We start from the raw sequence: 230,686 nt of genomic DNA on the forward strand, positions 1-230,686 counted from the left end.
CGATTCTGTTCTGCCCGCCAACCTACGGCATGTACAGCGTCAGCGCCGAAACCATCGGCATCGAATACCGTACCGTGGCGGCACTCGATGACTGGCAGCTAAATCTGCCGGCGATTGCCGACCAGCTCGACGGCGTAAAAGTCGTCTATATGTGCAGTCCAAACAATCCGACCGGCAACCTGATCAATCCCGATGACATTCGCGAGCTGCTGGAAACGACCGCCGGTAAAGCGCTGGTGGTGGCCGATGAAGCCTATATCGAGTTCTGCCCGGAAGCGACGCTGGCGGGCTGGCTGCAGGAGTATCCGCACTTAGTGATTCTGCGCACGCTGTCCAAAGCCTTTGCCTTGGCCGGATTGCGATGCGGCTTCACCCTGGCGAACAAGCCGGTGATCGATCTGCTGATGAAGGTGATTGCACCCTATCCGCTCGCCACGCCGGTGGCGGATGTGGCCGGACAAGCGCTGAGCGAGCAAGGTATTGCGCTGATGCGTCAGCACGTTGCCGAGCTGAACGCCAATCGTGCCTGGCTGTTTGAACAGTTGCCGCAGATTAGCGTGGTGCAACAGGTGTTCCCAAGCGAAACCAACTACATTCTGGCGCGCTTCACTGATTCGCCAAAAGTGTTTAAAACGCTGTGGGATCAAGGCATTATTCTGCGCGACCAAAACAAAAACCCCGGCCTTGCGGGATGCCTGCGCATCTCCATCGGCACCCGTAAAGAGTGCGAGCGCCTGATCGCCGCGCTGCAAGCCTTATCAGTGGAGCAAGCATGAGTCAGAAGATCCTTTTTATCGACCGCGACGGCACCATCATCTCTGAACCACCCACCGATTATCAGGTGGATCGCATGGAGAAGCTGGCGTTTGAGAAGAACGCCATTCCTGCGCTGCTGGCGTTGCAGGAAGCGGGTTTTCAGTTGGTGATGATCACCAATCAGGATGGCCTCGGCACCGCTAGCTTCCCGCAGGCCGATTTCGACGGCCCGCACAACCTGATGATGCAGATTCTCAGCTCACAAGGCGTGAATTTCAGCGACATCCTGATCTGCCCGCATATGCCAGAAGATAACTGCGATTGCCGCAAGCCGAAGACCAAAATGGTGGAAGCCTGGCTGGCCGCTGGTGCGCTCGATACCGCTAACAGTTACGTGATTGGCGATCGTCTCACCGATATTCAGCTGGCGCAGAATATGGGCATTCAGGGCCTGCGTTACGGCGCGGAAGGCGAAGATTGGGATGCGATTCAGGCGCGCCTGACCAAGCGCGACCGCTATGCGCTGGTGCAGCGCAACACCAAAGAGACGCAGATTAAAGTCGAAGTGTGGCTGGATCGTGAAGGCGGCAGCAAAATTAACACCGGCGTCGGCTTCTTTGATCACATGCTGGACCAGATTGCGGTGCACGGCGGTTTCCGCATGAACATCGATGTGAAAGGCGATCTCTACATCGACGATCACCACACCGTGGAAGATACCGGTCTGGCGCTCGGCGAAGCGCTGCTGAAAGCGCTGGGCGACAAACGTGGCATCGGTCGTTTTGGCTTCGTGTTGCCAATGGATGAGTGCCTCGCGCGCTGCGCGCTGGATATCTCCGGCCGTCCGCACATCGAATTCAAAGCCGAGTTCAGCTACCAGCGCGTGGGCGATCTCAGCACCGAGATGGTCGAGCACTTCTTCAGCTCGCTCTCCTACGCCATGATGAGCACGCTGCACCTGAAAACCAAAGGCCGCAACGATCACCATCGCGTGGAGAGCCTGTTCAAAGCCTTTGGCCGCACGCTGCGCCAGGCGATTCGCGTGGAAGGCAACACCTTGCCGAGCTCGAAAGGAGTGCTGTGATGAACGTGGTGATTCTCGATACCGGCTGCGCCAACCTGTCGTCGGTGAAGTGGGCGATTGAGCGCCTCGGCTACACGCCGCAGGTGAGCCGCGACCCGGATGTGGTGCTGCATGCTGACAAGCTGCTGCTGCCTGGCGTGGGCACCGCGCAGGCGGCGATGAACCAGCTGCAGGAGCGCGATCTCATCGACCTAATCAAAGCCTGCACCCAGCCGGTGCTCGGCATTTGCCTCGGCATGCAGCTGCTCGGTCGTGGGAGCGATGAGAACGGCGGCGTCACCACGCTGGGCCTGGTTGATGAGCCGGTCACGCTGATGGACACGCAGGATTTACCGCTGCCGCACATGGGCTGGAACCAGATCACCGCTAAAGCGGGCCATCATCTGTTCCGCGACATTCCCGATGGCAGCTACTTCTACTTCGTGCACAGCTACGCCATGCCGGTGAATGCGGCCACCATCGCGCAGTGCGATTACGGTCATCCGTTCACTGCCGCCTTGCAGAAAGATAACTTCTTCGGCGTGCAGTTCCACCCGGAGCGTTCGGGCAAAGCAGGCGCGCAGTTGCTGAAAAATTTCCTGGAGATGTGATGATTATCCCCGCATTAGATTTAATCGACGGCAAAGTGGTGCGCCTGCATCAGGGCGATTACGGCCAGCAGCGCGATTACGGTAGCGATCCGCTGCCGCGCTTGCAGGATTACCAACGTCAGGGCGCTGAAGTGCTGCATCTGGTGGATTTGACCGGCGCGAAAGATCCGGCCAAACGTCAGATCCCCCTGCTCACCACCTTACTGCGCGGCGTGACCGTGCCGGTGCAGGTGGGCGGCGGCATCCGCCATCGCGATGACGTGGCGGCGCTGCTGGCAGCGGGTGCCACGCGCGTGGTGGTCGGTTCAACCGCGGTGAAGCAACCGGAAGAAGTCAAAAGCTGGTTTAGCGAGTTTGGCGCGGACGCCATCGTGCTGGCGTTGGATGTGCGCATTGATGCCAACAACCGTAAAGAAGTGGCGATCAGCGGCTGGCAGGAAGCAGCGGGCGTAACGCTGGAAGAGGTGATTGGCTGGTATCAGCCGGTTGGCCTCAAGCATGTGCTGTGCACCGACATTTCGCGTGACGGTACGCTAAGCGGCTCCAACGTCGAACTTTACAAAGAAGTCTCTGCGGCCTTCCCGGACATCGCTTTCCAGTCGTCGGGCGGCATCGGTTCGCTGGATGACATCGCGGCATTACGCGGCAGTGGCGCGCAGGGCGTGATCGTTGGCCGCGCTTTACTGGAAGATAAATTCACGGTGGCGGAGGCGATTGCATGCTGGCAAAACGGATAATTCCTTGTCTCGATGTGCGTGACGGGCAAGTGGTGAAAGGCGTTCAGTTCCGCAACCACGAAATCATCGGCGACATCGTGCCGCTGGCGCAGCGCTATGCGCAGGAAGGCGCGGACGAGCTGGTGTTCTACGATATCACCGCCTCATCAGATGGCCGCGTCGTGGACAAAAGCTGGGTGTCACGCGTGGCGGAAGTAATCGATATTCCGTTCTGCGTGGCGGGCGGCATCAAGAGCGAAGAAGACGCGGCGCGCATTCTGCAGTTCGGTGCCGACAAGATCTCCATCAACTCGCCGGCATTAGCCGATCCTACGCTGATTACGCGTCTGGCCGATCGCTTTGGCGTGCAGTGCATCGTGGTGGGCATCGATACCTGGTTTGACGAAGCGAGCGGCAAATATCACGTCAATCAGTACACCGGCGACGAAGCGCGCACCAAAGTGACCACGTGGGAAACCCTGGATTGGGTGCAGGAAGTGCAGAAGCTGGGCGCGGGTGAAATCGTCCTCAACATGATGAACCAGGATGGCGTGCGTAACGGCTACGATTTGGTGCAACTGAAGAAAGTGCGCGATGTATGCAAAGTGCCGCTGATCGCCTCCGGCGGCGCAGGCACCATGCCGCACTTCCTTGACGCCTTTGAGCAGGCGAACGTTGATGGCGCGCTGGCGGCTTCGGTGTTTCACAAACAAATTATCAATATCGGCGAGTTGAAAAACTTCCTGATCGACAACGGTGTGGAGATTCGCGCGTGTTAACTGCAGAACAACTGGCCAGGCTGGATTGGGTCAAAACTGCGGGCATGATGCCCGTTATCGTCCAGCACAACGTTTCCGGCGAAGTGCTGATGCACGGTTATATGAACGAAGAAGCGCTGCAAAAAACCCTCAGCGAGGGCAATGTCACCTTCTTCTCACGCACTAAAAATCGTTTATGGACCAAAGGCGAAACCTCGGGCCACTTCCTGCAAGTGGCAAGCATCACGCCGGATTGCGATAACGATACCTTGCTGGTGCTGGCCAATCCGATTGGCCCAACCTGCCATCTCGGCACTTCCAGCTGCTTCTCACCGGCTGCGCCAGACTGGACGTTCCTCTATCAGCTCGAGCAACTGCTGGCTTCGCGCAAAAGCGCCGATCCAGAGAGTTCTTATACCGCGAAACTCTACGCCAGCGGCACCAAGCGTATCGCCCAGAAAGTGGGTGAAGAAGGCGTGGAAACGGCGTTGGCAGCAACGGTTAACGATCGTCACGAGTTGACCAATGAAGCTTCGGATCTGCTTTATCACCTGATGGTGCTGTTGCAAGATCAGGAGCTGGATTTGAGCACCATCATCAATAATCTGCGCGCACGTCATAAATAACGTTTCGTAGGGTCGCCATTCATGGCGACCAATGTCCCAGGCGCGCATAAATGCGCACCCTACGCTATTCATCAGCATGGAAAACACCATGACCACACATGAAAAATTGCTCGCCCTGCTCAACCAATATCAGGCGCGCTATCGCGTGATGGAACATGAAGCGACCGGCAAGTGCGAAGCGGTGGCGGCGATTCGCGGCACGGAAGTTGGGCAAGGCGCGAAGGCGCTGGTGTGTCATGTGAAAGGCAACGGCATCAAGCAACATGTGCTGGCGGTGCTGCCTGCCGATCAGCAAGCGGATCTCAGCAAAGTGGCGTCAGCGGTTGGTGGTCGACGTGCTTCACTGGCATCACCGGCAGAAGTGGATACGCTGACCGGCTGCGTTTTTGGCGCTATTCCCCCGTTTAGTTTCCATCCTGATTTACAACTGGTGGTTGATCCGTTGCTGTTCGAACGCTATGACGAAATCGCCTTTAACGCCGGATTGCTGGAGCAATCTGTGGTGCTTAACATTGCGGATTATCAGGCGCTGCATAATGGTAACGTGATGAAAATAATCCTCTAATTGCCTTGCCAGGCCCTGAGCGGTACTCTTTCTGACTCAACATCACATCAAAAGAAGACCGATATTATGGCAATTTCTCGTTTAACCGCCCGCCTGCGTCAGACGCTGGCGCTGGCTGTACTGGCAGGTTGCGCATTTGGCGCGCAGGCAAAAATTGATCAATTGCGTTTCGCGGTTGATCCTACCTATCCTCCTTTCGAATCCAAAACCCCACAGGGCAAACTGGTCGGTTTTGATATCGATCTCGGCAATGCGCTGTGTGAGCAAGTGAAGGCTAAATGCGTGTGGGTGGAGAGCCAGTTCGATGGCATGATCCCGGCGCTAAAAGCACGTAAGTTCGACGCCATCCTGTCTGATATGGGCATCACCGAAGAACGTCTGAAGCAGATTGATTTCACCGTGCCGCTTTACAACACCCATACGCAGTTGATTGCGCGTAAAGGTTCTGGCCTGCTGCCAACCGCTGAATCGCTGAAAGGCAAAACCGTGGGCGTTGAGCAAGGCACCGTGCAGGAGCGTTATGCGCTGGCAAAATGGCAGCCGCATGGCGTGCAGGTTGTACCTTATGGCGATCAGGCACAGGTTGAGAGTGATTTGATTTCGGGCCGTCTTGATGTGGTGTTTACCGATGCTGCCCAGGCCGCAAATGGTTTCCTGAAACATCCGCAGGGCAAAGATTTCGAATTAGCAGGCCCGATTGTGCAGGATCCAATTATTGGTCCGGGCACTGCGATTGGTCTGCGTAAAGGCGACACCGAACTCAAAACCGCGCTGGATAACACGTTTGCCGAGCTTAAGAAGAACGGCACTTTCGATAAGATTCAGAAACAGTACTTCGCGACTGACATCTCTATCCAGCAGTAATCTTTTGGGCGGCTTTTTGCCGCCCTTTTCGCACTCAGCACTATAATTCCATCAGAAAATAAATCAGGCGTCGCTGAATGCGTGCCATGAATAAAGGACATCGATAGCGTTATGCAACAACAACATCATCCTCTATTAAGCGCCTCGCTGGGCACGCAACGCGAAATTGTCAGCTTCCACTTCGGCACCGATTCGCAGCAACGCGTCTATATTCAGGCTGCGCTGCACGGCGATGAACTGCCGGGCATGGCGGTGGCATGGTACTTGAAACAGAAACTGCTGGCGCTGGAATCTGCCGGACAACTCAAATCCAAAATCACATTGGTGCCGGTGGCGAATCCTTTAGCCATGGGACAACACTGGCACGGTAGCCATCTCGGGCGTTTCCATACGTTATCAGGACAAGACTTTAACCGCCGCTTCCCGGCATTGGGTGAAGCCTTGGTTGAAGAACTCGCCGGCTCACTGACGCAAAGTGAATACGAAAACAAACGCCTAATCAGGGAAGCGATTGATCGCCATTATCGTGACCGCATTGCCCGCACCGAACTGGATGCCCAGCGCTTTACGCTGATGCGTATGGCCAGCCAGGCGGATTTAATGATTGATCTGCATTGCGACTGGGATGCGCTGCCGCATCTGTACACTACGCCGCACGCATGGCCGGATATTGAACCACTCGCGCGTTGGTTAGGTAGTGAAGTGCAGTTGCTGGCGCAGATTTCGGGCGGCGAACCTTTTGATGAGGCTTGCTGTGAGCCGTGGCTGACGCTGGCAGAGCGCTTTGGCGATGAGTATCCCATGCCGCGCGGCTTGCTGCCGGTGACGCTGGAACTTCGCGGTGTGGCGGATGTATCGCCAGAGCTGGCGGAGAAAGATGCTGACGCGATTATCAATGCACTGATTGAGGGCGGATATATTGCCGGTGAAGTGGGTGAGTCCCCTGCCCTGATTCATCCGGCGACGGCGCTGGCGGGATGTGAGTATATTCATGCAGCGCAATCTGGATTGGTGTTTTACCGACGTAATTTGGGCGAGTGGATTAAGGCTGGGGAAGTGGTAGCTGAGGTTGTTGACCCGATTACTGACCAGGTGATGCCGCTGGTGGCTGAGTTTGGTGGCGTGTTGTATGCGAGGAATTTGACCAGGTTTGTGACGGCTGGGATGTTGGTGGTGCGGTTGGCTGGGGAGAATGCGGGGAGACGGGGAGAGTTGCTGGTGGGATAAAATAACCGGCCTAAAAGGCCGGTTCTAAAATTAGTGTCGATTGCGATAATTAGCTACAACGTTACGACCAATTACAATTGAAGAGCCTAATACACCGCCTAAAATTAACGCTAACAATACAGTTAATGTTTTCTTAGGGCTATCTCTTCTAAATGGTAGATCCGCTTTTGCAATATAACGGAAAGATTGCAAATTATCTGTCTGAATCTGGACATGAGTTACTGAGAGTAGCGCACGTTGTGCAGTGTAATAATCATCATCATAGTCTAATGGTTTTGTTGCTTCATTGGCGATCATAGCATTTAATGCATCGCTTCCTAAAAGATACAAAGTGTCGTCGGAGAGGTATGATGCTTCTTTTAACTGTGATTTGGTTAAACCCGACTGCATTGCTACTTTTAATGCTTGGTTAATCACGTCAATACGATGCTGTTTTTTATTAATGGCAATTTGTTTATGAGCATCAAGTATATTTGACAACTCCTTGGCTTTAACACCTAGATTCTTTTTGATATCAGAACCAAAGTCATCAACAACATCTTTATTAACTTCTGCGATATATTTTGAAAGGGTTTCCTGCGCTTGCTTTCCGCTTTCAGCAACAAAAGAGATAGCAAGAGAATCATTACTTCCTTTATTTACCTGTTCAATGCGTAAGGTTGTTGGTTTCTCTTGATTAGCAAGGGAACCTGACAATGCATTCATTGATGCACTAAAACGAATGAACATTTGATTTTGCAAGTCAGTAATCGAAGGTTTATCTTGTGGGTTTTGCGCATATAACGTACTTAACGTCGCGTTATAATTAGCAACCTGACCGGCAGCAGGAAGAGTAACTATGGCTTTTGACGTCCACTTTTCCTTTACAACGTTTAAATAAACGAGACTCAACGCCAAAGTAATTATAACCGTTACCACTATAGTAATTTTACCTTTCCAGAGTTGTACTATTATATCAACCAGATCAACTTCATTATCATTATTGTAAGAAACCTGCTGAAAATTTGAACTTTCTGAATTGGAATTTTCACTGTCTTTCATATATAAAATGACTCACAAAACAAAAACCTAATGAAAAAACACCTCTCACAACTGAGAGGTGTTAAATAATATTAATCCAACCACTCGGTGTGGAACACACCTTCTTTATCAATGCGTTTATAAGTATGCGCACCAAAGTAGTCACGCTGAGCCTGAATCAGGTTAGCAGGCAATACTTCTGAACGATAGCTGTCATAGTAAGCGATCGCAGCAGAGAAAGTCGGCGTTGGAATACCATTCTGAATCGCATAGGAGACGACATCACGCAGCGCCTGCTGATATTCATCGGCAATATTCTTGAAGTAAGGATCCAACAGCAAGTTAGCAATATCAGCATTGCTTGCATAAGCATCAGTGATTTTCTGCAGGAATTGAGCACGAATAATGCAACCGGCACGGAAAATCTTAGCGATTTCGCCGTAATGCAGATCCCACTCGTTTTCTTCTGATGCTGCACGCAACTGTGAGAAGCCCTGCGCGTAAGAAACGATTTTACCCAAGTAAAGAGCACGACGCACTTTCTCAACGAACTCAGCTTTGTCGCCAGTGAAAGCTTGCGCTTGTGGACCACTAAGCACCTTAGATGCAGCAACACGTTGAGACTTGAGTGAGGAGAGGTAACGAGCGAAAACAGATTCGGTAATAAGAGATAATGGCTCGCCAAGATCCAGTGAACTTTGGCTGGTCCACTTACCGGTTCCTTTGTTTGCGGCTTCATCCAGAATCACATCAACAAGGTATTTTCCATCTTCGTCTTTCTTGGTGAAGATATCTTTGGTGATATCGATCAGATAGCTGCTTAGCTCGCCGTTGTTCCAATCGGTGAAAGTTTTAGCCAACTCTTCGTTGTTCAAACCCAGCGCGCCTTTCAGCAATGCATAGGCTTCTGCGATCAATTGCATGTCACCATATTCAATGCCGTTGTGAACCATCTTCACATAGTGACCAGCACCATTAGGACCGATGTAAGCAACACAAGCCTCACCATCTTCAGCACGCGCAGCAATCTTATCGAGAATTGGAGCAACCAACTCATACGCTTCTTTCTGGCCGCCAGGCATGATTGATGGGCCTTTCAATGCGCCCTCTTCGCCACCGGAAACACCCGTACCGATAAAGTTGAAGCCTTGATCCGAAAGTTCTTTATTTCGACGAATAGTATCTTTATAGAAGGTGTTGCCACCGTCGATAAGGATGTCGCCTTTGTCGAGATGAGGAGTCAGTGAAGCGATGGTTTTGTCTGTGGCTTCACCCGCTTGCACCATCAGCAGGATACGACGAGGCTTTTCAAGCGATTCAACGAACTCTTCTACAGTGTAAAAAGGAGCCAGTTTCTTACCTGAATTCTCAGCAATCACTTCATCGGTCTTCTCACGCGAGCGGTTGAAGATGGATACCGTGTAGCCACGGCTTTCGATGTTCAGAGCTAGATTGCGGCCCATTACCGCCATACCTACAACGCCGATTTGTTGCTTGGACATTACATACTCCTATCATGTGAATACCACGACAAGCGCGGTTTAAGTAACACCGATGTTAACCTAAAAAACTCATTATGAGATAGTATAAGGTGCTAAATACAATCTGTATGTTTATAGCAATATACTGAGTGATTAAATATAAACCGTATTTGTAAAATTTCACATAATCTAAGAAATCAAACTAAATCAACAAAAAAGACAGGGACTTTTGCCTGTGAAGACTTTAATGACAAGAATTTAGACGCAGCATTTAACGCCTCTTCAATCGTGACATCCATATCCAAATATCGATAAGTCCCCAAACGACCTACGAAAGAAATATTATTTAATTCTTCTGCCGCAGTTATATATTTTTTAAGTAAATGTTTGTCACTAATTAAGCGAATAGGATAATATGGAATATCTTCCTCTTCACATTCTCTGCTGTATTCTTTATAAATGACAGATTTATCATGAAATTCCCATGGGGAGAAGTGCTTGTGTTCTGTAATTCTTGTGAACTTTTCGGAATTATCACAATAATTCATTACCGCACAACCCTGATAATCACCATCATGTACTTCTGTAATAAAATCAAGAGTGCGATATGGCAAGCGCCCTAATCTATAATCGAAGAACCCATCAATAGTTCCACTGTAAAAAACATGATTATACAACTCAGCCTGCTCGGCTTTAAATTCAGTGCTAAGATGAATTTTTATGTTTTCATGATCAAGGATTGATTCAATCATTGGGGTATAACCATGTTCAGGCATCCCTTGATAATCATGTGAAAAATAATTATCATCATAATTGAATCGGACAGGAAGACGCTTAAGGATACTTGCTGGAAGTTCGCTTGGCTCCATTCCCCACTGCTTAATGGTATAAGTCCTAAAAAAAGCCTCATAAAGATCTTTTCCAATAAATGCCAAAGCTTGATCTTCAAAGGTTTGCGGATCAGTAATTGTTTTATCAGCAATATTACTAATATAGTCTTTAGCCTGCTGAGGTGACAAACATTCACCATAAAATTGATTTATTGTAAGCAAATTTATTGGAAGAGAAAAAATTCGACCTTTCGTTCGCGCTTTTACACGATTGACATAAGGCTTAAAATTAGAAAATTTGTTAACATAATCCCATACAGTACGATTATTTGTGTGAAATATATGAGGGCCGTAGGTATGGACTAAAACATTGGTAGTGCTATCACGTTCCGTGTAGCAGTTGCCACCGATGTGATTACGAGAATCAAATAGCTCAATTCTGAAACCAGCTTCCGCAAGTTGTCTTCCAATCACAGCACCACTAAGGCCTGCGCCAACAATAGCTATTGTATTTTTCATAATATTATACTTAAGGTTTATATTTAGGATTTGTGGGGAATTCTTTACTAATCGAATCTTTAAGAGCATCAAAAAGAATTGGTAATGATTTTAATCGTCCTGTTATAATCGAATGCGCAGCGACCAACGTAAAAATAGAAAAAACCCGAAAAAGTGCAATTTTTCGGGTAGCATAACTCATTTGAACTTTAAAAAAGTTACGATACATAAAATAACCTTTCCATGAGTTTAGTGCTAAACTTTGAATGAATGGAATTTTACGCGTTAACCTTGCCGACTTAACGCAGGCAATCTTATAACCCTGTTTTTCAGCTCGAATAGCAAAATCAAGATCATCATAAAAAATAAAGAAACGAGGATTTGGAAAGCCGACATCTAGAAAAACTCTTCGATTGATTAAAGGTCCTTCAAAGGGTATGGTTCGCAGAGGACAAATATCCCAATCTTTATTAAAAATATCAACGATTCGTTTTTTCTTAGGATTCAATCTAAATATATTATTAATCTCATAATCGATACCTGAAATTTCTGCACAAGTCCCATCAACATTCATACGCATTGGCTGAAGTATGTCTGCAGAGTTTTTATACTTCATTAACTCTGAAAGACAGTCACTTTCTAATGCAATGTCATCATCTGCCAACCATATCCATTCGTATCCCGCTTCAAATGCCAACTTACTACCGAACTCAAACCCCCCAGCTCCACCTAAGTTTTCCCCGGTATTATGATATGAAACTTCCATTTGTGAGACATTAGCATTGATAAATTTGGATACAACTGTCGATGTGTTATCAGAACTATTATTATCTATAATAAAAACATGGTTGGGTTTAATTGCTAAAAAAGCTATAGACTGTAGCATTTCGCATAAAAGAGCACTTCGATTAAAGGTAACAAGAACCAAGGCAACTGAATTTTTCATAAGATATCATCATTTAGTTTTATTTAACAAACTAATCCACAGCTTACTAATTTCAGAAATATGATAGTGATGACTTCTAAATATCGCTTTCTCTGCGTATAAACTACGCTTCACGTCATCATTCATTAATTCATTCATAGCTAAACTTAGAGAGTTTATGTTTTCAGGCATACACAAGATACCATATTTACCATCATCAAGTATTTCTCTTGGACCAGTAGGACAATCAAACGAGATAGATGGTAAACCGCAGCTCATTGCTTCTAATAACACCATTCCAAATCCTTCAAACCTTGAGGAGAATACAAATAAATCATATTCCGGATAAATGGTTTCCAAATTTTTAACGTTACCTTTAAGTAAGATTTTTTTGGATAAATTTAATGTATCAATTAATTCTTGTAATTCACTCCTAAGACTACCTTCACCATAAATATGTAAAGTCCAATCATCCCTAGCATCACCATTAATAGCCTCAAAAGCCTTAATCAAAAGATCAAATCCCTTTTGTGTCTCTAATCGCCCAACCGCAATTAATCTTTTTTCAGCATGAGAATTTATATGATGACAATTGGGTTGAAAACATAAAGGATTAGGTATTACACTTACATTCAGCCCTAATTTTGAAAACTTGACGGCATCGCGTTCAGTTAGAGTAATAACAGAATCAAAAAACCTATAAACATATTTTCTAGTGAGCTTCATTGCTTTGTTATAATAATCATAGTGGACATGCTCAACCACAAATTTATATTTCACTAAAAAAAATGCAACAAAAGAAATCAAAGCCATAGGAAATGAATTAACTATATATATGTAATTTGCATTTTTTAATATATATGTATTGAGTTTTATTGAGGATGTTAAATGACTAAGAAACTTGCTGAATGAACCAGGTTTGGTGTTTTTAGTGACCTTATTATCAATGTAAACAACCTTTACTCTATTATCTATATCATAAAAAGGTTCTGATTTACTTTGATGTACAGAAATAATTTTAACGTCACAATTTTCGCTTACTAATTCATTAGCATTCTTTATTATGACCCTCTCAATGCCACCTGTCGCAGTAATATCAGACACTATAAAAGCAATTTTTTTATTCATAAAACCTCAATAATGATCTTTAACATTCATTGCAAGACCAATAATGCTATTTTTATTAATACTCTTGCTATGCTGGACACATTGTCTATTTTGAGTAGTTAGCTTTATTAGTGGAGGTAGAGTTTTAGGTGCATTAAGTTCACACCAAACCTTACTTAATATCTTGGTTTTTTGAGGATAAGATTCATGATAAAAATATGCAGTACCTTCAGCAGAAATTAAATATGCACTGGTTTGTGGCGTATTTTTTAAGGCGATTTGACCTGCAATATAAGCTGAGAGATATTCTGGAATATTGATATTTTGCTTAAGCTCAATATAATCAGATCTGGTTTTAAGTTTTTCATGATATGCTTGAAGTCCAAGATTCATTACCGGTTCGAAGGTTTCTAGCCAACTTTTTATAAAAGCGGTTTTAGGGGGGCAACAAAGCATCCAGTTTTCAAAAATTGGTTTCTGCATATTAGAACTCAATCTTTTCCTATAAAAACCAATTAAGTCATATTTTTGCTCATCACAGATATTCTTTAACCAGCCTAAGTCTTTTAAAAACAAAACACTTGCATCAACCCAAACACCACCATAACAGTGTAACAGTTTTAATCGAATAATATCTGCTTGTACCTGAACAGTTGTAATGTCATCTATGAATTTTAGTCCAGGCAGGAAGTTATTGACTGTTTTTTTTGAAAGTACGTTAACTTCATATCCAGGATTACGCTTTATCAAAATAGAAACACATGTTCGCACCAATTGGGGTAGCACATCATCATGCCAATATACCCATATTACTTTAGGTATTTTCTGTCGTATTTCATTAGAACTATTACCAGTTATGATTATATCATTATCTTTTTTTTTATATTCAACTGGTCTGCCTGTTATATACAAAGAAAGAGTTTTAATTAATTTATAAAAAATAATACAAATCTTACGCATAAATTGTTTCATTGTCAGACCTTAAGCCTCGGCAAGTACTGCAACAAAATTAAAATAAATAGATACACAAAAAGTTTATAGTCTAGGAATGTCGCGATAGACCCCTCGGCCATCAATGTAATTATTGACGTAAAAACACGAACCGATATTAAAAAACTAAATATATGTCCCATATATAAACTTCTTGTCAAAAAATACACGGGAAGCATATATACGAAACAACATAATATAGCGGGGATTAGCCAATAACTGCCAAAATAGAATACAAAAATTGCAGGGAATCCATTAGTTAAAATTATTTTGTTTGCCATATAAAAATCAAACAAATCCTTAGGCATGGAATATTGCATTAATGCAATTAGGCCGACATTATCAGAACTGAACTCCTGAGAAAATGGATGTGTAAGATTTCCATTAGCAACCACTTGGTTAAAATAAAACCACCATAACTGCCCCTGCATAGACATTCTATCGAATATGAGTGCTGCATTCGCATTTTCAATTACAACGTAATTTATTATTATACTAACTATAATTAACATAACACATGTTGTGACAACTATAAAAATACGGGAATATGTTATTTTTTTGAATTCAACCAAAACAAATGGAATTAAAAAGGAATAGAGCGTAACAATCAAGCCACTCGCTTTCTCCCCAATAAGCAAATTCCAGAGAAGGGCTAATAAAAGATAAATATACCCATGCATCTTTTTTCTGCTGAGCAAATAAAGACCTGCTAAAGGAAATATCAACGCTCGGATTTGAAAAAGATAACCAAAAAAAGACGGTATTTGACTACGATAAGCAAGCCGATTACCGGCACTGAATGAAAATGCTGTTCCGTATGCTATGATGGGTATATATATGAGAAAAAGGTATAGCAGAGGCAAAAAGTATAAGATTTTATTTTTATTTATTTTATCAAGAAACGTCGAGTCTTTATATTTAAATATGCTTTTTCCTATGAGATACGCTGAAAGTGTTGTCAAAATAATTGCCGTAATAACTAAGTAAATTAGAGCATAACTTACATAGCCTTTAACACTACCTAGTTCATAGAGGCTCCAATTATGCTCAATTATTATTACTGAAATCAGCTGCCCGATGAAACTGTATATTAGAAAGAAAGACAGATAAAAAACTCTTTTATCATACAGCAAGATACTTACTATGAGTACAACATAAGAAAAAAAAGAGATATAATTTGAAACCATATTAGCACCATTAATAAGAGCTAATAAGCAAGCGAAAGTAATTAGTTGCAAACTCAAAAAGAACAATTTTTTATCAGTGATTTTAAATGATAACATTCACGTCACTCTCAGCTTTTTTCTTATGATAAAAGTTTATTATTTCTGAACATAGACGATCATAGTACATCCTATCACCTTTTGAATGGTCACCTATATATAGAGGCATGTTTATTGTATATTTTTTATAAGCAATAAACCAATTTGCCATTTTTTCATCATTAAAATCATTATTATCTAAAGCTTCAGAAAGCTCTGCGAAATTCTTTAGCATAGTTACATTAGGAAAACATTCATAAAAAACCCTTCCAAATATATATACTTTTTTGTTTAATAAGAGAGCTTCATACCCTGCAGTGCTATTTATTGATATAACGGCTAAAGATTTCTTTATCAAAGTTTTGATATTCACACTGCTATTAATTAACCTGACGTTAGGCAAGCTATTTATTTTTTTGTAAAAGCTTAATGATTGTGTTCCTTTTGCAGAAACATGGTCTTTCACATAAAGATATTTACCAATAGGTAACTTATTAGCAATGTTAATAATATTGACATATTCATTAGTGTAATCTGGGGCTAATATTGATGTTGATGATTCAGGATGATAATGAATAGGATATACGTAATATTCCTCATCTATTTCCCTCAAATGATTTTCGTCAATAAAGAACTTTTTCGACAGAAAAGCAGTAAATGTTCTATGTAAATTAACCGCCGTGTTGTTAAATATTTTCTTGATTAACCCCCCTCGCTGATAATCATAAAAACTTGACTTACTAACACCCTCTTTTAAAATTCTATACAGTGTATTGAGTCTATTTAATTTCAGCAATTTGGAGAGCGATGTTGTATTTAAATGATTATTTTTCATGTAATCTGGTTGAATTGACACAATATTACGGCGGTATTCATTAAACCACTCATAGTCACTCTCTGAATGTTTAGTTCTGGATAAGGACTTTATTGCTTCAACCTCATTGTCAATAATTGAGCTTTGTAACTCAAGGTGTCCTGGAATCCTTGAGCCCATTAGTCCCACATAAGACTTATCTAATAGTTGACATATTCTAAATGCAGAATATGCAAAACTATTAGAAATGCTCTCGTAAACTACTATATCTATGTTTTTATCTTTAATTAGATGATAAAAATAATTATCTAAGCACAATTTTAATTTAGCCCAATATACTTTATCTTTATTTAAATTGTAACCATGCGTTAGGAAACGATCGAAATCAGAATAATAAAACTCCCCTATTCTACATCTATACAACTCTTCATGTTGAGGATCATTATAATGCTTATGAAAGTATTCAGAAAAATAGTAAGTTTCTTTACCATTGTCAATTTCGTCAACAGGCTCCATATATGATGAACTGGTTGAATCAACCGCATAAAAAACCTTATGGCCACTGTTCTCAAAAGAAGAAGCCAACTCATTAAAAAAATACTTATATTTTGGTGCGCTATTTATGAGAATTAATATATTCATTGAACACTTCTTTTTAATTTATGTACTTTCGCAATTAAAATAAATGATTGTGCAATCATCACTGATAATGGAATGGAATAAACTCCAATAAACTTTGTCAATGATAGGCCACATATAACAAATACAATTAATGACTGAAGGTGCAATTTGACAATAACTTTATCTTTACCTTGCGCATATAATTCGTAATGAGGTATCAATGCAAAACATGAAATAACTGCACTTATTAACGTTATATAATAAATACCGATATATTCAAAATAAGCGGGCTTATTTATAAAAGTTAAAACCTGATTAATACATAATATACTACTGGCACTCAATAAAGTAGTCCACAAGATTATTTGCTTACATAATTTGTTTTTTATTATCGAATATTTTTTGTTGTCTTTATCGCTATATGCCTTGATTAGCTTAGGATAAAGGAATGAAACGACCCCTGCATCTATAAAATTAGAAATAACGGAGTTTACCCCAAGAAAAAAAGAGTATATACCTACCAACTCAATACCATCTATATATTGTATCCAATATCGTTCTAAAACCGTATTGAACCTTAATGCTAACGTTCCAACAAGAAATAGTAATGATACTTTTACGCCTTTCTTGACCCATTCCCAGTCGCTTTTTAACATCCAGCCTGAAACATTCAATTTTCTGATTATGAAAATGAAGTATAATCCAGCAATCAAATCCCCAAATATCCATGCTTTAAATACTGAATAAATATCTTTATCTACAAAACCATATAAGGTTAGAAGAATTAAAATTAGTGGCCAACACCCATTACGTATAAATAAACCTACGTTGGCTTTAATTGGTTGGTGCGCAGCAATGATTACTCGTTGACACTCTTGGCATAAATGTTCAAGTATCAATATGACTATGAGGTAGGGTAATGACGACAAAGGAATTAATTTAAAATAAAACACACACGATAAAACTGGTATATAAATTAAGTAAAGTAGAAAACTTAACTTTATTTGTGATGCTAAATGGCGCCCCCAAACGGTCCGCTCAGATTTTATTAATTCTCTAGTTGTATAGATGTAGAAATCCATACCAACAACATATAAAGAAAAAACTATAGTGGTTGATAACAATCCATACAACCCCATCTCTGAAGCAGACAAATATTTTGCCATAAAGAACATAAGCGCGAATCTACTTAACATAGTAATTGCGCGCAATGAAATATTAAAAAAAGGGAGAATATTCATTCTATTTTAATAAATTCTCTAGCACCGGAGTTTTTTCTTTTACATCTTCTAGTACAGTTTTTCCAATTATTGAATTCCAATATTTCGGAGCCATACCAAAACCTGGCCTTACACTTTTAATGCAGGTTTCATCTATAATATCGCCTGCATTCATATTTTTTATAAAATAAATCGACCTTCTGAATTTAACATTGCCTTGCTCACTCGAGGTTCTGGCATAGTTGACTTTACCAACAGCCTCCCAAGCAGTTTTCGCACCATCACACAGATTTTTCAAATCTTCAGGTTCAAGAGAGAAGCTATCATCTGGTCCACCACCATTTCGGTCTAACGTAAAGTGTTTTTCGATAATTCTGGCACCTAAGACAACACTTGCAATTGCCGTTGTATTATCCAGTGTATGATCAGATAGACCTGTGAGGACATCAAATCGCTTAGCCATATCTGCTATTGTCGCAAGATTGTATTCTGAAGCCGGAGCTGGGTAGCCACTAACGCAATGCAAAATAGCGAGCTGGTGGCAGCCATTTGATCGCGCCGCATCAATTGCCTCCTGAATCTCATTAACATCAGCCATCCCTGTAGAGATAATCATCGGCTTTCCTGTCTGAGCAACATATTTTATCAGTGGAATATCCACAGCTTCAAAAGAAGCTATTTTATATGCAGGCGCATTAAGACTCTCCAGTAAATCAACGGCAGTAAAATCGAATGGAGAACTAAAAATCGTAATACCTTGTTCTTTCGCGAATTCAAATAATGGCTTATGCCATTCCCAAGGCATTTGGGCTTCCAAATAAAGATCATGAAGTGTTCTCCCGTGCCACAAACCGCCATTAATTTTAAACTCAGGAGCATCGGATTTTAGTGTTATTGTATCAGCAGTATATGTCTGCAACTTAACGGCATCTGCACCAGATTTTTTAGCTTCCTCAATTATTTTAAACGCTGTTTCAATTCTTCCATTATGATTTGCAGACATTTCAGCAATAATAAATGGTGGTTCGGTATCGCCAATAAGTCGGTTGTTAATTTTAATGCTCTTCATTTCAACTCCTAACACTTCAATTAATTTTATTCATTTTGAAGAATGGGATTTTATCACTGCCAGTGAACGTTATATTTTGCAAAGATCTTTTCATATTTTTTTTGCAAATCTGGTTTAACTTTTTCCCAGTTATCATTTGTAAGACCTAACAAATGCACCCCCAAACGCTTACCATCTTTATTTATATTACTTTTTCTAAAACCTTCCTTTTGGAATCCAAACTTTAAATGCAAGCTAACAACACTGTCATTGCTCTCAATAACCTCACAGTTTAATTTCTTTAATTTCAATTTTTCAAAAATAAAATTAATAATATGAAACTCAAGAATAGCACCTATACCAGAGCGAGCAGATGACGTTAAATAATATGCCCATTCAGCTCTTTCATGTTGCTTATCTATCGAATTAATACTTATTACACCTAATGGCTCTTCACCATCAACAAAGACAGTATAAACGATATTTCTATTATCATGCTCTAATTGACTGAGCCAATTGGCGTGTTCACTTTCAGAAATAATATGATCGGTGTACATCCATTTACGAACACTTTCTTCGTTACGTATATTTCGTATGGAATTTTTAATATCAAGCGGAACTTTGAGAATATTAGTTAACGTTATAATATTTTTATTATCATTTCCCATGATTTTTCTCCTCAATCTATAGCAGATACTATTCTTGTAACAACGCGATCCATTCCTAGTCCATCACAAAGTTCAAAAGATTTTTTTGCTATATACTTATATTTTTCTTTTAAGTTGTCCCAAGCAAAAACAAAATCATCATAATTAAAATCAATATCTTGTAGGGTAATGAACCCCAACGCATCGAGCTTTTCTATAATTAATTTTTGGTTATTTGCAATAGCAATGTTAATAGTGGGCAATCCTAAAACACATCTTTCCCATGTCGTGCCTCCTAATGCGCCAATTGCCGCATCATGCGTTAACATTAATTCTGGCATATTATCGATATCTACAAGTACATCCGTCTTACATTGCATTTCCTGTGCAATTTTTTTTACTTCATTTATATGTGGACAATTTTTCCCTAATACCACGGTTATCTGATCAATTTCTTTAGATACGCCTTGATTCATTACACTCAATGTTCTCGATGTCACATTTAGTGCATCAATGCCCCCCATAGTAATTAATACTGATTTTGGAGAAATGTTACTAAACCTTCTAGAAATTGCTAATTCACGCAACAACGAAAATGCATTTCTTAACAAACTATAATGAGTACCTAATAGAGTAATGCAATGTTTAGGAATTAATTTCTGATAATCTTCCTGACTCCTTTCAAGTGTAGTATCAATTAATACATCACAATTATGGCTACGATTACAAAGATCATCAATTACAATAATAGGTAATGTTGGATATGCTTTTTTTATTTCATTTTCCCATTGACTACTAATGGCGTAGTGGTCAACGATAAGTGCGTCAGGAAATATTTTTTCACTCTCAATACAGATTAGTGTTGCTGACGCATCTTCATATTCTGTACTGCCTAGCCACTCACTTTCACAATCAGTATAACCTGATGGCTTTTCAGATTCCTGCTCTAGCCCAATAACACAATAACCTTTATCTTTTAAAGTTTTATTAAGATTGCCAGAATGTTTTTTTGAAATAAAAGTGCATTTATAGCCACTGGCTGATAATTGCTCTGCCAAATTCATGCATCGTACAATATGTCCAGTACCTATCGACAATGAGGCATCAACTCTAAACAAGATCTCCATATTTTTTTCTCACTTCAAACAGCAACTCAGCGAATCGCCAATCATCAGGGGTATCAATATCCTGCGTTCTCTCACGCGGTATAATTACAGGTATAGATTTTACATTAAATACGGGTTTTTCAGTTGTCCATGCATCGTATGTTCCCCAATAAAATTGCCCAGCATCATGCCAAGCTTCAACCAAGTCCTGACTTCTTGTGTTAAATGCTTCCGAATCAAACATTTGAATTTCTCCCATATCATTTATTCGTAATGAACGCTGGATAGGATATGGATATCGTGAAACAGAAAAAGCATAATCGGAAGCTTTACTTTCGATAAGTTCTAATCCGTTAATTAAATCTTGTGCTTCAATAAACGGTGCTGTCGCATATATACAGCATGCAAAAGAAATATCTGCTCCATTATTTTTCAAATATTCGCAAGCGTGACGAATTACAGGTATTGTGCCCACATAATCATTTGCAAGTTCTGGTGGTCTCAGAAAAGGAACAGAAGCACCATACTTTTTAGCAATACTGGCAATTTCATCACTGTCAGTTGAGACTACTATATAATCAAATACGCCCGAATTTTTTGCAGCTTCGATAGACCAGGCAATCATTGGTTTCCCACCAAACATCTTAATATTTTTTCCCGGAATTCGTTTGCTCCCGCCTCTAGCAGGAATGATTGCCACCTTCATTTAAAAAAACTCCTTAATACATGCTACTACATAATCTTGCTCTTCTTCAGTCATACTTGCATACATAGGAATACTTATAGCTTTTGAATAATATTCCTCTGCTGCCGGGTATTCTCCAGTAACGTGCCCTATCTTTTGGTAATATGGCTGAGTATGAACTGGTATATAATGTACATTTACACCTATATTCTTATTTCTTAAATGATCAAAAAGTGGTTTTCTTTGTTCTTCTTTTAAGACTTTAATTGGAAATAAGTGAAGTGCACTGTAACCATAGCAATCCTGAAGCGGAAGTATAATTTCAGTATCTTTTAATAGTTGATTGTATCTTTCTGCTAGATAATGACGCTTTGTGACAAACTCATCTATTCTAGAAAGCTGTGAAACTCCCAAAGCTGCCTGTAATTCTGTCATCCTATAATTATACCCCAGCCCGACTTGCTGGTAATACCAAGCTCCTTCAGAAGAATGCGACATTTTTTCTTCATCACGAGTGATTCCGTGGCTACGCAGAGAACGCATTTTGTCGGCCAAAGTATCGTCATTAGTTAATGACATTCCACCTTCGGCAGTCGTAATAATTTTAACCGGGTGAAAACTAAGGATAGTTATATCAGCGAATTCACCATTACCAATTTTTTTATCTTTGTATGAACCACCAATTGCATGTGAAGCATCTTCAATAATGTAAAATCCATATTTCTTACTGAGTTCTTTGATGGCCGCCATATCGCATGATTGCCCGGCAAAGGCAACAGGAACGATAATTTTGGGCAACATACCTTCCGCTTCAGCTCTGACTAGCTTAGCTTCAAGAGCGGCAACACTCATATTGTAAGTATTTTCATCAATATCAACAAAGCTAACATTGGCATCACAATAGCGGGCACAGTTTGCTGAGGCAACGAAAGTGTTAGGAGAAGTCCATAACCAATCTCCTTTCTTCAACCCTAACGCCATACACGCTATGTGAAGTGCTGAAGTAGCACTATTAACAGCTACTGCATGTTTAACTCCAACATATCTGGATATTTCTTTTTCAAAGTTCGGGACACAAGGCCCTTGCGTAAGATAGTCGGATCTTAATACTTCAATGACAGCTTCAACATCTGATTCTGATATGTTTTGCCGTCCATATGGAATCAGCTTCATTAGATATTACCCACTTTGTCTTTATTTTCTTCAATCCATGTGCTCAATTCAGTAACGCTCATCCATTCTTTATTACTATCGCTCTCGTATACAAATCCTTCTGGCACTTTTGTCCCATCTTTGATGCGTTCCGGCGTTTCACACCAATTATGGATTGCAGGAAGAATTTTAAAGTGTTCCGGATATTCATATGTGTAATAAGCATCTTCTGCGCTAATCATTTGCTCATGAAGTTTTTCACCAGGGCGGATGCCAATAATTGTTTGTTTAGCGTCCGGTGCGACCGCAGCAGCCACTTCTGTTACTTTCATGGACGGAATTTTTTTGACATAAATCTCTCCACCTTCCATGTCGTTAAAGGCGTGCCACACTAATTCAACCCCTTGTTCTAAAGTGATCATAAAGCGCGTCATGCGCGAATCGGTAATGGGTAAAACACCTTTATCTTTTATAGATAAAAAGAACGGAATTACGGAACCACGGGATCCCATTACATTGCCATAACGCACGACGGCAAAACGCGTTTTATGCGATCCTGAATAAGAATTGCCCGCGACAAATAATTTATCGGAAGCAAGCTTAGTTGCACCATATAAATTTGCAGGACTACTAGCCTTGTCTGTTGAAAGTGCTACAACACGCTCAATCCCTTTGTCAATACAAGCATCAATAACGTTCATTGCACCATTGATATTTGTTTTAACACACTCAAATGGGTTATATTCCGCAGTAGGAACAATTTTAGTTGCTGCAGCATGAACAACAAAATCCACGCCATCCAAAGCGCGATAGAGACGATCTTTATCGCGTACATCACCAATGAAGAAACGAATGCGGCTCTCGTCTTTGAAATGCTTCGCCATCTCCCATTGCTTCATTTCATCACGTGAATAAATGATAATTTTTTTAGGATTATACTTTTCCAAGGTCATGCGCACGAATTTATTACCAAATGAACCCGTACCACCAGTAACTAAAATTGTTTTATTATCAAACATATATTCACCAAAAGAACTATAACATATACGCTGCCACTGTTTATGACAGGACCTGAGAAATAACTCTATAATTAATAATTAAGTTATTTCGCTTTTTTACTTCAGGAATAAATAATAGTTTATTCCTGATGAGGTAAAAGCTGTCACTAGTAACTCCCTAATTCTAGGTTTTTCACTTGCTATACAGCGACTGGCCTTTCCTACATATGGATGGGTTAAACTGTTCATATTTCAAGCAAAATGCCCAACAAATTTCTAGCAATAGCGGTTTTATTGCTAGGTTTCCTACTAAACGGTACCAATTTAGCACGCTACCGCCCTTGGCTATAGCTACCAATAGCTCACTGTAACAACTCTGCCAAGCTCGAATCTGCTCGCGCGCTTACAAATTCACCTGGATATGCAACGCGCGTTAACGATTTTCATACTATGCAGTCGTAGAAACAAGAATAAATTAGACAAACATCTGAGTTAACACTTATTGTCACCTCAAAATTAGAAGCTTGTCTAATTTACGCTCAATTAATTAACTTTTGCAGCATGCTCAGCTTAGATATCTAAAAATTTAATCGCAACTTTTTTTAGAAATTTCTTGCTATTTATGAATAGCTTCCAGTTATTGACAGCATACAAAATAAAATGAAAATGGCCTCCTTTTAGGGAAGCCATGGTTATAATTACATCATTTTTGACACTTTAATTCCACAATTAATTAATGTGAAATTTTCATATCAGGTGAATACATTTCAACGAAACCCATTCGGATTCTTCGACTGCCAGTTCCACGTATCACGCATCATGGCATCAATCCCGCGCGTCACACGCCAGTCCAACTCAGTATTTGCGAGACTTGCATCTGCCCAGAACGCTGCCAAATCGCCGTCACGGCGTGGCTTAAACTCGAACGGAATCTGCTTACCGGACGCTTTCTCAAACGCCTTGATCATCTCCAGCACGGAGAAGCCCACGCCGCCGCCGAGGTTATAGGCTTTGTAGCCTTCAACTTTGGCTAAGTGATCCAGCGCTTTCAGGTGCCCTTCTGCCAGGTCGACAACGTGAATGTAGTCGCGCTGTGCGGTGCCATCTGGCGTATCGTAATCGTCGCCAAACACGCCTAACTTCTCCAGGCGGCCAATCGCCACCTGCGCGATATACGGCAGCAGGTTGTTAGGAATGCCGGTTGGATCTTCACCGATTTCGCCAGATTCATGCGCGCCAACCGGGTTGAAGTAGCGCAGCGCGATGGCTTTGAAGTTCGGGTCCGCTTTAGCGAAGTCGCGCATCACGAATTCGATCATCAGCTTCGAGGTGCCGTACGGGCTGGTAGTTCCACCGATTGGCGTGGTTTCCACGTAAGGAACCGGTGCATCCGCGCCATAAACGGTCGCAGATGAGCTGAAGATGAAGTTCCATACGCCAGCAGCGCGCATCTCTTCCAACAGCACTACGGTGCCAGCTACGTTGTTTTCGTAATACTCCAGCGGCATGCGCGTGGATTCGCCAACGGCTTTCAACGCAGCGAAGTGAATCACGGCACTGATGTCGTTGGTGGCAAACAGGTCACGCAGGCAGGCGCGATCGCGGATGTCGCCTTCAACGAACACCGCTTTTTTACCTGAGAGCTTTTCCACGCGGTTAATGGCTTCGCGGGAAGCATTGCAAAGGTTATCCAGGACCACAACGTCGTCGCCACGCTCCAACAGCGCCAGCACCGTATGGGAGCCAATGTAACCCGCCCCGCCCGTTACCAAAATAGCCATGTGTACTCCTTTAAACCGCGCTAATGGCGCGGTAGAGAATGAGGAAGCTTATTTCGCCAGGATTTTCTGAATGGATTCGCGGAAATCGCGGCCCTGATCGTTGTTACGCAAGCCGTAAGAGACGAATGCCTGCATGTAACCAAGTTTACGACCGCAATCATAACTGGTTCCGGTCAGCAGTTGCACATCAACCGGCTTCTTCTTGCTCAGGGAGGCGATAGCATCGGTCAGCTGAATACGGCCCCATGCGCCTGGCTCGGTGCGCTCCAGCTCTTCCCAGATATCTGCAGAAAGCACGTAACGGCCAACTGCCGTCAGATCAGAGTCGGTTGAGCCCGCTTCTGGCTTCTCGATAAAGCTGGTGATGGTGCTGATATCGCCTGGGTTATCAATCGGCTCTTCGGTGGTCAGCACGCCGTATTCGGTGAGATCTGCGCCTGGCATGTGTTTCGCCAAAACCTGGCTGTGGCCGGTATCTTCGAAGCGAGCCACCATTGAGGCGAGGTTATAACGCAGGTGGTCAGCGGTAGAGTCATCCAGCAGCACGTCTGGCAGCACCACCACAAATGGGTTGTCGCCAATCATTGGACGCGCGCACAGCACGGAGTGGCCCAGACCCAACGGGTTAGCCTGACGCACGTTCATGATAGTCACGCCCGGCGGACAGATTGACTGCACTTCGCTCAGCAGCTGACGTTTAACGCGCGCTTCGAGCAGCGCTTCCAGCTCGTAGGTGGTATCGAAGTGGTTTTCCACTGCATTTTTGGAAGCATGGGTGACCAGCACAATCTCCTTGATGCCAGCCGCGACGCATTCGTCAACAATGTATTGGATCATTGGTTTATCGACGATTGGCAGCATCTCTTTCGGAATGGCTTTGGTCGCAGGAAGCATATGCATACCGAGACCCGCAACGGGGATTACTGCTTTAAGCTTGGTCATATTTATTCCATTTGATGAAGTGAATACGTGGGGTCGATTATGCAGGATCGGCCGGTCGAGCAAGTATAATCTTTATCTGAAAATCCGACACTAACTCTCTGTCCCGCCATCAAAAATCGCCAATTTGGCCGGTAAAAATGCCAGGCTTCCAATGAGAAACGGATGCGCTAAACCGCTGAAAAACCGCGAGAGGATGGAATGAGAGCGACGAAGGAAAAGACCAGCGATTTTCAGAAAAGTTAACGTGTAGGAATTGTAAGGTCACCATTAATGGTGACCTTACGAAGGTTACAGCCAGCCCTCAAACCATTCCGGCATTACGAACAGGTTGAAGTGGTTTACCAGCATCATCAGTGCGACAAACACCACCGACACCGAAACCCACTGGCGCGCATACGGCATAAAGCGGATGCCAATCACTGGCTTGATAAAGAACGGATGGGCGAAAGCCGAGATCAGCACCTGCGAGATCGACAGCGTCAGCGCTACATACAGCACGTTCGGCCAGATGTAGGTTGTCGCCAGCACCGCGACCACCACCAGGCTCGCCACAATGTTCCAATAGAACTCAACATTGGTGCGGCCGTTGGCCTGCGAAATTGCGCCGGTTAAGCCGCCCATCGGACGCAGCATGCCAAACAGCAGCATCAGCGGAATCAGATGGTAAACCTGCTCATGCGAAGCGCCGTACAGCACGCGCACAATCACCGGTGACAGAATGCCAATCGCCAGATACATCGCGCTGCTGAACAGCATGATGACGAAAGTGCCTTTCAGGAACAGCTTTTTCAGCTGCTCCGGATCGTGCTGCTTCTCAGCAAAGCGCGGCAATGCCAGACGGTTAATCACCGGCGAAACCAGCTTCAGTGGTTGCAGGATCAGCTCTTTGGCCAGCGAGTAAATCCCCAGCATTTCCGCGCCCATCACTTTACCGACGATCAGCGCATCCGCCTGCGTACGCAGCTGGTTAATGGTCTGCGAACCGAGCTGATACACGCCATAACGTACCGCGCTGACGAAGGTTTTGCCGTCGAATTCCCAGGTCGGACGCCACGATTTCTCGCCGAAGTAGATCATGCAGAGAATACGCGTGAAGGCGTTGATGAACAGGCCGAGAATCGCCGCCGCCACGGTGAGCGAGGTGTAATACAGCATCGCGACGGTACACAGGAACGCGAACAGCTTGGTGGCCATCTCAATCTTCGCCAGCGTTACCATGCGTTTGGTTTTCACATAGTGCGCCTGATACTGCGACAGATGTCCCAGCACCAGGAAGTTGAGGCTGGTGAGCATGATTAATCCTACCAACTCCGGCAGGTGATAGAACCACGCCACCGGATAGGCAATCGCCAGCATAATCAAGCCGGTGCAGAAACTGAGCGACACGTTCACCCAGTAAATGGTGCTCTGCTCGCGGCGATTAATGTCCTGGCGATGCACGATGTAGCTGCTCATGCCCATATCCTGCAGCACGGTCGCCACCGCCAGAATCGCATTGATGATCGCCAGTAAACCCAGCTCGTGCGTTTCCAGTTTGCGCGCCAGAACGGCGAGCTGTAACACCTGAAGCAATGCGGCAAAACAGGTACTACCAAACAGCCAAACGGCCTGTTTTTTTAATCCGCTCACACCATGCGCTCCAGAATTTTCGCCAGCTCACCGTAAGCGATGTGCTGATTGAACTCAGTTTCGACTTTCTGCCGCGCGGCCGCGACCACTGGAGCCACATCAACATCGCCGCGTGACAGACGCAGCAGCGTCGCCGCCAGCTCGTCAGGATCGTTCTCAGCCACCAGCCATCCGCTGACGTCATTCTCAATCAGCTCAGGAATGCCGCTGTGATAGGTCGACACCACCGGCAAGCCAACCGCCATCGCTTCCATCAGCGCCACCGGAATGCCTTCCATATCGCCATCTGCGGCGGTTTTGGATGGCAGCAGGAAGATGTCCGCTTCGTTTAGCGCCTGACGAATCTCGTCCTGCGGCTTAAAACCCGGCATGTTGACGCAATCCTGCAATCCGGCACGCGCAATGTGCTCGCGCATCATGCCATCCTGCTCGCCGTTCCCGATGATGGTGAACTGGAACTGGCCGCCGTTATTGCGCAGGATTTCGCTGGCTTTCACCGCGACATCCAACCCTTTCTTCTCGGTCAGACGCGCAACAGAGACGATGCGCAGCGGTTGATGGAAGGCTTCGCGTGGGCGGAAGTTAAACTTCTCCGGCTCGATGCCCATACGCGTCACGTGCACTTTGGCACGCGGACAGCCCATCTCAATCAGCTTGTTCTCCCACAAGTGGCTGATAGGCAGCATCAGTTCACTCTGTTTGAACAGGTTGATGTAGTCGAGCTTGTGCTCTTCGAGGATGTGACGACGTGAAATATCCGCGCCGTGGAACACCGTCGCCTGCTTGCCTTTCAGCACGCCAAGCTCGCGCAGTTTGTTCGCCAGCGCGCCGGCATAGCCGAAGTGCACCAGAAACACATCTGCGGTGTAAGGCTGCTTGGTATTCGCGACAATCGCCGGCAGCAGCAGTTTGCTGGCCTGTGCGCCGTAACGACGCACATTTAGCGACTTGAGCAGGGCGCCTTTGGTGATTTTCGGCAGTATCAAGCCGATACGCTGCGTCAGCTTATCGAGGTTGGATACTTTCTCTTCCGGCAGTAAATAGTGGGTTTTCGCTGCCAAATTGTAGTCATCGAACGCGGCGTGGCGATTGATCATATCGCCCGGAAACACGGAGATAATCTCCACGTCGTAGCCTGCGTCAATGAAATGCGTTACCTGATTGAGCACAAAGGTCTCAGAGGCAACAGGAAAACGCATGGTGAAAAAGGTCAGCTTCATCACTTCACCCCAGGACGTTGAGAATTTCTGCTGTAATGCGGTTACCAATCTCACGCTCCTGCGCCACCGCGGTATCCACTTTGCGTTTCACGTTGTCGTAATCGGCCAGCACCGTCTGCACTTTATCGATGAGCGAACCGTCCATCAGGCTCTGCACATCGGTGGCCATCTGCGGCAGGCCAAGCTGTTTCATCACGCCGAGCGACTTGTGCTCATAGTTGATGGCCACGGCTGGCGTACCAAAGTTCATGGAGATGATGGCGGAGTGCAGGCGGGTACCAATGGTCAGATGACAATGGCTGAGGAGGATGCCGAGTTCGAGGTCGTTGAACTCGTCCATGATGACATGGTAATGGTCGGGATGCTCGACATGATCGCGCAACGTCAGCGCCACCATGCGGTCATCTTTGGCGTAGCTATCAATACCGGTACAGGTAGAGAAGGCAACCACCTGATAACCTTCGGCAATCATCGCGTTAATCACGCGGCCAAAGGCAGCTTCATACTCTTTCTGCGTCACACCGAGACGTTTGTCAAACGGCGCCAGTTCGCGCACGGTAATCGCAATGGTTTTGCGTGCGCTGATAATCGCTTGCCAGTGCAGCAGGTTATGGCTTGGATTGGCCACCTCACGCGCTTCAACCAGAAACGCGGTATCGACGCCCTTCTTCACTTTGCTGGTGGTCACGCCATCTTGTTTCAGGCGGTCGTAGCTCACCTCTTCGCGCAGTACCAGGCTGTCGACGCGATCAAAGACAAAGTTCGCCAGCGCGTTCACGCGCGGGTTTTCGAATGGACCGACCGAGTGACCGACCATATGCAGCGGCTTTTTCGCCATCAGCGCACAGAGCGCGTGGTCGAATTGGGTTACGCCGTACAGGTCGACGAAGAACGAGCCACCAACCTGAATAATCGCGTCATACTGCGCAAGGCTTTTGGTGAACGCCGCCAGATGCGGTGGCACCGAGAAGGATTTGTACACGCCGCCTTTGCCGAGGTGCGCCATCATGATGTCCGGCATCAAACGGTTCGCTACTTTGCGTTTCAGGCTACCGACTAACCCTTTGCCCGACTTGCTGTTGTGCAGGAACAGGGAATCCTGCTGGATGTCCTGCTGCAGTAAATAGCCAGAGCTTGTTGGATAACGGCTGATCACATCGATATCCAAATCCGCGCGCGCGGATTTCAGTGAATCAATCAGCCCACGTAAAATCGCGCCATCCCCACGATTTCCACAGGTATGGTTTCCTACCAATAAAATCTTCATAAAAAAACTCCGGAAAAATTTTTGTAATTTTTACAAGCCGCCAATAGCTGCACTGGCAAAGTGAACTCTGATTCAAAGGACTGCAATGGGAGTAAACCCCAAAAAGTGGTACTTAACGTCGGTGCTGCTCTCTGGTGCGCATGAATGCGCACCCTACAAAACCATCATCCAATGCCGATTTAACGTAGGGTCGCCATTAATGGCGACCGATTTACAAACCACTCATTACGACTTCACAGCGAAATACGGCATAGCCACCTGCTCGCCATTTATCACTACCGAGATGAAACCTTTGGGTTCGCGGGTATCCACCTGTTCCGGCTTGAGCGCGCGCGATGCCATCAGTAAATCGCCCTGCTCGTTACCGCCGATGCCAGCCTTACCGTTGTGCAGGCTGAAACGCTGCGGCGCCTGCTGTGCGCCACTGCCCGGTGCGCCTTTATCCATCACCGCATCCACACGCGCACATTGGCCGGTGAGGAAACGATCCTTGGCGGTGCTTTTGATCAGCACGGCGGTGGTCGGCGTCCAGCCCGCCAGCTTGACGTAGACTTTGGTGTCGGTATCGCTTCGCGCTTCGAAACGCACATCAACCACCGGCGAGCTACCTTCCGCTGACCAACTGGCTTCGGCTTTGTTTTTCTTGCGCTGCAGATGAATCACCGCGCGGCCGCCAGTGCCTTTACCGTTGATAACATCCATCAGCGGCTGATTGGCAGTACCGTTATTAAACTGCGACTGGCCAAACACCTCGATCTCCCAGCTATCGCCCACCGTTGGCGAGTAGAAGTTGCCGAGTTCAAACCAGGTTTGCTGATCGCTGTTATTGGTCAGGCGGAAGCGCGAGGTGATGTAGTTGTATTTCAGGCTGCCATCGATGGCGACGCCGTAAGATTCGACGCGCGTTGAGCCCATTTCCCAGATGTTCAGCCAGCGCTCGCCTTCCAGCGAGTTATCAATCCAGCTGCCCGACTGCAGATTGGTCTGACGCATATTAAGGCGCGAGTTACGCGCGTTAAGCGGGTTCTTACAATCCTCAATGCTCAGCGCATCGACAATCCACTGGCCGTTCGAGATGTCGCCAGGGAAATCGCTGTGCTCAATCCAGCCGTTGTGGATGATCGATTGGCTGCAGCGCGGCAGATTCAACACCATGCCGCCTTTACAGTGCTGAGCGTTAAAGTTGGAGAGCTCAATCGCGGTGCTGTGATCCCAGGCGCCGGCCTTTTGCCCCGACCAGCTGGCTTTAATCACATCGCCGGTACAGGCGTTGGCATACCACTGGTCGATTTTGCAATCCAGCGTATCCAGCAGGCTGAGCGAGACGCCGCCAACCTGATTGAAGCGCAGGCAAGCGCCACGGAAGAACTGGCCGCCCGGACAGGTATTGCGGAACAAACCCTGTTTGTTCGGACGCTTGTCAGTGTTGCCGTTGAAGTTCAGGTTGGAGATTTCCGTCCAGCGCGCATTCACCTGGAACAGGAATTCGGAGCGTCCGTCAGAAACCAGCGTGGTCGCCGGGAAATAACCGAAGTTGACCATCGCGCCCGAGATGCGGAAGAAACGACGTCCTTCATCACCGAAATCACACTCGGAGACAAAGAAGGTGCCGGCCGGGAACTGCACGCAGATCTGCTGGCTGGCATCAATCGACCATTGATACATGGCTTTGATCGCCGGCGCGGTATCGGTTTTGCCGTCGGCGATGGCGCCGAAATCAAACAATGTCAGGCGGTTGAAATCTTCCACCACACGACGCCAGGTGAAACCGTTGCCGCTGAAGTTCACGCCGCCATCATCTTTGCCATCCCCGAAGGTGCCGACGAACTCGCCGCCGCCCACTTCCAGCCCTTCGTGCCAGCTTTTCAGCTTGATTTTGGCACCGGCGAACAGCGGACGGGTTTTACGCAGCTCTTCAACCGACGGAATTTCGCCAATCAGCTGGTAGCCGTTCGGCTGCGCCAGACGCTGGCTAAAGTTGCTCTGATTAGGACGTGAAACATCGCTGATGGAGAACAGCGTGTGGCCTTGATCGTCCTCCACCACCATTGAATGTGATGGATTGGCGATCAACGCCGCATTGTCGTGAATGAACTGGGCGAAGTTCCCTTTGTTCAACGCAATCGGCTGGCTGATTTGTGACACTTTGCCATTGGCATCGCGCAGAAACACCGGGATCTGATTACCAGACTGGCTGGCATCACTGCCTGCCTTACCGATCCACAGTTTGCCCTCAAAGTTCTGCCAGAACTGCGGTGGCATGGTATAGACGTTTTCTGGCGTCAGAATCGGCACATCGCCCGCCGGTACGCTGGACGGATCCACAGATTTTAACGTTGGCTGACCACTTTTTGCGGCGTAGCTGGAAAACGCACTCACTGAGAGCGCAGTAACAATCGAGGAGGCTGCGGCCTGCAAGACTTCTCTTCTTTTCATGCTTCAATTCCCGTGGTTGTACGGCCAAAAAGGATTCCCGAGGCACGATAATTGTCGCTAAACAAGCGCGAGCCAGCTCTGCTTGATCTGGTTACCGTCAAACTTGAGCGCGGTTTCTTTGGTTTTTTCACTCATCGCATAGAACAGGCCATCATCGCTGGCGAGCTGCTCCATACGCTTAATAAACGTGGTTTTGTCATTCATCGGCACCAGGAAGCCATCTTCACCGTGATTGATGATCTCCTGCGGCCCGGTTGGGCAATCGTACGCCACCACCGGCAGCGACCAGGATTTGGCCTCCAGCAGCACCAGCGGCAAACCTTCATAGCGCGAGGTCATCAGCGCCATGTCGCTTTCGCGGTAGTAATCGTTGATGTTGCTGACTTTGCCGACGAAGTTAACGCTATTGGTGATACCTAATGCGGCAGCCTGATCGTGCAGCTGCTGGCGCAGTTCGCCGTCACCGGCAATCACCAGTTTCCACTCGGGATGTTTCTTACTGAACTCGGCCCAGATATCCAGCAACAGGTCGAAGCCTTTCTGGTTATCAAGACGCCCCACCGCCAGCGCCTGACGGCTGCGCGTTTGGCGTTGAAACGCTTTGTACACCACCGGATTGGGGATTTGCTGGCTGGCAATATTCCAGCGGTTAAAGACCTGATGATCTTTGTCAGTCAGGACGATCACCTGATCGTAATAGCGCAGCATCAGCCACTTCAGCAGCTTAATTGGCTTGCTGAACGAGTTAATTGCGATGTGTTCACAGGCATACGCCTTAAAGCGCTTCTTCTTCAGCGCCATCAGGTTCCAGAAGGCGAACATCACGCTCAGGCGGCCCATGCTGATCAGGAATACGCTGTCGAAGCCTTCCTGGTGGATGCTGGCAACGGCGCTTTTAATCGGGTTGCTGTGGCCTTCAAAGCTGACAATTTTTTTCACACGTTCGAACGGATAAAAGGTTTTGCCGTGGCCTTCCAGCGAGTAAATGGTGACTTCATGCTGTTCGCCGAGGCACTCAGACATAAAGTTGCAGATGTTTTCCGTGCCCGCATATGAGTAGGCATCTTTAATCACCAAAACGATCTTTTTCATAAAATCCTTTCCACCTCAAACGACTGTTTAATTGAGACCCAAATCCTTCGCGCTGCAACAAGGCGGCAAGTACGACCATCCCCCGGAGCTTACTTCAGTAAGTGACTGGGGTGGACGTGCGCAGCCAACGCAGTTGCAGCGTGAAGGATGCCGGGTATCAACGGTGTTTTAAGGCGAAAAGAACGCCGTTCACCATATACCAGACGTAATAGTAATATACTTTTAACGGATTGTTTTTATAGATAATTCTTAATAATTCGAGGTGCCACTTCGCCGCTTTATTTTTGTTACGCGACAGTGAATCGCCCAACTCGTAATAGTTGACCAGGATTTTCTGGATCACGCGGGCTTGTTTGTAGCGGAGGAACAATTCATAGAGGAACAGGAAGTCTTCGTGGCCTTTACGCTGGAAGAAGATGCCCTGTGGAGGACGGCGGAAACACACCGAGGAGAAGCAAACGCGATATTGCTTCTTCACGAAGTTTTCCTGCTGCAGGTAGGGTTTGCTGTAGTTGATATCGTGATCAGCGGTTTTGGTTTTGTAGTGATAATGCGTGATCACGAAATCGTCGCCGGCGGCAATCGCAGCCGTCTGTTCGGCCAGTTTTTCGCGGTGCCACTCGTCGTCGCTGTCGAGAAACGCGATGATCTCTTCTTTCGCTGCACGCAATCCAACGTTACGGGTTTCGGCTGCGCCCTGATTCACTTCGTTGTCGAGAATAGTGATGCGTGCGTCCTGGCAATGTTCACGCACAAAGGCCAGTGAATCATCGGTGGATTTGTCGTTGATGAGGTAAAGATGCCAGTCGCTGTAGGTCTGGTTGATGATCGACTCAACCGCGCGCAGAACGGTATTTCGCGCGTTATACATCGGCATCACAATACCGACGGTGCCAACATGATTTGTCATTTGTCTACCCGGAGTTTCAGGAACCAAAAAATTGCCCCCATGTAGGGAGCAAGTGAAAGTGTTTAAAAGTGAATCAGGAGACGGCTCTTCTGCCCGAGAAGCGCGACTTCACCTTATCGAGCAGGCGATTCATGAAGTAGGCGCGATTGTCACGGTTGGTGAGGAAGAAGTAGCGTGCAAAGCTGAGGCTGGCCTGCAGCGATTTACCATCCATCTTATAGCGCAGCGGCAGCTTGAACGCCTTATAAGTATGGATGTCGCGTGTGGTCAGATGCGGCTTCATGGTGTCGAGCCAGAAGAAGGAGTATTTGACCGATTCGCCTTTGTGCTTGGAACCAAATTTGGTCACCAGATGATAGGTTGCCAGCGGCTTGTCGATCATTACGAACGCGTAACCCATGCGGTCAGCGCGGATGCAGAAATCATAATCCTGATGGCGAATATAGCGCGCATCAAACTGAATCTTCGCCGCATCTTCGCGCTTCAGCACAATGGTGCTGGTTTGAATGAAGCCGTAACAGCCAAACAGATATTCGGCCACGGTTTCGTTCTTACCGGGCGGCTGCATCGGCATCACCTTGAGGAAGCTGCCATCCTGATGGATGTTCACCTGACTAAAGATGACGTAGCGCGATTTGCCCTGCGCTTCCAGTTTGGCGATGGTTTCACTCGCCACTAATAACTTGTCCGGATGCCACTCATCGTCGGCATCGAGAAAGCTAATAAAGTCGCCGCTTGCCAGCTCAATACCTTTGTTACGGGCGCCGGCGCCGTTGAGTTTGACCTCAGACAGCTCCAGTTTTATAGCCAAATCCTGATAACGCTCGCTGCGCACCACCTGCGCCAGTTCGGCCGCATCGGCCGATTTGTCATCAACAATAATGACTTCAAAATTGCGATAGGTTTGCGCTTTGACACAATCTAGCGTCGTGACAATTGATTTCGACGCGTTATACGCGGGAATAACAATTGAGAAGCGAATCTCCTGCATTGCCAGCACCTCATTAAAAAAGTTACAAAATCAATGATATAACTTGTGGGCTCAAAAGAATAATGGGTGGTGTCCTAATTTGTCGGCGAGGTCTTCATCGCCACTTTCTTCTTGTTGCTACTGCCGATAAACGGTTTCTCGACAAACAGGTAAGTCAGTTTCGCCACATAGAAAGAGGCGACAAAGAACAGCGTTGAAAGCAAGGTGTAGAACAGGAACGAATGCGGATAGAGCGTTTCCGGGATCTGCTTGATGAAATAGAGCACCACACCGTGAATCAGATACAGGCTGTAACTCACCTCACCAATCGACATCAGGGTTTTGTTTTCCAGAATGCCAAACACGGCGTTACCGCTGCTGACAATAAAGAAGATCACCGTCAGGCAGCAGAGGAAAATCAGATACCAGAAGGTGTTGCTGGTAAAGGACAGTGAGAACAGCGACAGCACAATCACGGCGAAACCGGCCAGGCTGGAGGTTTTGTAGTGCGCAAACCTATCGCGATATTTATACGCCAGATAACCCATGGCGAAGCCCAGCACCGGACGCGGATCGGTATAGGTTTTACCCCACAGACGCAGGCCAACCGCCACACAGAAAATCACGCCGATCGAGCCGAGAATCAGCAGCGTTTTGTATTTGCCTTTGGTGGCGCGGTTAAGAACGTAAATCAGCGGAATCGACAGATATAGCAGCCATTCGAGGCGCAATGTCCACTCAACACCGGCGTTCACATCCGCCGTCAGGAAATCACCCATGCGATAGCTGCCAATAAACAGCAACCACAACACGGCGTCTTTCACCGCTGTCAGGCTGTAAGTGAGATCGCCTTGCACCACGCCCACCGCGATGATGACAAAACCGGAGAACCAGAACATTGGGACAATACGGCGGATACGCGACTTGAGCAGCTTGTGCGTCAGTTGCCCTGGCGTCAGGGTTTCATTATCCAGCCAGCGATAGAACAGGAAGGCGGAGATCATGAAGAACAGCAGTACACCAAATTTTCCGGAGTTAACGAAGAAGTTGCCTTCAGAGAACCAGGCAAAATAATCTTTATCGAACACCCACTGACCATCCAGCGAATAGATGTAGTGGGCGAAGTGTGAGAACGCGACGATGCTGGCCAGCAGCGCGCGCATACCAGAGATACTTTTAATACCGCTCTCGTTGTAAACGCCTTTGTGGAAGGAGAATACTCGCAGAATGATTAGCGCCAGACAAAATGACAGCACCATGATTAATACATACATGTCAGCTCCTGAATCTGAGTTGGGTTAGCTGCTGTGCCGTGACAAAACGCTATCGAAAGTACTGCTTAAGACATTGAAGGTTCTTGCTGCTTTCTGTTTATAAAGCATCTCATTGGGGTGAATACAATCGGGCGACATCTCAGATTGCCAGTCACGGTTTTCTTTGATGACGCTGAACTGCTTCACAATCGGAACTTGCTGCTCTTTAGCCACTTCATTTAACTGGTAAACATACGGCCAGACGTTCCAGCGCTCGGCTTTGCCACAAATGGGATTCGGTTCCTGAAGAACCACCAGTTTGTTATTCGCCTTCGCGCCTTTTACCAGCTCGGTGATGATGCGCTTGTACTCTTCCGGCGTTTCAATGCGCTCGCCTTTATCTTTGAAGAAGTTGATGCGCGCATCATTGATCGCATAGTTAATCAGAATCATGTTGGCATCGGATTTCGCCATGCGGTCTGACCAATCCATTGGCGTATTGTCTTTGTTGTAAACCAGCACCGAAACCTGTGCGCCCGGCATGCCGTGATTCTTCACCTCAATGTTGTTGCCGTACTTCTCGCGCAACATCTGCTGCAAAAAACTCACTTCGTTGTTTTGACTGATGATGTTGCGATTGCCCTGGGCGGTAACGCCTGCGGTGGTCGAGTCACCGTAGGCCGCGATGATAAAGGTGCCGGGATGATCGTCTGCCTGCGCCAGCAACGGCGCAGAGGTGATCAGCATTGCCAGTAAGGTCTTCCGCATATTTCCTCTCATCGGTTAATGAAACAATTTGAATTCACGAGCAACTTCATAGCCGACAACGGCTTGCTTCAGTGAGATCGTGTTGTAATAGAGGTAATAAACAAGGAAGAAAGCAAACATCGCAAACATCGCCGGCTTCAATACCCGTTTCGACTGATAAATCAGCGACGTCAAAATAATCGGTTCGACCTGCAGCAGGTAGTTCGACAGGCGCGCACCCGATGAGTAGTTATAGAAGAAGATCCTGATGCCGCCGCCGATCGCAAAGGTCAGAATCAGCAGGTAGTTCAGCTTCCACACGTCGTACTGTTCGCGCTTGAGCTGGTTGCTCAGCATGAAGTAGACGAAGATGAACACCAGCATGATGTTTTTCAGGTTCGACACCGACACCACGCTGCCGTCACCGGCATTCGAGGCTTCGTTACTGTAGCCTGCGGCCCTTTCCCCCATCGATCCCAGATGTCCGGCGATCAAGGCGATAAAGCCGGTCCCGCCCACCACCGAAAGGGGCACACTTAATATGATGATGGCCACTGGCCACCAGCGCGATTCCCGAATAAACAGGAACGGAATGATGGTCACCACCATTACGGCGGTGTTGTGACTGAGGAAGGAGAGAATAAAGAAGGCAAACGCCCACCAGTATTGCTTGAGGTAAATCGTCCAGATCACGCCAAGAAACAGCGCCGAACTCAGGCCAAAACGAATCTGGTTCACGTCTTTGTTAATAAAGATATGCGCCGAGTAAAGCGCCAATGCCAATACCGGATACGGCGACATCTTTTTAAAGAAGATGGCGTTAGTCGATACCGCCAGAATACTGAACACAAACAGGAACACGCTGGCATTGTGTGAAAACAGGCTGGTGATCCACGCGATAGCAAAAATCAGCGGTTCGTAACGGAAGAAGGCGACGGTGTTAGCAAAACCGTTGACCTCAATACGGCGGATGAAGTCAGCAAAGAAGCTGCGATATTGATAGTCATCCATCCCGGTGCCGAGACCGCGAATACCGGCGAAGATAATCAGCGTGACGGTGGCGATGCACAGCAGGTAAGTCAGAATATGGGTGGTTCGTTCGTCTTTCTTCAACAGGATTTCGACCAGCGCAAGCAACAGTACAAACCCTGATAAATACCAATATGGAGCCATGGTGTGATTCCTTAATTCCACAAGTTCTCATGCCAACAGTGGCTTTTTTTGGCGTTATAAAGAGAATCACCTGTGTCAATCGTTGCGTGTCGTCATTCAAACGGTGCAATCAAAAGGGGCGGTCAACCCGCCCCTATCTTCACCGGATTACCCTCATCATTAACAGTGAATGACGGGCAAATTAACTTTTAGTCGGTTTGCCATACTCGTAATCGTAATAGTCGTAACCGTAACCATACGAGTTGGCGGCTTTACGCACCACGGCGTTGAGGATCACACCTTTAATCTCAATACCGTTCTGAGCAAAGCGTTTGAAGCTGACATCCAGTTCTTTCGGCGTGTTGGTTTCAAAACGCGCCACCATCAGCGAGGTACCGGCCAGTTTGCCGATGATAGATGCATCGGTTACCGCCAGAATCGGTGGCGTATCAATCAACACCAGATCGTAATTCTTGCTCGCCCAATCCAGCAGCTCACCCATGCGACGATGCATCAGCAGTTCAGACGGGTTTGGTGGCACCTGGCCGCGTGGCAGGAAGTCAAAACCATACGCACCTTTCTGAATCAGTGCTGGGCTGAACTCGGTTTTGCCCGACAACACGTTAGACAGACCGGATTTGTTATCGGCTGACAGCAGTTCGTGGGTGTAACCGCGACGCATATCACCATCGATGAACAGTACGCGTTGGCCCGCTTTTGCTACCAGCGTTGCCAGGTTGGCACAGATAAAGGTTTTACCAATGCCTGGGCTTGCGCCGGTGATCATCAGGATGTTGTTTTTCGCTTCCATCATCGCGAAGTGCAGGCTGGTACGCAGGCTACGAATCGCTTCGATTGACAGGTCAGTAGGATTACCCAGCGCCAGCAGCGTTTCGTGTGGATCGGTTTTCACCTTGTTGCCACGACGCGCCAGTGCTTCGGTATCTTTCTTACGTTGCCATTCTGACAGCGGCACGCTCGCATACACGTTCATGCCCAGCTCTTCCAGCTGTTCTGGATTCTCGATGCCGTGATGCAGCAGCGCTTTCATCAGAACCAGACCAACAGAAACCATCAGACCCAGAATCAGGCTCGCCGCGATGATCAACAGTTTCTTCGGTGCTACCGGGCTGTTGCCGGTTGCTGCGCCATCGATGATGCGCACATCACCCACGGTGCTGGCTTTACTGATACCCAGCTCTTGCTGACGGTTCAGCAACTGCATGTAGATTTCCTGACCAGACTGCACATCACGCGTCAGACGCAAGATCTCTTGCTGCGTTTGTGGCATCTGAGAAATCTTTTTGTTCAGCGTTGCCTGTTCATTTTCCAGCGTTTTGCGTTTTTCCAGCAAGGCGCGATAGGTTGGGTGATCTTTGGTAAACAGCTGAGACACTTCGGCTTCACGGAAGGTCAGTTCGTTCAACTGGCTCTGCACGCTGACAGAAGAATCCAGCGCAGATTTTGCTTCCAGCGACAGGTCAACCGACTCGTTCTGGCGACGGAAGGTATTCAGCTTGTCTTCCGCATCATCCAGTTTGCCACGTACTTGCGGCAGCTGATTGCGCAGGAATTCAAGGCTCTTTTCCGCTTGCTCAGATTTACGCTCAACGTTCTGCAGCAGGTAGTTATTGACGATTTGGTTCAGCACTTTGCTGATCTGCTCTGGATCTTCACCCAGATACTCCAGACCCAGCACGCCGGTGTCTTTGCCTTTGTCCGCAACGGTCAGGTTCGCCAGCACCGAGTTAATCGCCTGCAGCTCGTTCAGCTTGGTGACGCTGAAGCTGGTGCCTTCATCAGCATTGATGCCGCTCACCAGCATGGTCACTTCACCGTGCGTTTCCAGCTGACCGACTTTACCTTTGAACAGTTCATCACCATCCGCTGACACGGTGTACGAGTCAGGACCGGTCACTTCCAGTTCAACGGTACGCTTATCGATGGTGCGTGGAATTTCCAGGCGAGAGATGGCGACCGTCGATGGCTTATTTCCCATCAGGCGCGACAGACCTTTACCAATCACCGGGAAATAGTTCTGGGTAACAACGGTGTCCAGGCCTAGATCGTCAACGGTTTTACCGATAACCATGCGCGATTCAAGAATCTGAATCTCGGTATCGGACGCCGGCGTTGGCGGCAGAATGCTGTCTAACTCATTCAGTACTGAGCTGGCATTCTTCTGCTCAACCTGCACTAACGCATCTGCGCTGTAGATTGGTGTAGCAAACAGTGTGTAGAGCGTCGCCACCAGCATGAAGAAGGCGGTAACGGCAACAATGATCCAGCGATGATCAATCAGCTGTCCCACAAGATGCGCCAGATCCCATCCATTCGAATCTTCCTTTGGCGCGGTCATAACCTTGTTTTTGATATTCATGGATAATCCCAACTATCGGCTTAATACGTTGACCCATTTCTGGGTAGCGTTTTCCAGTAACCCGTAGACCTCTTCAAAGGCCTCGCGACTTTTTTTGTACGGATCCGCAATTTCCTGCTGATTGAGCCAGTGGCCAAGCAGCATGGTTTTTCCGCGTGCGGCTGGATCGATGCGATTCACCTGCTCAACGTGGCGCTTTTCCATTACCAGAATCAGGTCATAGTCACGGCACATGCTGGCCGTTAACTGCTGTGCCTGATGACCATCGAGCGACACGCCGTGATCGGCGGCCACATCATGGGCTTTCTGGTCCGCCGGATAACCTTTCAGGGCACTGAGCCCTGCTGAGGCAACCCGGATGTTTGGTAGCGCGCGTTTGAACAGACGCTCCCCGGTTGGGGAGCGGCAAATGTTGCCGACGCAGACGACTAACACGGACTTAATCATGGCGAACCCTTAGTTCGACCAGTTGCGGAAACGAAGCGCCGCGGAGCTGGCATCGTCAACACCTACGATGGTCGGCAGCAGGCTTGAAATCACACGGTTCCAACGGGTAAGTGGTGTAGCGGTGACATAGACGATGTCGTATGGCTCCAGTTGGAATTCGGTGCCCATCACCATCGATGCCGCATCTTTGGTATTCAACTGATAGATGTTGGCGATCTTGGTGCGGTTGGCGCCGCGAATCGGACGAATCACGAACACGCCGGTGGCATCAGAAGTGGTCTGATCCATACCTTGCGAGTTGCCCAGCGCTTCGGCCAGCGTCATGCCGCTGCGGTCCATCTTCAGCGTTGACTGCTGCTTCACTTCGCCCATCACGAAGACTTTGAGATCGTCGTTACGTGGCACGTAAAGGATGTCGCCCGGATAGAGCAGATGGTTTTGGCTCAGGTCGCCGTTTTGCATCAGCGCCTGCAACGAAAGACGTTGTTCTTTGCCGTTGTGCGTCAGCACCACATTGCGCCAGTCAGCGTCGGCGGCTAAACCGCCCGCAGCGTTGACGGCATCCAGCACGGTCAGCGGCACGTTAGTGATCGGCTGCTGTCCGGAGGTGGTGACTGAACCGGTCACATAGGCTTTCTGTGAACGGAATGAGGCGACGTTTACGTCAACCTGCGGGCTTTCAATGAACTGTGCCAGTCGACGCGCCACTTCGGTGCGGATCTCGGTGACCGTTCGGCCTGCTACGCGCACTTTACCGATGTATGGATAGAAAATAGTGCCATCCGCCTGAACCCAGTTGCCGGTGTCGCTGGCGCTACGGTACTGACCGGCGGGTGTGGTCAACTCTGGGTGATCCCAGACGGTGACGTTCAGCACGTCACCCACACCGATGCGGTATTCGTAACTCTGAATTTCATTTTGCAGCATTGGGTTAGCCTGAGCGACTAACGGCTTCGGACGCATCTGTTCAACCAGACGCGGCGTCAGCGGGAAGACGTTGACATATTTGTCGATGTCATAGTTGCTATCCTGTTGCTCTATGACATCTTTTCCACTGGTGGAAAGGTGAGAACCCGGCTCAATGGTACATCCGGAGAGAAAAGTCGCGGATACCAGTAAAGGTATCAATTTAATTTTCATTATCATCTGATTCTTCGCTATCAGTTATTGATTGATAGAGGCGAAATCGCCCGCTGTGTAGCGTCTTACAAAAATGGAATATGACAGGTTAAACACTGAAACTGTGGGTCATTATTATGCGCTCCCTTGGTTTTATGTTGTCACCGAGTCTAAAGACGACATCAATTAAAATGGTTTATACAGACTCAATCAGTGCAGCTGTCAAATAACGACACACTCAGCACCCGCAGTTTTCAACCGGGGAAATAACGCCCTCCCCGGCTTCGCTGTCTATCAATAGGCGCCATCGCGTTTCAGCACTACGCCAACCGTCTTAAACAGAATCGCAATGTCATTCCACAGCGACCAGTTCTTGACATACCACGAGTCAAAATAGACACGGGTTTCATAGTCAACGTCGTTACGACCGCTAACCTGCCACAATCCCGTCATGCCTGGTTTCGCCATCAGGTAATAATCGACATCACCGGCATAACGGCAGAGTTCATCTTCAATAACCGGGCGCGGCCCCACCAGGCTCATATCGCCACGTACTACGTTCCACAGCTGCGGCAGCTCATCCAGACTGGTTTTACGGATGAAATGACCGACTTTGGTAATGCGCGGATCGTTCTTCAGTTTGAAATCTTTATCCCACTCGGCGCGGGCAACAGGATCGGTACGCAGTACCTCTTCCAGCACCTCTTTCGAGTTGATCACCATGGAGCGGAATTTCAGGCATTTGAACTTACGTCCGCCCAGCCCCACACGTTCATGACCGTAAATCGGAGGTCCGCCATCGCGGCCAACCATAAATCCGAGCACCAGCAACGCCGGTGACAGCGCCAAAATAATGCTCAGCGCGCCGACGATATCGAATGCACGCTTCAGGAAACGTGAAGTGCGCTTCGCCAGGTTGTTATTTACACGCAGAATCATCACTTCATGGCTGAAGATGTAAGCCATATCGGTGCCGTACAGCGGTACACCACGCAGCGTTGGGATCACTGAAACAGAACGGCAATTGTGCATTGCCAGCGTTTTCAGCCAGTGATCGCGGTGCTGGCTCTGTTCGAACTCCACCGCCACGATGAATTGGGTTTCGCTGTTGGTCAGTTGCCACAGCTCTTGTTCGTTGTGTAGCACAGGTACGCCAGAGATGCTGGCCTGCGGGCTGCTCTTATCAACATCGAAGAAGGCGATTACATCAAAGCCCATCACCTCTTCACTCTGCAGCGCCTGCCAGGCTTCCTGCGCGTTGCGGCTGCTGCCGATGATGATGGTTTGCTTCTTCCACATGCCGTAATGATTCAGCACACGTTTAGAGATGGCGCGCGCTAGTGGAATCAGAATCAACGCCAGAACCCAGGTCGCTACCCAGACAAAGCGCGACATTTGCCATTGTGAAAGTGCCGAAATTGACAAATCAATTACAGAGAAAATAAGAATGGTACGAAAGATCTCTTTGAGCTCGAACCAGAATGGTTTGCGGTAAGTATAATGTCGCAGACGAACCCAGAACCAGCCTACGCAAATAACCGATAACGCAATGTGCGTAGCGATTTTCAAATGCAGGTATTTTTCAGATATATCTGCCAGTGGAGAATGGGTGAACGAATTAATCATCGCCATCGCAATAAATAATGCTGCGTTGAAACAAATTAAATCCGAGCACGCCAGTAAAATTTTGGTCAGAAGACTTTTATAAGTAATTTCGTTATCGCGCATATTTAACTCTTTTATATTATTTCTTTAATCCCTAATGCCTCAACGCTGTTTAATAAACGAGCGAAACTTTCACTGCATTTGTTGAGGCAATCTGCGGTAAATTCTCTGAGGCCAAATCAATTCTCACAATAGTAAGCAAGAGAATTGTGATTAATACCAACAGATTAGTCCGACTTCCCTTACCACAGTGGCAGACCGTTAAACCAAGAGAAAGGCGCTTCAGGCACGCTACCGCCCTTGGCTGTCGCTGCCAATACCGCTTTCATCATCCTAATTACAACTTGTTGTATGCGGCATTTTTGCGCTAATTACTGGCCGTGGTCCGCGTGCGATCACAATTCGCAACATTAAGAGGCTATGGAGCACGCTATTAACAACATTGGCGCAGACATTTACTAACACGTTGCTATACTAGTTATTACTGGCTTGTTTACAAGTAGGCCCCGTGTTCCCTGCACTACTTTAGGAAAAAGACTACCAGCCATAAGTATTGATGCCACCCCTTTCAGGCCTTTCCTCTGCAAAATTCAGATTAATTCGATACTCAACGACGCAATACACTGCATTAAAAATGTACGCACTTGTCTGCTGAAAAAAAATAATAGCCGCCGTTATTCAGGTGCAATTTTTATCCATACTTTCATCTTATCTGTGCAAATCGGCAATCAGGGTTATTCTTCTTGCCTGGACATAGCCCGGATTGACCGGGTCAACGGCTATTTGTACGCTTTACGCCAATTCACTATCATCAGATTTAGCTCAATTCGAAGACATTAAGGTGATTAACACATGTTGGAGTGGATCATTGATCCGTCGCTCTGGGCCGGATTAGTAACGCTAATCGTTCTCGAGCTGGTGTTGGGCATTGATAACCTGGTTTTCATTGCCATCCTGGTAGAAAAGTTGCCGTCGAAAGAACGCGACCGCGCGCGCGTGATCGGCCTGCTACTCGCGCTGGTGTCGCGTTTAGCGCTGCTCGCCTCACTTTCCTGGCTGGTTACGCTGACAAAACCGCTGTTTACTCTGCTGGATCATGGGTTCAGCGCCCGCGATCTGCTGCTGCTGTGCGGCGGTTTCTTTCTTCTTTATAAGGCCACCACCGAGTTAAACAGCCGTCTGGAAGGGGCTGACGAGGAAACTGGTCAAAATAAGAACGGTGCTAAATTCTGGCCAGTGGTGGCGCAAATAGTGGTGCTGGACGCCATCTTCTCGCTGGACTCGGTCATTACCGCCGTTGGCATGGTCAATGAGCTGCCGGTAATGATGGCGGCGGTCACAGTGGCAATATTGCTGATGCTGCTGGCGAGTAAGCCGCTGACGCGTTTCGTCAACGGCCATCCGACCATTGTGATTCTTTGCTTGAGTTTCCTGCTGATGATCGGCTTCAGTCTGGTGGCCGAAGGGTTAGGCTTTATTATCCCGAAAGGTTATCTTTACGCGGCGATTGGTTTCTCCATTGTCATCGAGATACTCAACCAGTTGGCGATGTTTAATCGCCGCCGCTTCCTCTCCGCCGGCCGTCCGCTGCGCCAGCGCACCTCGGAAGCAGTGTTACGTATTCTGCGCGGCGAAGCGCAACGTGCGGAACTTGACGCCGATACCGCGTCACTGGTGGCCGACGGCGAGGAAGGTGCACTCTTCAATCGCCAGGAACGCCGCATGATTGCGCGCGTGTTGGGGCTTGGACAGCGTCAGATTAATAGCATCATGACCTCGCGCCACGACGTTGAGCATATCGACCTCAGCGAAGCTCCGGCGGAGATTATGGCGAAGCTCGATCGTAATCAGCACACGCGTATTCTGGTGACCGAACAGGGCCGCGACCCGCTCGGCGTGGTGCACGTGATTGATTTACTGCATCAATCGTTGCACAGCAAATCACTGGATTTACGCTCGCTGATTCGCCAGCCGCTGATCTTCCCCGAGCGTGTCACCTTATTGCAGGCGCTGGAGCAGTTCCGCAACGCGCGCACCCACTTCGCCTTTGTGGTGGATGAGTTTGGTTCGGTGGAGGGCGTGGTTACGCTGAGCGACCTAATGGAAACCATCGCCGGCAATCTGCCGATTGAAGGGGAGAAAGTTGATGCACGCTATGATATTCAGGCGCTGCCCGACGGCGGCTGGGTGGCAAACGGTCATATGCCATTGGAGGATTTAGCCGTCTACGTGCAGTTGCCACTCGATGAAAAACGCAATTACCACACGCTGGCGGGATTGCTGATGGATAGCCTGCAACATGTGCCGCAGGAAGGCGAAGAGTTGCAGATCGGCGATTATCTGTTGCGCACGTTGCAGGTTGAAAACCATCGCGTGCAGAAGGTGGAGATAATGCCGATCGCGCCGTAATTAACCGGGTCGCCATAAATGGCGACCTTACGTTAAGGTTTCGCCGGTTGCTGGCGGTCCAGCCACTGATTCAAGCGCGACTTCGCTTCACTTTGCAGCTGTTGACGTACCACGTCATCCACCGGCAAGGAGTACTGCAAATTATTCCAGCCGCCGTACATGCGCAGCGGAATAGTTTGCTGGTTCAGTAAAGCAGCTAATTTGTCGTCGCCCTGCCAGCCGCGCAGCATCATATCAATGGTGACGTCGAGCTGCTGTTTGACCATATCCACATTGCCTTTGGTCTGCACCGCCAGACGACTGTTGCCACCCTGCAGATCCGGTAAGCTGAAGATGCCCTGTTTGAGCGTGGCGCGTCCACTCAACTGCTGAATACCCTGATCGTCGGGCTGATCGTTGGTGACACGATTACTTACGCGCGCCACCGCACGTCGCACCATCTGTTGCAGATTCAGCTGCGAAAGCTGCAAATTAGTCGCTTCCAGATCCGCACTGCCCTGCCAGTTGCGTTTTGCCTCTTCAATACTTAATCCCGCTCCGCTGATATCACCTTTCAGCGAAACGGTACCTTGCAGCGTCTCTGGCAGTTCTAAAGCCTTCAGCAATGGCGCTATGGCGATGTTATTCAGCTCAGGCTGAAACGCCACTTGCGTCACCGGTTTGCGGATATCTACCGAGCCGGGCACCGAGAAATGCCCTTCACCGAATTTGCCTTGCAGCTTACTCAACGTCATCAGACCCTGCTGATTACTGCCGTCGAGCTGCAAATTGGTCAGCGTCAGGCCGCGCCACACGCTGCTATCGGCGGTGAGGTTGAGGGTCAAATCCAGCTGATTCAGCGGCGAATCGCTGTTGTCACGCATCCGCGGCTCCGCAATCACTGGCGTGCTCACCACGTTGGCACGCTGCGGCGCGCTGCTATCCGTCACCGGTGCATTCGCCATCAACGCGTCGATGTTTAAACTGGTGGCATGCAGCGCCAGATTAAGCTGCTGCGGCAACGCCAGACGTCCCTCGGCGCTGCCATCCAGTGCGCTGTCATTAGCGGTAAGCTGCATCTTCTGTAAGGAGAAACGCTGATTGTCGCCGTTCCATTCGCCCTGACCACTCAAGGTACCTTTAATCCCCTGCGTCGGCAGATTGGCGCCGTCGATGGCGTAATTCAACTCATCCAGCTGTCCGACTAAACGATGTGGATACTGCGCCACATTCATCTGCCCTTTGAGATTGACGCTGACGTTACGCTGATTACGCGAAATTCGGGTAGCCAGATTGATGCTGGCCTGCTTGCTGGCATCCTGATCGAGGTTGAGATTGAGGTCGCGGAAATTATATTCGTCGCCGCCGGGCTGCTGCCAAATCAGCAGGCTGTCGGCAAGACGCAGTTTGCCAATGTTGAATGACCAGCCGTTATTGCTGCTGCTCACCGGCTCGGCATCGCCCGGTCCAACTGGCGCGCCGGTTGGCTTTTGCGCGGCGCTGTCTGGCGTCACGCGGATGATGGCGTTTTTCAGCATCACCTGACTGACGCTCAGCTGATGCGACAACAGCGGCCAGAGATTGACATCCAGCCGCATATTATCGGCGGTGACCATCGGCTGCGTGGCGCCAGGCGCAGTCAGACTCATGCGCCCGGCGAGAATGCTGAGCTGCGGCCAGACGTGCCAGCGCAGATCGCCGCCTACCTGAAGCTGATAACCACTGCGCTGCTCTACCTGCTGTACCATATAGGTACGAAAGTCGTTGGGATTGACCAGCAACACCAATGCTGTCATGCCCGCTACGACCACCACTAACAGGATGGCCAGCGTTGTTATCACTCTTCTCATCAATTCCTCATTGCCATCATACTTCAAGTTGCCGCAGCGTTGGCTGCGCTCGCTCACCCCGGTCACTTACTGATGTAAGCTCCCGGGGATTTACTCGCTTGCCGCCTTGCTGCAACTCGAATTATTTTGGCAAGCATTAGTTTTAGTCAGTCTTTATCTATACGGCTGGCATCCGCGCCCTGCTGACCACGATATTTGGCATCTTCGCGACGGTTATACGGTCGCGCAGCGGGGCCCGACAGCGGCTCAAAGCTTAATGCACCAATTAACATGCCGGGACGCAGTGCCAGCGGCAGTTTACCTGAGTTATAGAACTCCAGCACGATGCGGCCTTGCCAGCCCGGATCGATACGGTGCGCCGTGACATGCACCATCAAACCCAGGCGCGCCAGCGAAGAGCGTCCATCCAGCCAGCCGACCAGATCGTCGGGAATGGTGACCGATTCCAGCGTTACCGCCAGTGCCAGTTCGCCAGGATGCAGGAAAAAGGCTTCGCCTTCTGGCAGCACAATCTCATCGCTCATGACGCGGTCCAGCGCGGCACTGACTTCGTGCTTAGGACCACTCAAATCAATAAATGCCGCCGTGTGGCCGCTAAAAGTGCGGAACTGGTTGCCGAGGCGCACATCCACCGTGGCGCCATTAATGCGTTCCACCGGCGGGCGCGGCTCAATCGCCAACTTTCCGCTGTCCAGCCAGGCTTCAATATCGCGATCGCATAATCTCATCGCAGGTACTCCGTGAATTAAGTGTAGCGAATGGCTACGACAGCGCGTCACGCCGAGGCGGACGCGATGTCGTTAAAGATACTGATTAATCTTGGCCTTGAGGATATCAATCGCGATACGGTTCTTTCCGCCGCGCGGCACAATGATGTCAGCGTACTGCTTGGAAGGTTCAATAAATTGCAGGAACATTGGACGCACGGTCTTCTGATACTGGCTCATCACCGAATCCATTGAGCGGCCGCGCTCATTCACATCGCGCTTCATACGACGCATTAAACAGATGTCCAGCGGCGTATCGACGAAGATGGAGAAATTCATCTCCTGGCGCAGGCGCGCATCGGTTAACAGCAAGATGCCTTCAAGGATGATGACTTTCTTCGATTTGAGATGAATGCAATCGCTGGTGCGGGTGTGCTCAACGTAGCTGTAAACCGGCAACTCAATTTCCTGACCGGCTTTCAGCGCGCGCAGATGCTGCAACAACAGATCATGATCCATCGCACTCGGATGGTCATAGTTGGTTTTCACCCTCTCTTCCATGGTGAGGTGGCTCTGATCTTTATAGTAGGCATCTTCGGGGATCACACCGATATGCTCGTCACCGACCTGGTCACGGATTTCACGATAGAGCGTGCTGGCGATAAGACTTTTTCCGGATGCGGATGCACCTGCGATGCCAACGATCACGCACTGATGAGACTTGTCAGTCATACTTTTTTAAGACCTGATAACTGGAGCCTGCCTAAGCCGAAGCTGCAACGGGCCGAATGAGAGGGTTTGTTGGCGGCAATTATAGGTATTTCACCGGTTTGATGCCAGAGAAATGGGCCAACGGCTTTTCAGAATATCCCCTTTTGCAGCCAGACGCTTAATCGATACACTGTTCATCTGCCAACACTGTAGCAGGCGTTGGCACTCCGAATGTAGCCACAAGGAAAAGTATGAGCTGGAAAACCCTGACCTATTTTGGCGACAGCATGTTGCTGATCCCGACTGCGGTGATCATCGCGCTGGTCTTGCCATGGAAAAGCGACAACCGCCAAACCGTGTGGTATTGGGTGCTGGCGTTTGGTCTGGCTGGCCTGGTGGTGAGCGTCTCGAAAATACTGTTTCTCGGCTTTGGCATTGGTAGCGCCAGATTTAACTTCACCGGCTTCAGCGGACACAGCGCGATGTCCGCCACGCTCTGGCCGGTGATGATGTGGTTGATCTCCGGTCGCTGGTCGCCGCGTTGGCGTCTGTTTACCATCGGTATCGGCTATCTGATTCCGTTGATGGTCGGCCTTTCACGTTTGGTAATCCACGCGCACTCAAAAAGCGAAGTACTTGCGGGCCTGATGCTCGGTTTCACGCTCAGCACCGCATTTCTGCTGACGCAGCGCCGGACTTCGCTGAAGGGCTTTAGTCTGCCGCAGATCGGCGTCGCGCTACTGGTGCCGCTGCTGCTACTGGGCCACGGTCGCGTCGCCACCACACAACAATTCCTCGAGCGCTTCTCTGCCAATCTTGCCGGCTTAGAAAAGCCTTATACCCGCGCCGATCTTTTTCGCTAACAGCGGTTGGCCCTTTGCGTGCAAAGGGCCAATCAATTCAGTGAATAACGACTTAAATGCAATTCCCGGCCGAAATCTCAAACAGATGTGCTAGCATGCGAAATAGTGATTGATTGGCGCATTTTCCATCGTGAATCAGGTGCGCGCAGCTGGATTCTTGCATGACCCTCGAAATATTGACTTCACGAGAAAGACCACAACGAATTTGGCTCAATGCCTTGCTCATTGGCGGGCTCACTTTTCTACTGACGCTATTTTGTCTGGAACTGATCGTTGTCAGCGGACGTATTTCACCGCTTTGGTACTCCACCGCGCTGATGACGGTGATCGTGTTTCGTGCCCACTCAAAACACGTTCCATTGCTGCTGCTTGCTTGCGTGATGGGTACCGCGCTGGCCAATCTGATCATTATTGGTCCCGCGCTCAGCAACATTAAATTTGCCATCTTAAATATGGTGCAGGCGGTTCTGGGCGGCTTGATGCTGCGCGCCCTGCTCGATCGCCGCGCCCCGCTTAATTCGTTACTCGACTGGGTACGCTTTGCCTTGTGCGCCGGTCTGATTGCGCCGCTGCTCGGCGGCGTGGTGGCGTTGTGGATGCTGCATGTCGGTAGCAGCGCGTCACTGCCCTTCTTCTCAACCTGGGTGATTTCTGAAGTGATCGGCGTGCTGGCATTTGGTCCGGTGTTATTGCTGTGGCCGAACAAACCGCTGCGCCAGATTTTAACGCCAGGTCGTCAGCTGGAAACCTGCCTGACGCTGCTTGGCACGCTGCTCGCCAGCTATTTATCGCTGCGTTTTCTGCCGTGGCCCTTCACCTTTATTGTGGTGATCCTGTTCTGGTGTGCGGTGCGGCTGCCAAAATTTGAAGCCTTTCTGCTGTTCTTCCTGAACGCCAGTTTTATCTCGATTCTGCTCGCCTTTAATTTGGTCAACCTGGCGCAAAACGGCATGCTGCTCGGCCAGGTCAGCACCTGGCTGCCGTTCCTGTTAGTGCTGCTACCAAGCCACGTGATGGCGCTAGTAATGGATGCCTTCCAGCGCGAAAAACATCACATCAGCGAGAGCGAAACCCGCTTCCGTAACGCCATGGAATATTCTGCGATCGGTATGGCGCTGGTTGCGCCGAATGGTGGCTGGCAGCAGGTCAATCAGTCGCTGTGCCAGACGCTGGGCTTCCCGGCCGATGAACTGAAAAAGCTCACTTTCCAGCAAATTACCCATCCCGACGATCTCAACAGCGATTTGCACCAACTCGAACGATTGGTGGCGGGTGAAATCATGACCTACACCCTGGAGAAGCGCTATTTCCGCAAGGATGGCGAGATCGTTTGGGCGCGCCTGACGGTGTCGATGGTGCGCGATGCCGCCCAACAGCCGCACTACTTCATCGCGCAGATTATCGATATCTCCGAGCTGAAGCAGAGCGAGCAGGTCAATCGCCGCCTGATGGAACGCATCACGCTGGCCAACGAAGCTGGCGGCATCGGCGTGTGGGAGTGGAATCTGCTGACCGGTGAAATGCTGTGGGACAAGCGCATGTACGAGCTGTTTGGCTTAGGTCCGCATCAAACGCCCACCTACGATCTGTGGGTGCATTTGCTTGATCCCGCCGAGCGGGAAACCGCCGCGCTGGTGGTGCAGCAAGCCATCGAACGCCGCAGCGCTTTCCAGCTGGAATACCGCATCAATTTGCCGGAAGGCCCGCGCTATGTGCGTTCTGAGGCCAACCGCATCCTCAGTCAGGATGGACAGATTGAACGTATGCTTGGCATTTGTCAGGACATCACGCCGCTGCGCGCGCTGAATGAAGCGCTGTTCCAGGAAAAAGAGCGCATGGCGATCACCCTCGACTCCATCGGCGAAGCGGTGATCAGTACCGATGATGAAATGCGCGTTACCTTTATGAATCCGGTGGCCGAAACGCTGAGCGGCTGGCCGCAGGAAAAAGCGGCAGGCGTGCCGATTACCGAGCTCCTCAACATTACGCGCGGCACAAGCGGGCCGCGTGTAGACAACCTGTTGCTGTGCCAGCTGCCGGGCGAAAAAATTTCCCCCGATCTCGATGAAGAGCTGGTGCTGCACACGCCAGACGGCACGCGCGTCGAGATTCATTACAGCATCACGCCGCTGAAAACCCTGACCGGCGCCAGCATCGGCGCGGTAATGGTTATTCAGGATGTCAGTGAATCGCGCAAGGTGATGAAGCGCCTGAGCTACAGTGCCTCACATGACATGCTGACACGCCTGCCCAATCGTCACAGCTTCGAACAGCGCTTAAAACAGTTGGTGAACGATGCGGCGGCCAATGACAGCCATCACGTATTGGTGTTTATCGATCTGGATAAATTCAAAGCGGTGAACGATACCGCTGGCCACGCCGCCGGTGATGCGCTGCTGCGCGAACTGGCAGAGCTGATGCCGCATCATCTGCGCAGCAGCGATATGCTGGCGCGTTTGGGCGGCGATGAGTTTGGCGTGTTGCTGCCGAATTGCGAAGTGGATCAGGTGCGCGACGTGGTGCAGCGCATCGTCAGCGCCGTGAGCGAATACCGTTTTATCTGGCAGGATCAGCCTTATCGCGTGGGCGCGAGTGCCGGCATCACGCAAATTGATCAACGCAACTGTATCAGTAATGTGGTGATGTCCCAGGCTGATGTCGCCTGTTACAGCGCGAAACACGCGGGCCGTGGTCAGTATCACGTTTATCAGGAAGTGCAGATGTAATCTGCCACTTCTGCCCATTGCCAGCCCGCGCTGGCTGCGCTAAAGTCGCCCCCTTTTTTCCGGCATGGGGGATAAATATGTTTATCGGATTCGATTACGGCACAGCAAACTGCTCAATTGCTATCAGCGATAATGGCACGCCGCGCCTGCTGACACTGGAGAATGGTCAGCGCCTGCTTCCCTCCATGATTTGTGCACCAACGCGTGAAGCGATCAGCGAATGGCTGCATCGCCATCATCAGATTCCCACGCCCGACAGCGAAGGCACCGCCTTATTGCAGCGTGCGCTGCGCTATAACCGCGAAGAAGATATCGACGTCTCGCCAGGCAGCGTGCAGTTCGGGTTGACTGCGCTGCAGCAATACATGGTCGATCCCGAAGACGTGTGGTTCGTGAAATCACCGAAATCCTTCCTCGGCGCGAACGGCCTGAAACCGCAGCAGATCGCTTTCTTTGAAGATCTGGTGTGCGCCATGATGCTGCACATTCGTCAGCAAGGTGAAACCCAGCTCGATCGCCCGATTGAGCAAGCGGTGATTGGTCGCCCGATTAACTTCCAGGGTTTAGGCGGCGAAGAGGCTAACCAGCAGGCGCAAGGTATTTTGCTGCGTGCGGCACAGCGCGCCGGTTTCCGTGATGTCGAGTTCCAGTTTGAGCCGGTGGCGGCGGGCCTGGATTTTGAAGCCACGCTGCAGAAAGAGACGCGCGTGCTGGTCGTGGATATCGGCGGCGGCACCACCGACTGCTCGATGCTGCTGATGGGCCCAGAATGGCGTCACAAAACCGATCGCCGTGAAAGCTTGCTCGGACACAGCGGATGCCGCGTGGGCGGAAACGATCTCGACATTATGCTGGCGTTCAAAACCCTGATGCCGCTGCTGGGCCTCGGTGGCAATACGCAGAAAGGCACCGCGCTGCCCGCGCTGCCGTGGTGGAATGCGGTGGCGATCAACGATGTTCCGGCGCAAAGCGACTTCTATTCCGCAGCCAGCGGCAAACTACTGCGCGATTTGATTCGCGATGCCGAACACGGTGACAAAGTATCGCACCTGCTGAAAGTGTGGCAGCAAAAGTTGAGTTATCGTCTGGTGCGTGCGGCGGAAGAGAGCAAGATTGCGCTGTCTGAGGTAAAAGAAACCGACGCCTCGCTGGCGTTTATCGCCGCCCAATTGCAGGCGCAGATCAGCGCAGCACAGTTGGAAGAAGCGATTAACCAACCGCTGGAACGGATTCTGGAGCAAGTGCATCTGGCGCTCGCCACCTGCGAAACTAAGCCAGAAGTGATTTATCTCACCGGCGGTAGCGCACGTTCTCCGGTGCTGCGCGCCGCACTGCAACAAGCGCTGCCCGAAACGCCAATTGCCAGCGGCGATGACTTCGCCTCGGTGACCGCCGGCCTGGCGCGCTGGGCCGAAGTGATGTTCAGATAGTCGATAAGGGTGAGGGACAGAACGCACAGTGCGATTTTCCCCTCACCCTGCCCTCTCCCAAAAGGAGAGGGAAAAGCCAAAAATTCTGCCAGATTAGAAATTCACGTTCGCACTGATCCCGCCAACAAACGCATCTTTCACTTCACTCACCGCACCCGGCGCAACCACATATTGCAGGTTCGGACGCAGCTGCAGCCATTTGGTCAGCTGAGCGTTGTAGTAGATTTCATAGTTGTACTCTGAGCCATCCTGAATTGGCAGATAGGTTGGGCTGTTGAAGTCCGTCTCGCCGTTAGCATTATTCTGCTCACGCAGAGAACGCGTGTAAGCGCTGTTAACGTGAATACGCGCCGCACCGACACCAATCTCATCCTGCGGACGCGCATCAAACGGCCCTTTCCAGGTGAAGCTCACCGACTGATAGTTATCGGTTTTCGAGGTTTTGTGGTCGTTCATCACCGCCTGTACGGTAACGCCCAAGCCACGGCTGGCATCGCCGCCTTGTGCCGTCAACTGCTGTTGCAACAGCACGTAGCCGCCGTAAGCATGATCCTGGCTTTGATAGGCGCCATCGCGCCAGCTGCCGTAGTTGTCGCCGTTAGCCGATGAGTAGTAATAACCGATGCGGTAATTACCCGGCAGCTTGTCTGCGCCCAAGGTCGGTTTCCAGCCCAACTCTACCGGCACCATATTGCCTTCAGAGTTGCTGGTATCCAGGCGGAAGCCGTCACCACGATCGTAGTTTGCACTGTTCTGGTTATAGAAACCGACCTGGAAAAATACCTCTGGCGTGATATTCACTTTCAGGCGGCCGCCCCATTGGGAAACCGGCCAGTTGAACCAGCGATCGCCACGCCAGTTACCTGCCTGGCCGCTACCAAACGCCAGGTTCTGGAACTTACTGTCAAAGTTATCGAAATCTTCACCCACGGTCACACGACCCGCTTTCAGGTTCACGGTGTTATCGAACAGACCCTGGCTCAACCAGAACTGGGTCAAGCGCCAGGTTTGGCCGCGTCCGTACACTTCCTGAGGTGATGACAACATGCCAGTACGAGAATCGGCAACCTGATCGGCGATGTTCTGACCATTACGATCGGTAATCGTCACCTGGAATTGCGCGTCCTGCCAGTTGAGCAGTTTTTCCAAGTCGAAGTTAGCGCCAAATGCCCACTGGTCGCTGTAGCGCATGGTGGTGTTGGTATCGGCACCGCCTGCCAGGTTGGAGCCGGTTTCCATGGTGTAGTTAACGTCGAATTTAATGCCGTCGTTTTCCAGCTGCGTTCGGTAACCGCCCCAATCACCAAACATATATGGAGAGTCGTAACTGAAAGCATCAGCGGCCAGCGCAGATGCACTCAGCATCGCAAACATCAGGGTTCCCGCTGCCAGGCGGGGTAAATGCTGCACTGCTTCTTTTCTGTTCATGATGGTTATTCTTATATGAAGTTACTGGAATGGATCGAACAGAGGATAGTGCTGAGGATTTGTCAGTTTTTGCAAATATGTGCGCAGTTAACCTGAGGTTGATAGTGCGTTAGCGCAATTGTGACGCCTGTCTATGATTGAAAATCTTTTGGCGAAAATGGCATTTTTTGTGAGGCAGAGCAGGAAAATGGCGGGACGCCGCAGCGTCCCTGAAAACATTACAGTTTGCTGGCGCTCGCCAGCTCTTCGATCTCTTGCTTGCTGAGTTCCAGCTGAGTAGCTTTCACCAGCTCATCCAGCTGCTCCAGTGAAGTGGCACTGACAATGGGCGCGGTGATGCTTGGGCGCGCAATCTGCCACGCCAGCGCAACCTGCGTCGCCGACACATCGTGCGAGGCGGCGACATCTTCTAATGCTTCAACAATGCGCTTGCCGCGTTCATTCAGATATTTATCTACGATGCCCTGCCCGCGCTTACTTTTGCTGGCATCTTCCGGCTTTTTGTATTTGCCGCTGAGGAAGCCGCTGGCCAGTGAATAGTAGTTGATCACGCCGAGGCCATTTTTCACCGCGACCTGCTCCAGACCGCTTTCGTACTCCTGACGATCGTAGAGATTGTATTCCGGCTGCAGCGTTTCATAGCGCGCCAGGCCGTGCTGCTTGCTCACATCCAGCGCTTCCTGCAGACGTTTCGCGTTGTAGTTTGACGCGCCAATCGCACGCACTTTGCCCTCTTTGATCAGTGAATCGAAGGCTTTCAGCGTGTCCAGCAGCGGCGTGGTTTCATCATCGCGATGCGCCTGATAGAGATCGATAACGTCGGTTTGCAGGCGGCGCAGTGAATCTTCCACCGCCTGACGAATGTAAGCCGGTTTAAGACCGGTTTTCTCTGGCGACAGCTCCATGCCGACTTTAGTAGCCAGCACGATGCTGTCGCGCTTGCCGCTTTTCTTCAGCCATTTACCGATGATGGTTTCCGATTCGCCCCCTTCGTTACCCGGCGCCCAGCGCGAATAAACGTCGGCGGTATCGATGAAGAACAAGCCCTTCTCCACCAGCGCATCAAGCAGTGAAAACGAGGTTTTCTCATCCACCGTCCAGCCAAACACGTTGCCGCCAAAGGTGAGACGGGGAACGTCGATACCGCTGTCGCCAAGCTGGCGGAGTTTCTGTTGACTCATTTTGTTCTCCTTATTCAAACGAGACAGGTCTGCTATTGAGCTTAGCAAAGGAATTCGTCGCGCTTATGCCTATTGCTGGCAGAATATTTACAGAATATGAATACTTACCTTCGCCAGGGCGATATTCTTATTTCCTTCAATTTTTGCCCGATCCGGGCGACTACAATCATTCGTTTGCGTAGTGGCATTTTTATTACGCACCTTGGGAATACGAAACCGCTGGAGAGCACACACCTTGATGAACCGTCGACTCAAAACAAGCTTGCTGGCCGTAGCCGTGATTGCCGTATTGGTTGGCGGATATTACTGGTGGCAACATCCAGCGGAACCGAATAAACAGACGCAGGCTGAAGGTCAGCAGCAGCGTGGACGCGGCGCAAGCGGCAAACGCCCCTTAGCGCCAGTGCAAGCCGCCGCTGCCACAACCAGTAGCGTGCCGTATTTCCTTAGCGGCCTCGGCACCGTCACCGCCGCCAACACCGTCACCGTGCGCAGTCGCGTTGATGGGCAATTGATGGCGCTGCACTTCCAGGAAGGACAACAAGTGGCCGCTGGCGCTTTGCTGGCGGAAATCGATCCGCGTCCTTATCAGGTGGCGTTAACCCAGGCGCAGGGCCAATTGGCAAAAGACCAGGCCACACTCGCCAATGCGCGCCGCGATCTCAGCCGCTATGAGAAACTGGCAAAAACCTCGCTGGTATCGCAGCAGGAACTCGATACACAACGTTCGCTGGTGAGCGAAACGCTTGGCACCATCAAAGCCGATGAAGGTAACGTCGCCAGCGCCCAGCTAAATCTGACTTACAGCCGCATTACCGCGCCAATTGGTGGACGCGTCGGCTTGAAGCAGGTTGATGTCGGCAATTACATCACGTCCGGCGACACCACCGGTTTAGTGGTGATCACCGAAACGCATCCAATTGACGTGGTGTTCAGCGTCGCCGAGAACAACATCAGCCAAATCCTCAAGGCGCAGAAAAGCGGACAGCCGCTGATCGTCGAAGCCTGGGATCGCAGCAATAAAACGCTGCTAACCAGCGGCACGCTGTTGAGTCTCGACAACCAGATTGATGCCACCACTGGCACCATCAAGCTCAAAGCGCGCTTCAGTAACGAAGATGACACGCTGTTCCCGAATCAGTTTGTCAACGCGCGTCTGAAAGTCGATACCTTGCAGGATGCGGTGGTGATCCCGACCGCCGCGCTGCAGATGAGCAACGACGGCCACTTTGTCTGGGTGGTTAACAGCGACAACAAAGTGAGCAAGAAACGCGTTACCGCTGGGTTGCAGGACAGCCAGAAAGTGGTGATCAGCGCGGGCCTTGAAGCAGGCGATCGCGTGGTGACCGACGGGCTGGATCGTCTGACGGAAGGCGCCACCGTTGAAGTGGTGGCACCGCAAAGTGCCGCGACACACAGCACGCGCGCTGCGCAGCCCGCACGCGGAGAGCGTCAATAATGCAGGTGATGCCTCCTGACAGCAGCGGTGGACCTTCGCGCCTGTTTATTCTGCGCCCGGTCGCCACCACGCTGCTGATGATCGCCATTCTGTTAGCTGGCGTGCTCGGCTACCGTTTTCTGCCGGTTTCCGCTCTGCCTGAAGTCGATTATCCAACCATTCAGGTAGTTACGCTCTATCCCGGCGCCAGTCCTGATGTGGTGACTTCATCCATTACCGCGCCGCTGGAACGCCAGTTCGGCCAGATGTCCGGCCTGAAGCAGATGTCGTCGCAGAGTTCGGGCGGCGCTTCCGTGGTGACATTGCAGTTTCAGCTGACGCTGTCACTGGATGTTGCCGAGCAGGAAGTGCAGGCGGCGATCAACTCCGCCACCAACCTGCTGCCTAACGATCTGCCGAATCCGCCGGTGTACAGCAAAGTGAATCCGGCCGATCCGCCAATCATGACGCTCGCCGTTACCACCACCAGCATGCCGCTCACGCAGGTGCAGGACATGGTGGAAACGCGCGTGGCGCAGAAGATTTCCCAGGTTTCGGGCGTGGGTTTGGTGACGCTGTCAGGCGGGCAACGCCCTGCGGTGCGCGTGAAGATGAACACCCAGGCGCTGGCCGCGCTCGGCCTGACCAGCGAATCGGTGCGTACCGCCATTACCAACGCTAACGTCAACTCGGCGAAAGGCAGCCTCGACGGCCCAACGCGCTCGATTACGCTGTCGGCCAACGACCAGATGACCTCGGCGGAAGATTATCGCAAGCTGATCATCAGCTATAACAACGGCGCGCCGGTGCGACTGGGCGATGTCGCCACCATTGAACAAGGTGCCGAGAACAGCTGGCTCGGCGCCTGGGCAAACCGTCAGCAGGCGATTGTGCTCAACGTGCAGCGCCAGCCCGGCGCCAACATCATCGCCACCGCCGATAATATTCGCGCCATGTTGCCTGGATTAACCGCCACGCTGCCGAAATCGGTGGATGTGAAACTGCTTACCGACCGCACCACCAACATCCGCGCTTCAGTCAGTGATACCCAGCACGAACTGATGCTGGCGATGGCTTTGGTGGTGATGATCATCTACCTGTTCCTGCGTAACGTCCCGGCAACCATCATTCCTGCCGTCGCCGTACCGCTGTCGCTGATCGGCACCTTTGCCGCGATGTATTTCCTTGGCTTCTCGGTCAACAATCTGACGCTGATGGCGCTGACCATCGCCACCGGCTTTGTGGTTGATGATGCCATCGTGGTGATCGAGAACATCTCGCGCTATATCGAAAAAGGCGAAAAGCCGCTGACGGCGGCGCTGAAAGGCGCGGGCGAGATTGGCTTCACCATTATCTCCCTCACCTTCTCGCTGATTGCTGTGCTAATCCCGCTGCTGTTTATGGGCGATGTGATTGGCCGCCTGTTTCGCGAATTCGCCGTGACGCTGGCGGTGGCGATTTTGATTTCCGCCGTGGTGTCGCTGACGCTGACGCCGATGATGTGCGCGCGCATGTTAAGCGCCGAATCGCTGCGCAAGCAGAACCGCTTCTCGCGCGCCAGCGAAGCGATGTTTGACCGCGTTATTGCCAGCTACGGACGCGGCTTAACGCGCGTGCTGCTGCATCCGTGGATCACCTTGTCGGTGGCGCTCAGCACCTTGCTGATCACCGTGTTGCTGTGGATCGTCATCCCCAAAGGCTTCTTCCCGCAGCAGGATAACAGCATTATTCAGGGTACCTTGCAGGCACCGCAGTCGGTTTCCTACGCCAACATGGCGGAGCGCACGCGCGATGTCGCGTCGATCATCATGAAAGATCCGGCGGTGCAGAGCATGACCTCGTTTGTCGGCGTCGATGGCACCAACGCCGCGCTCAACAGCGCTCGCCTGCAAATCAACCTCAAGCCGCTGAATGAACGTGACGATCGCATTCCGGCGGTGCAGCAGCGCCTGCAACAGGCGCTAGCCAAAGTGCCAGGCATTTCACTGTGGCTACAACCGGTGCAGGATTTGACCATTGATACCCAAGCCAGCCGCACGCCGTACCAGTTCACGCTGCAATCCGGCTCGCTCGAGTCGCTGAGTTTGTGGGTGCCGAAACTGCTGGAGCAGCTGAATACGCTGCCACAGCTGCGTGACGTCAGCAGCGACTGGCAGGATCAAGGACTGGAAGCCTTTGTGCGCGTCGATCGTGACAGCGCCAGCCGGCTGGGCATCAGCATGGCCGATGTGGATAACGCGCTGTATAACGCCTTTGGTCAGCGGCTGATCTCCACCATTTACACCCAGGCCAACCAATATCGCGTGGTGCTGGAACAGAACAGCGATGCCACGCCGGGGCTGGCGAGCCTCGACGGCATTCGTCTGACCAGCAGTGACGGCGGCAGCGTGCCGCTTAGCGCCATCGCACAAATTGAGGAGCGCCACGCCGCGCTCAGCATCAACCATCTCGATCAGTTCCCGTCGGCAACCTTCTCGTTCGATGTCGCTGACGGCTATTCGCTGGGCGATGCGGTGAAAGCGGTGAGCGCGGCGGAAGATCAGGTGGGCATGCCCGCCGAGATGATGACGCAGTTCCAGGGCAGCACGCTGGCCTTCGAAGCCGCGTTGTCCAGTACCGTGTGGCTGATCGTGGCGGCGGTGGTGGCGATGTATATCGTGCTCGGCGTGCTGTATGAGAGCTTTATCCACCCGATCACCATTCTCTCGACGCTGCCCACCGCTGGTGTGGGTGCGCTGCTGGCGCTGATGCTGAGCGGCAACGAGCTGGATATCATCGGCATCATCGGCATTATCTTGCTGATCGGTATCGTGAAGAAAAACGCCATCATGATGATCGACTTCGCGCTGGCCGCGGAGCGTGAACAAGGCATGCCGCCGCGCGAGGCGATTTATCAGGCATGCTTGCTGCGTTTCCGTCCGATTCTGATGACGACATTGGCGGCGCTGCTCGGTGCGCTGCCGCTGATGCTGAGCACCGGCGTCGGCGCAGAGCTGCGCCATCCGCTGGGGATCGCCATGGTCGGCGGCTTAGTGGTAAGTCAGGTGCTGACGCTGTTCACTACGCCGGTGATCTATCTGCTGTTTGATCGTCTGTCGCACGCTACGCGCCGTCGCTTTAAACGCTCGGAGGCGCAGTCGTGAAGTTCTTCGCGCTGTTTATCCATCGCCCGGTCGCCACCACGTTGCTGACGCTGGCGATTGCGCTGGCCGGCATTCTCGGCTTCCGTCTGCTGCCGGTGGCGCCGCTGCCGCAGCTCGATTTCCCGGTGATTTTGGTCTCGGCTTCGCTGCCCGGCGCATCGCCGGAAACCATGGCGGCCTCGGTGGCAACGCCGCTCGAGCGCTCGCTGGGGCGCATCGCCGGCGTCAGTGAAATGACCTCCACCAGCTCACTGGGCAGCACGCGCATCATTCTGGTGTTCGATTTTGATCGCGACATCAACGGTGCGGCGCGCGATGTCCAGGCGGCAATCAACGCGGCACAAAGCCTGCTGCCAACCGGTATGCCAAGCCGTCCCAGCTACCGCAAAGCCAATCCTTCCGATGCGCCGATCATGATTTTGACGCTGACCTCGGACATTTATAATCCCGGTCAGCTGTATGATTACGCCTCAACGCAGCTGGCGCAGAAGCTGTCACAAATTGAAGGCGTAGGCGATGTGACGGTCGGCGGCAGCTCGTTGCCTGCGGTGCGCGTCGAACTCAACCCGCAGGCGCTGTTCAATCAAGGCGTGTCGCTGGATGCGGTGCGCACCGCCATCAGCAACGCCAACCAACGCCGTCCGCAGGGCGCGATTGATGATGTGCAGCAGCGCTGGCAGTTACGCACCAACGGAGAATTGCAAACCGCCAGCGAATATCAGCCGCTGGTGGTGCATTACAACAACGGTGCGGCGGTGCGCCTCAGCGATGTCGCTAACGTGCAGGATTCGGTGCAGGACGTACGCAACGCCGGGATGACCAACGGCAAAGCGGCGGTGCTGCTGGTGGTGCGCAAATCGCCGGAAGCCAACATCATCGATACCGTTGATCGCATTCGTGGCGAATTGCCGGAACTGCATGACGTGATCCCCGCCGCCATCGATCTGCAAATTGCACAGGATCGCTCGCCCACCATTCGCGCCTCGCTGCATGAAGTGGAACAATCGCTGATCATCGCCGTCGCGCTGGTGATTCTGGTGGTGTTTGCCTTCCTGCGCGACTGGCGCGCGACGCTGATCCCCGCCGCTGCGGTGCCGGTTTCGCTGATTGGCACCTTTGCCGCCATGTATCTGTGCGGTTTCAGTCTGAATAACCTGTCGCTGATGGCGTTAACCATCGCCACCGGTTTTGTTGTCGATGACGCGATTGTGGTGCTGGAGAACATTGCGCGCCACGTCGAAGCGGGCATGAAGCCGCTGCAGGCGGCGCTGACCGGCGTGCGCGAAGTCGGTTTTACCGTGCTGTCGATGAGCCTGTCGCTGATTGCCGTGTTCCTGCCGCTGCTGATGATTGGCGGCATCATTGGCCGCTTCTTCTCAGAGTTTGCCATCACGTTGTCGGTGGCGATTCTGATCTCGCTGTTTATCTCGGTCACGCTGACGCCGATGATGTGCGCTTATCTGCTCAAGCCGCAGGTCAAGCGTAGCCAGCCACGCACGCGCGGTTTCGGCAAGCTGCTGATGAAGGTGCAAAACGGCTACGCGCGCTCACTAGGTTGGGTGCTGAACCACGCTATTTGGGTGCTGATGCTGCTGCTCGGCACCGTGGCTCTTACGGTTTGGCTGTTCATCTCGATACCGAAAACCTTTATGCCGGAGCAGGATACCGGCCGCTTACAAGGGTTTATCTCGGCGGACCAGAGCATTTCGTTCCAGGCGATGCGCGGCAAGCTGCAGGATTTCATGAACATCATCAAAGCCGATCCGGCGGTGGATAACGTCACCGGCTTTACCGGCGGTTCGCGCACCAATAGCGGCTCGATGTTCGTCTCGCTCAAACCGCTCTCCGAGCGCAGCGAAAGCGCGCAGCAAGTGATCGCCCGGCTGCGTATCAAGCTGGCAAAAGAGCCGGGCGCCAATCTCTATCTCAACGCGGTACAGGACATTCGCATTGGCGGACGTGAATCCAACGCCAGCTATCAATACAGTTTGCTGTCGGACAACCTGAATGATTTGCGCGAATGGGAGCCGAAAATCCGTCAGGCGTTTGCCGCCCTGCCCGAGCTGGCGGACGTCAACTCGGATCAGCAGGACAACGGCAGCGAAATGAATCTGACCTACGATCGTGAAAGCATGGCGCGGCTCGGCATCGATGTGTCTGCCGCTAACGCGCTGCTGAATAACGCCTTTGGTCAGCGCCAGATCTCCACCATTTATCAGCCGCTCAATCAGTACAAAGTGGTGATGGAAGTCGATCCGCGTTACACCCAGGACATCAGTTCACTCGATCAGATGTTTGTGATTAACAGCGACGGCAAAGCGATTCCGCTGAGCTGGTTTGCCAAGTGGCAACCGGCCAACGCGCCGCTGTCGGTGAACCATGAAGGCTTGTCGGCGGCGTCCACCATTTCGTTCAACCTGCCGGAAGGCGTGTCGCTGTCGCAGGCGTCTGAAGCCATCGATCGCACCATCACCGCGCTTGGCGTGCCCTCCAGCGTGCGCGGCAGTTTTGCCGGCACCGCGCAGGTGTTCCAGCAGTCGCAATCCAACCAGCTCTACCTGATGCTGGCAGCGATTGCGGCGGTGTATATCGTGCTCGGCATTCTGTATGAGAGCTACGTGCATCCGCTGACCATTCTCTCCACGCTGCCGTCGGCGGGCGTCGGCGCGCTGCTGGCGCTGGAGCTGTTCAACACGCCGTTCAGCCTGATTGCGCTGATCGGCATTCTGCTGCTGATCGGTATCGTGAAGAAAAACGCCATCATGATGGTCGACTTTGCGCTGGATGCCGAGCGCAACGGCAATCTGTCGCCGCGCGACGCGATCTTCCAGGCGTGCCAACTGCGCTTCCGCCCGATTCTGATGACCACGCTCGCCGCGCTGTTTGGCGCGCTGCCGTTGGTATTGACCAGCGGTGACGGCGCAGAACTGCGTCAGCCACTCGGCATCACCATCGCCGGGGGTTTGGTGATGAGCCAGCTGCTGACGCTTTACACCACGCCGGTGGTCTATTTGATGATGGATAAGCTGCGGCGGCGTAAGAAAAAAGTGTTGGTGGCGGGTTAAGGGAGGTCGCCATGAATGGCGCCCCTACCCACCCAGCATTCGTAGGGTCACCATTTAGGGTGACCGTATAGCAGAGGAGATTCAGTGAACACGCAAAACGCCACCGTGCGCTGGCAGCTGTGGATCGTCGCGTTTGGCTTCTTTATGCAGGCGCTGGATACCACCATCGTTAACACTGCGATCCCCTCGATGGCGCGCGATCTCAACGTCAGTCCGCTGAATATGCACTCGGTGATCGTTTCCTATGTGCTGACCGTGGCGATTACGCTGCCAATCAGCGGCTGGCTGGCGGACCGATTTGGCGTGCGCAATATCTTCTTCTGCGCCATTGTGCTGTTCAGCATCGGCTCGCTGCTGTGCGCCTTCTCCACCACGCTGGATGAGCTGATTATGGCGCGCGTGGTGCAAGGCATTGGCGGTGCGATGATGGTGCCGGTTGGCCGTTTAACGGTGATGAAAATCGTGCCGCGCGAGCAATATATGTCGGCGATGACTTTCGTCACCACGCCGGGACAAATTGGTCCGCTGCTCGGCCCGGCGCTCGGCGGGATTCTGGTACAGTACGCCAGTTGGCACTGGATCTTCCTGATCAACATTCCGGTTGGCATTATTGGCGCGATTGCCACGCTAACGCTGATGCCCAATTACACCATGCAGACGCGACGCTTCGATTTTCTCGGCTTTGTGCTGCTGGCTGTTGGCATGGCGACTTTAACGCTGGCGCTGGATGGCCAGCGCAGCTCCGGCGGATCGCCGCTGTTGCTCGGCTTACTGATTCTGGTAGGCGTGTTTTCGCTGCTGTTCTACCTGATGCACGGCCGCAACAACGATAACGCGCTGTTCAGTCTGAAATTATTTGATAACCGCATCTATTCGATTGGCCTGATCGGCAGTTTTACCGGCCGCATCGGTAGCGGCATGCTGCCGTTTATGACGCCAATTTTCCTGCAGGTCGGCCTCGGCTACAGCCCGTTTCACGCCGGATTGATGATGATTCCAATGGTGCTCGGCAACATGGGCACCAAACGCGTGGTGGTGCGCATCGTCAACCTGTTTGGTTATCGCCATGCGTTAGTCGGCGCGACGATCGCGCTGGCGCTGGTGGTGCTGCTGTTCCCGCTGGTGGCGCTGCTCGGCTGGATCTGGCTGCTGCCGGTGGTGCTGTTGCTGCAAGGCATGGTGAATGCCATCCGCTTCTCCTCGATGAACACCTTGACGCTAAAGGAACTGCCGGACGATCTGGCTTCGAGCGGCAACTCGTTGTTATCGATGATCATGCAGCTGTCGATGAGTATTGGCGTCACCGTGGCCGGTTTGCTGCTGGGCGCATTCGGTCACGGCGTGGTGACCGACAGCGCGGCGGCCCATCAAACCTTTATTTACACCTATCTGTGCATGGCGCTGGCGATAGCGCTGCCGGCGTTTGTATTTTGGCGCGTACCGAAGGATGTCAGTAAAAACGTTGACCTTAGAGGCAGGAGCAAAGGATGAAACGACCGGTAAAATGGGGCATTGGCGCCAAACTGTTTGCGGCGATTTTTTCCACCTGCATGCTGGTGATCATCACCATGCATTGGGGCGTGCGGCTCAGCTTTGAGCACGGCTTTGTGGACTACATCAAAAAAGGCAACGAACAGCGCTTAACCCTGCTGAGCGATGCGCTGGCCGATCAGTATGAGCAGCACGGTAGCTGGGATTTTCTGCGTACCAATGACAAGCTGATTTTTTCTATCTTGCGCTCGCTGGAGCAGAATCCTGGCAGCGTTAACCAGCTACCGCCGCACGGCTGGCGCACGCAGTTCTGGATTATCGATCAGCAGTACAAAGTGCTGTCAGGGCCGCGTCAGCCAGTGCCGCCGGAAGGCACCCGACGCAATATCACCACCAGCAACGGCAAGATTGTTGGCTGGGTGATTGCCTCACCGGCCGAACGTCTGACGCGCAGCACCGACATCAACTTTGATCAGCAGCAGCGACGCACCAGCTGGATGATCGTGGCGTTAACCGGTTTACTCGCTGCGTTGGTCACCTGGCTGTTGGCGCGCGGTTTACTGGCACCGGTGAAACGACTGGTAGATGGTACGCACCATCTGGCGGCGGGCAATTTCGCAACTCGCGTGGAAGTCGGCAGCAGCGATGAACTCGGTCAACTGGGCCGCGACTTCAACCTGCTTGCCAGCTCGCTGGAAAAGAATGAAAGCAACCGCCGCGCCTTTATGGCCGACATCTCCCATGAACTGCGCACGCCGCTGGCGATTCTGCGCGGTGAGCTGGAAGCGATGCAGGATGGCGTACGCAAGCTGACGCCGGAAGCCATCAGCTCGCTACAAAGCGAAGTGGTGGTGCTGACCAAACTGGTCGACGACTTGCATCAGCTGTCGCTGTCCGATGCGGGCGCCCTCGCCTATCGCAAACAGCCGGTTGATTTGGTTAATCTGCTGGAAGTGGTGGCTGGCAGCTTCGGCGAACGTTATCGCAGCCGCGGCTTATCGCTGAATCTGGCATTGCCCGCGCAGGCCGAGAGCTTTGGCGATCCCGATCGTCTGATGCAGCTGTTCACCAATTTGCTGGAAAACAGCCTGCGTTATACCGACAGCGGCGGCGCGGTGCAGCTCTCGATGGCGCTGGCGGGTGAAAACTGGCAGCTGAAGTTTGCGGATAGCGCGCCGGGCGTCGATCCGGCCCATCAGGCACAATTATTTGAACGATTTTTCCGCGCGGAAAGTTCGCGTAATCGCGCCAGCGGCGGCTCGGGGCTTGGCCTGGCGATCTGTAAAAACATCGTGGAAGCGCATGACGGCAGCATCAGTGCGGATCACTCTGATTTAGGTGGACTGCAAATCACGCTAAACTTGCCGTATGTTCCTCACTAGACGTCCCATATGAGCCCGGAAAATAGCGATCCTCTGATCCTTGTTGTAGAAGATGAACCCAAACTGGCGCAGCTGATGATTGATTATCTGCAGGCATCCAACTATCGCACGCACCACATTGCCGACGGTAACGAGGTGTTGAGCTACGTACAGCAAACACCGCCGGATCTGATGCTGCTGGATTTGATGCTGCCCGGCCGCGATGGCTTAACGCTGTGCCGCGAAATTCGCCGCTTCTCCGAGTTGCCGATCATCATGGTGACCGCGCGTACCGAAGAGATTGATCGCCTGCTGGGGCTGGAAATCGGTGCCGATGACTATATCTGCAAGCCGTTCAGCCCGCGTGAAGTGGTGGCGCGCGTCAAAACCATTTTGCGCCGCGTCAAACGTTCACCGGAAGAAGCGCAGCAGGAATCGCATCTGCATATTGATGAGAGCCGCTTTCAGGCCAGCTGGCGTGAACAGCAGCTGGAGCTGACGCCTGCGGAGTTTCGTCTGCTGAAAACGCTGGCGCTGGAGCCGGGAAAAGTGTTCTCGCGCGAGCAGTTGCTCAATCATCTCTACGACGATTACCGCGTGGTCACCGATCGCACCATCGACAGCCACATCAAAAACCTGCGCCGCAAGCTGGAAAGCCTCGATGCGGAACAGCCGTTTATCCGAGCCGTATACGGCATGGGCTATCGCTGGGAAGCGGACGTCTGCCGCTTGCTGTAACCTGCAGCGGCTTACGTTGATCAAGGTCAATTTACATCGGGTGCGGGCCTGCCTACAATTCCCCACCTTTTGCAGGGCCGTATAATGCGGCCGCTGCACCTGCCATCCGCGATGGCATGCTGACCTGACATCAGTGAGAAAATCCATGTTAAAACCTGAACTGCTTTCTCCAGCGGGATCGCTGAAGAATATGCGCTATGCCTTTGCCTACGGCGCTGACGCCGTCTATGCCGGCCAACCGCGCTACAGCCTGCGCGTACGCAATAACGAATTCACCCACGAAATTCTGGCCAAGGGCATCAATGAAGCCCATGAACTGGGTAAGAAATTCTACGTGGTGGTCAACATCGCCCCGCACAACGCCAAACTGAAAACCTTTATCCGCGATTTGACGCCGGTGGTGGCGATGCAGCCGGACGCGCTGATCATGTCCGATCCCGGCTTGATTATGCTGGTGCGTGAAGCCTTCCCGCAGATGCCAATTCACCTGTCGGTGCAGGCCAACGCGGTTAACTGGGCGACGGTGAAATTCTGGCAGCAAATGGGGCTGACGCGCGTGATTCTGTCGCGTGAGCTGTCGCTGGATGAGATCGCCGAAATCCGCCAGCAGGTACCGGAAATGGAGATTGAAATCTTCGTGCACGGCGCGCTGTGCATGGCCTATTCCGGCCGCTGCCTGCTCTCCGGCTATCTTAACAAACGCGATCCTAATCAAGGGACCTGCACCAACGCCTGCCGCTGGGAATATAAAGTGGAAGAAGGCAAGCAGGACGAGGTTGGCAATATTGTCGGTTTCCATGAGCCGGTTAAGGTGCAAGAACCTACGCTCGGCGTTGGTGCGACCACTGACCGCGTGTTCCTGCTGGAAGAGAAGATGAAACCGGGTGACGTGATGAGTGCCTTTGAGGACGAACACGGCACCTACATCATGAACTCAAAAGATCTGCGCGCGGTGGCGCACGTTGAACGTCTGAGCCAAATGGGCGTGCATTCGCTGAAAATTGAAGGTCGCACCAAATCCTTCTACTACTGCGCGCGCACCGCGCAGGTTTATCGTCGCGCCATTGACGATGCCGCAGCCGGCAAACCGTTCGACCCGGCACTGCTGGAGACGCTGGAAGGCCTGGCGCATCGCGGTTACACCGAAGGTTTCCTGCGTCGTCATACCCATGATAGCTATCAGAACTACGAGCAAGGTTTCTCCATCTCCGAGCGCCAGCAGTTTGTCGGTGAATTCACCGGCGAACGTCGCGGCGACTGGGCGCAGATTGCGGTGAAGAACAAGTTTATGCTCGGGGATGCTGTCGAGATCATGACGCCTGAAGGCAACCTCAATTGCACGCTCGAAACCATGCAGAACGATAAAGGATCGGCGGTAGACGTGGCGCCAGGCGATGGGCATCGCGTGTGGATCCCGGTACCGGAATCGGTCAACCTCGCCTTTGCCCTGCTGCTACGTAACTTCACCGATGGCAACAGCACCTACGATCCACACGGGAAAAATCGCACGTAATGAAAAGATTTCGGCGAAGTTAGATTAGGATCACAGACCACCTCTTCGCCTCGCTTTAGAATCCCGCCTGCTGCTAACGAGTAAGAATAAAAGCAGGTAGTACCAGGAACCACCTCATTCACCCGCCCGGCTCCCCCGTGCGGGTTTTCTTTTTTTCGTCTCCCGCCGATAAAGTTCTCTCCCCAGCTATGCTATAACCAGTGCTCTGTCTCTCGCATCAAGGAACTGATAATGCAAAACAAACCGCTGACGCTGCTGATCCTCAATGGGAAAGGCGCAGGTAATGAAGATTTGCGCGCTGCGGTGAATACGCTGCGTGATGAAGGCTTTAATCTGGCGGTGCGCGTCACCTGGGAAAAGGGTGATGGCGATCGTTATGTACAAGAAGCGGTCGCTTTGCAGGCAGAAACCGTGGTGGCGGGAGGCGGCGATGGCACCATCAATGAAATCGCGACCGCGTTAGCGAGATTGCCAGAGCAACAACGTCCAGCGCTGGGCATTTTACCGCTCGGCACCGCCAATGATTTCGCCACCAGCGTCGGTATTCCCGAAGGCATGGAACCGGCTTTACGCTTAGCGCTGGTGGGAAAAGCCACGGCGATCGATTTGGCGCGCGTGAATGGCGATCGCTACTTTATCAATATGGCGACCGGCGGATTTGGCACCCGCATCACCACCGAAACGCCTGAAAAGCTGAAATCGGCGCTGGGTGGCGTGTCGTACTTTATTCATGGGTTGATGCGTGTCGATGCGCTGAAGCCTGACAGCTGTGAAATCAGCGGCCCTGGCTTTAACTGGCAAGGCGATGCGCTGGTGATTGGCATTGGCAATGGACGTCAGGCCGGTGGCGGACAAAAGCTCTGCCCGGATGCGCTGATCAATGATGGACAGCTCAACCTCAGCATCGTCACCGCGCAAGAGCTGCTGCCCACGTTGCTGCATTCCCTGACGCGTGACGATGAAAATCCGAATATCGTCACCGCGCAGTTGCAGTCACTCACCATCCGCTCACCGCATGAGATGACGTTTAATCTGGATGGTGAACCGCTGACGGGAAGTGAGTTTGAGATTGAAGTGATGGCGGGCGCACTGAGCTGCCGCTTGCCGCCGCAGTGCCCATTATTAGCGTGATTTTTCGCGGGTCGCCAATCATGGCGACCCAGTCGCTGATTTAGACTTTCATCCAGCGGCGTTCCAACGCGGAAACCGCTACCGCTTCCAGCACCTTCTGCACCTGCAATCCTTCGGCGAAATCTGGCCACATGCGATCGCCAGCGGCAATGCCATTGATCAAATCGCGGATCTCGACGGTTTTCTGATCGTTAAAACCGATGCCGTGTCCGGCAGAGACGCAGAAATTGGCGTAATCCGGATGTGCCGGACCGGTCAAAATGGTTTTGAAACCCTGACGTCCTGCCGGTTCATCGTGGATGTACAGCTCCAGCTCGGCCATACGTTCCTGGGTATAACGCAGCGTGCCTTTGGTGCCGGTGACCACATAAGTCAGACCCATTTTGCTGCCGCAGGCGATACGCGAGGTTTCAAACACGCCGTGCGCCCCGTTTTTAAAGCGCAGCAAGGCACTGGCCTGATCTTCATTTTCCACCGGCAGCAGGCGCGACTTGTCCTTCGGGTCCGGACGCTCTTTAATCACCGTCATCATATCGCCGCTGACTTCTTCAATATCACCGACCAGATAGTGCGCCATATTCACAATATGTGCAGCGAGGTCGCCTAACGCGCCTAATCCCGCCAGCGCTTTCTGGCAGTGCCAGTCGAGTGGGGTTTCTGGGCGTGCCAGATAATCTTCGTTGTGCGTGCCGTAGAAATGCACCACGTCGCCGATTTCACCGCGAGCGATAATCTCGCGTGCCAGCTGGCTGGTCGGGTTTTTCATGTAGTTGAAACCGACCAGCGTTTTCACGCCCGCCTGCTGCGCCGCTTGCACCATCTCTTCCGCATCGGCCACTGACAGCGATAACGGTTTCTCGGAGTAAACGTGCTTGCCGTTACGAATCGCTTCCAGCGCCATCTCTTTGTGCAGGAAGTTTGGCGCACAGATATCAACCACATCGATGTTTGGATCGCGTACCAGCTCACGCCAGTCGCCAGTAGAACGTGCAAAGCCAAAGGTTGCCGCCTGTTTCGCCGCCAGCTCTGGATTTACCTCCGCCAGCATCTCACGCACGATCTCGCCTTTCAGGGCAAAAACCGTGGGGGCCTGAGCGTAGGCAATCGCGTGACAACGACCGATGTAACCACTGCCAATCATACCGATTCTGACTTTGTTCATGACTAATCCTGCATTCGGGTAAGCGTTGATGTGGAATATATGTTTCGCTTTTTGCCCCGACAACGGTGAAATGAAATATCTGTGATCATGCATGCGAGGTATCTGACAAAATCGACAAATCAGAATGTAATTTTGCATAGAGTTAGTGATCATCGTCACAAAATGGATTCTGTCAGCCGTGATTCTGCTGCTCTGAGTTCGCTTATAGCGTGCAATTGACGCTTTATTCAGCAGTCAGAACGAATTGTGAAAAAGAGTTTTGACAAGGCGAGGTCCGCTCGATAATATGCGCCCCGTTCAAACGATTCCTCTGTAGTTCAGTCGGTAGAACGGCGGACTGTTAATCCGTATGTCACTGGTTCGAGTCCAGTCAGAGGAGCCAAATTTTTGAAAAGAGCAGCCTATAAGGCTGCTTTTTTTATGTCTGCGATTTGGGTGCTGTTTTTCCCCTCACCCTAGCCCTCTCCCAGCGGGAGAGGGAACACTCCGCTGCACCATGCCTTTATGCACTCGCCGATCGGCTCCCTCTCCTTTGGGAGAGGGTTGGGGTGAGGGAAACAATACGCTCTGTGATTCTGTTCACAACTCTTTAACGCCGACTTGTATGGTAGTATTTGTGCGCGTATTTTTTCATCATTGCATTCCCGTTGGAGTAGATGATGAAAAGTGTAGTGATTGAGCAACCGGGTGAACTGGTATTGGCAGAGCGTCCGCTGCCGCAACCCGCTGCAGGTGAAGTACGCGTGAAGGTGCAATTTGCCAGCATCTGCGGTTCCGATGTGCATATCTGGCACGGTCACAATCCTTTCGCCAAATATCCGCGCGTCATTGGTCACGAATTTTTTGGCCTGATCGATGCAGTCGGCGCTGACGTTGCCGCCAGCCGCATTGGCGAGCGCGTAGCGGTCGATCCGGTTGTCAGCTGCGGTCACTGCTATCCCTGCTCCATTGGTCGCCCAAACGTCTGCAAAGCGTTGCAGGTGATTGGCGTGCACCGCGACGGCGGCTTTAGCGAATATGCCGTCGCACCGGCTAAAAACGCCTTTCGCCTGCCGGATAGCATTCCCGACAAACTTGCCAGCATGGTCGAACCTTTCACCATCGCGGCCAATATCACCGCCTTCCTCAAACCACAGCCAAACGATGTGGCGCTGATCTACGGCGCCGGTCCCATGGGCCTCACCGCCATTCAGGTGCTGAAAGGCGTGTATGGCGTTGAACAGGTCTTGGTGGTTGATCGTCTGCCGGAACGTCTGGCGCTGGCGCAGGAAAACGGTGCCGATCAGGTGTTCAACAACAGCGAGATTCCATTAGCCGCGCAGCTGGAAGGCGTGCAGCCAACGCTGATTATTGATGCCGCCTGCCATCCGACGATTCTGGCCGAAGCCGCTGCCCTCGCCTCACCTGCAGCGCGTATCGGCCTGCTGGGCTTCTCTGGCGAGCCGTGCAGCATTACGCAGCAAAGTCTCACCAGTAAAGAGCTGTCGCTGTTCACCTCGCGCCTCAACAGCAATCGCTTCCCGCAGGTGATTGAGTGGATTGAGCAAGGCCAGATCCAGCCGGAGAAACTGGTGACGCACTATTTCTCGCTGGCCGAGGTGGAGCAAGCCATGACGCTGTTCGAAAAAGATCCCCGCACCTGCTGCAAAGTGATCCTACAAATGGGTTAAGTTAACCCGCACACCAGGTGTCCCCATGCCGGTCCCTTACCCGCCGGCATTATTACTATAAAAATGACGATGACGGAGTTTCTATGTTTAAGAACCTGCGCTGGACCCTCGTACTGCTGTTGTTCCTGGTGTTTATGATCAACTACCTGGATCGTATCGCCCTCTCTCTGACCGTACCGCTGGTGGAAAAAGACCTGATGATCAACGCCGAACAGTTCGGCATGATTTTCGGCAGCTTCTTCTTCGGTTATGCCCTGTTCAACTTCATCGGTGGCTTAGCGACCGATAAATTCGGCCCGACCATCGTGCTTGGCACCGCCGTTGGCATGTGGTCGCTGTTCTGCGGCCTGACCGCGATGGCGACCGGCTTCTGGTCGATGATGATTCTGCGCGTGCTGTTTGGCATGGCAGAAGGTCCCATCTCGGCGTCGGCGAACAAAGCGATTAACGGCTGGTTCCCGAAAAAACAGGCCGCCACCGCGATGGGTTTACTCAGCTCGGGTTCACCGCTGGGTGGCGCGGTTGCCGGTCCGATTGTGGGTTATCTGGCGCTGTCGTTCGGCTGGCGTCCGGCGTTTGTGGTGATCGCCGCGATTGGTTTTGTCTGGCTGGCGCTGTGGTTCTTCTTCGCGTCAGATAACCCGGCGAAAAGTAAGCGCGTATCGGCGGAAGAGCGTGCCTTGGTGGAAAAACTGAAAGCCGAAGAACCGGCTGACGTGATCGACCCAAGCGGCAACGCGCACGGTTTGGGCTTCTATCTGCGCCAGCCGATCATTCTGGTCACCGCCTTTGCCTTCTTCTGCTACAACTACATTCTGTTCTTCTTCCTGAGCTGGTTCCCGGCGTATCTGGTGCAGGCGCACGGCCTCGACATCAAAGCGATGAGCATCACCACCATGATCCCGTGGATTGTTGGCTTCGTGGGCCTGGCATTGGGTGGCTGGATCTCCGATAAGATTTTCAACATCACCGGCAAGCTGCTGCTTTCACGAAAAATTGTGCTGGTGGTTTCACTTACCGCCGCCGCGATTTGCGTGGCGCTGGCAGGTACGATAAAAGAGGTCAACTCGGCGGTGATCATGATGTCGATCTCCATCTTCTTCCTCTACATCACCGGCGCGATTTACTGGGCGATTGTGCAGGATGTGGTGCATAAAAGCCGTGTCGGCAGCATCAGTGGCTTTATCCATCTGATTGGTAGCCTGTCAGGCGTTATAGGCCCAGTGGTGACGGGCTTCATCGTGCAGCACTCCGGTAAGTTTGACAGCGCCTTTATCCTCGCAGGTGCGGTGGCCGGCGTCGGTGCGCTGCTGGTGCTGCTGGTAATTCGCGAACCCAAGGCCAACAATAAACCGGTTTCAGTGTAAATCTCATGGGGCGCTGAGCGCCCCATTTGCCAAAAGGAATGACTATGTTAGAGCTTGAACGCCTCCCCGCTGATGTCCAACGTCCCGCTTACGATCGCAGCCAACTGAAAACCCGCATGGTGCACATCGGCTTTGGTGCCTTCCATCGTGCGCATCAGGCGCTGGCAACCGATAAGCTGGCGGCACAAGGCAGCGATTGGGGTTACTGCGAAGTGAATCTCAACAGCGGCACGCTGATTCAGGCGCTGCGTCAGCAGGATCTGCTCTATACGCTGACCGAAATGGCCGATGAGAGTTTACACACGCGCGTGATTGGCGTGGTGACGCAAGCGCTGCATGGCAAAGGCGACGGCATTGATTCGGTGATTGAGGCGATGAGCCAGCCGGATGTGGCGATTGTCTCGATGACCGTGACCGAGAAAGGCTATTGCTACATGCCGTCGAGCGGCAAGCTCAATCCCGATCATCCCGATATTGTGCACGACCTCGCCAATCCGACTGAGCCACGTTCGCTGCCCGGCTTGATTCTGGCGGCCATTATCCGCCGCCGCGAACGCAATTTGCCGCCGTTTAGCGTGATGTCCTGCGACAATATGCCGGAAAACGGCCATGTCACGCGCAACGTGATCACCCAGCTGGCCGAGCGCCACAGCGCTGAACTGGCGGAGTATATCCAGACGCACATCACCTTCCCTTCAACCATGGTCGATCGCATCGTCCCGGCCATGACCGATGCAGCGTTCGACACGCTGGCGGAACGTTTGGGCAGCCGCGATCCGGTGGCGGTTGAAGCCGAACCGTTTTTCCAGTGGGTCATCGAAGACAACTTCGTTAACGGACGTCCGGCGTGGGAAAACGCCGGTGCGGAGCTGGTCAGCGATGTGCTGCCGTTCGAAGAGATGAAACTGCGCATGCTCAACGGCAGCCACTCGTTCCTCGCCTATCTCGGTTTTCTCGCCGGTTATGAGCACATCAGCGATTGCATGGCCGATGCCAGCTATCGTGCGGCGGCACGCGCGCTGATGTTGCAGGATCAGGCGCCGACGCTGCGCACGCAGGGCGTCGATCTCGAAGCCTATGCCGATTCACTGATTGCGCGTTACGAGAATCGCGCCATCAAGCATCGCACCTATCAAATCGCCACCGATGGCACGCAAAAGCTGCCGCAGCGTCTGCTGGATAGCGCACGCTGGCATCTGCGCAACGGCACCTCCTGCGATTTCGTGTTGCTGGGCGTGGCAGGCTGGATGCGCTACGTCAGCGGCGTGGATGAGCAAGGCCAGGCCATTGAGATTCGCGATCCGCTGAAAGATCAGCTGGCGGACATTGTGGCCAACAGTGAGGACGGTGCGCCACGTGTTAAGGCGTTGCTCGACCTCAACGCCGTGTTCGGTGACGATCTGCAGCAGCAGCCCGCCTTTGTCTCACGCGTCACCGAACTCTATCAGCAACTGCTGCAACAGGGTGCGCGCGCCACGGTGCAGAGCCTCGTCACACAAGGCTAAGCGCCTGCACAAATGTGTAGCGCAGACGAAGCGTGCTGATTAGACTGAACCTTTCTTAACGGGCTGGCAGATGCCAGCCGTAATACGGATATTGCTGCATGTCGACTGCCTATACCATAACCACCAGCGAACCGGTAAATCAGCAGATCTATCGTTATCTGCGCAAAGATATTGTGACCTGCGTTATTCATCCGGGCTCGCTGCTGTCGGAGAAGGAAGTGTCGGCGCGTTTTAACGTATCGCGTCAGCCGGTACGTGAAGCTTTCATCAAGCTGGCGGAAGCCGGACTGGTGCAGGTGTTACCGCAGCGCGGCACCTTCGTACGCAAAATCTCTGCCCAACGCGTGGCCGACGGCCGCTTTATCCGTGAAGCGGTAGAGATCGCCGTGGTACGCCGCGCCGCGCAGGAGATTGGTGCCAGCGGATTGATGGCGCTGGAGCACAACCTGCAACTGCAGCGTCTCGCCGCCGAACGTCATGACAGCCAGGCCTTCTTAGGACTGGATGATGAGTTTCACCGTCTGATTGCGGAAGGGATTAACTGCCTGCTGGCGTGGGAAACGGTGGAGAACATCAAAGCGGCTATGGACCGCGTGCGCTTTCTGACCCTGAGCGAAGTGTCACCGCCGGAGCGTTTGATTCAGCAGCATGAAGATATCTATAACGCGTTGAAAGCGCATGATGTTGACGCGGCTGAAAGCGCGATGCGTCGTCATCTACAGGAGATGATTTTGACCATTACGCCGATTGCCGAGCGTAATGGTGAGTGGTTCGAAGCGCCTTGATTTAGTGCTCGCTGTCCCCCTCCTCGGTCCTCCCCCATTAATGGGGGAGGAAGATGCTGCAATATGTAAGTGTTGAAGCAGCATGTGGCAGCATCTCCTTCCCCCGCTCGCGGGGGAAGGCCGGGATGGGGGACAGCGAGCACAGCCCCCACTCAATCAAGCAATGGTCACATCTTTTGACAGATAAACATCCTGCACCGCATTAATCAGCTGCACGCCCTCTTTCAACGTCTTCTTAAACGCCTTGCGCCCAAGAATCAGCCCCATCCCCCCGGCACGTTTGTTGATCACCGCCGTGCGCACTGACTCCGCGATATCCGTTTCCCCGGCAGAAGCGCCGCCAGAGTTGATCAATCCCGCGCGCCCCATATAGCAGTTCGCCAGTTGGTAACGCACCAAATCAATTGGGTTCTCGCTGGTCAGCTTGCTGTAGACGCGTTCATCGGTGTGACCAAACTTCACCGCGTTATAGCCGCCATTATTCTCCGCCATCTTCTGCTTCACAATATCCGCACCAATGGTCGCCGCCAGATGGTTGGCCTGGCCGGTTAAATCGGCGCTGGCGTGATAATCGACGCCGTCTTTCTTGAACGCGTCATTACGCAGATAAGCCCACAGCACCGTCACCATTCCCAGCTCGTGCGCGCGTTCAAAGGCCGCCGAGATCTCTTCAATCTGACGACGCGATTGCTCGGAGCCAAAATAAATGGTGGCGCCAACCGCCACCGCACCCAGATTAAAGGCCTGCTCAACGCTGGCGTACAGCGTCTGATCATATTGCGTCGGATAGCTCAGGGTTTCATTGTGGTTTAGCTTCACCATAAATGGAATGCGGTGCGCATAACGGCGTGAAACCGCGGCCAGCACGCCGTAAGTGGAGGCCACGCAGTTGCAGCCGGCTTCAATCGCCAGCTCAACGATGTTTTTCGGGTCGAAATAAGCCGGGTTAGCGGCAAAGGAGGCACCCGCCGAGTGCTCAACACCCTGATCGACCGGCAGAATCGACAAATAGCCGGTGCCGGCTAAACGTCCGGTGTTGTACAGCGTTTGCATGTTGCGCAGAACGGTGGGAGAACGATTGTTGTCGATCATCACGCGATCAACATAATCCGCGCCTGGTAAATAGAGGCTATCCGCTGGAATGGTCATGCAGCGATGTTGAAGAAGGCTGTCCGCCTCTTTGCCCAATAACTGTACGATGTCCGTCATGTTCGCTCCTGATAAATGGCTGGATTGGAACCGGCCAATGCCGATTCGCCCCCAACAGCCTGGACCGGAAAACGCCAGGCTGGCAAATTGCTGACTCCATTTTTCAGACGGATGCGCAGTGAAAAAGCGGCAATCTGGCGTTACGCCCTACCACCATTGATGGAAATGGTGCACCGGCCCAATGCCTTTGCCGACCTCCAGCGAATCGGCGTGCAACAGCGCCTGTTGTAGCCACGCCTTGGCTTCGACCACCGTTGCCGCCCAATCATCATGACGCGGACGCAACGCCGCCAGCGCGGCGGAGAGCGAGCAACCGGTGCCGTGCGTGTGGCGTGTGTTAACACGCGGCGCGGTAAAGCGCTGGCGTCCTTCGCGCGTGATTAGCCAGTCCGGGCTTTCGGCATCGCTGAGATGTCCGCCCTTCATCAGCACCGCTTCACAGCCAAGATCGAGCAGCGCATCGCCCTGCTGCAACATGGTTTTCTCATCCTGCGCCATCGCGCGTCCCAGCAGCGCGGCGGCTTCCGGCAGGTTTGGCGTGATCAGCGACACCTGCGGCAGCAGCAATTCGCGCACGCTGGCTACCGCATCAGGCGACAGCAGCGCATCGCCGCTTTTGGCAATCATCACCGTATCCAGCACCACAAACGGCAGGCTGGCCCGTTTCAGTCGCTCGGCGACCACCTCGACTATCGCGGTTTCGGACAACATGCCGATCTTCGCGGCATCAATGCGCACATCATCCAGCACCGAATCGAGCTGTGCGCCGACAAAATCAGGTTCGATGCGATAGACCGACTGCACGCCACAGGTGTTTTGCGCCACCAGCGCGGTAATCACGCTGGTGCCATAAGCACCCAATGCGGAGAAGGCTTTGAGGTCGGCCTGAATACCCGCGCCGCCGCTGGGATCGGTGCCAGCAATGGTCAATGCGTTGATGCGTTTCATGCTTTCACCTCCAGCGTCCACAGCATATCGAGGAAGGCAGCAACGAAGCTGCCCGGCCCGGCGACCTGGCGTGCTGTCAGCTCACCGGCCAGCGACATCACGCGGCACGCCGCTGCCACATGTTGCAGGCGATCGCCCGGCAAGCTAGTGAAGGCCGCAGCCACTGCCGACAATGCGCAACCGGTGCCAACTACGCGCGTCATCAGCGGGCTGCCGCCGGGGATTGCCAGGGTACGCGCGCCATCGGTGACGTAATCGACTTCACCGGTCACCGCCACAACGGTGTGATAATCACGCGCCAGCTGCTGGGCGGCGCTCAGCGCGGCATCGGTTTGATGCAGGCTGTCCACGCCGCGTCCGCCGCTTGCCTGATGCGCCAGGGCGAGAATTTCTGAAGCGTTACCGCGAATCGCCGCAGGTTGCAGGCTCAGCAGCTGCTGGCAGAAGGTGGTGCGCAGCGTTAATGCGCCGACCGCCACCGGATCCAGCGTCCACGGCGTGCCTGCCGCTTGCGCTGCTTGCACCGCCGCCAACATCCCATCACGACGATCGCAGGTTAAGGTGCCTACGTTGATCAACACCGCATCGGCAAAACCGGCAAACTGCGCCGCTTCATCGGGGTCGATCACCATCGCGGGCGAAGCTTGCAGTGCCAGCAGCACGTTGGCGGTAAAGGTTTGCACTACTTCATTGGTCATGCAGTGCACCAGCGGCGCTTGCTGACGCAGCAGTTGCAAAGAGTGCGCGAGTTGCACGGGGGAAAGAAGGTCAGGCTGTTTCATTAGGCTCCCAACCGGCGATCAAGAAGGCGAATGCGGTCAGGCATCTGACTTCCCTACGCTGGCATTATCCAGATCAGGTCGGCGGGTGTATCTCAGCCCTGTATTAGAGGGGCACCCCGAGTCAAAACTACGTTGGCGAGCATAGGGAACAAGCCAGATTAAAGCAAGCTATCGACACTTTTCCTGAGGATCTTGTTCGCAAAGTTACATTTTACAGGTTCATCTAACTGATTGAATAAACTCCTTAAAACCCTTCTTTTTGCGTGCCATGTCATACTTTGTAATAAACTCCATTGATAATTCGCGTCGCGAAAAATAGCATCCCTCGCAACTTGTTTCATGACGAAACAATACGGATTTATTAATTGTTCATGGAAGTATCACGGAGGATTTGCTATGCGTCGAATTCCACGCGCGCCGCTCTCTGCGGCCATTATCTCTGCCCTCTTCGCCGGTACGTTTTTGCCTGTTCCCTGCGCCCACGCTGCGGGTTTTGTCGAAGACTCATCGCTCACTGGCAACCTGTTTTACTGGCAACGCCAGCGCGATCGTAAAGAGATGGATCCGCAAAAAGGCGCGTATGGTCAGTATGACGCCAATCTGCATCACGCCTCTGCCAACGCCAATCTCGACTTCTCATCCGGTTATGCCGGTGATGTAATTGGCCTCGATCTGGCGGCGTTTGGCGCTTTGGAGTTAAGCAATAGCGGCCCGGCGGCACCGAATGAAATTGGTTTCAGCAATGCCCGCACACGCTGGGATGAGGACTGGAGCGGAGATAAGAGTGGCTTAAGTCTTTATAAAGCGGCGATCAAGGCAAAATGGCAGGATAACTGGCTACGCGCAGGCTATTTGCAACCCAGCGGACAGACGCTGCTGGCACCACACTGGAGTTTCCTGCCCGGCACTTATCGCGGTGTTGAGGCTGGCACCGTCTTCGATTTTAGCGATGCGGGCGCCCTTTCCGTCTCCTGGATGTGGACAGACGAATACAAAGCGCCGTGGTATCGCGGCATGTACAACTTCCGCAAAGCCGATGGTGTGACGGAGATTCCGTGGCTGCAATCCTTTGGTGCCAAATATGATTTCAAAAACTCGCTGTTGCTGGAAGGCGCTTACGGCCAGGCGGCGAATTACATGGATCAGTATTTTGCTAAAGCGTCTTATCAGCTGCCGCTGGCCGATGCGCCACTGCGCACCAGCTATCAGTTTTACGGCGCGAAGGATCGTGACAACAGCGGCGTGGGCCAGGTCAACGATGTTTATGATGGCCTCGCCTGGCTACAGGCGCTGACGTTCGGCTACACGCTGGGCGCGTTCGATTTCCGCCTTGAAGGCACTTGGGTAAAAGCCGAAGGTAATCAGGGCTTCTTCCTGCAGCGTATGACGCCATCCTATGCCAGCTCAAATGGCCGCATGGATGTATGGTGGGATTCCCGCTCTGACTGGAACGCCAACGGTGAGAAAGCGCTATTCGCCGGTGTGATGGTCGATCTGGGGCACTGGCAATTACCCGGCTGGCAAGTCGGTACGTCGTACGCCTACGGCTGGGACGCTAAGCCTTCCACCAATCCGATTTACGACCAAAACCAGCGCCTGAAAGAGTCGGCGTGGAGCCTCGATCTGGTTTACACCATCCAGCAAGGCCGCGCCAAAGACACGCAATTCAAACTGCATTACACCCGCTACGACAATCACAGCGCTCTTCCCAGCTACAGCGGCGGTTACGGCAACATCTTCCAGGACGAAAGAGACATCAAATTTATGATCGTCGCGCCATTCACCCTGTTTTGACCCCGATCTGGCAGGAGCCAGAGACTTACCTCCGTGGAGAAGGATAACAACATGAAAAAGTTAAAAATCAGTTTACTGGCGCTGAGCGTGATGGGCCTTGCCGCCTGCAGTTCATCCCCGCGCAATAATCAGCAGGTCGTCGATCAAATCAGTCAGTTCGGCGTGCAGTATCAGGTCACTGACAACCAGGCGGCCGATCACGGCGTGAACTGCGCGAAACTCGGTGCCGATTGGGCATCCTGCAACACCGCTACCATCACGCTGACCAACAACGGTCCGGCGCTCACCAGTAAAAACTGGGCAATCTACATGAGCAACGTGCACGAAACGCTGCGGGTGGATAACGATCAGTTCAAAATGACCCATATCGTCGGCGATTTAACCCGTCTGGAACCGACGGAGAAATTCAAAGGTATCGCGGCGGGTGAGTCGATTGAGATCCCTATCGTCAATGAATACTGGCAGCTGTTTATCACCGACGTGATGCCGCGCTGGTATGTCACCGCCGCCAATGCCACGCCAAAAATTATCACCAGCACCGATACCGAAAACCTCAGCGACTTTGTTAAGCCGTTTGGCGGCCAATGGAAGCGCATTGCCGACGATAAAAACGTGCTAATGCTGCCGCAAAGTCGTTTCACAAAGAATGCCGATGTGGCGCAACTGCCTGCCAGCGCGCTGCGCGGACAAATCACCCCAACGCCGCGTTCGGTGAAAGTTCATGCGGCGGATGTCGATCTGAGCCGTGGCGTTGCCTTGCATCTTGAGGTATTGGCGGACAACCAGGCCGATGCAGTTAAACAGCGTTTCGATTTGATGGGGCTCAAACCGCAGTCAGCGGGTTATGACATTCATACCCGTATCGCCGTCAATCATTTCCACGGCGCAGAGGCGGTTTCCGGTGCTTATGAACTGCGCATCACACCGCGCGGCACCGATATCATTGGTTACGATCAGGCTGGCGTTTACTACGGCTTAATGTCGTTACTGTCGCTGGTGCCGGCTGAAGGTAAACCGATTATCGCCACGCTTGAAGCGAAAGACGCACCGCGCTTTGCCTATCGCGGTGCCTTCCTCGATGTGGCGCGTAATTTCCACAGCAAGCAAGCGGTGCTGCGCATGCTCGATCAAATGGCGGCATGGAAGATGAATAAATTCCACTTCCACCTGACCGATGATGAAGCCTGGCGCATTGAAATTCCCGGTCTGCCTGAGTTGACCGACGTGGGCAGCAAGCGCTGTCACGATCTCACGGAGCAGCAATGTCTGCTGCCGCAATTGGGCTCCGGGCCGTTCACGGATAACAACGGAACCGGGCATTTCAGCCGCGCCGATTATATTGAGATCGTTAAATACGCGCAGGCACGCAACATCGAAGTGATTCCGGAAATCGATATGCCTGCGCACGCGCGCGCTGCGGTTATTTCGATGGAAGCGCGTTATCAGCAACTCATGAAAGCGGGTAAACCGCAGCAAGCCAGTGAATATCGTCTGGTGGATCCAACGGATACCTCGAATACCCGTTCCGTGCAGTTGTACGATCGCACCAGCTATCTCAATCCTTGCCTCGATTCCTCAAAGCGCTTTGTCGATAAAGTGATGGGTGAAGTGCAGGCGATGCACCGCGAAGCGGGCCAACCGTTGACCACCTGGCACTTCGGCGGTGATGAAGCGAAAAACATCCGCCTCGGTACCGGCTACAGCGATATCAAAAACCCGAAAGCGGGAACGGGCATTTTAGACCAAAGCAAAGAGGACAAACCCTGGGCAAAATCTCAGGTCTGCCAGGCGGAGGTGAAATCCGGCAAGGTGGAAGATCTGGAACACTTGCCAAGTCACTTCGCGCTGGAAGTGAGCAAAATGGTAAAAGCACACGGCATTCCGGTGATGCAGGCCTGGCAAGATGGGCTGAAAGATGCAGCTAACGCGCACGCCTTCGCCACCTCGCGCGTTCGCGTTAACTTCTGGGACACGCTCTATTGGGGCGGCTTTGACACCGCTAACGACTGGACGATTAAAGATTACGAAGTGGTGATCTCCAATCCGGATTATGTCTACATGGACTTCCCGTATGAGGTGAATCCCAACGAGCGCGGCTATTACTGGGGCACGCGCTTCAGCGATGAGCGCAAGATGTTTGGCTTCGCGCCAGACAACCTGCCGCAGAACGCGGAAACCTCGGTGGATCGCGATGGCAAAACCTTCGATGCCACCTCGAATAAGCCGTGGTCAGGCGCACACGGCATTTCGGTACAGTTGTGGAGTGAAACCACACGTACCGATCAGCAGATGGATTACATGGTGTTCCCTCGCCTGCTGTCGGTCGCTGAACGTGGCTGGCATCGCGCGAAGTGGGAGCTGGATTATCAACAGGGCCGCACCTTTAAAGGCGGCGAAACCCACTTCGTTAACCAGCAGCAGCGCAATCAGGACTGGCAGCGTTTCGCCAACCTGTTAGGCCAGCGTGAGTTGGGCAAGATGGATAAAGCCGGTATTCACTATCGTCTGCCGGTGCCGGGTGCGCGCGTGGAGAATGGCACGCTGACCATGAACATTGCGCTGCCGGGTCTGCCGCTGGAGTACAGCGTGGATAACGGTAAAAACTGGCAACGTTATCTGCCGCATGCCAAACCGACCATCACCGTCGCCGATAAAGTCTGGGTGCGCAGCGTAAGTCCGGATGGCAAACGTTTCAGCCGCGCTGAAGCACTTTAAAACTGATTTGCCCCTCGCTGGAGTGCAAGGGGCGAACACTGACAAGGATGTCGATGAAACACTCAACGTTTTCTTTTTATGTTGTTGCGCTGGGCGCCGGTTTAAGCGGCGCCCTGTTTATTCCGACACTCAGCTTATTTCTGGCTAACGAACTTAATGTGGCAGCCTGGAAGATCGGTGCCTTTTACAGTATTAATGCGCTCAGCAGTATTGCTATCAGTTTGCTCATTGCTCGTTATTCCGATCGTAAAAGTCAGCGCCGTCCCCTGTTACTGTTTTGTTTATTCTCGCTCTCGCTTAATTCACTGCTGTTTATCTTCTGCCGTAATTATCTGGTGCTCATCACGCTTGGATCGTTACTCAGCGCCTGTGGCAGCGCGGCGGTACCTCAGCTGTTCGCGCTTGCGCGGCAAACCCGCAGCGACAATACCTTCAGCGCGATCTTACGCGCCCAATTTTCGCTGGCGTGGGTATTTGGCCCGCCGCTGGCATTCTGGATTATTCAATTGGCCGGTTTCGCCTGGCTTTATTCCATTATGTCCGGCTTATTACTCAGCGTGGCGCTTCTGGCACTTACCTTGCCACTGGGCGATCAGGCGGTTGTCGCTACGCCTGAACAGCAAGATGATCAGCAACCGCTGGGGCAAAACCTGACGTTGCTGATGCTCGCCACCTTGCTGGTCTGGAGTTGCAGCGCACTCTATCTGATTGGCTTTCCTCTGCATCTGGCGCAGCAGCCTATGCTTTCCGCTGAATGGGCCGGCGTGATGTTTGGCCTCGCCGCAGCGCTGGAAATTCCCATCATGCTGCTCAGTGCCAAAATGCTTAAGCGCTGGGGCAAGCAATCACAAATGCAGGCTGCCATGCTGTGCGGCATCATTTTTTATGCCGGTATTTTCTTCAGCAATGGGTTTATTCCATTGATGATCCTGCAATTTTTCAATGCCGTTTTTATCGCCATCATCGCTACCGTTGGACTGTTCTGGTTTCAGGACTTGCTGCAACATCGTCAAGGTATGGCAGCAACGCTCTATACCAATTCGATGTCCATCGGCGTGCTGATTGCTGGCGTATTACAGGGAGTTCTCACCGCAGTCTCACCGCTAGCCATCTGGCCAGCGGCCTGTGTGCTGTTGGTGATGTCATTACTACTGATAACAAAGGTCGACAATGTTTAAAAACCCTCATTCGTCGCGCATCACTGCGCGCATCAAAACACATGGAGTGTACGCTAATGAATGTCTTAATTACGGGTGGCGCGGGCTATATTGGTTCGCACATTGCCCTTAGTTTGCTGCAGCAAAATCATCAGGTGATTGTGCTGGATAATTTGTGCAATAGCTCGCCAATAGCCTTAACACGCGTTGAAGCATTAAGCGGAAAGAAAATCACTTTTCATCAGGGCGATATTCGCCGCCGAGCCGATTTAAATCAGGTTTTTAATCAGCAACCGATCGATGCCGTTATTCATATGGCGGGTTTGAAATCGGTGAATGAATCGCTGCAAAAGCCGGTGAAATATTATCAGAACAATATTGCGGGAACGTTGATGCTGCTGGAAATCATGAAACAGCATCAGGTTAATAAACTTATATTTAGCTCATCTGCCACGGTTTATGGTATCCCGGAAAAAATCCCCCTGTGCGAAAACTGCGATACCGGTAATACCACCAATCCTTATGGTGCTTCCAAATATATGGTTGAGAAGATCATGGGTGAAGTGGTGGATGCACAACCCGAATTAGCCATTACTGCGCTGCGTTATTTTAATCCTGCCGGCGCGCATCCCTCCGGCCAGATTGGTGAGCACCCTGAAGGTATTCCCAACAATTTGCTGCCCTATCTGTTTCAGGTTGCCAATGGACAAAGAGGCAATCTGCCGGTATTTGGTGATGATTATGAGACGCCGGACGGCACCGGCGTGCGCGATTACATCCACGTAATGGATCTCGCCGAGGGCCACATCCAGGCGCTAAATCATCTCAAACCAGGCTATCGTCATTACAATCTGGGCACCGGACAAGGCTACTCGGTGCTGGAAATCGTGCAGATGTTTGAACAGGTAAGCGGCAAACATGTCCCTGTCGATATGCGCGCACGCCGTCCTGGCGATGTCGCTATCTGCTTATCCGATCCTGGGCAGGCGAAAAAAGAACTTGGCTGGCAGGCAACGCGCGGCCTTGAAGCGATGCTGCGCGATGCATGGCGCTGGCATACGCAGAATCCGCAGGGCTACATGGGGAGCGAAACCTTATGATGACGCGCGAAACGTTTTTACCGCTCAATGAGCGCCAGCTCGCCGCGCTAAAAAAAGACTTCACCGCGCTTGCTTCAGCGGATTGGCAGCAAGCATTCAGCCAGTTTAAGCAGTGGCGGCAGCAGCATCAGCCACAAGATGTCGCAGTAGCCGACTTCTCTTCGATGTTCGCAGTGCCCACCAGTCGGCTGACGGGAAGCGAGTGTAGGCTGCATCGCGTCTGGCTTGGCGGATCAACGCCGCTTAACGTCAACCGCACAATCGCCCAGTGGCAGCGTGCGATTGAAGCCAGCCGCAGTGATTTTCAGCAAACGCTGTGGGTGTGGGATGCGCAACAGCTGGCGACGGATAGCCGTTTTGTCGGTCAGCAGGCAGATAGTGCATTACAGCTGGGCACGCTGTTTCTGCCTGATGCGCTAGTGCAGGTGAACAGCCTGAGTGCACTGATGCACGCCTTTGATTGCGCACTGGTCGACGTCTTACAGCAGCTGCACGACAAACGCTATTACGCCACGCTCTCTGACTTCTTCCGCCTGACGATTCTCAATCAGTGCGGCGGCGTTTATCTGGATGCCGATACACTTCCTGCTCGGCCTGCGACACTGTTTCTCTGTCATCCTGAACTGCCTGATTTTACGGCAGAACAGCAGCAACTAAACTGGCTGAATCTCTTCACCGATGAAACCGGCATGATCATCAGTCATCAAAACAATCCGGTGTTGCAGGATTTACAACGGCGGCTCAGTGCGGTGTATCGCGGCTGGCCTCAGCCAATTCCAGCAAAAACGCCGGAAAGCGAACGCGCCATCTTCGAACCTTTTTACCAGTTATGGTGTGAGCAATTGCAGGTCACGCAGCTCAGCCATCAAGATTTCAGCCGGTTTGCCGTATGGGGCTTTGATGTTCAGCAGCATCGCGTGAGCGGGATTAAAGGCATGCGCCTGACGGAGGATATTCTCAGCGGTGAACGTCGCCCGCTGAGTGGTGAAGAGCAGCAGCATTATCAGCATACGATTACTCAGCTAGCACAACGCGACTGGCAATTAAGCGATCCTCTGCAGTTGGGTGAACTGGTACCTTTGTTTTCTGAATGCGATATCCTGCAAATTGCTTATGCGCCGCAGCTGCGCGCTGAAATTACCTATTATCACTATTACGGCGTGCTCTCTCAGGATCCGCAACTTGATAAAGTGAATGCGTTATTCAGCGACTTTTTAATTGCGCTTAATGCCAGGAACATAAAAGCAGGTGATTTCTGGCAGCCGGTTGAAGGTCAGAAAGCGTCGCCGCTGTGCTTTAAACCGGGAAGTATTACAGACAAGCAAGAACAACTCGCGATGGCGAAATTAATTTTCACCACCAGCTATCTGGAATACTGCTCGGTCGATAATATTTATGCCACTGATTTAACCACCTTACAGCTGCGGCAAAATATCCAGCCTTTCCTGCAACAGATTGCCGTGATTTATAACCCGCAGGGAAAAATGGTGGGTTTCGTTAACGCTGCGCCGATTCAGGATTACGATCACATCAAGGTGGAATATGGCTATCGTCAGGAGGTTTTTCCACTGGATGTGGCTTACGACAGTTTCGTGAATCAGCATCGCCAGCCGGACGATTTCTTCATTTTCAGCGTGGCGCTGCAGCCCGAGGAACAGGGAAAAGGCTATTTCAATCAAATTTTGTCAAAGCTTAAGGATCAAGCCAAACAGCAAAAAATGCGCCGCATCACCTTATGCGTCTGGCAATCGAACCCGGCAGCTATGATCTATCGCAAGAAAGGTTTTAAGGTGGTGAGCAGTATGAAACAGGAGGTTGCACGGTTTAGTGATGAAGTCGTGTTTATGGCGCTAATGCTGTAATCCTTCCGCGATCAAATAATCCGGTGCGAATCTATTTTTATTCGCACCGGAAGCAACAGAAGTTCACAGAAATAAGTAAAATCTTAAGCACATTGATACTTATCAAATTTATTACGCCAGAAAACAGGCCTAATTGCGCTCCGGAATTGAAATCATTCACCACCTCCGGAAGCGATAATGAAATTATTCAGTTTTATTCCACACGCCCATCGCTGGCATAACATCACTATCACGCGCAAAAGCGCAATATCGCCTACTGGCCGCACCTGTCTTGCCACTTACGTTCAGGCGCAATGTAAAGGCTGTGATGAACGACTGCATAAAATCTATTATCGCGATATTACCGATGCGCAAGCGCGACGCTGGCTGGGTTGATCACCAGCATGAAATTAAAGTGAATTAATATCCAGACGAAAAATCTCACTGTCCCGTACAAGACCCAACTTGCGCATTGCCGCTCGTTTCTGCGAACTGATCGTTTTCACGCTGCGCGACAAACGCAGAGCCGTTTGTGACACGCTCAGCCCTGCATAGAGATATTCAACGACAATTTTCTCTTTTGCAGAAAGACGTTGCCTGATGAAATTATCTGTATCGACAGTGTCATCCAGCATCAGTTGCTGAGTCTGACAATGGTTAGTCCAGATATGACGCAATCCTGTAATCCAATTTTCAGGCGTCAACGACTTACAAAAGTACGACTTAATCTGCGGTTTCATTGCATCACTGAGCTGCTGCTGTTGAGGACAATCCCCCATTGCAACAATCGTCATTTTTGGATAGTTGGAGATTAATTGATCAACTAACGTTTTAATATTCAAATCCCCTTTCGGCCGTGAGCAATCAATTAAAGCAATATTGGCGGGAGCCAAACTGAGTGAAAAAAACAATTCACTGCTATTTTTACAACAGTCCGTGACGATAAATTCAGACTCATTATTAATCACTCTCTTCAGACCTTCGAGAAATATCGGATGGTCATCGAGAATAACGACATTATTTTCGTTCATAGTTTGCTGGTGTATTTAAAGTTAATGAATTATTGAATCGTTATGGTATAGGTCGCAACCGCATTAAAATTACCGGTTTGCTGATGATTCGCGCCAGGCAAATAACGCAGGAACCAATACCAGATTTGACAAGTGAAAGATAACTTTATTCTTTCCTTTGTCTTTCACGTGGCACAACCAAACTTCTTTTTATTACCGTTTCCAGTAAAGCAATAATGACCAAGCGCTCATGGAGTTGAAACAAGAGCACTCTCAAAACCTCAGAAGACTCCGAAAAAAAAGCCACACTTAAAAGTGTGGCGCGAGGTAAATTGTCAGGCACATTCCTCAAGTTGACGACAGCCCCCTGTCGACGTCAGTTATTCAGGGATTAATTTTAATATCGAAAATAAGCGTTGCGCCCGGTGGAATCATCTTATCTACGCCGGCATCACCAAAGGCTTTATCCGCTGGCAATATCACTTCCACTTCACTACCCTTTTTAAGCTGGCTTAATACCTTAGTTAAGGCCGGTAATAAGGAGTCCAGCTTAACGCGCTGCACCTTATTTTCCTTACCGCTGTTATCAAATATTGTTCCATCCGATAAATGTCCGGTCAGCAATATATCAACGGTGCTCTCTTCAGTCAGTTTTTCGCCCTTCCCGACTTTATTCACAACGTAATAAACGCCATCAAGCGTTTTCACCCCTTTGCGCTGTTTGGTTTTTTCAATCAGCGCGTTCCCGGCTTTCTGCTGTTTCTCGCGTTCGGTTGCCTGAGTTTGCTGCTGCGCCTGAAGTTTTTCATTCAGCGTGCCATCCAGCTCGGTGACCAGTTTCGCCACTTCATCGCTATTAAGTGCGACGCGCTGGCTGAAGGCATCTTTAATCCCTGCCAACACCATTGGACGATCCGGCTCAACACCAAGATTCTGCTGGGCGCGCAGGCTCTGCACAATATTGCTGGCAAATGCCACGCCGTTGGCATAAGAGAGTTTTTGCTCGTGACTTTCCGGTGCCGCGCTCTCCTGCATCGCCTGCTGCTTGGTCAGTTGCTCACGCATCGCGACCTGCTGTTTCTCGGCATCCTGCAAGCTGATTTCCAGTTCGGCAATGCGATCCTGATGCTGCTTCAGCTCCGCGAGCTGTTGCGTATCGGGCTGCTTTTGCGCTTTGAGCGCCTGCGTTTCGACGCGCACCTCCTCCAGCTGATTGCTAAGCGCAATCACGCTCTCTTCCTTCTCTTTCAGCTTGCCCTCTAGTGAAGATTGTTGCAGCGCATGGGTATCCACCAGCAGTTGATGCGCGGCTAACTGGGCACGCAGTTCACTCAACTGCTCTTGCGAACCGCTCTGCTGGCTTTGATGCTCGGCCAATTGCTGTCGCAGAGATTCCAGCTGCTCGCGCTGCGTTTCAACGGTGGCTTTATCAGTTTCTAAAGCTTGCAACTGCTGTTGCAGCGCCTGCTTCTCCACCTGATGACCAGCCAGCAACTCTTTATTAATTCGCTGTTGCTCGTTGAGAGAGTGTTCCAGTACCTGCAGTTTTTTCGTCTGCTCCACATTGTGTGTGGTGGCAGGACGCAAAGGCTTTTTCTTTGGCGGCGGCGCTTTTACCCACGGTTTCGCTGCTTCGGTTTCATCGAACAGTGAATAAGGAATGGTGTGATCCGAGCTGTAACCGGTCAGCGCCGGTGCCGCCTGGCTGGCGGATGACCACAAGATTGCAGCCACTGCCAGGCCAATCAGCGAGCGGGTAAATAAGGGTTTCATGGCATTGGTTCCTTGCGCGGTTTGACATACTGCTGGGTGATTTTTTGCGCCAGTTGACGCGCCTGCGCGGCTTTGCCGCCGCGCGTCGCGCTGGCGTACATGCGAAGTTTCATCTGCTCGGCGATTTGCGTCAGATGGCGATCGTCGCTGTTTTGCACCGCAACGTTATACCAGGCGTAAGCCAGCAGCGGCTGGGCTTTGACGCCTTCTCCCGCCTGATAAGCACCGGCCAGATTAAATTGCGCCAGCGCATTACCCTGCTCGGCGGCTTTGCGATACCACTCCACCGCGCGCGCAGCATCTTTTTTCACGCCAAAGCCGCGACTGTAAGCGGCGCCGACATCGTTTTGCGCCTGTGCGTCGCCCTGCTGCGCGGCCTGTAGCAACCAGTTAAAGGCTTGCTGCTTATCCTGCAGCAGCGGATTGCCGCTGCGATGGTAACGTGCCAGCTGCTGTGCGGCGGCGCTGTTGCCCTGCTCGGCGGCACGCTCTAACCACTGTTTGCCATCGCCGGGCTGATGATCGAGCAGCAACTTGCCGAGCTGATATTGCGCTTCAGGCTGGCCGCTTTCGGCGGCGGCCTTAAGCAGCGGTTGTGCGGCATCGCGTTGACCAGCCGACGCCAGCCAGCCGCCATACTGTTGCTGCGCGCGTTGTTCACCGGCTTCGGCCTGCTGACGCGTAGCTGTCATCTGCTGATTGAAGTCGCTGAGTAAACGCGGTTGAGCAAAAGGCTCAGTGGCAGGCGATGCGTGCGGCTGCACGTGTGTGACACAGCCACTCAGCAATGCGCTCAGTGCTACGAAAGAGAAGAGAGTTTTCATCGTCACATCACTCCCCATCTGCCTGCGCCAGCATGGCGCGGAACAGTTCGCTGTGGATTTGCTGACAACGCTTTGCCAGTTCGGCCTGATAAACGCTGTCGAGTGTGGCTTGCATATCGGCAGCAAGTTGCGGACGGGTGAGCAGATATTTGGCGCTGCGATCCATTAACCAGTTGAGCGCATCGTGCTGTTGCTGAAAACGTGCCTCATCGTACTGCGCCAGCGCAGAAACCTCGGCCTGGCAGCGATCGAGGCTGGGTAGTTGATTAGCATGCTGCGCGGCCGGGATGGTTTCCGCATGAGAGGATGCGTTGGCATTAGGCAGGGAAAAACAGCCGGTAAGCATTAATACGCTACCGATAGTGGCTCCGAATTTAAAATATCCTGAAATTTTCATGACTAATAAGTTCCAGTCGATTGGGGGCAAATTAAGTCTCTCGCTTCAATCTGCTGGCGCATTTATTTTATTGCAGGATGCGGGATGTTTTATCATCCTTTGCGGCGCTCTCGTTATCCCGTTATTACCCAAGGTGTTCGGTAATATCTATAGCTGTAACTGGCCCTTTCCTTGTGGCTGTGCCGCAGGAAATAAGGTGTTTAACATCAGTGGATAACGTGCAAAATATTGTTCGGAGAGGCTTAACGTTCGGGTGACATAATAAGCAGAGCCACTATTCTTCGCTACGAGAGCACTCTCAAAAAATATTCCCTTTCTCGTACCGAACATTATGACGATTAATAATCTTCGCAGGTCAGGCTAATCTGCGGCGATATATCCACCCTTTCTGGAAATTTTTGGCGACTGACGCGAATTATCAAACAAAAAAGATGACATTGGTGGTTAAGCGCGGTAATTTCCGGCCGCTGTAACCTTGACACGTTGCGCTTTCAACAGCCGCTTACGTCATACAGCCAGAAAAATACAGTACACTGATTCTCACCCCCTATTGATAAGCAAGAGTGTTTGAGGATGAAAACATTCCGTCGTAATAACGTCTCTATCGCCCTGCTGGATGATCACTTCCTGGTGTTGCGCGGGCTCAGTGATGTACTGCGGGAAAATCCCGACTTCGATGTAGTGGGAACTTTTACCAGCAGCAAGGAGTTGCTGAACTGCATTAAAGCCACCAAGGTCGACGTGGTGATTGCTGATTATGAGTTGGCGCCAGCCGATGTCGATGGCCTGAATCTGATCAAAACCTTGACGCGTTTGTATCCGCACGTTGCGGTGTTGGTGGTGTCAGCACATTACAATCCGGCTACGGTAGCGCTGGCACTACGCGGTGGTGCAAAAGGCTTTATCGGGAAAAACCGTCCGTTTGAAGAGATTCAAAACGCTGCGCTGGAAGTCAGCCGTGGACGCACCTTTATCGAACCGCAAATGGCTCAGGAACTGGCTAACCAACAGCGACATGGCGAAGTGCTGATCAGCGGCAACTACAGCGAAGCCAATGTTCGCCAGGCGGTGAGTTTGTCGGCGCTGTCACCCAAGGAACAGGAAGTGATTCGCTGTTTTCTCGCCGGTATGACGGTGACAGACATCGCGGAGAAGTTTAATCGCAGTTTGAAAACCATCAGCGGTCAGAAGCAAAGCGCCATGCGCAAGCTGGGACTGAAAGCCGATCACGAACTGTTTATCATCAAGGACGAATTGCTGAAGTCACTTCACATCTAAGCGAATCCCACCATTGGCGGGCAAGCTCTTCACTTACGCTAGCGCCTGCGCGCAGTTGGCTTTCGATGGTGCCCGCCAACTGCGCCAGGCCGTTCATCTGAAAGATTTGTGCGGTACCGCGTAGCCGATGCACATGGTGCTGCATCAGTCGCGTGTCCATTGCCTCGCAGGCGTGATTGAATCCACAGATATCCGCTTCCAGCCAGGCTTGCAGCTCCTGTTGATCGGACTCTTCTCGTGGCACATGCACACCGCTCGCTGCCGCCAGATGGCACCAGCGGCGTAAACAACCAGCTAGCGCGGTGAGGATGATGGGCTTGCTGAGCACCGCATCAAAACCACTGGCCTCGCATTGCTCAAGATGCGCATCGTCACTCATGGCGGAAATCGCCACCACCGGCGTGGCTTCAATACCGCGTTCACGCTCCATCATGCGTAAGCGTCTGGCGATGTCATACCCGCTGATGTCTGGCAAATTAACGTCCAGCAGAATCACATCGTAGTAATTCTCTTCGTCGAGTAGCGCTAACGCTTGCTGGCCGTTTTCCGCCAGCTCAACCTGGCAACCCAGCGTGGCCAACTGCGCCTGGAAAGTCCGCTGTGCGGCGGGGTGATCTTCCACCAGCAGAATCATGGTGTCCGGCGTAAAACGCGGTAATGCAGGCTCAAGCACCGGGGATTTTGCAGTGCAAAGGCGTAACGGCACTTTTAAGGTGAAGGTGCTGCCCTCGCCCGGCTGGCTTTGGCAGGTCAACGCACCGCGCATTAGCGTTACCAGTTGTTGTGAAATCCATAAACCTAATCCGCTGCCGCCATACCGGCGATCGGCACCGTCATCCACCTGCGTCCAGGCATCAAACAAGGTTTTTTGCGCGTCCGGCGCAATACCAATGCCGGTATCCGCCACGGCCAGCGCGATCATGCAGGTATTATCGGCAAAGAATTCTGCCTCCAGCATCAGCGAAATCGCGCCGTGGTGAGTAAACTTAATCGCGTTAGAGAGCAGGTTATTGATGATTTGGCGTAAGCGATGCGGATCGCCTTTCATCCACTGCTTTTTGAGTGGTTCATCAATGGTAATCAACAGATTCAGCCCTTTTTCCTCCATCATCGGGCGATAGCTCGCGCAAATGGTGTTGATCAGTTCGCTGAGATCAAAAGGCTGGCTATCAATAACGATGCACTCTGCGGAGAGCTTACTGTGATCAAGAATATCGTTGAGCAGATCGAGCAGGCTGCGTGCCGACGAAGAGGCGAGCGCCAGATATTGCTGCTGCTGATGCGCATTCTCGTTACGTTTCATCAGTTCCAGCGAGGCAATCATCGCATTCATTGGCGTACGAATTTCATGGCTCATCATGGCGAGAAACTGGGTTTTGCGCTCTTCGCTGGCGGTAGCGCGGCGGCGATGCATGATCGCGCGCTGCAGCAGCCAACCCAGCAACAACACTAAAAAGCAGAAGGTGAAGATTTCCCAATGATAAAGGGAAAAAATCACGCCCATCGATGGATAACCGAGGCGCATGTCACCTACCCAACGGCTAAACATCTCGTTGGCATCCGCGGCTGGTATGGCGCTTAAGGCTTTATTAATGATGCTCAATAGCTGCGGATCGGCGGCGGAAATGCCCATGGTTAAACTGGCCGATAATTCGGGAATTTGACCGGCAATCGCCAGCTTATGTGAATAGTAGCGCCACAGCAGCGGACGCATGACCAGACTGGAACCGAGGCCCAAATCGGCACGATCTTCATACACCGCCTGAAACACCTCGCGCATATGATTTACCGGCAATAACAGAATGTCTGGGCAGTTCTCTTTCAGCCAGCTTTCATACAGCGTTCCGCTGCGCACCGCGACACGTTTGCCGCGCAGTTGATCAAGGGAGTGAATGGTGGCGCTGTTGTTGTGGGTGATTACCGTCGCGCTGGTCGCAAGCCAGCGATCGCTGAAGAGCCAGCCTTCCAGCTGATCCGCTGCCAGCAGCTCAGGCGCTATCGCTGAAATTAACGTCGGCGACTGTTCGCTCTTTTCCGCCAGCACAAAACGCAGGCCGGTGATCTCGCTGATTTTGTCCAGATAATCGCGGCTTAGGCCAATGTGTTGATTCTCTTCCTGATAATCCAGTGGCCAACTGGCGATGAAGTGGTAAGGAACCACCGGATGCGCAGCGATCCAGCGCTGCTCATCCTCGGTGAAGGCGATCTGCGTAGCGAAAGTAGAATAAGAGAGTAGCAGGCCAGCCAGAAGCAGCAGGCCCGATAGCAAAGCACGCATAACATAATAACCTGACTAATAAGACGAACTGCTGCGCGCTAAAAGCGTTGATGCAGCAGGATTAGGCAGGCTATTTGATGGAAAAAGCGTCAAACACTCTACGAGAGCACTCTCAATTGCCTTATCTCAAGGAATAAGGTTGTTAATCAGCGTTTGCCAATCCCTGCTGGTTTGAACCGTTGGCGTAGGCTGTTGGCGCAGTTGGGTTTCAATGTCTTCTGCTTGCTGAGCCAGCTCTGGCAGTTGGTACATCTGTGCTACACCGCGAATGCGATGCACAAAATGGATCATGTGCGGCACATCGCGCTGTTCACAGGCATGAACAAAGTTATCCCGATCCTGTTGCAGCCATAACTTCACTTCATCACTTAACAACGGCGTATCCTGCTCTTGAATTGCCTGATAGTGTCCGAGTTTTTCTGCCAGCTCGGCTAATCGAATCGGTTTAACTAACACATCATCCATGCCGCTGGTTAAACAGCGTTGCCGATGCTCAAGACTGCTGACGGCGGAGATCGCGATCAGCGGCGTGCGATCGCGCTGTTGTGCGGTTTCTAACTCACGGATCTGTTCTGCCAGCCAATAGCCATCCTTGCCGGGTAAATTACAATCCAACAGCATGATATCGAAGTAGTTTTCCTCCTCCAGCAGTTGTAAAGCCTGTTCGGCACTCTCAACCATTTCATAATGGCAATTGAGCTGTTTAAGCTGAGCAGCCAGCACCTGCTGATTGGCGGGATGATCCTCCACCACTAACACCGCTAGCCCAGCGGGAAGCGCTGTCATTGGCTGTTGGTCTTGAATGCTACCCGGCGAATGACTCTTATTCAGCGGCAAAATACAGGTGAAGATGCTGCCTTTGCCCTCCTCACTACTTAGGGTCAAATCTCCGCCCATACGTTTTGCCAGGGTGCGACACAGATAAAGCCCCAAACCGCTACCACTGCGCACGCGGGCACCGCGACTTTCCGCCTGCTGCCAGGCCTGGAACATCCGCTGCTGATCGGCGGCTGCGATACCGATGCCGGTATCTTCCACAGCGAGGGTTAATGCATCCGGTAATCCTGGCTCGCTGTGCCAATCGGCTTTAAGGGTAATTGCCCCGCTATCGGTGAACTTCACCGCATTCGACAACAAGTTATTCACAATTTGGCGCAGACGATGCGCGTCCACATCCAGCCATAATGCTTCGAGCACGGGCTGCAGTTCCAGCTCCAGTGTCACACCTTTTCGCTCGGCTGAAGGCCGCTGGCTATCACAGATTGCCGCCAGTAAGCTGCTGATTTCACATGGCGCAATCTGCAACGGAATCTGCTGCTGACTGAGTTTGCTGTGATCCAGCACGTTATTGAGTAATTCCAGCAGATCCTGCGATGAAGAGAGCGCCAGTGCCTGATACTCCTGTTGCTTTTTCGCTGTCGCAGGCTGTTGCAGAAGCTCTAACGACGCAATGATGGCGTTCATTGGCGTGCGGATTTCATGGCTCATAATCGCCAGAAATTCGGACTTACTTTTTTCGCTTGCCTGGGCACGACGACGGGCTTTTATCGCACTACTAAGCGCCAATAGCAGCAGCACCAGCAGCGTGGCAAAGGCGATAAGCTGATAACGATAGTGCTCAACAATCACGCCAATAGACGGCGTGCCGAGATCGACAATGCCGACCCAGCGTTTGAAAATGTTTTGTGCATCGACACCATTGATGGTGATAAAGGCGGCATTAATGATGTCGCGCAACTCGGGATAAGCGGGATCGATAGCCATATTGATGCCGCTGGCCATTTCGGGTACCTGACCCGTCACCGCTAAATCACCTGCGTAGAAGCGCTGTAATATCGGCAGAATGATCAAGCCGGATCCTATCACTGCATCAACCTGGCGTTCGTCAACGGCGCGCAGCGCTTCGCTAACGCTGGGAAAATCGACTAGCTGAATCGCTGGATAGTGCTTACTGATCCAGGGTTCATACTCTGAGGATTGCGCAATCCCGAGCCGCTTGCCGTCTAATCGTTCAATGCCTCGGATATCCACCGTCTCTTTGCGGCCCACTAACATGGGCATGGTTTGCATCCAGGATTGACTAAACAGCCAGCGCTGTTTGTCCTGCGGGGAGATCAGCTCCGCACTGACAGCCGCGTTAAGCATCGGCGGGTTGAGGAGCGCCTCTTCAGGTGCAACGTAGGTGAAATGTAGTCCGGTGCGTTCGCTGATTTCATCAAGAATGGTGCGGCTTAGTCCCACCGGTTTACCGTTTTCGCGATAATCCTGCGGCCAACGATCGGCAACGGTGTAGGTGATGTTGGGGTGCGCCTGAATCCACGCCTGCAGCTGTGGAGACAGATCAATGCGCTGCGCCTGCGCCACATTCACCATTAACAGCAATATTAATAACAGCCTGTTCATCCACGCTTCCCCTGCCCATCGTCACCAATTCGCAGTGTAGCCGCGTTGAACTCGCATGGAAATGTAGATAAAAAAAAGCCCCGCAACACAGGTTGCGGGGCTATTGCGTGGCTATCGCAAAATTTATTCAGCCGGTTTGGTGCGAATCAGATAATCAAAGGCGCTGAGTGAGGCTTTCGCGCCTTCACCGCTGGCGATGATGATCTGCTTGTACGGCACCGTGGTGCAGTCGCCTGCGGCGAATACGCCTTTCAGGCTGGTTTCGCACTTGGCATCAATGATGATTTCGCCCATTTTGTTGCGCTCTACCGCACCTTCAAGGAAGGTGGTGTTCGGCAGCAAACCAATCTGCACGAAGATGCCGCTCAGCACGATTTCGTGGCTAGTCTGGTTGTTACGGTCGATGTAAGTCAGGCTGGTGACTTTGCTGCCATCGCCTTTCACTTCAGTGGTCTGTGCGTTCAGAATCACATCAACGTTTTTCAGGCTGCGCAGTTTGTCCTGCAGCACTTTATCGGCGCGCATTTCGCTGGCGAATTCCAGCAGCGTCACGTGTTCAACAATGCCGGCCAAATCAATAGCCGCTTCCACGCCGGAGTTACCGCCGCCGATCACTGCGGTGCGTTTGCCTTTAAACAGCGGACCATCGCAGTGCGGGCAGTAGGTTACACCCTTGGTGCGATACTGCTCTTCGCCCGGTACGCCCATATTGCGCCAGCGTGCGCCGGTGGCAATGATGATGCTGCGTGATTTCAGTACCGCGCCAGAGGCGGTTTCAATCGCGTGCAGACCGCCCTCTTTTGCCGCTGGAATCAGCTTGATGGCGCTCTGGGTATCAATCACATCGACGTCATAATCATCCACGTGAGCGCGCAGAGAACCGGCCAGCTTCGCGCCTTCGGTTTTCGGTACCGAGATGTAGTTTTCGATGTCTACGGTGTCCAGCACCTGACCGCCAAAACGCTCGCCCATCAGGCCAGTACGGATGCCTTTACGGGCAGAGTAGATGGCCGCAGCCGCGCCCGCCGGGCCACTGCCGACGATCAGCACTTCATAGGCATCACGCTTGTTCAGCTCTTCTGCCGCACGCTTCTCTGCGTTGGTGTCCACTTTACCGACGATTTCCGCCAGGCTCAGACGGCCCTGACCAAACTCTTTGCCGTTGAGGAACACCGCTGGCACGCCCATCACGTTGCGCTCGGTGATTTCGTTCTGGAACATACCGCCGTCGATCGCGGTATGGCTGATGCGCGGGTTGAGTACCGCCATCAGGTTCAGCGCCTGTACCACGTCAGGACAGTTGTGGCATGACAGCGAGTAATAAGTTTCGAAGTGGAAGTCGCCTTCCAAAGCCACAACCTGATCCAGCAGGCTCTGCGCTTCTTTCGACGGGTGTCCACCGGTTTGCAGCAAGGCTAAAACCAGTGACGTAAATTCGTGGCCCATTGGCGAACCGGCAAAGCGCGGACCGCTCTGGCTGCCTGGGTTAGTGATCAGGAAAGAGGGTTTACGAACCGGACGATCGTTCTCTTCACGGAAGCTGACTTTGTCTGACAAGCCCGCGATATCAGCCAACAGAGAGCGAATCTCTGCGGATTTGGCGCCATCATCCAATGTGGCAATCAACTCAACCGGTTTCGTTAGTTTCTCAAGGTAAGCCTTGAGTTGGGTTTTTAAATTGGTGTCGAGCATAGTGAGTTCCTGTCATGAAAATCGGGTGCCGTAGCACCCGATAGAGAAAGATCGAATGGCAGCTAACTTAGATTTTGCCAACCAAGTCCAGTGATGGAGCCAGAGTGGCTTCGCCTTCTTTCCATTTGGCCGGGCAGACTTCACCTGGGTGAGAAGCAACGTACTGAGCTGCTTTCACTTTGCGGATCAGGTCAGATGCGTCACGGCCAATGCCTTCTGCAGTGATTTCGATCGCCTGGATGATGCCTTCCGGATCAACGATGAAGGTACCGCGATCTGCCAGACCTTCGTCTTCGCGCATGATTTCGAAGTTACGGGTCAGCGCGCCAGTTGGGTCACCGATCATCGCGTATTTGATTTTCGCGATGGTGTCTGAAGAACCGTGCCAGGCTTTGTGGGTAAAGTGCGTGTCAGTAGAAACAGAGTAGATATCTACACCCAGTTTCTGGAACTCTTCGTGATGGTCTGCAACGTCACCCAGTTCGGTTGGGCATACGAAGGTGAAGTCAGCCGGGTAGAAGAAGAAAACACTCCATTTACCTTCAACGTCTTTCTCGGTGACTTCGATGAATTCGCCGTTTTTGAACGCTGCGTTTTTAAATGGTTTGATCTTGGTATTAATGATGGACATGGTGACCTCCGTTAAAAGATGTGATGCAGGCTACAGAATTTTCGGGCCAACTTCTAATATGCAGACGTTATCAATTAGATAACCAAAAGCTATCAAAGCGCCGACACCTGATTTCATGCGGCTCGCGCGGGCATTCTACACAGAAAAAGCTCTGATTAAACAGGCTTTATCTTTTCGTCTCGCTGCTGCTATTTTTAGGAATACGAACAGGTCACCATAAATGGCGACCCTACGGAGAGCAGAGTCATTTTCGTAGGGTCACCATTTATGGTGACCTGGCAAAAGCGTCAAATAATCGTGCGAATGGAGTGCTTAAGTGGATATACGTTTATTTGAGGAAACCGATCGGCCTTTTCTGCGCACGCTCTATCTTGCCGCGCGACGCCATAACTGGACGTGGCTGGATGGCGATGATTGGCAGTTAGAAGATTTCGATGCTGTGATTTTGGGCGAAACCGTGCTGGTCGCTGAGCTGGACGGACATCGCGTGGGGTTTGCGGCGGTGCTGGATAATGACAACTTCCTGCATAGCCTGTATGTCGATCCGGATGCGCAAGGACAAGGTGTGGGCAGCGCGTTGTTAGAAAAAGTGCAGTCGCGATTTAGCTCGACTGGCGCATTGAAATGCCTGCAACAGAATCAGGCGGCAATGGATTTCTATCTCAAACACGGCTGGCGGCGTGAAGCGGTTGGCGAGAGTGAGCAGGGAAAATATGTGCTGATGCATTTTCCGCTGGCAAAACGCGCCAGCGGAAATGGACGACGTTAAACGGCGCGGAACGCGATATCGCCAGGGATGATTTCTCCCTGCCAATAGAGTTGCGCCGCCACGCGCCCCGCCAGCTGACGGTAGAGCGCGGTGAAATCACTCTCCGGACGTCGCACCACGGTGGGTTCGCCATCATCCAGATCTTCACGCAGCGTAATGTGCAGCGGCAGTTGTGCCAGCAAACGCGTGTTGTAATCTTCCACCAGCTTCTGCGCACCGCCGGTGCCGAATATCGGCTCGTGATGTCCGCATTGGCTGCAGATGTGCATGCTCATGTTCTCGACCACGCCCAACACCGGCACGTTGACTTTCTCGAACATTACCATCCCTTTACGCGCATCAATCAAGGCGATGTCTTGTGGCGTGGTGACCACTAACGCGCCGGTCACCGGCACGTTTTGCGCCAGCGTCAGCTGAATATCGCCGGTGCCCGGCGGCATATCGAGGATCAGATAATCCAGATCCGGCCACATGGTTTCATTAAGCAGTTGCATCAGGGCTTTGCTCGCCATCGGACCACGCCACACCATGGCGTTGTCGTCGGTGACCAGATAACCAATCGAATTGGTTGCCAGACCGTGCGCCATGATCGGCGCCATATGCGTGCCATCTGGCGAGGTTGGACGCTGATTTTCGGTACCGAGCATGTTCGGAATCGACGGGCCGTAAATATCCGCATCGAGAATCCCCACGCGCGCCCCTTCGGCGATCAGCGCCAGCGCCATATTCACGGCGGTGCTGGATTTACCCACGCCACCTTTGCCTGAACTGACGGCGATGATGTTCTTCACACCGGTCGCGCCCGGATGATTTTTCACCCGCTTCAGCGTGGCGATGTCATGACGCAGCCGCCAGTCAATGGCGCTGGCATCGGTCAGGCGCAGCAGCTCGGCGCTGGTTTGCGCTTTCAGCTCTTCAAAGGCGCTGGCCCACGCGAACGGCATCACCAGTTCGATATGCAGCTTGTCATCCAGCAGCGCGACGTGGCGCAGCGCTTTCAGCGTGGTCAGGTTGTGTTGCAGCGTCGGATGTTCAAAGTCACTTAGCACGCCGATAACCAATGCTCGCAGCGCTTCAGGTGAATGATGTTGCTGGGATTGTGAAGTCATCCCCTCTCCTTGTTTATTCTTCACGCCAGATTGCGGCGGTGTCTGTTCAATAGTATCAGATAGGCGCTAAAAGTGATGGGGATGAGCTGCTGTGTTTACGCCAGAGGGTGCTTCGGTTACCATCATTCCCCTAAATAATTCGTGTTGCAGGAAGGCGGCAAACGAGAGAATCCCAATGAGCTTACTCAAGTAAGTGATTTGGGTGAGCGAGAGAAGACAACGCGCCTGCAACGCGAAGTATGACGGGGAAACCCGCTTTTTCATCAATGGAACGCTACGCAATCATGACTATAGTCGCTAAAAAAATTCTGGTAACGTGCGCGCTGCCGTACGCAAACGGTTCAATCCATCTCGGTCACATGCTTGAACACATTCAGGCTGACATTTGGGTCCGTTACCAGCGAATGCGTGGCAACCAGGTTCACTTCATCTGTGCAGACGACGCCCACGGCACGCCAATTATGCTGAAAGCGCAGCAGCTGGGCATCGCGCCGGAGCAGATGATCGCGGAGATGAAGCAGGAGCACGAGACCGATTTCGCTGGCTTCAACATCAGCTATGACAACTATCACTCGACGCACGGCGACGAAAACCGCCAGCTGTCTGAGTTGATTTATGGTCGTCTGAAAGAGAACGGCTTCATCAAGAACCGCACCATCTCGCAGCTGTACGACCCTGAGAAAGGCATGTTCCTGCCGGACCGTTTCGTGAAAGGCACCTGCCCGAAATGTAAGTCACCGGATCAGTATGGCGATAACTGCGAAGTGTGCAGCGCGACCTATAGCCCGACCGAGCTGATCGACCCGAAATCGGTGGTTTCAGGCGCGACGCCGGTGCTGCGTGATTCCGAGCACTTCTTCTTTGATCTCCCTTCTTTCAGCGCGATGCTGCAGGCGTGGACGCGTTCAGGCGCGCTGCAAGAGCAGGTGGCGAACAAGATGCAGGAGTGGTTTGAGTCGGGCTTGCAGCAGTGGGATATCTCCCGCGATGCGCCTTACTTTGGCTTCGAAATTCCTGGCGCGCCGGGCAAATACTTTTACGTCTGGCTGGATGCGCCAATCGGTTACATGGGTTCGTTCAAAAATCTGTGCGACAAGCGCGGCGATCTCGATTTCGACGAGTTCTGGAAGAAAGATTCCACCACCGAGTTGTATCACTTCATCGGTAAAGACATCGTCTATTTCCACAGCCTGTTCTGGCCGGCGATGCTGGAAGGCAGCAACTTCCGCAAGCCAACCAACCTGTTCGTACACGGTTATGTGACGGTGAACGGCGCGAAGATGTCCAAATCGCGCGGTACCTTTATTAAAGCCAGCACCTGGTTGCAGCATCTGGATGCCGACAGCCTGCGTTATTACTACGCGGCTAAGCTCTCTTCGCGCATCGACGATATCGACCTGAATCTGGAAGATTTCGTTCAGCGCGTGAATGCGGACGTGGTGAACAAAGTGGTGAACCTGGCGTCGCGTAATGCGGGCTTCCTGACCAAACGCTTTGGCGGCAAGCTGGCGAGCGAACTGGCCGATCCGGCACTGTATCAGACCTTTATTGATGCCTCTGAGAAGATTGGCGAAGCCTGGGCCAGCCGCGAATATAACCGCGCGATCCGTGAAATCATGGCGCTGGCCGATCTGGCGAACCGCTATGTCGATGAGCAGGCACCTTGGGTGGTGGCGAAGCAAGAAGGCCGCGATGCCGACCTGCAAGCGATCTGCTCAATGGGTATCAACCTGTTCCGCGTTTTGATGACCTGGCTGAAGCCGGTGCTGCCATCACTGACCGAACGCACCGAAGCCTTCCTGCAGAGCGAACTGAGCTGGGATGCGATTGCCCAACCGCTGCTGGATCATGAAGTAGCACCGTTCAAAGCGCTGTATGGCCGTATCGAAATGACCAAAGTTGACGCGCTGGTTGAGGCTTCGAAAGAAGACGCGGCGGCGGCGAACAAACCTGCAGCAACCGGTCCGCTGGCCGATGCGCCGATTGGCGACACCATCACCATTGATGATTTCGCCAAGGTCGATATGCGTGTGGCGCTGATCGAAAAAGCTGAGCTGGTTGACGGTTCCGACAAGCTGCTGCGTCTGGAGCTGGATTTGGGTGGCGAGAAGCGTCAGATTTTCTCTGGCATTCGCGCAGCCTATCCGGATCCGTCCGTGCTGGTCGGCAAGATGACCATCATCGTGGCTAACCTCGCGCCGCGTAAAATGCGCTTCGGCATTTCAGAAGGCATGGTGCTGTCAGCGGGTCCAGGCGGCAAAGACCTGTTTGTGTTGTCCGTCGATAGCGGTGCAGTGCCGGGTATGCCGGTTAAGTAAGGGATTTTTGCCCTCACCCTAGCCCTCTCCCGCGTGCGGGAGAGGGAACCGCTCAGTGCGGTCATTTAATCTTGATTCTACTTTTTGCAAACCTGCTCCACCTAATCATTCCCTCGCCCGCTTGCGGGAGAGGGAACCGCTCAGTGCGGTCATTTAATCTTGATTCTACTTTTTGCAAACCTGCTCCACCTAATCATTCCCTCGCCCGCTTGCGGGAGAGGGCTAGGGTGAGGGCCCAGGCAGCAACAACTGCCGATATATCTCCTCCATCACCGCATCAAACTCTTCGAAAACCTGATGATTCCAGAATCTAATCACTCTCCAGCCACCGCGCTGTAAATAATCCGTTCTTCGTTGATCATAAATTTTCGCTTCATCTTCATTATGTTGTCCGCCATCCAGCTCAACGATCAGCAGCCTTTCAATACAGGCGAAATCCACGATATAACATCCAATCGGATGCTGACGCCGAAACTTCACGCCGCATAAATTCCGGTTACGCAAAAAACGCCATAATAGATGCTCCGCTTCTGGCATCGCCTGACGCAGTTGTCGCTGACGCGTAATCGCTTTCATCATCGCCCTCACTTTCACGCTATCGGCTTACCCTACGTCATGTTTAAAGGAATAAAAGATCGCGATGAAAAAGCTGGAATCTGCATTCCAATGTGATCGCTAGCACGCTAATCGCTTAATGCGTATGATAAAGCGCTACGAAAACAGGAGCCTGACATGCCTGCCGTTCTCTCTGCTTGTTGGCGCTATGTGCGCGCCTTCGCCATCATCTATGCAGCGCTTTACGCCGGAATGGGGATTTCTGCCCTGCTCCCGATAACCATTCCCGGCAGCATCATCGGCATGCTGCTGCTGTTTCTGTTGCTGGCGCTGCAAATCATGCCGGTTGAGTGGGTGAAACCTGGATGCCATTTACTGATTCGCTATATGGCGCTGCTGTTTGTGCCTATTAGCGTCGGCGTAATGAGCTATACCGATATCCTCACCGCGCAGTTTGGGCCGATTGTGGTGTCGTGCATTGGCAGTACTTTTATGGTGCTGCTGATTGTGGGGCTCAGCGCAGAGCGCTTGCAGCGCCCGCAGGAGAAGCCGAATGAGTGATGCATGGTGGTCGCTGCCGCTGACCCTAATCGCCTATTTTCTGGCGCGCAAACTGGCGGCGAAAATCAATATCTCCATCGTCAATCCATTGCTGGTGGCGATGGCGATTGTCATTCCGATTCTGCTGCTCACCAATCTGCCTTACGCGCGCTATTTTGCCGGCAGCAGCCTGCTCAATCAGTTGCTGCAACCGGCAGTTGTCGCGCTGGCGTTGCCGCTGTATGAGCAGATGCATCAGATTCGCGCGCGCTGGAAAACCATCATCAGCGTCTGTTTCATCGGCAGCATTACGGCGATGGTGTCGGGTACCGCGATTGCGCTGTGGATGGGCGCAACGCCGGAAATCGCCGCCACCATCATGCCGAAATCCGTCACCACGCCGATTGCGATGGCGGTCTCCGCCTCGCTGCACGGTATTCCCGCCATCAGCGCTATTTGCGTGCTGATCGCCGGTGTGCTGGGTGCGGTGTTTGGTCATATGCTGCTTAATCTGTTTAAGGTGAAAAACAAATCTTCGCGCGGATTGGCGATTGGAAACGCTTCGCACGCATTAGGCACCGCGCGCGCCGCCGAGATCGATTATCAGGAAGGCGCCTTCAGCTCACTGGCTTTGGTGATTTGCGGCATCATCACTTCGTTACTGGCACCGTTCCTTTTTCCGCTATTAATGCATTGGTGGGGCTGAAACTTGCGAGAGATCTCGCAAAGTTGAAACAACCCAATCAGCTTGCATTGTCAGAGCGACTTGGATCACATATAAAACCTCTGGCGGCGCATCGCCGCTAACGCGTAACTGAGGCCATCACATCATGCATTCACGATTCCTTACTGCTTTTTCTGCCCTGCCCACTGCGCTGCAAGCTGCAATTCAGCCGCTGCTCGATGCGCCGGATTTTCACGGCGTATTGCGTCCGCAGGATGTCGCGCAACTGAAACAGCTTACCGGTCTGGATGATGATGCGCTGGCGCTGGAACTGCTGCCGCTGGCGGCGAGCTGCGCGGTGGCAACCGTATCAAATTTTAATGTCGGCGCGATCTCGCGCGGCGTCAGCGGCCACTGGTATTTCGGCGCCAACATGGAGTTCCTGCACACGCCGCTACAGCAGACGGTGCACGCCGAGCAAAGTGCCATTACGCATGCCTGGCTGCGCGGTGAAGAGAAACTGGCAGCGATTACCGTCAACTACACGCCGTGCGGACATTGTCGTCAGTTTATGAACGAGCTGAACAGCGGCACGGCGATTCGCATCAGCCTGCCTGGACGCGCGGTTAGCACGCTGGGCGACTATTTGCCGGATGCGTTTGGTCCAGCCGATCTGAACATCACTGAACGTCTGCTGACGCCGATCGATCATGGTTTTGCCGTTCAAGGTAATGCGTTGCAACAGGCTGCCATTACTGCCGCCAATCACAGTCACGCCCCTTATAGCCAGAGTTACAGCGGCGTGGCGCTGCGCAGCCTGAGCGGCAAGGTCTTTACCGGTCGCTATGCGGAAAACGCCGCCTTCAACCCAAGCTTGCCGCCGCTGCAGGCCGCACTGATTTTGATGAACATGAGCAACGAAGCGCTGGAGACTATTCAGCAAGCCGTTTTGGCAGAATGTCAGGAGAGCACGCTGAGTCAGTTGGATGCGACTCGCGCGACGCTTAAGGCGTTGGGATGTGAGGATTTCTCACTTACTTTAGTTTCGAAAACATCAGTTTAGTGATCCTTTTACCGCTTTTGTGACCTTCTGTTAACAAAAGCTGTACATCTGCAGGAATTTTCATAGGATCGGGCGCCAGAACCTCTTCACTTCAAGATGGACTGGCGTGACCTTTTCCCGGCGATACGTCAGAAAACACTGCAACCGGAGCAAGCACTGCATGGAACTCGACTACGAAAGTAAACGCCCGCTGTATATTCCTTATGCGGGTCCGATCCTGCTGGAATTTCCGCTGTTGAATAAAGGCAGCGCCTTCACTCTCGAAGAACGTAACGAATTTAACCTCAACGGTCTGCTACCGGAAGCGGTAGAAACCATCGAAGAGCAGGCAGAACGTGCCTGGCGCCAGTTCCTGGATTTTAAAAACAATAACGACAAGCATGTCTACCTGCGCAACATTCAGGATACCAACGAAACCCTGTTCTACCGCCTGCTCGACAATCATCTGGAAGAGATGATGCCGATTATCTACACCCCAACGGTCGGCGCGGCCTGTGAACACTTCTCTGAAATCTACCGTCGCGCGCGCGGCGTGTTCATCTCTTATAACAACCGCGATCGCATTGAAGACATGCTGCAGAACGCCACTAAGCAGAATGTAAAAGTGATCGTGGTGACCGATGGCGAACGTATTCTTGGTCTCGGCGATTTGGGTATCGGCGGCATGGGCATCCCAATCGGTAAGCTGTCGCTGTATACCGCGTGTGGCGGCATCAGCCCGGCTTACACCTTGCCGGTGGTGCTGGATGTTGGCACCAACAACCAACAGTTGCTGAACGATCCGCTCTACATGGGCTGGCGTCATCCGCGCATCACGGGCGAAGAGTACGAAGAGTTTGTTAACGAGTTCATCCAGGCAGTCAACCGTCGCTGGCCGAACGTGCTGTTGCAGTTCGAAGACTTCGCGCAGAAAAACGCCATGCCGCTGCTGGAGCGCTATCGCGATGAGATCTGCTGCTTCAACGACGATATTCAGGGCACCGCCGCAGTGACCGTCGGCACGCTGATCGCCGCCAGCCGCGCTGCGGGCAGCCGCCTGTGCGAGCAGAAAGTGGTGTTCCTCGGTGCCGGTTCTGCCGGTTGTGGTATCGCCGAGCAAATCATCGCGCAGATGAAGTCGGAAGGTTTGAGCGATGATGAAGCGCGTGGCCGCGTGATGATGGTCGATCGCTTCGGTCTGCTGACCGACAAACTGCCGAACCTACTCAATTTCCAGAGCAAGCTGGTGCAGAAGAGCGAGAGCCTGAAAGATTGGGATACCGATAGCGATTCAATTTCTCTGCTCGACGTGGTGCGCAACGCCAAGCCGGATATTCTGATCGGCGTATCAGGTCAACCTGGCCTGTTCACCGAAGAGATCATCCGCGAGATGCACAAGCACACCAAGCGTCCGATCGTTATGCCGCTGTCGAACCCAACGTCACGCGTGGAAGCAACACCAGCCGACATCATCGCCTGGACCGACGGTGCCGCGCTGGTAGCCACCGGCAGCCCGTTCTCGCCGGTCACCTGGAAAGGGAAAACCTATCCAATCGCCCAGTGCAACAACTCCTATATCTTCCCTGGCATCGGTTTGGGTGTGATCGCTGCGGGCGCCAGTCGCGTGACGGATTCGATGCTGATGACCGCCAGCCGCGCACTGGCCGACTGCTCACCGCTGGTTAACGATGGCGAAGGTCCGGTTCTGCCGGAGATCAAAGATATACAAGGCGTGTCCAAGCTGATTGCCATTGAAGTGGGCAAAGCCGCGCAGCTGGCTGGTGTGGCGGTGGTGACCTCGGAAGATGTGCTGTCGAAAGCCGTCAGCAACAACTTCTGGCTGCCACAGTATCGTAACTATCGCCGTACTTCGATCTGATTCACCTACCCTAAATAATTCGAGCTTCAGGAAGGCGGCAAGTGGGTTCATCCCCGGGAACTTACTCAAGTAAGTGACTGGGGTGAATGCACGCAGCCAACGCACCTGGAGCTTGAAGTATGACGGGTAGATCCGGCCATGCTTAAAAATCCAGCGCATAATTGCCCTTAGCTTGCTTCCCCCGCCCGCATCAAGTAGCCTTTATCCATTCTGAACTCTGCCAACCGAGTGCCCGCGCGCATGATTAAACGCGTTTTCTTTGGTCTGTTTTTCATCATCTTACTGATGGTGGCGACAGCGCTCGGCCTGGATCGCTGGATCAGCTGGAAAACCGCGCCCTTTATTTACGAAGATGTCACCTCGCTGCCGCATCGTCAGGTCGGCGTGGTCTTGGGCACGGCCAAGTATTACCGCACCGGCGTCATCAATCAGTATTACCTCTATCGCATTCAGGGCGCGTTGAACGCCTATAACAGCGGCAAGGTGAATTACCTGCTGCTGAGCGGTGACAATGCGCAGCAAAGCTATAACGAACCGATGACCATGCGCCGTGATTTGATTAAAGCGGGCGTCGCGCCGTCGGACATCGTGCTGGATTACGCCGGCTTCCGCACGCTGGATTCGATTGTGCGCACGCGCAAAGTGTTCGATACCAACGATTTCATCATCATTACCCAGCGCTTCCACTGCGAACGCGCGCTGTACATCGCGCAGCATCTGGGGATTCAGGCGCAGTGTTATGCGGTGCCATCGCCGAAAAACATGTTGTCGGTGCGTTTCCGTGAAGTGGGTGCACGTTTGGGTGCGCTGGCGGATTTGTATTTGATGAAGCGCGAGCCGCGTTTCCTCGGCCCGCTAGTGCCGATTCCTGCGGTGCATGAAGTGCCGGAAGATGCGCAGAGTTATCCGGCAGTAACGCCAGAGCAGTTGCTGGAGCTGGAAGAGAAACTGCAGAAGTGATGTTTGTTCCCTCACCCTAGCCCTCTCCCGCCAGCGGGAGAGGGAACCGTTTAGTGCAGGTTTTAAGTTAGAACTCGGTCTGCTCCCTCTCCCGCAAGCGGGAGAGGGTTGGGGTGAGGGGAAACCAATTATTTTTTACGTGCGTACTTCAGTGAATCCAGCGCCACAGCGAAGATAATGATGCCGCCCTTGATGATGTACTGCCAGTAAGGGTTAACGCCGATGTAGGTCAAGCCGTAGTTGATGACGGTAAAGATGATGACACCGGTCACCACACCCGCTACAGAACCCACACCACCGGCAAACGACACACCGCCGACCACACAAGCCGCAATCGCATCCAGCTCATACATAAAGCCGAGGTTGTTGGTGGCGCTGCCGATACGGCCCGCTTCCAGCATCCCGCCGAACGCGTAGAACACGCCAGACAGTGCATACACCAGAATCAGGTTGAACGGTACGTTTACGCCAGACACTTTTGCCGCTTCCGGGTTACCGCCGATAGCGAAGATGTTGCGGCCGAAACGGGTTTTATTCCACAGCACCCAAACAAATACGATGGCAATCACGGCGTAGAAGGTGATAAACGACAGTTTGAAGTCACCGAAACGCAGGAAGCCCTGAGCAAATTTGGAGAAGCCAGGATCGAAACCGGCAATCGGCGATGCACCCACAAAGTCGTAATAGAGTGAGTTGATGCCGTAAACGATGATCATGGTGCCCAGGGTGGTGATAAATGGCGTTACCTTGAGGTAAGCAATGATCACACCGTTCACCAGCCCAATCACGCCGCCGATGATGCACACGGTCAGGATAACCACCGGAATTGGCACGGTGTCCAGATGCGGGAACACCTTGTTCGCGTTATCCATCGCCTGCAACAGCGTTGCTGCCACCACCGCCGCTAAACCTACCTGACGACCCGCTGATAGGTCCGTACCTTGAGTGACAATCAAACCGGCCACGCCCAATGCAATAATAATACGCACTGAGGATTGGGTCAGAATATTACTTAGGTTCATTAAACTTAAGAACGTTGGATCCTGGAAAATAATAATTGCCAGCAGTACAAACAGGACAACGTAAATGCCGCCCTCTTTTAACCAGGTTAGCGCATTCTTTTTAGTAGTCGCTTTCATGTTAAAGCCCTTGCTTCATTAAAGGTGTAATGACGCTAAACGCAGGATTTCATTCTGCGAGGTCGTTTTGGTATCAACAATGCCTGCTACCTGGCCATTACTCATCACTAAAATACGATCGGTAATACCCAACAGTTCTGGCATTTCAGAAGAGATAATAATGATGCCCTTCTCTTTCTTCGCCAACTCAGCAATAAGTTGGTAGATTTCGAATTTCGCGCCCACATCAATCCCGCGCGTTGGTTCATCCAGCATCAATATTTCCGGCTGCGTTAATAACCAGCGACCAATGATCACTTTTTGTTGGTTACCACCGGAAAGCGAACCAATTTGCGTATGATGACCTGGCGTTTTCACGCGCATCGAATCAATCACCCATTGGGTATCGCTTTTCATGCGTTTATTATCGAGCAGCCCCATGCTGGATTTATACTTTTTAATATTGGAGATAAGCGAGTTAAAGCCAATATCCAGATACGCATAAATACCGGTGGAACGACGCTCTTCCGTCACCAGCGCAAAACCGTGGTTAATGGCTTCGTTGGCACTGTGGTTATTAATCGCCTTACCGTGCAATTTAATCGTGCCGCCCGACTTTTCGCGAATCCCAAACAGAGTTTCGACGATGTCGGTACGCTTGGCGCCCACCAAACCGGCAATACCCAGAATTTCACCTTTACGCAGATCGAACGAGATATCACGAATTGAAGGCTGACGCAGTGAGGTTAAATGACGCACCTCAAGAATGGTTTCCCCCGGCACGTTGGTTTTGTCCGGGAAACGCTGGTTCAATGAACGGCCAACCATCATCGAGATGATCTTGTCCATATCCAGCCCTTCCAGCGGCTGAGTGGCGATCCACTGCCCATCACGCAAAATGGTGATCTCATCGCACAGCTGGAATATCTCTTCCATCTTATGCGAGATATAGACAATGCCGCAGCCGCGATCTTTCAGCTTACGAATAATCGTGAACAAGTGATTCACTTCTTTTTCGGTCAGCGATGATGTCGGCTCATCCATAATGACAATCTTCGCGTCATAGGAAAAAGCTTTGGCGATTTCGATCATCTGCATCTGCGAGACAGATAAGGTGGCGACTTTATCGCGCGGATCGATATCAATATCTAATTCATCAAAGATCGCTTTGGTATCGCGATACATTTTATCCTGATCAACAAATACGCCTTTACGTGGATAACGGCCAAGCCACATGTTATCCATGACGTTGCGTTGCAGAACCAGGTTTAATTCCTGATGCACCATGGAAACGCCATTTTCCAGCGCCTCTTTGGAGCTCTTATAATCAATTTCTTCACCCTGAAACAGGATGCTCCCCGTATCCTTTTTATAAATCCCAAACAGACATTTTAATAATGTAGATTTCCCGGCGCCGTTTTCTCCCATTAATGCATGAACGGAGTGCGGCCGCACTTTTAAATTCACATTATCTAAGGCTTTAACCCCTGGAAATGATTTAGAGACATTCGTCATCTCCAGCAGATATTCACGCTGTGTGGTCGGATTCTCACTGGCCATAATTTACCTGGCTAAATAAAGCGTTGGTCAGATGCAATAAGGCGCGGCGAAATGCCGCGCCCAGGATGAATTACTTCACAAACTGCGACAGATTTTCTTTATCTACTGGTACGTAAGGAACACGTACGATTTTGTTGTCCATCTTGAAGTTGGTGCCAGCGGTTGGCTCTTTGCCATTGGCCAGATTGTTAGCAATATCCAGCGTCGCTTTCGCCTGGTTTTCCGCATCGTTCAGCACGGTACCGGCCAGTGCGCCTGATTTCACCAGCGCCAGCGCTTCTGGCAGTGCATCGACACCGAACACTGGAATGCTGGTTTTGTTGTGCGCTTTCAGCGCTTCAACCGCACCCATTGCCATCGCATCGTTGTTGGCGATAATCACTTCAATCTTGTCGGCGTTCGGGCCAGAGAGCCAGGCGTCAACTTTGTCTTTTGCCTGTGCGGTGTCCCACATCGCGGTATCCATCGCCAGCTGCTGCGTTTTCAGACCGTCTTTGTTCAGGGTATCGATCACGTATTTGGTACGCGCTTCAGCATCCGGATGGCCCGGCTCGCCTTTCAGCAGCACAAACTGAATCGTACCGTCTTTGTTCAGATCCCACGCTGGCGTAGCTTTCCAGTGCTTCTCAATCAGCTGACCCTGGATAATGCCTGACTCTTTAGAATCGGTACCGACGTAGTAGGCTTTCGGATAGCTGGCCAGCACTTTGGCGTTAGGTTCTTTATTGAAGAACACCACCGGCACGTCGTTGCCGCGCGCTTTATCAATCACCACTGCCGCAGCAGCCGGATCCACCAGGTTGATAGCCAGCGCTTTCACGCCTTTAGCCATCAGCACGTCAATCTGGTCGTTCTGTTTGGACTGGTCGTTCTGTGAGTCGTTCATCAGCAGCTGAATGCCGCCCAATGATTTCGCTTCTTTCTCAATGTCCTTACGCACCATCGACATGAAGTTGTCGTCGTATTTGTAAATCGTCACGCCAATGCGGGTATCGGCGGCGTGCGCAGTTGCACCAAACATCATGCTGGCAACCAGTGCTGTGAGCGTGAAAACCTTCTTATTCATGGTATCTCCGGTTTTTATGTAGGGCATTTCATTGCGCTATGTGCCTGCGGGCAAACAGCGCCGTCGGTTGTAAACCTGATAATGGGCGGACGCGTAACGCAAAGCCGGGCCACCATCGCAATCCTGACTTCCCTGTAGGTAAACGCTTCCTGAAGAGTGTTGTGAACTATTTCAATCGGCTACTGAAACCGGCTGGGAAGTGGATTTCTCAGCGTTACATGATGTTTCAGTCCGGTAAGACGCTGCCATCATAGTGAGCGGCATGTTAATTAACTGTGAATGCAATCACAGATTGGAAACGGTTACACTGAGCTATCGCCTGAATTAGTGACCGACTCCACAATTTGCCGCTGGGCGACAGAATGGCGACGTACCAGCGTGGGCATAAAGCAGTGTGATGCATTGATATCCAGCTCACCAACAGCACCTTTCAGCGCCAGCTCAGTGGCAAGTTTTGCCATAGAAACAATAGGATAACGGACCGTAGTTAACTGTGGATCGGTGTAACGTGAGATGGGAATGTCATCAAAGCCAATGACAGAGAAATGCTGTGGAACCTGGATGCCGTTGTCCTTTAAAGCGGTCAATGCACCCGCTGCCATGCCGTCATTGTAGGAAAACACCGCTGTTAAATGTAAGTTACGGCCAAGTAATTCCACCATCGCTGCTTCGCCGCCTTGCATGTCAGGTTCAGCATGCGCAATCCATGACTCCTGCGGGCGAATTCCCTGCTCTGACAAGGCCTGCAGCCAGCCTTCGCGTCGTTGCGTCACATCCTCAATCGGATGACTGGAGCTGAGGAAGCCAATGCGTTGATGTCCCTGTTGTAACAACATGCGCGTCGCTACCTGAGCACCGGTGACATTATCCAGGCAGACGCAGCGGTGTTCATAACCGGGAATTGTACGGTTAATCAAGACCATACCCGGAACCTGATCCATAAACTGCGTCAGTTCAGCGTCTGAAAGCGTTTTCGCGTGCACCACCAATGCGTTGCAACGTTGACGTATCAGCACCTCAATTGCGTGACGTTCTTTCTCTTCCTGATGCCAGGAGTTACTGATTAACACGTGTTTATGCACGCGCTGCGCCACGGTATCGACCGCTTTCACCAGCGCGCCAAAGAAGGGATCGGAAACATCCATCACCACCACGCCAATGGTGTCACTGATTTGCGTGGCCAACGCCTGCGCGTTGGCGTTCGGGCGATAGCCTAACGCGTCAACGGCGGCCAGCACGGCTTCACGGGTATCGGCGGTGACTGCACTGCTGTTATTGAGCACACGTGACACGGTGGCTACTGACACACCGGCCTGACGGGCGACATCACGAATCGTTATCATGCAGCTGTTCCACAAAGGCTGAAAATGCGCGACAAGCGCGTAACGGCGCTATTCTGTCAGGGCATCTGGCACGACTACGTGAATCACGTCACATCAGTGAAAACGGTTACATACAATTCTGCAACCTTTGTGATGAACATCATTATCTGAGCGAGGAGGAAGGGTCAGATTTTCCAGCAGCAAGACGCGTCAGTTTGCGCCAGATCCACTCCATTGGCCCCTGCGGGAAGACGCGCAGCCACAGCACGGAAAACAGGATATTAACCAGCCAGATAGCCGGTACAAAGGCCAGCAGCTGCAGGCGGTCAAACTTGAGGAACAGGTTGAAACGGTAGAACAGCGTGGTGCAAATCAGCGTCTGTAACAGGTAATTGCTCAATGCCATGCGGCCAACGCATTGAATGGCGTAACTGATGCGCGATGACGCAATGTGCGGCCAGAATCCCAGACAAAGTGCGGCATAACCGAGGCTGATAAACGGGCTGGCAAGATCGCGCGGCACCTGTAGGAAGAAACCGGTCCAGCGGAATTCCCAGCCAATCATCCACTGCGCGGCGATGCCGGGAATGGCGATCAGCCAGCCGATAGTGAGCAGCAGCGCCGCCGCACGGCGATAATGCTCCACGCTGAATTGCCCGCTCAGCCAGCCGCTGCGCATCAATGCCGCACCAATCAACATCAACCCCGCCAGTTGCCAGCCATATTGTGACGCCAGCGCCATTAAGCCGGATGACAGGTGATCCAGCCGATTCTGCACCGCTTCCCAACCGCCGAGCAGTTTCCAGTAGCTTTCATATTGCAGCTCCGCCGCGCCCGGCAGCCAGGAATTCGTTGGATTGGGGCTGGAAATTAAGCCGAATACCACCAACACGCCACAGCCGACCAAATAGAGTAATGCGCCGGTTTGTAACAGCGCGCGGTCGGACGGCACATCACGCAGCATGCGCCAGATAATCAGCCCAATCAGGCCGTAATCCAGCAGGATATCGCCTTCCCAGAAAAAGATGCCGTGAATGAAACCGAGCAGCACCAGCAGCGTCAGACGCGCCGACATCCAGCGGCTGCCGCGCGGCGCCTGCATGTAAAGACCGGCACCAAACAGCAAGGCAAACAGCGTGAGGAATTTCAGCTGCGCCAGGCCATCCATGATCGCCCACGTCCAGGCATCAGACGTTAATGCCTCTCCGCGCCACGCCGGATTGAGATAGGCCGCCGATGGCAAGGCAAAGCCGACAATGTTGAGCAGCAAGATGCCGAGAATGGCGCAACCACGAATGAAATCCAGCGCGAGATAGCGTTGCATCGAGTGCCCTGACGGAGAGAGGAAATCGGGCGACAGGCTGTCGCCCAGAAAGATTAGCTGTGGCGAACCGCGCGCAAAAACTCCTGGCGCGTGTTCTGGCTGGATTTGAACAAGCCGCCCAGCGAGGTGGTGGTGGTGGCGCTGGTGGCATCTTTCACGCCACGCGCTTTCACGCAGTAATGCACCGCATCAATCGACACCGCTACGTTGGTGGTGCCCAGCAGTGTTTGCAGCGCCACCAGCACTTGCTGCGTCAGGCGCTCTTGCACCTGCGGACGCTGGGCGAAGAACTGCACGATACGGTTGATTTTCGACAGGCCGATCACTTTCTCTTTCGGGATATACGCCACGGTGGCTTTGCCATCGATAATCACAAAGTGGTGTTCGCAGGTGCTGGTCAGCGTGATATCGCGCACGGTCACCATCTCATCCACTTTCATCTTGTTTTCGATGACGGTGATTTTCGGGAAGTTGGCGTAATCCAGACCTGAGAAAATCTCATCCACATACATCTTGGCGATGCGGTGCGGCGTCTCCATCAGGCTGTCATCTTCCAGATCCAGGTTCAGCAACTGCATGATTTGCGTCATGTGGCCGGCAATTTCGCGTTTACGTGCGTCGTCATCCATTTCACGCACCGGGGCGCGTAACGGCGTTTCCAGACCACGCGCCAACAGCGCTTCGTGAACCAGGGCGGCTTCCTGACTTAAGATACTCATTTACTCTTCTCCGGCAGGTGATGCGCCCGCGGGTCTTCGCCCACGGGGGAAATTCTGAGCGCGTATTGTGAAATACTCCGCGCCCTTAATCCAGTAATCATTCCGATAAGCTTTTCATCACGTGCGGCGACGTAAAACCAGCATCCCGGCAACGATTAAACTGGCGCCCGCCACCCACAGCGCCGGTTCCAGTTGATGCCACAGCATGCTGGAAATCCACGACAGCAGCGGACCGGCCAGCTGCCCAACCGCATATCCGCTGGTGAGCAAACCGGCAAGATAGCGCGCATGCTGCGGTGCCAGCTCACGACCATATTGCAGCGTCAGTTGCACCACGCACAGGAAGCCGCCGCCAATCAGTGCGGCGCCCAGCATCAGACCGTTTAAACCTGGCAGCACAATCGCGGCGATAACGCCCAATGCCTGCGCCCACAGCACCATTGCTAAACGCGCATGGCTGCTGCCCCAGCGACGCGTCAGGATGCCCAACACGATGCCGATCACCGCCGCGCCGCCAAACACCGGCCAGACAAACTGGGCAAAGGCGCTGTCAGGAAAACGCGCCGCCGCCATTTGCGACAGAAAGGTGGCGGGCAGAATGTAGCCAAATCCTGCAAGGCTGTAGCTCATTACTAAGCGCTTGAGATCGCCATTCAGCACCAGCGGCGATGCGGCTTGATTGGGACGGTGCAATTGGCCGGTACGCGGCAGAAAACGTGCAATCGCGCCAATCAACAACAGCGCCAGCAAACCATACGCCGCCCACGCAAAGGCGGCGCTGACGCCGCTGGCATGCAGCGCTACGGCCAGCATGCCGCTGATAAAGATGCCGGTGCCGGGGCCGGCAAACACCGCTGCCAGCAAGCCTGGACGACCATGATGATGCAGCTGATCGCTGGCCCATGCCGCCAGCAACACCATGGCCCAGCCGCTGGCCCAGCCAATCAGGAAACGAATCAGGCCATGTAACCACGGACCGCTAACGCAGGCCGACAGCAGCGTTAATATCACCGCGCCCCACACGCCCGCCTGTAAGCGCCACTCGACGCGTTTGCGCGCACGCATCGCATCAAAAGAGCCAAACAGATAACCGAGATAGTTGAGTGCTGCCACCAGACTGGCGCTGGTGAGCGTCAGTTGATGGTCATGAATCATCAGTGGAACCTGCGGCGTGAAAGCAAATCGCCCAATCCCCATTGCAACCACTAAACTTAAGAACGCGCTCAGCGCGACACGAAACGCCATACCGACCTCAGGATGTTTTATCACTTGTCACTAGCATGCATGACGTTTAAACTCACGGAAAGTGAATAATACTAACCAAGTTGTTTACGAGAAGAGAATATGGATTTAGTACAGCTCCGCATGTTTTGCTCCGTCGCCGAATCCGGTTCGCTGGCGCGTGCCGCCGAGCAACTCCATCGCGTACCTTCCAATCTCACCACGCGTCTGCGCCAGCTGGAAGATGAAATTGGCGTTGATCTGTTTATTCGTGAGAAGCAACGCATTCGTTTGTCGCCAATGGGCCACAATTTCCTCAACTATGCGCAGCGCATCCTGGCGCTGAGCGATGAAGCGCTGAATATGGCGCGCGCCGGTGAGCCGGGCGGTAATTTCGCACTTGGTTCGATGGAGAGCACCGCCGCGACGCGGCTGCCCGCGCTGTTGGCGGCCTATCACCAGCGTTTTCCGGCTGTGGAGCTGTCGCTGATCACCAATACCTCCGGTGAAATCATCGACAAGGTGCGTGAAGGTACGCTGGCTGCCGCGCTGGTGGATGGCCCGGTGGCGCACGACGATCTCAACGGCTGCATTGCCTTTAACGAGCAGATGGTGCTGATCACCAGCCCGGAACATGCGCCGATTGCCAGCGCGCGCGATGTACAAGGCGACACGCTGTTTGCTTTCCGCAATAGCTGTTCCTACCGCACCAAGCTGGAAGCCTGGTATCGCGAAAGCCAGACCGCGCCTAGCAGCGTGATGGAGATTCAGTCCTATCACGCGATGGTAGCATGCGTGGCCGGTGGCGCGGGCGTGGCGATGATTCCCGCCTCGGTGCTGGCGCAAATGCCGGCGCGCGCACGTGTGCAGGAACATGCGTTACCGCCCGCTTACCGCGATACCGCCACCTGGCTGATGTGGCGGCGCGATGCGTTTACCCCCAACGTGGAAGCGCTGAAGTATTTGATTATTGAACTGTTTGACGATCGCCCGGTTAACGACGAGTTGCGGCATCCGCTGCACGTTGCCGAGTGAGTTTCTGTTTTATCGACATCACGACCATCGGGGCTTTTGTCCCGCATCTATAGGAAGAGGGATTGCATGAACATGATCAAAACCCGCGCCGCCGTTGCCTGGGCAGCTGGCGAACCGCTGAAAATCGAAGAAGTGGATCTGATGCCACCACAAAAAGGTGAAGTGCTGGTGCGCATCGTGGCCACCGGCGTGTGCCACACCGATGCTTACACCTTATCTGGACAAGATCCGGAAGGCGTATTCCCGGCGATCCTCGGCCACGAAGGTGGCGGCGTGGTGGAAGCGGTTGGTGAAGGCGTGACCAGCGTGGCTGTCGGCGACCACGTGATTCCGCTTTACACCCCAGAGTGCGGCAAGTGTAAGTTCTGTCTCTCTGGCAAAACCAACCTGTGTCAGGCAATTCGCGCCACCCAGGGCAAAGGTTTGATGCCAGACGGCACCACCCGCTTCTTCAAAGACGGCAAGCCGATTTTCCACTACATGGGCACTTCAACTTTCTCTGAATACACCGTGGTTCCGGAAATCTCGCTGGCGGTGATCAGCAAAGAAGCGCCACTGGAAGAAGTGTGCCTGCTGGGCTGCGGCGTCACCACCGGCATGGGCGCGGTGATGAATACCGCTAAAGTGAAAGAAGGCGATACCGTGGCGATCTTCGGCCTCGGCGGCATTGGTTTGTCAGCGATCATTGGCGCGAAAATGGCGAAAGCCGGCCGCATCATTGGTATCGATCTCAACACCAGTAAATTCGATCTGGCGCGCAAACTGGGTGCAACCGATCTGATCAACCCGAAAGATCACGATAAGCCGATTCAGGATGTGATCGTTGAACTCACCGACGGTGGCGTCGATTTCTCCTTCGAGTGCATCGGAAACGTCAACGTGATGCGTTCGGCGCTGGAGTGCTGCCACAAAGGTTGGGGCGAATCGGTGATCATCGGCGTGGCTGGCGCAGGCCAGGAGATTTCTACCCGTCCATTCCAGCTGGTGACCGGTCGCGTATGGCGTGGTTCCGCGTTTGGTGGCGTGAAAGGCCGTTCACAGCTGCCGGGTATCGTGCAGGATTACCTCGACGGTAAATTCGCGCTGAACGATTTCATCACCCATAACCTGCCGCTGGAAGAGATTAACGACGCCTTTGATCTGATGCATGAAGGGAAATCAATTCGTACGGTGGTGCATTTTACTAAGTAATCAGGAGACGTTATGGCTTCCACTTTGGAGCTGTTAGAAGAGCATCGCATCTTTGGTGGCTGGCAGCAGCGCTGGCGTCATCAGTCGGCGGTGCTGAACTGTCCGATGACCTTCAGCATTTTTCTGCCGCCGCCGCAGAGTGACGCGCCGCCGCCGGTGGTGTGGTTTCTCGCTGGGTTGACCTGCAGCGATGAGAACTTCACCACCAAAGCCGGTGCACAGCGCGTTGCTGCGGAGCTGGGTTTGGTGCTGATTATGCCGGACACCAGCCCGCGCGGTGACGAGGTGGCGAACGACAGCGGTTACGATCTCGGCCAGGGCGCAGGTTTCTACCTCAACGCCACGCAGCAGCCGTGGGCGGCGAACTTCCGCATGTTCGATTACCTCAGCAGCGAGTTGCCGGAGCTGGTGGCGGATAACTTTAAGCTGAGCGATCGTCAGTCGGTGATGGGGCATTCGATGGGCGGACACGGTGCGCTGGTGCTGGCACTGCGTCTCGGCGGGCGTTTTGCGTCTGCTTCGGCTTTCGCGCCGATCGTCAATCCGACCGAAGTGCCGTGGGGCCAGAAGGCCTTTGCCGCTTATCTGGGTGAAGATCGTCAGACGTGGCGTGAATGGGATAGCTGCCTGTTGATGCGTGACGTGGAACAGCGCTTGCCGATTCTGATTGATCAAGGGGATAGCGACCAGTTCCTCGCCGATCAACTGCGTCCAGAGCGACTGGAAGCCGTGGCGCGTGAGCAAGGTTTCCCGCTGGAGTTACGCATTCAGCCGGGTTACGACCATAGCTATTTCTTTATCGCCAGCTTCGTGGAAGACCATCTGCGTTTCCACGCGAAGCATTTGTTGGTGTAATTGTGCTGGCTGTCCCCCTCCTCGGTCCTCCCCCATCAATGGGGGAGGAAGATGCTGCCATATATGAGTATTGAAGCTGCATGTGGCAGCGTCTCCTTCCCCCATTTATGGGGGAAGGCCGGGATGGGGGACAGCGTGCACCTACTTAGCTAAACCAACGTCTCCGCCAGCCCGTCGATCATCACTTGCGGCATGCCGCGTGAGCAGTGCTCGATACGGCCGCGCACGCCATACACCTGCGCCAGCGTCTCTGGCGTAATCACCTGCGATGGCTCGCCGTCCGCCAGTAGATTGCCATCCTTCAGCATCAGCGCGTGATCCGCATGACGCAGCGCGATGTTGATATCGTGCACCACCACCACCGTCACAATATTGCGCAGTCGGGTTTCACGACGTACCAGATCCATCACGTGGAACTGGTAGTTAAGGTCCAGCGCGCTGAGCGGTTCATCCAGCAGCAGCAGTTCCGGGCGACGAATCAGCGATTGCGCCAGGCCAACCAACTGCTTCTGTCCGCCCGACAGCTGATCGAGATAGCGCATGGCTAAATGCGCGATGCCGAGTTGCTCGAGCAGATGCATGATCTCCGCTTCGCTCGAGGCGCTGTGTAAGCCACCCGACGCGCGCTGCGCCACGATAATCGACTCCAGCACGTGCAGATGCACGCCCGCTGGCAAACTTTGCGGCAGATAAACCACGCGCTGCGCCCGACGCGCAAACGGCTGGCCCATCAGCTCTTCACCGTTCAGCCACAGCTCGCCCTGCCCTTTGCCGAGACCAGCCAGCGCGCGCAGCAGCGTTGATTTGCCGCAGCCGTTGGGGCCGAGCAACACGGTGATTTTGCCCTGCGGCAGTTCCGGCACGTTAAGATCTTCAATCACCTTGCGCTTCGGGTAACCGGCGGAGAAATGACTCAGACGTAATCCCTGTTCCATTACACCGTCCCCCGATGACGCAGAATAATGCTGAGGAAGAACGGCACGCCGACCAGCGACGTCACAATCCCCACCGGAATGATCACGCCGGGAATCAGGTTTTTCGACGCCACCGAGGCCAGCGACAGCACCAGCGCACCGACCAGCGCGCTGGCTGGCAGGTAATAGCGGTGATCTTCACCAAACATCATGCGTGCAATATGCGGCGCGACCAGACCGATAAAGCCAATCGGACCGACAAAGGCCACCGCCAGCGCGGAGAGAATACTGATGCGCAGCAGTGTCGCCAGGCGCAGACGGCGCACGTCGATACCAAAGCTGACCGCGCGATCTTCGCCGAGGCGCAGCGCGGTCAGCTTCCAGCTGCTGAGCATCGAGAACGGAATCAGGATGGCAAAGGCGGCGGTTAACACGCCGAGCTTTTCCCACGACGCGCGTGCGAGACTGCCCATGGTCCAGAACACCAAGCCCTGCAAGGTATCTTCGCTGGCGATGAACTGCATCATCGACACTAATGCGTTGAAGGTGAACACCAGCGCGATACCAAACAGCACCACGCCAGAGGTTGAGACTTTGGTCCAGCGCGTCACGCCATCCAGCATCAAGGCGGCAAACAGCGCAAACACAAAGGCGTTGGCGGAGATAAACCACTGATCCGGTACGCCCGGAATGCCGATGCCGAGAATGATCGCCAGCGCCGCACCAAAGGCCGCCGCTGACGAGACGCCGAGCGTAAACGGGCTGGCAAGGGGGTTATTCAGAATGGTTTGCATCTCTGCACCGGCAAGGCCAAGCGAGAAGCCCACCACCACCGCCATCAAGGCGTAAGGTAAACGGATATCCCAGACAATCACGCGCGTACCTGCATCGACCGCATCGGGATGGGTCAGCGTTTGCCATAAGGTATCGAGGGAGAGCCCAGCCGGGCCGAGCGTGAAATCCAGAATCACTGAGGCCAGTATCGCCAGCACCAGCACGCCAATTAACAACAGTCGCTGGCGCAATACCTGACGATAATGTGTGATGGTATCGGTTTCGAGGCCGTTTTCCGCCAGCAGCGTGGCGTCGGTGGTACGCATTGTTCTACCCGTTTCTTGTCGAAATCATAACGGCAGCCACAATAGTGCAGGTGATAATAATTATCAATTCAATCTGAGTAACAAAATCCAAAAAAAAGTGCGCATAATTGCGCACTTTCCAGGATTGTCGTATCGCCATTTATGGCGACCTTCGTACAACAATCACTCTTTAAACGTCGGGAATTCCATCTCGCTGTATTTCACGAAGCGCGAGCCGCGTGTCAGCTTGTAACCCAACCAAATCACCAGGAACAGCGGCAGACCAATATAGGTTGCGGCGACGCCATACCAATCAATGCGGTCGGCAAGGAACGCCTGATAGTTCTGCCCCAGCGTGATGATCAGACACAGAATAAAGGCGAAGATCGGTCCCAGCGGGAAGAAGCCCGAACGGTATGGCAAATCGGCAAGGCTATGACCCTGCGCGATATAACCGCGACGGAAACGGTAATGGCTGATGGCGATACCCAACCAGGCGATAAAGCCGGTCATACCCGAAGTGTTGAGCAGCCACAGGTAGACTTCCTGGTTACCAAATTTCGAGCTCAGGAAGCACAATCCCGCCACCACGGTGGTGGCAATCAGCGCGTTACGCGGCACGCCACCTTTCGACAGCTTGCCGAAAATGCGTGGCGCTTTGCCTTCACGTGCCAGGTTGAACAGCATGCGCGTTGAGGCGTACATGCCGGAGTTACCCGCCGACAGCACCGCCGTCAGAATCACCGCGTTCATCACCGCTGCTGCCGAGAGCAGTCCGGCATTCTGGAACACCAGCGTGAACGGGCTGATGGCGATATCGGTGACGTCGTTATGCAGCAGCTTCGGATCGGTGTACGGCAGGATCAGGCTGATGATCAGAATGGCGAAGATATAGAACAGCAGAATTCGCCAGAACACCTGACGCACCGCGCGCGGAATGTTCTTCGCCGGATCCTCAGATTCACCGGCTGCGATACCGATCAGTTCGGTGCCCTGGAAGGAGAAGCCGACGATCATCGCTACGCCAATCATCGCGGCAAATCCACCGGCAAACGGCGCTTCACCCACGGTCCAGTTGTGCCAGCCCGCGTTTTCTGCGCCACGCAGAATGCCGGTGATCATCAGCACGCCCACCACAATAAAGATGATGACGGTGGTCACTTTGATCAGTGAGAACCAGTATTCCGCTTCGCCGAAGCCTTTTACGGAGATGTAATTGAGCAGGAACATCAGGCCAAGGAACAGTGCGCTCCAGATCCAACCGGGCGTGTCCGGGAACCAGTAGTTCATGACGAGCTGCGAGGCGACGAGGTCAACGGCGATGGTGACCGCCCAGTTGTACCAATAGTTCCAGCCCAGCGCGAAGCCGAAGCCTTCTTCAACGTATTTCGAACCGTAGGTGGAGAAAGAGCCAGAAACCGGCATAAATGCCGCGAGTTCGCCGAGGCTGGTCATCAGGAAGTAGACCATCAGGCCAATCAGCGCATAGGAGAGCAGCGCGCCGCCAGGTCCGGCCTGAGAAATGGTGGCACCCGAGGCGACAAACAGGCCGGTACCGATGGAGCCGCCAATGGCGATCATGGTGAGATGACGCGCTTTTAATTCACGGCGCAATCCAGGTTGTTGTGTTGTTTTTGAGTCATTATGCATGTGTAAACGCTATGCTGGATAAAAATGAGGCGAGATTGTAGCAGCTAGCCCCAAGCTGTATAGCATTCACGTCGGGTTATTAGTTACCTTCATGATCGGCCAGGAATTATTAGCCGCAGCGTGTTGAGCGCTGCGATTATTCGCGGCAATACGACAGGAAACGGCTCAACGCTTTGGAGACATGCTTCTGCCGATGATGGATGCGATACAGCGTACGCGTCAGACGCGGCAGCGGGATCACTACTTCCACCAGCGTGCCGGCTTCCAGCAGATCTTCAATCACCCGCCGCGACAAACAGCTGATGCCCATGCCGTGACGCACCGCATGTTTAATCGCCTCTGAGTTGCCCAACTCCATGCCGAGCTGAAACTGTGGCAGATGCGACAGCAGCAGATAATCAACGATCTCACGCGTACCTGAGCCGCGCTCGCGCAGAATCCACGGCGCGGCGGCGAGTGTTTCCAGCGTAATCGGCTGTTGCAGGATGGCAGCATCCGGCGCGGCAAAGACCACCAGCTCATCTTCCAGCCACGGCTCGCTGATAATATCCAGCTCGTGACATGGACCTTCTATCAAGCCGATATCGACGCGAAAATCCGCCACCGCATTAATCGCATCCTGGCTGTTGCCGACGCTGAGCTCGAGCGGCAGCGCGGGAAAATCACGGCGATAGGCAGCGATCATGCCGGGCAGCAGGTAGTTACCGATGGTGCTGCTGGCGAACAGGCGAATCGCGCCGTTATCTTCTTTAAACAGCTGTTCGATTTCACCCGCCTGCTCCATCAAACCCACGGCGCGCGGATAGAGCAAACGGCCATGCTCATTCACCACCAGCCGCTTCCCGACGCGGTCAAACAGCTGCACGCCAAGCTGGTTTTCCAAATCCGCTAACGCGGCGCTCACCGCCGACTGCGACAGCGCCAGCACTTGCGAAGCCTGCGTCGTCGAGCCGCTTTTCAGCACTTCGGTAAACACTTCAATCTGACGCAACGTGATGTGCATGTGTTCCTCGCATATTACTTATTCTGGTTAATTATAAAGATATTATCAATTTTACTTTTATACCAGTGCGGCGCACGCTTGAGGCAGAGATTGAATGTTAGAAGGTCGCCATAAATGGCGCCCCTACAGGAGAAAAAGTATGGCTGAGCTAAGCGTGAATAAAACCCCGTTTCATCTACATCACTGGCTGCCGGGTTTGCTGCTGACTGTCGCGATTGCCGGAATCGCGGCGTGGCTTGGCAATCAGTCGTGGCTGGCCGGTGCCGGATTCGGTGCGCTGACGTTAGCGATTATTTTGGGCATCGTGCTCGGTAACACCCTTTATCCGCAGATTGCTGGGGCCTGTGACAGCGGCGTGCTGCTGGCGAAACAGCGCTTGCTGCGCCTCGGCATCATCTTGTATGGCTTTCGTATTACCTTGCAGCAGATTGCTGATGTCGGTCTGAGCGGCGTATTGATTGATGTGATGGTTCTCAGCTCCACTTTCCTGCTGACCTGTTTTATCGGCATTCGTTTGCTGAAGATGGATCGCGAAACCGTGTGGCTAATTGGTGCGGGCAGCAGCATTTGCGGCGCGGCGGCGGTGCTGGCGAGTGAACCTATCGTTAAAGCTGCACCGTCAAAAGTCGCGGTAGCGGTTGCCACCGTGGTGCTGTTTGGCACCGTTGGCATCGTGCTGTATCCGCTGTTGTGGTCGCTACTGCCGACTGTCAGTGCAGAACATTTCGGCATCTTCACCGGATCGACGCTGCATGAAGTGGCACAGGTTGTCGCTGCTGGACATGCGATGGGCGCAGAAACTGAAAATAGTGCGGTGATTGCCAAAATGCTGCGCGTGATGATGTTAGCGCCCTTCTTGCTGATTCTGGGCAGTTGGCTGAAGCGTCAGCGTCGTCACAGCGCGCAGCAACAAGCGATCAGTTTCCCGTGGTTCGCGCTGCTGTTTATTGTTGTTGCGCTGTTTAACTCGCTTCATCTATTACCTGCCAATGTGATTAGTACGTTGAATCAGCTGGCGAATCTGCTGCTGGCGATGGCGATGGCGGCGCTGGGTTTAACCACACGTTTCAGTGCCTTAAAGCAGGCCGGTTTGAAACCGCTGCTGCTAGGATTGGTGGTGTTTGGCTGGTTAATTCTCGGTGGCGGCGCACTCAATGTGCTGGTGCAACATTTCATGGCGTAATCGCATCCGCTATAGTGGGCGTTTTGCAGTAGCAATCGCCCAATCAGGAGAGCGGCATGAAATATATCGGCGCACACGTCAGTGCATCAGGCGGCGTGGACCAGGCAGTTATCCGTGCCCACGAACTCGAAGCCACCGCGTTTGCTTTGTTCACCAAAAATCAGCGCCAATGGAAAGCAGCACCGCTGTCTGGGGAAGTGATCGATGCGTTTAAAACCGCCTGCGATCGTTACAACTTCACCTCTGCGCAGATCCTGCCGCACGATAGCTATCTGATTAACCTTGGCCATCCGGTGATGGAAGCCCTGGAGAAATCGCGCGAAGCTTTCCTCGATGAGATGCAACGTGCCGAGCAGCTGGGCTTGACCTTGCTGAACTTCCATCCCGGCAGCCATCTTAAGCAAATTGATGAAGAAGCGTGCCTCAAGCGTATCGCCGAATCGATCAACATCGCGCTGGATAAAACCAGCAGCGTGGTGGCGGTGATCGAAAACACCGCCGGTCAGGGCAGCAACCTCGGTTTTCGCTTCGAGCATCTCGCCACCATTATTGAGCATGTGGAAGATAAGTCGCGCGTTGGCGTGTGCATTGATACCTGCCACGCCTTTGCGGGTGGTTACGATCTGCGTACCGAAGAAGCCTGCGCTGAGACGTTTAGCGATTTTGAGCGCATCGTCGGTTTCCAGTATCTGCGCGGGATGCACCTGAATGATGCCAAGAGCACGCTGGGCAGTCGCGTCGACCGCCATCACAGTTTGGGTGAAGGCAATATCGGCAAAACCGCATTTAGCTGGCTGATGAAGGATAAGCGTTTTGACGGCATTCCAATGATTCTGGAAACCATCAATCCGGATATCTGGAAGGATGAAATTGCGTGGCTGAAGTCAGAGCAGCAGGGTTAATTATCTGATAAAAAACAAAAAGGGAGCCGAAGCTCCCTTTTTCATGTCTGGCGAAGATTACGCTGCTTTTACCAGCTCTTCTTCCGGACGTTTCAGGATGGCGTAGCCAAGGCCTGCCACCGCAGTACCAATCACAATCGCCATCAGATAACCCAACACTGGGGTAATCGCGCCTGGAATCAGCAGAACGAACAGGCCACCGTGCGGTGCCATCAGTTTCGCGCCAATCGCCATGGAAATCGCACCGGTTACCGCGCCGCCAATGATACAGCACGGTAGTACACGCATTGGGTCACGCGCTGCAAACGGAATGGCACCTTCAGAGATGAAGCACAGACCGAGCACCAGCGCCGCTTTACCGCCTTCCTGCTGACCTTTGTTGAACTTACGACGCGCAACAATCGTCGCCAGACCCATCGCCAGCGGTGGCACCATACCGGCTGCCATAATGGCCGCCATCGGTGCGTAGGTTTGTGAACTGAGCAGACCAACACCAAATGCATAAGCCACTTTGTTCACCGGACCGCCCATGTCGGTACACATCATGCCACCGAGAATCGCGCCCAGCAGCACAGCGTTCGCCGTACCCATGTTTGCCAGCCAGGTTGTCAGGCCAGTCATGATGCCAGCAACCGGCTTACCAACCACGTAAATCATCAGCAAACCGGTTATCAAACTCGCTACCAGCGGAATGATCAGAATCGGTTTCAGCGCTTCCATACTCTGCGGCAGTTTTACTTTGCTGCTGAGCATCTTCGCGGCGTAACCGGCAATGAAACCGGCGATGATGCCGCCAAGGAAACCGGCGTTAATGCTGGTGGCGATCATGCCGCCAATCAAACCTGGCGTCAGACCCGGACGATCCGCAATCGAGAAGGCAATAAAACCGGCCAAAACGGGCACCATCAGCGCAAAGGCGCTGCCGCCACCAATCTGCATCAGTGCAGCCGCTAACGTGCCCGGCTCTTTAAATGCGGTGATACCAAAGGCGAATGACAACGCGATGCTCAAACCACCCGCGACCACCATTGGCAGCATGTAGGACACGCCGGTCAGCAGGTGACGATAGGCACCGGCTTTCTCTTTGCTGTCGCCCTGTGCGCTGGCCGCCTGATTGCCGCTCGGCTGATAGGTTTTCGCTTTAGCCTGCGCTTTATCCAGCTCCTGCGCGGTTTTCTTCAGCGCCAGACTGGTTGAGGTGCGGTACATCGGCTTACCGGCAAATTTCGCCAGATCCACATCGATATCCGCCGCGACGATGACCAGATCGGCTGCCGCCACTTCTTCTGGCGTAATCGCGTTGCCAGCGCCCACAGAACCACGGGTTTCGACTTTCACCCACCAGCCACGCTTAGTCGCTTCGGCCTGAATAGCTTCGGCAGCCATAAAGGTGTGCGCAACGCCAGTAGGGCAAGCGGTCACCGCCACAATACGTTTCTGACCACCGCTCTGCGCCGCCACTGGCGCGGCAGCGGTTGCAGCAACAGGCTGCCAGGTTTTGGCACTTGCTTTGGCTTGATTGATTGCCGCCAGCGGATCGCGCAGCGCTTGCTGCACATCCACCAGCGCCAGCGATTTACCCGCCAGCTCTGCGTCGTGCGGCGCATTATGACCAGCAACCAGCACCAGTTCCGCTTCGGCGGCATTATCGGTCAGCTTCAGTCCGGCTTGTGCCGCCGTCGCGCGTAAACGTTCCAGCGCCAGATGTCCTGAAGCCAGTCCCAGTGAAGAATCTTTTATCAGCAGCGTTTTCATTATCGCTCTCCTGCTGTTAGTTAACGGGTTGTAAGTCGACGCGCGCCATCATCGCGGCCAACTGGGTACGATCTTTAACGCCAACGTTGCTTTGGCTGACGGCCATCGCCGCCACTGCCGTCGCCAGACGCAGCGTGTGCTCGCTGGATTCACGCATCAGCAAGCCGTAAATCAGGCCGCCGACCATCGAATCGCCGGCACCCACGGTGCTGACCACTTCGCAAGCGGGCGGTTTGGCGATCCATTCGCCGGAGGCATTCACCCACAGCGCGCCTTCCGCACCGAGAGAAATCACCACGTGCGCAATACCTTGCTCACGCAGTTCATGTGCAGCACCGATCACGTCCTGCAGCGCAGGCAATTTGCGACCAGCCCAAATCTCCAGCTCGCGGCGATTCGGTTTCACCAGCCACGGCGCGGCTTTCAGACCGGCAACCAGCGCTTCGCGGCTGCTGTCGAAGATGATGCAAGGGCACAGCGTGCGCAGATCGCTCATCCATTTAGTGAACGCTTCTGGCGCCACGCCGGCTGGCAAGCTGCCGCTGACGCACACCATGTCGAACTGGCCCAGCCAGGTGAGTGAATCAGCGGTGAAGCGCTCCCAATCCTGCGCGGTGACCTCAAAGCCAGAGAAATTCAGGTCGGTCACATCGCCATCTTTTTCGGTCAGCTTGACGTTGATACGCGTACGGCCCTGCACCACCTGAAAACGGTTAGCAATGCCGAGCTCGCTGAACAGCTGCTGAAAGCCGTCCTGATTCTCTTTACCGAGGAAACCGCCGACGGTGACATCGATACCAAGATCTTTCAGCACCTTGGCAACGTTGATGCCCTTACCCGCCGCGTGCAGGCCGGTGGTTTTCACCAGGTTGACTTCACCGTGCTCAATTTCTGGCGTGTAACCGACCAGATCGTAAGCCGGGTTTAAGGTAATTGTTGCGACACGACGACTCATGCTGCCCCCTCGCCTAAACCGGCGTTAATGGCTTCTTCAATCGCGTTTAGCGCCTGCTGCGCATCATCACCGCTGGCGGTAAAGCGCAGGCGATGGCCTTTTTTCACGCCCAGCGCGACGACTTTCATCAGGCTGCGGCCGTTAGCCGGTTTACCGCTGCCATCGAGATTGGTCACGGTGATATCGCTGTTGAACTGTTTGATCACGGTAACCAGCGCCGTACCCGGACGCGCATGCAGACCGTGTTCATTGCGGATGGTGAACTCAGCGGTCAGCAGCTCGGCAGCTTCATCGACTTCGCTGGTCAGCAGCGCCAGAATCCCGGCTGCATCGGCCTTCAGCAGACGTTCAGCTTTGTTGGTCAACAGTAGGTTGCTGAGGTAGCCCAGCACTTCCAGCGGACGCTGATCGTTAGCCGCCACGGTCAGCAACAGCGCGACGTTTTCGCCCTGATGCTGGAATGGCCTAGCAGCGCGGCTGACTGCCACTGCGCTGCCGAGATTGCCGTTGGCGCTGTCGCTCAGCCAGATGCCCTGACCCAGACTTAGCGGTGCGCGGGAAATCACATCAGCAATAAAGGACGCGTCCACCGCGCCAGCAGTCTGCAGACGACCGGCGTTCAGAGCCTGTAAGGTGATTAAATCGCTGGCCGCCACATCAACGGCAATCAGCGAGGTATCGAATTTGAATTCTGCCGCCTGGTTTTCGCCCATCAGCAGCGCACGTAGATCTTCCGCCGAGGCGGTTTTCAGCTGTTCAGCAATGCTGTCGTCGCTTAAGACGTGGGTGAGCTGACGCAGCAACGCGAGGTGTTCATCAGACTTGGCGGCAATACCGATTGCCACATACGCTGTTTGCCCCTCGCCCCAATCCACGCCATGCGGGAACTGATAAACCTGTACACCGGTTTTCAGTACCAGGTCGCGGGTGTCGGTAGTGCCGTGCGGAATGGCAATCCCGTTACCCAGGAAAGTGGTGGTTTGCTGTTCGCGCGCCAGCATGCCGTTAACGTAGCCTTCGGCCACATTGCCCGCAGCGGTCAACGCAGCGGCAACCTGACGAATGGCCTCTTCTTTATTCTGTGCGCTAGCACCGGTATGAATGGCCTGAACTTCGAGCTGGAACATATCTCTCCTCGCTTGCTGTGTTGAATCGTTTCAGCTAGGTGTTGAAAAAAAATGCTCTGCATCGCGGACTTAGCCGGAATGACAACGCTGAAACGTTTCAGGGAATATGGTACAGCCACGTACAGCAGGCAAGAAAATGCGCGATCTGAGTAGCAGATTTTTGACGTTCCGCACACTTCATGTTGGATTTAAGATTTTTACGGACAGTCAGGCTGATGCTTTTGCTGTACAGACCAGCGGCATTAAGCCAAATTCTTCAGCTCTGCGTCAGCAACCGGTTCAAGGTGCAGTATCGGCTTCCAGTTTTAACAAAAACGTCATCGCGCTATCACGGCTGCTGCCGCACATTTCCGCGCTTGGTTGTAAGCCGGCGCAGACCGCAGGACGCAGCGGTGAACCAAAGATTTTGCAGCGCTGCTGCTCATCGAGCTGCACGCAACGCGTGTTGGCCGGCTTGCCGTGCGGCATGCCAGGAATCGGGGATGAAATTGAGGGGGCTGTGCAACAGGCACCGCACTGGTCACGACAAAACATCATGCGCTCCTGTAAACAATTCGCCGCGACAATAACAGTCTGAGGCCGCGAATGCCATGCACCGGAAACAATTTTACATTGCCTCGCTTGCCAGTTTTTCGCCGCACGAGTAACGTGACGCGCATTAACCTCCTGTCAGCGAGAAAACCACCATGCCAAAGGCAAATGAGATCAAAAAAGGGATGGCTGTCACCTGGAACGGCAAACTGTTGCTGGTGAAAGACATTGATGTACAGAGCCCAAGTGCTCGCGGTGCCGCGACGCTCTACAAAATGCGTTTTACCGATGTTCGCACTGGCCTGAAAGTGGAAGAGCGCTTTAAAGGCGACGATATTATTGACGCCATTTCACTTAGCCGCCGCGCCGTCACCTTCTCTTATATAGATGGTGATGAGTATGTGTTTATGGATGATGAAGACTACACGCCGTACAACTTCAAGAAAGATCAAATCGAAGAAGAGCTGCTGTTTATTCCTGAAGGCGGCATTCCCGGCATTCAGGTGCTGACGATGGACGGCCAGGTATTGGCACTTGAACTGCCTCAAACCGTCGATATGGAAATTGTTGATACCTCACCGGGCATCAAAGGTGCCTCCGCCAGCGCGCGATCCAAACCCGCTGTCATGAGCACCGGTTTATCCATTCAGGTGCCAGAATATCTGAGCAATGGCGAACGCATCCGTATTCATATTGCAGAACGTCGTTACATGGGACGCGCTGACGCATAACGTGCTTCCGTCCGGCCGCCGGTGATTGTTATAGTATAACAAGGCCGTGCGCGCCGGATGCCCCTCATCCGCGCGCGATTTATTCTCTTTTTTTGGGAGCCCTTTTGTGACGCGCGTAAACCTCATCACCGGATTTCTCGGTAGCGGAAAAACCACCACGCTGCTGCATCTATTAGCCAACAAACCCGCCGACGAAAACTGGGCGATTCTGGTCAACGAATTTGGCGAAATTGGCATCGATGGCGCACTGCTCGCCGATCGTGGTGCCACGCTGAAAGAGATTCCCGGCGGCTGTATGTGCTGCGTTAACGGCTTGCCACTGCAGGTTGGGCTGAACATGCTGCTGAAGCAGGCGAAACCCGATCGTCTGATTATCGAACCTACCGGCCTTGGCCATCCCAAACAGTTGCTGAACATGCTGCGTGCTGCGGTCTATCAACCCTGGATTCAGGTGGATGCCACCTTAACGCTGCTCGATCCACGCCAACTCGCCGACGCGCGCGTGGTGGAGAATGAGAACTTCCGCGATCAGCTGGTGGCGGCCGATATTATTGTGGCGAACAAAAGCGATCGCTGGAGCGACGAGGATCGTCTGCGTTTACAGGATTGGCAGCAGCAATTTTTAGGTGAACGCCAGCTGGTGGAAGCGGCCTGGGGGGCGATCGATCCCGCGCTGCTGACCCAACCCGCCTTGACGGATCGTGCGGTTCCCGATGCAGCTCATCACTACCATGCTTCACGTCCTCAGGGCTTAGCCGCACTGAAACTGGATGGTCAGGCGCGCTGGCGTCGGGCGCTCAATGAAGGCCAGGGTTATGCTTCCTGCGGCTGGATTTTTGATGAGGAAACCGTGTTTGATACTATTGCCGCACTAGAGTGGGCGCGGCTTGCGCCGGTGGATCGCGTAAAAGGCGTACTGCGCACGGCGGACGGTTTAGTCAACATCAATCGCCAGGGCGAAGACCTGTTTATCGAAACGCGCCCTACTACGCCGCCGGATAGCCGCATCGAATTAATCCATCATCAGCCCGTAGACTGGAACCTTTTGCAGAGCGCCTTGTTGAAGATTCGTTTAAATTAGGTGCGTTAGCTTGCCCCGTTATTTTCACTTTGGATTTATTTTTTTATGCGCGCGTCACGATTAATCACCATCCTGCTGCTGAATGCGCTAGGGATAATGCTGTTTATTTCATGGTACCTGCCGCCCGATCACGGATTCTGGTTTGGTATCGATAAAGCCATCTTTTATGGCTTCAATGACCAGATGGTTGACCATCACGGCTTCGCGCTGTTAGTGGCCATCACTAACTTTCGCGGCTTCGATCTGGTTTCACTGCTGGCGATGGGTGCGCTGTATCTGTGCTTCTGGCGTCGCGAAACACCGCAAGGCCGCCGCCGCATGCTCGCGATTGGCATCACCATGTTGCTAAGCGCCGTGATCCTGAACCAGCTCGGCCATCTGTTGCCGGTGCAACACTCCAGCCCAACGCTGTTCTTTGACAATGTACATCGCGTCAGCGAACTGACCGGCATCCCAGCCAAAGATGCCTCGAAAGATAGCTTCCCAGGCGACCACGGCATGATGCTGATGATCTTCACCTGCTTTATGTGGCGCTATTTCGGCTTCCGCGCGTTTCTGGTGGGCCTGGCGATTAGCGTGGTGTTTGCGCTGCCACGCGTGATGGCGGGTGCGCACTGGTTTACTGATATCGCTGTTGGTTCGTTGTCGGTGGTGCTGGTTGGTATGAGCTGGTGCCTGTTAACGCCATTCAGCGACAAGCTCGTCAATTGGCTGGACCGTTCGTTGCCGGGCAAATATAAGCCGCGCCGGTAATTGTTAAGCGCGAGTGATCATAGAAGAAAAAGTCGATCGCTCGCGCTTATTTAAAACCTGAATAAACTATTAGCAAACTAACATTATTCAGGTAAAAGAAAAGATTATGATGAAAAACGCGGAACAATAGCTTTATCTGAGTCTGTCCATCCCGAACCCTCTTAAAATCGGCCTTAGCGCCAGAATTACCCCCTTATTCCACCGCTGTTTGGTTATTAAATCGCTGCCAATTGTTGATAAACTAGCCATTGTGTTACAGATTGATTTCACATCGAAAAAACCTTTGAATATTTATATAAAAGCACTCGCCACGCGGTCTGTAATCGGTTAACCTCAAATCCGATTAGTAAGCAACAGCATAAAATGCGGTGCTTAAAGCTACAAAAATGTGTGCATTAACACATTTTAGTAATTAAGGATTTGTCTTAGACGGCCGTCCTTATTAATCTCAACCCGTTTTGTCATCTGGCTGACGACATTCTGTCGTAAGGAAACCGAAGGAATTCACGTACAATGGTCAAGTCTCAACCAATACTGAGATACCTCAGGCGGATCATTCCCGCAGTTGCTCTGGCAACACTTTTATCAGCATGTAGCAGCACCCATAACGGTCAGAACGCGAATAACGAGAATCATGAAGTTAACAACCAGAATGGTTTTTTACTTCAAGCGTCTCAGGACGAATTTGAACAGATGGTGCAGAACGTGGACGTTAAGTCCCGCATCATGGAACAGTACAGTGACTGGAAAGGTGTCCGTTATCGCTTAGGCGGCGACACTAAACGCGGCATTGATTGTTCTGCTTTTGTTCAGCGCACCTTTCGCGAGCAGTTTGGTTTAGATTTGCCACGCTCAACGTCAGAACAGCAAGACACCGGCAAAGAGATTTCACGCAATAAATTGCGCGCAGGTGACTTAGTGCTGTTCCGCGCCGGTTCTACCGGGCGCCACGTCGGCATCTATCTCGGCAACGATAACTTTGTTCACGCATCCACCAGCAGTGGCGTGATGATTTCCAATCTGAACGACAGTTATTGGAAAAACCGTTATCGTGAAGCGCGTCGGGTTCTCGCTAAAAACCCGAGCTAACGTATTCTTTTGAAGATCCTCTCAGCCAGAGAATCAGAAAACGCTGCCCCGGCAGCGTTTTTTTTCGCCCACGGTTTTTAACTCAAATCTAATCGATAAAAGTAATTGAGAATCAAAAATATAACGAGACATTCTTCGCGCTCTCGTTATATTCTCGTTGACTTCCTGATACCCAAATATCGCCCTTCAGACGCCGTGATTACAGCGATGTCGGCAGGACTCTGGGTAATGACCAAAGTGATAAACATAATAAAAAATGGCAAGACAAGGGGAATACACTCCATGCCACTTTCGGGGACATTAAAACACCACGCCAGCTACTCAAGACGCATCGCCTGGAGTAGCGTAATCATCGGCACATTGTTTTTTCTGCTGTTTGTCACCGTCCTGTTAACGCTGACCTGGCAAAAACGCGTACAACAACACCAACAACTACTGGCGCACAGCCGTGACGATTTACAACAAGTCATTACAACCCTAGTGGATACGCTTTATCCACTGCAGCAATACACACAATTAACCTGCAGCAGCGTCGGCCGTGAGCTGACTTCTCGCGCTGCGTTTGCGGGAAATATCCGCGCCATCCTGCTGGTCCGCGACAGTAATGCTTACTGCTCTTCTGCAACAGGCAGTTTTTTGTTAGCTGCCAACGCGATATCGCCTGAATCTGAACTGGAACGCGATCGCGATATGCGCTTACTGGAAGGCACGCCATTGCTGCCAACTAAACCGGCGCTGGCGCTTTGGCTGAAAAATCCAGGTTCGGCAGAGACCGGCATTCTGGCCACCATGAACATCAGCCTGACGCCTTATCAGTTGCTGGCTTCCTATCATCCCGAAATCACCGGCATGGCGTTGGTGATCGGCAATAAAGCGCTACTCAGCGGCAGCAACAAAGTGGTGCACGCCAGTGATTTGCCTGCATCGCTGCATGAAATAGCTTTTAACAATAGCGACCTGCACTTTGTGCTGTTTGGCAGCACCTTAGCACCACGCGATTACTCACTGACGCTGCTGACCGGCATCCTGTTCTCTCTGCTGGTATCTGCTTTGAGCTGGCTATTGCTGACGCGACATCAGCGTCCGGGCAAAGAGATCATGCAGGGAATCAAACGTGGCCAGTTTCACGTTGAATACCAACCGCTGGTCACCGCGCATGATGGACAACCTTATGGCGTGGAAGCGCTGCTGCGCTGGACGCATCCCACTGAAGGCATGATTCCGCCGGATGCCTTTATTAGCTACGCCGAAGCGCAAAACCTGATTATTCCGCTCACCCAGCATCTGTTTACCTTGGTGGCTCGCGATGCACAGTTTCTCTGTAAACAACTGCCGCGCGGCACACGTCTGAGCCTCAATCTCTCGCCGCTGCATCTCGCCTCTGAGAGTTTCCGTCATGATGTGCAGGTATGGATTAACGCCATGCCGGCGGACCATTTCAACTATGTGTTTGAGATTACCGAACGCACCATGGTGGGAGAGAAAAACGCCGGTGAGATCTTCGCCTGGCTGCACGAAAACCATTTTAAAATTGCGATTGATGATTTTGGTACCGGACACAGTGCGCTGATCTATCTGGAAAAATATCCCTTCGATTACCTGAAAATCGATCGTGGATTTGTGCAAAGCATTGGTACGGAAACCGTCACCTCGCCGGTTCTTGATGCGGTGCTGCTGTTGGCGAAAAAACTCAACCTGAAAACCGTGGCAGAAGGCGTAGAAACCGGCGACCAGGCGGCATGGCTGGTGAATCGCGGCGTGACACATTTACAGGGCTATCTGTTTAGCCGGCCGCTACGACCTGAAAAACTCGCCAGTTACTTCCAACGCCAGCGCATACTGAGTTAGCATCACGCGAACCCCATGAAACTGCTACCATAAAGTGCGGAACACCACAGGAGATCGCCTCACTTATGCTGCTGCGTCTTGTCACAGCGTTATTGTTTTGTAGCGCCATTGCGCCGCTGCATGCCGCAACCATTAACGAAAGCTATGCCTTTGCTAAACTGGGCGAGCCGAAATATGCGGTCAATTTCACGCACTACGATTACGCCAATCCCGCCGCACCCAAAGGCGGCAAAATCACACTGGCGGTGGTCGGCACCTACGACAACTTCAATCGCTTCGCCTCGCGCGGCAATCCCGGCATTGGCACTGATACGCTGTATGACGGCCTGTTTACTACCTCCGATGATGAACCTGGCAGCTACTATCCGCTGATCGCTGAATCGGCGCGCTATCCCGACGACTATCGCTGGATGGAAGTGTCGATCAATCCGCATGCACAGTTTCAGGACGGAACACCGATTACCGCGCAGGATGTGGCTTTTACTTTTCAGAAATTCATGACGGAAGGTGTGCCGCAGTTCCGCGTGGCGTTTCGTGACGTGCAAGTCAAAGCGCTTAACCGCCTCACCGTGCGCATCGACATGCCGAAGCCGGACAAGGATCGGGTTCTCAGCTGGTTGACGCTGCCGGTTATTCCGGAAAAGTTCTGGCAAAACAAAAAGTTTAATGAGCCGATTGGTTATCCGCCGCTGGCCAGCGGGCCTTATCGCGTCACCTCGTATAAATCGGGTCAGTTTATCCAGTACAGCCGGGTGAAAGATTACTGGGCGGCCAATCTGCCGGTCAATCGCGGACGCTTTAACTTCGACACCCTGCGTTATGACTATTATCTCGATGACAACGTGGCGTTCGAGGCCTTTAAAGCCGGTGCTTACGATTTACGTGAAGAGAGTTCAGCCAAAAAATGGGCCACGCAATATCGCGGGCGCAACTTTGATAGTCACGCCATCGTCAAATCAACCATTCCCAACACGGTTTCCACCGACACGCGTTGGCTGGCCTTTAACAACGAAAAGCCGCTGTTCGCCGATCGTCGCGTACGCGAAGCCATTACGCTGGCGTTCGATTTTGAGTGGATGAATAAAGCGTTGTTCTACGGCGCTTATAAACGCACGCGCAGCTATTTCCAGAACACCGAATATGCAGCGCTTGGCTATCCCAAAGCCGAGCAGTTGATTCTGCTGGCGCCGTACAAGGCGCAGCTGCCAGCGGAAGTGTTCAACAATGAGTATGCCCCGCCCCGTTCCGACGGCAGCGGTTTCGATCGCGGCAACCTGTTGCAAGCCATGAAGCTGCTGAAAGAAGCGGGCTGGGAGATTAAAAACCAGCAGCTGGTGAACGTGAAAACCGGCCAGCCGTTCCGTTTCGAATTACTGATGCGCAGCGGCACGCAAAACGACTGGGCGCTGCCGTTCCAGCACAGCCTGCAACGGCTTGGCATCCAGGTCACATTGCGCCAGATTGACAGTTCGCAATATTTACGGCGTTTACGCGAAGGTGACTACGACATGATTCCGTCACTCTATTACGCGATGCCATGGCCCTCCACCAGCTTGCGCACTATCTGGCAGTCTGAGTTCATTAACTCTTCATGGAACACGCCACGCGTGAAAGATCCCATCGTCGACCATTTTGTCCAGCAGATCGTGGTGCATCAGGGCGATGAGAAGGCGCTGTTGCCGCTTGGTCAGGCGCTGGATCGCATCCTGCTGTGGAATGCCTACATGATTCCGATGTGGTACAGCGCGGAAGATCGCATGGCGTATTGGGACAAGTTTTCCCATCCCGAGATTAAACCCGCGTTTGCTACCGGTCTGGAAAACTGGTGGTACGATGTGAACAAAGCCGGGCGATTGCCGGCCGATCGACGCTGAGGAGCACGGTTTGGCAGCCTATTTTCTACGCAGGTTACTGCTGATCATCCCCACGCTGTGGGCGATCATCACCCTGAACTTCTTTATTGTGCAGATCGCGCCCGGCGGCCCGGTGGATCAGGCGTTAGCCAACGTGCAGTTTGGTCACAGCACTGGCATTCCCGGTTCAGGCAGTGGCGACAGCGGCGCGCGCGGATCGCTGGTGCGCGACAATCCCGGCGACAGCCAGTATCGCGGCGCACGCGGCCTTGATCCGGAAGTGATCGCGGAAATTAAGCATCGTTACGGCTTCGATAAACCGCTGCTGCAGCGTTATGGCGAAATGCTGTGGAACTACATCCGTTTTGACTTTGGCGACAGCCTGTTCCGCAGCGCATCGGTGCTGCAGCTGATCAAAGAGAGTTTGCCGGTCTCCATCAGTTTGGGATTGTGGAGCACCTTGATCATTTATCTGGTGTCGATTCCGTTAGGCATCAAAAAAGCGGTGCGCAACGGCAGCGCCTTCGATATCTGGAGCAGCACCTTTATCATCATTGGCTATTCGATTCCGGCATTTCTGTTCGGCATCATGCTGATTGTGCTGTTCGCCGGCGGCAGCTACTTCGACTGGTTCCCGCTGCGCGGCCTGACGTCACCACAGTTTGATGCGCTGCCGTGGTACAGCAAAATCACCGATTACCTGTGGCACATCACGCTGCCAGTGCTGGCGACGGTGATTGGCGGTTTCGCCACGCTGACCATGCTGACCAAAAACGCCTTCCTCGATGAGATCCGCAAACAATACGTGGTCACCGCGCGCGCCAAAGGGCTGAATGAGAAGCGCGTGCTGTACGGCCACGTGTTCCGCAATGCCATGCTGCTGGTGATCGCCGGTTTTCCTGCCACTTTTATCAGCATGTTTTTCACCAGCTCGGTGTTAATTGAGGTGATGTTCTCGCTCAATGGTTTGGGCCTGCTCGGCTACGACGCCACCATCCAGCGCGATTATCCGGTAATGTTTGGCACGCTTTACATCTTCACCCTGATTGGCCTGCTGATGAACATTCTCAGCGATCTGACCTACACGCTGGTCGATCCGCGCATTGATTTTGAGGGACGCTGATGCGCTTATCTCCTGTTAACCAACAGCGCTGGCAGCGTTTTCGCCATAATCGTCGCGGTTATTGGTCGCTGTGGATTTTCCTGATCATTTTTGTCCTGTCGTTGGGCGCTGAGTTGCTGGCCAACGACAAACCGCTGCTGGTGCATTATCAGCAGCGCTGGTACATGCCGCTGCTGTTCAACTACAGCGAAAGTGATTACGGCGGTGATTTCTCTACGCCCGCTGATTATCAGGATCCGTGGTTGAAGCAGCGCATCGATCAGCAAGGTTGGGCGATTTGGGCACCGATTCGCTTTAGCGACAGCACCATTAACTTTGCCACCGATGTGCCCTTCCCTTCTGCACCTTCGGCGCAAAACTGGCTCGGCACCGACGCCAACGGCGGCGATGTGCTGGCACGCTTGCTGTATGGCACGCGCATCTCATTACTGTTCGGCATCATGCTGACGCTGTTCTCCAGCGTGATTGGCATCGTGGTCGGCGCGGTTCAAGGCTACTTTGGTGGCCGAATTGATTTGGTCGGCCAGCGGCTGATTGAAGTGTGGTCCGGCATGCCATCGCTGTTCCTGCTGATTCTGCTCTCCAGCGTGATTCAGCCCGGCTTCTGGTGGCTGCTGCTGGTTACCGTGGTGTTTGGCTGGATGAGTCTGGTGAGCGTGGTGCGCGCCGAATTCCTGCGTGCCCGTAACTATGATTACATTCGTGCGGCACGCGCGCTTGGCGTCAGCGACAGCCGTATTATGCTGCGCCACATGCTGCCAAACGCCATGGTCGCCACATTGACGTTTCTGCCGTTTATCCTGTGCGGCTCAATCACCACGTTAACCTCGCTGGATTTCCTGGGTTTTGGTTTGCCGGTCGGATCGCCATCGCTTGGCGAGCTGCTGCTGCAGGGCAAAAACAATTTACAGGCACCGTGGCTGGGGCTGGCGGGCTTCTTTGCCCTCGCCCTGCTGCTGTCGTTACTGATCTTTATCGGCGAAGCGGTACGCGATGCCTTTGACCCGAGCCGAGGACGCTAAATGGGCCTGTTAACGGTGAATCATCTGGCGGTGGCCTTTCAGGATCGCCGCGTGGTGGAAGACATTTCGCTGCAAATAGATGCCGGCGAAACGCTGGCGCTGGTAGGCGAATCCGGTTCCGGTAAAAGCGTTACCGCGCTGTCGATCATGCGCTTATTGCCGCAGCCGCCGGTCAACTATCCGCAAGGCGAAATCCTGTTTAACGGCCAGGATATTTTGCAGGCCAGCGAACGCGCCATGCGCGGGCTGCGTGGCAACCAAATGGCGATGATTTTTCAGGAGCCGATGGTGTCGCTCAATCCGCTGCATAACGTGGAAAAGCAGCTGTATGAGGTGCTGTCGGTGCATCGCGGGATGCGGCGCGAAGCCGCGCGGGGCGAAATGCTCAGCTGCCTGGATCGCGTCGGCATTCGTAACGCGGCATCGCGTTTGCAGGATTTTCCACACCAGCTTTCCGGCGGTGAGCGACAGCGCGTGATGATCGCCATGGCGCTGCTGACGCAGCCGAAGCTGCTGATCGCCGATGAACCGACCACCGCGCTGGATGTCACGGTGCAGGCACAGATTCTGCAATTGCTGCGCGAACTGCAGCGAGAACTTAACATGGGCATGCTGTTCATCACCCATAACCTGAATATTGTGCGTCAGCTGGCGCACAGCGTCACGGTGATGCGTAATGGCCGCGGTGTGGAACACAATCGCTGCGATATGCTGTTTAGCCAGCCGCAGCAGCCTTATACGCGCGAGCTGATCGCCGCCGAGCCGGATGGTCAACCGGTGCCGCTGCAGGATGCTAAACCGCTGTTGCAGGTGAAGAATCTGCAAGTTGGTTTCCCGATCCGGCGTGGATTGCTGCGTCGCACCGTGGCAGAGACGCTGGCGCTCAAGGATCTTAGCTTTACGCTACGGCGTGGCGAAAGCCTGGGATTGGTCGGCGAATCGGGTTCGGGTAAAAGTACTACGGGCCTGGCGCTGCTGCGCTTAATCACCGCGCGCGGTGAGATCTGGTTTGACGATCAGCCGCTGCATCAGCTGTCGCCAAAGCAGTTATTGCCGCTGCGCCAGCGCATTCAGGTGGTGTTTCAGGATCCCAATTCCTCGCTCAATCCGCGCATGACGGTGCAACAGGTGATTGCAGAAGGCTTAGCAGTGCATCGTCCGCAACTCAGTGCTGCCGAGCAGGAAGCCCGGGTGATTGCGGTGATGCAGGAAGTGGGGCTCGATGCCGACAGCCGTTTACGCTATCCGGCGGAGTTTTCCGGCGGTCAGCGTCAGCGTATCGCCATCGCCCGTGCGTTGATCCTGGAGCCGCAGCTGATTGTACTGGATGAACCCACCTCGTCACTGGACCGCTCGGTGCAGAAGCAAATTCTGACCTTACTGCGTCGTTTGCAGCAGCAGCATCAGCTCGCCTATCTGTTTATCAGTCATGATTTGCAGGTGGTACGCGCGCTCTGCCATCAGCTGGTTGTGCTGCGTCAGGGCGAAGTGGTGGAACAAGGTGATTGCGAAGCGTTGTTTAACGCACCAGCAGCCGATTACACGCGGCAGCTACTGGCGTCAGCGCAGGGAAAAGATCTGAGTCAGTGACCATCGAAGGTTTCGGCGATAGCGACACCCTGATTTTTCAGGCAGCAGTTGGTGGCGCTTTCGTCATCGCGTTGAATCAGCAGACAAGGTTGCCCTTCACACTGGGCGATTTTGCACTCGACCTGAATCTGCGCCAACGTTTCTTTCAGCTGGTGCAGAATTTCCAGCGCCGGATGGCCATCGTGGCTCAGCAGGCGCAGGACCACTAAATCTTCGGCATGCACGCCATTCGCCGCTTCCTGACGCTCAATTTCTCCTGCATGTTCAAGCGACCAGCGATAATGTTGTGGCAAGCGATGCACAACGGAAAGTTGCAGCATAGATATACGGCCCCCAGAGACGTTAACTTTATTCACGACGACGGCACAACGTGGTGAATCCCAACCTGGTTAGCTCAGAAAACCCACTCAGTCTGCCTTCTCGTTTTCAGCACAAAGCATGTAACCAATTTATAATTTGCGAGGCTTCTCACATTTATGCCTATGTTTACCGTGTTCGGCTGCGGTTAACAATCATTTTAGACGCAATCTCGTTACTTTTTTATCTCTAAATTTTCACATAACGGAAACATTAAGCATAACGAATGAATGGGGATTAGCGAGTGAGGGGGAGAAATTTAAGAGAGGCCAGGTCGCCATGAATGGCGACCCTACGGAAAGATTCAGGATATGTAGGGCCGCCATTCATGGTGACCTTGGGGATATCACGCTGGCTGTTGAGGCCGTGAAGCATAGGTGAACAGCACAATCGAGAGGGTGGCGCACAGCGCAATCGTAGCCACCATCGGCCAGGCGCTGTTAATGCTGACTAATGAGAGCAGCGCGCCAACTAAGGCACCCACACCAAAACGCAGCGTGCCCGCCAGCGAAGAAGCCGTGCCCGCCATGTGCGGGAACTCATCCAGAATCACCGCCATCGCATTCGACGACACCGTTGAGACGCAGCCAATAAACATCGCCACGCCAAACACCAGCGACAGGAAACCTAAATCCAGCGCACTGGAGATCAACAGCCAAACGCCCATCGCGAACTGAATCACCAATCCCAGGCGGAACATTTTCACCGGACCAAAGCGGCGCACGGCGCGGCTATTAATCAGCGTCATCACGAACAGGAACACCACGTTCAAACCAAAGTAGTAGCCGAAGTTCTGCGGTGAAACGTGGTTCACTTCGATGTAAACAAACGGACCGGCATTGAGGAAGGTGAATAATCCGGCAAAGGAGAAACCGCTTGCCAGCATATAACTGAAGGCACGCTTGTGGCGCACCAGTGCCACGAAGTTACCCAGGGTGGTACGCAGATGAAAACGCTGCCGCTGTTCGGGCTTGAGCGTTTCACGGATTTGCGTCACCACCAGCATCGTGGTGATCAGCGCGGCACCCGCCAGCGTCCAGAAGATGGCGTGCCAGTTCCACAGCAACAGCAACCAGCCACCAATAATCGGTGCCAGCAGCGGTGCGATGGTGGTCACCAGCATCACAAACGACATCATGCGCGAGAAGTCCTCTTTCGAGTAGGTATCGCGCATCAAGGCGTTAATTACGACGCTGGCAGCGGCGGCCGATAAGCCGTGCAGGAAGCGCATAAAGATCAGCTGGTCGATGGTTTGTGACAGCGCACAAGCCGCAGCGGCGCAGGCAAAGATCAGCGTGCCCAGCACAATCACCGGTTTACGTCCGTAGCTGTCCGCCAGTGGGCCATACACTAACTGGCCAATGGCGAAACCGAGGATGTAGAGGTTGAGCGTCATCTGCACGCTGCCCGCCGAAACCGCAAACTCATGGGCGATTTGCGGCATGGCCGGCAGATACATATCAATCGAAAGCGGCATCAACATCGCCAGCAATCCGAGGATGACCACTAAACCAACCGGAGAATTCTTTTCCTTGCGCACCGCGTTCTCCCGCTATTTGCGTTGTTTGAGTTCTTCTGGCAGGCCGATGCTGTCGACCTCTTGCTGCGTCAATTCACGATATTCACCTTCACCGAGATCTTCATCGAGTTCGATGTCACCAATACGTTCGCGATGCAGCGCCGAGACATGGTTACCCATCGCCGCAAACATGCGTTTGACCTGATGATAGCGCCCTTCGCTGATGGTCAAGCGTGCCGCTTTCTCATCAAGAATCTCCAGCACCGCCGGTTTGGTGAGCTCTTTTTCATTGTGCAGCTGTACACCGGCAGCGAACTTCTCAACCAGTTCTGGATCGATCGGCTCTTCCACTTCCACCAGATAGGTTTTTTCCAGGTGATGCTTCGGTGAGGTAATGCGGTGTGACCATTGGCCATCGTCGGTCAGCAGCACCAAACCAGTGGTGTCGATATCGAGACGTCCCGCCGCATGCAACTTGAACGCCGCAGGTTCTTCGATAAAGAACAGCACGGTGGGATGATCGGGATCGTCGGTTGAGCAGACGTAACCTTGCGGCTTGTTCAGCATGAAGTAGCGCGGACCTTGCTGCACCACCAGTGGATTGCCGTCGTATTCGACTTCATCGTCTGGCAATACCTTGTAAGCCGCATCGCGCACGACTTCGCCGTTAATGGTGACTTTTTTGGCGCGGATTTCGCGTCCGGCGATAGCACGGCTAACTTCCAGTTGCTGAGATATGAATTTTTCGAGTCGCATGAATTCGCTTTGCCTGTTACTGCGGGGGAAACTGAAACGGTGTTTTTGTCCGTTAAGAAAGTGTGGGCAGTATAGCTTGATCCTTAGACTGCTAACAGTAGTGAACCTGCGTTTAACTGGCTTTCATGCCATAATGCGCGTCCGTTCCAGAAAAAAGTTTGCCCCGATGTCATTCACCCTGCGCCCATACCAACAAGAGGCGGTTGACGCCACGCTCAACCACTTTCGCCGCCATACCACGCCGGCGATGATTGTGCTGCCAACCGGTGCGGGTAAAAGCCTGGTGATTGCTGAACTGGCGCGGTTAGCGCGCGGACGCGTATTGGTGCTGGCCCACGTGAAAGAGCTGGTGGAGCAGAATCACAGTAAATATCAGGCGTATGGCCTGCAAGCCGACATCTTCGCCGCCGGTTTGCAGCGCAAGCAGAGCGAAAGCAAAGTGGTGTTTGGCAGCGTGCAGTCGGTGGCGCGCAATCTCGATCGCTTCGACAGCGCCTTTTCGCTGGTGATCGTCGATGAGTGTCATCGCATCAGCGATAACGAAGAGAGCCAGTATCAGCTGCTGTTCGCCCACCTGCGGCAGCATAATCCGCAGTTGCGACTGTTGGGTTTGACCGCCACGCCCTTCCGTCTCGGCAAAGGCTGGATTTACCAGTTCCACTATCACGGCATGGTGCGCGGTGATGAGAAAGCGCTGTTCCGCGACTGCATTTATGAGCTGCCGCTGCGCTATATGATCAAACACGGCTTTCTGGTGCCACCGGAGCGCTTAGATATGCCGGTGGTGCAGTACGATTTCAGCCGGCTGATCCCGCAGAATAACGGGCTGTTTAGCGAAGCCGATCTCAACCGCGAGCTGAAACAACAGCATCGCGTCACGCCGCATATTATCCGGCAGATTGTTGAGTTTGCTGAAGATCGACGCGGCGTGATGGTGTTCGCCTCCACCGTGGAACATGCCCGTGAAATTCTCACGCTGCTGCCCGAAAACAGCGCGCTGGTCTCGGCGGAAACGGCGGTGAAAGATCGCGACCGCTTGATTGGTGAATTTAAAGCGCAGCAGCTGAAGTTCCTGGTCAACGTCGCCGTCCTGACCACTGGCTTTGACGCGCCCCACGTTGATTTGATCGCCATTTTGCGTCCCACCGAATCCGTCAGCCTCTATCAGCAGATTGTAGGTCGCGGTTTACGCCTGTCGCCCGGCAAAACCGATTGTCTGGTGCTGGATTACGCCGGAAATCCACACGATCTTTTTACCCCTGAAGTCGGCGCGCCGAAAGGTGCCAGCGACAATCAGCCGGTGCAGGTGTTCTGTCCCGCCTGCGGTTTCGCCAATACCTTTTGGGGAAAAACCACTGAAGATGGTCACATCATTGAGCATTTTGGTCGCCGCTGTCAGGGCGTGCTGGAAGATGATGAAGGCGAGCGCGAGCAGTGTGATTACCGCTTCCGCTTTAAAAGCTGCCCGGATTGCGGCGCCGAGAATGACATCGCCGCGCGGCGCTGCAATCAATGCGACAAAATTCTGGTCGACCCGGATGACATGCTGAAAGCCGCGCTGAAACTGAAAGATGCGCGCGTGTTGCGCTGTGCTGGCATGGTGCTGGAGCAAGGACGCGATGACAAAGGTGAATGGCTGAAAGCCACCTATTTCGATGAGGATGGCACCAGCGTCAGCGAGCGTTTTCGCCTGCAAACGCCAGCGCAACGTAAAGCCTTTGAGCAGCTGTTTATGCGTCCGCATCAGCGCGCACCGGGCGTGGAACTCGGCTGGCAAACCGCAGCAGATGTCATCGCCTTACAGCCTTTATTACGCCATCCGGACTTCGTGGTGGCGCGCGCCAAAGGCCATTTCTGGCAGATCCGCGAAAAAATGTTCGATTATCAGGGCCGTTACCGCCGCGCCAATGAGCTGCGATAAGCGGCGGAATCATTTGCCCCTGCGGCACCATTGAGGCTATAATGCCGCCCGCTTTTGCATCCGTAAAAGCAGTTTGAATAACCGTCCTGTTGCTGGGTCGCCTGTAGCAGGAACTATTGAAGAGACATCAAATGTTCACTATTAACGCTGAAGTACGTAAAGACCAGGGTAAGGGTGCGAGCCGCCGCCTGCGAGTAGCAAACAAATTCCCAGCCATCATCTATGGCGGAAATGAAGCACCAGTTGCTATCGAACTGGACCACGATGCTGTAATGAACGTGCAGGTTAAACCTGAGTTCTACAGCGAAGTGCTGACCATCGCGGTTGATGGTAAAGAAGTTAAAGTTAAAGCTCAGGCGGTACAGCGTCATCCGTTCAAGCCAAAACTGTTCCATATCGACTTCATTCGCGCTTAATCGCGAAATGAGTTGTAAGTAGAAGGGCCGGTTGCGAAACCGGCCCTTTTATTTTGTCTTAACATTCTTCCAAAATCCTCTCTCGCTGTACCCATAACCATTGTATCCACATTATTTTCAGTTGTTTTCAAGACATTTCTTTGCGAGAAAAAGATGAATTCTGATGGAATATTCCGGCATTACCACATGCACAGGAATTAATTCAAAAGGAATTCATATGCAAAAAAGAAAATTGCTATGGTGCGGCACACTCTTTGTTTGTCTCTCTTCATCGGCAAGCATAATGCGACATGACACCAACATTCAGGATTATCGTGATTTTGCTGAAAACATGGGAAAGTTTCGTCCTGGAGTCAGCAACATTCCCATCTTTAAGAAGAATGGTGAACTGGATGGTTTGCTTAATTTCTCTATGCCAGATCTGAGCAGTGTTTCACGACGAGGGTACACGACATTAACTGCTCCGTCATATGTGATGGGTGCGGCACATGTTAAGGGAAAATCTGGTTCTCATTTCGGCGGTCCTTCAGAGTTTTCAACTCACTATCTCTTTATTAATCGCAACGATCATGGTATTGCGGATTTTTATCTGCCTCGATTAAATAAGGTAGTAACTGAAACTGCACCTGCTGAACGTGTTGAAATGAGTGAATTATTGCGTGGTCATGGCACTCGTTACATCGCTTATGTTCGTGTTGGCGCTGGGGAAATGCTTGTCGTTACGGATGATCAAAGCAAAACATCTTGGGTTGCTGACTCTGGTAGTTGGTTGGCTGGCGGTCCTATCAATCCCAATATTATTACTTTTGCAAAAGGCGATATGTATTGGGTCCACCATTCACCCGACCATCCACTCTCTTCACCACTCGCAAACGCTTCAGTACAAGGAGACAGTGGAAGCCCCATTTACGTCTACGATAATATCGATAAAAAATGGAAGCTCGCGGCGGAACTTTTTGGTCACTATGGTGGAACAACGGGATACGGTAGAAAGAGTATAGGAACACTCATACCCGATAACTATTTTGACTCGGTTATTACAGCTAATATATCGCCTGATGTATTAGACGTTGCCAATGCAGGAGCAATTTACTGGAACGATACGAATATTGAGCAGCTTAATCAAAACTGGAGCTGGCAGGGACTGGATAAAAAATATCGTCACATTGCACCTGCTTCTGCCCTTGAAACTGAACTCGACGCCACCAAAGATATACGTTTCAATGGAGCAGGTGGCGACATTATCCTCACCAATGCTGTCAACCTCGGAGCGGGTAAACTGCAGTTCTCAAGTAATTACACGCTCAAGTCTGCCGATGGTGTTGATGCCACTTGGGTGGGCGGCGGCGTTGAAGTCGATGAAGATAAAACCGTTCTGTGGCAGGTTAATGGCCTAAAAGATGACGACCTGCATAAAATTGGCGGCGGCATACTGCATATTAGTGCTAAAGGAGTCAATGAAGGAGGTTTGAACATCGGTGATGGCACCGTCATTTTGGATCAACAAAAAGATACGCAGGGAAATCGGCAAGCATTTTCGCGTATATATATTACCAGCGGTCGCCCAACTGTAATAATGAATAGTGCTGAGCAAGTTGATGCGAATAATATCTTCTTTGGATATCGAGGGGGTAAGCTAGATTTAAATGGTAATAGTCTGACCATGAGGCAGATTAATCATACAGACAGCGGCGCTTCAATCATTAACCCACACTTGAACAACAACTCAGTATTAACACTAACCGGATTCGATCCTAAAGATATTACTCTTCAGGAGTGGCAGGGACTTGCAGCTGCAGGTAATGTAGGCGACATTTATGAAGGTTATAATGACAAATCAAAGCGCCTGGAATATTTTCAGTTAAAGATGCCCAGATATAGCTGGTTACCGACCGATCAGAAAGACAACTACTATTGGAAGTACATTGGATTTGATTCTCACGAGGCGCAGGAATATCGCGCTAAAGAACTGAACCACTTGGTGTATAGGGGGTTTCTGGGAGCAGACGAAAAATCCGCTGTTAATGGGAAACTGGACTTTACCTTTTCACCCACTCTAGCCAGTGCCAACCTGGCATTAGTCGGCGGGGCGAATCTCAATGGTAATATTAACGTCAACAATGGCACACTATTACTTTCCGGCCAGCCCGTCCCTCATGCCGGTGGCCTGATTATTGACGATGACTGGTATACCTCTTCTTTCTCCGCCAATAACGTAGTGGTCGCCAGTGGCGCACGCTTCCAGGTAGGTGAATACACGCAGGTTAAAACTGATATTCAGGCTGGCGATAACAGCCAGCTTATTCTTGGCTACAATCCAGGTGCGCAGGATGAGGATCAGATCTTACGCTGCACCTCGCCGGTTCAGAGCAGCAAAGGCAGCTGTAAAGTTGCACAGCGAAACGCTGAAGAATTGCGCTTTCTTCCCGCCAGTACAGTCGAAGGCAATATCACGCTGGGTGATAACGCTGCGCTCCACCTTGGCAAGGTCAATTATCACGGCCACATCAACGACAGTCACGCAGCGCGAATGACCCTGAGCAGTGAGACGTTCTGGAACATGAACGGTAACAGCCGCGTGCATCGCCTGGATGCAGGTAAAGGCGGTATCATTTCCCTGCTTTCTGCAGATGAAATGGCCTGGACGCCGAAGCTGCTCTCTGTTGAACATCTGACGGCAAATAACCTGCAGCTTGGTTTCGGTATCGCGCCACAATCCGCCATCAGCGACAGCTTATACATTGGTTCCAGCGCGAAGGGCAGCAGCAACACGCTCGATCTCGGCTTTATGCTGGGCGAAACCTTCCCCAACCGCATCGCAAAAGAGATCGTGTTGGTAAACGCACCTGCCGGTACCGCGCATGACTACTTCACGCTACCTCCGGTCAAACGCGGGTTCTCGCTGTATACCGCCGATCATCAGGTTGTGGAAGAGAATGGTCGCGTGAAATGGATCATTGCCAAAACGCCCGATCCGGTGCTGCCCCCCGATCCGGTAACCGATCCCGATCCGGTAACTAACCCCGAGCCAGAACCCGAAATTAAGCCTGAACCCGAAGTGAAGCCTGAGCCTGAAGTAAAACCTGAGCCAGAGATCACGCCAAAACCGGGTACTGCAGAAGACTGGTTTGACGTCATTGATAATCAGCCGCTGGTGCAGAGTACTCGCGCCCTGCTCGCTTCGCGTCACTACCTGTTTAGTGAAATCAGCAGCATGCTGACCGATCGCGCTCAGCTGCTGCGCGGTAGCCATGAAGACAGCGGTGCATGGGCCAGCCTTAGCCAGAATCGCGGCAGTATGGATAGCGTAACGTTAAAGGACAGCAAGCTGCAGATAGGCGCCGATACGCAAGCGGATGCCTGGCTGTACGGCGTCACCGCCAGTTACAGCCAGGGAAATGCCGGGGATGAAGCCAGCGTCAGCCATAAGCTGAGTACTCTGGGTCTGTATGCAAGCGGCATGAGCGAAAATGGATGGTTTATGGATCTTGCTGCCAGCTACCTGCACCTGCGTCAGGACATCAACCTTGACCCGTTATTGGGAGTGGAAAGCACCTCAAAAACCAGCCATATGCTGGCCGGCAGTGCAAAACTGGGTAAATCCTTCCCTCTGCTGGACACATCGTTCACGCTGTCGCCTTACGTGAAGGCCAGCGCAGGTTATATGCCGGGTTATACGCTGCAAAGCCTAGATGCCCGCATTGCCCTGAGTTCAGCCATGCCGTGGGGACTCGCGCCGGGTATTGAAGTCAGCAAGCAGGGGCTGGGTGCGCTGCTACCAAGGGTGCGATTCAGCGCAACCGTTGAAAAACAGTTTTCACCGGGCAGTTCTGCCTCTTCACTGACCCTTGAGGATCGCCACAGCCGACGCGTGTATGGTGCGCTGGACGACGATCGTTACCGGGTTCATCTGGGTCTGGAAGGAAAAATCAGCGACAACTGGTCAGCGAATATTGGCGCGAAACACAGCTTTGGTGGCAAGTTCCGCACCGATTCACTCATCAGCAGTGGAATAAACTATTCGTTCTGATAAAAAAGCCGGGCACTTTGGTGACCCGGCTTTTTTTATTTACCGCTGGTACGACGTTGCAACTGATCGCGCAGATTTGGTGGCGTACCTTTGATAGTAAGCGTGTCAGTGGTGGGATCCCAGAAGATGCGCTCGCCAAGCAGCATGGCATCGAAGTTCAGGGTTAAGCCACCGCCGCTACCTGCGAACTTGGTCAACTGGCGCAAGGTGCTGCGATCCGCTGGGAAGGTCTCTTCCAATTCGTAACCCTGCTCCTGAGTAAACGCCTGGAAGGTTTTTTCGCCTAATGGCGGTAATTCGCTGGAGAGATCGTGCAGCGCAATCTCTTCGCCGGCCTGCAGCTGATCGTTGCAGTACGTGTAAACCTGCTGACGATAGTTCTGGCGCTCGTTTTTATCGAGATCTGATTCGGCACAATAATCATCAACCGCTTGCAGCAAGCCACGGTTTTGCGCTTTGGTGTCTAAACCAACGCTGGCACCGAGAAAATCCATAAAGAAATCCGCCACTTTACGGCCCACGCGACCGCGCAGGAAGGTCAAATAGCGGGTCGATTCCGGGTTGGTTTCCCACTCGGTGAGATCAATACGTGCCACAATATCTGCATGATTGATATCCAGATAATGGGTGCTGCTGATATCCAGCTGTTCATTAACGCGCATGCTCGACTGGCTGTTCAGTACCGCAATCAGCAAATACTCGACCGCCAGATAGCGATAATGCAAAAACAGCACCACGCCGCCTTCCGCAAACGGATATTTACCCAGCTCATCGCGCAGACGTCCGGTTGCCGCACGGCTAAATGCCAGAAAGTCATCTTCCCCTTTGCGGCAGTTACGCAACGCATCGGCCAGTTCGCTGTCTTCGTTAAACAGGCCGTAAGCTTTGCTTTTGGCGCTATAAACCCGATGCAGCTCTTCTGCCATCTCTTCAACCGCGCGGGTCGCAGGCAGCAAAGTGTCGCGCAGTACCAGTTCCAGCTGGTTTTCATCACGTTTAACTAACTGATGCAGGGCAATCTGGTCGATATCCAGACTCATGGTAGACTCTCCTTTTAGCTCAGGCGCGTATTCAAACACCGCCCGCAGCCGCTTTCAACTACCAGCACAAACTGATCGCTCTGCTTGCGATAAAATTGCGGAAAAAAGTGCGTTGTTACGGTAATATACCGCCTTTTCACCCTTGATTAGACGACGATATGCCACAATCATCCCGTTACAGTGACGAACGCGTGGAAAAGCTCCTCGCAGAGATGGCGCAGATTCTTGAAAAAGACAAAGCGCCAACCGACCTTTCCCTGATGGTATTGGGTAACATGGTAACTAACTTGATCAATACCAGCGTTTCACCGGCTCAACGCCGCACTCTGGCACGATCTTTCGCGGATGCGTTGCAGTCATCCGTACGCGACGATAACGCTCATTAATATGCAGATTTGACCTCATAATATGGTAACCAACCGGCAGCGCTACCGCGAAAAAGTCTCCCAGATGATCAGCTGGGGGCATTGGTTTGCCCTGTTTAATATTATCTTCGCGTTTATATTAGGCAGCCGCTACCTGTTGGTCGCCGACTGGCCCGCGTCGCTCGCGGGACGTATCTATGCCTTTACCAGTTGGATTGGTCATTTCAGTTTCATTGTCTTCGCGGGCTATCTGCTGATCATTTTCCCGCTCACCTTTGTAGTTATGTCACAGCGATTGCTCAGGGTGCTGTCGGCGATTATCGCCACCGCCGGGCTGACGCTGATTATGGTCGATAGCGCGGTATTCAGCCGCTTCCACTTGCACCTCAATCCGGTGGTGTGGGAGCTGGTGATTAACCCCGATCAAAGCGAGATGGCGCGCGACTGGCAGCTGATGTTTATCAGCGTGCCGCTGATTTTCCTCGTCGAGATGCTGTTCGCGACCTGGAGCTGGCAAAAGCTGCGTAGCCTTAATCGGCGTTCGTTCGGTAAGCCGCTGGCGGCTCTGTTTATCAGCGCCTTCTTCGCCAGCCATCTGCTGTATATCTGGGCGGATGCTAACTTCTATCGCCCGATTACCATGCAGCGCGCCAATCTGCCGCTCTCCTATCCCATGACTGCGCGTCGCTTCCTTGAGCGTCACGGTTTGCTGGATGCGCAAGAGTATCAGCGCCGTCTAGTGCAACAGGGCGATCCCGAAGCGTTGTCAGTGCAGTATCCGCTGAGTGACATAACCTTCCGCGATGGCGGTACGCGCCACAATCTGCTAGTGCTGACCGTTGATGGCCTGAATAACGCCACGGTGGAAAAAGCGCTGCCGTCGCTCCATCAATTCGCCAGTGAAAATGTGCGCTTCACCCAGCATTACAGCGCAGGACTGCAGCCGGAAAAAGGGCTGTTTGGCCTGTTCTACGGCATCTCTTCCAGCTATATGGATGGCGTTTTAGCATCGCGAACGCCTTCGGCCCTGCTCAATGCGCTGAATGCGCAAGGTTATCAGTTTGGCTTGTTCTCATCAGACGGCTTTAGCCAACCGCTGTATCGTCAGGCTTTATTAGCGGACTATTCGCTGCCGCTGGCCGATACCCAGCCGAATAGCACCACGGTGACGCAGTGGCAAAACTGGCTCAACGGCCAGAGATCAAACAGCGCGCCGTGGTTCTCGTGGATTGCTCTGAACGGTGTTACGGTCAATGGCGACAACCTGAAGGCGCGCCAGCGCAGCTATACGCGTCAGGCAAGTGGTGTCGATGAACAGATTAATGCGGTGCTGCAAACCTTGCAGGATCGCGATTTACTGAAAAATACCGTGGTGGTGATTACGGCGCAGCGTGCGGTCAATCTGGATAGCAACGATGACAATCCTGGTAATCGTGCGACCTTGCAGGTGCCGCTGGTGGTGCATTGGCCGAATACGCCCGCGCAAACCATCGATCGCCTGACCGATCAGCAGGACGTGATGACCACACTGATGCAGCGTCTGCTGCATGTGCGCACCAACCCCGCCAACTTCTCGCAGGGTGAAGATCTGTTTGCCGCGCAACGCAGCCACGATTGGGTGGCGAGCAGTGAGGACGGCAAGCTGGTAGTGACCACGCCAACCGTGACGCTGGTGCTGAATAACAACGGCAGCTACAGCGCTTACGATGCGCAGGGTCACAAGCTAAAAGATCATAAACCGCAGCTGGCGTTGCTGCTGCAGGTATTGACGGAAGAGAAGCGATTCGTCGCAAACTGATTAATTATGAGGCAGTTAAATGCTGCTCATATTGCAATCGTGCGCGGAAACAGTAATATTCTTCCTTGTTCGGCACGTAGCGCAGCCTGGTAGCGCACGGTCATGGGGTGTCCGGGGTCGGAGGTTCAAATCCTCTCGTGCCGACCAAAATCCTATAGTAAACAGCAGGTTAGACATTGCTTTAGCCTGCTATTTTATTCCTCCTTTTGTGAATTCACAAGTCCTTGTTGTGGGTGTTCTTGCCCCATGACAGTCGTTCGTGTCGCTATGCTCCACTCCTTTAGCTTTCCCAGGCTGCGCTACGTGCCGAACGTGGAAGAATATTTAACGCAGCTAAAGCTGCACGCCCTTTTATCCGCATCAATCTTTACAAAGCGCTAAGCTCTTGATGAAGATCTTCTTATTTCCATCTCAGCAGTTCTCTTAAAAATCCTATGTTGACTTGTTCCGCGTCTGAATGATCTTATCCTGATAATGAACCAGCTTTGTAGGGGATGCCGGGATGGATGGTCGGAAGCAAAACACACATAAGCTCACTAGCGGAACTACCCCAGCTTTCCGTGTATTGATTACTCTATTACTCAGCGGGCTATGTGGATGGGGGCTGTACTCCCTAACCATTGAAGTGGGGATGGAGCCAAGAGCTATTTGGTTTATTCTTGGTAGTGCGATTGTTTTTCTTTGGCTCATAGGCGTAACTGATAAGCTATCTGACGCTGAGTATGCAGCCTATAATGCTCAGCAACGAGCTGAGAGCTACATGGCTTCCCTAGAAAGGTTAAGGGATAAACTTAAAACAGATATTGACACCTCACATAAGGTGTGATTGACTGCCTGTCCACATGAAACTTGTGTGGCGTCACTGAGGTAGCCTTATGGCTCGAAAGGGAACGATATCCACCGAGGCGAGGGACCAGCTCGCTCCCCTGTGAAAGGCGGAATACAAGGGTGGGGAGAGTGGAAACCTCCCGTGTTTTCGTAGCACGTCTTATTAGCCTCTCAGATTAATTCTGCGGGGCTTTTTGCGTTGGCTATGGGAATGCATTGGTAGTTTATTTAAAGTGCTCTCCGTGCTTCCTAGGAGCTCTCAGGGGCATAGAGAGAGTGCTTTGCAAATACTATCATGGTAAAGGGATATTTAATTGAAGAATTCTGTTTCTAGTTTATTAATAGCCATAGCACGCAAATGGTATGTACTGTTAGTTCTCTTAATGTGTTTTATAATCACCGCCCATTTATTAACTATAAACCAAGCAGGTGAATTAAGATGTTCAGCCCTAGATTATATTGTATTGGGGAATACTAATGCTGCCTGCAAGATACATGGCATCTTTTCTGAATTGAATTAAAAAAGCTTTGAATGCCCCCTTCAAAATTCAAGATCAACACAAGGAAGTCGTGAGCTAGCTCCCTCCTCCCAATTAAGGTCAAAGGCAATTTCCCGCTATCTTCGCTCCCTTCCCTATGTCTCGTTCCCCTCACCTGTGGCGAGAGGGAAACATCGACGGGAAGAATCGCTACGATTTACGCGTGAAAATCGGAACCATGACAACATGGAAATCCCATAGAGATTAACGCTGGAAGGTAACAAGAATCAGAAAAAAGTGAAAAATAAATAGTTGATATATTCAATCACTTAACCCTTCACTTAAAAATAACTTGTTACTTTTTCCCGAAAATCGACATCTATCTAATTAGAACCCTTAAAAATTTCATGTAGCCCTCATGAAGATTAAAAAGTTTGTTACCGAATTCAAGTAATACTTCTTTAGTATAAGTATAGGGCATTAAAAATTGCTCTCCTTCTTCCTCCTCTGGCATATGGGACGAAGCTCAACAATCTGCTGAGTTTCCTTCGACAAGAAAACAAGACTCCTCGCATGGTCGAGTATGCCTCTCAAGAGCTGGGTAACTCCTTTATCCTCAGCTCTTTCTTATTCCTGCGTAATGGCTCCCTTCCATTGCGTAATGTAGTTGTTCTGTTAGAGCACGGAAGCTCATCCTACAACAGCCAACAATAAGGGCCTTTCCTGATACACCTCATCTGGCGTACAGGTTACTTAATCCTTCACAGGAACTTGAAACTATGGCTAACGCATCTAAGAATGCATCCGCATCCGCATTCGAATCAAGAATAAATCCATACCACTTTCACGCAGTAAGACATTTCACGCATAACGCAGAAGTATGCCGGTTTAGCGGAGATATGAAATTAGTATTTTCTCACATCGCTAATCTACAGAATAGATTTGGCAAAGTGTATCTAAGTTATCAGCGAATAGACGAAATGTTAGGGCTAGGCACAGACCTGTTTAACAATTCTCAATTCATCATTCAAAAGTTTATGCAGATGGGGATAGTGAATAAGTACGAAGATGGAAGCAGAAGTTTTTACATTGTAAGCACCCCAGCTCTGGAGGTGGTTTGATGGATTTATTCTTACTCTATCTTATTGCTGCGTACACCTTCACCCTCTGGCCTTAATACCTACTACCGTAATTAAATCACTAACCTTTCTTAGTTCCGAAATAAAAATAATAACAATAGGGCACACTATGACCAAGATTAAAATGCTGATGATTGATGGAGTGATGAACGCAGTTGATTTAGAAACTGGTGAGATTGTAAACCACTCTTTCCCTGTTCTTCCTGAAGCGTATAACACCACTCCTGCTGTTGAATCTGTGTTGTTTGGAGATGCGGATAACAAGCCCCTTATATCTACTACCGTAATTAAGACAGAGACAAGAGGCCGTAAAGCTAAAGTGAATACCAACCCTTACGCTTCTGTATTCGCTAACATGTCCTATGACGAAGACACGGGACGCTGTTCATTAGGCGTCAAGATGGATGACCTGCTTCGCTCAGTAGCCCACACAGCCCACTATTCCTCCCACATTCCAGTTAAACAGCTGGCCTTCGTTATGAAGAGTGAGGAGCTAAGTACTGAGTCAATCGTGGAGCAGATTAACAAGCGTAGATTCCTTCAAGGTGAGAAAGGGATTGGCGAACGTTATGCACGTGTATTGCGTAAGGCTGCTGAAATCCTCATACGCCGATTGGGGGAGCCTGAGAACCACGATGTTATTCAGCTAGACTCAGGTATGTCTTACTGCTTTGAAGCTGACACAGTGGCATACAAGCATTCTGATGGTGTGTCTAACGCTGTAGTGTGCCCTGTTGAGTTCACCGAAGGAGACAAGGATACGATTCGCAGATTAGCTATTGCAGGTTTAGATGCTCAGATTGAATCCCACATCACCTCAGTCACTGAACAATCAGGCCGTATGTCTCAGCGTATTAAAGGTGAAGTGATTCCATTTGAGGAAGTGTACAAAGCAATCTCTGCGGAATTCCCTTATGAGGTGGTGGAACCAGAAGCAGTTAAAACTCCGGAGTCTGTTTATCTTGATGCGGATGACGCTTGGTTAGATTCAGTCGTTAATAAGAAAGAAAAACAATCTGATGATGAGCCTGAGTGGTGGATAAAGCCTATTCAGGTTAGCACTTACACAAATGAGGCGGGTGAACCATGGTGAATAACAATGGCAAAGAATATTTGAAAAAGCCACAAGGCTGCTTGCTGCCTATTGAATTGGCTAAACGTGTGGATGCAATTAAAGGGGAGCTCAGCAGGAACGCTTATATGGTTCGGATAGTCTCCCATTATTTAAATCTGGTTGAAGGTGGTCACATTAATTCAGCGGGGAACAAACCAAATGAACAATAAGAAACCCTCCGCTGTAGTGGCTACACATTTTACTCCTGAAACAATTGCTTGGTTAGACAAGGTGAGAGGAAAGAAAAGCCGTCAGGCTTGGCTTGCCCGTCTGATTAAAGATATGAGATTAGATTACGAGCTGGAACTTATCATTGAAGAACATATTAATCCGCCTACGCAACAAGCTTGAAACATTTAAGAAGACATTTGAGCGACACACTAAGGATGTTGGGGAGCCCAAGGTGTGGCACTGGTTGATGTTCTTCTTTGTGCTGGGGCTATTAAAGCTCGCCATGCACAGCGCTTAATAAAAATAATAATAAGGAAAACAGAATAACATGGCATATACCTTGGACGATTTCTTAGATAATACACCTGTGTCTCTCAATGATTTCTCAGACACCACCACAGGCACCCCGGCACCAGCTCAGGCTTTTGTGTCGAGTCCATCAGTGAGGAACAGTGCAGCCACTACCGCCCTTTTGAATGCACCAACTGACCCAAATCAGGTAGTTCCAACCTACGACGCTATCTCCTCTGAACATTCTCAGATGGGTTACAGCCCTACACAGAATCAGATATTGGATGCGCGTAAAACTCAGGAAGCCTCGGCTTTCCAGCAGGCTATGTATGAATCTCTGGCTGACCCACAAGTACCGGACATGACTAAGCAGGCTATTCTCCAGCAGCATCAGGAGGGCCGTATTGCTCAGAGCAACCTGTTAACAGCTCAGGGAATGCTGGGTACACAGGAAGCCGGGGAGACAAACCCTAATGAGACAGCAGAAGCCACTGTAAGCCGTGACCTGTTTGCAGCTGGTATGGACAAAGCTATTCAGTTTAAACGACAGCAACAGGCCATCTATAACGCCACAGCAATGGCTCAGGAAGAGAATGGACTAACAGCCACAGCAACAGGAATGGCTGAGAACATCATCCCCGGTGTCTCCTCAATCAAATCTACCCAGCTCTATTCCAGCCTCAGTAATGATACTAAGGGCGTGATTGCTTCCTTCTTCCTGCAAGGTTCCTCTAAGGCAGCTCTTGCTGATAAATTCAATGCCCTCCCTCTTGACCAGCGTATGGCGGTGATGGATGGAATTGCTACAACAATTAACAGTGAAGGCCGCACTATCCTCCTCCCCTCAGAGAAAGACAGTGCCAACCTCCACGCTCTGCAAGCAGTTACACAGTCTGGTGCCTACACCGTTACCGATGAAGTGATTGATAACCTAGGCGGCCTCTTAGATATGTCTGGCTTAGCCCTGCCATTCAGAGCGCTGGGGAGGGCATTGGGCGTGGGGAAAACTGTAAGAGAAGCAGATGCAGCGGCTAACGCCGCGCGTGCCTCAGAGGGCCTTACAGACGCTGAGAGATCTATCCAGCAACGTCAGTTAATGGCACAGCAACAGCCCTCCTCACCTATGGATATTCTTAAGGATGCCAACCCAGATAAAGCACGCCGTGTTGTAGCTGGTATTGCTCAGGATGAAACGGATGAATTCGCTTTAGCGATGACTGGTACGGGGAAAGATAATGCTTTTGCCGGGTATATGGCTGCACAGCCTAAAGTGGCTGATGGAACAGTACAGAGCAAGGTGTATGACCCATCACGCTATGATGACTTCCAGTACATGCCAGATAATGACACGCTGGATTTAGTGCGCTCAGCTGCTTATCCAAACCTCTCCACTGTTGAGAAACGCCGACTTGATGCTAATGTCACCCACGATTTCCAGAATGCAACAGGCTTAGTCACCCGCAAGGAAATGACAACGGTTGGTGCAGCAGACGATGGCACAGGCTTAGACATTGCTGCAGTGTATGGGCCCTCTGACAATGGCTGGACAAGCGTTAAGGATGCAGCAGAGCAGGCTCAATTTGCTTTACGTAAATATGGCATTGATGAGAAGGACATCAACATCCTTGTACGTGATGGAGACACATATCACCCGGTTCCCTATTCTCAGGTTAAGAACGCTGAGGGGGATTTAGGTGGTGACTACCTGTTGCAGATTAAGCAAAACTACAAATACAGCGCCGGAGATTTAGACGACAGCCAGTTTCAGCTGTTTGATGTGAAGCGTAATTTGCTTAACTATTCGGACGTAGGCTATGGCACATCGGGGCGCGGCTCTCTTACTTCTACCTTCGTAGCACCAGAAGCCATGTTCCATCCCGAATACATGAAAGGCGCTGTGCTCTCTGATTTGAAAAAGGATGTGTTAAGCGAGAAGCTTGTAGAGGTGGCTAAAGGCTTTACTGACTCCCTACAGCCAATGGCTATAGAGCGCAAGAATGCTATCATAGACGCCATCAAAGAAGCCAACGTTAAGGGGATTAGCTATAACTATTCCGACTTAGCCGGTCGTGGTTTTAATGATGCAGAGGTTCGCACCTTCGAACAATTCAAGAAGACACAAGATACTCTCTGGCACCTTACTAACGCAGATATGGTGAGAAGCTACAAGACCCGTGGCTATGGTCGTATGGTGTATAAGGATGCTGGCTTAGATGTCGTAGCACGCCCTGTCTCTCTCAATAGTGTACGCAATAACACTTCCGTATATGACGCAGCAAAGGACACAGTGCGCATCCTCACACCAGAGGAGCGTGCAGCCCTTAGCTCCCGTAATGCAGGGGTAGCTGAGCTTGCTCATCCAATTGAGATTGATGGTCGTAACGTCCTCCATGTGCTCAATGATAATGACGCTCGGGGGACATATCTCCGTGCTTTGTCTGATGACGATACAGTGATGGCCTACCGTAAAGGCTATTACTCAGTTCGATATGCTAACCCTCACTTCATTGAGCGTAAGCTCGTAGATGCTGATGGCATTCCCGTAAGGGATGAGCATGGGCAGGACATCTGGCAGGCATTTGCAACAGCCCCTGACAGCTTATCTGCTGCTAAAGCCATAGAGCGTTATCAACGAACACGCCCCTCTGAATATCGTGTAAGGGGAGACCTGAAAGGAGGGGACTACGACAAGGCGAATACTCAGGCTATGAGCGCAGGTGGTTTATCAGCTCAGCGTGTACGCGGTAAGCGGCTTGAGGATGCAATAGGCTCTAACACAGAGCTCGATGGCACTCATATTCAATCTCCTATTCAGGCAATGAACAGCAGCATTGAGAGCGTTTCTTCTCGGGTAGCCTATCGTGACTGGATTGAGACAAGCAAGCAGCGCCTCCTTTCCACTTATAGCGATGTTATGCCTAAACGGAATGGCCGTCCTGACTACCCTTCTAACATCTCTGAGATTACAGGAAGTGGTAAACAGAGAGCAGCAGCCCGTGCTATGTATGAGCATATTAGGGCAATGGAAAATGGCTATGTTAATGCGCTTGATGATGTAACAAAGAAAATCTTCTCACAATCTGCTGATTGGTTAGGCGGGGCTGCTGTTAAGTACGACAGTAAGGCGCTGGCGCTGGGGGAAAGAGCAGTAAGAGCCGGGGAAACATTCTCTCCTACTGGCTTCCTTCGCTCCCTTTCATTCTACACAATGATTGCCCTCAATCCATTACGACAATTAGCTGTCCAATTTGCACAGGCGTCTATGTCATTAGGACGCCATCCAGCTTACATCGCTCATCTGTTCGATGATGCAACGCTATTGATGATTGATAAGTTTAACCCTAACGCCCCTGATGCTTATTACCGGATGTTTGGTAGAAGTAAGGCAGAATTCAAGGCTATGAAAGATGCCATGGATAAATCGGGGATTACGAAGGGAATTAACCGGCATGAAATGATTGCTGGGATGTTGAGAACGAATACGGATTTATCTGTAGGTTATGCCAGCCGTGCCGCTAATGCTGTTACTAAGGGAGTGAAAGCCACCCTTTCTGCTCCTCGTAAGATTGGCTTTAGCGCTGGTGAGTATTTCGTACAGGCTTCTTCCTACTTCGCTCACTATGACGCAGCATTGAAGGCAAGTGTTAAGGCTGGTAAAGGGACAACCCTCCCCGCTGACTTGCTGAAACAAATAGCCTCTGATGCTCGTCAATTCACTGGTAACTTCTCCCGCTCTGGTCAGGTAGCGCTCAACCATAACGAGCTGTCTGTTATTGGTCAGTATGGGCAGGTTCCTTTGAAAATGATTGGCGTGTTGTTCAATCGGGCTATCCCTGCTAAAGCGCGAGTAGGTATGGCAACGTTTGCTGTAGGCATGTTTGGGGCACCAGACTGGCTTGCACAGATGCTTTCTGAACACCTGCCAGAAGATGAAACGCAACGAGAGTTGATTGTAGGTGGCTTATCTAACGTCCTAACCAATGGAATGATTGAGGCTGTATGGGGCCAGAAATCTCAAGTTGATTGGGGTGGTGGTGTAAACCCTTATGACCCTCAAGGCGTGATTGATATGGTGAAGCACATCTTTAGTGACGGTACGGGGGAGGCTATTGCTAACAGCCCTGTAGGCTCCCTAATGATGGGGAGCAATCCACGCATCACCAATCTTATCCGCGATTTTGGCTATGCTTCCGGTTTAGTGACAGACCCGTCATCTGATACCAGCGTAGACAAATGGCACACAGTTATGATGGATGTAGGAAACCTTTCCTCTGGATTCTCTAACGGCTACAAAGCCTGGCTGATGCTCAAGTACCAACGCGAATATTCAGCATCAGGAGCCATGACCCGAGACAACGTTACAACACCTGAAGCATTTGCCAAGCTCCTAGGCTTCCAGAGCCTTACTCAGGCACGTAGCTTTGCGGTGATGGATGACATTAAGGCGGAGCATGACAAATACAATGCAGACATTGATCAGTATTTCGGAGATGTGTCACGGCGTTTAGTAGCTGAGGGGCTCACAGCTGAGCAACAAGATTACCTCATCCGTATGTCACAATATGGGATGTCTGCATTTCCTAATAATGTTTCAGCTCATAAGCGCTGGATGGCTAATATGATGAAGCAAATCGAAGGTGGGGACCGCCGCTTATTCGATGCAATCATGAGCGCCTCTGGATGGGCTACACGCGAAGATGTTATTGGCTGGATTAACCAAGCTACTCTTAAGCCAGAACAACGTGAAGCCCTCCTGTCCATTGCCAAATGGAGCTTCTCAGAAGAAGAAGTTAAAGACATTAATAAGTTTAAATAATAAAAAAACAAAATGGGCAGTTTCTAGGGCTGCCCTGCTCTCCTCTCAAAATAATAAAAACATCGAGAAAAACACTATGCGACATACAGGAACTTCATTTGCTGAAGCTCGGGCTAACCGTACCCGTAAATATGACGAGAAGATTAAGCCAGTGGTAGAAGACCTATTAGATTATGGCTTAGGTAATGCAGCCTTAGCTAATGCTCTAAATACTAAAGGCCATGTTACTGTCACTGGTAAAGAATACACGACAGCAAGCGTTGTAGCGCTCTTGGCGCGTTTATTTAAATAACATGAGGGAATGTATGGCTCGATATTCAAGAAAGGCTGTGGAGGCGTTTAAGGCAGAGAGAGCGCGCCATAATGCTTATTGGCTGCAAGAGCTGGAATACTCTTTCCGTTATACATTCTCTTGGACACAAAGAATTTTAAAGGGCGCTTACCGCCGCAATTATAAATAATAAAAAGGAAACAGAACAATGTCTACATCATTATTTGACAACACCTACTCCCCCTCTGAACAGGGCCCGGATGTTAACATTCAGGAAATTATGCAGCAGCTAATGGCACAGACAGGCTGTAATGCAGAGGAAGCAGGTGCTGCAATTCTCCGCCAATTGGCTGCTAAGAAGAAAGCCAGCGCCCTCCCCGATGTCCCTTATTCTAAACTGGAAACCGAAGCACAGCGTGCAGAATATATGCGCCGTATTCGTGAGAACACGCAGAGCCGCACTATGGACAAGCGCACTCGTGAAGAACATGAATCTGAACTGCGCACCATTGAGGCACAAAAGCAGGCATCTCAGCGAATGAATGACCGCTCTAAAGCTCTTGGCCCTATGCACAGCACACAAGCTGCTATTGATTTCTTCCGCTCTCGTAAAGAACAAGAGTGATTTTATTTCGGAAGTAGGTAGTTAAGGAGTCGCAGAGATGAATAAGAATTGGAGCTTAGGCCAACAGCAGGCCAGAGCTAACGCTCATCACGCCCGGAAGGTTCAGCGTAAGACAGACGCCAGAGAGGGGGCTTCTCACTCCCCTTCTCAGACTACAATCCTCTTTGCGTATAAGGGGCTTGTAATCCGAAAACACCTGAACATCTATTTAGTGGATAAGCAAATCAAGATTAGCGGAGTAGACCCTACGCTAGTAGATGGGCAGTGGAATAGCGGGAGAACTTTTGCTGAGGCTATTGATTACATGCTGGAATCAGCTAAGCCAGAAAGACTGGAGGAAGTGCGTAATCAGTATTTCAACTGGAGATGCGGCAGATGTAAGGTTGTATGCCTCTATGACAATGCCTATGAGGATGAAGTAGATAGCTCTTATCCGCGTATGCATTGTAAGTATTGCGGATTCAACACGCCCCTGTCAGAAGTTGAGAAAGCCTCAGATGAGGTTATGCGGTGATGGTCGAGTTTTCTTATTTCCTGCTTGTCATCTTAAATCTCCTCCTCCCCTTTATCCCTATTAAAACAATTAAAAATCTATTTAAGGGAAAACAGAACAATGAACACAGAACAATTATTGAAAGATACCTCCGCAGCTTTGAATGAAGCTGAAAACGAGATTAGCCGCTGGTGCTCCATCCTGCGTGCAACAGATATTTCAGATGTACCGATGCTCAGTGTATGTCGTGAAGCTCTGGCTATGTGGGATAAAAAACATAACGAACTGCTCAGCAATATGAGCTATCTCACCAACTCTACCAAACTTAATCTGCACTAAGGGGAACTATTATGGCTCAGGGTATTTTTGAGACACAGGATGTAGGCGCTCCACAATTTAACGCCTCTCCACAACAGGCGGTGGCTCCAGTGAGCAACGCAGGTACAGTAGCGGCAGTAGGACAGGGACTAACCCAACTCCTTTCTACTGGCCTCAGTATGTACGCTAACAATCAGAAACAGGAAGCGGTGAAGCAAAAGAATCAGGCCACAGCTGGCTTTGCTTCTTACATCACCAATCTCAACTCAGCGGTGAGTCAGGGGAGCTTGTCACAGTCCGATGCGCAGCGTTTACAGCGTGCCAAGTTTAATCAGCTTGTAGCCAATAACCCAGCCATGACCGAGGAACTGATTCAGCTTAATAGCGGCCTAGCCAAAAGCGCAGGCTTAGGCGATACACTGGCGCAGGGCACCGCTGTTGAGCAGCAATATCAGACAGATCTTAAAAAAGCCACTGCTTCCGGCTGGATTCATGCAGGCATGACCGCTGAACAGCAGCAGCAGCAAGTAGACGGTATGCGTCAGCAGGAACATGCAGCACAACAGATGGATTTCTATGGAAAGCAACTGTCCATACAAAACCAGCAGCTAGGGCTACAGGAGAAGCGGGCTAATATTGCTAACGCTAACGCACAGCGGGCTAATGCTGTTATGGAAGCGAAGATGAAGACTAACCAGCTACAGGTGCGTAATGGCCTTAATAGCGCTGTACAGTCTGAATATGACCGACAGAGAGCACAGATTACATCTATCCATCAGAACGCTGTAATGACTCCAGAGCAGAAAGTTAATGCCATCACAGAGCTACAGCAGCAGTTTCAAAGCCAGCTCATGCAATATCGCGGTATTGCGGGAAGTGATTATGTAGATGGACTAACAAAGCCATTCGGGGACCTGTATAAGGCCAGCTCTGACTTAGCTTCAGGCAAGATTTCAGCGGATGTATATCAGCATCAGATTGATAGTGCTCAGGCCAAAGCCCTCCTTCCTTTTGCTGCTGACCCTAAGTATGCCACTCCCTTAGCGCTTGCTAAGACGCTTGGCCCAGCTGGGGCTACTGTGATTAACCGTGTAACTCCGCAGCTAATGGATAAGTACGATGAAATCATGAAGGGGTACAATTATAATCCTACCTCTAACAGTGCGGCAGATAAGGCTGATACTAAAACCCATACTGACATTCTTAAATCCACTATTGATGCCCTCTCCAGCAAGTCCCCTATTGTGGATGATGTTGAGGGAACCCAGAGCGAACTCCATCAGCATGTAAACGCTATTCTGTCTGGCACTGTAGATTTCGCTTCTTCACAGAAGACGCCTCATCAGCTCAATAATGTAATGGATTTCTTAGCCTCCCCTCAATTTTTGAAATATAAGCAGATGGGCGGCACTGTGGATGAAAGTGTATCGGCGAATATTGAAAACGTTATTGGCACTAATTACACAGATAAGCTCTCTCCTGTTATTCAACAGGCCTGGAAAGATGCACAGGTAACTACTGGCTTCACTGTGGATACGGCTAAAAAATCTCAATACAATGTAGGCTTTGCTAATGTGGAGCAACAGCAGAGCGCAGCCGATGGCGCATTGGAATACACCTTCCGTAATGGCTCTCTCACATTCCGCCCTAAAAAGGGATATGAGGGGAATCCAGCTGTAATTGCTAAAGCGAGCGATTTAAACCAGAAAGTTTCCCCTCTGGTAAACAAAACGGTTCGTGCTGCTGCGCATCTGGAAGGCAATGAAGATTTTGATAAACAGTTTAAACGCTATGAATCAGATTTCTTTGGGGTCCCCAACGAGGAACCTGTAGCGCCAGCAGGCGGTGAAAGCGTCAACGGGCGTTAATACCTCTAGGAAGCTCTCTAATCAATTCTAAGCCCTCCTAAGCCATATGTACCTCTTAAGGCCTTGTAGGGGCTCATAGAGCGTTAGAGGGGGTTTATTTTTGAAATATGCCAACAATAAATAATAATAAAAAAGGAAACAGAATGGCAAGCTTGAATGATACGGAGAAAGCAGCTCTCACTTCCGCATTAAGCACCACGGGGACATTACCAGAACTCAAAAAGAAATATTTCAACGCTGTTCTCACTGGTGCATTTGATGCAGGTAGTGTGAATGGTGCATTGGTTCCTTCAACAGACAAGGGATATTTTAATCAGGTGAGTGTGGCAGGGCTGGCTGTATCAGCTAACTCCACCACCACTCTCACTACTATTACAATCCCAGCCGGTGTATGGCGTGTTACAGCGTCATCTACATGGCGCACAGCGGGAGATGGACAGATAGCCGTTAACACTTCTGCCTCGTTCCCTGCTGACTATTCTCTGAGAGGCTATGGCACAGTGTCTACATCTTTAACGGGTGGCTCAGCTCACAGCCCTATACGATTTTTCAATGTAACAGCAGATACAACCCTATATCTTATGGGGAACTTTTCAGCCGCTGTTACCTCTGCTAATGCCCTTCTCACTGTAGAGCGCATTCAATAACAATAAATAGGAGCCATCATATAATGGCAGAACCAATCGTAATAGCTCCTCTGGGAGCTACAGCCTTTAACGGCTCTTTTGTAAATCAATTAAATAATAACCTTTCCGCTCTATGTGATGCCATTAATAATAATTGCCTATGGCGTGTTCCTTATGCGGGTGGAACATCAACAATGAAAAGCGCTGTAGACATGAATGGATTTTCCATCCTTAATGCCACTCTTGGCAATTCTGCCTTACCCGTTTTGGAGCTTATTGCCCGCCTTAAGCAGGCGGAAGCTGACATAAAGATCCTTCAGGCTGAACTTTCATTACGGAAATAGTGTGGGGGCAATCTATTTTGATTGCAGATATTAATGGCATCACCAACAGTCACCGCAATAGACATGCTGCTTGTCACCTTCGGAATAGCCCCGCTTAAAGTGCTGGCTGCTCTGTGGTGGTCCCGCAGGAGAAAGAGGAGAGCCAATGCTCTGGCTAAGGCACAAGAAGCTGTAACTAGAGCTCTCTCTGACGCAATAGATAGAAACAACGCCTCTAAATAAACACAATAGCCCTCAGAGATGGGGGTATTTCTCTCTCTCCCGTACATAGGCTAATTTCTGTAAGATTCTGGGAAAGGTCTATGCAAGTAGTCACAGCCCCCCGTACTCCCCCCTTATAGCCCCCAGCAAAGCAAGCAGGATAATTTTAAAGGGAGGGGTGAACGCTGCCCCCTGTCAATAATTCCTCCGCTTCTGTCTATCAAAGACAATGTACATTCATTACTTCTCAATCAGTTAGGTGTGTGCGTTCACAATGTATTGTGTGAATGGGCCTGTGAAGGGAGGCCTTATTTATTTCGGTAGTAGGTAGTGTAGAGAAATCTGCCCCTCACTATTACCGCCTGTTTATTTCGGTAGTAGTATATAAGGGACCTGCTAATAGAGGGTGTAACAGAGTCAGGACAAGGGACCTTTCTAATTTAAACAATTACGGTAGTAGGTATTAAACACATCTGACGATGCACACATTAGCATGTAGATGCACAATGATATGCGAATGTACACATGCTTGTTTGTGCCATAGGGAACGAACAGCCCTAGCTGTGAGAGAGTCTTGGTGCGTATGCAGCTCTGCTGCGTTCTGTTGACCTGCTCTTGCCCCTAGCGTTAGTCAGGATGACGTAACGCATTGACCCTCCTATCCTCTTTCCATTCATACACATCCTATATACCATTCAAATCCCCTCCTAAAATTATATCCCCCTGTATGTACTATTGTCTTTCCCCATAGATTCACATTCATATACACTGGCTACAAAAGACTTGTTCACAGAGGTGAACAGTAGCCGTTATGTCCTATTGAACGCAGCTAAAGCTGCACGTTCTATTGAATCCGCTACGAATGTAGCCATGACGCATGAAAGAATGAATGAGCACATGAACGATAGTGAATGGGCGAATGAATGAGAGAGGGTGGCATGTGGATTCAGTTGGCTTGTTAAGTTTTTAATCATTTCATTTTTGATATTATCCTAATCAGTTGTAAATTGATTTTGGAAAATGACTTTTCAATCAAAGTCATTCTTAATTTAAAATTCAATCACAGTGACTTGAACTTTCTGTAGATGCTCTTTTTATTAAGTCACGATAAAATTCACTTTCGATCTCTGTTTCATCAAGAAAGTTTCCCACAGTCATCGTAGTTCTATTTTTACCTAAGTGTAAATTAGCATGACAACGGTAAACATTGAATATTGCTATCATTAAGTGATTCATTCTAGCTATTCCTCCACTGATATCTTTATCATACATAGTTGAAAAATTACCGTTCACATGAGAATTTATAAAATCAATATTCGAATAAAAAACATTCAAGTCTTTTCTTTCACTGACCGAATATGAATAGATTGACTTAGGATAGAACTCTTTAAAAGATATATCACTTACTCTAGAAACATAAGCGTAGGGTGCCTTGCCTTTTTCCTTGGCCTCATCCAACTCTTTACATATCCTTTTAGCAAGATCTAAAGATTCCTGAGTAGCTAAAAACACCTCCTCCTTAATTACCTTCTTGTATCTTACGATATTCCTTCTATTAACCACTGAATCTTTAATGGTGTTTAAGAAAAAACCAAAGAATAAACCCACGAAGGTTGTGATAAGAGGAAGATATGTTTTAATCCATAAGTCTCTTTGAAAAGAACCAATCGTCTCGATAACCTGCTGCTGAGTTGTCATCCCACATAACCCTCATTTGAAGAACGATTAATGCTAATAGTTTATAATACGAAAGTGAAGTTTTAGGTCTGGCATTTTTTTTCTAAGGGTGGGAGAGGAGAGTAAGTGATGAAAGTGAAGCAGGCCACTCAGGGTGTGTCATGCGATAATCTATCAAAGCCCTTTCGAAGTCTCCAATTAGCATGAAATTTTGACGGCAGTAATCATTGTCTTTGATCATCTTATCAAAGCGTTCGGTTAGAATTACGAAGGATAGTATCTTGTCTTCATCGGTAGATATCTCACTAGTTAAGATATGAGCCATAATATTGCAGACTATAAGGAAGTTAACGTCTTTACGTTTTCTGTAATAAGCCTTACGGTAAAGAAAATCTATCTGCTCAATTGATGCGGGAAGCTGGCAGAGGCGGTTAACTATTTCTTGATTATGGATTTGAGCCATTAGCTCAGCCTGCACCTTGCCAACCCTGAGCCTTAACAGTAAGTATTTGAACATGGTATCCCCAGTGAAAAGGCTGAAGATACCACGCTTCGTTTAGCTAGCCCATCAAATCACTAACAGAGCTGGCCCGAATGTGGCTATACCTTGCCAACATCCCAATGCTCTTATGGCCTGAAATTACTTGGAGCTGAACAGTTGAGAGCCCTTTCTCAGCGTACCTAGTAATGGCTGTGTGCCTTAATGAATGGAAGCACACCCCATGTATCTGACACTTTCTAACAGCCCTCCTGAATGCCTGAGATATGGTGTAATCAGCGTATGGGAAAAGAATGCTATCATGGTTACGCCCATCACATAGCTGTGTGAGCAAAGCAATTGCAGCTGTTGAAAGCGGCACGTCCCTTTCTTCCCCGTTCTTTGTATGGGTGAGATGTATAACGCGCTTCCTGAAATTAATCATGCATGGTTTAAGGCTAAGGATTTCTCCCCTTCTCATCGCTGTCTCATATGCCAGTGTGATGATTGGCTTAATCCTGTCTGACACATTATCCAGTATCATTGAGTATTCATGAGGAAGTATTATTTTCTCACGAGGTTTAGAAGGTGATGGAAGCTTAACCTGCTTGACCACATCAGAGCATTCAACCCCTTTTTCTGTAGATGCCCATCTTAGAAAGCGAGATAAGAGCTGTAGCTCAAGTCTCACTGAGGCCCCCTGAACGATCTTTAGACGCTTGTTTTTATACTCAGCTACGTCAGCACTGGTTATCAAAGTGAGCGAAGCTGGCAGGCCTTTAGAAAGCGTTCTAAGACGGTGGCAAATAGCCTCGTAGCCACCCCTTTGCTTTCCGCTAAGCGTCATAACTTCTTCAAGATAAACAGGGGAGAGCTTTTGGATAGTGGCACAGGATGAGTGTACTTGCTGCTCCTGCTCTTTTGCCCATTGCTCAGCCGCTTCTCTTGTCAGATGCGTAGAAGATTTAGGCTTGTAACCTGTGATTCTTACTTGAGCGTTCCACTTGCCAGATTGTAATTGTCGGATGGTAGCCATTCACATTCCCTCAGATGATTGTGAATGCTGTTTAACAATAGAATCATAAGGTTAAACACAACCCAAGAGAGTCATGGGGTGTCCGGGGTCGGAGGTTCAAATCCTCTCGTGCCGACCAAAATCCCAAAAAAGCAGCCCTAATGGCTGCTTTTTTATTGCCTGAGATCTGGTCTAAACGATTCGATTTCCGTGCTGATCGATCACCTTCTCACCATCTTCTTTGATGAATGCTCCCTGCTGCGCATCGGGAAGAATATCAAGTACCGTTTCTGAAGGCCGACATAAGCGTGTTCCCAGCGGAGATACGACGATCGGGCGGTTAATCAGGATGGGATAGTTCAACATCGCCTCGATGAGTTGCTCATCATTAAATCTCTCCTCAGCCAAACCCAGTTGCTCAAAAGGTTCGACATTTTTGCGCAGCAAGGAGCGCACGCTGATACCCATCGCACTGATCAACGCTTTGAGCTTTTCACGACTGGGCGGCGTTTCAAGATAGAGAATAATGGTCGGCTCAATGCCGCTGTTGCGAATGAACGCCAGCGTGTTGCGCGATGTACCGCAGGCAGGATTGTGGTAAATGGTGATGTCGGTCATGATTGCTCTCATTTTAATGGGACAGTGTCAGGCGCAAGGCCAACGCACTCAGGGTGACCAGCAGCACGGGCAAGGTCATCACGATCCCCACGCGAAAGTAATAACCCCAGCTAATGTTGATGTTCTTCTGATCGAGCACATGCAGCCATAACAACGTGGCGAGACTACCAATCGGCGTGATTTTTGGTCCAAGGTCGCAACCAATCACATTGGCATAAATCATCGCTTCCTTTATCACGCCCTGCGCGGTGCTGGCATCAATCGACAGCGCACCAATCAGTACCGTCGGCATATTGTTCATCACTGATGAAAGCAGCGCCGTCACCAAACCGGTACCCAAGGTGGCAGCCCATAAACCCTGGCTGGAAAAGTAGTTGAGCAAGTCAGTAAGATGTTGCGTCAGCCCGGCATTTTTGAGGCCATAAACCACCAGATACATGCCCAGCGAGAAAATCACGATCTGCAAGGGTGCGCCGCGTAACACATTAGCGGTGTTAATTGCATGACCTCTTTTGGCAACGATAAATAGAATTAACGCGCCCAATGCGGCGATAGCACTAACCGGAATACCCAGCGGCTCCAGCAGGAAAAAACCCACTAATAGCAGCAACAGCACCAGCCAACCGGCTTTGAAAGTTGCGGGATCTTTGATGGCTTCTGCTGGCAGTTTAAGACGTGAAACCTCATAGCTGGCGGGTATCTCTTTGCGGAAGAAAAGGTGCAGCACCACCAGCGTTGCGATGATGGCGGCAATATCAACCGGAACCATCACCGCCGCATAATCGATGAATCCCAGTTTGAAGAAATCAGCGGAAACGATGTTAACCAAATTGGAGACGATCAGCGGCAAACTTGCGGTATCGGCAATAAATCCGGCTGCCATGACAAAAGCCAGCGTTGCGCCTTTACTGAAGCCTAGCGCCAGCAGCATGGCGATAACGATCGGCGTCAATATCAGAGCCGCACCGTCATTGGCGAAAAGCGCAGCAACACACGCGCCGAGTAACACGATATAGGTGAACAGCCGCCGCCCTCGCCCCCTTCCCCAACGCGCGACATGCAAAGCGCACCACTCAAAAAAACCGGATTCGTCCAGCAACAAGCTGATGATAATGACGGCGATAAAAGCAGCCGTCGCATTCCAGACGATATGCCAGACAGCGGGAATATCGTTTAACTGGATAACGCCGGTCACCAGCGCCAATAAAGCCCCTATCGTTGCCGTCCAGCCAATGCTCAGGCCGCGCGGCTGCCAGATGACAAATACCATGGTCAAAACAAATATTGCGCCTGCCAGAAACATCGCGCCTCCAATGCATTCGAAAAATCAAATGTGTTTAATGATTATTCACAACCCGTAGCGGCGGCGTTCTTCAGCGACTCACGCACGTCCTCACGTTGGCTATTCCAGGCCGTATCGATAATCGATGCGGCCCAGGCCGGCATATGCGGAGAGAGACGATAGTGAATCCACTTACCTTCACGTCGATCCACAATCAGCTCAGCATCGCGCAGCAAGGCAATGTGGCGTGAAATCTTTGGCTGTGATTGTTGGGTAACGGCGCAGAGATCGCAGACACACAACTCTCCGGCCTCTCGCAATAATAAAACGATCGTCGTACGCGTTTCGTCGGCAAGCAGTTTGAAAAGTTGAACAGGAAGCATCGATTTTGGTTCCAGTGAAAATTTAATACATATGATAATTCATATGTGTTCGAAGTAAAGGCTGAATTTACTGTCTGGAGATTTTCACATGACCTCATTTCCTGCCCTTGTGACTGAACATTTTGATCCTTCCATTGCCGAACAGATCGGTGAACCTGGGCGGCCAGCGAAATTTCTCGTTCTTTACGGTTTAGTGCGTGAACGCTGTTTAGCTGATTCTCGGCAGAAGACGCCGCTCGCTTGCTAACCAGGTCCCGATCATTCAATGCCGTCAATCAGATGCGCGTGCTGGGTTGATGGATGCGGATGTTCACCCTTCCCAATCAGTCATCGATTGCGAAAGCGTGGCAGGAATTTGATGAAGAAGGCCGGATGAAACCCTCGGCGTACGATGATCGGATTGTTGATGTGGCCGAAGAGTTATTCAAAATCACGCAGATCCTGAAAGGCCACGCTGACTCTCTTGCGGATCGCTTTAGCGAACGTAAGGAGAATCATCCACAGCTTTCTTCACGCGTGAATCATGCGAAGATTTAAGGATGGCAGGTTAACCGTGCCTGAACCGCAAACCATTATCAGATTATCGCCAGGATTTGAATGATTATTAGCTTTTAATCAGTAACTTAACGAAAGCAACCTGACCCGAGCAAGATCACATTTTTGGATAAATATGACAGCACTTCATCAAACTGAAACAAAACTGTCACAGAATTCTCTTACTCTTGAGTCTCTTGTTTTTTCGATGGAAACCATTATGGTCATCAAAGCAAAAAACCTGCAGGATGCGGAAGAACTCCTGCACTCGGGTATCAATAAAGTTGAACTGGCTTACGATATCGGCAGCGACGATTTCTTCCGTCTCGCCTCGCGCTGGTGCGATCGCGGTGCGCGCATCACCAAAGGCCATCAGCACTTCGTGGTGCAGATTAAAGGAATGGCGATTCCGCCAAACAACTAAAAGCAGGCGAGCCCCTTTGGCTTGCTCTCCATCCGGCTGGCTGGTAAAACTACGTTTTCCGTCAGCCGTGATTTTTTATGTTCGCCTCTCAAACGCCGCTTGCTCTGCCCTCTTCCCCGTTTATCCACGCTGCTGGCACGTCGCTGCATGCCTTACCGATCGCCTGGTGTGAATTCGATCAACAACACTGGCATGCCGAACTGCATCAGGCGTGGCAATTGCCGCTGCCCGCGTCGCTACAGAGCGCGGTGCCCAAACGCAAAGCCGAACATCTGGCGAGTCGCTGGCTGGTGCAGCAAAACCTCTCGCAATTAGGTTTATCGAACTTTGTATTGTGTAATGCGCCCGATCGCTCACCGCTGTGGCCCGCCGGCATTCAGGCGTCGCTGTCGCACACGCACCGCGTTGCGGTGATGGCTGCGACGCGCGAACCACTGTGCGTAGGCGTGGACGTTGAGCAGATAATGGCGGAGGAAACCGCTGATGAAACCGCCGGGATGTTGATGAGCACGGCGGAAAAACAGCGTCTGCTGGCGCAACCTTTGCCCTTTGCCCAGGCCGCTACGCTGCTGTTTTCACTGAAAGAGAGTGTATATAAAGCGTTGTGGCCGCAGTTGCATCAGCCGATGGATTTTCTTCAAGCGGAAGTCGTAGAGCTGGACGTGCAGCAAGGCCGCGCAACGCTGCGCTTGTGTCGGGATTTTGATAGGCATTTCACCACGAAAGTATTGCTGCAGGCGCGTTTCTGGCTCGCTGGAAACCGCGTGATTACGCTGCTGACGCATCCGCTACCGACAAAATAAAAAACCGGCTCAGAAATAAACCCGAGCCGGTGACAACACAAGACGACAGAAAAGTGTTCCAGGGATGCAGAAACGAGGATTTCTGCTGGAATTCACTTTACTCACTCCGCAACCTCTTGCCCAATAAGGGTTTTCGCTAAGCTTTCCCGGCTAGCGCTAATGGCCAGTATCGGTACGTTGCACCGCATCCAGTGTTGCCATCTCGCGTTCGTTACCGGTCAACTCACTCAGCTGACCTTCGCGCATTTCCAGCAAGCGATCGGCATGAATGAAATAGTGATCATCGTGGCTGATGGCGAACACCGTTTTGCCCGATTCCTGTAACCACGGCAGCAGCTCACGATAGAAGATACGACGGAAATGCGGGTCCTGATCCGCCGCCCATTCATCGAGCAGCAGAATGTCGCGCTCTTCGGCAGCCGCCAAAAGCAGCGCCAGACGTTTGCTCTGCCCTTTCGACAGTTGCAGATTGAGCACTCTGTTGCCTTCCAGCTTGAGCTTGTCTTGCATCTTCAGACGCTCCAGCCACTGCTGCACCAGCGTTGGGTTGGCTGGTTGCCCTTGGTCACCGATCAAGCGATCAAACAGATGCACGTCGGTAAACACCGCTGAGAAATGTTTGCGATAGGCGTCGAGGTTTTGCCAGTCAACCACCTTGCCATCCAACAGTAAACTGCCCGATTGCGGTTGATAAAGGCCAGTGAGCAGCATTGCCAGCGTCGATTTTCCGCTGCCGTTGCCGCCAATCAGGAACACCAGTTCGCCGCGACGCAGCGTCAGATTGATCGGCCCAACCTGGAATCCGTGCTCACCATAATGGAAGCAGACATCGCGCAGCTCCAGCGTTTGCCATTCGCTGACGTTTGGCAGCGCCTTGAAGGTTTCTTCATACGGCGCCAGTTCGAATGTGTTGAGTTTGCGGAAGGCAACCTGCGCGCTGAGCAGCGTCGGCAAAGCACCCACCGCCGCCAGCAACGGCGTGCGCAGGAACAGCAGCGTCAGCGAATAGGTTGCCGCCACCGCCGTGTTGGCCCATCCTAATCCGTTCGCCATAAAGAACACGATGCCAATCGCGCCCAACATCATGATATTCGACCAGTTTACCGCGCTGAGATGGAAGGTATCGGCGCGCACAATATGGTGGCGATAGCTTTTGGCATTTTCCTGATAAACGCTGTCGTAAATCAGCTGCGCACGTTCGCGGTTGAGCTGCAGCTCTTTACGTCCTTCAATAATGGTCTGGAAATCGCGATACAGATCATCTTCGGTTTCACGCAGCTTTGCCATGTGCTGATAAACCCGTGACACCAGCAACCAGCCGCCAACCAGCGTCACCACCAGCCACAGGCAGGTAATCAGCAGCATTTTGGGCGAGAGCCAGGCAAGATAAAGCGCCGAACCGAGCGTAATAATGATGCCCTGAATCAGCTCGGGTAAACGCACGAAGGCGATGGTGATGGCGCGCACATCGCTGGTCAGGCCGGCTAGCAGCTGGGCATTGCCGATCTGCTCGATGCGCTCCACGCGCGTATCGAGAATCCGCTTAATGAATTCGCCGCGCAGCCGCCAGACAAAGTGGTGGCCCAGCATGGTCAACGCCAGCTGGGAGCCGAGCGTCACTGCCATCAACAGGAACAGCTGGCCAAGGAAACTCGGCAGCACTGAAATCGAAGTATTCACCGCGACGATCAGCTCATTATTGATATAGGCAATCAGGCCGATACCGAGCACGGCACTTAACAACGTGAGAAGAATGACGCCAATAAAAGGCCAGCGGTACTGGCGAAAAACGACTTGCAGCAATGCCATCAAAGGGTTCCAGCGGTCAATAAAGCAGCCTGCAGTTTAATGTCGCCTTGGCTGATAGCAAGAATAATTCTCATCTCATAGTTGTCTGAGCACAGCGTTTCTCGCCGCTTGTTTGGTAGCGGCGCGATTTATCGCGCATTAACTTGCGCAATGCTTGTCAGATAAGGAGAAATTTCGATTTAAAGCTGGTGCGGGCGCTGACACAGCAGACGCGCCAGCGCCTCTGCTAATGTGCCCTTTTCAATAACGCGCAATGAAGGTTCGGAGCTGGTCGGGGCCACTTTTGGGCCGGCATTCCGCAGCGCTGAACGAAGCGAGGAAGCCAGGAGAGCCCGCAGGACGCGGGCGAAAGGCGGAGCCGGGACAAGGATGTCCCGTCTCCGCCGGTCCGTCAGGCAGACGAACGAAGTGAAGGAACCGCGCTAGCGGCGCGAGGACCGCCGGCCCAAAAGTGGCACCGGTCAGCGCCCTCATCACTGGCTTAACTAACATGTATTACGCAATAAATTGCGCCGCCACAAAAATGGCTAAAAAGCACGGCGGAAAGTCAGGTTAAAACGGAAAGCGCCTGCCTGCGGATGAATACCGGGTTTGAGCGGCAAAATGCCGTGATAACGCAGGCGCGATGGCCCGCCCCAAACCACAATATCGCCATGTTCCAGCAGCACACGCTGGGTGGCATCGCCGCGTTCGAAACCACCGAACTGGAACACTGCAGGCAATCCTAATGAAACCGACACAATCGGCTGGCGCAGATCCTTCTCATCTTTATCCTGATGCAGCGTCAGTTTTGCGCCGGGTTCGTAGCGGTTAATCAGGCAGGCATCAGGATTGAAACCGGCAAAACCCGCTTCGCGTGCGGTGTGCTGCGCCAGTTCGCGGAACAGCGCGGGCATCGGCGGCCAATGGTGTCCGCTGTTACTGTCCTGCTCGGTATATTGATAGCCGCGTGAATCTGTGGACCAGCCAAAATCGCCGCAGTTGGTCATCGCCACCGACATGCGATGGCCGCCGGGCGTGATGCGATGGGCAAAGGGATTTTTAGCGGCGATGTCGTGAATCGCCCCCAGCAGCGTATCAGCCTGATCGCGGGCGCGACGCCGCAGAATCACCGCGCCATCCGCCAGCGGTTCCTGCCACGGCGCTTCGTCACTAAATAAATCCAGCATGTGCGCCTCCTTTATTGAGATGCCTGATCGATGAGGAAGGTTTTAAACTGCGGCGACATCCAGTGAGTAAAGCCGTCGCCCTGCTTGCTGATCAAAAAAACCGCCAGATGCTCTTTTAACGCCAACGCTTTAGCACGTTCGCTGCCGAGCACCATCAAACCGGTATCCCAGCCATCCGCCTCCAGCGCAGTGGTAGCAATCACCGTCGCCGAAACCAGCTTGTGCTCAATCGGCCTTCCCGTGGTGGGATCGATGACGTGCGAAATGCGTTTGCCGTCCAGTTCATAATAGTTGCGATAGCTGCCGGAAGTGCTGATGCCATGCCCTTGCAGATCAACGCGCGCTTCCACCGCGTTTTCGCGATCGGTGGGTTTCTGGATCGCCACGCGCCACGGCTGCTGATTAGCATTAACGCCACGGCTCAATACCGCGCCGCCCACCGAAACCAGATAATCGGTGATGCCTTGCTGCTCCATCAGGCGCGCCAGATGATCGGTGGCATAACCTTCGCCCATGGTCGAGAGATCAACATACAAGCCGGGCAGATCTTTCTGCAGCCATTGGCCGTCAACTCCCTGAATGACGCGCAGATGCTGCAAGCCGGTCAGCGCTTTAGCGGCAGCAATTTCCGCCTCGCTGGGCGTGTGCGCCGGCTGCTTCGTCGGGCCAAAGCCCCACAGATTAACCAGCGGGCCGACGGTAATATCCATCGCACCCGAGGTTTTGTGCCCAATTCGCAGCGCTTCAGTGACAATATCCGCCATATCAGCACTTACCGGCTGCGGAGTATTACCTTGATACTGATTAAAGCGCGACAGCACCGAATCGCTTTTCCATGTCGAGAGTTCGCCGTCATCACGATCCAGCTGTTGCTGAATCAACTGCTGCAACTGCGCTTTGCGCTGCGGCTCAACGCCGGCAACGCTGACGCGCCACACGGTGCCCATGGTTTTTCCTTCCAGCACCAGCGCGGGTTGGTTGCTGTTTTTTTCGCAACCGCTCAGGCCTAAAGCCAACAGGCTAACTAGCAGAATGTTCTGAAAACGCATCAATTCCTCATCTGTAACGCATTACTACAGCCAATTACAAAGCATAACTCGCTTGTAAAGCAGTCTAAAGCTGCTTGATGTTCGATAAACGCTGACACAGGATAAGCGCTTCCTGCAACGTTATGCCTACAGGAGCATCAGATGGTTTATATGATTGTCGCAATTACCGCCGCGCTATTTATTTATAGCAGCTTCAAATGTTGGCAGACTTACCGCCATCGCCTGATTCAGCACTATCCTGCACGCCGATGTTAAATTATTGCACCAGAAAATCACCCTTCTGCACCGCTTCAGCGCTGGCGCAGTGTAGCAAAGTCGCTGCAAGGCGCGTGGCGCTGAGAGCGGTGCGCTGGCATGAATGCTGCATTGTTGAAGCTGAGTTGAACTTCAGCGAGGTGCAGAATGGAAAATACTAAAACACAAAACAGTAAATGGCAGCACTGGCTTAGCTTCTCCGCCTTTACGCTGGCGGGTGTCGCGATGGAAGGCAGCCTGACCGCCATCACCAACCCGCCGCCGCAACCGGCGCCCAAAGCCAAAAAATGGCGCGGTATGCAGTAACCGCTACAGCCCCAACTCACTCAGGCCCGGATGATCGTCCGGGCGCGTGCCAGCTGGCCAGTGGAACAGACGCTGGTCTGCGCGAATCGGCAGATCGTTGATGCAGGCGAATCGCTGAATCATCAAACCATCGGCACCAAAGTGCCAGTTCTCATTGCCATAGCTGCGGAACCAGTTACCGCTGTCATCATGCCATTCATAGGCAAAGCGAACCGCCAGCTTATCTTCGTGCCATGCCCATAACTCTTTGATCAGTCGATAATCCAACTCTTTGACCCACTTGCGCTGCAGGAAGGTCACGACTTCTGCACGTCCATTAACGAATTCACTGCGATTACGCCAGCACGTGTCTTCGCTGTACACCAGTGAAACACGCTGTGCGTCGCAGCTGTTCCAGGCATCTTCTGCCATGCGGACTTTATGTAACGCGGTTTGTTGATTGAACGGTGGCACCAGCATATTATTTCTCCCGATTATGTAGACAGGTCTGTCTACTTGATTCATCCTGCCGTATGTAGACAATTCTGTCTACACGCACACAAGGAATTTTTTATGCTTGAACCTCTGATCTTTGATGCCAGCGCATCCGCGCGCGATCGTATCTTGCTGTGCGCGCAGCAACTGTTTTACCAACAGGGGATTCGCGCCACCGGCGTAGATAAGGTGATTGCAGAAGCGGGCGTGACCAAAGTGACTTTCTATCGTCACTTTCCGGCGAAGAATGCGTTGGTGCTGGCGTTTTTACAGCAGCGCCATCAGCGCTGGATGCTGGCGTTTCGTCATGCGCTGAATCAGCACGCGGCATTGATCGATGCGCTGCCCGCGGCTTTACTGAGCTGGTTCAGGGATGACGATTATCGTGGCTGTGCGTTTATCAATACCGCTGCGGAGCTGGGCGACACGTTAGCGGAAGCCAGCGAACTGATTCGTCAACATAAGCGTGAGATGGCGCAGGCGATCAGCGACAAGTTGATGCCCGATCAGCAGGTCAAAACGGCGCAGATTGTGTTACTGGTTGAGGGTGCGATTGTGCAGGTACAGATTGGCGAGGAGTCGGAACGGGTGGTCGAGGTGCTGCGTGCCGCGCTGGATGCGCTGCTGAAAACGGGAGCGTGACCGGCAAGTCACGCTCCATCACCCTTAGAACTGGTAAACCAAGCCCAGTGCTACGACGTCATCGGTATTGATACCGGCTGCGTCGGTGAAGTTGTTGTCGTCCAGCAGGTTGATCTGGTAATCAACGTAGGTCGACATGTTTTTGTTGAAGTAGTAAGTTGCGCCTACATCAATGTATTTCTTCAGGTTCTGGCTGCCGTAACCTTCGATGTCAGAGCCGCGAGAAGAGACAAACGCCAGAGATGGACGCAGGCCGAAGTCGAACTGGTACTGTGCCACCAATTCCCAGTTATCCGCTTTGTTGGCGTAACCGTAAACGGTGCCGCTATCGCTGGCGCCGAAACGCGTTGCGTTGTATGAACGGCTGTACATTGCGGCCAGGTAAACGTTGTTAGCGTCATACTTCAGCGCGCCGCTGTAAGCTTCGGCTTTATCACCGCGACCCAGGATGTTGGCGGTACGTGGATTGTTACCGTTCTGGTTATTGGTACGGTCAGACTGGAACATCGCTGCACCAATACCGAAACCTGAACCCAGATCGTAAGTGGTGCTCAGACCGTAGCCGTCACCGTTCTCGCCCAACACATCACGACCAGAGCCAGTAGATTCGGTTGGGTTATCGTTTTTGCCTTGATACTGAACCGCGAAGTTCCAGCCATCCACTAAACCGAAGAAGTTGGTATTACGATAGGTTGCGAGGCCGTTGCTGCGCTGGAACAGGAAGTTGTCCGCGCCGTAGGTATCGCCACCGAACTCTGGCAGAACGTCAGTCCATGCGCCGAGATCGTACATTACGCCGTAGTTACGGCCGTAATCGAATGAACCTGCATCACCAAATTTCAGACCAGCAAAACCAACACGCGTATAGCTGTTCGCGGTGCCTTCGCTCTCTGCGGTGTTCAGTGCAGCCTGGTATTCCCACTGGCCGTAACCGGTCAGCTGATCGGTCACCTGAGTTTCACCTTTGAAGCCAAAACGCAGGTAAGACTGGTCACCGTCTGAGCCAGAGTTGTCAGAAAAATAATGCAGACCGTCCACTTTGCCGTAAAGGTCTAATTTGTTGCCATCTTTATTGTAAATTTCAGCTGCGCTTGCTGATCCTGCCACCAGCAATGCAGGAATCATCAGGGAGAGAACGCGACGTTTCATTTTTATTACCCTCTATAATGTGCCTTTATTTTTGCCACTGCGAACTGAATGATTAAAAATTCAGCCGGCACTCCATTGTTATTTTATGTTGGGCAATAATCTATCACGAAAATGCTACTAAATTTCCAAAACTGTTTCAGTGTATTTAATAGTTATTTCAGAATGTAAATTACGGGGAACTAATAACCAGCACAGATAGGTAAAAAATATAGCACTTTTTGACAACATATATTTTAATTTTTTAAAAACATCAAATTACATGAGTTACATTTCCGCACTGAATGACAAAACTCAAACCCATCCAGAGCATACAATTATCCCCGCTATCATCATTTATTTCATTATTACCTTCATTCACCCCGAATGTTTTGATTTACCCTAATTTCCCGCCGGACCAGATGGTCCGGCATTTTTTTGCCCGAAATTCAGATGTCACCCTATATTGCGTAAAGTTAATTATGCGGGTTAAATTAACCGCAATTATCGCTATGCATTATTTGCTTCTTTCCGCACATTTTGTTCAATTCATAGTCTTAAAATGGCAATGTTAATTTCGGCACGTAACAAAGATCGCTGCAATAATAATCGGTGCAGATTATTAACGCTCGCGCAGTGATTCCTTCGCTTTATTCAGCGGCTTAAGTAAATATTCCATGACGGTTTTCTGACCGGTTTTAATTTCAACATTGGCCACCATGCCGGGCATGATGGCGAATTTGCGTCCGCTTTTATTGCTTAGCTCGGCTTTTTGCGTGCGCACATAGACGCGATAGTAAAATTCGTCGTGCCGCACGTCGTCCTGCAACGTATCGGGCGAGACGGTTTCGACTTCACCGCGCAGATCGCCATAGATGGAAGCGTCGTAAGCGGTGATCTTCACTACCGCAGGCAAACCTGGCCGAATATAGCCGATATCGCGCGGATTGATGCGCGTCTCAATCAGTAGCTGATCCTCCAGCGGCACAATCTCCATCAGCTTGCCACCCGGCTCCAGCACGCCGCCCACGGTGGTGACGCGTACATCTTTCACAATGCCGCGCACCGGCGAAGTCAGCGTGGTGCGCGTCAGCAGATCCTGTTTGCCCGCCGCCACCTGCAATTGCGCATCTAGCTCACCGTTGTTCTTCACCTGCTCTTCGTGAGCGCGCACATAATAATCGTTGCGTGCTTCGTCGATTTTGCCGCGCAGATCGCTCACCTGACGACGCAGACGAATCACGTCCACCTTGCCCGCCGCGCCGCGCAGCATCAGCGGTTCCGTCACGTTGAGTTCTGCCTGCACTAGCGCGAGGGATTGCTGCAAATTGCCGATGGTCTCGATAAAGTTCTGCCGCCGTGCCTGATAGAGCTGCGTTTCACGCGCCACCAGCTCGGGATGTTGCAGGATATCGGCACTGAATTTCAGCGGCGTGTCGCTGAGCTCGGCCTGTAAACGTTCAGAGGAGGCGCGCAGCGTGCGCACCCGCGCAATCGCTTCACCAAAATTGGTTTGAAAGCGCGTGGGATCGAGCGTTGCCAGCACCTCGCCGCGCTGCACGATATTGCCTTCGTGCACATCGAGCTGTTTGACGATGCCGCCATCAAGGCTATCAATGATCTGCGCGCGGCTGGAAGGCGTGACTTTGCCGATGCCCACCGTCACTTCATCCAGCACCGCTAAGTACGCCCATAGCAGAAACAGCAGCAGCGCTACCACGCACAGCCAGATGATGGCCGAGGTGCGACGTTCACGCCGCGCCAGATCTTTATCCAACAGCACCACACTCATGCCGCATCTCCTTTTTTACTGGCGGCATGACGCAGAATCTCGTCGCGCGCGCCATCAGCCACAATACGGCCGTTATCCATAACGATAATGCGATCAACCATGCATAGCAGCGCGGGACGATGCGTGACCAGCACCAGCGTGCGCCCGGTTACCCATTGCGCCAGCTGGCGAATCACCTGCGCTTCCAGCTGTTCATCCATCGCCGCCGTCGGTTCATCCAGCAGCACCACCTGCGGCTGGCGCAGAATCAGCCGGCTGAGCAGCACCATTTGCCGCTGGCCGCCGGACAGGCCGCGTCCGCCTTCGTGAATAATGCGATCGAGGCTGGCGGCGTCCTGCTGCACCAGCGCAAGCGCGCCGCTGATGCGCAGCGCCTGCAGCATCTCCTGCTCGCTGGCGTGCGGATTACCGAGCAGCAGGTTCTGGCGCAGCGTGCCGAAAAACAGCCGTGCATCCTGCGACAGCCAGCCAAGCTGACGCCGCAGATCGACCGGATCGATGCAGGTGAGATCGACGCCGTCCACCAGCACTTTGCCCTGACTGGCGCGCGCCTGACCGGCCAGCATCTTCAGCAGCGTCGATTTACCCGCGCCGACTTTACCGAGGATCGCCACACGTTCGCCGGGCGTGATCTGCAGCTGCGGAATGTTAAGCACGCTATTACCGCTCTCCTCTTCGTAGTGGTAATGCACGTTTTGCAGTTGATAGCTGCCGGTCAGCACCGGACAGTGCGCCAGCGTGGCGTGATCGGGTTGGTCGAGCGGCTTTTTCAGCAGCTCATCCAGCCCTTTCATTGCCGATTTAGCATGCTGCCAGCGCGAGAACACCATGGTGAGCTGCATCAGCGGCGCGATGGTGCGTGACGAGAGCAAGCTGCACGCCACTAGCGTGCCGGTGGTTATCTGATTGTCGAGCACCAGATAGACACCAAACACTAACATGCCGGCATAGGTGAGCTGCTGCACGCTGGCCGACCAACCGGTGAGGCGCGCGCCCCACAAACGTTGCTGATTGCTGATGGCCGCGCTGACTTCGTGCGTTTGCTCCCATTGCCGCTGAAAATAGGGTTCCGCTTGCAGCGCTTTGATATCTTCAACGCCTTCGAGGGTTTCCACCAGCACCGCCTGACGCAGCGCGCTTTCACGCAACCCTTCCTGCGCCAGCCGCGCCATTGGGATCTGCACTAGCAAACCGGGAATGACAATCAGCGGAATCGCCAGTAACGGAATCAGCACCAGCGAGCCGCCAATCGACGCCATGATCAGCAGAAACAGCAGCACAAACGGCAGGTCGGCGGCGGCATTCACCGTGGTGGAAGTCAGCAGTTCACGTACCTGATCAATTTCACGCAGTTGGGCAATAAAGGAGCCGGTGGAACGCGGACGCGCCTCGTTGCGGATAGTCATCGCCCGCGCGAACAGCATGGCGGATATTTTCAGGTCGATGCGTTTGCCCATCAGATCGGAAACCTGGGTGCGCATCAGGCGAATCAGATACTCGATCGCCGCCGCCAGCACCACACCGGCAAACAGCACCCACAACGTCGGCTGCGACTGCGCCGGAATCACCCGATCGTACACCTGCATGGAAAACAAAATGCCCGCCAGCGCCAGCACGTTACCGACCAGCGAGGCCAGGCAGATCTCCGCGATGCGCCGCTTCATGCCACGAAAGTTATGCCAGAACCAGTGCGGCTGATACGGCTGCACAAACTCGTCGATGCGCGCATCGCGCGCCCGTGCCGCCACGCCAATTACGCCAACCTGCATGTCGGCCTGAAGTAATAAATCCTGCAGCTGACCTGCGCGCACCACATCGCCACTTTCGCTCAGCCAGTAACGCACGCCACCGTTGCGATCCACCTCTTCAATCAACGCCACGCTGCCGTTTTCCAGCAGCAACAATACCGGCACAATTTCCTGCCGCCAGCGCAGTTTGCTATGCGGCACCAGCATGAAATGCAGGCCTAACAGCCCGGCTAAACGTTCTAGTTGTTGCGTGGGTGCCAGATGTTGAAACCAGCGCATCTGCTGACGCAGCGTGCTGGCGTCTGCGGGTTTACCGAAGCGTGCCGCCACGCGCAGCATCGCCGCGATGCCGCTGTCGCTGTCGCTGTTGAAGGCTTGTACAGTCATCCCTGTTGTCCCGTGAGAAATGATAGTGGGCTGGCAACCGCTAGCCGAGGTCGCTAGCGGCTGATGTGCGGATTACGCCAGGCTCTGAACCTGATGTTGCTGCAGATGATCGGCGAGGGTGTAGCTGCTATCGCTGGCGTTGTAGTGGTTTTCCGTGGCGCGCGCATCGCTGTGCGGAGCGGCGGCGCTGTCGCCTGACGGCTGATTCAGCGTAACGGTCGGCACCTGATGCGTGGCGACGGTGAACAGGTTCTCGATGATCTGTGTATCGTGATTGCCGTACTCATCCCAGCGCGTGGCCAGCGGCGACACTTCACCATCCGGCAGTGCCTGCAGATCTTCGGCGCTGATGGTCACCATGCCATTGACCGGCGTGTAGTTTTTACCGTTGAGCGTCAACTCCTTTACGCCTTCGAGATAGAAACTGAGATCGTGCTGTGCTTCCTGCTGACTCAGCGTGGTATCGCCGCCAATATCAATTTCGTAATAGATGTCTGGCAGTTTGGTGACCACGTTGAGTTCCAGCAATGCGTCGGTGCTGTTGCCGGCGCCATCCTGCGCATATACACGCACTTCGCCCAGTGAAATGAAATTCGCTACGTCACTGGACGGAATCGTTACCTGCCAGTGACCATCGCTGCCAATCTGTGCGTGATAGACCGCATCACCGCTGCACAGCAACAGTTGCTGGCCCGGCACCATCACCGAGAGGTCGCCGCTAAAGGTGAGATCGTTTTGGCTCTCTTCTTTATTGATCACGTTGTCTGCCGTGACCTGATCGAAACTGATGTGCGGCAAACTGCTGACGTGGGTAATTAAGGTGACATCCTGCTGATAAGCGGTGGTTTTGCCGTTGGGATCGGTGGCGCTGACTTTCAGGCTATAAACGCCATCCTGTAATGCCTGAAGATCTTGTGAGGGAATGGCGGCGGTCCATTCGCCTTTGTCGTTAACGCCGCCGATATATTTTTGACCGGCTAAGATCACCGTAATGTGGCTGTTCGCCGGCATATGCGTGACGCTGCCGTGTACTTCTACGCCGTAAATCCCTTCTGCCACGTTAACCGCGTTATCCCCGCTGATTGGATCCACCGTCAGCGTGGGCTTGATGGTTTTATCCACGTAAACCCCGAAGCCCACCTGCGTATTGGTGCTGTTGCCAGCTTTGTCGGTGATGGTTAGCGTCAGCGAATAGGCGCCGTCGGCTAATCCGTTGAGCACCGAAGGCGGCATTGAGGCATTCCAGTAACCCCATTTATTCACCGTGCTGTGCCAGCTTTCACCGTTAAAGGTCATCGTCACGGTGGCGCCGGGTTCGGATTCGGCGCGACCACGCAGGTGAATGTTCCTGCCGGATTCCCACGCGGCGATCACACCATCCATCGCTATGGGTTCATACGGACGTAGCGGCGCGGGCGGCGTGGTATCCACGCTGCGCGTTTGCAGAGTTGAAGCGTCGTCTGCCACCGGATAAAGGCTGACCGCGGATTGTAGAATCGCCGCTAATTGTTGTTCTGATTGATGTAAAGACATGGGTAACCTCGTTACAGGGAATCTATTGCAGCGGCCATTAAGCTTATTAATGATTTAAGCGTACCGGTGCGCCATACAGGCCGTTAATAAACGGTCCGCTTCACCTGATGAAAACGGGTTACCAGCAGGTAACAAGGATTAAAATAAGACACAGCAAAACTCTCCCACTCGGGAGAAATAATCTCGATCTCGCTATATTCCGCATCGGGAGCCGATGGGATGACTAACATATCGGTTTTAGGTGGTCGCTGCCTATTGGCGAAAATCCGGAAATGCATGCTTTGCGACAGCGCCAAAAAATTGACGTGTAAGCCGCGTCTGGCGCGGAATCTTTCATCAGTATACTGCATCATTCAGCAGAAAAAATTTTACTTAAGTCACTCCAGTTATGGTTGGCACATGCCAGGAAAGTTCTGGAAAAGCGCAGCGACGCGTGAAAAATCGGTAATATGCCTGTTTCTGGCGTTTAATCGCTGCCATCCGAATTGTCTGATGCGCGGTGTAACGCCCGCTTTGATGCTAAACTTCGTCGCTTCAACCGCTAATGAAAAATACTCTTTATGACAGCACTGGACGCCGCGCCGCACAATAAATTGCATCACCGTGTCAACCTTGGGACACGCATCGTTTTCCTCATCGCCGGATTGGGCATGTCCGCATGGGCACCGCTGGTGCCGTTCGCCAGCCAGCGTCTGGCGTTGAGCGGCGCGTCATTGGGCGGTTTGTTGCTGTGTTTAGGCATTGGATCGCTGGCGGCGATGCCGATTACCGGCGGGTTAATCGCGCGTTTCGGTGGTCGTCGGGTGATGTTGTGCTCCACGCTGGTGGTGCTGGCGGTGTTACCGCTGCTGGCGACGCTCAATGTGATGTGGCTTATGGCCGCCACCTTGGTGGTGTTTGGTGCCGGACTCGGCATGCTGGATGTGGCGATGAACGTGCAGGCGGTGGAAGTGGAAAAAGCCGCGCGCAAGCCGATGATGTCTGGTTTCCACGGTTTCTTTAGCCTCGGCGGCATTATCGGCGCCGGTTCCGTCAGCTTGCTGCTCGGCAGCGGCCTGACGCCGTTGCAAGCGGTTGGCGCGGTGATGGTGCTGATTGTGTTGCTATTGGTATGGAGCCTGCCAACGCTGATGACCGAGCGCCTGCATCAGCCCGATCAACCGTGGCTGGTGATCCCGCGCGGCTGGGTCGCTTTCCTCGGTTTGCTCTGCTTTATTCTGTTTCTTGCCGAAGGCGCGGTGCTGGATTGGGGCGCGCTGTTGCTGCTGCAAAGCCCGGATATGAGCCCGGCACATGCCGGTTTGGGTTATGCGGTGTTCTCGGTGGCGATGACCATTGGTCGTCTGACCGGGGATAAAGTGATTCAACGCTTTGGCCGTTATCCGGTGATGTTGACCGGTGCGCTAGCCGCTGCAGCGGGCATGACGCTGGCGGTATTGTTACCCTGGCCGCAAATCGCGCTGCTGGCTTTCCTGCTGGTGGGTTTTGGCCTCGCCAATACGGTGCCGATGTTGTTCAATGCTGCCGGGAATCAACACGATATGCCGTCGAATCTGGCGATTTCGGCCATGACAACGTTAGGCTATGCAGGTATTCTTTCAGGTCCGGCTTTAATCGGATTAATTTCCCAGTGGATCAGCCTGAGTGGTGCATTTTTGCTTATCGCTCTGCTGCTGCTGGCCGTCGCTGCCAGTGCCCGACGGGTTGCGCGCTAATTCCATGATCCTGAGACACTATGCTGCCTTATAAATTTCCTCTGACATCCGGCAATGTAACGCGCTTTTTCGTGGTGTTTAACCTGGTGCTTTTTCTGGCGCTGGGCGCGATGGTGCACAACAGCGTAAATGCCTGGATGACAGAGAAGCGCTATGCGATGACCGATTTGGCGCGCGCGATGCAGAAACGTATCGATGCGTCGCGCTTCGCTACGTGGCAGATCTATGAAAACCTGGCCACCAGCGCCGCCGGGTCGTCACCGAACAGCAATCTTCAGGAAACCCGCCTGCGTCCGGATGTCTATTATCTGGAAAAAACCCGCCGCAAAACCGAAGCGCTGATTTTTGGTTCGCACGATGGCAGCACGCTGGATATGACCATGCGCATGTCCAACTATCTCGATACGCTGTGGGGCGCGGAAAATCCGACCTGGTCGATGTACTTCCTTAATGGTCAGGATAACAGCCTGATTATGATCTCCACGCTGCCGCTGAAAGACATGGCGACGCGTTATAAAGAGAGCGCGATTAATACGCTGGTTGATAGCCGCCGCGCCGAAATGCTGCAGCAGGCTAATGCGCTGGATGAGCGCGAAAGTTTCTCGCCGCTGCGTCATTTCGCCTGGCAGAACGATCACTACTTTACGCTGCGTACTACCTTCAATCAGCCAGGCCACTTAGCCACCGTGGTGGCGTTCGATTTGCCGGTTAACGATCTGATCCCGCGCAATATGCCGCTGGAGAATTTCCAGCTGCGTCAGGACGCCACGCAAACTTCCACCACCGCCACCACCAGCGACGATACCAGCAGCGAAAGCACCCACGTGGCGCTGGTGAATCCGAATCTGGAGATCGCCGCATCGCTGCCAAGTACGTCGCTGCAGCTGGTGTACCGAGTGCCGCTTACCAGTCTGGCGCTGGATACACTGCATAACCTGATGTGGCCGCTGCTGATTAACCTTGTGCTATTTTTGCTGTCCATTGCCGGTATTACGCTGCTGCGTCAGCAGTCGCTGCGCCCGAACGAAAACCAGAGCGCCGAACTGGATTCGCTGCGCATGCTGAATGAAGAGATTGTCGCCAGTTTGCCGGTCGGCTTGCTGGTGTACGACTTCGCCACCAATCGCACGCTGCTCAGCAATAAAATCGCCGAACATCTGCTGCCGCACCTGAATTTGCAGAAGATCATCAATATGTCGGATCAGCATCAGGGCGTATTGCAGGCCACTATCAATAACGAAGTGTATGAGATTCGCCACGCGCGCAGCGTGCTGTCGCCGCATACCCAGCTGTTTATGATGCGCGATCAGGACCGTGAATTACTGGTGAATAAGAAGCTGCAGAAGGCGCAACAGGTGCTGGATCGCAATCACCAGATGCGTCAGCAATTAATGCATAACCTCGGTCACGCGCTGAACCGTCCGCTGCAAAGTATGGTTAAGCAGTTGGTGCAACTCAGCCAGCGCGACGATGATGAAAGCGTGCTCGATCTGCTCGACGAGAGCCAGGGCTTGGCGCGTCTGGTCGATGATATCGTGCTGCTCAATCGCCTTGAAGCGCATGACTGGTCGCCAGATGCCAGCGTGTTCAACCTGCAGGATATGCTGGATGAAATTGCGCTGGAAAGCCTGCCGCTGCTGCGCCGTAAAGGTCTGGCTTTAGTGGTGAACAACCATTTAGCCAATGACGAGATGCGCTTTGGCGATCGTCGTGCATTGCGTAAAGTGCTGACCACGTTGATGCACTATTCGCTGACCACCACGCGCTGGGGCAAGATTTCGCTGGAGATTAAAACCACTGAAGACAAGCCTAATCAGGTCTTGCTGCAGCTGGTGGATACCGGCTCTGGCTTGAGCGTCGATGAACTGGCGAATGTCGATTTCCCCTATCTTGGTGAAACCACGCAGGATCGTTTTGGCCAGGCGTCCGGCATGGCATTTTTCCTCTGTAAGCAGCTGTGCAAACAGATGGGCGGCCAGCTGGAGATCATCGCTAAACCTGATATCGGCACACGCTACAACATCCAATTGCCGCTGGCGTTAGAGCAGCAAGGTGAGCAGGAAGAGAAACTGCTGGAAGGCGTGACCGCGTTGGTGGATATCGCCGTCGAAGATGTACACAAGATCGTTTGCCGCCACCTCGAAAACTGGGGCGCGAAATGCCTGACGTCGGATGAACGCTTAACCGGTCAGGATCATGATGTGCTGGTGACCGACGATCCCGCCCGTCTGAACGGTTGGGCGCTGTTACTGGCCGGCGACGAAATGGGTCATCACGCGTTGAACGATCAACAATTCCGGGTCAACTTCAATCTCAGTAATGCACTGCTTGATGCGCTGCTGGCCCTGATTGAAAAGCAGCTTTCTCATGATTTGTTAGAGGAGAGTCGCGAAGATGAAGAAGCCACGCCGCTGATGAGCGGAGGCTATTTCCAGCTGTTTACCGAGACAGTACCGCCAGATGTGAAGAGACTGTATACTGAAGCGGCGGAAAAGGATTATCCCTCGCTTGCTCAGACAGCACATCGCCTGAAAGGCGTGTTTGCCATGCTCAATCTGGGGTCGGGTAAACTGCTTTGTGAAGCGTTAGAACAACACATTAAAGTATGTGACGATTTAACCATTAAAAATACCACCAGTGAAATTGACGCGTACGTCAGCCAACTGCTGCAGCAAGGTAACCAATAAGATGAATAACTTGAACGTAATTATTGCCGATGACCATCCGATCGTTCTGTTCGGTATCCGTAAGTCACTGGAACAGATTGAATGGGTTAACGTTGTAGGTGAGTTTGAAGACTCAACAGCATTAGTAAACAGCTTGCCTAAACTGGACGCCAATGTCCTGATTACCGACCTCTCCATGCCAGGCGAGAAGTACGGTGACGGTATCACCCTGATCAAATACATCAAACGTCACTATCCGGATCTCTCGATTATCGTTCTTACCATGAACAATAACCCAGCGATCCTGAGCGCGGTGTTGGATCTGGATATCGAAGGGATCGTACTGAAGCAAGGTGCACCAACCGATCTGCCAAAAGCGCTGGCTGCTCTGCAGAAAGGCAAAAAATATACGCCGGAAAGCGTGGCAAAACTGCTGGAGCGCATCAGCGCTGGCGGTTACGGTGACAAACGTCTGTCACCGAAAGAGAGTGAAGTACTGCGTCTGTTCGCAGAAGGTTTCCTGGTGACTGAGATTGCTAAGAAACTGAACCGCAGTATCAAAACCATCAGTAGCCAGAAGAAATCAGCCATGATGAAACTGGGCGTGGAAAATGATATCGCGCTGCTGAACTATCTCTCTTCGGTTAGCGCCACTCAGGTCGACAAAGAGTAATCCTCAATGGGCGGCGTCTTCTGACACCGCCCATTTTTTGCTCGCGTATTACGCCCCTTCCCTGCCCTTTCTGACGCGTTCCGCATACACCGCCAGCGTACTTTTCAGCACATCCAGTGTAACCGGCTTCGACAAACAGTTATCCATGCCCGCATCCATACAGCGCTGCTTCTCTTCCGCTAACGCATTGGCCGTGACGCCAATCACCGGGAAAGTATGTCCTAACTGACGCAGACGTTGTGTCAGACGATAACCATCCATGTTCGGCATGTTCACATCGCTCAGTACGATATCAATATGGTTGCGGCTCAGCACGTTCAGCGCATCCACGCCGTCCTGCGCGGTTTTGGTCTGATAACCCACGGTGCCGAGTTGTTCCGACAGCAGCATGCGGTTGATCGGATGGTCATCAACAATCAGCACGATAATATCTTCGAAGGTCGCGGCTGCTTTTGCCGCGGTTAACGGCAGCGGCGTGGCGGTTTCGCTATTGATGTTGATGCGGTAGATGCGGCCGAGCAGCTGCGGCAGATCGTGCAGCATCGCGCTGCTCTGGATCCATTGACCCGGCGCGGTTTCGTGCGGCATATCGATGTGCTGACCACAGATACGAATATGCGCGCGTCCGCTTTGCGCAGCGAGCTCATCGTGATCGCTAATGATCACATCATCCGCTGCCGCCTGACCGCGATAATACGCCACCTGAATGCCCTGCTGTTGCAGCAGACGCAGCAGGAAGCTGGCGAGGTATTCATTACGCATATCCAGCCAGATGGCTTTTTCCTGCAAGCCGTCCAGCAGCGGTGGTGCCGCCATCTGACCGGAATAGATCGGAATGCGCACGATAAACTGACTGCCCATGCCCGGTTCGGAATCAACTTCGATATCGCCGTCCATCATGTTGATCAGCTTTTCACAGATCGCAAGCCCTAAGCCGGTTCCCTGGAAGTTACGTTGCACGCCCGAACCTACCTGGAAGAACGGATCGAACAGGCGCGTCACCTCTTTGGCCGGAATACCGACGCCGGTATCACGCACGCGGAACGCCAGATATCCCTCTTTGACGTAAGCATGCAAGATGATACAGCCGGTATGCGTGAATTTGATGGCGTTGTTCAGCAGGTTAGATATCACCTGCTGCAGGCGCATGGCATCGCCATCCAGGGTCAGCGGCACATCGTTTTCGATAAACACGTACAGCGTCAGGCGTTTGCGCACCACCAGCGAGAGATAGTTGCTGGCAATGTGATTGACCACTTCACGCGGCGAGAAAGGATGGGGCTCAATTTTCAGCTGTTCGGATTCAATCTTCGAGAAGTCGAGGATGTCGCTGATGATCTTCAGCAGCAGGCTCGACGAGTTGTTCATCGCCGTCACCAGTGAATCGACGCCTTTCGGCAGCACTTTGGTTTGCAGCAGATCGAGGTTACCGATAATGCCGTACAGCGGCGTGCGCAGTTCGTGGCTGACGGTGGCAAGGAACATTGATTTCGACTGGCTGGCCTGCTCGGCCGAGTGCGCCATCTCCTGCAGCGACTGCTCCATACGCACGCGCGCCGAGACATCGACCAGCACGCAAATCGCCACGTTTTCATTGCGATAACGCGAATGCACAAAGCTGATTTGCAGGTTAGTGTTGCTGCCGGTCAGCACATCGACAAAGTTAACCTGCTGACCACCGATGATTTCATTCAGACGCTGGCGATCTTCCTGCGTCAGCAGCGTCAGATAGTTATGTGCCAGCTCGTTACTCAGAATGTTGGTGCCGTCGCTGGTGCGCAGAATACAGATGCCGACCGGCGCCGAGGCGACAATTTTGCGGTTGAACTGTTCGTGCTCCTCCAGTCGATGCGCATTCTCTTCAGCCGGCAGGAACATGCGGCGCTCAAAAACCCACGCCAGCGTGAACAAAATTACCGCCGTAAAGATATTAAGCAGCAGCGCGTTAATCAGCATCAGCTTGAGTTGATCCATCAACACGTCGGTGGAAAGCGACCAGACCACATTGAGATTGGAAGGTGGCAGCGGCTTCTTCAGCACCAGCTGGCGATAGCTGTCGAGATAGCCGAACCAGGTACTGTTGTCCGGCAGATCGTCAAGCGAGTAGCCCGGCCCGCCGCGACGTGAACTGAGCAGCGGACGGTAATTTTCATCGGTGATGGTGGCCACCAGCGGCAAACCGCCCGGCTGAATGAACTCATCCAGGCGGATATTCTGCTCCACGCCCAGCAGCGCCTGCAGTTTGTTCGCCACATACACCGGCATCACCATATAGAAGTTGCCGACGCCCGGCTGCGCGCTGCTGGTGATCCAGTACATCGGCTGGCGGCGCTCTTCTTCATTGCCGTTGCGATAGTGCAGCACGCGTTCACGCAGCGCTTTCAGGCTACGTTCACGATCGACTGAATTGTTGCTGCCGATGGTGAAATCGGCCAGACACTGGTTCTCGCCACCGATGAAGAACACGCGGTTCAATTCATACGCAGAGGCAAAATTGCTTTTCCAGTAATTGATGTAGTAGCTGAGCGAATCCAGCGAGTTGCGCCATGTGTTGCTCATTGAGGTGCAGTCGCCATCGGAAAACAGCGGCGTGAACTGCGGCAGCGCACCTTTGCCCGGCGGCAAACCGTTGAGCACATCCAGACCATTAGCGCTGCTGCTCAGGCGATTTTCGGTGATGTATTTCAGCTCGCGCATCACATCCGCCGAGTGGCGTACGTACCACTCAGCCTGACCGTAATTGGTGGCAAACTCCTGACGCACCGCGTTCTCTTTCTCGTGCAGCACGTTGATGATGTAGAAAGTGGTCAGCAGCGCACCCAGCGCCCAGAGCAGCAACGCCAGCGCACGAAATAGATAGCGTGAAATTCGAAGCGTAGTGCGAAAGGAGACAAGATATTTCAAAAGAGGCTCACTGGCGGTAAGAGTTATCAGGATGTTGAAAAGCTTTCATACACTAGCTTTATCGGCCCTAAAAAGCCAGCTAGCCCGCGCCTTTAGGGGAAAACTCAGATAAAAAAACGGCAGGTCAGTTTCCTGACCTGCCGTTTAATAAAGCCGATACGAATTACTCTTCGTCGTCAGCTTCTGGTGCTTCGTCGTCGCTGTCCACTTCCGGCGCGATATCCTCCTCGCCTTCCGCTACGCTACCGTCGATGGCGTCGAGTTCTTCCTCTTCCACCGGTTCCGCGACGCGTTGCAGACCCACCACGTTTTCATCTTCCGCAGTACGGATCAGAATCACGCCTTGGGTGTTACGGCCAACCACGCTGACTTCCGAGACGCGAGTACGCACCAGCGTACCGGCATCGGTGATCATCATGATCTGATCGCCATCCACCACCTGTACCGCACCGATAACCGGTCCATTACGTTCGGTGACTTTAATCGAGATCACACCCTGGGTCGCACGCGACTTGGTTGGATACTCGGTATTGGCGGTACGTTTACCGTAACCATTCTGCGTCACGGTGAGGATCGCGCCCTCTTCGCGTGGCACAATCAGCGACACCACTTTATCGCGTTCAGCCAGCTTGATACCGCGCACGCCCGAAGCCGAACGGCCCATCGCACGTACCGCAGTTTCAGCGAAGCGCACCACCTTACCGGCGGCAGAGAACAGCATCGCTTCGTCGCTACCGTTGGTCAGCGCCACACCAATCAGCTCATCATCCTCACGCAGGTTGATGGCGATAATGCCCGCGCTACGCGGACGGCTGAACTCTTGCAACGCGGTTTTCTTCACGGTACCGCTCGCGGTGGCCATGAAGATGTTGAAGCCTTCGGTGTATTCACGCACCGGCAGAATGGCGGTGATACGTTCGTTAGCTTCCAGCGGCAACAGGTTGACGATTGGACGACCGCGCGCGCCACGGCTGGCTTCCGGCAGCTGATAGACCTTCATCCAGTAGAGACGGCCACGGCTGGAGAAGCACAGAATGGTGTCATGGGTGTTGGCCACCAGCAGACGGTCGATAAAGTCTTCTTCTTTAATACGTGCGGCGGATTTGCCTTTACCACCGCGACGCTGGGCTTCATAGTCCGTCAGCGGTTGGTATTTGACATAACCCTGATGCGACAGCGTCACCACAACGTCTTCCTGATTAATCAGGTCTTCGATGTTGATGTCTGCACTGTTCGCGGTGATTTCAGTGCGACGTGCATCGCCGAACTGATCGCGCATCAGCTCCAGCTCTTCACGGATCACTTCCATCAGGCGCTCAGCGCTCTGCAGGATGTGCAGCAGTTCAGCGATCTGATCCAGCAGCTCTTTGTATTCGTCGAGCAGTTTTTCATGCTCAAGGCCGGTCAGTTTCTGCAGACGCAGATCCAGAATCGCCTGCGCTTGCTGTTCGGTCAGATAATATTGACCCTCGCGAATACCAAACTCGGCTTCCAGCCACTCCGGACGCGCGGCATCGTTACCTGCACGTTCCAGCATCGCGGCAACGTTACCCAAATCCCACGACTGCGCCAACAGGCCCAGTTTCGCTTCGGCTGGCGTGGGTGCACGACGAATCAGTTCGATGATTGGATCGATGTTCGCCAGCGCAATCGCCAGGCCTTCAAGGATGTGAGCACGATCGCGCGCTTTACGCAGTTCGAAAATGGTACGGCGCGTAACCACTTCACGACGGTGACGCACGAAGGCCTCGATGATGCCTTTCAGCGTCATGATCTTCGGCTGGCCCTGATGCAGCGCCACCATGTTGATGCCGAATGAGACCTGCAGCTGGGTCAGCGAGTAGAGGTTGTTGAGAACCACTTCACCGACCGCATCGCGTTTGATCTCAATGACAACACGCATGCCGTCTTTGTCAGATTCGTCACGCAGCGCGCTGATGCCTTCCACGCGCTTCTCTTTCACCAGCTCGGCGATCTTCTCAATCAGGCGCGCTTTGTTCACCTGATACGGCAGTTCGTGAACGATGATGGTTTCACGGCCGGTCTTGGCATCAGTTTCCACTTCGCCACGTGCGCGGATGTAAATCTTACCGCGCCCGGTGCGATAGGCTTCTTCGATACCGCGACGACCATTGATGAACGCAGCGGTCGGGAAATCTGGCCCGGTGATGTGCTCCATCAAACCTTCAACGGTGATGTCTTCATCTTCGATGAAGGCCAGACAGCCGTTGATCACTTCCGTGAGGTTGTGCGGTGGAATGTTGGTTGCCATACCTACCGCGATACCGGACGAACCGTTTACCAGCAGGTTAGGAATTTTGGTTGGCAGGACTTCAGGGATCTGCTCGGTGCCGTCATAGTTCGGCACGAAATCGACGGTTTCCTTTTCCAGGTCAGCCAGCAGCTCCGAAGAGATCTTTGCCATGCGCACTTCGGTATAACGCATCGCTGCGGCGGAGTCGCCGTCGACCGAACCAAAGTTACCCTGACCGTCAACCAGCATGTAGCGCAGGGAGAATGGCTGGGCCATACGCACGATACTTTCGTATACCGCGGAATCGCCGTGCGGGTGATATTTACCGATGACGTCACCGACCACACGGGCGGATTTTTTATAGGGTTTATTCCAGTCGTTGCCCAGTTCGCTCATGGCAAAAAGCACACGGCGGTGTACCGGCTTCAGACCATCACGCACATCGGGTAAGGCTCGGCCAACAATGACCGACATGGCGTAATCGAGGTAGGAGTTTTTTAACTCTTCTTCGATATTGACCGGTGTAATTTCTCTCGCAAGGTCGCTCATGGAGCCGCTATCCCTCTACATAATCCCGGATTTAAAGGTGCGAAAGTATATCACATCGCTTCCCTTCGGTGAACGTTAACCAGGCCTTAATCCCGCTTTTCCTTGAGCGTGAGAGATGCGTTCGCGTGACTTAAGCGTTTATACTGAGGGAATATTTTGTCTGGAGTGATGATTCAATGAGTGAACAACCGCAGGAAAGCCGCCAGAACGTTGACCACGCCGAGATTGCCAAGTTTGAGGCCGTGGCATCCCGCTGGTGGGATTTAGAGGGTGAATTTAAGCCGTTGCACCGTATCAATCCCCTGCGACTCGGCTGGATAGCACAGCACAGCAATGGCCTGTTCGGTAAGAAAGTGCTCGATGTCGGCTGCGGTGGCGGCATTCTGGCGGAGAGCATGGCGCGTGAAGGCGCTGAAGTTACCGGCCTGGATATGGGCGCGGAGCCGCTGGAAGTGGCGCGTCTGCACGCGCTGGAGAGCGGCGTTAGCGTTAACTATGTGCAGCAAACCGTGGAAGATCACGCCGCAAGTCATGCCGGGCAATATGATGTGGTGACCTGCATGGAGATGCTCGAGCATGTGCCTGACCCGCGTTCGGTGGTATTGGCCTGCGCGCAGCTGGTGAAGCCTGGCGGCGAAGTGTTCTTCTCCACCATCAACCGCAATCCAAAAGCCTGGCTGCTGGCGGTGTTTGGTGCGGAGTATGTACTACGCATGGTGCCGCGTGGGACGCACGACGTGAAGAAATTCATCCGTCCTGCCGAACTGCTGAACTGGGTCGATGAAACCCCGCTGCGTGAAAGAAACATGATTGGCCTGCATTACAATCCGCTGACCAATCAGTTCCGTCTGGGTCGCGGGGTCGATGTGAACTACATGATTCATACGCATCGCCAGGAGTGATGTCATCCCGGTGCGCATGAATGCGCACCCTACGAAAAATCGCACCATCGTCGTATGTCATCCCGGCGCGCATCAACACGCAGTATCACCGTAGGGTCGCCATTCATGGCGACCTCTTATCCAGATCAATTTCCTTTTAGACGCGTACCCGCCTTTTTTATAGGCTAAGCAAGTCACAAAAAATTCATAAGCAATTTTAGATAAGTTCGCTGCTGACGGCCTTGTCGGGGCTTTTTTCATCTAAGAAAATTCCTGAAGCATGGTGGTTGAGCAAGAAACACGCGTCCGATCATAAAGTGAAAAAAAAGTGCTTAGCGGTTGACACTAAGTGCAGGCCTTGCGGCATGCGGATCCAGGATTTTAGCCAGCCGCTAAGGACGATTTTTTAGTGAAAATCAACTCTTGTTAAGAAGAGATTGCTGACTAGAATACTCACCATATTGTTGTTCAAACTTCCCGCACCCCCTATATATAGTGTTTATCCACAGGCTTACTCACAACGAGCGGCTTGTGCATAAACCTTGTGCATAGATGGGGGATAAATACGTCATTCATGCATGGACAGGTAAAAACGCGACATGAACCAAAGTCTGCTCGTTACTAAACGCGATGGCCGCCAGGAGCGCATTGATCTCGACAAAATTCACCGTGTACTGGATTGGGCAGCCGAAGGGCTGAACAACGTTTCCGTTTCACAGGTTGAACTGCGCTCACACATTCAGTTCTACGATGGCATCAGAACTTCTGATATTCATGAGACCATCATTAAGGCTGCCGCAGACCTGATCTCTCGTGATGCGCCGGATTACCAATACCTGGCCGCGCGTCTGGCTATCTTCCACCTGCGTAAAAAAGCGTACGGCCAGTTCGAGCCGCCGAAGCTGTACGATCAGGTAGTGAAGATGGTGGAGATGGGCAAATACGACCGTCACCTGCTGGAAGATTACAGCACCGAAGAGTTCGAGCAGATGGACGAGTTTATCGACCATTGGCGCGACATGAACTTCTCCTACGCAGCGGTTAAGCAGCTGGAAGGGAAATATCTGGTGCAGAACCGCGTCAGCGGCGAAATCTACGAAAGCGCCCAGTTCCTCTATATCCTGGTAGCAGCGTGCCTGTTCTCTGGCTACCCGCGCGAAACCCGTATGGACTACGTGAAGCGCTTCTACGATGCGATCTCAACCTTTAAGATCTCACTGCCAACGCCTATCATGTCCGGCGTGCGTACCCCAACGCGCCAGTTCAGCTCTTGCGTCTTGATCGAGTGCGGCGACAGCCTCGACTCCATCAACGCCACTTCTAGCGCCATTGTGAAATACGTTTCACAGCGCGCCGGTATCGGTATTAATGCTGGACGTATTCGTGCGCTGGGTAGCCCGATTCGCGGTGGCGAAGCGTTCCACACCGGCTGTATTCCGTTCTACAAGCATTTCCAGACTGCCGTGAAGTCCTGCTCACAGGGCGGCGTGCGCGGCGGTGCAGCGACGCTGTTCTACCCAATGTGGCATCTGGAAGTTGAAAGCCTGCTGGTGCTGAAAAACAACCGTGGTGTTGAAGGCAACCGCGTGCGTCACATGGATTACGGCGTGCAGATCAACAAATTGATGTACACCCGCCTGCTGAAAGGTGAAGACATCACGCTGTTCAGCCCGTCTGACGTGCCTGGCCTGTACGACGCGTTCTTCGCCGATCAGGACGAGTTCGAGCGTCTGTACACCAAATACGAGAAAGACGACAGCATCCGCAAGCAGCGCGTGAAAGCCGTTGAGCTGTTCTCCCTGATGATGCAGGAACGTGCTTCAACTGGCCGTATCTACATTCAGAACGTCGATCACTGCAACACGCACAGCCCGTTCGATCCAAGCATCGCGCCGGTTCGTCAGTCGAATCTGTGCCTTGAGATCGCCCTGCCGACTAAACCGCTGAACGACGTCAATGACGAAAGCGGTGAAATCGCCCTGTGTACGCTGTCAGCCTTTAACCTCGGCGCAATTAACAGCCTTGACGATCTGGAAGAGCTGGCCACCCTTGCGGTACGTGCACTGGATGCGCTGCTGGATTATCAGGATTACCCCATCCCGGCAGCACAACGCGGCGCTATGGGCCGTCGTACCTTGGGTATCGGCGTGATCAACTACGCGTACTACCTGGCGAAAAACGGCGTGCGCTACTCCGATGGCAGCGCCAACAACCTGACGCACAAAACCTTCGAAGCCATTCAGTACTACCTGCTGAAAGCCTCGAACGAATTGGCGAAAGAGCAAGGTGCCTGCCCGTGGTTCAAAGAGACCACTTACTCGCAGGGCATTCTACCGATCGATACCTATAAAAAGGATCTCGACGCGGTGTGCAACGAGCCGCTGCATCTGGATTGGGAAGGTCTGCGTGAGTCCATCACCACGCACGGTCTGCGCAACTCAACGCTTTCTGCGCTGATGCCGTCTGAAACCTCTTCGCAGATTTCGAACGCCACTAACGGTATTGAGCCACCGCGCGGACATATCAGTATCAAAGCATCGAAAGACGGCATTCTGCGTCAGGTAGTGCCAGAGTATGAGCGTCTGAAAGATCAGTACGAACTGCTGTGGGAAATGCCGTCTAACGACGGTTATCTGCAGCTGGTTGGCGTGATGCAGAAGTTCATCGATCAGGCGATTTCGTCGAACACCAACTACGATCCGAGCCGTTTTGCTAATGGCAAAGTGCCGATGAAACAGTTGCTGAAAGATCTGCTGACCGCGTACAAGTTCGGCGTGAAAACCCTGTACTATCAAAACACCCGCGACGGGGCGGAAGATGCACAGGACGATCTGGCGCCTTCCATTCAGGATGATGGCTGCGAAAGCGGCGCATGTAAGATCTAATCTCATCTTGTCAGGGCCGACATTGGTCGGCCCTCTTCACATTTGGACTCAAAATGGCTTACACCACATTCTCGCAGAACAAAAATGACCAGCTGAAAGAGCCGATGTTCTTTGGCCAGTCTGTCAACGTTGCCCGTTTCGATCAGCAGAAATATGACATCTTTGAAAAGCTGATTGAAAAGCAGCTCTCCTTCTTCTGGCGTCCCGAAGAAGTGGACGTCTCGCGCGATCGTATCGATTATCAGGCGCTGCCAGAGCATGAAAAGCACATTTTCATCAGCAACCTGAAGTATCAAACGCTGCTGGACTCGATTCAGGGCCGTAGCCCGAACGTGGCGCTGTTGCCGCTGATTTCCATCCCGGAGCTGGAAACCTGGATTGAAACCTGGGCGTTCTCCGAGACCATTCACTCGCGCTCTTACACCCACATTATCCGTAACATCGTTAACGATCCGGCAGTGGTATTTGACGATATCGTCACCAACGAGCAGATTCTGGCGCGCGCCGAAGACATCTCGAAGTACTACGATGATCTGATAGAGATGACCAGCTACTGGCATCTGCTGGGCGAAGGTACGCATCAGGTCAACGGTAAAACCGTTACCGTGAACCTGCGCGATCTGAAAAAGCAGCTCTATATCTGCCTGATGAGCGTCAACGCGCTGGAAGCGATTCGCTTCTACGTCAGTTTCGCCTGTTCATTTGCTTTCGCCGAGCGCGAGCTGATGGAAGGTAACGCCAAAATCATCAAGCTGATTGCACGTGATGAAGCGCTGCACCTGACTGGCACTCAGCACATGCTGAACCTGCTGCGCACCGGTGAAGACGATCCAGAGATGAAAGCCATCGCCGCAGAGTGCCGCGACGAATGCTACGACCTGTTCAAGAAGGCAGCCGAGCAGGAAAAAGAGTGGGCAGAATATCTGTTCAGCGGCGGTTCGATGATTGGCCTGAACAAAGACATTCTGTGCCAGTACATTGAGTACATCACCAACATTCGTATGCAGGCGGTCGGTCTTGATCTGCCGTTCCAGACGCGTTCGAACCCGATTCCATGGATCAACTCATGGCTGGTGTCGGACAACGTGCAGGTTGCCCCGCAGGAAGTTGAAGTGAGCTCGTATTTGGTCGGTCAGATTGATTCTGAAGTGGGCGAAGACGATTTCGACGGCTTCCAGCTGTAAGCATGAGCCGCTCTGTTGTTATTCTGCGCAGCTCCGGCTCCCGGCTGGAGTGCGCAGAAGATCATCCCAATCTGCTGACGACGCTGGAAGCTAATAATCTGTGCGTTGAGTTTCAGTGTCGCGAAGGCTACTGCGGCTCTTGCCGTATGCGCTTGCTCAAAGGCGAAGTGGATTATGCGGAAACCCCGTTGGCGTTTGTGCAGCAAGGCGAGATTTTGCCGTGCTGCTGTCGCGCCAAAGGGGAGATTGAGATCGAGTTGTGATTTTAAGTTGGTCGCCATGAATGGCGACCCTACGAATTAACGTTTCACGGTTTCCAACACATCAATCCAGCCGTGCCCGGTGCTGACTTCGCTGCCGTGCAGCCAGCGACGCAGCATGTTCATCGCCATCATCGCCACCACTTTCTGCCGCGTTTCCACATTATGACGTCCATGAGTGAACTTCACGCGTTGGCCCCAGCTCGCTTCGGGTGTGTGCAGCGCAATCGACACTTCGCCTTCGACTAAATGTCCCACCGACAATGCCAGCGCTGCGCCCTGCTGTTTCGCCCAGTCACGCGTGCGCGCAACCTGCGCTTCCAGATCTTCATCCTGCGGCGGCAGAATCTCGGCTTTGCTGAGCGCCACGTCTGCCGCGGCCAGCTGCCAGTTAAGCAAACCGGCGGTGAACTGCTCGCTGAGCGCCAACTGGAAGCCGCGCTGCTGCAACTCGCGCGCCAGTAGCGCCGGTAAACCTTCGGTGCCTTCAAAGATGGTGCACTCCGCCAGCAACAGTTTTACCTGCTGCCACACCTGCTCCATCGCCGCGCGCTGGCTGGCGGGTCCAGTAAGTTTGATTTCGATAATCGGCATTGATGAGCGATAGCCCATCACCACGCCTTCCGGCAGCGGTAGCGGCTCCAGCTCAGCGGCAATATCGCTCTCGCCACGGCCAAAGGTGGTGAGGCGTAAACACAACGGTGGTTCCGGCAATTCAAAGTGTGCTTTGAGGCGCGGAATGATCTCCTGCTCGACCATCACTTTAAATTCCGACGGCACACCAGGCGTGAAGAAAATCCAGCAGCGATTGAGCTGCATCGCAAAGCCGCACGCGGTGCCGACCGGGTTATCCAGCATCTCGGCGATGGCGGGAATTTCTGCCTGCTTGCGATTGCTCGGCGCCATCACGCGTCCGCGACTGGCGAACCAGGCTTCCATTTTTTCCAGCCAGGCTTGCTGAATGATTAACTCGCTGCCGCTGGCAATGGCTGCGGCCTGCGCACTGAGATCGTCGCTGGTCGGTCCTAAACCACCGTTAACGATCAGCACGTCTGCAATCTGGCTCCGGCTCTGCAGCGCCTCCACCAGCGAGCTCATCGCATCACCGACGGTGCTGCGGCTGGTCATCGGCAAACCGTGCTGGAACAGCACATCGGCCAGCCAGGCGGCGTTGGTATCGACAATCTGCCCATGTAACACTTCATCGCCCGTTGAGAGCATTTCTACACGTATCACGTTGCGTTCTCCTTTTCCCTGTCGCTTTACTGTAGGAAGCGCGCAGGCGAAACACAATCGCGGATGATGCGAAACAGGGATTTAGCGGGAATAAGCGGCGGGATAATCAGTAAGCGGGCGCGAAGCGTGTCGCGCCCGTTGGAACTTAACGTCGAGCCAGCAGTAAACCGACAAACAGGCCAGCGGCGGCACCGATGCCAATCCCCTGCCACGGTTTTTCATGCACATAATCATCGGCACGGTAAGCCGCATTTTTGGCACGATAGTAGTAGCTGTCTGATGCCTGGCTAACGCGCGATTTCACGTCTTCCAGTGCTTGTTCAGCTTTGAGTTTCAGCTCGATGTATTTCTGGTCGGCCGGATCGCCCGATGCGCGTAACACTGCTTCCAGCGTTTCCGTCAGCAGCGTCAGGTCGTCGTCAAGGTGCGTTTCAAATTGGTTTGAAGATGACACTATGTAGTTCCTCCATGTTCCTAACTCGTTGTGGTTTAACTATAGTCTTAAATTCCAGCTTTGCTGGGCGGCAACTGCCAGGATTTAACCGAGTTTCGTCTATCTCAATGCAAAGTTGTGTCATGCCGGGTGGAGCGGCGCGAATTCTGCTTCGCTTATTTGAGTAATCTGATAAATTTTCCGCAGACTGAATTTTTTATTTCCACGACTGTCGTAACTCCCTGTAGTCAGACGTTTCTCGTCTTACGAGAGTCAAAATACACCCGAGCAGCTAAGGATTAGATCTCCGGCATGAATCGTAGAAAATTTATGAAAGCGTCCATGGCCCTCTCCGCTGTTAGCGGCATGACGGGTCTCTCCACGCTGTTTGCACAATCCGCCTGGGCCGATGATGGTATCGCCGACGGTACCGCGGTGCGCTTCGATTTCGATACATTGAAAAAGAAAGCCTCCGCACTGGCAAAACAGCCCTGGGGCGGCGCACCCGGCCCCTTGCCCGACACCCTGGCCAATCTAACGCCTCAGGCCTATAACGAAATTCAGTACGATGCTAATCACTCGCTGTGGAACAACATTGCCGATCGTGAGCTGGACGTGCAATTCTTCCACGTCGGTATGGGCTTCAAGCGCCGCATCCGCATGTTCTCGGTCGATGCCGACAGCCGTGAAGCGCGTGAGATCCACTTCCGCCCGGAGCTGTTCAACTATCACAACGCTAACGTTGATACCAAACAGCTGGTGGGTAAAACCGATCTCGGCTTTGCCGGTTTCCGCGCGTTTAAGAAGCCAGAACTGGCGCGCCGAGATATCGTCTCTTTCCTCGGCGCCAGCTATTTCCGTGCAGTTGATGAGACCTTCCAGTACGGCCTCTCCGCACGCGGCGTGGCGGTCAACACCTTTAGCAACGGCAAGGAAGAGTTTCCGGACTTCACCGCGTTCTGGTTTGAAACGCCAAAAGCCGATGACACCACTTTTGTAGTTTATGCCCTGCTGGATGGCGCGAGCGTTACCGGTGCCTATAAGTTCACCATTCACTGCGAAGAGAAACGCGTGGTGATGGAAGTGGAAAACCACCTGTTTGCGCGTAACGACATTCGCCAGCTCGGCATTGCACCGATGACCAGCATGTTCAGCTGTGGCACCAACGAGCGCCGCATGTGCAACACTTACCATCCGCAAATCCATGACTCCGATCGTCTGGCGATGTGGACCGGTGAAGGCGAGTGGATTGCGCGTCCGCTGAACAACCCGCAGCGTTTGCAGTTCAACGCTTATCAGGATGAAAACCCGCGTGGTTTTGGCCTGCTGCAGCTGGATCATGACTTCAAAAATTATCAGGATGTGATTGGCTGGTACGACAAACGTCCAAGCCTGTGGGTGGAACCGATTGGTAAATGGGGCAAAGGCGCCATTAACGTGATGGAGATTCCAACCACCGGTGAAACCCTGGATAACGTGGTGTGCTTCTGGCAGCCGTCAGAACCGGTGAAAGCCGGCAGCGAGTTCAACTTCCAGTACAAACTCTACTGGAGTCAGTTACCGCCAGTGCGCAGTGGTTTGGCGCGTGTCGATGCCACGCGCACCGGTATCGGTGGCTTCCCGGAAGGTTGGGCGCCAGGCGAACACTTCCCGGAAACCTGGTCACGTCGTTTTGCGATTGATTTTGTTGGCGGCGATCTGAAAGCCGCAGCGCCGAAAGGCATTGAGCCGGTGATTACCGTTTCGGAGGGCACATTCAAGCAGGTTGAGATTCTTTACGTCGAGCCATTAAACGGTTACCGCATTCTGTTTGACTGGTATCCGAACAGCGACTCAACCAAACCGGTTGATATGCGCCTGTTCCTGCGTACTAAGGATGAGACGCTGAGTGAAACCTGGCTTTATCAATACTTCCCGCCACCGCCGGATCAACGTAAATATGTTGATGACCGGCAGATGACGCCGGGCTGATGATTAACGGCGAGGAGCAATCCTCGCCGTTATGCTTTCTGCATGCCGATGTGGGGAATGTCATCTTCCATATACACTTCGGTTACCGCTTTAAAGCCCAGACGACCGTAGAAACCTTCCAGATGTGCCTGCGCAGAGAGATAGATAGCGCGCTGCGACCAATGCTTCTCGCAGCTCTCAAGCGCCTTCTCCATCAAGCGATACCCCAGCTTCAAACCGCGCGCCTCTTCAGAAACGATCACACGACCAATCAGCACGGGTGCAGAGTCTGAAGCTGGCGTTAACACGCGTGCATAGGCCAGCAGCTTACCGTCAAGGAATCCCAAGATGTGGCGGTTATCAGCGGCTAAATCCTGACCATCAATATCCTGATAGGGACAGTTTTGTTCCACGATGAAGACATGATTGCGCAGCGCCAGCAAAGTATAGAGTTGTTGCGCCGTCAGTTCACTGTGATGGCAATCAAGCCAAAGCATTTCCATGGTGCTTCCTTGTCTGAGCAAAAAAAGTGATTCGTTGAGAATATCACACCGGCTAGGCCAAACGCAGTGAGCAGCAGCGGCAGCTGAAAAGCTCGTGATGACTCTGTGCTCAATCTCTCACTACACAGTAAATTGCAGGCAAAAAAAATCAGGCCCGAAGGCCCGATTTAGTCATGACGCGGGTCTGTATTACATCAGCGGCTGCGCCATCTGCACCAGTGTAATCAGCGGCTGCGGATAAACACCGAGCAGCAATACCAGAATCGCAGAGATCAGCACCACAACACCGCCCGCCGTAAACGCCCAGTTGGCTTGCGTGTCGCGGTTGTGCAGTTCCGGCGGGCTGAGGTACAGACTTACCGTTACGCGCAGATAGTAGTAAAGACCAATCGCACTACCTGCAACCACCGCACCACTCAACCACCACAGATGTGCGTTCACACTTGAGGCGATAACGTAGAATTTACCGATGAAGCCGAGCGTCATTGGAATACCGGCCAGTGACAACATCATCACCGTCATTACCGCAGACAGAATTGGACGATGCCAGAACAGGCCGCGATAGGAATACAGCGTGTCGGCATCCGGGCCACGATATGGGCTAGACATCAGACTTACTACGCCGAACGCGCCCAGGCTGCTGAACAGGTAACCGGCCAGATATACGCCCGCAGTTTCCAGTGACAGCTGATGGGTTTTCACCGCAATCAGCGCCACCAACAGATAACCAAGGTGCGCGATTGACGAGTAACCGAGCAGACGCTTGATGTTGCTCTGGGAAATCGCCATCAGGTTACCGAACAGAATCGACGCGAAGGCAATGATGCCCAGCACGGTACGAACAGCTTCGCTATCTGTAACTGGCGCGTACATGAACAGGCGCATAATCACGCCAAAGATGGCGATCTTGCTGGCGGTGGCGAGGAAGGTTGAAACCGGCGCAGGCGCACCCTGATAAACGTCTGGCGTCCACAGGTGGAAAGGTACCAGCGACAGTTTGAAGCCCAAACCGATAATCATCATACCCAGACCCAGCAGCAACAGCGGCTCCTGAATCATGCTATCGCTCAGACTTTTGCCGAGCTGCACAAAGCTCAGGCTGCCGGAATCAGCATAAATCAGCGCGATACCGAACAGCAGGAACGATGAGGCCGCCGCTGAAAGAATGGTGTATTTCAGCGACGCTTCCAGCGAACGTTTCTGGCGGAAAGCGTAACCAATCAAACCAAACAGCGGCAGTGACAGCAGTTCGATACCGATGAACAGCGCGGCCAGATGGTTGGCGCTTGCCAGCACAATCCCGCCGAGTGCTGCAATCAGCACCAGCAGATAGAACTCATCTTTGTTGTCCGGGAAACCGGCCAGCCACGGATAAGCGAAAGTGCAGGTGGCTAAACTCGCCAGCACTACCAGCGCGGTATAGAACATCGAATAGCCATCAACGCGCAGCAGCGGCGTGACATCCATCGCTCCCGCCTGGCCCACAAACCACAGAGAAAACAGCGCAATGTTAAGTCCGATCACCGTCAACGTGGCATTAACAAAGTGATTGCGTCGCCACGCAATGGACAGCATCACCACCACCACCGTCAATCCGACGATCAACAGCGGCAGTAACGCGATCAGATGTTGAGGAGTTATTGTCATGGCGAATTACGGCCTTGTAGTTGAAATTGAAGCGGTAAACCACTGCTGAATATTGCTCATCGCAGCATGGGATGTGTCGAGGATTGGCTGTGGATAAATCCCCAGCAGCACCAGCAACACTACCAATACGCCGATAGTCAGGAACTCACGCGGTGACATGCCTGGCAGCGGATCTTTCGACTTGGCTTCGCCGAAGTAAGCGCGCTGCATCATGATCAGGGAGTAAACCGAAGCAAACACCAGACCAAAGGTTGCGATGACGATAATCACCGGCACCACCTGGAAACTGCCGGTCAGAATCATGAATTCGCCAACAAAGTTACCGGTGCCCGGCATACCGAGGTTTGCAACCGCAAAGAACAGTGACAGACCCGGAATCCATTTGATTCGTGACCACAGACCGCCCATCTGACGAAGGTCGCGGGTATGCAGACGCTCATACAGCTGACCGCACAAGATGAACAATGCCGCAGCAGAAAGACCGTGCGCAATCATCTGAATGACCGCGCCCTGGAAGGCCAGTTGGCTGCCGGTGTAGATGGCGATCAACACGAAACCCATGTGCGAAATCGAGGTGTAAGCAATCAAACGTTTGATATCGAACTGGGAGAACGCCATCCATGCACCGTAGAAGATGCCGATGATACCGAGCCACATGGCAATCGGTGCGAACTCTGCTGACGCATTTGGGAACAGCGGCAGGCTAAAACGCAGCAAGCCGTAGGCCGCGGTTTTCAGCAAGATACCTGCGAGGTCAACCGAACCGGCGGTTGGTGCCTGGCTATGCGCATCTGGCAGCCAACCGTGCAATGGCACCACCGGCATTTTTACCGCAAAGGCAATGAAGAAGCCGAGCATCAGCAGATACTCAACGGTGTGCGACATCGGCGTTTTCAGCAACTCTTCGTAGCTGAAAGTCCAAACGCCAGTGGCGTTATAGTGCACAAACACCAGCGCCAGAATCGACACCAACATGATCAGACCGGATGCCTGGGTGTAGATGAAGAACTTGGTTGCCGCGCTGATACGCGTTTTACCGTCGGATGCTTTATGGCCCCAAAGTGCGATGAGGAAGTACATCGGCACCAGCATCATTTCCCAGAAGAAGAAGAACAGGAACATGTCGATGGAGAGGAACACGCCAATCACACCACCGAGAATCCACATCAGGTTGAGGTGGAAGAAGCCCTGATATTTCTCAATTTCGTTCCAGGAGCACAGCACCGCCATCAAACCGAGCAGTCCGGTCAGCACCACCATCAGCAGCGACAGACCATCAATCGCCAGATGGAAGTTGATGCCAAAGCGCGGAATCCACGGTACTGAGAAAGTCGATTGCCATTGCGGAATGCCCGCAGCCTGCGTCAGTGAATAGCCTCCCTGCAACCACAGCTGCAGGCCAAGCGCTAGCGTCAGGCCCATGGTGATCATGGCAATCCAGCGCGGTACCTTTGCGCCGAGGCGCTCTGCCAACCAGCAGAGTAAGCCCCCAACGAAGGGGATAATTATTAGCCAAGGTAATAACACGGCGAACTTCCCTTTTTATTGCCTTACTTCAGGCAATTTTTGACATTCTAATTGGGCGAGCGAACCCGCCCCGCTCATCAATCTTTAAATCACCAGCAGCAGCGCCAGCACCACAACGGCACCGACACTCATTGAAGCCACGTACCAGCGCAGATAACCGTTTTCACTCACTACCAAACCTTTGTTACCAATGCGCGACAGCAGCGCAGGCAGGTTCATCAGTGAGTTCAGCGGATCGCTTTTCAGTAACCAGGCAATGCCGAGATAAGGTTTTACAAATACCTTGTCATACAGCCAGTCGAAGCCCCAGGCCGCGAACCACCAGGTGCCGAAGAAACGACCCGGCGCACTGTTAGCAATGCTGGTCACCAGCTGACGTTTACCCAGCCACAGCGCTGCAGCGATCAGGATACCGACGATAGCCACTACGCCTGAGGTGATTTCCAGCATCACTTTGCCGCCTTCACCAAACTCGTTCTGCGGCAGCACGCCAGCCAGAGGAGGCGTAATCAACGCACCAATAAAGGTGGAGAGCACCATCAGAACAATCAGTGGCAGGTGATGTGTAATGCCTTTACCGGCGTGAGCATGAATTTTCTCTTCACCGTGGAACACGATAAAGATCATGCGGAAGGTGTAGATCGAGGTGAGGAATGCACCCACCAGACCCGCCACCATCAGATTAATGTGGCCATTTGCCATCGCACCAAACAGGATTTCATCTTTACTGTAGAAACCTGCGGTGATTAGCGGCAGCGCAGCCAGCGCGGCGCCACCCACCAGGAAGCAGACATACACCAGCGGGATGCTTTTACGCAGGCCGCCCATTTTGAAAATGTTCTGCTCGTGATGGCAGGCCAGAATGACTGAGCCTGAAGAGAGGAACAGCAAGGCTTTGAAGAATGCATGCGTCATCAGGTGGAAAATCGCCGCGTCCCATGCCTGCACGCCCAGCGCGAGGAACATGTAGCCGATCTGACTCATCGTTGAGTAAGCCAGCACGCGTTTGATGTCGGTTTGCACCAGCGCCGCAAAACCTGCCAGCACCAAGGTAATCGCACCAATGATGCCTACCAGATGCAGCACTTCCGGCGTTAACAGGAACAGACCGTGCGTACGTGCAATCAGGTAAACACCGGCGGTCACCATGGTCGCGGCGTGAATCAGTGCCGAAACCGGAGTTGGACCGGCCATCGCATCCGCCAGCCAGGTTTGTAATGGCAGCTGTGCAGATTTACCAACCGCACCACCCAACAGCATCAGAGTTGCCCACTGCAGCATATGGTTGTCGGCAGCGAAGTGCGCTGGCGCCAGTTCAACCAGTTCGCGGAAGTTCAGCGTGCCCAGCTCGTTGTAAAGGATGAACAAGGCGAAAGCGAGGAACACATCACCCACGCGGGTGATGATAAAGGCTTTCATCGCCGCTTTGCCGTTCTCTGGATTGCTGTAATAGAAGCCAATCAACAGATATGAGCACAGGCCCACGCCTTCCCAGCCGAGATACATCAGCATCAGGTTATCGGCCAGCACCAACACCACCATGCTCGCAATGAACAGGTTGGTGTAAGCGAAGAAGCGCGAATAACCCTCTTCACCACGCATGTACCATGAAGCGAACATGTGGATGAAGAAGCCAACGCCAGTGACGACGGACAGCATGGTCAGCGAAAGACCGTCCAGCACCAGATTCACTTTAATGTCGAAGTTGCCAACGTGAATCCAGGTCCACAGCGCCTGGGTGAACGGCTGCTGACCCTGGTTGAAGAAATCGAAACCGGCATAAATAGTGGTTAATGCTGCAAGACCAACAGAACCCATACCGATTGCAGCCGACAGGTTCTCCGACCAGCGACCGCGTGAAAACGCCAATAGCAGGAAGCCAATTAGCGGAAATAATACGGTTAAATAGAGAAGATTCATCCGCGCATCTCGCTCACTGTGTCAATGTTCAGCGTCTGACGACGACGATAGAGCTGGAGCAACAGCGCCAGACCAATACTCGCTTCCGCCGCCGCAAGGCTGATCGCCAGAATGTACATCACCTGACCATCAGCTTGTCCCCAATAGCTGCCTGCTACCACCAGCGCTAACGCGGAGGCATTGATCATGATTTCCAGACCAATCAGCATAAACAGGATGTTACGACGCAGCACCACGGAGGTCAGGCCGAGAACAAACAGCACAGCGGCCAGCATCAGGCCGTGTTGTAACGGGATCATGCGTGATCCTCCTTATTCGCTTGCGCATCAGCTTGACGATTGCTCAGCACTTCGCCATGACGCTCTTCACGTCCAATATGGAAGGCCACGACCAGACCGGCGAGCAGCAGCATTGATGCCAGCTCCACCGCCAGAACATAGGGACCAAACAAGCTGATACCGACTGCTTTCGCGTCGATGACGGTGCCATCAATGCCTTGATCGGTTGCCGTACTAATCGCGTAAATCATTACCGCCAGCAGCAGCAAAGAGACGATGCCCGGACCAATCCACAGCGAAGGCTTCAACCACTCGCGCTCCTGATCCTGCTGGGTTTTGCCGAGGTTCAACATCATGACCACGAAGACGAACAGCACCATGATGGCGCCCGCGTAGACGATGATTTCCAGCGCACCGGCAAAGTAGGCGCCCATCGAGAAGAACACGCCTGCAATCGACAGCAGCGAAACGATCAGGTACAGCAGCGCATGTACCGGATTGGTGTGGGTGATGACGCGCAGCGTCGTCAACACCGCCACCAGTCCGCAAAGATAAAACGCAAATTCCATACCTGGCTCCTTAAGGTAACAACCCTTTGACGTCGATCGGCTTGGCTTCGTTTTCCGCTTCGCCCTTCTCTTTTCCGTCGATCGCCATACCAGCCATACGATAGAAGTTGTACTCCGGATATTTACCCGGACCGGAAATCAGCAGGTCTTCTTTCTCATAAACCAGATCCTGACGCTTAAACTCACCCAGTTCGAAATCGGGTGTCAGCTGGATCGCGGTAGTTGGGCAAGCCTCTTCACACAGGCCGCAAAAGATGCAGCGTGAGAAGTTGATGCGGAAGAACTCGGGATACCAGCGTCCATCCTGCGTCTCGGCTTTCTGCAGTGAGATACAGCCGACAGGACACGCTACCGCACATAAGTTACAGGCAACGCAACGTTCTGCGCCGTCCGGATCGCGCGTCAGCACGATACGGCCACGATAACGTGGCGGCAGATAAACCGGCTCTTCCGGATACATTTGGGTTTCGCGCTTGGCGAAGGCATGCATGCCTATCATCCAGATACTGCGCACTGTCGTGCCGAAGCCAACGACAATATCTTTTAAAGTCATCTCAATGTCCCTTACTGCGCGGTGTACAGAATCACTGCGGCGGTCGCCAGCAGGTTCAACAGCGTCAACGGCAGACACACTTTCCAGCCGAACGACAGCACCTGGTCATAGCGTGGACGCGGCAGCGCAGCACGAATCAGGATAAACATCACCATAAAGAACGCTGTTTTCAGAGCGAACCAGATGAATGGCGGCAGGAATGGACCATGCCAGCCACCGAAGAACAGCGTCACGATCAACGCTGATACGGTGGTGATTGCCACGTATTCACCTACGAAGAACAGGCCGAACTTCATACCGGCGTATTCGATATGGTAGCCGTCCGCCAGCTCCTGCTCTGCTTCAGGTTGGTCAAACGGATGACGGTGACATACCGCTACGCCTGCGATGCAGAAGGTAAGGAAGCCAAAGAACTGAGGAATGATGTTCCACAGATGCGCCTGGCTTTCGACGATGGCATTCATATTGAACGAGCCAGCTTGCGCCACCACGCCCATCAGTGACAAACCAAGGAACACTTCGTAGCTCAGCGTCTGCGCCGATGCACGCATCGCACCCAACAGCGAGTATTTGTTGTTACTCGACCAGCCCGCAAACAGCACGGCATACACCGCCAGACCCGCCATCATCAGGAAGAATAGCAGACCGATGTTCAGGTCAGTGACCATCCAGGTTGGCGAAACCGGCACAATGGCGAAGGCCAGCAGCAGCGATACGAAGGCGATAACCGGTGCCAGCGTAAAAATGAAGCGGTCGGTAAACGGTGGAACCCAGTCCTCTTTAAAGAACATTTTGATCATGTCGGCAGCCAGTTGCAGCGAGCCGCCCCAGCCAACACGGTTCGGTCCGTAACGGTTCTGCCACAGGCCGAGCAGACGACGCTCGGCAAAACTCATGAAAGCACCGCAACCGACAACCACCAACAAGATGACCAGCGCTTTGCCGATGTTGATCAGGATTTCAATAACGTCCGGTGTCAGCCAACTCATTGCGCGGCCTCCTGCAGTTTGTCAATTTGCGCACCTGAGAGGAACGGCGGCACACCCGGCATACCGAGCGGTAAACCAACCTGCCCTGCTTGCAACGACGCAGAGAAACGTACCGGCAAGCGCAGTGTTTCGCCCGCACAGACCAGCTCAACGGAAGCACCGTTATTGACGCCCAGTTTCTCAGCATCAGCCGGGTTAATCACCAGCGTGGCTGGTGACATGCGTTTCTGGAAGGTGGTTGAACGCTGAGTCATCTCCTCGCTACCAAACAGCTGATAGTAAGGTGCGACGCGCCACTGGCTGCCTTCAACAAAGCTTTCCGGAATCGCGGTAAACCACGGAAGCGAGCGATCGTTGGCTTCGAACAGACGTACGCCTGGATCGCCATGACGCAGTTTGCCGCCCACTTCAGCCTGAAACTTGTTCCATGCTTGCGGTGAGTTCCAGCCTGGCGCCCAGGCAAATGGAATCTGCGAACGCGGTGCGCTTGGTTGGTTGTTACCTTCCATGGAGAAGGCAAACATGGTGTCTTTATCTTGCGGCTGACGCGGTTCATGCACGCTGATGTTGGCGCGCATTGCTGTACGGCCACTGTTACGGTGCGGTGAACGTGCCAGTTTTTGACCGCGGATACGGAAGCTGGCGTCTGGCGCAGCACCCTTAATGCCTTTCAGCTGTGGCAGCGCCGCAACGGTGGCATCAATCACGTGATCCAGCTGAGTCCAGTCGATGTGACGGCTTTCAACCGCGCTGTGCAGCGAACGCAACCAGCGCCAGCTTTCCAGCATCACTACGCTCTCATCGTAATAAGCGGGATCATAAACCTGGAAGAAGCGCTGCGCGCGGCCTTCGTGGTTGATTGAGGTGCCATCGCTTTCCGCGAAGCTGGCGGTGGAGAGCACTAAACCGGCTTTTTCCAGCGTGGCGGTGCGTTGATGATCAACCACAATCACGTTAGCGGTAGTATTCAGCGCCGCATCGACGTTGGCTTTAGGTGCATGACGATAGAGATCGTTTTCCAGCACCACCAGCGCATCAGCTTCGCCTTTGCTCAGTTGTTCCAGCGCGCTATCCAGCGATTGACCGCCCATCAGGCCGAGGCCAAAACTGTTCGCCGCGCCCGCAAGGAAGGTAATACCGACATCGGCACCGCGCGCTTTCAGGGCTTTCGCCACGTTAGCAGCGGCTTCAATCATCGCGATGCTACCGGAATGGGTTCCGGAGATAATCAGCGGTTTTTTCGCACCTGCTAACGCCTGAACCACCACATCAACTTTGCCGTTGAGTTTGCTGTCGAAGTCGCTGACTGCTGGCGCACTTTCATCCAGCGCATTGGCAATCGCGAAGCCGAGACGCGCCTGATCTTCCACCGGAGCGCGATAGCTCCATGCAGCGATATCATCCAGGCGGGTTTCATCGACGTTGGTGACGAACAGCGGATGTTTGGCATGCTGACCGATGTTAAGGATGGCCGCGATCTGCCAGTCAGCCACTTTCTGTGCCGCTGCCATCTCACGTGCTTTGCCTTTAACTGCCTGACGCACAGACAACGCCACACGCGCGCCAACCTGAGTCAAATCTTCACCCAGCACCAGCACCGCGTCGTAGCTTTCAATCTCGCGCAGTGATGGCGTGTAGATGCCGCCGTCCTGCAGGACTTTCAGCATCAGCTCAACGCGAGCCTGTTCACCTGCTGGCATACCGGTTGAGAAGTTGGCTGCACCAACCAGCTCACGTAACGCGAAGTTACTTTCAATGCTGGCGCGTGGCGAACCGATACCGATCACTTTTTTCGCCCGACGCAATACATCCGCCGCCGCATTCACCGCTTGTTCAGCATTCAGGCTGACCCAATCGTTGCCGCGTTGCTGTACCGGATGACGTGGACGATCTTTGCGGTTGACGTAGCCGTAACCGAAACGACCGCGATCGCACAGGAAATAGTGGTTTACGGTGCCGTTGTAACGGTTTTCGATACGACGCAATTCGCCATAGCGCTCGCCTGGGCTGGTGTTACAACCCACGCTGCACTGCTGGCAGATGCTTGGCGCGAACTGCATATCCCATTTACGGTTATAGCGTTCGGAGTGCGTTTTATCGGTAAATACGCCGGTCGGACAGATTTCCACCAGGTTACCGGAGAATTCGCTTTCCAGCGTGCCATCTTCCGGGCGACCAAAGTAGACGTTGTCGTGAGCGCCATAAACGCCGAGATCTTTGCCGTCGGCATAATCTTTGTAGTAACGCACGCAGCGATAGCAGGCGATACAGCGGTTCATTTCATGCGAAATGAACGGGCCGAGATCCTGATTCTGGTGGGTACGTTTAGTGAAGCGATAACGACGGAAACTGTGTCCGGTCATTACCGTCATATCTTGCAGATGGCAGTTACCGCCCTCTTCGCACACCGGACAGTCGTGCGGATGGTTAGTCATCAGCCATTCCACCACACTTTCACGAAACTCTTTGGCTTCGCCATCGTCGATGGAAATAAAGGTGCCGTCTGACGCTGGAGTCATGCAGGACATGACAAGGCGACCGCGGGTATCTTCGGCATTCTGGAATTGCTTCACCGCGCACTGGCGGCAGGCCCCTACGCTTCCCAGCGCCGGATGCCAGCAAAAATAAGGAATATCAAGGCCCAGAGAGAGACACGCCTGCAGCAGGTTGTCCGCCCCGTTCACATCATATTCTTTACCGTCTACATGGATTGTAGCCATAGTGAACATGCTTCCGTAAGGCTCGCCCTAGGACGAGCGTTAAACATCTAATTCTTTCCCCACGCCATTTCTGCGTGAGGTGAGTTCCGTGTACGGCGGCTGATTACCAGCGCGCTTTCAGCAGGTTCGGCTGAATACCGCCGATGGCTCGGGTATTGCCAAACACCTGCGGCGCAATGCCAGCTTCAAACTCTTCACGGAAATATTTAATCGCGCTCTGCAATGGCTCGACGGCGCCCGGTGCGTGGGCACAGAAGGTTTTACCTGGGCCAAGCTGACGGCAGAGTTGCTGCAGGGTTTCGATATCACCCGGCTGACCTTTCTTCTGCTCCAGCGCACGCAGGATCTTCACGCTCCATGGCAAGCCATCGCGGCACGGCGTACACCAGCCGCAGGATTCGCGCGCAAAGAACTCTTCCAGGTTACGCACCAACGAAACCATGTTGATTTCGTGATCAACCGCCATCGCCAGCGCCGTACCTAAACGGCTACCGGCTTTACCAATGCTGGCAAATTCCATCGGCAGATCGAGGTGCTGATCGGTAAGGAAGTCAGTTCCTGCGCCGCCTGGCTGCCAGGCTTTGAATTTCAAGCCATCGCGCATGCCGCCGGCGTAATCCTCGAGGATTTCACGCGCGGTGGTACCGAACGGCAATTCCCAAACGCCAGGATTTTTCACGCGTCCAGAAAAGCCCATCATTTTGGTGCCGGTGTCTTCGCTGGTAGAGATGTTTTTGTACCAGTCAACGCCGTTAAGGAAGATGGCAGGCACGTTCGACAGCGTCTCCACGTTGTTAACGCAGGTCGGCTTGCCCCACACGCCGGCACTGGCCGGGAATGGCGGCTTAGAGCGTGGGTTGGCACGACGTCCTTCCAGCGAGTTGATCAGCGCTGTCTCTTCACCGCAGATATAACGACCTGCGCCGGTGTGGACGATCAGCTCGAAATCAAAACCGGTGCCAAGAATATTCTTGCCGAGGTAGCCCGCCTCAGTGGCTTCGGCAATCGCGCGACGCAGATTGACGGCCGCTTCGATGTACTCACCACGTAAGAAGATGTAGCCACGATAAGCTTTCAGCGCGAACGCACTGATCAGCATGCCTTCCACCAACTGGTGCGGCAATTGCTCCATCAGCAAGCGGTCTTTATACGTGCCCGGTTCCATTTCATCGGCGTTACACAGCAGGTAACGGATGTTCATGGATTCGTCTTTCGGCATCAGGCTCCACTTCAGGCCGGTGTTAAAGCCTGCGCCACCTCGGCCTTTCAGACCCGAGTCTTTGACCGCCGCGACGATTTCGTCCTGGCTAAAATCTTTCAGCGCTTTTTCTGCGCCGACATACCCGTTTTTACTGCGATATTCATCGATCCAGATCGGCTGCTTGTCGTCACGAAGACGCCAGGTCAGCGGATGCGTTTCGGCAGTACGAATGATCTGTTTAATGGTCATTGATACTGCTCCAGCAAGTTGGCGATGCCTTCAGGCGTCAGATGAACGTGGGTATCTTCATCCACCATCATGGTTGGCCCTTTATCGCAGTTACCGAGGCAGCAAGTGGGCAGCAGCGTAAAACGACCATCCGCCGTGGTTTGGCCCGGCTTGATGTTCAGCTTCTGCTCCAGCGCATCCTGAATCCCCTGATAACCCGTGATATGGCACACCACGCTGTCACAGTAGCGAATGACGTGACGGCCAACCGGCGTGCGGTAAATTTGGCTATAGAACGTCGCCACACCTTCAACATCACTGGCAGGAATGCCCAGAACGTCGGCGATGGCGTTAATCGCGCCATCTGGCACCCAACCGCGCTGTTTCTGCACGATCTTCAACGCTTCGATCGAAGCAGCGCGTGCATCTTCGTAATGGTGTTTCTCGTGCTCGATAGCGTGGTGCTCGGCCTCGCTCAGCACGAAGACCTCTGTAGGGTCGATGGTGTGAATAGCAATTTTTTGATCGTGCATAGTTAGCGGTCCACGTCTGACATAACAAAATCGATACTACCGAGGTAAACGATCAAGTCGGATACCAGGCTGCCGCGGATCACCGATGGGATCTGCTGCAGGTGCGGGAAGCTCGGCGTACGCACGCGGGTGCGATAGCTCATGGTGCTGCCATCGCTGGTCAGGTAGTAACTGTTGATCCCTTTAGTCGCTTCAATCATCTGGAAGGATTCGTTAGCCGGCATGATTGGGCCCCACGAAACCTGCAGGAAGTGAGTGATCAGGGTTTCAATGTGCTGCAGCGTGCGCTCTTTCGGCGGCGGCGTTGTCAGCGGATGATCCGCTTTGAACGGGCCTTCAGGCATGTTGTTCAGGCACTGTTCCAGGATGCGCAGTGACTGCCACATCTCTTCCATTTTCAGCTGAACGCGGGTATACGCATCACTGATGCCAGCGCCAACCGGAATCTCGAAATCGAAGTTTTCGTAGCCTGAATACGGACGCCATTTACGCACGTCAAAATCTAAACCGGTGGCACGCAAACCAGCGCCGGTGGTGCCCCACGCTAGAGCTTCATCCATATTATACGCCGCAACGCCTTGCGAACGGCCCATCAACACGGTATTGCGCAGGGCGGCTTTGTCATACTCTTTCAGACGCTTCGGCATCCAGTCGAGGAAGTCACGCAGCAATCGTTCCCAGCCTTTCGGCAGGTCATGCGCTACGCCGCCGATGCGGAACCACGCCGGGTGCATACGGAAACCGGTAATCGCTTCCACCACGTCATAAATTTTCTGACGGTCGGTAAAGGCGAAGAACACCGGCGTCATCGCGCCGACGTCCTGAATAAAGGTGGAGATATAGAGCAGATGGCTGTTGATGCGGAACAGCTCGGACAGCATGACTCGAATCACATTGACGCGATCCGGCACGGTGATGCCAGCCAGTTTTTCCACCGCCAGCACGTAAGGCATTTCATTTACGCAGCCGCCAAGGTACTCGATACGGTCGGTGTACGGAATGTAGCTGTGCCAGGATTGGCGCTCGCCCATCTTCTCAGCACCACGATGGTGGTAGCCGACATCGGGAACGCAATCGACGATCTCTTCACCATCCAACTGCAGAATGATACGGAAAGCACCGTGCGCAGAGGGGTGGTTTGGACCGAGGTTGAGGAACATGAAGTCCTCATTGGTGGTACTGCGCTTCATGCCCCAATCTTCAGGCTTAAAGGTCAGCGCCTCCATTTCCAGATCTTCTTTCTGCTTGGTCAGTTCGAAGGGATCGAACTCGGTGGCACGCGCCGGGTAATCTTTACGCAGCGGATGGCCTTCCCACGTCTGCGGCATCATGATGCGCGTCAGGTGCGGGTGACCATTGAAAGTGATGCCAAACATCTCCCAGGTTTCACGCTCATACCAGTTGGCGTTGGCGAAAATTTTGGTGATGGTTGGCACATTCAAATCGTTTTCAGATAAAGCAACCTTGAGCATGATGTCGCGGTTGCGTTCAATTGAAAGCAGGTGATAGAAAACGGAAAAATCCGCGGCGGGCAAACCGGCGCGGTTAGTGCGTAAGCGCTCATCAAAACCGTGTAGGTCATACAACATGACATATGGCTTTGGCAGCTTGCGCAGGAATTCAACAATTTCTAATAGCTGTTCACGCTTTACCCAGACAACCGGAATCCCGGTGCGGGTAGCCTGAACGGTAAAGGCATCCGGCCCAAAACGGTTACGCAGCTCGCCGACCACTGGGTCATCCAGGTGATCGCGGGTTTGCCATGAAGGCTGTGCGAGGTCTTGCGTGGTTAAATCAGTCATACGTTACTCACCATTCCGGCCTGTAATCAGGCGCTCAAAAGAAGGCGTCAGGATGGCGGCGCACATTAAATTGTGATGTTCTGCTGTGGCCGTGGCTCCATCCGTGTACGGGAAGCTTAAACTTCGTCTGGCGATCTCAGGTTGGTGACGGCAATACGCTCGCCACGCTTTCTTTCACGCTCTGGCTGCATATTGGCGCGATAAACCCCCTGATCACCGACCACCCACGACAGTGGACGACGCTCTTTACCAATCGACTCGCGCAGCAGCAACAACGCCTGCATATACGCTTCTGGACGCGGCGGGCAGCCGGGAATGTACACGTCAACCGGCAGAAATTTATCCACGCCCTGCACCACCGAGTAGATGTCGTACATGCCACCCGAGTTAGCGCAAGCGCCCATGGAAATCACCCATTTCGGCTCCAGCATCTGGTCATATAAACGCTGAATAACCGGCGCCATTTTGGTAAATGGCGTACCGGCGATCACCATGAAGTCAGCCTGACGTGGCGAGGCGCGCATTACTTCGGCACCAAAACGTGCCACGTCGTGCACCGCGGTGAAGGAGGTGGTCATTTCCACGTAGCAACAGGAAAGGCCGAAGTTATACGGCCAGAGAGAATTTTTACGACCCCAGTTCACCATGTCATGCAGGGCGTGCTCGAGCTTGCCCATGTAGACGCTGCGGTGAACATGTTGTTCCAGCGGATCGGTAACCGTTTCCTGTTTCTGCAGAGGATAACGATCGTTATCGCCGCCCCCGTTCGGGTCTACGCGTGTCAGCGTGTAGTCCATCTTATTGCCTCGCTTTTACTGCTTATGAGGGTTGGTGTGGCTGTGACTGACCGGGACAGATTTGACCACTACGCGACGACGCGCAGGAGCCCAATCCAGCGCACCAATGCGCACCAGATAAACCAGGCCTGCCAAGAGCACCAAAATGAAAATTGCGGCTTCGACAAAGCCGACCCAACCGCTTTCGCGAATGGACGTCGACCATGCGTATAAATAGAGGGCTTCGACGTCGAATATGACGAAGAACATCGCAACCAGATAGAATTTTGCAGAGAGGCGAATATGAGTGTCACCAACCGACTCAATACCCGATTCGAACGGAGTGTCTTTGTGTCGCGCACGCGCGCGACCACCTAACAACCAGCCACCGGTCAACATAAAGGCACACAGGCCGAATGCGATAACGATAAAAACAATAAATGCCCAGTGATGAGCGATCACTTCTGTAGTTGTCGACATACTCTTTGCTTACTCATCAAAAGTGGTGATGGCATCCTGCTCTGTTGCAGCAAACACACCACATCGATTCAAGGGAAGGATAAAAAACCTTATAAATTTTGCTGTCATTAGCAATAAAGCAGCAATTTTATAGGGGTTTTTACTCCTTTCTATAACCTTTTGTCAACTTTGACAAAAGTATCCAAACATTATTTTACAGCTGCATCATATTATTAACATTCAACCCTCTGAGCGCCAGCTAAATCGCTTCAGTTTGTGAGGTTAATTTTAGTGTAGCGGGTATTCACATGCGTGGATCGTGCATTTAACAATCATATTTTGACAGGTCTCGCCCGAGATTCCCCCCCCTTATCAGGGGTATTTTTTTGATCTAAAGCACATAACTGGGTTTTATGCTGCAAAAAACAGCGAAGAGGACGGGCAAGTGCCCCGGAAAAGTTGGCACGAATTGATAAAACCATTCCAAGTTGGATAAAAATGGAACGTGTTTCATATTTAAGAATGAGGTCGAAATAAAGTCGAGGGAATTACATCTAAAATGAAAAGTTTAATGGCATAAAAAAAGCCTTAGCGGGTAATTATCTCGCTAAGACTCGTTTTTATACGTTTTAACAATTAACCGGTATTCCATATGCGAGGAATTACCAGCAACTGTAGCCCTTACTCTTCGTCATCCAGCAGCAAAGTACCGTCTGGATTAGCGCTCAGATTGTAAGGATCATTGGTAGACTGCATGGCATTGAAGATGGCCAGAGCCAGTTCGTTATCGCTGTCTGGATTGCGGCACAGCAGATATTGAGTATCCGGTAGCACTGGCAAACCTTCTGCCGCGCCCATCACTCGCAATTCTGGGCTCATCATCTCGACCGGACGCGCTGTCACACCCAAGCCCGCTTTAACCGCCGCACGAACGGCAGCCAGCGTAGAGGCAACATACGAGATGCGCCACGGAATGCCAGCTTCGTTGAGGTGATCAATCGCCATATCGCGATACGGGCTTGGCTCATCCAGCAGGACCAAAGGAATGGCTTCCCCGCGCTGGAAGATATAATCTGCCGCGCAGTACCACAACGTTGGCGAAGTACGCAGTACCTGATGAGTAAAGTTTCCTGGGCTGGACGTCGTCACAACCAGATCGACTTCACCTTGATTAAGCATTTCCATCATGAACGGGTTGCGCTTAACACGCACATCAATGGCCAGCTTCGGATAGACCGACGTTACGCGGTTAAGCAGGAACGGCAGAATGGTATCTGAGGTATCATCTGAAGCGCCAATGGTCAGAACGCCCTGGATGTTGCTGTACATTAAAGAGGTGCAAGCTTCGTCATTAAAACGAAGGATTTTCCTGGCGTAACCCAGCAGTTGAATGCCATGCTCCGTCAGCAATTTATTACGTCCATGTCTGGCAAACAGCTCTTTACCTACCAATTGTTCCAGACGTTGCATCTGCTGGCTCACTGCTGACTGCGTTCTGCACACGGCGGCAGCGGCTGCTGCAAAAGTGTTCAGATCGGCAACGGCAACGAATGTACGCAGCAGATCGAGGTCGAGATTCAGTATCGGACGATTTGCATTAGTCATGTTTTTTCTTCACTTATAAGATTTTTTTAAAACTACTACCCTGGTGTATTACCCGACTTATCAAAGAGATAAGAGGCAATGGTGCTTAATGACAGCCCTGTGTGGAGCTGCCATGAAAAAATTTTGTCAGGCGGATGCCGACGATCGCACCACTCTGAGATCAGAGCAGCGTCGTCATTATAGACAGCAGAACTTCTGGGCCGAAAACGTATGTCGTACAGGTGCTGGAAGCTGCGTAGTTGTCTATGTATCCCGCGTAAAGTCCCTGCGGGCTAAAAAGAAATAACATCATGTTATGTAGATGCGAAGCGATAAAGTGCATCAAATAATAAATTATACTTAATCATTTTTACGTTATAAATGGAAATGTTTTTGTTCAAAACATCGCAATTTTTGACCAAAAGCCTTTCCGCACAGATCCTGCCATAACGCTGCTCTTTTTTTAAGCCCTGCAGGTTCTGAATCTTGAGCATCAGCGTTAAAGTGACAGTGTAAATGCTATTTTAAGACTGTTTTACACGATATTAGGTCCGTTACTGACGCTCAATCTCGCCCTTGATAAGTGAATAAGAATGCACTTCATTTTAATACGCCAGCCAGAACTTAATCCTTACCAGACACTTTTTCGCCATCTAACAAGAATCCTTTAACTATTTCGTCTGGTCGCTAATATTTTTTTAAGCCAATTGTGACTGAAAAATTTCTGAATAGTCCCGGATGCGAATGGAAGAAGGCATTTACACGTCAGGCACAGCTTACCAGTGTTTAATCTTATCATTCTTCACATTTGTGGACTAATAAACCAGATTAATTGATTTTCAATGACTTTTACGCCATGCGAAGCGGGAAAGAATGGCAAACGCGCCAAAACCCAGCGGTGCCCTTCTTTTGTTGAGGTGAGAAGAGTAAATTGGGCGAGTTTGATTTTTGGTGGCAGGTTAAAGGACTCTGCCCATAAAGGCGGTAACGATGAATTTTCAAATTGATAAATCCGGCAAGCTGGAAAATGTCTGTTATGACATCCGTGGTCCGGTACTGAAAGAAGCTAAACGTCTTGAAGAAGAAGGCAACAAAGTTCTCAAGCTGAATATCGGCAACCCTGCCCCATTTGGTTTTGAAGCACCTGATGAAATCCTGGTCGATGTCATTCGCAATCTGCCGAGCTCGCAGGGTTATTGCGACTCTAAAGGGCTGTATTCGGCGCGTAAGGCGATCATGCAGCATTACCAGGCGCGTGACATGCGCGATGTCACCGTTGAAGACATCTATATTGGTAACGGCGTATCTGAACTGATTGTGCAAGCGATGCAGGCATTGCTCAACAGCGGCGATGAAATGCTGGTACCTGCACCGGATTATCCGCTGTGGACCGCCGCCGTTTCGCTGTCGAGTGGCAAAGCGGTGCATTATCTGTGTGATGAATCAGCAGGTTGGTTCCCTGATCTGGATGATATCCGTAGCAAGATCACCCCGCGCACCCGTGGCATTGTCATCATTAATCCGAATAACCCGACCGGCGCGGTTTACAGCAAAGAGTTGTTGCTGGAGATTGTTGAAATTGCGCGCCAGCACAATCTGATTATTTTCGCCGATGAAATCTACGACAAGATTCTCTACGACGAAGCACAACATCATTCAATTGCTGCGCTGGCCCCTGATCTGCTGACCGTGACCTTTAACGGCTTATCGAAAACCTATCGCGTGGCGGGCTTCCGTCAGGGCTGGATGGTTTTGAACGGTCCGAAGAAACACGCAAAAGGTTACATTGAAGGGCTGGAAATGCTGGCGTCGATGCGCCTGTGTGCCAACGTTCCGGCACAACATGCGATTCAGACCGCGCTGGGTGGTTATCAAAGTATTAGTGAATTCATCGCGCCCGGCGGCCGTTTGTATGAACAGCGTCAGCGTGCGTGGGAATTAATTAATGATATTCCAGGCGTCAGCTGTGTGAAGCCGCAAGGTGCGCTGTACATGTTCCCGCGAATTGATGCCAGGAAATTCAACATCTTTGACGATCAGAAGATGGTGCTGGATTTCCTGTTGCAAGAGAAAGTGCTGTTGGTTCAGGGCACCGCGTTCAACTGGCCGTGGCCGGATCACGTGCGCATTGTTACGCTGCCGCGCGTGGACGATTTGGAAATGGCCGTCAGCAAGTTTGGTCGTTTCTTACAAGGGTATCGCCAGTAAATTGTGACGCGTATACTGTTCGCATTTCGGGGAAAAGATATCTTCCCCGCCGTGCGAACAGGAACCGTCCATGACTCGTAGCCATTTTTTCGCCCACCTTTCCCGCCTCAAACTAATCAACCGCTGGCCATTGATGCGCAATGTGCGCACTGAAAACGTCTCCGAGCATAGCTTGCAGGTGGCGATGGTTGCTCATGCGCTCGCCATCATCAAAAACAAAAAGTTTAACGGCAATCTCAATGCCGAGCGTATTGCCATGCTGGCGCTTTATCACGATGCCAGCGAAGTGCTGACCGGTGATTTACCGACGCCGGTGAAGTACTACAACGCACAGATTGCCCACGAATACAAAAAGATCGAGAAAATTGCGCAGCAGAAGCTCATTGATATGCTGCCGCCTGAACTGCAGGACGCTTATCGCCCGCTGATTGATGAACATTTGCATACCGAAAGTGAGCAATCCGTGGTGAAGCAGGCGGATGCACTTTGCGCCTACGTGAAGTGTCTGGAAGAATTATCGGCAGGTAATAACGAGTTTCTGCTGGCCAAAGCACGCCTGGAAAAAACCCTCACCCAACGGCGTTCACCGGAAATGGATTATTTTGTTGAGGTCTTTATTCCCAGCTTTAGCCTGTCGCTGGATGAAATATCACAAGACACGCCGCTGTAAAAAAACGGGCCGCATCGGCCCGTTTTTTTATGCGGTGATTGAAAGTGTAAACTCGCCGCTATCTTCTTTGATGACATTAACCGGTTCAAGCGTTGCGACGAGGAAGCTTACTTCATTGA

188 protein-coding genes, 2 tRNA genes and 1 riboswitch (2 of these 191 cut by a window edge) are annotated in these 230,686 nt (G+C 52.3%); of the genes, 87 read left to right on the forward strand and 103 right to left on the reverse strand.

The genetic code is table 11. The annotated features are described in order from the left end of the window. The 9 genes from hisC to AC6I8A_RS12700 all read left to right on the forward strand — a co-directional run. Positions 1-776: the 3' portion of a histidinol-phosphate transaminase gene (gene hisC / locus AC6I8A_RS12660; RefSeq protein WP_256696827.1), read on the forward strand. The gene continues 301 nt to the left of window position 1, outside the view; 776 of the gene's 1,077 nt are visible here — the last part of the coding sequence; its start codon lies beyond the left edge, outside the window; its stop codon occupies positions 774-776. Next, a complete protein-coding gene (hisB, locus tag AC6I8A_RS12665; RefSeq protein ID WP_256696828.1) occupies positions 773-1,840 on the forward strand; it encodes a bifunctional histidinol-phosphatase/imidazoleglycerol-phosphate dehydratase HisB in 1,068 nt (355 codons plus the stop codon). Before hisC ends, hisB begins: the two co-directional genes overlap by 4 nt. Continuing rightward, the gene (gene hisH / locus AC6I8A_RS12670) at positions 1,840-2,430 is read left to right on the forward strand and encodes an imidazole glycerol phosphate synthase subunit HisH (RefSeq protein ID WP_008104825.1); all 591 of its coding nucleotides are present in this window, start codon (positions 1,840-1,842) and stop codon (positions 2,428-2,430) included. Before hisB ends, hisH begins: the two co-directional genes overlap by 1 nt. Then, positions 2,430-3,167 (forward strand): 1-(5-phosphoribosyl)-5-[(5-phosphoribosylamino)methylideneamino]imidazole-4-carboxamide isomerase, encoded by a 738-nt coding sequence (gene hisA, locus AC6I8A_RS12675; RefSeq protein WP_497818595.1) that lies wholly within the window; start codon positions 2,430-2,432, stop codon positions 3,165-3,167. Before hisH ends, hisA begins: the two co-directional genes overlap by 1 nt. Continuing rightward, a complete protein-coding gene (hisF, locus tag AC6I8A_RS12680; protein ID WP_137386100.1) occupies positions 3,149-3,925 on the forward strand; it encodes an imidazole glycerol phosphate synthase subunit HisF in 777 nt (258 codons plus the stop codon). Before hisA ends, hisF begins: the two co-directional genes overlap by 19 nt. Continuing rightward, a complete protein-coding gene (hisIE, locus tag AC6I8A_RS12685; RefSeq protein WP_101763386.1) occupies positions 3,919-4,530 on the forward strand; it encodes a bifunctional phosphoribosyl-AMP cyclohydrolase/phosphoribosyl-ATP diphosphatase HisIE in 612 nt (203 codons plus the stop codon). Before hisF ends, hisIE begins: the two co-directional genes overlap by 7 nt. Before the next feature lie 88 nt (positions 4,531-4,618). After that, positions 4,619-5,095 carry a YbaK/prolyl-tRNA synthetase associated domain-containing protein gene (locus AC6I8A_RS12690; protein WP_497818596.1) on the forward strand — a complete coding sequence of 159 codons (477 nt, stop codon included), beginning with the start codon at positions 4,619-4,621 and terminating at the stop codon, positions 5,093-5,095. 66 nt (positions 5,096-5,161) lie between these two features. After that, positions 5,162-5,959, forward strand: a complete 798-nt coding sequence (locus AC6I8A_RS12695) for an ABC transporter substrate-binding protein (protein WP_497818597.1) — start codon at positions 5,162-5,164, stop codon at positions 5,957-5,959. A 111-nt stretch (positions 5,960-6,070) separates the two neighbouring features. Beyond that, complete coding sequence (locus AC6I8A_RS12700; RefSeq protein ID WP_497818598.1) at positions 6,071-7,186, forward strand: succinylglutamate desuccinylase/aspartoacylase family protein; 1,116 nt, start codon at positions 6,071-6,073, stop codon at positions 7,184-7,186. A 30-nt stretch (positions 7,187-7,216) separates the two neighbouring features. Here the strand turns inward: AC6I8A_RS12700 and wzzB are convergent, their stop codons facing one another. The 31 genes from wzzB to wbaP all read right to left on the reverse strand — a co-directional run bounded on the left by wzzB (position 7,217) and on the right by wbaP (position 44,663). Then, positions 7,217-8,227, reverse strand: coding sequence for an LPS O-antigen chain length determinant protein WzzB (wzzB, locus tag AC6I8A_RS12705; protein WP_497818599.1), 1,011 nt, complete (start codon positions 8,225-8,227; stop codon positions 7,217-7,219). A 71-nt stretch (positions 8,228-8,298) separates the two neighbouring features. Further along, the gene (gene gnd / locus AC6I8A_RS12710; protein ID WP_256696837.1) at positions 8,299-9,708 is read right to left on the reverse strand and encodes an NADP-dependent phosphogluconate dehydrogenase; all 1,410 of its coding nucleotides are present in this window, start codon (positions 9,706-9,708) and stop codon (positions 8,299-8,301) included. Positions 9,709-9,884: 176 nt separating this feature from the next. After that, complete coding sequence (gene glf / locus AC6I8A_RS12715) at positions 9,885-11,036, reverse strand: UDP-galactopyranose mutase (RefSeq protein ID WP_497818600.1); 1,152 nt, start codon at positions 11,034-11,036, stop codon at positions 9,885-9,887. A gap of 10 nt (positions 11,037-11,046) precedes the next feature. Continuing rightward, positions 11,047-11,961: a glycosyltransferase gene (locus AC6I8A_RS12720; RefSeq protein ID WP_497818601.1), complete on the reverse strand. Its 915-nt coding sequence runs from the start codon at positions 11,959-11,961 to the stop codon at positions 11,047-11,049. Between the two features lie 9 nt (positions 11,962-11,970). Beyond that, on the reverse strand, positions 11,971-13,068 hold the full coding sequence (locus AC6I8A_RS12725; RefSeq protein WP_497818602.1) for a glycosyltransferase family 4 protein: 1,098 nt from the start codon (positions 13,066-13,068) through the stop codon (positions 11,971-11,973). 6 nt (positions 13,069-13,074) lie between these two features. Further along, positions 13,075-14,019, reverse strand: a complete 945-nt coding sequence (locus AC6I8A_RS12730) for a glycosyltransferase family 32 protein (protein WP_497818603.1) — start codon at positions 14,017-14,019, stop codon at positions 13,075-13,077. A gap of 2 nt (positions 14,020-14,021) precedes the next feature. Continuing rightward, complete coding sequence (locus tag AC6I8A_RS12735; protein ID WP_497818604.1) at positions 14,022-15,320, reverse strand: DUF6418 domain-containing protein; 1,299 nt, start codon at positions 15,318-15,320, stop codon at positions 14,022-14,024. After that, the gene (locus AC6I8A_RS12740) at positions 15,307-16,755 is read right to left on the reverse strand and encodes a capsular polysaccharide export protein, LipB/KpsS family (protein WP_497818605.1); all 1,449 of its coding nucleotides are present in this window, start codon (positions 16,753-16,755) and stop codon (positions 15,307-15,309) included. Before AC6I8A_RS12740 ends, AC6I8A_RS12735 begins: the two co-directional genes overlap by 14 nt. Beyond that, complete coding sequence (locus tag AC6I8A_RS12745; RefSeq protein ID WP_497818606.1) at positions 16,752-17,975, reverse strand: lipopolysaccharide biosynthesis protein; 1,224 nt, start codon at positions 17,973-17,975, stop codon at positions 16,752-16,754. Before AC6I8A_RS12745 ends, AC6I8A_RS12740 begins: the two co-directional genes overlap by 4 nt. 1 nt (position 17,976) lies before the next feature. Then, positions 17,977-19,023, reverse strand: coding sequence for a pseudaminic acid synthase (gene pseI / locus AC6I8A_RS12750; protein WP_497818607.1), 1,047 nt, complete (start codon positions 19,021-19,023; stop codon positions 17,977-17,979). Between the two features lie 53 nt (positions 19,024-19,076). Next, a complete protein-coding gene (gene pseH / locus AC6I8A_RS12755; RefSeq protein ID WP_497818608.1) occupies positions 19,077-19,670 on the reverse strand; it encodes a UDP-4-amino-4,6-dideoxy-N-acetyl-beta-L-altrosamine N-acetyltransferase in 594 nt (197 codons plus the stop codon). A gap of 11 nt (positions 19,671-19,681) precedes the next feature. After that, positions 19,682-20,776, reverse strand: a complete 1,095-nt coding sequence (gene pseG, locus AC6I8A_RS12760; protein ID WP_497818609.1) for a UDP-2,4-diacetamido-2,4,6-trideoxy-beta-L-altropyranose hydrolase — start codon at positions 20,774-20,776, stop codon at positions 19,682-19,684. Next, a complete protein-coding gene (gene pseF, locus AC6I8A_RS12765) occupies positions 20,760-21,461 on the reverse strand; it encodes a pseudaminic acid cytidylyltransferase (RefSeq protein WP_497818610.1) in 702 nt (233 codons plus the stop codon). The genes pseG and pseF overlap by 17 nt, the downstream gene beginning before the upstream one ends. Beyond that, entirely contained in the window at positions 21,462-22,613 is a 1,152-nt protein-coding gene (pseC, locus tag AC6I8A_RS12770; RefSeq protein WP_497818611.1) for a UDP-4-amino-4,6-dideoxy-N-acetyl-beta-L-altrosamine transaminase, read from the reverse strand. After that, positions 22,613-23,611: a UDP-N-acetylglucosamine 4,6-dehydratase (inverting) gene (gene pseB / locus AC6I8A_RS12775; RefSeq protein ID WP_497818612.1), complete on the reverse strand. Its 999-nt coding sequence runs from the start codon at positions 23,609-23,611 to the stop codon at positions 22,613-22,615. Before pseB ends, pseC begins: the two co-directional genes overlap by 1 nt. A gap of 746 nt (positions 23,612-24,357) precedes the next feature. Continuing rightward, positions 24,358-25,371, reverse strand: a complete 1,014-nt coding sequence (galE, locus tag AC6I8A_RS12780) for a UDP-glucose 4-epimerase GalE (RefSeq protein WP_497818613.1) — start codon at positions 25,369-25,371, stop codon at positions 24,358-24,360. 48 nt (positions 25,372-25,419) lie between these two features. Further along, positions 25,420-26,313 carry a UTP--glucose-1-phosphate uridylyltransferase GalF gene (gene galF, locus AC6I8A_RS12785; RefSeq protein ID WP_497818614.1) on the reverse strand — a complete coding sequence of 298 codons (894 nt, stop codon included), beginning with the start codon at positions 26,311-26,313 and terminating at the stop codon, positions 25,420-25,422. A 288-nt stretch (positions 26,314-26,601) separates the two neighbouring features. Next, positions 26,602-27,942, reverse strand: coding sequence for an MOP flippase family protein (locus AC6I8A_RS12790; RefSeq protein WP_008104858.1), 1,341 nt, complete (start codon positions 27,940-27,942; stop codon positions 26,602-26,604). Next, the gene (locus tag AC6I8A_RS12795; protein ID WP_293793458.1) at positions 27,939-29,162 is read right to left on the reverse strand and encodes a glycosyltransferase; all 1,224 of its coding nucleotides are present in this window, start codon (positions 29,160-29,162) and stop codon (positions 27,939-27,941) included. Before AC6I8A_RS12795 ends, AC6I8A_RS12790 begins: the two co-directional genes overlap by 4 nt. 4 nt (positions 29,163-29,166) lie before the next feature. Further along, positions 29,167-30,429, reverse strand: a complete 1,263-nt coding sequence (gene wcaK / locus AC6I8A_RS12800; RefSeq protein ID WP_497818615.1) for a colanic acid biosynthesis pyruvyl transferase WcaK — start codon at positions 30,427-30,429, stop codon at positions 29,167-29,169. Between the two features lie 225 nt (positions 30,430-30,654). Continuing rightward, positions 30,655-32,865 (reverse strand): phage tailspike protein, encoded by a 2,211-nt coding sequence (locus AC6I8A_RS12805; protein WP_008104862.1) that lies wholly within the window; start codon positions 32,863-32,865, stop codon positions 30,655-30,657. A 57-nt stretch (positions 32,866-32,922) separates the two neighbouring features. Further along, positions 32,923-33,957 (reverse strand): glycosyltransferase, encoded by a 1,035-nt coding sequence (locus tag AC6I8A_RS12810; protein WP_479485953.1) that lies wholly within the window; start codon positions 33,955-33,957, stop codon positions 32,923-32,925. Between the two features lie 157 nt (positions 33,958-34,114). Further along, on the reverse strand, positions 34,115-34,867 hold the full coding sequence (locus AC6I8A_RS12815; protein WP_312180255.1) for a glycosyltransferase family 2 protein: 753 nt from the start codon (positions 34,865-34,867) through the stop codon (positions 34,115-34,117). A gap of 73 nt (positions 34,868-34,940) precedes the next feature. After that, positions 34,941-35,858 carry a glycosyltransferase family 2 protein gene (locus AC6I8A_RS12820; protein ID WP_256696862.1) on the reverse strand — a complete coding sequence of 306 codons (918 nt, stop codon included), beginning with the start codon at positions 35,856-35,858 and terminating at the stop codon, positions 34,941-34,943. A 74-nt stretch (positions 35,859-35,932) separates the two neighbouring features. Beyond that, positions 35,933-37,111 carry an acyltransferase family protein gene (locus tag AC6I8A_RS12825; protein WP_256696863.1) on the reverse strand — a complete coding sequence of 393 codons (1,179 nt, stop codon included), beginning with the start codon at positions 37,109-37,111 and terminating at the stop codon, positions 35,933-35,935. A gap of 24 nt (positions 37,112-37,135) precedes the next feature. Beyond that, positions 37,136-37,858, reverse strand: coding sequence for an SGNH/GDSL hydrolase family protein (locus AC6I8A_RS12830; RefSeq protein ID WP_265302346.1), 723 nt, complete (start codon positions 37,856-37,858; stop codon positions 37,136-37,138). Positions 37,859-37,873: 15 nt separating this feature from the next. Further along, positions 37,874-39,010 (reverse strand): EpsG family protein, encoded by a 1,137-nt coding sequence (locus AC6I8A_RS12835; RefSeq protein WP_256696865.1) that lies wholly within the window; start codon positions 39,008-39,010, stop codon positions 37,874-37,876. 181 nt (positions 39,011-39,191) lie between these two features. Next, positions 39,192-41,369, reverse strand: coding sequence for a tyrosine-protein kinase Wzc (gene wzc / locus AC6I8A_RS12840; RefSeq protein ID WP_008104875.1), 2,178 nt, complete (start codon positions 41,367-41,369; stop codon positions 39,192-39,194). A gap of 12 nt (positions 41,370-41,381) precedes the next feature. Further along, complete coding sequence (locus tag AC6I8A_RS12845) at positions 41,382-41,816, reverse strand: arsenate reductase/protein-tyrosine-phosphatase family protein (protein WP_265302341.1); 435 nt, start codon at positions 41,814-41,816, stop codon at positions 41,382-41,384. Positions 41,817-41,825: 9 nt separating this feature from the next. After that, positions 41,826-42,956 carry a polysaccharide export protein gene (locus AC6I8A_RS12850; protein ID WP_008104879.1) on the reverse strand — a complete coding sequence of 377 codons (1,131 nt, stop codon included), beginning with the start codon at positions 42,954-42,956 and terminating at the stop codon, positions 41,826-41,828. A 273-nt stretch (positions 42,957-43,229) separates the two neighbouring features. Next, the gene (wbaP, locus tag AC6I8A_RS12855) at positions 43,230-44,663 is read right to left on the reverse strand and encodes an undecaprenyl-phosphate galactose phosphotransferase WbaP (RefSeq protein ID WP_176972414.1); all 1,434 of its coding nucleotides are present in this window, start codon (positions 44,661-44,663) and stop codon (positions 43,230-43,232) included. A gap of 789 nt (positions 44,664-45,452) precedes the next feature. On the opposite strand from wbaP, the gene AC6I8A_RS12860 reads away from it, so the two are divergent. Beyond that, a complete protein-coding gene (locus tag AC6I8A_RS12860) occupies positions 45,453-47,009 on the forward strand; it encodes a TerC family protein (RefSeq protein WP_497818616.1) in 1,557 nt (518 codons plus the stop codon). A gap of 32 nt (positions 47,010-47,041) precedes the next feature. On the opposite strand, the gene asmA is transcribed toward AC6I8A_RS12860, so the two are convergent. From asmA to udk, 3 genes are all read right to left on the reverse strand, one after another. Further along, on the reverse strand, positions 47,042-48,838 hold the full coding sequence (gene asmA / locus AC6I8A_RS12865; protein WP_497818617.1) for an outer membrane assembly protein AsmA: 1,797 nt from the start codon (positions 48,836-48,838) through the stop codon (positions 47,042-47,044). Positions 48,839-48,984: 146 nt separating this feature from the next. Further along, entirely contained in the window at positions 48,985-49,566 is a 582-nt protein-coding gene (dcd, locus tag AC6I8A_RS12870) for a dCTP deaminase (protein ID WP_256696873.1), read from the reverse strand. Between the two features lie 72 nt (positions 49,567-49,638). After that, entirely contained in the window at positions 49,639-50,277 is a 639-nt protein-coding gene (gene udk, locus AC6I8A_RS12875) for a uridine kinase (protein ID WP_008104883.1), read from the reverse strand. A 230-nt stretch (positions 50,278-50,507) separates the two neighbouring features. On the opposite strand from udk, the gene AC6I8A_RS12880 reads away from it, so the two are divergent. The 3 genes from AC6I8A_RS12880 (at position 50,508) to yegD (ending at position 55,275) form a co-directional block, all read left to right on the forward strand. Then, positions 50,508-51,119 carry a phosphatase PAP2 family protein gene (locus tag AC6I8A_RS12880; RefSeq protein ID WP_008104884.1) on the forward strand — a complete coding sequence of 204 codons (612 nt, stop codon included), beginning with the start codon at positions 50,508-50,510 and terminating at the stop codon, positions 51,117-51,119. Between the two features lie 161 nt (positions 51,120-51,280). Beyond that, positions 51,281-53,845, forward strand: a complete 2,565-nt coding sequence (locus AC6I8A_RS12885) for a diguanylate cyclase (protein WP_497818618.1) — start codon at positions 51,281-51,283, stop codon at positions 53,843-53,845. A 77-nt stretch (positions 53,846-53,922) separates the two neighbouring features. Further along, entirely contained in the window at positions 53,923-55,275 is a 1,353-nt protein-coding gene (gene yegD / locus AC6I8A_RS12890; RefSeq protein WP_497818619.1) for a molecular chaperone, read from the forward strand. Positions 55,276-55,368: 93 nt separating this feature from the next. On the opposite strand, the gene AC6I8A_RS12895 is transcribed toward yegD, so the two are convergent. Both AC6I8A_RS12895 and AC6I8A_RS12900 read right to left on the reverse strand, forming a co-directional pair. Continuing rightward, positions 55,369-56,703, reverse strand: coding sequence for a carbohydrate porin (locus tag AC6I8A_RS12895; protein WP_497818620.1), 1,335 nt, complete (start codon positions 56,701-56,703; stop codon positions 55,369-55,371). 218 nt (positions 56,704-56,921) lie between these two features. After that, on the reverse strand, positions 56,922-57,884 hold the full coding sequence (locus tag AC6I8A_RS12900; RefSeq protein WP_312180281.1) for an aldo/keto reductase: 963 nt from the start codon (positions 57,882-57,884) through the stop codon (positions 56,922-56,924). 238 nt (positions 57,885-58,122) lie between these two features. Between AC6I8A_RS12900 and AC6I8A_RS12905 the strand changes: the two genes are divergently transcribed. The 8 genes from AC6I8A_RS12905 (at position 58,123) to yegS (ending at position 71,764) form a co-directional block, all read left to right on the forward strand. Next, positions 58,123-59,343, forward strand: coding sequence for an MdtA/MuxA family multidrug efflux RND transporter periplasmic adaptor subunit (locus tag AC6I8A_RS12905; RefSeq protein ID WP_497818621.1), 1,221 nt, complete (start codon positions 58,123-58,125; stop codon positions 59,341-59,343). Then, entirely contained in the window at positions 59,343-62,465 is a 3,123-nt protein-coding gene (locus tag AC6I8A_RS12910; protein ID WP_479485961.1) for an MdtB/MuxB family multidrug efflux RND transporter permease subunit, read from the forward strand. Before AC6I8A_RS12905 ends, AC6I8A_RS12910 begins: the two co-directional genes overlap by 1 nt. Continuing rightward, complete coding sequence (gene mdtC, locus AC6I8A_RS12915) at positions 62,462-65,530, forward strand: multidrug efflux RND transporter permease subunit MdtC (protein WP_293793005.1); 3,069 nt, start codon at positions 62,462-62,464, stop codon at positions 65,528-65,530. Before AC6I8A_RS12910 ends, mdtC begins: the two co-directional genes overlap by 4 nt. A gap of 84 nt (positions 65,531-65,614) precedes the next feature. Continuing rightward, complete coding sequence (gene mdtD, locus AC6I8A_RS12920; protein WP_497818622.1) at positions 65,615-67,021, forward strand: multidrug transporter subunit MdtD; 1,407 nt, start codon at positions 65,615-65,617, stop codon at positions 67,019-67,021. Further along, positions 67,018-68,403: an envelope stress sensor histidine kinase BaeS gene (gene baeS, locus AC6I8A_RS12925; protein WP_256696882.1), complete on the forward strand. Its 1,386-nt coding sequence runs from the start codon at positions 67,018-67,020 to the stop codon at positions 68,401-68,403. Before mdtD ends, baeS begins: the two co-directional genes overlap by 4 nt. Positions 68,404-68,412: 9 nt before the next feature. Continuing rightward, a complete protein-coding gene (gene baeR / locus AC6I8A_RS12930; RefSeq protein ID WP_008104910.1) occupies positions 68,413-69,120 on the forward strand; it encodes an envelope stress response regulator BaeR in 708 nt (235 codons plus the stop codon). Between the two features lie 145 nt (positions 69,121-69,265). Then, a complete protein-coding gene (gene trhP, locus AC6I8A_RS12935; RefSeq protein WP_293792999.1) occupies positions 69,266-70,633 on the forward strand; it encodes a prephenate-dependent tRNA uridine(34) hydroxylase TrhP in 1,368 nt (455 codons plus the stop codon). Positions 70,634-70,864: 231 nt separating this feature from the next. After that, a complete protein-coding gene (yegS, locus tag AC6I8A_RS12940; protein WP_265302314.1) occupies positions 70,865-71,764 on the forward strand; it encodes a lipid kinase YegS in 900 nt (299 codons plus the stop codon). A gap of 40 nt (positions 71,765-71,804) precedes the next feature. On the opposite strand, the gene AC6I8A_RS12945 is transcribed toward yegS, so the two are convergent. After that, complete coding sequence (locus AC6I8A_RS12945; RefSeq protein ID WP_497818623.1) at positions 71,805-72,926, reverse strand: Gfo/Idh/MocA family protein; 1,122 nt, start codon at positions 72,924-72,926, stop codon at positions 71,805-71,807. A 306-nt stretch (positions 72,927-73,232) separates the two neighbouring features. On the opposite strand from AC6I8A_RS12945, the gene AC6I8A_RS12950 reads away from it, so the two are divergent. The 5 genes from AC6I8A_RS12950 (at position 73,233) to AC6I8A_RS12970 (ending at position 78,253) form a co-directional block, all read left to right on the forward strand. Beyond that, positions 73,233-73,308 (forward strand) — tRNA-Asn (locus tag AC6I8A_RS12950). A gap of 277 nt (positions 73,309-73,585) precedes the next feature. Beyond that, positions 73,586-74,596, forward strand: coding sequence for a Zn-dependent oxidoreductase (locus AC6I8A_RS12955; RefSeq protein ID WP_436332704.1), 1,011 nt, complete (start codon positions 73,586-73,588; stop codon positions 74,594-74,596). A gap of 83 nt (positions 74,597-74,679) precedes the next feature. Then, positions 74,680-75,963 carry an MFS transporter gene (locus tag AC6I8A_RS12960; protein ID WP_007889540.1) on the forward strand — a complete coding sequence of 428 codons (1,284 nt, stop codon included), beginning with the start codon at positions 74,680-74,682 and terminating at the stop codon, positions 75,961-75,963. Positions 75,964-76,007: 44 nt separating this feature from the next. After that, positions 76,008-77,468: a mannitol dehydrogenase family protein gene (locus AC6I8A_RS12965; RefSeq protein WP_497818624.1), complete on the forward strand. Its 1,461-nt coding sequence runs from the start codon at positions 76,008-76,010 to the stop codon at positions 77,466-77,468. A 98-nt stretch (positions 77,469-77,566) separates the two neighbouring features. Beyond that, positions 77,567-78,253 carry a GntR family transcriptional regulator gene (locus AC6I8A_RS12970; protein ID WP_497818625.1) on the forward strand — a complete coding sequence of 229 codons (687 nt, stop codon included), beginning with the start codon at positions 77,567-77,569 and terminating at the stop codon, positions 78,251-78,253. A gap of 156 nt (positions 78,254-78,409) precedes the next feature. Here AC6I8A_RS12970 and fbaB read toward each other — a convergent pair whose 3' ends face one another. From fbaB to thiM, 3 genes are all read right to left on the reverse strand, one after another. Further along, on the reverse strand, positions 78,410-79,462 hold the full coding sequence (fbaB, locus tag AC6I8A_RS12975) for a class I fructose-bisphosphate aldolase (protein ID WP_256696889.1): 1,053 nt from the start codon (positions 79,460-79,462) through the stop codon (positions 78,410-78,412). A 147-nt stretch (positions 79,463-79,609) separates the two neighbouring features. Then, a complete protein-coding gene (gene thiD / locus AC6I8A_RS12980) occupies positions 79,610-80,410 on the reverse strand; it encodes a bifunctional hydroxymethylpyrimidine kinase/phosphomethylpyrimidine kinase (RefSeq protein WP_479485965.1) in 801 nt (266 codons plus the stop codon). Then, entirely contained in the window at positions 80,407-81,192 is a 786-nt protein-coding gene (gene thiM, locus AC6I8A_RS12985; RefSeq protein WP_265302303.1) for a hydroxyethylthiazole kinase, read from the reverse strand. The genes thiD and thiM overlap by 4 nt, the downstream gene beginning before the upstream one ends. A 33-nt stretch (positions 81,193-81,225) precedes the next feature. Continuing rightward, positions 81,226-81,321, reverse strand: a riboswitch (TPP riboswitch). Positions 81,322-81,588: 267 nt separating this feature from the next. On the opposite strand from thiM, the gene chiP reads away from it, so the two are divergent. The 6 genes from chiP (at position 81,589) to AC6I8A_RS13015 (ending at position 90,195) form a co-directional block, all read left to right on the forward strand. Next, positions 81,589-82,986, forward strand: coding sequence for a chitoporin ChiP (gene chiP, locus AC6I8A_RS12990; protein WP_265302301.1), 1,398 nt, complete (start codon positions 81,589-81,591; stop codon positions 82,984-82,986). A 51-nt stretch (positions 82,987-83,037) separates the two neighbouring features. Beyond that, entirely contained in the window at positions 83,038-85,701 is a 2,664-nt protein-coding gene (locus AC6I8A_RS12995) for a family 20 glycosylhydrolase (RefSeq protein WP_497818626.1), read from the forward strand. 53 nt (positions 85,702-85,754) lie between these two features. Next, a complete protein-coding gene (locus tag AC6I8A_RS13000; RefSeq protein WP_265302297.1) occupies positions 85,755-86,879 on the forward strand; it encodes a sugar efflux transporter in 1,125 nt (374 codons plus the stop codon). Between the two features lie 56 nt (positions 86,880-86,935). Then, positions 86,936-87,958 carry a UDP-glucose 4-epimerase GalE gene (galE, locus tag AC6I8A_RS13005; protein WP_497818627.1) on the forward strand — a complete coding sequence of 341 codons (1,023 nt, stop codon included), beginning with the start codon at positions 86,936-86,938 and terminating at the stop codon, positions 87,956-87,958. Continuing rightward, entirely contained in the window at positions 87,955-89,820 is a 1,866-nt protein-coding gene (locus tag AC6I8A_RS13010; protein ID WP_497818628.1) for a GNAT family N-acetyltransferase, read from the forward strand. The genes galE (AC6I8A_RS13005) and AC6I8A_RS13010 overlap by 4 nt, the downstream gene beginning before the upstream one ends. A gap of 177 nt (positions 89,821-89,997) precedes the next feature. Beyond that, a complete protein-coding gene (locus AC6I8A_RS13015; protein WP_265302293.1) occupies positions 89,998-90,195 on the forward strand; it encodes a hypothetical protein in 198 nt (65 codons plus the stop codon). Positions 90,196-90,209: 14 nt separating this feature from the next. Here the strand turns inward: AC6I8A_RS13015 and AC6I8A_RS13020 are convergent, their stop codons facing one another. From AC6I8A_RS13020 to AC6I8A_RS13035, 4 genes are all read right to left on the reverse strand, one after another. Continuing rightward, positions 90,210-90,830 (reverse strand): LuxR C-terminal-related transcriptional regulator, encoded by a 621-nt coding sequence (locus AC6I8A_RS13020; protein ID WP_265302291.1) that lies wholly within the window; start codon positions 90,828-90,830, stop codon positions 90,210-90,212. Between the two features lie 363 nt (positions 90,831-91,193). Continuing rightward, on the reverse strand, positions 91,194-92,582 hold the full coding sequence (locus tag AC6I8A_RS13025; protein ID WP_265302289.1) for an FKBP-type peptidyl-prolyl cis-trans isomerase: 1,389 nt from the start codon (positions 92,580-92,582) through the stop codon (positions 91,194-91,196). Continuing rightward, positions 92,579-93,406, reverse strand: coding sequence for a tetratricopeptide repeat protein (locus tag AC6I8A_RS13030; RefSeq protein ID WP_265302287.1), 828 nt, complete (start codon positions 93,404-93,406; stop codon positions 92,579-92,581). The genes AC6I8A_RS13025 and AC6I8A_RS13030 overlap by 4 nt, the downstream gene beginning before the upstream one ends. 7 nt (positions 93,407-93,413) lie before the next feature. Beyond that, a complete protein-coding gene (locus tag AC6I8A_RS13035; RefSeq protein WP_497818629.1) occupies positions 93,414-93,803 on the reverse strand; it encodes a YuaE family lipoprotein in 390 nt (129 codons plus the stop codon). A 573-nt stretch (positions 93,804-94,376) separates the two neighbouring features. Between AC6I8A_RS13035 and AC6I8A_RS13040 the strand changes: the two genes are divergently transcribed. Continuing rightward, complete coding sequence (locus AC6I8A_RS13040; RefSeq protein WP_265302283.1) at positions 94,377-95,081, forward strand: response regulator; 705 nt, start codon at positions 94,377-94,379, stop codon at positions 95,079-95,081. On the opposite strand, the gene AC6I8A_RS13045 is transcribed toward AC6I8A_RS13040, so the two are convergent. The 4 genes from AC6I8A_RS13045 to ahpC form a co-directional block, all read right to left on the reverse strand. Next, entirely contained in the window at positions 95,047-97,359 is a 2,313-nt protein-coding gene (locus AC6I8A_RS13045; RefSeq protein WP_497818630.1) for an ATP-binding protein, read from the reverse strand. The two genes, AC6I8A_RS13040 and AC6I8A_RS13045, sit on opposite strands and share 35 nt — an antisense overlap. Before the next feature lie 126 nt (positions 97,360-97,485). After that, entirely contained in the window at positions 97,486-99,762 is a 2,277-nt protein-coding gene (locus AC6I8A_RS13050) for an ATP-binding protein (protein ID WP_497818631.1), read from the reverse strand. Between the two features lie 123 nt (positions 99,763-99,885). Next, positions 99,886-101,454, reverse strand: coding sequence for an alkyl hydroperoxide reductase subunit F (gene ahpF, locus AC6I8A_RS13055; RefSeq protein ID WP_265302277.1), 1,569 nt, complete (start codon positions 101,452-101,454; stop codon positions 99,886-99,888). 67 nt (positions 101,455-101,521) lie between these two features. Next, positions 101,522-102,085, reverse strand: coding sequence for an alkyl hydroperoxide reductase subunit C (gene ahpC, locus AC6I8A_RS13060; RefSeq protein WP_007889514.1), 564 nt, complete (start codon positions 102,083-102,085; stop codon positions 101,522-101,524). A gap of 316 nt (positions 102,086-102,401) precedes the next feature. On the opposite strand from ahpC, the gene AC6I8A_RS13065 reads away from it, so the two are divergent. Further along, complete coding sequence (locus tag AC6I8A_RS13065; protein WP_497818632.1) at positions 102,402-102,854, forward strand: GNAT family N-acetyltransferase; 453 nt, start codon at positions 102,402-102,404, stop codon at positions 102,852-102,854. On the opposite strand, the gene apbC is transcribed toward AC6I8A_RS13065, so the two are convergent. Then, complete coding sequence (apbC, locus tag AC6I8A_RS13070; RefSeq protein ID WP_497818633.1) at positions 102,851-103,963, reverse strand: iron-sulfur cluster carrier protein ApbC; 1,113 nt, start codon at positions 103,961-103,963, stop codon at positions 102,851-102,853. The genes AC6I8A_RS13065 and apbC overlap by 4 nt on opposite strands. Before the next feature lie 284 nt (positions 103,964-104,247). Here apbC and metG point away from each other — a divergent pair, with 284 nt between their 5' ends. Next, positions 104,248-106,281, forward strand: a complete 2,034-nt coding sequence (gene metG, locus AC6I8A_RS13075; RefSeq protein WP_497818634.1) for a methionine--tRNA ligase — start codon at positions 104,248-104,250, stop codon at positions 106,279-106,281. A 222-nt stretch (positions 106,282-106,503) separates the two neighbouring features. On the opposite strand, the gene AC6I8A_RS13080 is transcribed toward metG, so the two are convergent. Next, a complete protein-coding gene (locus tag AC6I8A_RS13080) occupies positions 106,504-106,857 on the reverse strand; it encodes an endonuclease domain-containing protein (RefSeq protein ID WP_497818635.1) in 354 nt (117 codons plus the stop codon). Between the two features lie 156 nt (positions 106,858-107,013). Here AC6I8A_RS13080 and AC6I8A_RS13085 point away from each other — a divergent pair, with 156 nt between their 5' ends. The 5 genes from AC6I8A_RS13085 (at position 107,014) to sanA (ending at position 111,921) form a co-directional block, all read left to right on the forward strand. Next, positions 107,014-107,397 (forward strand): CidA/LrgA family protein, encoded by a 384-nt coding sequence (locus tag AC6I8A_RS13085; protein ID WP_293792944.1) that lies wholly within the window; start codon positions 107,014-107,016, stop codon positions 107,395-107,397. Continuing rightward, entirely contained in the window at positions 107,390-108,082 is a 693-nt protein-coding gene (locus AC6I8A_RS13090) for a CidB/LrgB family autolysis modulator (protein ID WP_497818636.1), read from the forward strand. The genes AC6I8A_RS13085 and AC6I8A_RS13090 overlap by 8 nt, the downstream gene beginning before the upstream one ends. A gap of 124 nt (positions 108,083-108,206) precedes the next feature. Beyond that, positions 108,207-109,103: a cytidine deaminase gene (gene cdd, locus AC6I8A_RS13095; RefSeq protein WP_497818637.1), complete on the forward strand. Its 897-nt coding sequence runs from the start codon at positions 108,207-108,209 to the stop codon at positions 109,101-109,103. A gap of 160 nt (positions 109,104-109,263) precedes the next feature. Further along, positions 109,264-110,961 (forward strand): NAD-dependent malic enzyme, encoded by a 1,698-nt coding sequence (locus AC6I8A_RS13100; RefSeq protein WP_256696905.1) that lies wholly within the window; start codon positions 109,264-109,266, stop codon positions 110,959-110,961. A gap of 240 nt (positions 110,962-111,201) precedes the next feature. Beyond that, entirely contained in the window at positions 111,202-111,921 is a 720-nt protein-coding gene (gene sanA, locus AC6I8A_RS13105; protein ID WP_008104952.1) for an outer membrane permeability protein SanA, read from the forward strand. Between the two features lie 128 nt (positions 111,922-112,049). Here sanA and mglC read toward each other — a convergent pair whose 3' ends face one another. The 7 genes from mglC to AC6I8A_RS13140 form a co-directional block, all read right to left on the reverse strand. Next, complete coding sequence (gene mglC / locus AC6I8A_RS13110) at positions 112,050-113,060, reverse strand: galactose/methyl galactoside ABC transporter permease MglC (protein ID WP_007889502.1); 1,011 nt, start codon at positions 113,058-113,060, stop codon at positions 112,050-112,052. 18 nt (positions 113,061-113,078) lie between these two features. Beyond that, positions 113,079-114,599 (reverse strand): galactose/methyl galactoside ABC transporter ATP-binding protein MglA, encoded by a 1,521-nt coding sequence (mglA, locus tag AC6I8A_RS13115; protein WP_008104954.1) that lies wholly within the window; start codon positions 114,597-114,599, stop codon positions 113,079-113,081. A gap of 70 nt (positions 114,600-114,669) precedes the next feature. Beyond that, positions 114,670-115,665 (reverse strand): galactose/glucose ABC transporter substrate-binding protein MglB, encoded by a 996-nt coding sequence (mglB, locus tag AC6I8A_RS13120; RefSeq protein ID WP_256696906.1) that lies wholly within the window; start codon positions 115,663-115,665, stop codon positions 114,670-114,672. 302 nt (positions 115,666-115,967) lie between these two features. Beyond that, positions 115,968-117,008: an HTH-type transcriptional regulator GalS gene (gene galS, locus AC6I8A_RS13125; RefSeq protein ID WP_497818638.1), complete on the reverse strand. Its 1,041-nt coding sequence runs from the start codon at positions 117,006-117,008 to the stop codon at positions 115,968-115,970. Positions 117,009-117,150: 142 nt separating this feature from the next. Then, a complete protein-coding gene (gene yeiB, locus AC6I8A_RS13130; RefSeq protein WP_497818639.1) occupies positions 117,151-118,311 on the reverse strand; it encodes a DUF418 domain-containing protein YeiB in 1,161 nt (386 codons plus the stop codon). Positions 118,312-118,364: 53 nt separating this feature from the next. Beyond that, the gene (folE, locus tag AC6I8A_RS13135; RefSeq protein WP_497818640.1) at positions 118,365-119,030 is read right to left on the reverse strand and encodes a GTP cyclohydrolase I FolE; all 666 of its coding nucleotides are present in this window, start codon (positions 119,028-119,030) and stop codon (positions 118,365-118,367) included. A 117-nt stretch (positions 119,031-119,147) separates the two neighbouring features. Next, a complete protein-coding gene (locus tag AC6I8A_RS13140) occupies positions 119,148-120,275 on the reverse strand; it encodes a YbfB/YjiJ family MFS transporter (protein WP_497818641.1) in 1,128 nt (375 codons plus the stop codon). Positions 120,276-120,374: 99 nt separating this feature from the next. Here AC6I8A_RS13140 and ptrR point away from each other — a divergent pair, with 99 nt between their 5' ends. The 3 genes from ptrR (at position 120,375) to fghA (ending at position 123,332) form a co-directional block, all read left to right on the forward strand. Then, the gene (gene ptrR, locus AC6I8A_RS13145; RefSeq protein WP_101763711.1) at positions 120,375-121,286 is read left to right on the forward strand and encodes a putrescine utilization regulator PtrR; all 912 of its coding nucleotides are present in this window, start codon (positions 120,375-120,377) and stop codon (positions 121,284-121,286) included. A gap of 66 nt (positions 121,287-121,352) precedes the next feature. Then, positions 121,353-122,477, forward strand: a complete 1,125-nt coding sequence (locus tag AC6I8A_RS13150; protein WP_064739274.1) for an S-(hydroxymethyl)glutathione dehydrogenase/class III alcohol dehydrogenase — start codon at positions 121,353-121,355, stop codon at positions 122,475-122,477. Positions 122,478-122,489: 12 nt separating this feature from the next. After that, positions 122,490-123,332, forward strand: coding sequence for an S-formylglutathione hydrolase (gene fghA, locus AC6I8A_RS13155; RefSeq protein ID WP_008104985.1), 843 nt, complete (start codon positions 122,490-122,492; stop codon positions 123,330-123,332). 149 nt (positions 123,333-123,481) lie between these two features. Here the strand turns inward: fghA and AC6I8A_RS13160 are convergent, their stop codons facing one another. From AC6I8A_RS13160 to yieE, 4 genes are all read right to left on the reverse strand, one after another. Then, positions 123,482-124,267, reverse strand: coding sequence for an ABC transporter ATP-binding protein (locus tag AC6I8A_RS13160; protein ID WP_008104987.1), 786 nt, complete (start codon positions 124,265-124,267; stop codon positions 123,482-123,484). Further along, positions 124,267-125,346 carry a FecCD family ABC transporter permease gene (locus tag AC6I8A_RS13165; RefSeq protein WP_154181553.1) on the reverse strand — a complete coding sequence of 360 codons (1,080 nt, stop codon included), beginning with the start codon at positions 125,344-125,346 and terminating at the stop codon, positions 124,267-124,269. The genes AC6I8A_RS13160 and AC6I8A_RS13165 overlap by 1 nt, the downstream gene beginning before the upstream one ends. A 162-nt stretch (positions 125,347-125,508) precedes the next feature. Beyond that, the gene (locus tag AC6I8A_RS13170) at positions 125,509-126,975 is read right to left on the reverse strand and encodes an amino acid permease (protein WP_256696910.1); all 1,467 of its coding nucleotides are present in this window, start codon (positions 126,973-126,975) and stop codon (positions 125,509-125,511) included. 136 nt (positions 126,976-127,111) lie between these two features. Further along, positions 127,112-127,978, reverse strand: a complete 867-nt coding sequence (gene yieE, locus AC6I8A_RS13175) for a DNA-binding transcriptional regulator YeiE (RefSeq protein WP_256696911.1) — start codon at positions 127,976-127,978, stop codon at positions 127,112-127,114. Between the two features lie 139 nt (positions 127,979-128,117). Between yieE and AC6I8A_RS13180 the strand changes: the two genes are divergently transcribed. Further along, entirely contained in the window at positions 128,118-129,161 is a 1,044-nt protein-coding gene (locus AC6I8A_RS13180; RefSeq protein ID WP_497818642.1) for a YeiH family putative sulfate export transporter, read from the forward strand. Positions 129,162-129,217: 56 nt separating this feature from the next. Next, positions 129,218-130,063 (forward strand): deoxyribonuclease IV, encoded by an 846-nt coding sequence (nfo, locus tag AC6I8A_RS13185; protein WP_008104999.1) that lies wholly within the window; start codon positions 129,218-129,220, stop codon positions 130,061-130,063. A 57-nt stretch (positions 130,064-130,120) separates the two neighbouring features. Here the strand turns inward: nfo and fruA are convergent, their stop codons facing one another. The 4 genes from fruA to AC6I8A_RS13205 form a co-directional block, all read right to left on the reverse strand. Further along, positions 130,121-131,818 (reverse strand): PTS fructose transporter subunit IIBC, encoded by a 1,698-nt coding sequence (gene fruA, locus AC6I8A_RS13190; protein ID WP_497818643.1) that lies wholly within the window; start codon positions 131,816-131,818, stop codon positions 130,121-130,123. 16 nt (positions 131,819-131,834) lie between these two features. Continuing rightward, positions 131,835-132,773: a 1-phosphofructokinase gene (gene fruK, locus AC6I8A_RS13195; RefSeq protein ID WP_256696914.1), complete on the reverse strand. Its 939-nt coding sequence runs from the start codon at positions 132,771-132,773 to the stop codon at positions 131,835-131,837. Further along, a complete protein-coding gene (gene fruB, locus AC6I8A_RS13200) occupies positions 132,770-133,900 on the reverse strand; it encodes a fused PTS fructose transporter subunit IIA/HPr protein (RefSeq protein ID WP_256696915.1) in 1,131 nt (376 codons plus the stop codon). The genes fruK and fruB overlap by 4 nt, the downstream gene beginning before the upstream one ends. 279 nt (positions 133,901-134,179) lie before the next feature. Continuing rightward, positions 134,180-134,434, reverse strand: coding sequence for a YkgJ family cysteine cluster protein (locus tag AC6I8A_RS13205; RefSeq protein ID WP_008105007.1), 255 nt, complete (start codon positions 134,432-134,434; stop codon positions 134,180-134,182). A 152-nt stretch (positions 134,435-134,586) separates the two neighbouring features. Here AC6I8A_RS13205 and yeiP point away from each other — a divergent pair, with 152 nt between their 5' ends. The 9 genes from yeiP to yejF all read left to right on the forward strand — a co-directional run bounded on the left by yeiP (position 134,587) and on the right by yejF (position 145,521). After that, entirely contained in the window at positions 134,587-135,162 is a 576-nt protein-coding gene (gene yeiP / locus AC6I8A_RS13210; RefSeq protein WP_256696917.1) for an elongation factor P-like protein YeiP, read from the forward strand. A 106-nt stretch (positions 135,163-135,268) separates the two neighbouring features. Then, entirely contained in the window at positions 135,269-136,243 is a 975-nt protein-coding gene (locus AC6I8A_RS13215; RefSeq protein WP_293792918.1) for a CobW family GTP-binding protein, read from the forward strand. A gap of 45 nt (positions 136,244-136,288) precedes the next feature. After that, on the forward strand, positions 136,289-136,996 hold the full coding sequence (locus tag AC6I8A_RS13220) for a phosphatase PAP2 family protein (RefSeq protein ID WP_154181557.1): 708 nt from the start codon (positions 136,289-136,291) through the stop codon (positions 136,994-136,996). 513 nt (positions 136,997-137,509) lie between these two features. Continuing rightward, a complete protein-coding gene (gene mepS / locus AC6I8A_RS13225; protein WP_008105015.1) occupies positions 137,510-138,085 on the forward strand; it encodes a bifunctional murein DD-endopeptidase/murein LD-carboxypeptidase in 576 nt (191 codons plus the stop codon). Between the two features lie 282 nt (positions 138,086-138,367). Continuing rightward, a complete protein-coding gene (gene pdeN, locus AC6I8A_RS13230) occupies positions 138,368-139,933 on the forward strand; it encodes a cyclic di-3',5'-guanosine monophosphate phosphodiesterase PdeN (protein ID WP_265302235.1) in 1,566 nt (521 codons plus the stop codon). Between the two features lie 65 nt (positions 139,934-139,998). Continuing rightward, positions 139,999-141,807 carry an extracellular solute-binding protein gene (locus AC6I8A_RS13235; protein WP_497818644.1) on the forward strand — a complete coding sequence of 603 codons (1,809 nt, stop codon included), beginning with the start codon at positions 139,999-140,001 and terminating at the stop codon, positions 141,805-141,807. A gap of 10 nt (positions 141,808-141,817) precedes the next feature. After that, entirely contained in the window at positions 141,818-142,909 is a 1,092-nt protein-coding gene (locus tag AC6I8A_RS13240; RefSeq protein ID WP_256696921.1) for a microcin C ABC transporter permease YejB, read from the forward strand. Then, positions 142,909-143,931 (forward strand): ABC transporter permease, encoded by a 1,023-nt coding sequence (locus tag AC6I8A_RS13245; RefSeq protein WP_265302230.1) that lies wholly within the window; start codon positions 142,909-142,911, stop codon positions 143,929-143,931. The genes AC6I8A_RS13240 and AC6I8A_RS13245 overlap by 1 nt, the downstream gene beginning before the upstream one ends. After that, a complete protein-coding gene (gene yejF, locus AC6I8A_RS13250; RefSeq protein WP_479485995.1) occupies positions 143,932-145,521 on the forward strand; it encodes a microcin C ABC transporter ATP-binding protein YejF in 1,590 nt (529 codons plus the stop codon). Here yejF and AC6I8A_RS13255 read toward each other — a convergent pair. From AC6I8A_RS13255 to rsuA, 3 genes are all read right to left on the reverse strand, one after another. Continuing rightward, the gene (locus AC6I8A_RS13255; protein WP_008105027.1) at positions 145,515-145,841 is read right to left on the reverse strand and encodes a YejG family protein; all 327 of its coding nucleotides are present in this window, start codon (positions 145,839-145,841) and stop codon (positions 145,515-145,517) included. The two genes, yejF and AC6I8A_RS13255, sit on opposite strands and share 7 nt — an antisense overlap. A 383-nt stretch (positions 145,842-146,224) precedes the next feature. Then, positions 146,225-147,418, reverse strand: coding sequence for a Bcr/CflA family multidrug efflux MFS transporter (locus AC6I8A_RS13260; protein ID WP_256696931.1), 1,194 nt, complete (start codon positions 147,416-147,418; stop codon positions 146,225-146,227). A 12-nt stretch (positions 147,419-147,430) separates the two neighbouring features. Beyond that, positions 147,431-148,153, reverse strand: a complete 723-nt coding sequence (gene rsuA, locus AC6I8A_RS13265) for a 16S rRNA pseudouridine(516) synthase RsuA (RefSeq protein ID WP_061717809.1) — start codon at positions 148,151-148,153, stop codon at positions 147,431-147,433. A 166-nt stretch (positions 148,154-148,319) separates the two neighbouring features. Here rsuA and radD point away from each other — a divergent pair, with 166 nt between their 5' ends. The 3 genes from radD (at position 148,320) to AC6I8A_RS13280 (ending at position 154,520) form a co-directional block, all read left to right on the forward strand. Continuing rightward, positions 148,320-150,074: a DNA repair helicase RadD gene (gene radD, locus AC6I8A_RS13270; protein WP_497818645.1), complete on the forward strand. Its 1,755-nt coding sequence runs from the start codon at positions 148,320-148,322 to the stop codon at positions 150,072-150,074. Between the two features lie 131 nt (positions 150,075-150,205). Further along, positions 150,206-150,490 (forward strand): 50S ribosomal protein L25, encoded by a 285-nt coding sequence (gene rplY / locus AC6I8A_RS13275; RefSeq protein WP_256696934.1) that lies wholly within the window; start codon positions 150,206-150,208, stop codon positions 150,488-150,490. A gap of 163 nt (positions 150,491-150,653) precedes the next feature. Then, the gene (locus AC6I8A_RS13280; RefSeq protein ID WP_497818646.1) at positions 150,654-154,520 is read left to right on the forward strand and encodes a S6 family peptidase; all 3,867 of its coding nucleotides are present in this window, start codon (positions 150,654-150,656) and stop codon (positions 154,518-154,520) included. A 35-nt stretch (positions 154,521-154,555) separates the two neighbouring features. On the opposite strand, the gene yejK is transcribed toward AC6I8A_RS13280, so the two are convergent. After that, positions 154,556-155,560, reverse strand: a complete 1,005-nt coding sequence (gene yejK, locus AC6I8A_RS13285; protein ID WP_256696936.1) for a nucleoid-associated protein YejK — start codon at positions 155,558-155,560, stop codon at positions 154,556-154,558. Positions 155,561-155,718: 158 nt separating this feature from the next. Here yejK and AC6I8A_RS13290 point away from each other — a divergent pair, with 158 nt between their 5' ends. The 14 genes from AC6I8A_RS13290 (at position 155,719) to AC6I8A_RS13355 (ending at position 171,106) form a co-directional block, all read left to right on the forward strand. Beyond that, entirely contained in the window at positions 155,719-155,946 is a 228-nt protein-coding gene (locus AC6I8A_RS13290) for a YejL family protein (protein ID WP_036648480.1), read from the forward strand. Positions 155,947-155,968: 22 nt separating this feature from the next. Beyond that, positions 155,969-157,723, forward strand: coding sequence for an LPS biosynthesis-modulating metalloenzyme YejM (yejM, locus tag AC6I8A_RS13295; RefSeq protein WP_497818647.1), 1,755 nt, complete (start codon positions 155,969-155,971; stop codon positions 157,721-157,723). 70 nt (positions 157,724-157,793) lie between these two features. After that, positions 157,794-157,870, forward strand: a tRNA-Pro gene (locus AC6I8A_RS13300). A gap of 2,408 nt (positions 157,871-160,278) precedes the next feature. Continuing rightward, the gene (locus AC6I8A_RS13305; RefSeq protein ID WP_497818648.1) at positions 160,279-161,262 is read left to right on the forward strand and encodes a hypothetical protein; all 984 of its coding nucleotides are present in this window, start codon (positions 160,279-160,281) and stop codon (positions 161,260-161,262) included. Next, positions 161,256-161,453 carry a hypothetical protein gene (locus tag AC6I8A_RS13310; RefSeq protein WP_497818649.1) on the forward strand — a complete coding sequence of 66 codons (198 nt, stop codon included), beginning with the start codon at positions 161,256-161,258 and terminating at the stop codon, positions 161,451-161,453. The genes AC6I8A_RS13305 and AC6I8A_RS13310 overlap by 7 nt, the downstream gene beginning before the upstream one ends. Beyond that, a complete protein-coding gene (locus AC6I8A_RS13315) occupies positions 161,443-161,634 on the forward strand; it encodes a hypothetical protein (RefSeq protein ID WP_008105052.1) in 192 nt (63 codons plus the stop codon). The genes AC6I8A_RS13310 and AC6I8A_RS13315 overlap by 11 nt, the downstream gene beginning before the upstream one ends. A 148-nt stretch (positions 161,635-161,782) precedes the next feature. Next, positions 161,783-166,561: a hypothetical protein gene (locus tag AC6I8A_RS13320; protein ID WP_497818650.1), complete on the forward strand. Its 4,779-nt coding sequence runs from the start codon at positions 161,783-161,785 to the stop codon at positions 166,559-166,561. Next, positions 166,506-166,853: a hypothetical protein gene (locus AC6I8A_RS13325; RefSeq protein ID WP_497818651.1), complete on the forward strand. Its 348-nt coding sequence runs from the start codon at positions 166,506-166,508 to the stop codon at positions 166,851-166,853. Before AC6I8A_RS13320 ends, AC6I8A_RS13325 begins: the two co-directional genes overlap by 56 nt. A gap of 187 nt (positions 166,854-167,040) precedes the next feature. After that, entirely contained in the window at positions 167,041-167,457 is a 417-nt protein-coding gene (locus AC6I8A_RS13330; protein WP_008105058.1) for a hypothetical protein, read from the forward strand. Positions 167,458-167,494: 37 nt separating this feature from the next. Beyond that, complete coding sequence (locus AC6I8A_RS13335; protein ID WP_497818652.1) at positions 167,495-167,971, forward strand: hypothetical protein; 477 nt, start codon at positions 167,495-167,497, stop codon at positions 167,969-167,971. Between the two features lie 99 nt (positions 167,972-168,070). Continuing rightward, positions 168,071-168,289 (forward strand): hypothetical protein, encoded by a 219-nt coding sequence (locus AC6I8A_RS13340; RefSeq protein WP_497818653.1) that lies wholly within the window; start codon positions 168,071-168,073, stop codon positions 168,287-168,289. A gap of 11 nt (positions 168,290-168,300) precedes the next feature. Next, positions 168,301-170,136 carry a hypothetical protein gene (locus AC6I8A_RS13345; protein WP_497818654.1) on the forward strand — a complete coding sequence of 612 codons (1,836 nt, stop codon included), beginning with the start codon at positions 168,301-168,303 and terminating at the stop codon, positions 170,134-170,136. A gap of 143 nt (positions 170,137-170,279) precedes the next feature. After that, positions 170,280-170,783: a hypothetical protein gene (locus AC6I8A_RS13350; RefSeq protein ID WP_497818655.1), complete on the forward strand. Its 504-nt coding sequence runs from the start codon at positions 170,280-170,282 to the stop codon at positions 170,781-170,783. A gap of 23 nt (positions 170,784-170,806) precedes the next feature. Beyond that, a complete protein-coding gene (locus AC6I8A_RS13355; protein ID WP_497818656.1) occupies positions 170,807-171,106 on the forward strand; it encodes a hypothetical protein in 300 nt (99 codons plus the stop codon). Positions 171,107-172,363: 1,257 nt separating this feature from the next. Here AC6I8A_RS13355 and AC6I8A_RS13360 read toward each other — a convergent pair. The 6 genes from AC6I8A_RS13360 to AC6I8A_RS13385 form a co-directional block, all read right to left on the reverse strand. Beyond that, positions 172,364-173,005 (reverse strand): hypothetical protein, encoded by a 642-nt coding sequence (locus AC6I8A_RS13360; protein WP_497818657.1) that lies wholly within the window; start codon positions 173,003-173,005, stop codon positions 172,364-172,366. Positions 173,006-173,087: 82 nt separating this feature from the next. Continuing rightward, positions 173,088-173,501, reverse strand: coding sequence for a hypothetical protein (locus AC6I8A_RS13365; RefSeq protein WP_497818658.1), 414 nt, complete (start codon positions 173,499-173,501; stop codon positions 173,088-173,090). A 43-nt stretch (positions 173,502-173,544) separates the two neighbouring features. Further along, positions 173,545-174,498, reverse strand: coding sequence for a tyrosine-type recombinase/integrase (locus tag AC6I8A_RS13370; RefSeq protein WP_497818659.1), 954 nt, complete (start codon positions 174,496-174,498; stop codon positions 173,545-173,547). Positions 174,499-174,669: 171 nt separating this feature from the next. After that, positions 174,670-175,095, reverse strand: a complete 426-nt coding sequence (gene arsC, locus AC6I8A_RS13375; RefSeq protein WP_256696943.1) for a glutaredoxin-dependent arsenate reductase — start codon at positions 175,093-175,095, stop codon at positions 174,670-174,672. 13 nt (positions 175,096-175,108) lie between these two features. After that, positions 175,109-176,398: an arsenic transporter gene (locus tag AC6I8A_RS13380; RefSeq protein WP_497818660.1), complete on the reverse strand. Its 1,290-nt coding sequence runs from the start codon at positions 176,396-176,398 to the stop codon at positions 175,109-175,111. Positions 176,399-176,439: 41 nt separating this feature from the next. Then, positions 176,440-176,760 carry a metalloregulator ArsR/SmtB family transcription factor gene (locus AC6I8A_RS13385; RefSeq protein WP_256696945.1) on the reverse strand — a complete coding sequence of 107 codons (321 nt, stop codon included), beginning with the start codon at positions 176,758-176,760 and terminating at the stop codon, positions 176,440-176,442. Positions 176,761-177,066: 306 nt separating this feature from the next. On the opposite strand from AC6I8A_RS13385, the gene AC6I8A_RS13390 reads away from it, so the two are divergent. From AC6I8A_RS13390 to AC6I8A_RS13400, 3 genes are all read left to right on the forward strand, one after another. Beyond that, positions 177,067-177,297: a hypothetical protein gene (locus AC6I8A_RS13390; protein ID WP_497818661.1), complete on the forward strand. Its 231-nt coding sequence runs from the start codon at positions 177,067-177,069 to the stop codon at positions 177,295-177,297. 217 nt (positions 177,298-177,514) lie between these two features. Continuing rightward, positions 177,515-177,718: a hypothetical protein gene (locus AC6I8A_RS13395; protein ID WP_008105079.1), complete on the forward strand. Its 204-nt coding sequence runs from the start codon at positions 177,515-177,517 to the stop codon at positions 177,716-177,718. Positions 177,719-177,795: 77 nt separating this feature from the next. Further along, a complete protein-coding gene (locus tag AC6I8A_RS13400) occupies positions 177,796-178,521 on the forward strand; it encodes a 4'-phosphopantetheinyl transferase family protein (protein ID WP_256696946.1) in 726 nt (241 codons plus the stop codon). Between the two features lie 156 nt (positions 178,522-178,677). On the opposite strand, the gene AC6I8A_RS13405 is transcribed toward AC6I8A_RS13400, so the two are convergent. The 3 genes from AC6I8A_RS13405 to apbE form a co-directional block, all read right to left on the reverse strand. Next, a complete protein-coding gene (locus AC6I8A_RS13405; RefSeq protein WP_256696947.1) occupies positions 178,678-180,330 on the reverse strand; it encodes a multidrug ABC transporter permease/ATP-binding protein in 1,653 nt (550 codons plus the stop codon). A gap of 527 nt (positions 180,331-180,857) precedes the next feature. Continuing rightward, positions 180,858-181,499, reverse strand: coding sequence for a DNA oxidative demethylase AlkB (gene alkB, locus AC6I8A_RS13410; RefSeq protein ID WP_265300529.1), 642 nt, complete (start codon positions 181,497-181,499; stop codon positions 180,858-180,860). 11 nt (positions 181,500-181,510) lie between these two features. Beyond that, a complete protein-coding gene (gene apbE, locus AC6I8A_RS13415; RefSeq protein ID WP_265300527.1) occupies positions 181,511-182,548 on the reverse strand; it encodes an FAD:protein FMN transferase ApbE in 1,038 nt (345 codons plus the stop codon). A gap of 402 nt (positions 182,549-182,950) precedes the next feature. On the opposite strand from apbE, the gene AC6I8A_RS13420 reads away from it, so the two are divergent. Then, positions 182,951-183,109, forward strand: a complete 159-nt coding sequence (locus AC6I8A_RS13420; RefSeq protein WP_176973727.1) for a hypothetical protein — start codon at positions 182,951-182,953, stop codon at positions 183,107-183,109. A 3-nt stretch (positions 183,110-183,112) separates the two neighbouring features. Here AC6I8A_RS13420 and AC6I8A_RS13425 read toward each other — a convergent pair whose 3' ends face one another. Further along, positions 183,113-183,568 (reverse strand): nuclear transport factor 2 family protein, encoded by a 456-nt coding sequence (locus AC6I8A_RS13425; protein ID WP_497818662.1) that lies wholly within the window; start codon positions 183,566-183,568, stop codon positions 183,113-183,115. Positions 183,569-183,661: 93 nt separating this feature from the next. Between AC6I8A_RS13425 and AC6I8A_RS13430 the strand changes: the two genes are divergently transcribed. Then, the gene (locus AC6I8A_RS13430) at positions 183,662-184,225 is read left to right on the forward strand and encodes a TetR/AcrR family transcriptional regulator (RefSeq protein WP_497818663.1); all 564 of its coding nucleotides are present in this window, start codon (positions 183,662-183,664) and stop codon (positions 184,223-184,225) included. A gap of 24 nt (positions 184,226-184,249) precedes the next feature. Here AC6I8A_RS13430 and ompC read toward each other — a convergent pair whose 3' ends face one another. The 4 genes from ompC to AC6I8A_RS13450 all read right to left on the reverse strand — a co-directional run bounded on the left by ompC (position 184,250) and on the right by AC6I8A_RS13450 (position 190,810). Then, positions 184,250-185,374 carry a porin OmpC gene (gene ompC / locus AC6I8A_RS13435; RefSeq protein WP_101763675.1) on the reverse strand — a complete coding sequence of 375 codons (1,125 nt, stop codon included), beginning with the start codon at positions 185,372-185,374 and terminating at the stop codon, positions 184,250-184,252. 598 nt (positions 185,375-185,972) lie between these two features. Then, positions 185,973-187,142 carry a beta-barrel domain-containing protein gene (locus AC6I8A_RS13440; protein ID WP_497818664.1) on the reverse strand — a complete coding sequence of 390 codons (1,170 nt, stop codon included), beginning with the start codon at positions 187,140-187,142 and terminating at the stop codon, positions 185,973-185,975. Beyond that, positions 187,139-189,277: a type I secretion system permease/ATPase gene (locus AC6I8A_RS13445; protein WP_497818665.1), complete on the reverse strand. Its 2,139-nt coding sequence runs from the start codon at positions 189,275-189,277 to the stop codon at positions 187,139-187,141. The genes AC6I8A_RS13440 and AC6I8A_RS13445 overlap by 4 nt, the downstream gene beginning before the upstream one ends. A 72-nt stretch (positions 189,278-189,349) precedes the next feature. Continuing rightward, positions 189,350-190,810 (reverse strand): Ig-like domain-containing protein, encoded by a 1,461-nt coding sequence (locus AC6I8A_RS13450; protein ID WP_497818666.1) that lies wholly within the window; start codon positions 190,808-190,810, stop codon positions 189,350-189,352. Between the two features lie 219 nt (positions 190,811-191,029). On the opposite strand from AC6I8A_RS13450, the gene AC6I8A_RS13455 reads away from it, so the two are divergent. Genes AC6I8A_RS13455 through rcsB form a run of 4 tightly spaced genes read left to right on the forward strand, consistent with a single transcriptional unit; the run spans position 191,030 to position 195,864 of the window. Further along, a complete protein-coding gene (locus tag AC6I8A_RS13455; RefSeq protein WP_256696957.1) occupies positions 191,030-191,374 on the forward strand; it encodes a hypothetical protein in 345 nt (114 codons plus the stop codon). Beyond that, positions 191,371-192,525 carry an MFS transporter gene (locus AC6I8A_RS13460; protein ID WP_497818667.1) on the forward strand — a complete coding sequence of 385 codons (1,155 nt, stop codon included), beginning with the start codon at positions 191,371-191,373 and terminating at the stop codon, positions 192,523-192,525. The genes AC6I8A_RS13455 and AC6I8A_RS13460 overlap by 4 nt, the downstream gene beginning before the upstream one ends. Positions 192,526-192,548: 23 nt before the next feature. Then, the gene (gene rcsD / locus AC6I8A_RS13465; RefSeq protein WP_497818954.1) at positions 192,549-195,212 is read left to right on the forward strand and encodes a phosphotransferase RcsD; all 2,664 of its coding nucleotides are present in this window, start codon (positions 192,549-192,551) and stop codon (positions 195,210-195,212) included. A 1-nt stretch (position 195,213) separates the two neighbouring features. After that, positions 195,214-195,864, forward strand: a complete 651-nt coding sequence (gene rcsB, locus AC6I8A_RS13470; protein ID WP_007889370.1) for a response regulator transcription factor RcsB — start codon at positions 195,214-195,216, stop codon at positions 195,862-195,864. Between the two features lie 48 nt (positions 195,865-195,912). On the opposite strand, the gene rcsC is transcribed toward rcsB, so the two are convergent. Both rcsC and gyrA read right to left on the reverse strand, forming a co-directional pair. Then, positions 195,913-198,768 carry a two-component system sensor histidine kinase RcsC gene (rcsC, locus tag AC6I8A_RS13475; protein WP_256696959.1) on the reverse strand — a complete coding sequence of 952 codons (2,856 nt, stop codon included), beginning with the start codon at positions 198,766-198,768 and terminating at the stop codon, positions 195,913-195,915. 163 nt (positions 198,769-198,931) lie between these two features. Beyond that, a complete protein-coding gene (gyrA, locus tag AC6I8A_RS13480; RefSeq protein ID WP_497818668.1) occupies positions 198,932-201,571 on the reverse strand; it encodes a DNA topoisomerase (ATP-hydrolyzing) subunit A in 2,640 nt (879 codons plus the stop codon). 176 nt (positions 201,572-201,747) lie between these two features. Between gyrA and ubiG the strand changes: the two genes are divergently transcribed. From ubiG to yfaE, 4 genes are all read left to right on the forward strand, one after another. Continuing rightward, complete coding sequence (gene ubiG / locus AC6I8A_RS13485; protein ID WP_061717833.1) at positions 201,748-202,473, forward strand: bifunctional 2-polyprenyl-6-hydroxyphenol methylase/3-demethylubiquinol 3-O-methyltransferase UbiG; 726 nt, start codon at positions 201,748-201,750, stop codon at positions 202,471-202,473. A gap of 578 nt (positions 202,474-203,051) precedes the next feature. After that, positions 203,052-205,337, forward strand: a complete 2,286-nt coding sequence (gene nrdA, locus AC6I8A_RS13490; protein ID WP_137386188.1) for a class 1a ribonucleoside-diphosphate reductase subunit alpha — start codon at positions 203,052-203,054, stop codon at positions 205,335-205,337. A 53-nt stretch (positions 205,338-205,390) separates the two neighbouring features. Further along, on the forward strand, positions 205,391-206,521 hold the full coding sequence (gene nrdB, locus AC6I8A_RS13495; protein ID WP_007889356.1) for a class Ia ribonucleoside-diphosphate reductase subunit beta: 1,131 nt from the start codon (positions 205,391-205,393) through the stop codon (positions 206,519-206,521). Between the two features lie 2 nt (positions 206,522-206,523). Beyond that, positions 206,524-206,784 carry a class I ribonucleotide reductase maintenance protein YfaE gene (gene yfaE / locus AC6I8A_RS13500; protein WP_008105122.1) on the forward strand — a complete coding sequence of 87 codons (261 nt, stop codon included), beginning with the start codon at positions 206,524-206,526 and terminating at the stop codon, positions 206,782-206,784. A gap of 36 nt (positions 206,785-206,820) precedes the next feature. Here yfaE and AC6I8A_RS13505 read toward each other — a convergent pair whose 3' ends face one another. Both AC6I8A_RS13505 and elaB read right to left on the reverse strand, forming a co-directional pair. Next, positions 206,821-208,017, reverse strand: a complete 1,197-nt coding sequence (locus AC6I8A_RS13505) for a nicotinamide mononucleotide deamidase-related protein YfaY (RefSeq protein WP_497818669.1) — start codon at positions 208,015-208,017, stop codon at positions 206,821-206,823. A 145-nt stretch (positions 208,018-208,162) separates the two neighbouring features. Next, positions 208,163-208,471 (reverse strand): stress response protein ElaB, encoded by a 309-nt coding sequence (elaB, locus tag AC6I8A_RS13510; RefSeq protein ID WP_497818670.1) that lies wholly within the window; start codon positions 208,469-208,471, stop codon positions 208,163-208,165. 291 nt (positions 208,472-208,762) lie between these two features. Between elaB and AC6I8A_RS13515 the strand changes: the two genes are divergently transcribed. Then, positions 208,763-210,421, forward strand: coding sequence for a glucan biosynthesis protein D (locus AC6I8A_RS13515; protein ID WP_265300494.1), 1,659 nt, complete (start codon positions 208,763-208,765; stop codon positions 210,419-210,421). 29 nt (positions 210,422-210,450) lie between these two features. On the opposite strand, the gene AC6I8A_RS13520 is transcribed toward AC6I8A_RS13515, so the two are convergent. From AC6I8A_RS13520 to lrhA, 15 genes are all read right to left on the reverse strand, one after another. Beyond that, positions 210,451-210,903 (reverse strand): GNAT family N-acetyltransferase, encoded by a 453-nt coding sequence (locus AC6I8A_RS13520; RefSeq protein WP_265300492.1) that lies wholly within the window; start codon positions 210,901-210,903, stop codon positions 210,451-210,453. Between the two features lie 189 nt (positions 210,904-211,092). Further along, positions 211,093-212,550 carry an NADH-quinone oxidoreductase subunit NuoN gene (nuoN, locus tag AC6I8A_RS13525; protein ID WP_008105131.1) on the reverse strand — a complete coding sequence of 486 codons (1,458 nt, stop codon included), beginning with the start codon at positions 212,548-212,550 and terminating at the stop codon, positions 211,093-211,095. A 6-nt stretch (positions 212,551-212,556) separates the two neighbouring features. After that, on the reverse strand, positions 212,557-214,077 hold the full coding sequence (nuoM, locus tag AC6I8A_RS13530; protein ID WP_036648497.1) for an NADH-quinone oxidoreductase subunit M: 1,521 nt from the start codon (positions 214,075-214,077) through the stop codon (positions 212,557-212,559). Between the two features lie 84 nt (positions 214,078-214,161). Beyond that, entirely contained in the window at positions 214,162-215,997 is a 1,836-nt protein-coding gene (gene nuoL, locus AC6I8A_RS13535; RefSeq protein WP_179450028.1) for an NADH-quinone oxidoreductase subunit L, read from the reverse strand. Next, positions 215,994-216,296: an NADH-quinone oxidoreductase subunit NuoK gene (gene nuoK, locus AC6I8A_RS13540; protein ID WP_007889334.1), complete on the reverse strand. Its 303-nt coding sequence runs from the start codon at positions 216,294-216,296 to the stop codon at positions 215,994-215,996. The genes nuoL and nuoK overlap by 4 nt, the downstream gene beginning before the upstream one ends. Beyond that, positions 216,293-216,844: an NADH-quinone oxidoreductase subunit J gene (nuoJ, locus tag AC6I8A_RS13545; RefSeq protein ID WP_008105138.1), complete on the reverse strand. Its 552-nt coding sequence runs from the start codon at positions 216,842-216,844 to the stop codon at positions 216,293-216,295. Before nuoJ ends, nuoK begins: the two co-directional genes overlap by 4 nt. A 10-nt stretch (positions 216,845-216,854) precedes the next feature. Continuing rightward, positions 216,855-217,397 (reverse strand): NADH-quinone oxidoreductase subunit NuoI, encoded by a 543-nt coding sequence (gene nuoI / locus AC6I8A_RS13550; protein WP_007889332.1) that lies wholly within the window; start codon positions 217,395-217,397, stop codon positions 216,855-216,857. An 11-nt stretch (positions 217,398-217,408) separates the two neighbouring features. Continuing rightward, positions 217,409-218,386, reverse strand: coding sequence for an NADH-quinone oxidoreductase subunit NuoH (gene nuoH / locus AC6I8A_RS13555; protein WP_008105140.1), 978 nt, complete (start codon positions 218,384-218,386; stop codon positions 217,409-217,411). Further along, entirely contained in the window at positions 218,383-221,106 is a 2,724-nt protein-coding gene (nuoG, locus tag AC6I8A_RS13560) for an NADH-quinone oxidoreductase subunit NuoG (RefSeq protein WP_265300486.1), read from the reverse strand. The genes nuoH and nuoG overlap by 4 nt, the downstream gene beginning before the upstream one ends. A gap of 103 nt (positions 221,107-221,209) precedes the next feature. Then, a complete protein-coding gene (gene nuoF, locus AC6I8A_RS13565; protein ID WP_176519213.1) occupies positions 221,210-222,550 on the reverse strand; it encodes an NADH-quinone oxidoreductase subunit NuoF in 1,341 nt (446 codons plus the stop codon). Positions 222,551-222,552: 2 nt separating this feature from the next. Further along, on the reverse strand, positions 222,553-223,068 hold the full coding sequence (nuoE, locus tag AC6I8A_RS13570; RefSeq protein WP_008105146.1) for an NADH-quinone oxidoreductase subunit NuoE: 516 nt from the start codon (positions 223,066-223,068) through the stop codon (positions 222,553-222,555). Between the two features lie 2 nt (positions 223,069-223,070). Then, positions 223,071-224,870 (reverse strand): NADH-quinone oxidoreductase subunit C/D, encoded by a 1,800-nt coding sequence (gene nuoC, locus AC6I8A_RS13575; RefSeq protein ID WP_008105149.1) that lies wholly within the window; start codon positions 224,868-224,870, stop codon positions 223,071-223,073. 116 nt (positions 224,871-224,986) lie between these two features. After that, positions 224,987-225,667 (reverse strand): NuoB/complex I 20 kDa subunit family protein, encoded by a 681-nt coding sequence (locus tag AC6I8A_RS13580; RefSeq protein WP_008105151.1) that lies wholly within the window; start codon positions 225,665-225,667, stop codon positions 224,987-224,989. 15 nt (positions 225,668-225,682) lie between these two features. After that, complete coding sequence (locus AC6I8A_RS13585; RefSeq protein WP_007889316.1) at positions 225,683-226,126, reverse strand: NADH-quinone oxidoreductase subunit A; 444 nt, start codon at positions 226,124-226,126, stop codon at positions 225,683-225,685. A 660-nt stretch (positions 226,127-226,786) separates the two neighbouring features. Next, on the reverse strand, positions 226,787-227,710 hold the full coding sequence (gene lrhA, locus AC6I8A_RS13590; protein WP_007889314.1) for a transcriptional regulator LrhA: 924 nt from the start codon (positions 227,708-227,710) through the stop codon (positions 226,787-226,789). A 969-nt stretch (positions 227,711-228,679) separates the two neighbouring features. On the opposite strand from lrhA, the gene AC6I8A_RS13595 reads away from it, so the two are divergent. Both AC6I8A_RS13595 and yfbR read left to right on the forward strand, forming a co-directional pair. Continuing rightward, positions 228,680-229,897 (forward strand): pyridoxal phosphate-dependent aminotransferase, encoded by a 1,218-nt coding sequence (locus AC6I8A_RS13595; protein ID WP_256696970.1) that lies wholly within the window; start codon positions 228,680-228,682, stop codon positions 229,895-229,897. Between the two features lie 70 nt (positions 229,898-229,967). Continuing rightward, positions 229,968-230,567, forward strand: a complete 600-nt coding sequence (gene yfbR, locus AC6I8A_RS13600) for a 5'-deoxynucleotidase (RefSeq protein WP_008105157.1) — start codon at positions 229,968-229,970, stop codon at positions 230,565-230,567. A gap of 27 nt (positions 230,568-230,594) precedes the next feature. Here yfbR and AC6I8A_RS13605 read toward each other — a convergent pair whose 3' ends face one another. Then, positions 230,595-230,686, reverse strand: partial view of a sugar phosphatase gene (locus tag AC6I8A_RS13605; protein WP_293792869.1) — the final stretch only. The gene runs 568 nt beyond the window's last position; only the last 92 of its 660 coding nucleotides appear in the window; its start codon lies off the right edge, out of view; it ends in the stop codon at positions 230,595-230,597.

This window comes from Pantoea sp. X-Soil-ISGK-275, assembly GCF_059730795.1.

Coding starts and splice junctions, on each gene's coding strand:
- AC6I8A_RS12835 (WP_256696865.1), bottom strand. CDS start 39,010: ATGGCTCCATATTGGTATTTATCAGGGTTTGTACTGTTGCTTGCGCTG.
- AC6I8A_RS13440 (WP_497818664.1), bottom strand. CDS start 187,142: ATGAGTGTGGTGCTGTTGGATAAAGATCTGGCGCGGCGTGAACGTCGC.
- AC6I8A_RS13150 (WP_064739274.1), top strand. CDS start 121,353: ATGAACATGATCAAAACCCGCGCCGCCGTTGCCTGGGCAGCTGGCGAA.
- AC6I8A_RS13010 (WP_497818628.1), top strand. CDS start 87,955: ATGATGACGCGCGAAACGTTTTTACCGCTCAATGAGCGCCAGCTCGCC.
- yieE (WP_256696911.1), bottom strand. CDS start 127,978: ATGCACATCACGTTGCGTCAGATTGAAGTGTTTACCGAAGTGCTGAAA.
- apbE (WP_265300527.1), bottom strand. CDS start 182,548: ATGCGTTTTCAGAACATTCTGCTAGTTAGCCTGTTGGCTTTAGGCCTG.
- AC6I8A_RS12995 (WP_497818626.1), top strand. CDS start 83,038: ATGAAAAAGTTAAAAATCAGTTTACTGGCGCTGAGCGTGATGGGCCTT.
- AC6I8A_RS12850 (WP_008104879.1), bottom strand. CDS start 42,956: ATGAAAATTAAATTGATACCTTTACTGGTATCCGCGACTTTTCTCTCC.
- ompC (WP_101763675.1), bottom strand. CDS start 185,374: ATGAAACGTCGCGTTCTCTCCCTGATGATTCCTGCATTGCTGGTGGCA.
- AC6I8A_RS12700 (WP_497818598.1), top strand. CDS start 6,071: ATGCAACAACAACATCATCCTCTATTAAGCGCCTCGCTGGGCACGCAA.
- yejF (WP_479485995.1), top strand. CDS start 143,932: ATGGGCCTGTTAACGGTGAATCATCTGGCGGTGGCCTTTCAGGATCGC.
- yfbR (WP_008105157.1), top strand. CDS start 229,968: ATGACTCGTAGCCATTTTTTCGCCCACCTTTCCCGCCTCAAACTAATC.
- AC6I8A_RS13280 (WP_497818646.1), top strand. CDS start 150,654: ATGGAATATTCCGGCATTACCACATGCACAGGAATTAATTCAAAAGGA.
- fbaB (WP_256696889.1), bottom strand. CDS start 79,462: ATGACGGACATCGTACAGTTATTGGGCAAAGAGGCGGACAGCCTTCTT.
- AC6I8A_RS13400 (WP_256696946.1), top strand. CDS start 177,796: ATGTTCGCCTCTCAAACGCCGCTTGCTCTGCCCTCTTCCCCGTTTATC.
- AC6I8A_RS12860 (WP_497818616.1), top strand. CDS start 45,453: ATGTTGGAGTGGATCATTGATCCGTCGCTCTGGGCCGGATTAGTAACG.
- hisF (WP_137386100.1), top strand. CDS start 3,149: ATGCTGGCAAAACGGATAATTCCTTGTCTCGATGTGCGTGACGGGCAA.
- AC6I8A_RS13520 (WP_265300492.1), bottom strand. CDS start 210,903: ATGGAAATGCTTTGGCTTGATTGCCATCACAGTGAACTGACGGCGCAA.
- AC6I8A_RS13235 (WP_497818644.1), top strand. CDS start 139,999: ATGCTGCTGCGTCTTGTCACAGCGTTATTGTTTTGTAGCGCCATTGCG.
- AC6I8A_RS12905 (WP_497818621.1), top strand. CDS start 58,123: ATGAACCGTCGACTCAAAACAAGCTTGCTGGCCGTAGCCGTGATTGCC.
- AC6I8A_RS13100 (WP_256696905.1), top strand. CDS start 109,264: ATGGAACTCGACTACGAAAGTAAACGCCCGCTGTATATTCCTTATGCG.
- AC6I8A_RS13320 (WP_497818650.1), top strand. CDS start 161,783: ATGGCATATACCTTGGACGATTTCTTAGATAATACACCTGTGTCTCTC.
- galS (WP_497818638.1), bottom strand. CDS start 117,008: ATGATAACGATTCGTGATGTCGCCCGTCAGGCCGGTGTGTCAGTAGCC.
- AC6I8A_RS12910 (WP_479485961.1), top strand. CDS start 59,343: ATGCAGGTGATGCCTCCTGACAGCAGCGGTGGACCTTCGCGCCTGTTT.
- hisB (WP_256696828.1), top strand. CDS start 773: ATGAGTCAGAAGATCCTTTTTATCGACCGCGACGGCACCATCATCTCT.
- pseG (WP_497818609.1), bottom strand. CDS start 20,776: ATGGAGATCTTGTTTAGAGTTGATGCCTCATTGTCGATAGGTACTGGA.
- AC6I8A_RS12725 (WP_497818602.1), bottom strand. CDS start 13,068: ATGAATAAAAAAATTGCTTTTATAGTGTCTGATATTACTGCGACAGGT.
- nuoI (WP_007889332.1), bottom strand. CDS start 217,397: ATGACTTTAAAAGATATTGTCGTTGGCTTCGGCACGACAGTGCGCAGT.
- galF (WP_497818614.1), bottom strand. CDS start 26,313: ATGACCAAGCTTAAAGCAGTAATCCCCGTTGCGGGTCTCGGTATGCAT.
- pseF (WP_497818610.1), bottom strand. CDS start 21,461: ATGAAGGTGGCAATCATTCCTGCTAGAGGCGGGAGCAAACGAATTCCG.
- sanA (WP_008104952.1), top strand. CDS start 111,202: ATGATTAAACGCGTTTTCTTTGGTCTGTTTTTCATCATCTTACTGATG.
- AC6I8A_RS13030 (WP_265302287.1), bottom strand. CDS start 93,406: ATGAAAACTCTCTTCTCTTTCGTAGCACTGAGCGCATTGCTGAGTGGC.
- yejK (WP_256696936.1), bottom strand. CDS start 155,560: ATGAGTCTGGATATCGACCAGATTGCCCTGCATCAGTTAGTTAAACGT.
- AC6I8A_RS13515 (WP_265300494.1), top strand. CDS start 208,763: ATGAATCGTAGAAAATTTATGAAAGCGTCCATGGCCCTCTCCGCTGTT.
- cdd (WP_497818637.1), top strand. CDS start 108,207: ATGCATTCACGATTCCTTACTGCTTTTTCTGCCCTGCCCACTGCGCTG.
- apbC (WP_497818633.1), bottom strand. CDS start 103,963: ATGACTTCACAATCCCAGCAACATCATTCACCTGAAGCGCTGCGAGCA.
- fruA (WP_497818643.1), bottom strand. CDS start 131,818: ATGAAAACGCTGCTGATAAAAGATTCTTCACTGGGACTGGCTTCAGGA.
- AC6I8A_RS12955 (WP_436332704.1), top strand. CDS start 73,586: ATGAAAAGTGTAGTGATTGAGCAACCGGGTGAACTGGTATTGGCAGAG.
- AC6I8A_RS13580 (WP_008105151.1), bottom strand. CDS start 225,667: ATGGACTACACGCTGACACGCGTAGACCCGAACGGGGGCGGCGATAAC.
- AC6I8A_RS13315 (WP_008105052.1), top strand. CDS start 161,443: ATGAACAATAAGAAACCCTCCGCTGTAGTGGCTACACATTTTACTCCT.
- AC6I8A_RS13045 (WP_497818630.1), bottom strand. CDS start 97,359: ATGCGTGCTTTGCTATCGGGCCTGCTGCTTCTGGCTGGCCTGCTACTC.
- nuoE (WP_008105146.1), bottom strand. CDS start 223,068: ATGCACGATCAAAAAATTGCTATTCACACCATCGACCCTACAGAGGTC.
- ubiG (WP_061717833.1), top strand. CDS start 201,748: ATGAGTGAACAACCGCAGGAAAGCCGCCAGAACGTTGACCACGCCGAG.
- AC6I8A_RS12885 (WP_497818618.1), top strand. CDS start 51,281: ATGACCCTCGAAATATTGACTTCACGAGAAAGACCACAACGAATTTGG.
- AC6I8A_RS13050 (WP_497818631.1), bottom strand. CDS start 99,762: ATGAACAGGCTGTTATTAATATTGCTGTTAATGGTGAATGTGGCGCAG.
- thiD (WP_479485965.1), bottom strand. CDS start 80,410: ATGAAACGCATCAACGCATTGACCATTGCTGGCACCGATCCCAGCGGC.
- nrdB (WP_007889356.1), top strand. CDS start 205,391: ATGGCTTACACCACATTCTCGCAGAACAAAAATGACCAGCTGAAAGAG.
- nuoC (WP_008105149.1), bottom strand. CDS start 224,870: ATGACTGATTTAACCACGCAAGACCTCGCACAGCCTTCATGGCAAACC.
- mglA (WP_008104954.1), bottom strand. CDS start 114,599: ATGGCCAGTGAGAATCCGACCACACAGCGTGAATATCTGCTGGAGATG.
- yfaE (WP_008105122.1), top strand. CDS start 206,524: ATGAGCCGCTCTGTTGTTATTCTGCGCAGCTCCGGCTCCCGGCTGGAG.
- AC6I8A_RS13370 (WP_497818659.1), bottom strand. CDS start 174,498: ATGGCTACCATCCGACAATTACAATCTGGCAAGTGGAACGCTCAAGTA.
- galE (WP_497818613.1), bottom strand. CDS start 25,371: ATGGCTATTTTGGTAACGGGCGGGGCGGGTTACATTGGCTCCCATACG.
- rcsB (WP_007889370.1), top strand. CDS start 195,214: ATGAATAACTTGAACGTAATTATTGCCGATGACCATCCGATCGTTCTG.
- AC6I8A_RS13340 (WP_497818653.1), top strand. CDS start 168,071: ATGAACACAGAACAATTATTGAAAGATACCTCCGCAGCTTTGAATGAA.
- metG (WP_497818634.1), top strand. CDS start 104,248: ATGACTATAGTCGCTAAAAAAATTCTGGTAACGTGCGCGCTGCCGTAC.
- AC6I8A_RS12965 (WP_497818624.1), top strand. CDS start 76,008: ATGTTAGAGCTTGAACGCCTCCCCGCTGATGTCCAACGTCCCGCTTAC.
- AC6I8A_RS13025 (WP_265302289.1), bottom strand. CDS start 92,582: ATGAAACCCTTATTTACCCGCTCGCTGATTGGCCTGGCAGTGGCTGCA.
- AC6I8A_RS13310 (WP_497818649.1), top strand. CDS start 161,256: ATGGTGAATAACAATGGCAAAGAATATTTGAAAAAGCCACAAGGCTGC.
- wzc (WP_008104875.1), bottom strand. CDS start 41,369: ATGAATATCAAAAACAAGGTTATGACCGCGCCAAAGGAAGATTCGAAT.
- fruB (WP_256696915.1), bottom strand. CDS start 133,900: ATGTTCCAGCTCGAAGTTCAGGCCATTCATACCGGTGCTAGCGCACAG.
- dcd (WP_256696873.1), bottom strand. CDS start 49,566: ATGAGATTATGCGATCGCGATATTGAAGCCTGGCTGGACAGCGGAAAG.
- ptrR (WP_101763711.1), top strand. CDS start 120,375: ATGGATTTAGTACAGCTCCGCATGTTTTGCTCCGTCGCCGAATCCGGT.
- yegS (WP_265302314.1), top strand. CDS start 70,865: ATGCAAAACAAACCGCTGACGCTGCTGATCCTCAATGGGAAAGGCGCA.
- AC6I8A_RS13180 (WP_497818642.1), top strand. CDS start 128,118: ATGGCTGAGCTAAGCGTGAATAAAACCCCGTTTCATCTACATCACTGG.
- AC6I8A_RS12730 (WP_497818603.1), bottom strand. CDS start 14,019: ATGAAACAATTTATGCGTAAGATTTGTATTATTTTTTATAAATTAATT.
- AC6I8A_RS13445 (WP_497818665.1), bottom strand. CDS start 189,277: ATGACTGTACAAGCCTTCAACAGCGACAGCGACAGCGGCATCGCGGCG.
- AC6I8A_RS12720 (WP_497818601.1), bottom strand. CDS start 11,961: ATGAAAAATTCAGTTGCCTTGGTTCTTGTTACCTTTAATCGAAGTGCT.
- AC6I8A_RS13035 (WP_497818629.1), bottom strand. CDS start 93,803: ATGAAAATTTCAGGATATTTTAAATTCGGAGCCACTATCGGTAGCGTA.
- hisA (WP_497818595.1), top strand. CDS start 2,430: ATGATTATCCCCGCATTAGATTTAATCGACGGCAAAGTGGTGCGCCTG.
- wzzB (WP_497818599.1), bottom strand. CDS start 8,227: ATGAAAGACAGTGAAAATTCCAATTCAGAAAGTTCAAATTTTCAGCAG.
- AC6I8A_RS13430 (WP_497818663.1), top strand. CDS start 183,662: ATGCTTGAACCTCTGATCTTTGATGCCAGCGCATCCGCGCGCGATCGT.
- AC6I8A_RS13020 (WP_265302291.1), bottom strand. CDS start 90,830: ATGAACGAAAATAATGTCGTTATTCTCGATGACCATCCGATATTTCTC.
- mglC (WP_007889502.1), bottom strand. CDS start 113,060: ATGAAAGCGACTACTAAAAAGAATGCGCTAACCTGGTTAAAAGAGGGC.
- AC6I8A_RS12880 (WP_008104884.1), top strand. CDS start 50,508: ATGAGCTGGAAAACCCTGACCTATTTTGGCGACAGCATGTTGCTGATC.
- AC6I8A_RS13140 (WP_497818641.1), bottom strand. CDS start 120,275: ATGGCGTTTCGTGTCGCGCTGAGCGCGTTCTTAAGTTTAGTGGTTGCA.
- nuoL (WP_179450028.1), bottom strand. CDS start 215,997: ATGAATCTTCTCTATTTAACCGTATTATTTCCGCTAATTGGCTTCCTG.
- pseC (WP_497818611.1), bottom strand. CDS start 22,613: ATGAAGCTGATTCCATATGGACGGCAAAACATATCAGAATCAGATGTT.
- AC6I8A_RS13595 (WP_256696970.1), top strand. CDS start 228,680: ATGAATTTTCAAATTGATAAATCCGGCAAGCTGGAAAATGTCTGTTAT.
- mglB (WP_256696906.1), bottom strand. CDS start 115,665: ATGAATAAGAAGGTTTTCACGCTCACAGCACTGGTTGCCAGCATGATG.
- gyrA (WP_497818668.1), bottom strand. CDS start 201,571: ATGAGCGACCTTGCGAGAGAAATTACACCGGTCAATATCGAAGAAGAG.
- AC6I8A_RS13205 (WP_008105007.1), bottom strand. CDS start 134,434: ATGTTTTGTCGTGACCAGTGCGGTGCCTGTTGCACAGCCCCCTCAATT.
- baeS (WP_256696882.1), top strand. CDS start 67,018: ATGAAACGACCGGTAAAATGGGGCATTGGCGCCAAACTGTTTGCGGCG.
- AC6I8A_RS13015 (WP_265302293.1), top strand. CDS start 89,998: ATGAAATTATTCAGTTTTATTCCACACGCCCATCGCTGGCATAACATC.
- AC6I8A_RS13355 (WP_497818656.1), top strand. CDS start 170,807: ATGGCAGAACCAATCGTAATAGCTCCTCTGGGAGCTACAGCCTTTAAC.
- AC6I8A_RS13450 (WP_497818666.1), bottom strand. CDS start 190,810: ATGTCTTTACATCAATCAGAACAACAATTAGCGGCGATTCTACAATCC.
- baeR (WP_008104910.1), top strand. CDS start 68,413: ATGAGCCCGGAAAATAGCGATCCTCTGATCCTTGTTGTAGAAGATGAA.
- fghA (WP_008104985.1), top strand. CDS start 122,490: ATGGCTTCCACTTTGGAGCTGTTAGAAGAGCATCGCATCTTTGGTGGC.
- ahpC (WP_007889514.1), bottom strand. CDS start 102,085: ATGTCCATCATTAATACCAAGATCAAACCATTTAAAAACGCAGCGTTC.
- AC6I8A_RS13350 (WP_497818655.1), top strand. CDS start 170,280: ATGGCAAGCTTGAATGATACGGAGAAAGCAGCTCTCACTTCCGCATTA.
- nuoK (WP_007889334.1), bottom strand. CDS start 216,296: ATGATCCCGTTACAACACGGCCTGATGCTGGCCGCTGTGCTGTTTGTT.
- AC6I8A_RS12945 (WP_497818623.1), bottom strand. CDS start 72,926: ATGAACAAAGTCAGAATCGGTATGATTGGCAGTGGTTACATCGGTCGT.
- pdeN (WP_265302235.1), top strand. CDS start 138,368: ATGCCACTTTCGGGGACATTAAAACACCACGCCAGCTACTCAAGACGC.
- wbaP (WP_176972414.1), bottom strand. CDS start 44,663: ATGCGCGATAACGAAATTACTTATAAAAGTCTTCTGACCAAAATTTTA.
- AC6I8A_RS13390 (WP_497818661.1), top strand. CDS start 177,067: ATGTTCACCCTTCCCAATCAGTCATCGATTGCGAAAGCGTGGCAGGAA.
- AC6I8A_RS13090 (WP_497818636.1), top strand. CDS start 107,390: ATGAGTGATGCATGGTGGTCGCTGCCGCTGACCCTAATCGCCTATTTT.
- pseH (WP_497818608.1), bottom strand. CDS start 19,670: ATGGGAAATGATAATAAAAATATTATAACGTTAACTAATATTCTCAAA.
- lrhA (WP_007889314.1), bottom strand. CDS start 227,710: ATGACTAATGCAAATCGTCCGATACTGAATCTCGACCTCGATCTGCTG.
- AC6I8A_RS13245 (WP_265302230.1), top strand. CDS start 142,909: ATGCGCTTATCTCCTGTTAACCAACAGCGCTGGCAGCGTTTTCGCCAT.
- AC6I8A_RS13330 (WP_008105058.1), top strand. CDS start 167,041: ATGTCTACATCATTATTTGACAACACCTACTCCCCCTCTGAACAGGGC.
- nrdA (WP_137386188.1), top strand. CDS start 203,052: ATGAACCAAAGTCTGCTCGTTACTAAACGCGATGGCCGCCAGGAGCGC.
- yeiP (WP_256696917.1), top strand. CDS start 134,587: ATGCCAAAGGCAAATGAGATCAAAAAAGGGATGGCTGTCACCTGGAAC.
- AC6I8A_RS13080 (WP_497818635.1), bottom strand. CDS start 106,857: ATGAAAGCGATTACGCGTCAGCGACAACTGCGTCAGGCGATGCCAGAA.
- trhP (WP_293792999.1), top strand. CDS start 69,266: ATGTTAAAACCTGAACTGCTTTCTCCAGCGGGATCGCTGAAGAATATG.
- chiP (WP_265302301.1), top strand. CDS start 81,589: ATGCGTCGAATTCCACGCGCGCCGCTCTCTGCGGCCATTATCTCTGCC.
- yeiB (WP_497818639.1), bottom strand. CDS start 118,311: ATGCAACGCTATCTCGCGCTGGATTTCATTCGTGGTTGCGCCATTCTC.
- hisH (WP_008104825.1), top strand. CDS start 1,840: ATGAACGTGGTGATTCTCGATACCGGCTGCGCCAACCTGTCGTCGGTG.
- AC6I8A_RS13360 (WP_497818657.1), bottom strand. CDS start 173,005: ATGACAACTCAGCAGCAGGTTATCGAGACGATTGGTTCTTTTCAAAGA.
- AC6I8A_RS13335 (WP_497818652.1), top strand. CDS start 167,495: ATGAATAAGAATTGGAGCTTAGGCCAACAGCAGGCCAGAGCTAACGCT.
- AC6I8A_RS13040 (WP_265302283.1), top strand. CDS start 94,377: ATGAAAACATTCCGTCGTAATAACGTCTCTATCGCCCTGCTGGATGAT.
- nfo (WP_008104999.1), top strand. CDS start 129,218: ATGAAATATATCGGCGCACACGTCAGTGCATCAGGCGGCGTGGACCAG.
- AC6I8A_RS12970 (WP_497818625.1), top strand. CDS start 77,567: ATGTCGACTGCCTATACCATAACCACCAGCGAACCGGTAAATCAGCAG.
- folE (WP_497818640.1), bottom strand. CDS start 119,030: ATGAGTATCTTAAGTCAGGAAGCCGCCCTGGTTCACGAAGCGCTGTTG.
- AC6I8A_RS12825 (WP_256696863.1), bottom strand. CDS start 37,111: ATGTATGTATTAATCATGGTGCTGTCATTTTGTCTGGCGCTAATCATT.
- AC6I8A_RS13395 (WP_008105079.1), top strand. CDS start 177,515: ATGGTCATCAAAGCAAAAAACCTGCAGGATGCGGAAGAACTCCTGCAC.
- AC6I8A_RS12690 (WP_497818596.1), top strand. CDS start 4,619: ATGACCACACATGAAAAATTGCTCGCCCTGCTCAACCAATATCAGGCG.
- AC6I8A_RS13345 (WP_497818654.1), top strand. CDS start 168,301: ATGGCTCAGGGTATTTTTGAGACACAGGATGTAGGCGCTCCACAATTT.
- pseI (WP_497818607.1), bottom strand. CDS start 19,023: ATGAAGAGCATTAAAATTAACAACCGACTTATTGGCGATACCGAACCA.
- nuoJ (WP_008105138.1), bottom strand. CDS start 216,844: ATGGAATTTGCGTTTTATCTTTGCGGACTGGTGGCGGTGTTGACGACG.
- nuoN (WP_008105131.1), bottom strand. CDS start 212,550: ATGACAATAACTCCTCAACATCTGATCGCGTTACTGCCGCTGTTGATC.
- AC6I8A_RS12735 (WP_497818604.1), bottom strand. CDS start 15,320: ATGTTATCATTTAAAATCACTGATAAAAAATTGTTCTTTTTGAGTTTG.
- AC6I8A_RS13000 (WP_265302297.1), top strand. CDS start 85,755: ATGAAACACTCAACGTTTTCTTTTTATGTTGTTGCGCTGGGCGCCGGT.
- AC6I8A_RS13460 (WP_497818667.1), top strand. CDS start 191,371: ATGACAGCACTGGACGCCGCGCCGCACAATAAATTGCATCACCGTGTC.
- AC6I8A_RS12895 (WP_497818620.1), bottom strand. CDS start 56,703: ATGAACAGAAAAGAAGCAGTGCAGCATTTACCCCGCCTGGCAGCGGGA.
- AC6I8A_RS13165 (WP_154181553.1), bottom strand. CDS start 125,346: ATGCGTACCACCGACGCCACGCTGCTGGCGGAAAACGGCCTCGAAACC.
- AC6I8A_RS13220 (WP_154181557.1), top strand. CDS start 136,289: ATGCGCGCGTCACGATTAATCACCATCCTGCTGCTGAATGCGCTAGGG.
- yejM (WP_497818647.1), top strand. CDS start 155,969: ATGGTAACCAACCGGCAGCGCTACCGCGAAAAAGTCTCCCAGATGATC.
- thiM (WP_265302303.1), bottom strand. CDS start 81,192: ATGAAACAGCCTGACCTTCTTTCCCCCGTGCAACTCGCGCACTCTTTG.
- AC6I8A_RS13455 (WP_256696957.1), top strand. CDS start 191,030: ATGACTAACATATCGGTTTTAGGTGGTCGCTGCCTATTGGCGAAAATC.
- AC6I8A_RS13160 (WP_008104987.1), bottom strand. CDS start 124,267: ATGGAACAGGGATTACGTCTGAGTCATTTCTCCGCCGGTTACCCGAAG.
- AC6I8A_RS13290 (WP_036648480.1), top strand. CDS start 155,719: ATGCCACAATCATCCCGTTACAGTGACGAACGCGTGGAAAAGCTCCTC.
- udk (WP_008104883.1), bottom strand. CDS start 50,277: ATGACTGACAAGTCTCATCAGTGCGTGATCGTTGGCATCGCAGGTGCA.
- radD (WP_497818645.1), top strand. CDS start 148,320: ATGTCATTCACCCTGCGCCCATACCAACAAGAGGCGGTTGACGCCACG.
- AC6I8A_RS12740 (WP_497818605.1), bottom strand. CDS start 16,755: ATGAATATATTAATTCTCATAAATAGCGCACCAAAATATAAGTATTTT.
- AC6I8A_RS12830 (WP_265302346.1), bottom strand. CDS start 37,858: ATGCGGAAGACCTTACTGGCAATGCTGATCACCTCTGCGCCGTTGCTG.
- AC6I8A_RS13170 (WP_256696910.1), bottom strand. CDS start 126,975: ATGCATAATGACTCAAAAACAACACAACAACCTGGATTGCGCCGTGAA.
- AC6I8A_RS13425 (WP_497818662.1), bottom strand. CDS start 183,568: ATGCTGGTGCCACCGTTCAATCAACAAACCGCGTTACATAAAGTCCGC.
- rplY (WP_256696934.1), top strand. CDS start 150,206: ATGTTCACTATTAACGCTGAAGTACGTAAAGACCAGGGTAAGGGTGCG.
- AC6I8A_RS12805 (WP_008104862.1), bottom strand. CDS start 32,865: ATGAAAAGAAGAGAAGTCTTGCAGGCCGCAGCCTCCTCGATTGTTACT.
- pseB (WP_497818612.1), bottom strand. CDS start 23,611: ATGTTTGATAATAAAACAATTTTAGTTACTGGTGGTACGGGTTCATTT.
- AC6I8A_RS13420 (WP_176973727.1), top strand. CDS start 182,951: ATGGAAAATACTAAAACACAAAACAGTAAATGGCAGCACTGGCTTAGC.
- fruK (WP_256696914.1), bottom strand. CDS start 132,773: ATGAGTCGTCGTGTCGCAACAATTACCTTAAACCCGGCTTACGATCTG.
- nuoG (WP_265300486.1), bottom strand. CDS start 221,106: ATGGCTACAATCCATGTAGACGGTAAAGAATATGATGTGAACGGGGCG.
- AC6I8A_RS12845 (WP_265302341.1), bottom strand. CDS start 41,816: ATGATTAAGTCCGTGTTAGTCGTCTGCGTCGGCAACATTTGCCGCTCC.
- AC6I8A_RS13305 (WP_497818648.1), top strand. CDS start 160,279: ATGACCAAGATTAAAATGCTGATGATTGATGGAGTGATGAACGCAGTT.
- AC6I8A_RS13365 (WP_497818658.1), bottom strand. CDS start 173,501: ATGTTCAAATACTTACTGTTAAGGCTCAGGGTTGGCAAGGTGCAGGCT.
- AC6I8A_RS13385 (WP_256696945.1), bottom strand. CDS start 176,760: ATGCTTCCTGTTCAACTTTTCAAACTGCTTGCCGACGAAACGCGTACG.
- AC6I8A_RS13405 (WP_256696947.1), bottom strand. CDS start 180,330: ATGGCATTGCTGCAAGTCGTTTTTCGCCAGTACCGCTGGCCTTTTATT.
- AC6I8A_RS12900 (WP_312180281.1), bottom strand. CDS start 57,884: ATGAGTCAACAGAAACTCCGCCAGCTTGGCGACAGCGGTATCGACGTT.
- AC6I8A_RS12795 (WP_293793458.1), bottom strand. CDS start 29,162: ATGAAGCTGACCTTTTTCACCATGCGTTTTCCTGTTGCCTCTGAGACC.
- AC6I8A_RS12745 (WP_497818606.1), bottom strand. CDS start 17,975: ATGAATATTCTCCCTTTTTTTAATATTTCATTGCGCGCAATTACTATG.
- AC6I8A_RS12810 (WP_479485953.1), bottom strand. CDS start 33,957: ATGAAAAAGATCGTTTTGGTGATTAAAGATGCCTACTCATATGCGGGC.
- AC6I8A_RS12820 (WP_256696862.1), bottom strand. CDS start 35,858: ATGCAGGAGATTCGCTTCTCAATTGTTATTCCCGCGTATAACGCGTCG.
- yegD (WP_497818619.1), top strand. CDS start 53,923: ATGTTTATCGGATTCGATTACGGCACAGCAAACTGCTCAATTGCTATC.
- AC6I8A_RS13085 (WP_293792944.1), top strand. CDS start 107,014: ATGCCTGCCGTTCTCTCTGCTTGTTGGCGCTATGTGCGCGCCTTCGCC.
- AC6I8A_RS13255 (WP_008105027.1), bottom strand. CDS start 145,841: ATGCTGCAACTTTCCGTTGTGCATCGCTTGCCACAACATTATCGCTGG.
- AC6I8A_RS12960 (WP_007889540.1), top strand. CDS start 74,680: ATGTTTAAGAACCTGCGCTGGACCCTCGTACTGCTGTTGTTCCTGGTG.
- asmA (WP_497818617.1), bottom strand. CDS start 48,838: ATGAGAAGAGTGATAACAACGCTGGCCATCCTGTTAGTGGTGGTCGTA.
- AC6I8A_RS12695 (WP_497818597.1), top strand. CDS start 5,162: ATGGCAATTTCTCGTTTAACCGCCCGCCTGCGTCAGACGCTGGCGCTG.
- arsC (WP_256696943.1), bottom strand. CDS start 175,095: ATGACCGACATCACCATTTACCACAATCCTGCCTGCGGTACATCGCGC.
- mepS (WP_008105015.1), top strand. CDS start 137,510: ATGGTCAAGTCTCAACCAATACTGAGATACCTCAGGCGGATCATTCCC.
- glf (WP_497818600.1), bottom strand. CDS start 11,036: ATGAAAAATACAATAGCTATTGTTGGCGCAGGCCTTAGTGGTGCTGTG.
- AC6I8A_RS12815 (WP_312180255.1), bottom strand. CDS start 34,867: ATGACAAATCATGTTGGCACCGTCGGTATTGTGATGCCGATGTATAAC.
- AC6I8A_RS13585 (WP_007889316.1), bottom strand. CDS start 226,126: ATGTCGACAACTACAGAAGTGATCGCTCATCACTGGGCATTTATTGTT.
- alkB (WP_265300529.1), bottom strand. CDS start 181,499: ATGCTGGATTTATTTAGTGACGAAGCGCCGTGGCAGGAACCGCTGGCG.
- ahpF (WP_265302277.1), bottom strand. CDS start 101,454: ATGCTCGACACCAATTTAAAAACCCAACTCAAGGCTTACCTTGAGAAA.
- galE (WP_497818627.1), top strand. CDS start 86,936: ATGAATGTCTTAATTACGGGTGGCGCGGGCTATATTGGTTCGCACATT.
- AC6I8A_RS13380 (WP_497818660.1), bottom strand. CDS start 176,398: ATGTTTCTGGCAGGCGCAATATTTGTTTTGACCATGGTATTTGTCATC.
- rsuA (WP_061717809.1), bottom strand. CDS start 148,153: ATGCGACTCGAAAAATTCATATCTCAGCAACTGGAAGTTAGCCGTGCT.
- gnd (WP_256696837.1), bottom strand. CDS start 9,708: ATGTCCAAGCAACAAATCGGCGTTGTAGGTATGGCGGTAATGGGCCGC.
- wcaK (WP_497818615.1), bottom strand. CDS start 30,429: ATGAAGATTTTATTGGTAGGAAACCATACCTGTGGAAATCGTGGGGAT.
- nuoH (WP_008105140.1), bottom strand. CDS start 218,386: ATGAGTTGGCTGACACCGGACGTTATTGAAATCCTGATCAACATCGGC.